Raw genomic sequence first — 230,686 nt, 5'->3', positions numbered from 1 at the left:
TCTTTTATCGTAATTCTGCGGAATCGAGTAATGAGATGAAGTTATAGCCTCGGATGATTAAGATCTAGGTCATATTTAAAGCAGCGGATATCGTCTTTTAAAAAGACGGTATCCGCTTTTGTTAAGAAAGGGGACTTATAATCATGATCAGTAGAACAAGACATATACAGCTGTCTCCGGAAAGTGAGACTGAGGAAGAGGATAATTATAATCTCTATGTCATAGTCACATTCCCTGACCGCTCCCGCTGGGCATCGGATTTCTACACCTTCAAGAACATCGAAGCGATCCGACAAGACTACATCCAAAGTGGTGCTTGTCTAAATGGGGCCTACTGGAGTGCACCTAATTATCTAACTGTCGTGGATCATATTGATCGCAAGCGAATTGAAGAAATCGTCGATTTATATATTTCGGAAGGTACATTCGAATACGCCTTTGAATACATAGGACAGGTCACGGAGCGGGATCTGAAGATTATCGATTATCCAGAAGGCTTTTTCAACCCTTTAGAAAAGCTTGAGCACAGATACGTTATGCGGCAGTTCGCTGCAATTGAGTTTATGCTGGAGAATGCTGCACCAGAAACTATAGCAGTAATAAAAAAGATCATCGCAGAGAAACAATAAGACTCCGCCTTAAGAATCAATCCTTATTAAAACTTAGGAAATACATATTTAACCAAAAAGAACAGAAAACCAAAAAATATAATAATGTAAGCAGCATATTTAATAAAGGTAGATGCGACAACGCTGGAATCCGATTTCCGTTGTACCTCCCTATGCTCCACTTCAACACTTCTATCCTTATAGCCCGGTTCCATCAGCAATCTCTCCTTTCGAATGTTCATCTTTGATAGCCTCCATTAACCCGAGGCTTTCAAGATTGAATCAAAATTCTAGATTGGATTAAAAAAAAGACCGGAATTCTCTTCAGCTTTTCGAGCTGAGAAATTCAGGTCTTCTTTCTACTTACCCTTTAACCGAACCCGCCGCAATTCCCTCAACGATACGGTTACTGAGGAACAGGAATGTAATCAGGATAGGCAAAATACTGATCATAAGCGTTGCCCCGATCGCACCCCAATCCGTCGTATATTGACCAATGAAGTTTTGCACCCCCACGGTCAGCGTCTTGTAAGAATCAGAACTAATAAATGTGTTTACAAAAATAAATTCGTTCCAGTTATAGATCATATTAATAATGGCTGTAGTCGCGATCACCGAGCTTGTCATAGGAAGTATAATTCTAAAAAACATTCTGTTCACGGAACAACCATCAATTACTGCAGCCTCTTCCACTTCGCGTGGCAGTGCGTAATAGAAACCCAGCAAAATCATAATCGTTATCGGCATGTTAAAAGCGACATAAGACAAAATAAGTGACAAAGGGTGATCCGTTAAGCCAATCTTATTGAATATACTAAATAACGGAATAAGCGTGGAGTGAACAGGAATCATCATCGCTACCATAAACAATCCCAGTACGAACGAGCTTCCCTTCCATTTCATCCTGGTAACTGCATACGTAACCAAGCTCCCGAAGATAACCGTTAACACCGTAGCCACGATGGTAATCCATACGCTATTGAAGAAATACACGTTGATGTTCCCTACATTCCAGACCTTCGCGTAATTCTCCCAATGAGGATTCATCGGCAACGATAGAGCAGGAAGGTTGAACACTTCCTGATTATTTTTTAATGAGAAAAACAGCAGCCATACAAGCGGAAACAATTGCAGAACAGCAACGGCAATCAACACGATATATAGCAATGAGTAGCCTAATTTACGTGTGATCTCCGCACCTGCGCCGCCTGGCTTTGGCCCGATTTCTAGCCTTCCTGCAGTTCCAGACATCATGAAGCGCCCCTCCTTATGAGTATTGGATCGAATCTTTCGTAGCAGTTAATTTGCGAATGACCCAAGTAATGACGAGACAGATGACGAGCAGGAAGAAACCAATTGCGCTCCCGTAGCCAAAATCATAAGCCCGAAAAGCCTGATGATACATATAAGACGCCATCACTTCACTAGAGCCATTAGGACCTCCATCCGTCATAACAAAGATTAAGTCAAAATACTTCAGAGAACCTACAACGGCCAGAACAATCGTAACTTTAATGACTTCCATTGCGAGTGGAAGCTTTATTTTCCAAGCGATTTGTAAGGCAGAGGCTCCGTCAATCTTTGCTGCCTCTTCCAGAGAGGTCGGGATATTCTTGAGTGCTGCGTAATAGATCAGAATATAGAAACCAGCATATTGCCACAGAATGGGAATAAATAAAGCAAACAAAACTAATGTAGGCTCTGCAAGCCATGCAGGAGGATTAGCAAAACCAATGGATACTAATAAGCTGTTCACAATTCCGTTCGTCGGATGATAAATTCTTAGCCAAAGCTGCGCAATCGCAACGGACGATAGCAGCATCGGAATCAGATATATTTTGCGAAACAAGTTAGCTCCCTTGATCCGGGCGGCTAATACCATAGCAATTGCCAAATAAATAATGAGACTTAGGGTAGAAAACAACGCTAACTGCAGAGAATGCCAAGCACTATTCCAGAAGGTTTGGTCTGTTAGCAAAGCTTTATAGTTATCAAATCCGATAAAAGTCAGAGCACCTATGCCATTCCATTTATTCAGTCCATAATAACCCGTTAGAACAATCGGAATATATACAATAGCCAGAATGAGAAGCAAGGCGGGAAATACATATAACGCGATTATTTTTTTGTTAGACATCACTTTATCCAAAGTGTCCGACTCCTTTCCTTCATAAACCGTTTGAGGAAAGGCTTATCCGGCATCACGCTGCCGGATAAGCTAATTGTCCCCTTCGCCTAGTTGTCGAAGCTTTAGTTGCCTTTGGAGATGGCCGCGTCATGCTCCTCGGAATACTTCTCTGGCGTCACCGCTTTGCCAAAAAGAGCCTGGATCATATTCAGATGCGTTTCTGCTGCATTGGCACGCATTTGAACATCTGCGAATAAAGTGATGCTGCTAGCTTTGTTCATTTCGTTAAACAAATCGATGTAGAGCTGTGGTAGATCCAGTGTGGCGGTGTCCACCTTCGTAGCTGGAATAACGCCTGCTCCAGTTACGGATTGCTCTCCCCATTTGGATACGAAATACTCGACGAATAATTTTGCTTCTTCTTTTACCTCAGAATTCTCAGCAACAAATAATCCTACACCTGGTCCACCTACCCAGCTGTTAATGTCTCCCTTCCCGCCTTCCACTGTCGGGAATTTGAAGAAACCAACACTATTACGGAATTCCAGTGGAATTTCTTCATTCGTTGTGAAGTTTGGCAGATCCCATGATCCCATCATGTACATTGCCGCCTTGCCATTTACGAACTCTGATTTTGCCTCTTCATTTGATAAACCGTTGAATCCCTTAACAAATGCATTGCTGTCTACAAGTGATTGGACCTCTGATGCCGCCTTTACTAATCCTTCATCCATAAATGAGCCTGATCCACTGATCGCACCTGCAAGTGCCTGTTGGCCTGCGATCCGATCAGCCAGATACATATACCAAAGCGATCCTGTCCAGCGATCCTTATTGCCGAGAGCAATCGGTGCAATGCCCCCATCAGATAGTGTTTTTACAACTTGCTTAAACTGATCGTAGGTTTGTGGAACCTCAAGATTATACTTTTCAAAAATAGCTTTATTGTAGTAGATAGGTGCGATGTTAAACTCAAGTGGAAGCGCATACGTTTTATCGTTAATAGCATAAGCCTCTGTAGTTCCTGCGACGAACTTGTCTTTTAATTCACCATTCAACAAGTCATCTACAGGTGCGAACAGATTTCCTTCAACGTAAGGCTGCAAAAAGCCAGCGGCCCAAGTTACCCCAACGTCTGGCAATTCGTTAGAAGCAGATAATACCTTCAACTTATTTTTGTATTGCTCGTTGTCCAGAACCTCTTGCTTGATTACAACATTGGGATGCTCTGTTTGATATTCTTTAATGATTTGATTAACAATTTTATTTTGTCCGGCAGAAACACCTTCTGGCCATAAATGCATGAAGTTAACGGTGACTTTGTCGCTTCCCCCATTTGCACTACCTTTAGATTCACCTGCATTGTTATCTTTTTGACCACAACCAGCTGTGACAAGAACGAGGCACATCGTTAAGAACAATATTGTCCATTTTTTATTGCGCACGCTTACAACCCCTTTTCTATTGTTGTCTAGCGGCCTTGTAACCGCTTAACTAGATTGTAGCTTGGATCCCATGATGTCGTAAGGTCATAAGGATTGGGACTAATACCACTATTATTGGATTCTTTCCTCCGTGGTCATGACGTTCTGCCGGTATTGCCCTGGACTAACATTTTCGAGTGCACGAAATACCTTCACAAAATATTTGGCTGTTTGATAGCCTACTTGTTCCGCGATTTCAGCAATAGACAACCGTGTGCTCACCAGTAGTTCTTTGGCTCGTTGTACTCTCCTTCTCGTTACATATTCACTGTAAGTCAGTCCCGTCTGCTCTTTGAAAAGGACGCTGAAATAGCTGGCATTCATGTGTAATTGATCCGCTATATCACGCATGGATATCGATTCGTGAAGATGTTCGTCTAAGTATTGGAGTGCCTCACGCACTTGAGTGCTATACACTTTCTCCTGCTGTACCGTTTCCATAAGCTTGGGATCGATCAGCTTCTCCATTCGTTCGATTCGATAAATATCATCCTTGCGTTTCAATGCTAATTCCACTGCTCGGACCAGCTTCGTTTTGTCGAGTGGCTTCAGTAAATATTCAACTACACCAAACTGCAAGGCTTTCTGTGCATAGTCAAATTCAGGATGGCCGGAGATCACAATAACCACTGGAGGATGAGGCATTTCGTTCAGCTTTTCAACTAATTCTAGCCCTCCAATCTCAGGCATGCGCACATCGGTAATAAGTAGATTAACTTCGTTATTTTGCAGCCATGCCAGTGCCTCAACACCGCTTGCTGCGGTTTCGATGCGATATTGACCGGATGACCAGGCTTCTAATGTTTTACGAACCCCTTCTCTTGTTCTCGGTTCATCATCTACGATGAGTATAGTTTTCACGTGTTTTTCCCCTCTCCAGGTTCATTCGGTATTTCAAAAGAGATGCTAGTTCCATAACCTTCTTCACTTCGTATTTCAAGCCCGTCCGTATTGTCTACGTAACTGAGTTTCAGTCTCCGCTCTATATTAGCAATACCAATCCCAGTCCCTTTGGAAGACCTCATGCTCCCCTTCTCCATGGTGTGATAGATAGACGATATCTTTGCTGCATCCATCCCTGGACCATCGTCAGTTACCGTAACCAATGTATATCCCGGACGACTTGAAGGTCTGACAATTAGCATGACTGTCCCCGGTCCAACCCTTTGCTCTACGCCATGAAGAATCGCATTTTCGACAAGAGGCTGGATTAACAGCTTCGGTAGCGGGACACTTCGGCAAGCTTCATCTGACTCAATCCGCCAGGATAACCTGTCGAGCATACGCATCTCCATAATCTTCAAATATCTTTCGGCATGGTCGAGCTCATCGCCGATAGTCACCCATTCATCATCATCAGTTCGATTGATGACATAACGAAAAAGCCCCGACATATCAACCACAATTTGGGCTAATTCCTCCTCACCTTTTTCATCGAGGGCCCAGTAGAATGCTTCTAATGTATTAAATAAGAAATGCGGATTGATTTGAGCCTGAAGTGCCTTTAATTCTGTGCGACTCTGGACGATCTCCTTCTGATAGACGACTTCAATTAGTTCATTCAGAGAGTGAACCATCTGGTTGTAAGTATTATTGAGCTCATTGATCTCCATAGTGGTAGAAGTGACTGAAATCGGTTTCAAGGTTCCAAATCGCGAACCACGCATCACTTTAATCAAATTCAGTATGGGCCGTGTAATCATCGTGGATAAAATAAAAGTAAAGATGAGAAACAATAAACTGCCAACAACACCAGATACGATGATCGCTGTACGAAGGACAGATATCCCCTCTGTCGTATAGTCAACTGGAGTAAGGATTACTAGCCTCCAACCTGTTGCCTTGGACTGCTTCTGAATTACAATGTAGTCTTCTCCGCCAACCTCAACCTTTTCTCCTCCATGATCCAGTATCTTATTTGCATTGACATTTACGGAAAAATCGGAAGAAATTTGCCGTCCCGCTTCATCAAATAATCTCATTAATTCACGCGTTTCCGCCTGTGAGCTGTCCACCTCATCCGTAAGCTGGAAGTAACTTTTCTCAATTTGAACCATAATATAGCCAGCTTTCGTGAATGAATGATCAATCAGCCTAATATTACGAATCGCAATGACGATATCCGAATTCCGCGGGTCAAGTCCAAACCATACGAGACGTCCTTTGCCCTCGTCCACCCGGCTGATCCATTCTTCGGATACTCGATTGTTCAGGCTGGCGTCATCAACCGAAAGTAATTTCTGATAATCACCTGCATACAGCTCAATGGAACGAATCCCTGTCGCATACGCCTCATATTTACGTACTTCCTGCTGGATGGTTTGACGTTCGGCGAAGCTGATCGGCTTTCCTTCGGCCTCTTGAGCGAGCAATCTCTGAATGGAGGCGTTGGTTGCCACTTGCGCCGTCAACGTATTAATCTGCCGGATCAGTACATCCAATTTGCCCGTTGCCTGAACTGCAGTCTGTTCAATGTGCTTCTCCGCACTATTGCGTAATAGAACCGAAACTTGCCCGTACATAAAAAAACCAACCGTGGCTAGTACGATCACCATGACAAACATAAAACCCAGGAAAATTTGATTACGCAATGTGTTTAACTGTCCAAACCTCGTCAATCTTTACACTCCCTTCCGCCTGATAAACTTGATTCCTCATCAAAAAAGATGACCCTTAAATCTTCAGGAATCATCTGCAGCTCTAGTTATTTGTTAATTCAGCCTTTGGATTATATGATATCAGTGATTAGTTTCTGAGCCCATATCCATATCGCGTTTTAATTTATCCAAATCAACCAAAAAAAACAATATAGAATATATACTCGTGCCTACCAGAGTTGCACAAAAAAAGCCGTACCTCCGCTGACCCGGGTATACCGGAATAGCAGTGTACGGCTTGTATTTTTAAATGTGGAGGTTCTAATTAAAACTACGGTTGGACACCCATGAACCCTGCAATTTACGCAGCATAATAATTTGTCCAGTATGGTAAGAATCGTGTAGGATAAGGCTCATTACCTCTTCTCCTGGCGCATGACCCGAACCGCCCCAATCATACGCGCCTTCTTCCAACGCTTCAATGATTTCTCTAAGAGCAGCATGCACGTCCTTCAGGTCTGCAACGGCTTTCGCCCATGCTTCTTCTCCTTCAGCTGTTACAGTAAGGGTATCATCGTTGCTTTCAGCATCGGGTTGTTTGGGCAACCCTTTTAGCTTTCGCAGCAAACGCACCTTATAATAAGTTAGATGGTTAACCGTTTCCCAGATAGAATTGGCCGCCCCACCCTCTGGCTTCCAGAGAGCCTGTTTGCTATCCACACCTTCCAGCGCATCGCTAAGCGGCGGAGCCCAATCCTCGATATCCATGCAATAATCCCAATTTTGGAGCAAGACCTCACTGATTTTATTTTGCATGTTCAACCTCCTAAAAATTTGTGTAAACATAAACTTCATGGTGTAGCTTCAAAAAGAACTACTTCAAAGCGAACTAATATGTAACTACTTAAACCATAATATAGTGGTTACAAAAGAAATGTAGCATATTTCCAGATTGTATTCAAGTAACTAGCTAAACTTATTTTTAACTGTTACAATGATTTGTAATGAGCGTTGAATCGGAAAGGATGAACAGACCGTGTTGTGGGAGGATTTCATTAACAGCTACTGGCGGGATTGGCGAACAGGAGATAAGAATAAAGATCGGGACAGGCTCGATGAAGAAGAATGGGTTTTTAAATGGCTGAAGGAGTATTCTCTTTTAGAAACACAGATGCCGAACACGATAGAAATGGCGCAGCTTAAAAAGCTTCGCTCACTACTATGGAACTGGGTACAGGCTATTGTGCAAGGAAACTCGGTGTATGGAGAAATGCTTGAACAGCTCAATATCTATTTGGACAAGGGTCCTGTTACACGGCGAATTGTATGGAAAAGCGACGAGCAAGCGGAAATAAAGCTGTTGCCAATCCATAGCGGTTGGGAACAGGTGATGGCGGAGATTGCGGCGTCTTTTGCCGTAGCATTGCTTGAAAAAGAACCCACAAGATTCCGCATCTGCGAGAATCCCGATTGCCTCTGGGTCTATTATGATGATACACGCAACCGCTCCAAGCGGTACTGCGATGACAAAGCTTGTGGCAACCTTATGAAGGTGCGGCGCTTCCGGGCGCGGAAGAAGGCTGAGTCTGAGGGGGAATAGAGTCTATAGGCTAATAGTTTATATTAAAACTCTTATACTTAATGTAAGCTTGTTCCGTGTAGGAAGAATAAACTTGAGGTTATTAGCGCAGTGTGAATTACGTACATTTTTCACTCTCTATGCATCCATTAGAGCCTATGGTTAAGCTGGTAGTGAGGGAGGCGTGATCCAACCCACTGTCAGATCCCCCTCGTGATAGCTTTCAATGATAATTCCTTTATCCATATTTATAATCCATGTATCAAATCCAACAGCAATAACATCATTGAAGTTATTTATAATATTATTTAAATTAGTTTCCACTACCGGAAGATTGATCTCATTCCACACAATAAAATAGTTATCACGCAATAAAATAGATTCTATGTCTTTCAATTCTTCCGGCGTGTTAAAGGATTTCTTTTGATCAATAGATTCCCAGTCAATCCGCGCCCACTGTGTGAAATTAACTATACTCTCCATCATAGATACAATCTCGGACGACTTTTCTAAACTATATATTCTTGTGTTGGGACCTAAAGCTTCGATACACTCACTGTAAAGAGAACCTAGTGGGTTTTCTATTTTCACTCTTTTTTTCAGTTGCTCCATACGTAATAGCCGTGCTTGTTTATCACTCACTTTCTCACAACCTTTAACTCATCCTATTTTTTAGCGAAAAAAACCTGGCCTTCTCTAGATAGTTTTGTGCACGGAGCTTTATGAACTCGTAAAATAACTGCATTTCATACACTTATTCCGCATCCAAAGGGGATCATCAGGACTTTAATTGTATTCTGTACACTTAAAAACTATAAAATGTGCCCATAGAGTAATAAATCACAAAAATAGATGTACGAAATACAGTTATATCCTTTGGCGGGTTATTTGCAGGATTATAGTTGTACAAAATACAGTTAAAAGCTTCTGCACATCGCTCTCCTTGGCTCTTAATCCCCAACAACCCCAATATCCCTCCACCCGATCATGATCTCTTCAGCAATCTCATTCCCAATCTTCACTTCTTTTGTCGCAACAGATTGCCCACCCACTTTGTGGTAGAAATGAATCGCGGGATTTCCTGTTACCACCCAAGTCATGAACGAGCTATAATTTTTCTCCAATAAATTCTGTGCTACGCTTCTTATGAGTTGCCTTCCAAGACCCCTTCCTTGCTGTTCCTTAAGCAAATAGAGTGCATATAGCTCCGCATCATAGAGATCAGAGAGATCTGACCCTCTTCGCGCTCCTCCATTTGCAAAACCAATAATCGTCCCAGCCCCATCTTCAGCCACATACATAACCTCGTCTTTATTGGGGTTTTCAAAATTCCGAATCCAGAGCTTTCTTCTTGCTTCCACGGTGATTTTATCGAGAAACTCGTCCGAAATTAGCCCTCTGTACGTGGTTTTCCAACTCGCAGCGTGGACAACAGCGATCCCGTCTATATCACTAGCTGTTGCTTCTCTAATCTTCAATTTATTTCCCCCTCAGATTTCCGATAAAAGCTTCAGCTAGTCCAAGATTGACAGTACTTGCTTATGAATAGTAACTATTTAAGGATTCTCTAAAGACATTAATGGGCTCTTTATAATCAATAGGTTTATATATAATAGTGTTCAACCACTTATTCCTCTCAAGCAAGCTGCTGAAATCACTTTGAGCTACCGAATTGTATAGTGTTATTTCATTCATTGTTCCAAGTACACTTTTATTATTTGTACGGGATATAGTGATTTCTCCGGCCTCTAATAAATACTGATTTATGAGCTGCTTCTTAAAACCCTCCTGCAATAAATACTCCTTAAGTTCTATTTTGAACTTTTCAACCAATTTATCAGCTTGACCGCTTCTTATTCCATCCAATAATATACATAACCGGCTTGCATCATGTACAAATAAAATATGTTTTTTTCTGAGCTGCATAATATTCACATGCCAACTAAAAAAGGAGGAGATGTCTTCTACTTCTACTGGAGCTACTTTCATATCTTTTAATAATTTCTGAGTATATCTTAGTACTAACATCGCTGACACGCTCCTTTGTCTTCACCCTGCCTATTAGTCTCAATAGTCCTTCTACCTCAATTTACCCTTGCAGTGCCTTTCGCACGCTTAATATATATTTCGCCTGATCAAGTGGGTTCACGCCCCGGCGGGTGCGCTCAGCAGATACGTCTGGTGGACATTCTTCATAGCCGGCAAAAAAAGAAGTAAACGTGCTGCGCCCCTTCGTGTAGGAGCTTAAGCTGACAGGATAATCGAGTGACGTTGCCAGCGGCAGACGTCCTTCGATAATCATCCGTTCGCCTTGCAGCACGGGAGGCTCGAACGTGCCGCGCATCTGCACGAGGTCGTTCATCACCCGGCCGCCATTCTCCTCAGGAACCACGATGCGAACCTGCAGAATCGGCTCCAGAAGCTTAGTGCCTACCCGAGCGAGTCCGTCCATAATTCCCATCGGAGTCGCCACAGCAAAATCCAGCGGATGGGTATGCCATACATGATGCTGTCCCTCGGTCAAGGTCACTTTAAGGTCGGTAACCTCCCAGCCGTGCAAGCCCTGTTGTAGGGCTTCCGGTACACGGCGTGCGGTTTCGCTCTGGTATTGCGGCAGCAGATCGGAACTCCGCACTATCGAATCATAGACTAAACCACTGCCCGGAGGTCCAGGCTCAATCTGAAAGCGTAGAATCGCCCAGCACGGTTTCGGCATCGTATAGGCGATAAAACCTTCCCCTGCACGGGCTGGCGTTTCTTTATAAATGACAGAAGGCTGACCGAAAGTAACCTTCAGCGCATATCGCTCCTCCAGAACACTGTTCAGAATCTCCAGCTGAATCGGTCCCATTACTTTGATATGTAGCTCCCGCTCATCCTGCAGCCACTGCGCATCCAAAAGCGGATCTTCATCCGCCAGCTCCTGCAGCGCCCCGATAACCTTATGGTCATCCATATCTGGTTCCCAGAATACACGCACCGTTAGCAGAGGTACAGCCAGCTTCGCCTCCTCCGGAATGGCCCCCGGATGGCCGAGCACATCTCCGATGCGCACCCCGGAAAGACCATAGATAACAGCAATATCTCCCGCTTCAAGCGCTCCGACATCCTCGGTCCGACCACCTTCGACCTTGCGGATCTGGGTCACTTTTCCCTGAATATCCTGCGTATAATTCATCAGCGTATCGCGGTTACGGATCGTCCCTTCATACAGGCGGACAAACGCCATCCGTCCCATACTTTTATCACGTTGAATATTGTATACGATGCCTGACACCGGACCCTCCACATTCCCACCAGCGCGCGGAAAATACTCAACCATCGCATCCAGCAAGGCAGTAATCCCAAGCCCCTTGGCGGCGACGCCATAAACCATCGGAAAAAAGCGACCTGATGAGGCGGCTGTTTTCATATATTTTTTCCATTCAGCCAAATCAATCGGACTACCTGACATATACTTCTCCAACAGCTCTTCGTCCCGTTCAGCTAAAGCCTCTAATAATTCTGTTCGCTTGTTAGCATCAGCTTCATTCTCCCATAAATCTCTTGCTCCTATGTACTCCTTCTCTTTGCCGATGGGTTGCTGAACTGGAATAATATCACTAGACAAATAATTTCGCGCCTCTGCCAGCACAGCTTCAGGGTCAGCACCTACACGATCCATTTTGTTCACAAAAATAAGTGTGGGGATTCCCAGCTTGCGCAGCGCGTTCCAGATCATCTCGCTTTGGGCCTGCACACCCTCCACGGCTGAAAGAACAAGCACCGCACAATCCATCACCCGCAAAGACCGCTCAACTTCGGACAGAAAATCGACGTGCCCCGGGGTATCGACCAGATTAATCTGCACACCTTTCCAAGCAAAAGAAGCCAATGCCGCCCGTACGGATATCCCCCGCTGCCGCTCCACATCCATAGAATCCGTCAATGCCGTCCCCGTATCTACGCTGCCAAGCGCTCGAATGCGACCGCTTTCATACAAAATATGCTCCGTTGTTGTTGTCTTCCCGGCGTCCACATGGGCAAATATCCCCACATTAATCCGTTCTGCTCCCTGCTGCTGAATCATCTATAGTTCCCCTATCATGAGCTAGATTTATCTAAATTTATCTGAATTTATATTATTTACATCCTTATGTTCCATAGTAATATATCCATCCACGTTGTTCCACCCTCCAGTTCAAATGGTTAGATTCAGCTATGCCGGGTATGTAATTACTAAATAAGAAATCTAACGCCGAGGAGGAAATTCATCATGACAGATAAACGTTTACAGGATAAAGTTGCAGTCGTTACAGGTGCTGGTTCCGGTATTGGAAAAGCTACAGCGATACGGTTTGCCCAACAGGGAGCTAAGGTATATATGCTTGACCGCACTCCCGAGGATTCCTATAAAACTAAACGTGAGATTGAATCTATTGGCGGTACAGCAACAGTAATTGAATGCGATGTCTCCAATCCAGGTCTGGTCGAAGAAAGTATTCGTAAGGTTAGGGAGGCGGCCGAGAAGATTGATATTGTTTTTGCCAATGCTGGCATTAATGGTACTTGGTCTCCCATCGAAACACTAGAAATCGAAGATTGGGACCAGACACTGAATACCAACCTACGCAGCACCTTTGCCACAGTAAAATATGCCATCCCCCATATGAAAGAAAATGGCGGCAGCATCATTATCACCAGCTCCATTAACGGCAACCGAGTATTCTCGAACATTGGCGCTTCCGCTTACTCATCTTCCAAGGCAGGACAAGTTGCTTTTATGAAAATGGCTGCACTAGAGCTGGCGCAATACGGCATCCGTGTAAATGCCATCTGTCCTGGATCAATCGATACACAAATTGGAGATAATACGTATAAAAGCGATGATCTTCAAGAAGTGAAGATTCCTGTGGAATTTCCGGAAGGTAATCATCCGCTGGAAAATGCACCGGGTAAGCCTGAGCAGGTTGCCAATCTGGTATTATTTCTCGCATCGGATGAATCTTTTCATGTGACGGGAACTGAAATTTATGTAGATGGTGCCGAATCGCTACTGCGTGGATAATATTTTACTTGAACCGTTATAATATTTTAAATTCTATGCAACATTTTGGTCTAATCTACCATCTAAGAGTATGGAGGTGACGCAAATGAAAAAACCATTATTCATAAATAACGCTAAAAAAATGACTATAGCCTGCGGCATTTTGGCAGCGAGTGTGTCTTTTGGGGCATCCGCTTTTGCTTTTTCAGATTTGAAAGGTGATCCTGCGGAAGCAAAAATCAACTCTTTGCATAAAGAGGGGATTATAAACGGAGTAGACAAAGATAAGTTTGCTCCTAAATCTAAAGTAAGCTTTGCGCAAGGGATACAATTCATCGTTGGGGGTCTGAATCTGACTCCGCAACCAGCGGCAGGTAGTAGTTCTTCCAAAGCCAGTGATTATTTTGATAAAGTGAACGACAAGGCCTGGTATGCTTCGGCTTTCCTGACTGCCAAGCAAAATGGCCTTTCACTCGACCGGACAGTGGATCCTAATGGAACTATCACCCGTGCTCAGTTCGCGCACTTATTGACGCAAGCGTTGCAAAGTAAAGGTAACTTCCCTGTTACGCTGATGTATGTAGACATTAAGGATGGCGATAAACTCTCTACAGAGGTTATAAATAGTCTCCAGATCCTGCTGAATACACATATTGCCACACTCGATAAGAACGGTAGTTTCCGGCCGAATGATGCTATTACCCGCTCTGAAGCAGCCGCTCTGATCTATGATGCAGCCGCTTTTGCTAAACGTGTAATTGTATCTAATGGCAGTCCCACTACTCCAACCTACGAAACAGAGGTTACGTTGACCAAAGCGGGTGAAGGCGTAAATAAAGCCACCCTTACCGTTAATAATCTACCTAACCCCGGGTATGGGCTGGTGATTGAGCGAATCGAATTTGGTAAAGACAATACAGCTGTGATTTACTTTAACGTGACTGCTCCTGAACCAGGGAAAATGTACGCGCAGGTGATCACAAAAGCATCTGTTGCCACTTATCTGCCAGATGGATACAAAGCTATCGCTCAACCTGTAACTGGCTCCGCCTCTTATTCGTCTAGCGCGGCACAATAATATAAATTGAACTTGAGGGTTTTAGAGTTAAGGGTCAGTCGCAGCCGCGGTGAATATTTGGACTTCCAGCTACCGTTTATGACGGCTGAGATACGGAGACGCTTATGCTTACGAAGATGGCTTTCCTATGGAAAGCTATAGGAGGGCATTATCGCTCTTACAGTTCTAAAGTTCCCCTTCGCCTATCTTCCCTTTCCTCAGGTATCTAAGTTCATTTTTATAAGCAAATAAGGGATGCCTCAAAAGCCATCATATGGCTGCTGAAGCATCCCTTATTTGTTGTTTGTTGTTCCTTCCCCTTTATCCCAACTCCAAACTCCGAATGATAAGGTAACGGATGCAGCCGCTATCGGACTACATATTTGCTATTGTCTTAAAAAGTATCCAATATGGGCCTATTTCTAACGAATAGCTGCACTGGACCCGAACTGTGCTCCAATCGCAATAAATTTACAAATAACGTCGCTGTGTCCGCAAACTAACTCAGGCTCAGGAATGCTGATTACTTGGCAGTAATGATTATCAAACTACGAGCGATTAGATCATTTTTGTGTGCATAAAGCTACTTGACGGGGATGAACATCAAACTTCGCGAGATTAGATCATATTTGCACGGACGCAGCTGCTATCGGACCCAGATGACCTTATTCGCAGAAAAATGCCAATTTCACGATACTATCGGACTCCACCGTCGCTATTGGCACAAAAAGCACCATAGATATGCCTTTTTCTAATGAATAGCTGCACTGGAGTCCGAAACTATGCCCTAATCGCTAAAAACACGCGAATAGCGTCATCTGGGTCCGTAATACTCAGCGTATATCAATGGATATGAAAATCCGCTGAAGCAGGTAGCCAAAAACAAAATACAAGTCAGCGATGCTCCAATGTTTGCGGTATGCGAACGTAGCAGATGGGTGTGTAGCAGTTAGGTATGCAGTAACTAGGTGTTCAGTAACTAGGTGTGCAGCAGTTAGGTGTGCAGCAACTAGGTGTGCAACAGATGGATTTGCAGCGGATGGGGTTGCAGTAGCTATCGGACCCAGATGACCTTATTCGCAGTATAATCGCACATTTGGACTACTAAAGGACTCCATCGTCGCTATTGGCACAATAAGCACCATAAATGTGCCTTTTTGTAATGAATAGCTGCACTGGAGTCCGAAACTGTGCTCCAATCGCTAAAAACACGCGAATAGCGTCATTTGGGTCCGTAAGGATCAGCGTATACCAACGGACGTGAATAATAAGTTGAAGCAGGCAAACAGCGTCCATAATAGCGCCATCTGAGTCCGTAAGCTAAGGCGTCCATAATAGCATCATCTGGGTCCGTAAGCTAAGGCGGCCATAATAGCGTCATCTGAGTCCGTAAGCTAAGGCGGCCATAATAGCGTCATCTGAGTCCGTAAGCTAAGGCGTCCATTGATCATGAATAATGCCGACTAATGCATGGTCTTCTCCGATCTTTTCGAAGACTAGGCGCAGGCTGCGCCAATCCATACCCTCGACAGAAGGATCGATACCAGCAATATGATATTCAACGAAATCATACTGCTCCTTAGGATACACTTCGTTTAAGTTATTGATCGTCGTCCCTTGCCCAAGCCCCTTGTTCACAGCAATTTCGGCCTTCTGAATGAAGTCCGCATCATAAACAAACCGCTTGTAGTAATCTGCGAATGTCAGCTCGATTAAATCACCGGAGCCAGCAAATGTTCGCCAGACTCTTTTGGTAGAGTCATTCATTAATCCTTCTACTTCCTCCCGGGTGAATACAAGATCATTTTTTGTATCCACGTATGCATATGGAGAGAAACGTAGCCCTTTATCCCGATGTACCCATGCCGCTAATTGCTTCATATCCTTGTTTTTAATTGACCTTATAACCGTCGTCGCTGCTTCCTCAACTAATGGCGGCAATCCCTCTAGATCCTGCGGCTGCCCCGTACTTGATGTCTCAGTCTCCTGTGGTGATTCCGTAGTAGCCGCTGACTGTGCAGTTGATGTCTGCTCTGGCGTCTGCTTTTCCGTCTGCTCTGGTGCCTGCTCGGGTATCGGCTTTTGCGTCTGCACTGGTGTCTGCTCTTGTGTCTGCTCTGGCGTCTGCTTCGGCTCCGTCCCTGCTTCTGGCGTTCCGCTACATGCTGTAAGCCATAACATTGCTGCTATCAGCGCCAGCCCACCGATTTTTTTTGCGAAGTACATAAGATCCCTCCTTAGCTTCGATCCTTCACTCTTTAGACTGATTTGAACAAATGAAGGTTGCAAGCTTATACTAAAACTATCAATCATACAACTCTTATGAGAGGGCGGGGTTATCATTCATTTAACAGAAAAACTTAAAAGCCTTCCCCTAACTCCCGGCGTTTATCTCATGAAGGATAATCTCGGTCATATTATATATGTTGGCAAGGCAAAACAGTTAAAACGGAGAGTCCAATCTTATTTTCAAAACTCAAAATCTCATTCCCCAAAGGTTAAGCAGCTTGTAAGAAATATTAAAGATCTGGAAATCATCCTTACGGATACCGAATTCGAAGCCTTTATGCTGGAATGCAAATTAATTAAAGAGATCAAACCCATGTACAATAAAAAAATGAAAAATCCGCAGGCTTATACCTATATCGTAATAGGAGCGAATGAAAAAATACGTTCGTTAGAGATTACGTATGATCCTGCGGTCAAAGAAGGCACTCAGGTTTTGGGTCCCTATACAAGCAGAAGCACGGTTGAACGGGCAGTACAAGGCATTAAAGAAAGCTCAAAAATCCTTTGCAGCAACCCTAGCTTTAAAAATTCCCTATGCCTAAACCATTCGCTTGGCCTATGCATAGGGATGTGTGCAGGCGGAGATGCCGCTGTTCAATATAATAAAATTATTGATCGGGTCATTGGCTTACTAAACGGCTCAGATTCCAGCATCCTCGAGGAAATGGAGCAGCGGATGGCAGTGGCCGCGGAGCACTATGACTTCGAAACCGCCGCCAAATACAGGGATTATATTGGAGCTGTCAGCTTCCTGATTCACAAAGAGAAGGTCATCGAATTCGCTCAAGAGAATCAGAATATTGCAGTTCTTGAGGTCATGAATGAACAGACGCTTAAACTCATTCTGCTCAAGGGCAACCGTATCCTGTCCCATACCAAGCTACAATATGATCAACCGGATATCACCCACCTGCAAGCGGCAATAAAGTCAGCGATTATGACCACTTTTCACAGTGAACCCAATCAGACCCCGGCAGCGATCGGCCGCCATGAAATTGACGAAGCACAAATAATATACAGCTATTTAAAAAGCAGCTCCTGCAGCTATATCATCATTCAAGAGGATTGGCTTGCAGCTGAGCAACGTTCCAATATGGAGGCTTCGGTAAATGAGCTGTTGCAGATTTTTTTAAATGCGCTTCCCTCTCATTCCTATAATTAAAAGGTACGGGTTGTAACTGCGGTAAATGTTTGGACTTCCGGCTGATTATAGTAAACGGCGGCCTGCCTTTGCAGGCTGCATTTTTCGGTTTTGCTTCTTCAACAATCTTTTATAGCGTTTTTGAGTGTAAAGCACCTCACCCGCCTCCATTACCGTTTCCTTCGCCTCATTAACAACCAGCTTAGTTTCCTCCACACATTCCTTCATACGATTGATCTCCGATTTGAATCCCTCAGATCTGTCCTTCGCCTGCTCCAACGTGATCTGAATGTTTCCCTTCATCTCATCTATAGGTTCTTTCAACCCCTCTACTGATTGCTTAACTCCGTCAAGGGATTGCTTCAGGCCATTCACACTATTTTTTAATTCTTTCAATGGATTTCCCACATCTATCTCCTCCTAGTAATAAGCCATTAGTTCAACTGTTACTCTAAACTTACCCAAAGAGTGCACGTCCTTCACTCCTATAATGACAAAAAGGGTTCCAGCTGAAAATAATCAACAAGAAGCCAGTCCCCAATAATGGAGACTGGCTTCTTGTTGTCGTTCTTTGAGGATCACTTCGATCTGTCTACTTTACGCTTCCCGCCTCAACACGCGGCGGACGCATCGTCAAGCTGACCCGGCCCTTCTTCAGGTCAACCCCCATCACCCAGACGGTGACATTGTCTCCTACGGAGACAACGTCCATCGGGTGCTTCACAAAGCTGCCGCTGAGCTGGGAAATATGCACCAGCCCATCGTTTTTGATGCCGATATCGACAAATGCGCCGAAATCGATAACGTTGCGGACGGTTCCCTGCATTTCCATGCCAGGAACCAGGTCCTCGATCTTCAGCACATCGGTGCGGAAGATCGGCAACGGCAGCTCCTCGCGCGGATCGCGGCCCGGACGCTGCAAGCTCTCCAGGATGTCGCGCAGCGTAGGCACGCCGACATCCAGCTTCACAGCCAGCTCCTCGGCATTTTGCACCTCAAGCTGTGAGGCCACTTCTTTGCTGCCAAGCTTATTCACATCGAGGCTTAGCTCACGGAACAAACGATCCACCACCGGATAGGACTCGGGGTGAATAGGCGTGCGGTCCAAGGTGTTGTCTCCACCCGGAATCCGGAGAAAGCCGATACATTGCTCATAGGACTTGGCACCTAGACGAGGTACCTTTTGCAGCTGCTTCCGAGTCGTGAACTTGCCGTTCTCTTCCCGGAATTTAACGATATTCTTAGCAATTGTTCCATTAACCCCTGCTACATAAGAGAGCAAGGCAGGAGATGCCGTGTTCACATCCACGCCAACATGGTTTACCGCTGATTCCACGACGGCTTTAAGACTCTCCTCCAGATGCTTTTGGGAGACGTCATGCTGGTACTGTCCCACACCAATAGCTTTCGGATCGATTTTCACCAGCTCCGCCAGCGGGTCTTGCACACGACGGGCGATAGAAGCCGCGCTGCGCTCCGCTACATCCAGATCCGGGAATTCCTCCTGCGCCAGCTTGGAAGCCGAATAGACACTCGCTCCCGCTTCATTAACGATCAGGTACGCCAGCTCTGGATTGCCAATCTCGGCAATCACTTCTGCTGTAAACTGCTCCGTTTCACGCGAGCCTGTACCATTGCCGATTACGATGAGCTGAATGCCGTACTTAGCAATCAACTCTTTGAACTTAGCAGCAGCTTCGAGCTTCTTGTTGTTCGGCGGCGTCGGATAGGTCACAGCTACCTCTAGCAGCTTACCTGTATCGTCTACAACAGCCAGCTTACAGCCAGTACGGTATGCAGGGTCAACACCCAGCACACAACGTCCCTTTACTGGCGGTTGCAGCAGCAGGCTACGTAGATTGCCAGAGAAGATCGAAATCGCCTGGTTCTCCCCACGTTCGGTCATCTCTCCACGAACTTCACGTTCTACAGAAGGAGCAATCAAACGTTTGTAGGCATCCTCAGTCACTGCTTCCAGCAGTTCCTTCACCGGGGATGGCCCTTTAATAATTTTCCGTGCAATATAGGCATGAATTTTATCAGTCACGACCTCAATGCCTACCTTCAATATATTTTCACGCTCACCACGGTTAATTGCTAAGATGCGGTGAGGTGGCATTTTGTGTACAGGTTCACGGTAACTATAGTAATTTTCGTATACAGATTCTTGTTCTGCATCCTTTGCTTCAGACACAAGAATACCTTGACTTGCTGTATACTGGCGAACCCAAGAGCGGATCGCAGGATCATCTGCTATGTTCTCGGCAATGATGTCCAGTGCGCCTTGCAGCGCTTGTTCTGCGCTCTCTACTCCCTTTTCCACATCAATATATTTCGATGCTTCAGTCTGTGGATCCCCTTGTCTTTGCTGCTCCAAGATCCAGTTAGCAAGCGGCTCAAGTCCTTTTTCCTTCGCAACACTAGCCCGCGTCTTACGCTTTTGCTTGAAGGGACGATACAAGTCCTCTACTTCCTGAAGCTTGACCGCATTGATAATTTGCTCATGAAGCTCTTTGGTCAGCTTACCCTGCTCTTCAATATTGCGTATAACGTCTTTTTTACGTTCGCCTAGATTGCGAAGATAACCCAGCCGTTCTTCAATATCACGAAGCGCATTCTCGTCCAGCTCACCCGTCATTTCCTTCCGATATCTGGCGATGAACGGAATGGTATTTCCCTCATCCAGCAGTCCTACCGTAGTGCGTACCTGTTTCAGACTAATGTTCAATTCCTTGGCAATCGCTACGGTTATCAATTCCTGCTCCCGCTGTACGTTTGCCTCATCCGTAATGACTTCCGTATTGCTGTTATCTACCGCCATTAGTATCCCTCTTCCCGTACACAATCTGCTTATACATATCTTGATCTCATAATTAAAATAGTATCACAGATTCGGCTCTGCACAAAAGACCAGCCCGAATAGCGCGCTTTGTACTGAACCGCTGTGCGATAAAGCGAGGCATGGTAGAGTGGTCAGAGCCCGGATTCGGCGATTACGCCCGCTGTCCCATTCCCCGTTTTCCGGAACTCAGTGACAATACAAAACACAAAGCCAGAACGAGCGCGGCTGCCCCATATGGGAAGTTAATACTAAGATCAAACAAATACCCTGCGACGATAGGCCCAGCAATATTTCCGAGACTTGTATAAGCTGAGTTCATTCCCGCTACGAAACCTTGCTGCGATTCTCCGGCCATCTTGGAAAGCTGTGTGCCTACTGCTGGACGCAGAATATCCATTGCAAAGAACACAATAAAGGTAACCGTAATAATCGCCCAAAAGCCGCTTACAAACAAGGTCAGCAGAATAAACAATGATGAGACTATAAGACAAGTGGAGATCACCTTGTTCTCCCCGAATTTATTCAAGATCCAGCCAAACGCGGACACCTGCACCACCGCACCTGCAATAGAACCAAAGGTAATTACAAAAGCGATATCCTTAGGCGTAAAGCCAAATTTATGGTCCACGAACAATCCGAACACCGTTTCATAATTAGCCAGCCCAAAAGCCATGACAAATACAATAATTAAGCCGAAAAAATACGGTTCGCGATAAGAACGCATCAGCTGCGTCAAGAAGCTTTCCTGATTATTTTTTGATAACGTCGCTTCCTTACGTTTCTCTTCAGACAGAGACTCAGGCAAGATTAAAACTGTAATTAGAGCTGCAACTCCAGCTGCACCAGCCGCACAGAAAAAGGGTACCCGCATTCCAAGCTCAGCAAGATAACCGCCAATCCCAGGACCAATAATAAAGCCGGTGGTAATGGCTGCATTAATTAGCCCCATTCCTTTAGCTCTCTCTTCAAAAGAAGTCGTGTCCGCTACATAAGCCATAACTGCCGGCATAATTAGAGCAGCTCCTGCACCACCAAGCAATCTCGAAACGAACAAGAGCCAGGGTACATTGGCCAGACCAAAAATCAGCTCCGATATCGCAAACACGATCAAACCTGCTACAATCACCTTTTTTCTACCGATTCTGTCGGATAATCTGCCGGCAAATGGCGATATTAATAATTGGGCAAGCGAGAAGGAGGCGACCAAGAGCCCGACAGTACTTCCGCTGATCCCAAGCTCATTCATGTAGGTTGGCATTATTGGGACTACTAGCCCAATTCCAGTAAAAGCCAGAAAAATATTAAGCATAACAAGCAGCATAGCGCCTCTGTTTCTAAGTAACAATGACATTGTATTAACCCTCCGTGTGTTTAAAGCCAAATCTTCGAATATTATGCATGTTAAGACCGACCATCCGGTCTAAATAATAGTAAAAAAATAACCCTTCCTATTCCGGTGCCTTTGAGAAGCTTCAGCCTTCATGTTCCTGAATGTAAAGCTTCTTTTCATGCCCCTCGTTATCTTACCCCGTACGGATCCCTTGTAATAATAAATTTACTGCTTCCCGGTAATATTTTTTTATATCCTCCTGGGTCTTCTCATGAATCGAGAATTCAGAAACTCTTCCAATCCCTTCAAGCATGCCACTCACGATGATTACATAGTTCTCTAAGTCGCCTTTTACCAAATATCCCGTTTCAATACCTTCCTTCAAAAGATCACGACAAGCATGTGAGGCTGCTTCATAAAGAAGTGAAAGCCGCTTGCTAATCTCTTCCGGGTGGCATCTGCTTCTGGAGAATTCCTCGAGCGCATGAATCAATGGATTCTGAAAATCATTTGCGTAGTGTTCGGCTAACGCATAAAATCGTTCTTCGATCCCTACAATTTCCTGTTTCTTATCATCCCACGCTTGCAGCCATTCTAACGTATCCACTTCCACTACAAATAGAAAAAGCTCATCCTTGCTCGGAAAATGGTGATACAGACTGCCTTTACTGACATTCGAGGCTACACAAACTTCATTCATAGTTACGGCAGCATAACCCTTCTGTACAAACAGCTGCGTGGCCTTGCGCACAATTCTTTTTTTAGTTTCTTCTCCGTCTGAGCGTCCTTTGATTCTAAGCACCTCCTAAACCGACCGTACGGTCTAATAATATCAGATCATTTTCAAAAAGTGAAGACCTAACGATTCTTTATTTACTATACGCAAAAACGCATATTAAAAGACGCCCGGATTCGTACCCGAGCGCCAATCTCATGAGTTATCTATAACCTAGGGTGATTAAAAATCAATCAGACCAAGGCTGATTTGCAGCGATTCATCCACCTTTTTCATCGTTTCATCATCAAGGTGGGTGATCTTGTCAGTTAAGCGTTGTTTGTCAATCGTCCTAACCTGTTCCAGCAAAATAACAGAATCTCTGTCAAAGCCATGAGCAGCTGCGTCAATTTCCACATGTGTAGGTAACTTAGCCTTCTGGATTTGGGCTGTGATTGCAGCCACAATTACCGTCGGGCTAAAGCGATTGCCAATATCGTTCTGGATGACCAGAACTGGCCTTACTCCGCCTTGTTCAGAACCTACAACCGGCGAAAGATCAGCAAAAAAAACATCGCCACGTTTAACGATCAATGTCTACACCCCGCTTACTAAGCGGCCAAGAGTGCTGTCTGCATCTTCCTCCGCGAGGAAAGCCTCGCATGCCATGGTCAAGTTGATCTTAGCCATTTCCATGTAGCCGCGCTGCATGGACTCCCGGATGGAACGTTTCCTCCGTTCGCTCAAGTACAGCTTCATGGCCTGCCTAATCAATTCACTCCGGTTGGAATTCTCCAATTGAACAATTCCGTCCACTTCCTGCAAGAGATGATCGGGCAAGCTGATCATGATTCTTTTGGTGTTCTGCAAATTAGCCACCTTCTCTTCCACCCCCACAAACCTTCTGCCCTTGTGTTCCAGTGTTACAATATACAAGGAATTTTATACAAGGAATATATGCCGCCAGTATATCAAGTATGCTGCATCCCATTATAAACTAGAAATGGTGGTTCGTATAGGCTTTTAGTCACATCTCCTAATACGATACAATTCCTTCTATTTTCTCCCTTGTATAACATCACTGTCAAGAACTTTCAGTTTGTGAGCAGAGCATTTACTAATTTAGGAAGTGTGCCTTCACTTATATAAACGCGGGGCACCCGATGAGCCAACATGCAGATAACCTCGTAGTGAATTGTTCCAAGCTGGAGAGCCAACTCGTCTGCCGTGATCATCACGTCAGCTTGACGGCCGATGAGAACAACTTCTTCGCCTGCTTTAATTTGTTCCGCTTCTGCAGCGAAAGATTTGAGTGATACCATACACTGATCCATGCAGATTGTTCCGACGACAGGAACGCGGCGTCCACGTATTAGCACCTCCGCTTTGCCAGTTAGCATGCGGGAATATCCATCTGCGTACCCCACAGGTAGCGTTGCAATAATCTCCTCGCTCTCTGTGATGTACCTAGTGCCGTAACTGACGCCCCAATCGGCAGGCAGGCTTTTGACATATACAACCTGCGTCTTCAGCGTCAATACCGGACGTAGTTCTACCAGTTGACGGTTCACCTCTGTGGAGGGATAAAATCCGTACAAGCTGATGCCTACACGCACCATGTTGCTGGATAAATAAGGTGAATCAATGGCCGTAGCGCTATTGCCCGTATGTATGATCGGGATCTGAATGTTCTGCTCCCGCAGCGTTTCCGCCACGCTCATGAACCGTCGATGCTGTTCCAGTGTATAGCTTTTGTCTTGTTCGTCTGCCTTGGCAAAATGGGTAAACATACCCTCCAGCTCCGCCTGCGCAACAGACTGCACTTCAGAGATAAATGCAGGTGCGTCAGCTGGTAAAAGACCCAGTCGTCCCATCCCGCTATCAATCTTGATATGCACCTTCAGCCGATGTTCCGGATCTATAGGAAGCTGTCTTATAGCCTCCAGTACCTCCGGTGTGAACAGTGTTACAGTTACATGGTTCTCCCAGGCAACGGCTATTCCTTCTGGGGAAGTGTAGCCAAGCACCAGTATAGGAATCAGTATTCCCGCCTGACGCAGCTCCAATGCTTCATCCAAAAAAGCCACACTAACATAATCTGCTCCGAGTCTTTCCAGCTCCCGTGTCACTTCCACTGCTCCATGGCCGTACGCATTTCCTTTGACGCATCCCATAAACTTTGTCTCTGCCGGCAAGTAGCGGCGAAAGGCTTCGTAATTGGCACGCAAATCATCCAGATTAATTTCGGCTACTGTCGGTCGATAGCTTGCTTGCACTTCAAGTCACCTTCTTACGTTGTAGTAAAACGTCATTGCTGCATTGCATTAATCATTGTCTTAGTACCAATGGTAATGCTACAGAAGGTGGCTGTCAATGTGTGCTGGAGCCCCGGCAAATAAAGAAAAGCGGATACTACGTTGTAGAGGAAAGAATCCCACAAAACGCAGTATCCGCCTACTTTTTATTATTTACCCGATTGTGCCTCCATAGAAGCGGCAATTTGCATCATTTCATTAGCAGGAAGATTGGCACTTGTAATTCGGTACTCTACTCCCTCAGACATCCAAGTCAATGTCTGCTGCTCATCCCCACTCAGAACTCCCCATGTAAAACCAAGGTCTTTCAGGGTTCCAGGCGCCAGTGCTACCGCACGGTCCAGTGGACGGGATTCCATAATAGTGTACTGATAAATCCCATCATATCGGATGAGAACAGCATGGTCTTTGTTCCCCTCCAATTTATGCGAGTCCTTAAACTCTACACCAGCTGGAATATAATCAGGTTCAATGATCCCAAAGTCTCCAAGCTCTGCAGCCACTGGTTGCTCAGCCGGTTCTTGGCCTTCAGGAGCTGTAATTGGATTACCATTCTCATCAACCTCAGCTACTGTGCTCTCTGCGGACTTACCCGAGGCCATGTTCTTTTCCATATCAAAAGAATCCTTGGTGAAATCCGTATCGAATTTGAAGGTGTCAAACTTCACGTTTACAACTACCTTCGCTTCAGAATCCGAGACTTGAACCTGTTTAGGTTCATAAGTCTTTTTATCAAGCCAAATCTTTTGCCGTACAAGGGCATTGCTTTGATAATTCGCGGCTACCTCGAACACATAGTTATCCCCATCTTCCACAAATTGGCGATTATTATCCGAAACTATGCCACGAACCAACGTCTGATACAGATAGACCTGCCCTTGATCATCCGGCCAATCGCTTTGGAAGCGGAAGCTCTTATTCATACTTGGTGTGAGTACGAATACTCCCTCATCATTACGAAGTACGATCTGCGTAATATCCTTCTGAACATTTGCCAAGCTGATCCGGTAGTAGGAAGGATTCTTGTACCATACCTCTACCTTATACTCCTGCGGCTGTTCCCCGGTATACAGGGTCATTGTGCCAGAACCTTGGTACGTTCCCTGCTTACTTTCCAACTTGTCAGCCACATTGTTCAAATCCTTGACTACGGAAGCGGCATCCTTCTTCCCGCACCCCGTCATCACCAGGGCCACGCTCATAATGATCGCGAGTACCCATGTTATCCGGCGCATGACATCATCCCCTTAACCTGTTTTGAATGCATTGATTAGTACATGTCTATGAGGGACTTGGCCGCAATATGCAGACGGGCATGACAAGCGTGCAGCATTGATTTATTTTATGGGCTCCAACAAGCCAAAAAGCCCGCGCACAGCGCTGGCTCTATACTTCATCAGAAGTTGCAATATCATTATGTAGGGTGTTTTAACCATTCTCTTCAATTCTCGTTATCACTATGTACTGCTTTATTGTACTGATTAATTAATTCATCTAATCTCATGGACTGTCTGATCACATTTGGATGCGAAAGCCCTCCATGTTGCCTCTCCATCAAATAAAGTTTGTTTCTAGCACCCTCTATTCTCTTTTGGATAATTTCCTGATCATTCATTAACACTACCTCCCTAATGAAATATTCTAGAGGTATATGTCAAATTCTTAATTTTACATTGAAGTGCATTACTAGAATTCAAAAAAAGCGATTCCAGATTTAATCAGGGAACTCTCTTGATTGATATCTTCTATGAAACTATCACTACTAAGCACTGTCAATAACAAAGCAATTTTTCTTTTCATTGATTCTAAGCAGATTCTGGTACTCTTTCTGCGTTTCTAAAGATGCAATATGCCGAAGCTGCTCAAACATTCCGACACACTTAATTATACATGATTCGTTATTAATCCTTACAGAATTCTCTAAACTATCCATTATATATTTTATACTAAGCTCATATTTTCCTCTTCTTATATAATACAATGCTATTTCAGCCATAAAAAAAGTGTATCTGTCTTCGATAATTTGTCGATTATAACATTTAAGATTTCTCTGCTGATCTCTAAAATCTGATATTTCTGGCTCAAACCGCTGAAGAATATCATCCACATTAAAATCATAGTGATTGGCTGCCTGAAGGATTTTGAACAGGCCTGGAAGAAATTCTTCTTTTCTATCTTCAATATAGGTTACATATTCCGGAAGCATTGCTGCATCACCTTTTAAAATTTTCAGCAAAAAAATATTAGCCTGCGCCCAACCCATACATTGATTCATAAGTTGCAAAGCTTCCTCCGTATCCTCACGAATCCAGCTCATGTCCATGTAAAGGTTGATATAATGCAATGCTCTATCATAATCTCCAAGCTCTCTGTAAACTACTGAACGTAACACATAAGAATATAAAATATATGAAAATAAGGGCATTGCAGGTTCCTTTTGTACCCCGTTTTTTCTGGCTCGCTCATTATTATAATTATATTGAATGGATGCTTTTTTGCCCAATTCCTTAGTCATTACCATTACCTTATCCCAATGCCTCAAAGCGCTATATGTATTCGCCAGAACCTTCAGTGCGTCAAGCTGATCAACTTCATCAAGCCGATTTACAAAGCCCTCAAACTGCACCGCTGCCCGCAAATTCACATCCTGATCGCCCCCTAGAGCAATCGTAAACAATCTGTATTGGCAAAAAGCCAGCCGCTCTGAATGCTGATACTTCTCACTCTCCGCCACACTCCGGTATAACAACGCTGCAGCTTCATATTTCCCTTGTGCAAAGAAATCTTCTGCTGTATCAAACAACGGGTGTGTATAAGATAGGCTGTCCATCATGATTCCAATCACCCGGCTTATACATTCCAGCTTATCTAGTTCAGCACAGCGATATAGAAAAGGTCGAAGACGTCTCCAATTGGGATTGGAATGTATAAAACACTCCTCCACATACATATCGTAAAAGCAGCCTTCCTCTAATCCCATACCTTTTGTAATCCGATCTAATTGCTGCATGGCTATAGGACGATTCCCATTCATAATGTTGCTAATCGTGCCTGAATTCACTTTAGATACCTCTGCGAATTGATTAATTGTTATTCCATTCTTCTTGAGGTAGTCCGCCAGTTCTGCACGAATGGTCATCTGCTTCATGATCAAAGCCACCTTTCGCCATCATGATTCATATATAGATCAATAGTATTTAAATAATAATATGTCTAATTATTCCAGTGGTCAAATACTTTTTTTGACTCAATTGATTATACATTTATTCAATTAGTGATGTATAAAATACAAATTAGCCGAATGTAAAAAACCACCAGAACACAAGGTGTATTAGACCTTTTCTGGTGGCTTTTCTAATGCTACTTCTATCCATCGTTATTCAATACATGCATTTAAATTCAACTAAGAACTAGGTTTAATCATCATGTCCAGCTTATTTATATAAGGGCCGAGCGCTTCAATTAACTTCTCTTGGTTTTGTATCTCCTCTTTCGAAAGCCGATCCATATGAACACTTCCATCTGCATCAAATACCTTGGCATCATAGCTTTGCAACTCATTTATTAATTGTTCGATCTCCGCAAACTCTTCTTTAGTAAGCCTCTGTTCTGCTTTTTCCAGCAAGCCATCCCAGAAAGTATCACGATCAACGACAGCCGACTTTGCCTTAGGGATTTCCGTTTCATTCATTTTCTCAAAATAAGGTTTAAGCTCAACCTGTAAATCGTTATATGCCTTTTGATCCTTCGCACTTAACTGTTCCAGGTGAAAGACTCCTTCAGCATCGGCCATTTGCAGATTGTAAGCTCCCAATTCCTCTAGTAATGACATCAATTTTGTGAATTCCTCTTCGTTAAAACTTTGCTTCGCGCTCTGCAGTTTGGCTTCAAGCCTGTCATATTGTTGCTGGGTTACTCCAATCGTAGCAGCAGTTGCTTGTGAGCCATACAGGGTATCCGCCAAATAATTATATCCGGCATATGCTCCAGTAGGAATTAATAATGCAGCCGCCAAAATGCTTGCTACAAGCCATTTTTTCATTCGTCTTCCCCCTAACCTAGTCTCGGTCTGATTTAGTATTTGCTCCTTCAGTTCCGGTGGGGCACTTAGATTTCTCGCCTCTTCCTGCAGAACTGTCCGTAACTCTTCATTGAAATTCATGCAGGTCCTCCACCTTTCCCTTAAAAAGAGTATGATTTTCTGGCTTCTGACGAAGCTTATGCAGTGCAGCATGAATACGGGATTTCACCGTACCCAGAGGGATACCCAGTATCGCGGCACTTTCTTCCTGTGAATATTCATTTAAATAGTGCAGAATAATCACCTGCTTCAGCTTAAATGGAAGACGATCAACACTTGCTAGTAGACGGTGGTTAGCTAACCTGTCCACAACATCACTAGTGAAATCAGGTTCCATCCTTAGATCAGTCTGCTCTACTTTTTTGACCATTCGGAGATGCGTCCATCTCTTTCTTCGATAGGCATGAATTTGCCGCATAACCAGCCCCATAAGCCAAGGCCTAAAAGGACGATTGACGTCAAATTGCTCAAGCGACCGGTGCACCTGAATATAAATCTCCTGAACAACATCATCCACATCGGAGGTTTCGCGAACGAGAAAATGAACGGTCTGATACACATCCCGAATCGTTGCTTCATATAGTTCACTGTACGCTTCACGGCTGCCGGCTAGCGTAAGCGCAATGAGCTGAGAATATTCATTTGGATGTTTCATCCCTCTCAATCCCTCCTTCGGTCTTACACTATGTATTGGTAAATAGAGAATAAATCGTTCGATTTATTTTAAAAAACAACCAGGCAGCGATTTTCCGGTTATTGGAGAATCGCTGCCTGGTGTTTTTACTCTGCAGCGGCTTATTGGAGTAGATGAAGTCGGCGGAAGCTGGTCTTCAGCTTTGCTTGAGCAGATTATGCGCAGGTGGAAGCTGGTCTTCAGCTTTGTACGCCGGCTTTGGCCGGACCCTGCCGAAATCTATGGGATAACTGCATTCTGTACACTTATTCCGTATGCAAAAGGGTTTACTCTGATTTTAAGTGTATTCTATACAACTAAAAAGCAGAGAAATCTCCTATAGTGGTGTAAATCGTGAAAATAAGTGTACGAAATACAATTATATCCATCGAAGCGTTGTTTCGCAGAAATATAGTTGTACGAAGTACAGCTATATTCTCCCAATCGTTGTTTGCATGTGCCCTCAATAAAGCGAAAAAGGGGAGATCCATATGGATCATCCCCTTACCCGTATATACTCGAATAGTAACCGCCTATCTTTCTAAAAAATCAGTCAGCGGATAGACTCAGCAACTTTGATCAAATCATTCTTGTCCAAGCTAGCTGATGTTACACCGTATAACACTCCATTGGCTTCCCAGTCCAACCCTTTTCCATTAACCAATACAGCATCAACTCCGTTAATCTTCACTTTTTCGATGGTGCCATCCGTCGACATCTCATAAGCCGTTTCGGAATCAGCGTGCCGCTGCTGCATCGAGATGATCTCATCGGTAGCTTCATTAACAAAATATAAATTAATATATTTGCTATTGATCACATCACCATTGCTATCCTTATAAAACTCTGCACGATCAAAGGTATAACCCTCTGGTAAATACGCCGGTAAGCCCACATCAAAAATCGTATATTCGTTTAGCTTGCTAGAATCCCTCTCGATCAGCAATTCCGCTTTCTCTTGATCCCTCTCAGATTGCGTAACCAGTCTGCCGTCTTCAACTCCGACGATTTTTTCCCCATCAGCATTGTAGATATCACCTGCCTTTTGAGCAGCGTCGAGGGTCACAAGCGCATTTCCTTTGCTATCAAAAATCTTCCCCTTTAAGTCATCCGGAATCACGTTGGAATCCGCAGAAAATTCTACTTCATGGGCTACAATATGGCCTAAGTTTATCGTTTGCAATACTTTCATTAACAGCTCCTGCGCAAATGACGGCTGCACAAAAGTTACACTTAATACGCTAACCACTAGCAAAGTTGCCAGCATAACAGCAGGACGTCTTAATCTATGTTTTGTATGCAATCCTTTCTCCTCCTTTTGGCCGGCATACTTTCTCCGTGCCTTATTCAGAATGGCTGTTTTGTCAGAGCCCTCGCTGAGATCTTTATGGGCCAGAACCCTGCCTAGCTCCAGCAGCTCCTTGTACTCCCCAGCACCCTTTAAATCATTTGCCGCTCCATATATACTTTCATCTAAATCTGCTGAGAACTTCTGCTGTATGTCTTTACTGTTCATAGCTGCTCCACGCTCCCTATTTCAGTCTTCAGCTTTTTCATAGTCCGGTAGAGTATCACACCGATATTGCTCTCCGAAATTCCCGTAACCTGGGCAATCTCTCTATTTCTCAGATTAGCACCAAATTTTAGAGCCACAATATTCCGCTCCTTTGAGCTCAATGTATTCAAGGCTTCGTTAAGCCTTCCACTACGTTCTCCCTGGAGGATCAAGTTTTCCGGATCTTTCCTGCTAGAAACCAGTTCCTTGACGGCATCCAGCGAAAAGAAAATTTTCCTTTTAAAACTCCGGTAATGATCATTGACCACGTTTCTGGCAATGGCGAATAACCATACCTCTAAAGGAGCTTTTTCCTGAGAATAGGTCGATAGTTTCGCCAACGTTTTCTCAAAAACGAGGCTTGTCAGATCCTCAGCCGTATGGAGAGAACTAACCCGGTAAGCGATGTAGTTAAATATTCTTTTATAGTAGGTTTCAAAAATCGTTGTGAACAAAACATCTATGTCAGCATTTTCCTGTATATTCTCTTTTACAAAAGGATGAAGCAATGCGCGCTCATGCATCAATCGAACTCTCCTTTCCCACCACATTTTCACTTAGCTAAGTAAATTCATCAGTTAATACGATATATTTCCAATTTCATTACAAGATATAAAAAAAGAAGAGTTCCAGCGCTAATTTCAGTCTTTCTAACCAAGCTACAGTAACCCGTCAACTTGACAAGCTTATTATAGCTTCTATATATTTTAGTAACTAAAGTAAATTGGAGCGAGGCAATGTTATGAGCACAAAGGAAGAGAAACAAAATGCTATCCATAAGGTCATGGAATCTATGGCAAATGTGCAGCAGAAATCCCAGTTTTTCATTGATATGATCACTAAAAAGGAAACCCTGACTCACAATCAGATCATGCTGCTGTTTCAACTCCGGCTTACCGGAAGCTTGAACATTACTGACATCTCTGAACGCTTCGTGGTTACACCCGGAGCTGCTTCTTCCATGTGCGATAAGCTTGAGGAAGCTGGACTTATTGAACGGGTGCGGACTAAAGAAGACCGCAGAGTTGTCAATATTGTCCTTACAGAACAAGGTGATCAGCGTATCCATACAATATTTGAAGCATTTCCTACCCCTGATCTGAATAAAATCTCCGGAACTTTAGAACAAATAAATAAATTGATGGAACAAATGATGCACTAACAGCCTTCATTTTGCTCCTTATCAGCTATACTCTTTTCTATAAACACTGTCTGTCAGGAAACTGACGGCAGTGTTTTTTTAGCTTTAACTCCCAAATTATTATATTGACTATATATTATAATGAATATATATTTTAATCATTAAAATATATTTCGAAGGACGGTACTGTAAATGTCCAATAATAACAATACTTATGAACGTACTGACATGATCGATCCACCATTGAAGGTAAGAGGTTCGCAGTTTGTTCGAGAGAATATTAATGCGGTCACGGTTGATGTGTTTGGCCACTTAAGTACCAAAGGGAGCGTCTCGACTTCTAAACTCAAAGTATCTGGTGACTGTACAATTGGGGGCAATTGTAAGGCCAATCAGGTAAACAATCTAGGGAGTCTGCGCGTTCAAAATATCCAAGCAGATAATCTCCGCTCTTCTGGATACATGTCCGTAGCAGAAAATGCTGCAGCGGGGACTTTTTATGCTGAAGGTGCTGTGAAGATAAACAGACTAACTGCAGATTCATCGATTGAGATCCGTTTAGGCAATAGAAGCACTGTCGAGGTTATGAGAGCTGACGGTAACATTATCGTTAAACCCTCTTCCAAGTTGATTAATGCGCTGATGCACCCTTTTCGAAAACTTACCTGCACAACAATTGAAGGAACTAACATAGCGTTATACCGGACGACAGCTGACCTTGTGTGCGGTGAAGAAATCATCGTCGGACCGGGTTGTACCATTGGGGAAATCCGCTATAGCAAAAGTCTGACGGTGGATCTTAAGTCGCAAGTTGACCGAACTGTATTTTTAAACCCATAAAGGAGAGTTTACATGGAAAAAAGCACTCATTTGTCAGGAGCCACTGTGCTCAAAAACATCGCCAAAGGAGCCATCATCTTATTCTGTGTACCAATCCTTAGTGTCTGGGCCGTGGGGAGTGTTGTCTGTGCAATCATTGCACCTATCGGTGGTGTACTAGGTATTGTTGGCATCCAAGGAATAGGACTAAATGCCTTTCCAGATTATGATTTACCGAACATTCTCAGCCTTCCAATCGGTCTCTGCCTCTCCTTACTTTTGTTCATTTCTTTCTATTACACTCGTCGTTTATTGCGTGGATGCCTGCATTTTATTAAAAACTAGCGAACTGTAACAAGCTTGTATTCTCTTTGTTAATAGAAAGTGACCTACAACGCGCTGTTTTATTCTATACTTAAGGGGACTGGACTTTATCCTGGAGGTAATTATGAATAAAATCATCGCTATCGGAGCTATCACGCTCTTTTTGGCCGGATGCGGAGCATCGGCAACCATAGATATGGATACAACAATGGCTATTAACCAAACACAAGCTACTTCAGCACCACTGAAACTAATCGTCGACGGTGAAGCCGTTCTTCCTACCCTCTCCCCTTTTTTCCTAGATGATAAGGTCTATGTACCTGCAAAAGTATTAATGGAATACTACACCTCAGAACAAAAATGGGATAATAACTTAAAGACCTTAACCATCTCTGACGGAAGCAGCAGTTATGTTCTGACGCCGGACAATGAGTATATGCAAGCTGACGGTTATCAAACCTCACTTGAAGGACCAGCTATTTTACGAAACGGTATTTTATATATTCCAGCCGATTCCTTAAACTCTCTGTCTGGTGCCACTGCGCAGCTGAATGCAGCTGGAACTGAAGTATTAATAACATCAGGGGATGTTAGTACTACCGTCAGAACACCCAGCGAACCTCTTGCTATTGCTACAGAAAATGACCAAGTGAAGCTGTATGCTGCCCTTAAAGATGGCGGTACCTATGAGGGATTTGTTGTAGAGGTGAACGGTAACAAGCATACATTTGATTGGGAAGCACCCAGACTCCTAAGTTACCCTCCTGAGATTCATTATGCCGACGTCGATCAGGATGGGCAGGAAGAAGTCATTGTCATTCTGTGGTTCGGAACAGGTACGGGCATGTCCATGCAAGAGCTTCACGTGATTAAGCCTAACCAGTGGGAAGAAGTCACTGTCCCTTCTGCAGATAAAGCTGCCTCCGCATTGGTTACGTCAAAAATTTCTAATGAAAAAGGGGACGCCCTGATTCAAATTCAAGTTAAAGGTTCAACTCCATCCATGGTGACTTTGCGATATCCAGATCGTGCTGAGGATGGCAATCTAGGCGAACAAGCCGGCATTGGTGCTGTTACTCACTACATAGTGGAAGAGGGCAAGCTGAAGGCGGAAACAAATGTTTATATTGGATTTCTGGAGAGTATTGGCACACTAACTTTTGCCTACAAACCGGGAAAAGATGGAATGGAACCCGACTCTATTCGCTTTGAGGTTCATGAGGAATTAGCTTCTTACGTGGAGGGTGAACAGTTATGATTGATGCCCATATACATTTAGAGCAATATGAACCTGAAGTTGCCGAACAAATACTGAGTGAACTGCCTGACATGGGAATTAAAGCCCTTATCGCTGTCTCTATGAACTTGGACTCTTGTATACGCACCCAAAGACTTGCAGCCATAAATCCCGGCGTGGTCCGTCCAGCTTATGGCTTTCATCCAGAGCAACCCTTGCCGCAGGATGCTGAGCTGGCTGCTCTACTGAAATGGATCGAGAGTCAATCTAGTGAGGATTATATTGCTGTGGGGGAAATCGGGCTACCTTACTATTCGCGTGCTGAAGCCTTAGAACGTGGCGAAATCTTTGATATGGAGCCCTATATTGAGCTGCTGGATCAGTTGCTTGGGTTAGCTTCCCGTCTCAATAAACCTGCGGTGCTGCATGCTGTCTATGAAGATGCGCTTATTGCTTGTGATCTCCTTGAGAAACATAACATACAGCATGCCCACTTCCACTGGTTCAAAGGTCCGGAAGAAGCCATTGCCCGCATGATGAAGAACGGCTACTATATCTCCTTCACCCCGGATATCCTGTATGAGCCGGAGATACAGGCGCTTGCCCGCCGTTATCCACCAGAACTAATCATGGCTGAAACCGATGGTCCTTGGCCGTTCGAAGGACCTTTTGCAGGGAAAATCACCCATCCGTCTATGATTCGGGAAGTCGCCGCTGCTTGGGGAGCGCTCCATGGTTACACCCCCGGCGAAGCGGAAGAGTTACTTACTGCGAATACTAAGCGATTTTATAGCTTGTAGATGCTCTATAGCTTGTAGATAGATCTATAGCTTTGTAGATAGGTCTATAGCTTGTAGATAGTTCTATAGCTTGTAGATAGTTCTATAGCTTATAGATAGGTCTATAGCTTGTAGATAGTTCTATAGCTTGTAGATAGTTCTATAGCTTCATAGAAGATAGAAAAGCTGCTCCTTAGCGAGCCTGCCCTAACGCCCGACCAACATTATGAATAAACACAACTTAGCTTGTGAATCCGTATTTTTCATAGTGGAAGTACTGGTCACAAGCCGACCTTACTTAATCCAGATCCCCTTACCCATTTTCGTTTGATTCGGTAATATTTTCGCGTACATATTTTTGCGTATGTATTTACGTGTACGTAGTTACGCGTATGTAGTTACGCGTATGTAGTTACGCGTATGTAGTTACGTGTACTTATACATGCACGTATTTCCACAAACGTATTTACACGTACTTATACCTGTACGCATTTACACAAACGTATTTACACGTACTTATACCTGCACGTATTTCCACAAACGTATTTACACGTACTTATACCTGCACGTATTTACACGTACTTATACCTATACATAGTTACGTGTACGTAGTTTACGCGTACTTATTTATCTGTACGTATTTACGTGTACGTAGTTTACGCGCTTATTTACCTATACGTAGTTACACGTACCCATTTACATGTATGTATTTCACGTACGTATTTACGCGTGTGAAGCTGCTATCGGACACAGCTGACCTTATATGCAGCAATTCCCCACTTTTGGGATGAGAACGGACCCCAGAGTCGCTATTGGTATAAAAAATACCCAATAAGGTGTTATTTTTAAGGTATAACGACGCTGGAGTCCGAAACCTTGCTCCAAAGGCTAATAATCTGCGAATAATGTCATCTGGGTCCGTAAGTCTCAGGTTGATGATGCTCGAGGTGCCTGTAGGCAGCCCCCAATAATCATAACCGCTCCACACCCACTAACGTTCCGCCTGTGAACTCCATTTTATAAATATCCGGCTTTGTGGTTTGAAGTAAAAAATTCAGATCATATTTGGCATCAAAATAGTTCATCATAAGCGTCATGACTGCACCGTGAGTTCCAATAGCAACCTTTTGACCGCTGTGATTACTAAGAATTTCTGCCAGTACACTAACTGAACGCATCTGACACGCATGAATGGATTCCCCACCAACTGGGACAAAATCCGGCTCTTCAAACATTTTTGCAAGTAATGGATACAGCTCCTGATCAGACATAATCTTATTTCCGTCCGAGAAATGGATTTCCCTCAGATCTTCAACACTTTGAATCTCTGCTCCTAACTCCTGCGCCAATCCGGAAATCGTATGTATAGCCCGAAGGTATGGACTTGAATAGAAGACTTGAATTCCTTCCAGACGTAATTTTTCCGTTATCTTGCGGGCATCTGCCTCCCCTTTCGCGGTTAGTCCGCGAGTCCTTTCAGTTCCTCCGGGCAGTTTGGGCGACTCACCGTGCCTCACCATATAAATAAAAGTAGCCATCCTTTCCCTCCTTTACCTCTACAAATTCTAATGTTCTAGCCCATCTCCTCTACACACTAAAAAAGCCCTTACGGACGAGAAACTGTCCTATCGGGCTAGGTAATATTGTAACTTATAACGTTTCGTGCAGAAGTTGCTTTAGATCACAAAGTAATAACTTATTGAGAGGTCACTTATTAAGGAGATACTTATTGAGAAGTCACTTATTGAGAAGTCACTTATTGAGAAATCGCTCACTGAGAAGTCACATATTAAGGCGACTATGACTAAGGAGACTCTTAATTGCACTATATACAACTATTAAGCGGTAAAAGAGGCCTCCTGAGCAAATAAGTGTACTCTGTGCAGCTAAAAATCATCTTTCCTAGACTAAAAGGGAGAAAATCAAATAATAACTGCACAAAGTACAACTAAATCCCAGTTCGATCGCTGAAAGGGAATTTAACTGCACATTCTGCAACTAAATGCTAGGGAGTCACGCTAGGTTGTATTTGCCACTCAAGCTTTCTAGTCCCGCCAGGGATCGGCTAGGGAGTCACGCTAGATTGACTCTGCCACTCAAACTTCCTAGTCTCGCTAAAGATCGGCTAGATTCTCTCTCCCACTCAAGCTTTCTAGTCCAGCTAGCTAGACTAGCGTGCTACCTCCTAGCCCCCCTCCATCACCTCAACCGTCCTAGATTGCTCCGCAGAGCTATCGCTCTTCTCTTTCTGCGCGGGCCACAGTACGCGCCTGAATGCGATGCCCAGCACACCAATCAGAGCGATTACGATGCCAAAATTCAAAAAGATACGGCTAGGCCCAGCAACCTGCACCATCACTCCGCCAAGGAGTGGCGCGCCGATCATAACACCGCTAAGAATGGTACTCTGAATACCGAACACACGCCCTGTCATGTGCGGGGGTGTTTCTTTTTGCAGACAATAATTGAAGGTGATCATAAACATTCCATTCCCGAGACCCAATAAAAATCCTAGCAGCAATACAGTAAGGATGGAGACTCCCGGCTGAAGCAGGCCCAGCCCTCCGACCGATATCCCAATAAGCGCGTAACCCGTACCCAGCTTCCAGCCGTAGCCTGTTCCACTGTTCAATTTGTTCAGGACCATGATCATGAATACAGCCCCCACGCCTGTTGCCGCAACAAGCCAGCCCAGCATAGATTCCTCAGAAGGTGCAATAATTCTGAATAGACTAGTGAACTGGAAATCGATCATCTGAATGGCCAACGCACCAACTAAACCAAACAGCATGCTGTTTAGAAGCAGTCTGCTGCGCAGCATAAAGCTCCAGCCTTCCTTCCACATCGTACGGAGGGGGACACGTTCCTCTTGATCGCCCTTACCTTCTGTGCGAACTTGTTCTACATCACTTTTCTTAACTGTAAGTAGAAGCAAATAGGAACAGCCTCTAAGGCAAGCATTGATTAATATACACCACTGTGGCGTAAGAACAGACAATGCGAAGCCGCCCAGTAAAGGTCCCGCGATTTTCGAGCCTTGATTCACAAGCCCATTAAGCGAGGTGGCTTGGAGCAGCTGATCTTCTCTAACCATACTACGGGTCATCGACTGCTGAGCAGGCACGTTTAACGTAGAAATGGCAGCACGCAACATCAGTAATGGGAGCAACCACACCATACTGGGTGCAAATAATACGAATACGGTTAACAGTGCCGTAAGCAGATCACACATCCGCATCAGCTTCAGCTTGTTCAGTCGGTCAGCCACTACCCCTGCGAACGAACCCAGCAAAATTCCCGGCAAAGCTATGGAGACCGGAATCAAAGCCAGCATTAGCGGGCTGGCCTGCCAGCGGTACCCTACGAGTACCTGAATCGCCAAGGCGTCAAACCAATCCCCAAAGGTCGCTGTCGCAAATGCGCTGTACACACGCATATACACCTTGTTCTTAAGCAGGCTCGTGCCTGCTTGTGTTGAAGCATTCATTAAACATTCCTCCAAATTACAATTAAGAACTTATTAGCATGACCTTAATGTAATGGAGAATTGTCAGAGAATTATCAGGGGGCAGTCAGGGGGCGGTCACAAGGTTCGTAAGCACGGTATCCAAGGATTGTTCTAACCGATGGAACCCCCGCTCTTCCTTCTCTCGTTCAAATAAATTCACATATTTGCGATACAAAGCTGGCTTGGGTGGAAACTCGTTACAAAAATGAACTATTCGATACAATGCATATATCCGCATCGGCACGAACCCTGACATCTCAAGCACCTGAAGTGCCTCATCCAACAGTTGCTCGGCTTCACGCCAAGACTTGCGCCGTAGAAACCACAAGCCCCTTGTAACTTTATAACTACCGATCTCACGCAAATAAGGTTTCTCCAGCAAAAGCGCTTCAATGTCTGTTGCCATCCGTTCTATTACGTGATCTTCTGTTCCCATCCACAAGTGTGCAAGCATTTCTGAGGTCGCCGTAATAGGAATGAAACTCTCATACCCCGGCTCTTTAATCACTTCATATGTTAGCTTTAGTCGTTCCAATGCTTTTTCCGGTTGCCCAGCCAGTATGTACAAATCCAGAATATTAAGGATCTCCACTTCTCGATGCTGAGGCGGCAAAAGAATCTTTTTCTCAAGGACTAACTCGCAGAACTCTAGTTTTTTCTTAGGATCACCCAATAGAACATAACAGATTAATAAGGAATAAAACCGTTCCTCTATCCCCACCTCGGTTGTGTTCAGCAGCCAATCCAAATCTCCCTGTACAAAATGAATATAGATCGAATAAAACGGATCCATCGCATACCCCAAAACATCCTGTTGGCGTGCGAGGATTAACATCGAGCGACCTTGGCCATATAGGTGATATTTCTTGAATACTTCCCGCATCGTCTTTTGCATCTCTAAGTCATATGTAGTCGGATTGGCCATAGCAGCTGAGGGCTCCTGCATAGTCAGACTATAACCAAATCCCCGAACAGTCTTAATATCTAAGTCTTGAAGCTTGCCTAGCTTTTTACGAAGCCGATAAATATGATCATCTACCGTTCGCTCTACCGGATATTCAAGCGGCCATACTTTATCCAATAGTTGTTCTCGACTGAATGTACGCCCTCTATTTTTGTACAAGAACTGAAAAAGCGTAAATTCTTTTGGGAATAATTCTATCGTTATCCCTTCTGCGGTCACTTTATATTCACTTTCATTTAATTCCAGCTGCATGATAGAACCTCACTTTCCCCGAACCCGCTCATTGGTTACATTATAACAGTCCGTCCAAGGCCTACTCCACCTCAAAAAAGAATATACAAAAAGAGCAACCCCCAGATTCCTCTGCATGATTGCTCTCTCCTCTTCTAACCCATGCCACTTACCCAGCCATATTGTTAAAAGAATCCTGTTCACTAAATACGGATATATGATCTACTGTACCGGTCGAGCTTGGAATAATAAATTTCAGCTGGTATTGGTCATTGGCTTGATAAGTGTAAATCTTATCCTCTCCGTTAACTTTGGTATAGTCTGGCTTGCCGAGTGTTGCCTCAATTTGCTTCAGCGTCAGCTTTTGCAGCGCGGAATCACTTGAACGAACATCGAAGATTAAACTTCCTTTATTAAATCCAAACACGACATGTCTGTCAGTGTAGGTAGCATAAATACCTTTTCCCGCTGACTCCTGTTGATCAGGTTTGCCCCAATCCGCTTCGACCTCATCAATGAGTCCGGTATGAGCGGCATATTTTACACCAGGCACCTTCCCTTTTTTGGCAAGCTCGAGTAACTCTTTAAGCTGTTTGTCGCTATTTTGTGAATTTGAGCTGGTTGAATCTTTATCAGTCTCCGTAGGGGAGGAAGTCGCTGCTGGTGCAGTTTCTGGTGCAGTTTCTGGTGCAGTTTCTGCTGGGGTGCTTGATGGACTAACTTCCGGCTCAGAGGATGCTGTTACAGCCGTTTCTGTTGGGGCCGTTGCCTGGGATTCTGAATTCCCCGCCTCATTGTTCGAACTGCATCCAGCAAGCCCAATCATTCCTGTGAGCAGGATAGAGCCTGCTATTAATTTTATCTGTACTGACATGATGTCATCTCCTTAGTGGATTACCTTAAAGTCGACTTGCAAAAAATGAAACTGAACATACAGACGAGGTGAAAATCAAATAGTTGCAGGATAGCGGCAATACTTCTGGCTAACCCTCTTTTACCCATATCTACAAATATAAATTCATAAACACTCTATTTTTCTACATAAAACCCTTTTTTCCGACACCTAACTCAAGTAAGTTTCTCTTTTAAAATCTCCACATAACTCCATTTAACTATAAACTCGTGAACTCATAAGCTCATAAACTCATGAACCATATGACCTTAGACGTCATTCCCAGCCTCGAAGGTTTCATTGCAGAACGTACAATAGAAAGGAGCTAATCCTGCTTAAAAAAGCAATCCATTGCATTCTGTGCAATAGATTCCAACAAAACCCACATCTGGCGTCCTTCTGAGTACACGAACTGTAATCGCGACATTTGTTGAAGAATTTTCCATTCAAACGCAACCTTAATCCTCCAAGCCGCATCTTATTAGTAAAGGGAGGGGAGCTGCATCTGAATATTATAGAGAGAATTGTGGCAAAAGATGAGTCAGCTCTCCGCCTGTTAATGGACGAATATGGAGATATGCTGCTGCGAACCGCTTCTTTACTGCTCAAAGATAGACAAAGTGCCGAAGAAGCGGTACAAGATACTTTTATTCAAGCTTATGCCAAAATGAGTCAGTTACAGGAGCCGGATCGGCTGAAGGCATGGCTAATACGGATAGTGGTCAATCGCTGCCGCATGAGGCAACGGACTTGGAGCTGGCGTAATATTTTCCCGGCGGGAGGGTCAGAGCTGCAAACCAACGGGGATGCTGACTTCACAGCCGGAGCAGAAGAGCTTTTTATGGTGGAATGGCATAATGTCAGGCTCACCGAGTCCCTGAAAAATCTCGATTATCTATACCGGGAATGTCTAACTTTATATTACTTTCATGAGATGAGCATCCGGGAAATTTCCGAGCAATTAAATACATCTGAAAATACGATCAAATCCAGACTCGCCAGAGGCCGGACGCTCTTAAAAAAGATTTTGGTGAAGGAGGGACATTTCTTATGAATACAGAACGCGATGTGGTCAAAAAGCAGCTTGATGAAGAATTAAAAAACCTCCAGTTCACTGGACACGACCGGGTCATTAAGCAGACTCACCCTCCAACCTTTGGAGCCCGTTTATTGGCGCTGTGGAATAAGGAAATTGAGATCCCTGTCAAACCTATAGGTGCGATCGGTGCCATTATTCTAATCGTTTCGCTGACCCTGCATCAGCCAGAGATTAAACAACAGCCACAACAAAACACCCCGCAGCGTGCGAACCGAGAACTAATCGAAGCTGGAGGAAATACGTATTGGAAGGATATCTACGAGCAGGCGGTGAAAAAACATGAGAATTAAGATAAAAATCAAACATCTGGTGTTATTCGTGTTGCTCCCTGCCTCCCTGCTTATTCTTCTGTTTAACTTCTTACCTTCACAGGCGCAGATAGATCAGAGCACAGCTATTCAATCTAACATAGCTAGGACTGATCTTCTGCAAAAGCTGGCTTCCACAACCGGGAGTAAACGTATCGAGCTAATCCGTACAAACATCCTTGATAAGGATCACAGCTATGATCCCTACAGATATGACGTTAATGTTAGCCCTTCGATGAGCCAGTGGAGTAATGATGAAACCCAGCGTTCGGGTCTGTTACCGGAGGACATAGTACCTTTGCTTGAGGAATATATCCTTGAGGGGCCTTCGGATAATACACGTATATTTGCGGCTAAGCAGTTAGCTTATGAATATGATGCTCTTGGCCGAAAGGAAGATGGAGATCAAGCGCTAATCACCGCAGCGAAACCGTTAAACAGCAACTCCACTGTAGCTAAACAGCTGGAGCTCCTTCGAGCGGAGCGAGCCCTAAATAGTGGCGATATAACAACCGCTGAAACAATTCTTGAACAAACCCCCTTTCCATCCGAGTCTCAGGAAGAGCTAAACGCACAAAAAGCATGGCTTACCGGGCGTTTACTCTTTACAAAAGGCAAAGCACAGGAAGCACTTGCCGTAGTAAACGATGGCTTGGAGAGCTACAAAAAATTCTGGCAGGATATTCATAAACAAATGAACGCTGCCACCAGCAGTTCGAACGAAGGCTCCAGAGACAATACAGGATCAGCAGCAGCACCAGAAGCTGGGACTTCAGATACTGAAAGACAGCTGGAATCGCTTCGAACCGCAATTCAGTCTGCTATAGATATGGGAAATACCTCAACTGCTGTCGTCTCCGGTACCCTTACACGAAGCGATGGCACCCCAGTTCCGCGGGCAGGTATTTTTCTCCGCGCTGAAAGCGAAGTTAACCATAGCATCACTTCTGCTGAACCCTACCGAATCGTCACAGATACTGAAGGACGTTTCGAATTTCACGGTGTGATTCCGGGCTTTTATCAGTTACAGCTTGGACTTGGCTATGATCAGATCGACGGCTGGACTTGGCCTGTACAATATGACGATTGGATTGAAGTTAAACCAGATGACAGGTTGAATGAGAGCATAGTTCTACAACCTCTGCTTGAGCTGCAGTCTCCCATTAATCAGGAAACCCTAACGGGCAAGACCATAGATTTCCGCTGGAAAGCTGTTGAAGGTGCAGCTTACTATCGTTTAAGCGGTGGCGGGGAGGGGGCCGTGTTGGGCGTACAAATTCGGGATCGTATTGTAGATAACCATATCTCCATTCCTGTAGAAGAACTTTACGATGGCGGCGGTTTTTCCTATGGCAGCAGTGGAGATGGCTGGGAATCTATTGATCCCCTCTCCCTTCTCGGATTTATGAATCCCGAAGTGCGCTTTTCTTGGAATATTGAAGCCTTAGATGCAGATGGACACTTGATTACCCGCAGTAATGGCTACAGATTGAACGAAGACACCGTCGGCAATCTGCCGTTCTTTTATCTCAAGGAAAGAGAGCTTACTACGGCTGACCAACTCTTACTGGATAAGAAAACGGATCAGGCACTAGAAATGTACCAAAAAAATATTGCCGATGACCCACAGGATGTTCATGCCCTGCACATGCTAGTAAAGTTGATGCTGGCAAAATCATCCCTCACAAAGGATACAACATTAGAAGATAAGGCGATTCCTTTACTCGAAAAGCTAATACAACTACAGCCTTCTACTAATTATGCCTTCACATTATCGCAGTACTATTTTGACCATGCGGACTGGAAGTCGTATAACGAATATTATTCCTACTACAACGAACTAAACCGACCCAATACTAACGGTTATGTACTTTCTATTAACGCTACAGCCCTCATGCAACAAGGGAAGCTTGAAGAAGCTCGTAAACAATTCGCGATCGCCCTAAAGTATGATGATAGCCATCGTTTTATTGGCAGCTTTTTGGCGGCAGAATTATACGCTGGTGAATCACTCTCTTCGGTAATGACACTTGCTGAGCGTTATCCTGAACACAGCTTTGGTCATAGTGGATACCGTTGGCCACAAATGATTAAACAACTGTTAGCGGAACGAAAAAATCAACCTAAAGTCTTTGACCAAGAGTTAAAAGAGAAGCTTGGATGGTATGTGAATGGTCAAACTGATGAGTTAAAGCAATGGATCGCAAATGCCAAACCCTCCGCTTTGAAGACCTTTATGCAGGCAGTTTTAGAGGTAAGCTAATTCATTAAAATAAACAAAAATCCGGTCCCGCTCGACAAATTCGAGCATGGACCGGATTTTTAATTACACATAATCTTTTATTTAGATTTAGCTTCCATCATGTAATTCTGGAAATCCGTGATACTTGGGTTAGACATATAGTGGCCACCCTCTACTTCAATCGTTTGGCCTGTGATGAATTTGGATTCATCCGATGCCAGGAACAAAACCGTATTGCCGATATCATCAGCTTCACCGTGATAAGGAAGCGCGTTGAATTTTTGGAAAATATCCAATACCGCTGGCGGCATATTTCTTGCAGCGGCAGGTGTTAGGATCAGCCCTGGTGCCACCCCGTTACAACGGATTTTGTCTTTACCATATTGTGTAGCGATGTAACGAGTAAGGTTCACAACAGCTGCCTTAGAGGAGCCATAAGCAGTACGCAATGAATCCCCTGCGAATGCTGACATCGAAGCTGTGTTAATGATCGAGCCTCCGCCCGCTTTAATCATATGAGGAATAGCAAACCGGCTGCCTAACAGAACACTTTTGGTATTTACGTTCATCAGGCGATCCCACTCTTCCAAATCTATATTGACCACATCAAGGTCTTTTTGCAGATTAGTTAGACCTACATTATTAAACAATATTGTGATGGTGCCATACTGAGCAACTGTGAAGTCAACAGCTTCCTTGATCGAATCCGCTTGGGAGGCATCTAAGAAAAGACCTTCAGCTTCTCCGCCTTCATTTTTAATCTTAGATGCTGCTTCTTTGGCTGCTTCCACATTAAAATCGGCAATAACAACCTTTGCTCCTTCTCTAGCTAATAGAGTGGCAGCTGATAAGCCAATACCTGAAGCGCCTCCAGTTACTAATGCAACTTTACCTTGAACTCTTCCCATGTTCATACCCCTTTATAATGTTATTGTGCTTCTAAGATGACTTGGTTTATGTTTCAGAGCTATCAAAGCTCGTTAACAACTTCTCATAGATTTTCAAGAATTGCTGCAGTTCCTCCTCATTGAGCTTTTGGAACATTTCAGCTCTTAGCTCCTGTCCCTTAAGCTGTGCTTCCTTCAAAACGTCTTTTCCTTTGTCCGTGATAGATAGAAGTACATTCCGTCGATCATCTTCGTTATATTTTCGCTCGGCCATCCCCTGCTTAATCAGGCGATTAGCAATGTTAGTCATTGCTCCCGGCGTATATCCTAGTCTCTTAGCCAAAATAGTCTGCTTCAAGGGGCCTTTTTTATTCAATTCGCCCAAGACTAGAACTGGAGATATCCCAATATTGTGATCAAATGCGTTCATCCATCGGACAATAACTTCATTCGTAAATAATTCAACTGCATGTATTAGCTTAAAAATATCTGGATTTTCCAAGAGGTTCTCCTTTGGCATTCATGATGATCGGCTGCTTATAGAAGTATTTTAACACTAAAATATTTAATAGTAAAATATTTAATATTAAAAAAAGAATGCTTGGTGAAAAGCATTCTTCAAATTGCGGATTTCTCAACAACATAAGTGCCAGCCAGCAAATCGTGAATCGCACGTTTACGGCGATGTAATCCAACCAACAAGTAATCCACCAGCATGATTGGACCCAGGATTTGAGTGAGGTCAAAAGCCAAATCCGACCATAAGGATAATTTGGCGGAAATAACGGTAAAGTCATAGCTGCTGACCGCAATTACCATTGAAAGAATCATACTAATCATTCGGAAAACATTTCGAATCAGAGCTTCCTTCACTGTAGGGTAATTCCCTTGCTCATTGACAATTTTTATTTTTAAAATCAGCTTCCCTGGAGTTCCGCCAAATCTAACAATCATAAAGATATCAAATGCGATAAACAAAATGTACTCCAGGATAATAGGTATCTCCGAGTGTAATGAAACAGCTAATGAATTGAGTATCCAGTATACGATAACCCCAGGTATTCCAATGACCAAGAAATCAAGAATGGAAGCCAGCACTCTTTTCCAAAAGCCTATAAAATTCTCCTGATCCAAATGCTCGGGTAGAATGTTATCCATGCAAGCACTCCTCTCTCTATCATTTACTTTGTCGCTCAATCCCTATTTAACAATCCCTTCCTCAGATGCTCTTGGATAATGGACTCCAGCTCTTTGTTATTTTTCACAATTACCCGTTTATCAGACAGAGTATCCGTTAACTCTATAATCCTATGTGCGGCCTCCTGATCATATCCACGGTTCCATTCAAAAATCATCACATACAGATTCTTAAATGACTGCTTGTAATTCGCTTGCTCTAAACCCAGTCTTGTTTTTATAAACCTTGTAAACACTCTCAAATCCCTGATCACTTTATTAGGATTCAAAATAACGATTAAGTCAGCAGCTTTAAAACTCTCTTGTCCCCATTTGTAATGTGCGCCTTCCAGAATCCACGAGGGTTTATCAAGGATTTCCTCCAATTGGGCATCTCTTGCTTCAACTGAAAAGCGCAAATTCTCGGCACTTCTGTCCCATACCAAGTTGTCAGTCTCGTAATACTCTACACCGTATTTTTTAGATAACTCCCGGGCGATATAGGATTTGCCGCTGCCGCAAGCTCCAATGATTCTAATCTTCATAAGCTCAGCCTAGCCCTATCGGCAGGATTATTAGTCCTATAGAAATTACGGTGATTATTCTTGTGGTGAGGAGCGTTAGCTTTTGATTCTTCTCTGATTTATACCAGCCTTTAAACTGAAAATGATTCCGGTACAGCATAAAAAATAACAATAAATTCCCGAGTCCCATACTCCAGTTATACACGGGCTGACCAAATATCAATTGATAGATCAATCTTTCTGCCCAACCCAAAACTAATAAAGTCAGCACAAGCAATATACATAATCGAAGTAATTCCAATATAAAAGAGCCCAATTTCAGCAATTCTGCAACCATCCTCTCAAGGTTTCTTTATCGCCAAAAAAAATCCACATTCCTCCAAATTATACACCTTACACCTTACGACTCCTACCTAAAAACACAACCTGCCCAAGATAAATTTATCCTGAGCAAGGTTGTGTTTTTTATCAGCTTAGGAGGATGCGGGTTTCCCCTCGCCCCTTAGTTCCTGTATTTGTCGCTGCAAATTAACGATTTCCGCCACTAGCGCTGCATTCTCCGCCTCAGAATCCACACCGCTACTCTGAATCAGCTGATTCAGACGCAGCTGCAGCAGGGCAAGGTTATCCTCCCGAGCCTGTTCTATACCAGTAAGCAGACGGGTTCTGTCTTTTGCGAAGTATTCAGCATACGTTCCTTGAAAAAACTTTGGTGCCTGAGACGGCTCTAATATCACCAAGCGATTAGCCACTTTAGAGTGAAGATAACGGTCATGCGAGACCATTACTAACCCGCCGGGATACACCATAAGTGCCTCTTCTACTCGTTCCCTAGTGTCAATGTCCAGATAATTAGTGGGTTCATCTAAGACCAATAGATTTGCTTTTCCAAAATACAACTTGAGGAAAGCTACACGGCATTTCTCCCCCAGACTCAAATCCCCAATCCGTTTAAATACATCGTCCCGCGTAAATAAAAAGCAACCCAGAATTGTCCGCGCCTCCGTCTGGGTCATTCCCGGCAGTTCAAGCAAGCTATCCAGAATCGTAGAGTTCATTTCTAAGTTATCTAGCTCTTGTGCAAAATAACCGATTGTCGTCCGTGGATGCAGCCGCACTTCACCTTTTGTAGGCTTATTGATCCCTGCAATCAATTTCAGCAGCGTAGACTTTCCAACACCATTAGGACCCAGAATAGACAATCGGTCTCCCCGGTTTAGCGACAAACTGAAATCCCTAAGAAAAGGCGCACTCCCCTCATAGGCAAACTCTATCTCACGGAGTGTCAGCAAAGAATCTGCCAGAAACTCTTCGCTTTCCAGCTTCATCTTCAGCTTGCCAGTCTCACGGGGCAATTCTACACGGTTCTTATTTAACCGTTCCAGTGCAGCTTCCTTGGCATGGAAACGAGACACATTTTTCTTGGATTTCGAACGCAGAAAATCATTTTGTCCGGCAGCACGATGCGCTTGCTGGAACCATTCTGCATACCGCCTAATGCTCTCCAGCAGCTTCTCCTTTTCTTGCTCCTGCTTTTTATATTGTCCCTCCAATGTTCTCAGCTCTATAGTCTTCTGCTCCCGGTATTGTGTATATCCACCCGAATAACGCCGGCATCCCTCCGGACTAAGCTCCAGCACAGACGTCGCAGTTCGATCAATAAATGTACGATCATGTGATACATAAAACACGGTTCCAGGGTATGTGCACACCCAATGCTCCAACCACTCCATCGTTTCTCCATCTATGTGATTGGTCGGTTCATCCAGAATCAATAGCTTGGGCTGCCGGGCTAATAATGCTGCTAATTGCACCCGTGTCTTTTGCCCTCCACTAAGTGAGGCGTATGGCAAATCCCAGACTGCATGTTCAAGCTTGAGCTGCTTTAGACTTTTTTCCGCTTTGACCTCCCAGCCATATCCATCGAGCTGCAAGTAACGATCGTACACCTCTGTATATTCAGCCAATTCAGTTTCGTTATCAGCATTCTGCTCCTGCAGTCTCTGACTGAGGGCTTCGAGCTGGCGTTTTAATTCAGGCAGCTGTGCTGACCCTGAAAGAACGTAGTCCAATGCGGTTACTTCCCCCGGTACCTCAAGCTGTTGATCGAGCACACCCCATTCTTCAGATGGTAAACCATGATAGATACTTCCCTCTTCAAAAGTAAGCCGACCGATCAGCCCCTTAAGCAGTGTGGTTTTGCCAATCCCGTTTCGTCCGAATAAAAGCACGCGCTCTCCCTCTGCTATCTCAAAGGATACCTCCTTAAATAAAGGGATCCCATTCCATTCCTTACGTAAATTCTTCACTTTAATTATAGTCATCTTTCATTCCTCCGATTTCATTGCAAATAAAAAACCGCAGCCAACGGTCTGCGGTCGAATAGCGTATGAAGGGGGAATGTGCCCAGACATGGATAGACTACGGCCGTGTTCACCTGCTGGATGCAGAGTAAACCAACACAATAGATAGAACTATCCATATAAAAGCATCGTAAGACCCCCGACCGACACACGTATCCCTGACCGTTATCACCCTGCGCGGGTGCTCCGTGACTTGTGCATATGCACTTCACAAACTTTATGGTCTGTTTCAGGAAACGTGTTAGTTATTCATCAGTCGGTGGCCCTCCGTAATTGTCCGTATTTTAGAATAAGTACAGTATATAACAATTTAAATCAGAAATAAAAGGCCAAGAACAATTATAACTTAATCTTTACCACCTGAGTCTGCGCATTCCACTGCACCTGAACAGCAAATAAATCAGGCAGGATACTCAGCGGAATTAGTAATCGGTTATTTTCATTGCGTGACGGTAAAATCGTAATGGATTTCCCATTCACAATAGCCTTATTAGATAATGGCTTATGTGTCACCGTACGATTGCCGATCGTAATTATCAGTGCTCCTGTCCCCGCTTCACTCTGCAAAGTACCACCCAGTAAGGCCACGGATTCTCTCAGCGGAACAAACACACGGGAATTTTCCAATATAAAAGGATCCTTCAGCTTTGTTGTCGTCCCATTGATCTCAAAAGTCCCCGCAAACTTATTACTTCCCACAGAGTACCCGTTTTTAGTTGCAATATTCTCCATAGCCAGTGTGCTCGTTGTAATGATAACTCGAGTATTCTTGGCTACTTTTGGATACAGCCAATGAATATCATCATTATGCATTCGAATACAACCGGCGCTAACATACTTCCCTATCGATGACTCATTATTATTGCCGTGAATCGCATACGTCGTGCCATAGGTCCCGTTCACTTCCAGCCCCAGCCAGCGGTCGCCAAGCGGATTGGCCGGATCCCCACCGGGAATTTTCTCTTTGTAGTAGGGTCTGTTTTTTACTTTAACCACCATTTTGAAGCTACCTTCTGGCGTCAGTTCCTTCGACTTCCCTGTGGCAACCGGAAAAGTCTTCACCAGCTTGCCGTCACTGAAATACGCGAGTTTGTTTGTTTTTTTGTTCACGATGATCAGATCTGAGCCAGCAGCTTCCACCCTTCCAACTCCTGTAAAGCAAGCAGCGAACAAAAGTCCAAATACAAGCATCAGTTTAATGTTCCGCTGTAAAAAAGTTTGAAACCGGCCTTTCGAAAAGCATAAATTCATCTTGCTCCACCTCCGTTATATAAAGACGAAATCATTTCAAATATGTTGCGTACCAGCCTGTACCTATTCTTTTCAACTCGTCCACTCCCGCTTGACGCAGAGATTGCAATACTGTAACCAATGAAAGCACGACAAAAAGCCGACCTTTAGATACGTAAAGATCAGCACGCGCATAAACACATAAGTTGCGGACTCCAGAGACCCTATTTGCAACAAATCCGCTGTTTTGAGATGCTATCGGACTCCAGCGCAGTTATTTGCTCAAATACCCTCGAATTCCTTGCTTTTCAGGACCAATAAGGTCTCTCGGGTCCGAAACTTGCTCAAAAAGGCCTAAAACACGCGAATAGCTGCATCTGAGTCCGTTAGCACAGTTCTACCTTGCTCTTTCCTATGTCTCTAACATTTCTGCCCTACGTCTCATACATTTCCGCCCTACGTCTCATACATTACTGCGTTCATTACTGCGTTCATTACTGCGTCCGCTCATTTGCCCGTTACCGTTAGCACAGTTACCTACCACATCTCCACTATATCTCCACTACAACTCCACCAAATCTCCACTACAACTCCCCACATCTCCACCACGCTCCTGACGCTCCAGCCTTAAACTAACTGCGCTACACATTTGCCCGTATCCCATTATCCCGAAGCTCAACTCACCAGCCTCCAAACTAACTACGATTTTACCATCGAAGATCAGCTAGCGTATTAGTTGCGGACTCCAGAGACCCTATTTGCAACAAATCCGCTGTTTTGAGATGCTATCGGACTCCAGCGCAGTTATTTGTTCAAATACCCTCGAATTCCTTGCTCTTCACGACCAATAACGTCTCTCGGGTCCGAAACTCGCTCCAAAAACCCTAAACTCGCGAATAGCTGCATCTGAGTCCGTTAGCACAGTTATCTACTCCCACACCCCACCACGCTCCTAACGCTCTAACACCAAACTAACTACGTTTTTACCATCGAAGATCAGCTAGCGTATTAGTTGCGGACTCCAGAGACCCTATTTGCAACAAATTTGCTGTTTTGAGATGCTATCGGACTCCAGCGCAGTTATTTGCTCAAAACACCTCGAATTCCTTGCTTTTAGGACCAATAAGGTCTCTCGGGTCCGAAACTCGCTCCAAAAACCCTAAAACTCGCGAATAGCTGCATCTGAGTCCTTTGGCAAACCAGTTAGTTTAGGGTTGGTTTTTAGTTGGTTTTTAGTTGGTTTTTAGTTGGTTTCTAGTTTGTTTCCAGTACATTTCTGATTAGTTTCTAGTTCGTTTCTTATTAGCTCCTACTCGTCCCTACCTCGTCCCTACCTCGTCCCTACCTCCCCTATCTCCCCTATCTCTTTGTCAGCTCGTTTTTACTCCCTTCCGCTCTTCCGCTCTTCCACTCTCCCCCCCCATCCCCACTACACACAAAAAAAGCCTTGATTCTCTAAATAGAGAATCAAGGCTTTCTAAATTGACCTTACACCCACCACATACCCTGAGGCTGGTCATGAATAAGAATGGATTGCAAATTGGTTACTGCACGTTGGAAGCCTTCGTCAACCGTCATAAGAGGGTCTTCATGCTCGATGCTCACCACGTAATCATAACCGTAAGTGCGCAGCGCGCTCATGATATCTGACCACTCAGATATGCTGTGGCCGCAACCAACGGAGCGGAAGGTCCATGCGCGGGTCTGCACATCACCATAAGGTTGCATATCGGTCAGACCATACATATTGATGTTGTCCTGATCCAAGTAAGTATCCTTGGCATGGAAATGGTGAATCGCACCAGCTTTACCGAGAATCTTAATGGCACCTACAGGATCAATACCTTGCCACCACAGATGGCTCGGATCCAGATTAGCTCCGATAGCATCGCAGGTTGCTTCTCTAAGCTTCAAAATCGTATAAGGAGTATGGCACAGGAAGCCGCCATGCAGCTCGATGCCGATCTTAACGTCATGCTCCTCGGCCAGCTTGCCGATTTCCTTCCAGTAAGGGATCAGCTTATGTTCCCACTGCCAGGTTTTGATGTCGCTGTACACGGTAGGCCAAGGTGTGACTGGCCAGTTCGGTGCTTTTGCCTCATCGCTGTCCCCAGCCGTTCCCGAAAAAGTGTTCACGACCTTAACACCCATGAGTGAAGCCAGCTTGATCGATTTACGGAGAATTTCATCCCCGGCGCGGGCTTCTTCTTTATCTGGTGAAATCGGGTTATTATGGCAACTGAAGGCACTGATCATAATGCCACGCTTCGTGAACTTTTCCAAATATTCTTGACGTGCTGACTCGCTCGCAAGCAGCTCATCTGTCGGACAGTGAGCATTACCGGGATTACCGCCCGAGCCGATCTCTACCGCATTCAAACCTGCGGCGGCGATTTTATCTAACATCTCGTCAAGACTCAAGCTTCCAAATACAGGATCAAATACGCCTAATTTCATTTATACGACCACCTTTTCTTTAATAGGCTCTAAGGCTTCAGAATGTCCGTAAACCGGATAGTCACGTTTCGTTGGTGCACACCAGTTCACGCCATTGACGATAACTTTTTGAATATCCTTGTTGTAATAGGTTGGATAAGATTCATGACCAGGCTGGAAATAAAAGATCTTCCCGCTGCCTCTACGGTAGGTCGATCCGCTTGGGAAGACGTTGCCGCCTTCGAACCAGCCGACAAATACAAGACTCTCTGGTGCTGGCACATCAAAATGCGCACCGTACATTTCCTCTTGCTCCAAGTCGATGTATTCACCAATGCCCTCAGCAATCGGGTGACTTGGGTCCATGACCCACAGACGCTCCTTCTCCTCAGCTTCACGCCATTTCAGATCGCAGCTGGTGCCCATTAATTTAATAAAGATTTTGGACATATGGCCCGAATGAAGCACTACAAGTCCCATACCTTGCAGCACTCGCGCATGTACACGATTTACAATCTCATCACTTACTTCATGATGGGCGATATGTCCCCACCAGATCAGTACATCCGTGTTATCTAATACCTCTTGCGTAAGTCCGTGCTCTGGTTCATCCAGCGTAGCTGTCTGAGTGTCCAGTCCTGCCTCTTGAAGAAAACTTGCCAGTTGTCCATGAATACCTTGCGGATAGACCTTAAGAATTCTTTCTTCCTGACGTTCATGACGGAATTCATTCCATACGGTTACTCTTGTCACTTGAGACACGCTCCTAGTTCATATTTATCTATGACCCTCGAATTTGCTTGATTATTCAAAAAACACAGGCATTCCAGTTTCAGAGGATTTATAAATAGCCTCCAAGATGCGAGTCACAACCAACGCCTGCTCCGGCTTCACTACAGGCTCGGTGTCATTTACAATGCTGTCAATCCACTGAGCTGCCTCTATCACCGCAGGATCATCTCCTGCACCATCATAAAAGTCGACGCCACCGGCATCCAGACCGATATGCTTCTCAAAGGTTTTACCGTAGGCTTCTCCGTTAATGCGCAGACCCTTCTCCATATCTGCTCCGCCTTCAGTCCCACAAAGTACCGTTTTGGCCTCACCGACATCGAGTGTATTCAGTGCCCAGCTTGCTTCTAAGACGATGGTAGCCCCATTCTCCATAGTGATGAATCCAATGGCGGAATCCTCCACTGTAAACTTCTCAGGATCCCACGGGCCCCAAGCATTTGCAGCATTTTTACGACCGGACAGCTTATGATAAGCGTTGCCCACGACATATTTAGGTTTGTAATTATCCATCATCCACAGGGTCAAATCGAGCGCATGGGTGCCGATATCAATCAACGGACCGCCGCCCTGCGCTTCTTCATCCAAAAACACACCCCAAGTTGGGACAGCGCGACGACGGATAGCCTTAGCTCTGGCGTAATAGATCTCACCAAGCTCATTATTCTCACATACCGCATGCAGATAAGCTGAATCTGGTCTGAAACGGTTCTGATAACCGATGGTCAGCTTTTTCCCAGTTCGCTCTGAGGCCTCGATCATCGCTTGTGCTTCTGCCGTGGTTTTAGCCATCGGCTTCTCACACATTACGTGTTTGCCTGCTTCCATAGCCGCAATGGAAATCTCCGCATGGGAAATGTTCGGCGTACATACATGAATCACATCTATACTTGCATCGTTAAGAAGCTCTTTATAATCTGTGTAAACTACGGACTGCTCATCTCCAAACTCCGCTTTTGCCTTCTCGGCACGTTCAGCGACGATATCACAAAAAGCAACCATTCGCGCACCTTCTACTTTTTTTAACGCTGGCATGTGCTTGCCGTTCGCAATACCTCCGCAGCCGATAATTCCTACTGTTAAAGTCATTCTGGTCTAACCTCCACTTATTCCTGTTTTGATATCTCTATCATACAAATCTGAGGAAGGGCTTTCTTCCTGTAATCTTGCTGTATTATTCCCGAATATTGTCTTGTGGTATTTCAGCGGGGATATCCCCGTTGCTTCCTTGAAAAAATGATGGAAGGTCTTCACGCTGCCAAACCCGGCTGCTTCCGCCACGGCAGACATCGGCAGATCTTCATTGATCAAGATCCATTTGGCTTTGTTAAGCCGGTATTCGTTTAAGAACGCGATAAAGGTCATGCCCGTGTTTTTCTTGAACAATTTGGTAAAATAATAAGGACTAAAACCCATATAATTAGCTACCTCATTCAGCGAAATAGCCTCCTGATAATGCTGCTCCACATAAATAAAAATCCGCTCTAGTCTCTCCAGTGTTTCTCTGGATTGATTCAGTGTATCTTCTGAGAACTTAGGCTGTTTATTGATCGGACTTTTCGGTACCTCACGTAAAATAACGGTCAGCAGTTCAAATAATCTAGCCTTGATTAGAAAAACATACCCTTCTCTTCGCTGTACATCTTCCTCGTAAATACTCTCAATCAGCCCTTTGACCTTCGCGGCAGTTGCCACGGGCCATCTAGAACTGGAATACTCCATAAGCGTAAAGACCTCACGAAGTGAGTAGTCATTACCGTTCAAAGCGGCTACTTCTTGAAACAAATTCAGGTCAAATTGAATCACTACCCGTTCACTCTCAGGGGAAGAGAGAAAATAATGCACATCCCCACCATTGATAAACTGAACCTCGCCCTGTTCCATGTGAATAGGGGTATCATTAATTCCCAGATTCAGGCTTCCTTTGGTAACATAGATAATTTCAATTTCTTTATGCCAATGCGGATAACACAACGTATCACCATTGCAAAGTAAACTGCGGTAAGGAAAGTGCTTATCCACATCCGGAATCTCGAGATAAATATTCATAAATACAACTCCTTATCCGAGTAAATCATTAAAACCAGGGCTTGCATGCCATATTTAAAAGTTTTACGTAAGCGTTTACTCTCTAAATGTTAGACCTCCAATATTCTTTTGTCAATTACATGTACAAATGATCTGTACAATCAAGTTATCACCTAAAACTAAACCGTGCTCTCTCCATTATTTTAAGTAATTTTTTGGTATATGTATCGCTTTCATTCTATTAAAAGAACTCTTGGTTTTACGTAGCTTTGATCATTTTTTTATATTTAAGTAGAGTTGACAAAAATACCTATCAGGATTTATATTCAGGGTAAGCGTTTACGTTGTTCGATGAATATAAATTCATTATTCACTACGTAAGCGTTTAATTCAAGGATAACCGTAGTTTAAGGAGCTCATAGGAATGAACCCAACGATTAAAGATGTTGCACAGAAAGCGAACGTTTCCATTGCCACGGTCTCTCGCGTGCTAAACAATTTAAGTGGGTATTCGGACAAAACGAAACAAAAGGTAAATGAGGCGATCAAAGAAATTGGTTATCAACCTAACGCGATTGCTCGTGGCCTAATCAATAAGCGTACGCAGACTATAGGTGTAATGTTTCCAAGTGTTTCCGGAGCTTTCTCCTCCAATCTGCTTAAAGGCATTGAGGAATTGGCCAATGACCGAAATTACAGTGTGATGGTTTGTAATACCGATCAGGATGGTAAGCGAACGCTGAAGTATTTGCAGTTGCTCAGAGAGAAGCAAGTCGATGGCATTATTTTTTCAAGTGAAGTCTTGAAGAAAGAATATTACGATGTGCTAGAAACCATGAAAATCCCAGTTGTGCTGGTCTCTTCCCAAACGGAATTTGCCAGTGTACCTTACGTAAAAGTAGATGATTACCAAGCTGCCTATGATGCTATCCTTTACTTAATTTCTAAAGGTCACAGAAAAATAGCCATGATCAGCGGAGATCAAAACGATATTATTGCGGGTGCACCCAGAGCTGAGGGATATCGTAAAGCACTTGAAGCAAATGGCATACCTTTTGACAGCCGTTATCTAACTTTTGGAGACTTTCATTATGAAAGTGGGAGTATTGCAATGGAAGCTCTCTTGGATCAAGCTCCTGATCTCACTGCCGTCTTTGCCGCTAGTGACGAAATGGCGATTGGCGCCCTTTCCACTGTCATCAAATATGGTTTAAGCGTTCCTGAAGATATCTCTATTATGGGGTACGATGATCTCGGAATGGCTAAAATGGTTATTCCACCGTTAACTACAGTTCGTCAGCCACTGTACGATATTGGTAAGATCGCTGTGGAAAAACTGATCCAAATGATTGAAACGGGCGAGACTGTGAATAGCAGAATCGTCGACCACCTAATTGTGGAAAGACAAACGGTAAGAACACTTACCTAAGTCTTTTGTCAATATAACGTAAACGTTTACTCTTTATCTTAATGTATATCCTCCGCCTATAAGTAGCAGAATATCTTTTAAGTATATGTTCAGAGTAAACGTTTACCCTTCTCTTCATCATCAGAATAACAAATTATTAGGAGGAATTATCATGAAAAAAACAATCAAACCTGTAGTGGTTAGCCTAGTGGCTATGTCCGTGCTTAGCGCCTGTGGCAATAACGCGGCTGACAACAGCACAAATAGCAGTGGGAATTCCTCCGGTGAAAAGGTAAAAGTCGAATTCTTCCAAGGTAAGTCTGAAGCCAAAGCCACCTTCGACAAGCTAGTCGCGAAATTTAATGAAGCCAATCCGAACATCGTAGTCACTCAAGTGAACCCGCCGGATGCTGAAACTGTGCTGAAGACTCGTGCGGCTAAAAAAGACATTCCTGATGTCGTGGGTATGGGTGCCACCGACACCTACAAAACTTTATCCGCAAGCGGTCTGTTTGAAGACTTCACTTCTGATCCGCTAGCTAAGAATATTCAACCTGCCTATGTCCAAATGATGAAAGACCTGACGGGTACAGACACGTTGAATGCTCTTCCATTCTCCTCCAATGCAAGTGGGGTCATATACAATAAAGCGATGTTCGCTGAAGCGGGCGTTACCGTACCAACAACCTGGGATGAGTTCATGGCTGTCGCTCAAAAGTTCAAAGATAGCGGTAAGAATGCTTTCTATCTGACTTTTAAGGATGCTTGGACAACACTTACACCTTTCAATTCCCTCTCAACGATCATTAAAGGTAATGATTTCTTCAAGGAGCGTACAGCAGGCACTGTAACCTTCGCAGACAGCTTTAACGAGGTTGCCGAAAAACTGCTTAAGCTGACGGAATACGGACAGAAAGATATCTTTGGAAAGAATTACAATGACGGCAACACAGCATTCGCTAAAGGCGAATCAGCAATGTACCTGCAAGGCGTATGGGCGATTCCAGAAATCGTGAAAGCCAATCCATCCATTGAACTTGGCGTATTCCCGTTCCCAGCGACAAATGATGCTGCCGATGCTAAGGTCATTTCTGGCGTAGACACATTACTGACTATTTCCAAGAACACTAAACATAAAGAAGAAGCCAAGAAATTCATTGACTTCCTACTTCAACCTGAGAATGTCACCCTATACATCAACGAACAAAAAGCATTCCCAGCAGTACAAGGTGTAACACAGGATGATCCAACGATGGACGGATTCAAAGCATCTTTTGAAGCAGGTAAACTCGCTGACTTTGCTGACCACTACATTCCAAGTGCAATGAAAGTTGAAACCATCAACCAAGCCTTCTTACAAAAGAAAGATATTAATGCTTACCTAAAACAGCTTGATACAGAATGGGATAAAGTAGCTGACCGGAAATAACCAGATCAGACAAACATGAACCGCGAAAGAGAACGGGGCTTCCCCTCTTCTCTTTCGCTTTTACAATGAGGAGGATTACATGATGGCCAAACGCCGAGTCGCCTTTTATCTGATGACTATACCGGCATTACTTCTTTTCTTTGCCTTTCATACCTTTCCTGCACTGCAGGGTATATATTATTCGTTCACAAACTGGGACGGCTTTAGTGACAGCTTTGATTACGTAGGATTTAAGAACTTCGTCAACATTTTTCAAGACGAAAATGTGTTGAATTCATATGTGTTCACTTTTAAATATGCCATCCTGACCACTATTCTTATCAACATCATCAGCTTGTTGATTGCGTTAGGACTAAATGCGAAAATTAAAGCCAAAAACTTTTTCCGCGGGGTATATTTCCTTCCTAATATCCTTAGCGTATTGATTGTCGGTTTTATTTTTAACTACTTGTTCGCTAATGTATTCCCTATTTGGGGTGCGAAACTCGGCAGTGAATTTTTATCACAGAACATTCTCGGTAACTCGGACTGGGCTTGGATCGGTATCGTCATTGTAGCCGTTTGGCAGGGGATTGCTTATAACACGATTCTCTATCTGGCGGGTCTGCAGACCATTCCTCATGATCTTTACGAAGCTTCCAATCTGGACGGCGCTAGCCGCTGGAGAGAATTCTGGAGCATTACTTTTCCAATGCTTGCTTCCTTCTTCACGATCAATATGGTACTCGCGATGAAGGGCGGCCTGATGGTATTCGACCAAATCGTTGCTTTGACAGGTGGGGGACCAGGACGTTCAACTCAATCCATTGCCCACTTAATCTACACAGGCGGCTTCCAAGGCGGAGAATTTGCCTACCAATCGGCGAACGCCGTGATTTATTTTATCGTGATCGTCGTTATCTCCGCCCTTCAGCTTAAATTTCTGCAGAAACGGGAGATGGACTTATGATCAAAAAATCAACCAACTGGCCTGTAACGACGCTTATCGCCCTAGGCTCACTGCTGATTCTTTTTCCGCTTTACATGACTATTGCCATCGCGCTCAAGAATCCCGAAGAAATGGCTCAATCTATCTTTTCGCTGCCGACTGGCCTGCATTTTGAGAACTTCGCCAATGCGATTAAGGCAACGAATTTCTTCAATGCTTTAGGAAATAGCACCATTATTACTATTACGACTGTTGTGTTCATATTGCTTACCAACTCCATGGTAGCCTATGCTATTGCACGTAATATGAAGCGGAAATTTTTCAAAGTGCTTTACTTCTATTTTATCAGTGCTATGTTTATCCCTTTCCAGATTATTATGCTGCCTGTGGTCAAAGTGACAACGGATCTGCACATGAACAATATTGTAGGGATTATTATTCTATACGTTGTTTATGGTCTGGCCTTTAACGTTTTTGTATACACCGGCTATATCCGCTCCATTCCGTATGAATTGGAAGAAGCGGCTACAGTAGATGGCGCATCGACCTTCGGAACGTTCTGGAAGATTATTTTCCCACTCCTCGCTCCTGTCAGTGCAACAATCGGTATCCTGTCTTGTTTATCGACTTGGAATGACTTTATGCTACCGCTGGTTCTGCTCGGAGATCAAGATTCCTACACGCTTCCGCTTGTACAATATGTCTTCCAGGGCCAGTTCAGCACGGATTTTAACTTAGCATTTGCTTCATATCTGCTCGCATTAACCCCGATGCTCATCGTCTATTTGTTCGCGCAAAAATGGATTATCAGCGGACTAACATCTGGATCCATTAAATAACTAAGATTTATATAGAGAGATAGGAGAGTTATACATGGATAAGAAATGGTGGAAAGAAAGCGTAGTGTATCAAATTTACCCCCGCAGCTTCAAAGACAGTAACGGGGATGGCATTGGTGATCTGCAAGGGATTATCTCGAAACTCGATTATCTAAATCATCTTGGTGTCGACGTAGTCTGGTTGTGCCCAGTGTACCAGTCGCCTAATGACGATAACGGTTATGATATCAGTAATTATCAAAGTATTATGGATGATTTCGGAACGCTCTCCGATTGGGAGGAACTGCTAGCTGGACTTCACAGCCGCGGCATGAAGCTGATTATGGACCTTGTGGTCAACCATTCCTCAGATGAACATGCCTGGTTCGTGGAGTCCCGCAAATCGCAGGATAATCCTTATCGTGATTATTATATCTGGCGTCCTGGTAAGGACGGACAGCCGCCTAACGACTGGGGCTCCTTCTTCAGCGGATCGGCTTGGGAATTGGATGAGAAATCGGAAGAATATTACCTCCATCTCTTCTCCAGAAAACAACCAGACCTGAATTGGGACAATCCAAAACTGCGCCAGGAAATCTATGATATGATGACCTGGTGGCTGGATAAAGGAATTGACGGATTCCGCATGGACGTGATCAACCTGATCTCCAAAGTACCGGAATTACCTAGCGTTTCTACGGAAAGTAACGTAGAACAGCCTACTTACCACTTCGGTGGAGACTATTTCGTTAACGGTCCCCGCGTACATGAATATATGCAGGAAATGAACCGTGAGGTGCTATCCAAGTACGATATCATGACAGTGGGCGAAGCTGTTAATGTTACTCCAGAAGAAGCTTCACTGTATGTTTCCGAGGATCGAAACGAGCTGAACATGGTATTCCATTTCGAGCTCATGGATGTCGATTCCGGTGCTGGAGGTAAATGGAATGTACAGCCTTGGAAACTGGCGGACATTAAGTCCATTATTTCCAAGTGGCAAGTTGCACTGGACGGTAAGGGTTGGAACAGCTTGTATATGAACAACCATGATCAGCCGCGTATGTTATCCCGCTTTGGGGATGATAAGCTGTTCCCGAAAGAGTCTGGAAAAATGCTGGCAACACTGCTTCACACACTCCAAGGTACACCTTACATCTATCAAGGTGAAGAAATCGGCATGACAAATGTACAATTTGCTTCCATCGATGACTACAAGGATATTGAAATTCTAAATATGTATAAGGAATACTTGGCTGCCGGTCACTCGGAAGAAAAAATCATGAATTCCATTTACATCAAAGGTCGGGACAATGGCCGTACGCCGATGCAATGGAACTCGGAACCGCAGGCAGGCTTCACCACCGGCACACCGTGGCTGGCTGTGAACCCTAACTACGAAGATATTAATGTGGAGCAGGCTCTGGCAGATCCCGATTCTATTTTCCACTACTATAAGAAGCTAATTGAGCTGCGTAAGCAGCATGAGATTATCGTATACGGAAGTTATACAATTCTGGCTGAGGAGAATGAACAGGTATATGCTTATCTGCGTACTCTTGGAGAAGAACAGCTACTGGTTGTATTGAATTTCTTCGGAGAGCCCGCGACCTTCGAACTTCCTTCTACTGTGAAATTCCAAGCGAAGGAATTGCTTATTGCCAACTACGAAGTAAATCCAGAAGAAGAACTAAACACAATTCAGCTTCGTCCTTATGAAGCTCGTGTGTATAAGCTTAATTAAGTACCCCCTTGCATGAAAAAACAAAAAGGAGCCTCCGGGCTCCTTTCTGCTTTTTCATAAACACTTTTGAGTTATAGACTTACATTTTAAACCGTTCCTTTTACCGGATTGACCTGTACCTGTCCCGCGTTCAATTTCTCAATAATCGCCAGTAAGAAGGTTTCGGCTAGGCTGTTCTTTTTAATCGCTCTGGCGGCTTCTTCCAAGGTAAACCATTCAGCATGATCAACCTCAGTACTCACCTGGCTCAAGTCCTCCGAATCTGCAACACCTATAAAATTCAGCATTAGCGTATTGGATGGTGCGAAGTACAAGCTGCGCATATATTCATAAGCGACAATATCAAGTCCTACCTCTTCTTTTACCTCACGTACGAGAGTCGTTTCCGCATCTTCACCTTTGTTCACGTATCCTGCGAGTAATATATAGTCTGGCCGATTATATTGCTGAATTAATAAAATCTTGTTTTTCTCCCTGTTTAATACTGCTGTACTAATCGCCGTGCTGAAAATAGGGAATCGGAACATTTCACACGCATTGCAATAAGGTACCTGCCCTTCCCCTTCACTTTCTTTCATTACTAACTCTGTCCCACATTCCAGGCAATACTTCAAACTGATCGCTTCCTTCTATTCTAAGTTAGCCTAATTCTACTCCAATTGAGGTGGAATCCGGTGATACGTAGCTTGTTCAAACCCGTATGCTAAGGCTATGAGCGTAGGCTCGCTATAAGCTTTTCCGGAAAAAACAACACCAAAAGGTCCCTTGGTCGAATCCCCATCCGCATCAATAATGCCTTGAGATACATATCCCGCCGGAACGGTAACTAATGGATAACCTAAGCGTGCCGCAATATACATGCCATCTACATCACCAGGCAGCAATAAGGCGTCTAAACTATACTGTTCCAACACATAATCTATTCCTTGTTCAAGCGCTAATTCCTTGTATTCTTGTTTCTTCTCTTGATAGGCTTCTTCAGTTAAAGTTACTTCTTCTGATCTCGTCAGGGTGTCTTGCCCATATCGCAGGGCAATCTCAGCATGTCTTTCATTATAGGCTATCAATTCTTGCAAAGAGTGAATCGGAACGGAATCATCTACTTGTGCTAAATACTGGTTGAGCCCTTTTTTAAATTCATAACAAATCACATCATTATTCCAATTCTGTTGTTCAACATGTACTGTGACAGGATCTATTATGGTAGCCCCTTCATTCTTCAAGGTCAAGATAGCTGCTTCCATAATTGCAGCCTCTCAGCGTCTAAATGCTTATAATAATGCCGTGGAATACCTATTCTTGCTTGTCGTATAAAGCTTTTATCTAAACTTGAAGTATAGTCTGTATAAGCGTATTTTTCGTTTGAAAATGTTGCTGAATCGTTGGCGTCCACTCCGGTTAACGCCCCTAAAATAATTGCCGCATCTGTAACCGTTCTAGCTATAGGCCCAGGGGTATCCTGGCTTACTGAAATGGGAATGACTCCAGTACGGCTCACTAATCCCACCGTAGGTTTGATTCCGACAAGAGCATGTTGGCTGGCTGGACCGACAATAGATCCTGCGGTTTCCGTTCCGATCGCTGCTGCTGCCAGATTCGCTGCTACGGCTGCCGCAGGCCCAGAGCTGGAACCACTGACAAATACCGTCCCAGGTCCATACGGATTCAGTACAAGCCCTCCCCGCGAGCTATATCCCGCAGGCATTGTACTAGACATAAAATTAGACCACTCCGACATATTCGCCTTCCCAAGTAAAATAGCCCCCGCCAATCGAAGCTTGGCCGCTACAAATGAATCTTTTGCCGCAATTGATCCAGCTAAAGCTACAGAACCGGCACTCGTATGCATCTTATCCGCGGTGTCTATATTATCCTTCAATAAAATAGGAATACCGTGCAGGCTCCCGCGGCTCCCTTTTTCTGCTCGTTCTTTATCGAGTGCTCGCGCGATTTGTATAACCTCTGGATTTATTTCTAAAATAGAGTTTATGTCTATATCGTATTTATGGATCCGCTCCAAATATACTTGAACTATATCCTCTGAGGTAATTAAACCTGCTTCCAGAGCCTCTTGCATTTTAATTATATCCGTCTCAATAATCCATTCCTGAAGTTTATTCTTCATACGAATAACTCCTTCCAAAAAAATAAAATTGCCTCTAGTATAAACCTACCACAAAATTTCACCTCAATAATATGGAGAGTTTAACTATAGTTATATTCAGCTATTTGACTCCCTCGGCTACAGATGATAGGGTATTTTCGAAGTTAAATTTTTCCGGGAGGGAACACCCATGACGGAAGTAAAGCTTAGTATTGGATACGACGAATTCGAAGAAGGTCAAAGAATTGGCGAAGCAATTGAGAAGTTAAGCAGCAGCCCTGAAGGTGCGTCGCTGACCAGCCTAATTATCGGTGATTGGGGGCAAGCCTACGAGAATAGCTCGGAAGAGGTTGTAGAGGCACTGGTTACGCATAGCGCCAGCTTCCCTGCTTTACGCAAGCTTTTTATTGGTGAGATGGGCTATGAGGAATGCGAGATTTCATGGATTACCCAAAGCGATCTATCACCGCTGCTCCCTGCTTTTCCAGAATTACAATCACTCACGATTCAAGGCGGGAATGAGCTGAGCCTCTCAGAGCTAAAGCATGACAAGCTGGAGGAACTGATAATTATTAGTGGCGGCTTAAGTAAAGCCGTACTTGAAAATATTGCAGCCAGCCAATTGCCGAATTTACGCAAGCTGGAACTATATCTTGGCGTAGATAACTACGGCTTTGACGGAAGCCTCGCAGATATTCTACCTCTTATAGAAGTAGGAAAGTTCCCTAAACTTACCTATCTGGGATTAAAAAATAGCGAAATACAAGATGAAATCGCCGGTGCAGTAGCAAATGCGCCTATCTTAGATCAGCTGGATACGCTAGATCTATCTCTGGGTACCCTCAGCGACGAAGGTGCTGAATTGCTTCTTGCCAGCGAGAGAATCAAGGGACTAAAAGCATTGAATCTAAGCCATCATTTTATGTCCGACGAGATGATCAGCCGGTGGCAGCAGAGTGGATTACCTGTCGATGTCAGCGACAAACAGGAAAGCGATGATGAGGAAGACTGGCGTTATCCTTCCATCACAGAGTGAGCCCCCTATGCGGCCGATGATCGTTATCGGTATTCCTGGGGATAAACGGACTAGCGGCATTCAGCAAGCACGTTCCGATCTCGGAATGCCACCTGCCATCATTTTATCGTACGCTGAATTTCTGCATGGCCAATTGTTAGGTGATCTGCTGGAAGTGCAGAAGCAGCAGTTATCCAGCCAGCCGGCTGTTTATAACGGAATAGATCTCAGTACGGCTCCCCCGCTGCTGAGATTGGAATCGCCTGGCAGCAGCTTTGAAGTAGAACGTGCCTTAATCGCTCTTGGCGCACCTGATGCCGTTGATGTTGACGATTCGCTGCATCCCTACGCTGAAAGACCTGATCCGCGCCCACTCCGTGTGAAGGTAGCCCATCAATTGAAGGAGATGCAGGGTGTCCTGCATCATCCTTCGCAATGGTTCCGCGGTTATTGCCGCATGCTGGCTAGACTACAGCGCGAAGCCAAAGAGGTTTGTCCAGGCTCGCTATGGTTAAATGACCCCGCTGACATTGCGGCCATGACCGATAAACGGCGGGCACAACAGATTCTGAGTGAGGCAGGCATCCCTATTCCTCGTCCATTAGGCGAGGAACAGCAGCCTACCGACTATGCCTCTCTCCGTGAGATGATGATCTCCCGGCGAATGCACCGGGTATTCATTAAGCTAGCCTTCGGCTCTGCCGCTTCCGGGGTGATCGCCTATCAGCTCCATCCCGTTACAGGTGCCGAAATTGCCTTAACTACAGTGGGGGTCGAGAATTACATCACCCGACCGCCCATTTACTATAATTCCGGTAAACTGCGGCGATACACAGATACCGCCACGATCTCCGGCATTATTAACTGGATTTATCGGCATGGTGGTTATGCCGAGCAATGGATCCCTAAGATCGGCCATAACGGCAAAGCCTTCGATATCCGCCAGCTCGTGGTTCTCCGTGAGGCCTGTCATACAATTGCTCGTGTAAGTTCCACCCCAATTACGAATCTGCATTTACGCAGCCAGCGGATGTCTCCTTCAGAAGCCGGTTTATCAGAATTCATACAGGAGCAGGTACGAAATACCGCGTTGCAAGCGCTGGCGGCATTTCCCCGTTCTGGAGTTGCCGGGATAGACGTGCTGATATCTGGAGGATCGCAGCAGTGTTTTGTCGCCGATGTTAATCCTTTTGGCGATTTGCTGTACGATGTGAAATACCGTGGCTGCAGCACCTACGAATGGGAAATGAAGGTATTGACCGCCAGAGACTATATTACTCATCCCTCAACACCGCTTATAAAGGAAGGATCCTCTTAATGGATATGAACACTATCGTTGGCACCCATGACATTCTAATGATCACACTTGATACCCTTCGATACGATGCAGCTACTATGGAGGAAGCGAACTGCCCGAACCTGTGCGGAACGGGATCCTGGGAGAAAAGACATACTCCCGGCAGCTTTACTTATGCGGCCCATCACGCTTTTTTCGGCGGCTTCTTGCCTACTCCAGCTACAACGGATAAGACTGAGCATATCCGTATGTTCCATTCCCGAAATACCGGAATGAAGACGCATCCTCATACATGGCTGTTCGATACGCCGGATATCGTGTCAGGACTTGCTGCCGAGGGCTATCGCACGGTTTGTATTGGAGGTGTTATTTTTTTCACCAAAAAAAATCCACTCGCTCGTGTGTTGCCAAGCTATTTCCAGCAAAGCTACTGGCGGATGACCTTCGGTGTGACCAATCCGCGTTCCACAGAGCATCAGGTGAACCATGCCTTGAAGCTGCTAAAGGATACTCCTAGCGAGCAAAGATTGTTTATGTTCCTCAACGTCTCTGCCATTCACGGACCAAATCATTATTTTGTACCTGGTGCTAAAAAAGACTCCGTAGACAGCCAGCGCGCCGCTCTTCGTTATGTGGACGGTGAACTGGGCCGGTTGTTCGATGCGTTCCGGGAACGCGGCAATCCGGTCTTCTGCCTGGCTTTTTCAGATCATGGAACCGCTTATGGGGAAGATGGCTATCAGGGGCATCGCCTTGCCCACGAGACGGTATGGAACGTCCCTTATCGAGAGTTTATTTTATAATATTTATAACAAGGAAAGGATGGAGAACTGATATGACGTTATCGTCCTTCTCTTTAGAAGAGCTTCACAAGTGGAAAGACAGCATTACTGCTCACCCTTACCGTTCTTATCTGTATTCCTATCCACACAAAACGGCTTACAGCGATTTGCAGCCTCCGATGCCGCTAGAAACACTCTGGCGTGATGAGCCTGCGGAATCTTTCTTTCTATATATGCATATTCCGTTTTGTGGCGCACGCTGCGGATTCTGCAACCTATTTACCCTGCCTGATAAACGCGCAAATGTTCATGCCACATACGTGGATGCCCTGGAACGCCAAGCAAAGCAATGGGCGGAATTCACCAGACATAAACCTTATGCGCGTTTTGCGATCGGCGGTGGAACTCCCACCCTGCTGGCAGCAGATCAGCTCCGCCGCTTGTTCCACATTGCCGTTGATACGATGGGACTGGACACAAATACAGCCTCCATCTCAGTAGAAACTTCACCGGAGACGATTACCGAAGAGAAGCTGAATATTCTAAAAGAGTATACGGTGGATCGGGTCAGCATGGGCATCCAAAGTTTTGTCGCTGCTGAATCGGCGGCCATCTATCGCCCACAAAATCCGGATGAGGTATATCGGGCACTAGAGCTGCTGGGGAAATATGATTTTCCCATACTGAATTTAGATCTGATCTACGGGCTTCCGGGGCAGACGGTCGACTCTTGGCTATATTCGCTCAATCAAGCGATCAGCTTTGAGCCAGAGGAAATTTTCATCTATCCGCTCTACACCCGTGAGCATACGATTGTGAAGCCTGGTGATATCCAGCGTCAGGACGATATTCGCCTAGATTGCTACAAAGCCGCTGGGCAGCTGCTTAGAGCGAGAGGATATCGCCAATACTCCATGCGTCGTTTCGCCAAGGAAGACGCAGGAACAGCTAAACCCATTCTCGATTATAGCTGCCAAGAAGAAGGAATGGTCGGATTGGGCTGCGGAGCAAGATCCTACACCCGCCATGTGCATTACGCTTCCCGTTATGGGGTAAGCCGTAAAGCAACCGAGAGCATTATTGCTGATTACGTTGCGACGGATCGTTACGATACTGCGGATTACGGGATTGTGCTGAGTCTTGAAGAACAGAAACGCCGCTTTATTCTGAAGGCGATTCTACATAGCGAAGGGCTGAAGCTTGAAGATTACAGCCAGCGTTTCGGTCAATCGCTCTGGAGCGATTATCCTGAGCTGTCCAACCTGCTTCATTCCGGTCTTGGGCAGGAGGAAGATGGCATCCTGCGCCTTACCACCGAAGGGATGGGTTACTCTGATTCGATTGGGGATTGGTTTATTTCTGGGGAGATCCGAGAGCAGATGGAAAGGTTCGTATTGCCATGAATGCGGTCCTCTACTACCGCGGTTCCCTCACGTCCTGCAACTATGATTGCCCCTATTGTCCTTTTGGCAAAACAAGAGACAGCGCAGCTACGCTCGCCAAGGACCGCCAGGGGCTGGAAGCCTTTGTAGCGTGGGCCTCTGAGCAAGGTGCGGCAGGTCATCGGCTTTCTATATTTTTTAATCCCTATGGCGAAGGGCTAATTCATCGCTGGTACAAAGAAGCAATGATTGCCCTCTCCAATATGGACCATGTAGAGAAGGTAGCGATTCAGACCAACCTATCTGCCAACCTGGGTTTCATCTCCCAGCTGAATCGTAAAAAAGTGGCCTTTTGGGCCACCTACCACCCCGGACAAGTGCGGGAGGATAAATTTCTGGCGCAATGTTTGACTTTATATGAGAACGACGTTCCATTTAGTGTGGGAAGCGTTGGAATACGCAGCGCTTTTTCAGCGATAGCTTCACTTCGTTCTGCGTTACCAGAGAACGTGTACTTATGGGTCAATGCTTACAAAGATAAACCTGATTATTATACAGCTGAGGATTTTGTCTTCCTTAGCGAGATTGATCCACATTTTTCTGTGAATGCTATGGATTATGAAAGCCTTGGCCAAGCCTGCAATGCAGGAAAAGATGTTTTTTACGTACAGGGCGCTGGGCTTGTGAAACGCTGCTATAAGGACAGAGGTGTCATAGGCAATCTTTACCGTGATGGGCTAGAGGGTCTCTCTGCGGTTAGAAGCTGCCGAATGAAGGTATGCGATTGTTATATCGGTTATATTCATATGCCCGAGCTGAAGCTGCGGAGCATCTATGAAGCTGGACTTTTGGAACGAATCCCTTATGGCGCTATGAACAACTGAATTAGAATTCCAGACAGGGTTTCTTTACTCTCTGTGGAATATGACAAGTAGCCCCCATCTATAGGGGCATAGCAAACACTAAAGTTGGAGGGACAATAACTTATGAACAACATCATTAATTTTGCGCATCGTGGAGCGTCGGCAGTGTGTCCAGAAAATACTATGGCAGCATTTCGCAAAGGTCTTGAGCTGGGTGCAACCGGAATAGAAACTGATGTACAAATGACCAAGGATGGCGGCCTAGTCCTCATTCATGATGAAACTCTAAACCGCACGACAAGCGGAACCGGCTATGTGAAGGATCATACACTCGCAGAACTGCTGGAAGTGGACGCAGGCTCATGGTTCGGACCTGAATTCAAAGATGAGCGCCTTCCATTGCTGGAAGATTTATTAGATCTGCTGCAAGGTAGAGATACCATACTAAATATCGAGCTTAAAAATGGCACTTTTTTATATCCGGGCATGGAGGAAAAAGTGATCGCGGCCGTACGGGATTTCAAGATGAGCGATCGCGTCATTTTTTCGAGCTTCAACCATTATTCACTAGCTTACTGTCAGTCGCTGGCACCGGAGATCAGAACAGGAATTCTGTACGGGGAAGGCCTGTATCGTCCTTGGGATTATGCAGCTACACTTGGAGCGACTGCGTTGCATGCGTATCATTTTGCGGTACTGCCTGAATTCGTCGAAGAAGCGGCGAAGCATGGCGTTGTCTACCATCCTTGGACCGTTAACGATCCCGAGCGGATGAAATATTTAATTGAAGCTGGTGTATCAGGCATTATTACCGATCATCCAGACGTACTCGCTGGACTTCTGGCTGACAAGGGAGTGTGATGGTGTGAAAAAAGTCTGGCTGCTCGGATTCGGCTTTTTCAGCATCAGCATTACATGGAGTCTGTATAACGCATTTGTACCTTTTTTCCTCGAAAAATATGTACATAGTGTAGCCCTAATCAGCTTCATGATGACGATTGATAATTACTTCGCCTTATTCTTGCAGCCTTGGATCGGTAATCGGAGTGACCGCACGACCTCGCGTTTTGGACGCAGAATGCCTTATCTTATGATCGGTATGCCCTTCGCTGCCGTGCTGACTATGCTGATTCCGTTTCATACCGGACTATTTACACTGCTTTTATTTATGATGCTGATGAATCTAGCCATGAGTTTATACCGTTCCCCTACCGTCGCTCTCATGCCCGACATAACACCTGAAGAGCAGCGTACAAAGGCTAACGGATTAATTAATTTCATGGGTGGATTCGGATCAATTCTGGCTTTTGGCGTGGGTTCGATCCTCTATAAATCAAATCCTGCGCTGCCATTTCTCGTTGCTGGACTGATTACCCTGTTATGTCTATTTATCGTATCGCGCTTCATCAAAGAAAAACGGGATGGTGTGAATATAAGCCCTACGCTTCTATCCGATACAGCGGGGAGCCCTTCTGCGACGATAGTTAAGCCTTCCAGAGTCTCCTTTCGCGGCCAGCTGGATCGTACTACAGTCTTTCTACTGGCAGCGATTTTCTTCTGGTTTGTAGCTTATCAAGGGGTCGAAACCTTGTTTACATTGTATGGCAAAAACCATCTGGGCCTCAGTGAACAAGCAGCCTCCTTCTCCCTTACCTTCTTCTCCCTTGCCTTTGTGCTGTTCGCTATTCCGAGCGGTTGGCTGGGTGGGCGATTCGGGAAAAAGAAGATCATTATCATCGGCGTATGTGGCCTGATGACGGTCTTTGCGCTTGTTGGGTTTGCACAGGACCTGCTGGTGCTTCGAGCGTTACTCCTGACAGGAGGAATCTTCTGGGCTTGTATCAACATCAACTCTTATCCTTATGTTGTTGCAACGGGAACTGAGGAGAGTATCGGTACTCGAACAGGGATGTATTATTTGGTCTCTTCACTGGCAGCGATCAGCTCGCCACCTTTGCTGGGGCTAATGATTGATATTTTTGATTACTCCATCCTGTTCTATGTAGCAGCGATTAGTATGGCGGTTGCCCTGCTCTGCCTCTTCTTGATGAAGGGACGCAAGCAAGTCCCCCACAAGTTTCACACACCGGGAGCCTAAAAAAAAGCGTCAGCCTTAGACATCTATTTATGTCCAGGGCTGACGCTTATATTTTACACTTAACAAACTAATTTTTATAAACTGAATAACGACCTGTACCCAGCTGTTTGGCGGTGTACATCGCTGTATCTGCTTCGTGCAGCAGCCTGAAATGATCCACCTTGCCATGACTAATGCTGATGCCTATGCTCGCAGATACAAAGAGGTTGTGCTCTCCCAGCTGATAATGTCTGGTCGTCTTCTCCAGAATCTGCACCGCTAACTGCTCCGCTTCCTTCTGATTGCAGCCTTTAGCTACAATCACAAATTCATCACCGCCTATACGGAAAATATGGCGTTTTCTTTTGCTGGAGAATTGACTTAACCTTCCTCCCACCTCTTGCAGCAGTAAATCGCCCACATGATGTCCTAAGCTGTCATTGATTGATTTGAACCGGTTCAAATCCATAAACAATACGGCTAGTTGCTCATTTACTTTGCAGCGATCCCAAAAGTGATCCATTCCATTCTTGTTTAACAGCCCTGTTAAGCCATCCTTATAGGCAAGTTCCTTAAGCTGCTCTCTTTCCGCCAAAACAAGGTTCAGCCGTGTAAGCAAAAACATTAAAACAGCTATCGTAAGCGCGTATATCAATAACGGAGTGAAAATCGCCCCATTGACCTCTATAGTTTCTTCTAAGGATTTTTTGCCTAGCTGATGCATTGCCCACAATCCAACGACAATAGTTATAATGGAAAGGCCCGTGTAAACTGCTCTTTGTTTTGGTTCCTTACTAGCAGCATCCCGGTAAAATCTCATTACTAAATAACCTACAACCCCTGCGATGATAATGGACATTAACGTTTGTAAATAAATCTGAACCTCTACCACCTTTAATTCGCACATCCTTCTGAACTACAAATAATTAGCTTACTGTACTGCGATACCAATATATAAAAAAGCTCTGAACATTATCTGAACACTTACTCTTTCTCCAAATGCCGCGCACAATTATATAACTCGCAGTTCCATGAGCCATCCGATTCGGATTTTGTTATTCGCGTAATTGACGTATTGTTCAATAATACTGTGCCGTCCAGTTCTGGAAGTAGTCTTCTAAGGCTACTGCGTAAAATTGCACCATGGCTAACGATCAGAATATGACTGCCTGGATGTCTCGCCGCAATTTCTTCAATGACTTCGCTGCCTCTGAGCTCGCTGGCTTCTGGAGTTTCCAAACCCAAATCTAACGTCTTCCAATCGGTTCCCCATCGTTCAATCCGCTCTTGCTGCGTAGTTCCTTCAATAAGTCCCGCATACATCTCTCGAATGCCCGGCGCTAAACCCGTGATCTCAAGGCCTAATCTTTCTGCAATAACCTCTGCCGTTTGCCGCGCTCTGAGTAAATCACTTGAATATATGTAATCCCATTGTTCTGTGCTAAGACGTTCAGCCAGTAGTTGTGCCTGTTGCAGGCCTTCAGCATCCAATGAATTATCCGTATGCCCTTGCACTCTGCCTTCTTTATTCCACGCGGTACTTCCATGGCGAATTAAACCTATTGTAGTCATAAAAATCTCCTTTTAGCTATTGAGTCTAGTGGCAGTTGTGATGCTGGTTATGGTGCTAGTTATAGTGCTAATCTCAGTGCAATTTCAGTGCTAATATAAATAATATAATCTATATTCTATCAGATTCACCCTATGAACATTTAAAAATAAAGGTTATCCAAGTTTTTGAACATGAGGTATAATAAACCTTGTCGTTTTTTACAACAGCTACAAGATAAGGAGTAATTGTTTATGATGAAAAAGCTAGGGTCCACTCTGTTTCTTACCTTCTTACTGCTCGTTCCGCTTGTCGCCACTTGCCCATCCACTGTTGGTGCAACACCAGTTCCTAAAAACACCGTCTATGTGGACAAGAATAACCATTCATACATACCACTGCGTCTCTTAAATAGCTTCACTGGTATACAGTCTGTATGGAATCCTAACGAAAAACGTATAAGCATTACGAATGCAGACACCACCATAACGCTTACATTAGGTCAAACCGCTGCGCTCGTCAATGAAAAGTCGGTTACACTAACTGATCTTGCTTTCAGTGATAATGGCACGGTATATATCCCGTTGTCTTTTATCAGCACAACGCTTGGCATTCAATTAACTTGGGATAAGGAAGCCTCTTCATTAACCCTTAAGAGTAATGATATTGCAACCACTGTTCCTGTACAGTCCGGCGCACTAATCAAAGCGGATTCTTCACCAGTTGTCAGCGCTAGTAAAACCTTCAAAGTTGGCGGCAGATCCTTCAAAGCCCAGACGGTTACAGTGTCCCTGCTGCATCCTAAGGTGAAACTTGATGTCGTACTGGCTGGAAATACGGTCGGAAAAGTGGAGGACCTAAGCAGTCTGGCTAAACGTAATAATGCCGTAGTTGCGATTAACGGAACATTTTTTGATGCCTATACAAAAGGAGCATACAAAGCTCCATACGGGTACATTGTCAGCGGCGGAAAAATGCTTAAAAATAGCTCCGGGGATCGCCGGACGATTTTTACCTATGACAGCAACCATCTGGCGTCACTGATTCCTGGGCTGGAATTCACAAGCCGCTTCGCTTCCGGTTCTATGGAAGGAGCTCTTCAAGCCGGCCCGCGTCTTCTTGTGAACGGCAAGGTATCCCTAAATGTCGCGGCAGAAGGCTTCAAAGATCCAAAAATCTTAACCGGCGGCGGAGCCCGCAGCGCGCTCGGATTAACACGCGACCATAAGCTCATTCTACTGACCACTGGTGGAGCCACCATCCCACAGCTGGCAGAAATGATGAAGCAAGCTGGAGCGTATCAAGCCATGAATCTGGATGGTGGTGCATCCAGCGGGCTCTACTACAACGGCAAATATCTTACGTCCCCTGGGCGTCAGATCAGCAATGCAATTGTAGTCAAATATCAATAAAATCTCTGGGCCAGACGGCTAGTTGCGAGTGCTGAGCTTTGTGATTTGGCTCGGCTCAGCTACTGCTCGGCTTCGGCTACTAAGAATATACGATTCTATTGTACAAAGTGCAATCAGAGGCAGTTTGCAGCGCATAATTGCTATGGCGGTATGATTGCTGTGCGACGTATGAGATTACTGTGCAGCATATGATTGCCGAGCTCAAACCCAAAAATCCCCTTGATGACTTACCCATCAAGGGGATTTTTCATAAAACGTTGCCAGTTTAGATACTGCTGACAGATCCAATGTTAGGGGCAGCCGGTGCAACTTAATCCGTGTGACCTGAATATTCCCACACCTGCAACCAAACTTCTGTAGTAAAGCCCAATTTCTCGTAGAAAGGCTGCATCGAACCTACGTAAACTTTACTAGCTCCGAGTTGTTTTAAACGGTTAAATCCTTCGTGTAGAACCGCCCGTCCCAGTCCCAGCTTTCGATAATTAATGGATGTGCCTACAGGCTCCAGAGCACCAATTCTATTGCTGCTGTCCCAAAAAATATTACAAAAGGAAACCACTTCGCCCGCGTCATTCACAACGCTAAGATCGAGCTGCGGATTATAGCTTGGAGCGTTACTCATATTCCCATAATGTAGCAGCGTGAGCTCTGCCTCCGCCGTTTCTGCATAGTCGAAGGCCATGATATGTCCGAGCGCTTTTGCAGTAACCTCGATCTCATCTCCGCTGCATATTCTAAAGCCAGAGGGGAGCTCCACAGGAAATTCCTTATCCAATCGCAAGGAGTTTACGCTTTCCTTACCACCCGTTTGATGATACCCCCTCTTACGAGCAACCTCCGCCGCAGAGGTCATATTCTCCGGTATTGGCACATACAGCTCTACGTAACCACCGTTCTCTTCCTCAGCTTTTTGTTCAGCAAAAGCAAACATTTCTTCAAGTAATTTTTCCGGAGGATTCATCTCAGCACACTGAAAATAGAACCCATCGTCCCTGCACACTACAGCTGCAAGCTCTCCATTGTCATACTCCCATAAGCCCACTTTTTGTTCCCACTGCTCCAGCGTTCCACTTCTCGTCTCCTGAAAAAAAATAACAAATTCCCAGCGGTCTATAAGCCAGGTATTTGGAGTCTTTAGCTTACTGTAACTTTGTATAAGAAAATGACGTACCTTTAGCAGATCTTCAGAACGGTAGCTTCTAAAATTAATGTTCATTTTCCACGCCCCTCTCTTTAATTTCATATTAAGGGAGATGTAAAAATGAAGCATATATCATAATTAGTTATTATTATTTTATACTACCGAATATGATCCGTACGTTCACAAAACAAACATTTCTTGAGTGAAAATTATGCGCTCCACGCATCCGTTAACTGCATTTAGTGCAACTATTTCCTCAGAATGCTCCTTCAAAAGATAGTTAGTTGTATTTCGTGCAGTTAAATTTCTGGTTTTCCTTTAATTGCACCGAATTCACCCTTTTTAGTTGCACAGAGTGCAATTAAATGGATTCTAGGGACTATTTACGGAGAAATAAGTGTACAAAGTGCAATTAGAGAAAGTTTTGGAGTGGGCGATCTTCTTCCGGAGGAAATAGTCACTGATCAAGCTTTTTCAAGCGATAATTATGAGCTCCACGCATCCGTTAACTGCATTTAGTGCAACTATTCCTCAGAAAGTTACTTAAAAAGATAGTTAGTTGTATTTCGTGCAGTTAAATTTCCGGTTTTCCTTTAATTCCACTAGATTCACCCTTTATAGTTGCACGAAGTGCAATTAAATGGCTTATAATGACCAACTACGCAGAAATAAGTGTACAAAGTGCAATTAGAGTAAGTTTTGGAGTGGGCGATCTTTTTCCGGAGGAAATAGTCACTGATCAAGCTTTTTCAAGCGATAATTATGAGCTCCACGCATCCGTTAACTGCATTTAGTGCAACTATTTCCTCAGAATGTTACTTAAAAAAATAGTTAGTTGTATTTCGTGCAGTTAAATTTCTGGTTTTCCTTTAATTCCACTAGATTCACCCTTTTTAGCTGCACGAAGTGCAACTAAATGGCGCGATAATTATGAGCTCCACGCATCCGTTAACTGCATTTAGTGCAACTATTCCTCAGAATGCTCCTTCAAAAGTTAGTTTAGTTGTATTTCGTGCAGTTAAATTTCCGGTTTTCCTTTAATTGCACCGAATTCACCCTTTTTAGCTGCACGAAGTGCAACTAAACGGCTTCTAGGGACTATCTACGCAGAAATAAGTGTACAAAGTGCAATTAAGTCTGGATAATCCGCTTGAGCGAAATCTGGATTGCTTAGAGCTAGATCAGCTAAAGCTAGATCAGCTAGAGCTAGGCCAGCTACAGCTAGGTCAGCTAGAGCTAGATCAGCTAGGCTTAGATCAGCCAAATTCCCCTTCGGTAAGTCTAGCTAGATTCTTACGTTGACCACGAATAAGAGTACTCTTTTTGCATAATTTTCCTTGTCCATGTTACTGTATAACTGAACAAAGGAGTGAAAATATGGAGACGATTCTAATCATAGAGGACGATGCCAAGCTGGCAAGCTTGCTGAGCACGTACCTATCGAAATATGGGTTCCATACAATTATTGTAGAAGATTTCAACAGGGTACTGGAGACTTTTAATGAAAGCTCGGCTGACCTTATCTTACTGGACGTCAATCTGCCTAAATACGATGGGTTCTACTGGTGCCGCCAGATTCGTACCCTCTCACTCTGCCCGATTCTGTTCATTTCTGCACGGGATAGTGGAATGGATCAGGTGATGGCGCTTGAGAATGGCGGGGACGATTATATCACTAAGCCTTTTCACTATGAGGTTGTACTTGCCAAAATCCGCAGCCACATACGTAGAGCATACGGTTCATACTCACAGACTCAAGAAGAGAATAAACTCCAATCTGGAGGTTTAATCCTCTATCCTGAACGATATATGATCCACTACGACGGGCACACGAGTGAGCTAACCCAGAAGGAAGCGGTTCTACTGGAAGCTTTACTGCTTAAGGAAGGACGAGTGGTTAACCGGGAGCGTCTGCTCGATCTCATGTGGAAGGATCAGCATTTCATAGATGACAATACATTAAATGTCTACATAACCCGTGTCCGCAAAAAGCTCAAGGATCTCGGTCTTGGCGACATTGTGGAAACCGTAAGAGGCGCTGGCTATCGGCTTAATGTTTCTAAGGATACGCCATGAGGCTTTTTTGGAGAGACCAGATCTCACTGATCCTATTCTATCTGCTTCAGATGCTGCTTATCCCTTTGCTGTATTGGCTGTCTGGTGAGAACAGACCGATCTCTATCATGCTTTATGGAATCGCCTTGAGTACCGTAGTTCTACTGCTATATCTAGGCTACCGATACGTTCAGCACCGGAGATTGTATGCAGCATTAAGCGAACCTATGGACAGGCTCCAAAAACATCTTGTTTCCTTAGGAGACACTCCTCTTTCAGAAGCTATCCATGAGTTATTGCAGCTGATTGACCGCCAGTATCAGGAGCAAGTGAATGCGCATGCGCGCCAGATGGATCAGCATATCGTATTCATGAATCGCTGGGTTCATCAAATGAAGACCCCGCTCTCTGTAATTCAGCTTACGCTAAAGGATCTTGAAGAGGAGGCTGCCGCAAGTATTCAGGAGGAACTGGAACGTCTGCGCAGAGGGCTGGAGATGGTTATCTACACTTCAAGACTTGACCGATTTGAAAATGATTTTCAAGTTGAACCGTTACTTCTGCGCAAAACCGTTAGTGAGGCGGTAGCCGAAAATCGCAGACTATTCATACGCCGGGGTATAAAAGTAGATGTACAGGTGGATGCCAATCTCGCGGTATATAGCGATGCTAAATGGTTAATGTTTATGCTGGCCCAAATCTTAACCAATGCCGTAAACTATACCTCCGGTACTGGCAAGACCGTTACCCTCTCAGCTCAGCGTGTAGGCACCGACACGATTCTGGATATTACCGATCAAGGGATCGGCATTTCTCCTGAGGATCTGAAGCGGGTCTTTAATCCCTACTTTACGGGTGACCGCGGACGACATTATCATGAATCGACGGGGATGGGACTGTATCTCGTCCGGGAGATTTGCAACAGGCTCGAACACAAGGTGGATATTCAGTCCCGGCTCGGGGAAGGAACCCGCGTGCGACTTATTTTTAGCAACAGTGATCATCTACAGAAATAATATTGAGGGGACTTCGTCGTCATTATTCATGGCTTTGAAGCCTCCTTCTTCTTTATAGGCTACTTATCTCTCAACCCATTCTCCACAAGGAGAAAGGCGAACATAACCTTAACGTCTCTGTAAGGAAACCTTAAGGTAAATCCATAGCAGCTAATCTCTCGATCTTATAAATTATATACATAACCCATTCCCCGAATAAGGCGGATGAAATCATTTTTGTATTGGAAGGAATGAATGATATGAACGTATTGGAAGTCAAAGGACTTCATAAGGTATACCCCGGCAAAATAGTGACCCAAGCCCTCACCGATATTCATCTTAATATTGAAAAAGGTGAATTTGTCGGAATTATGGGACCGTCTGGTAGCGGTAAAACAACACTGCTCAATATGGTATCCACAATCGACCAGCCGTCCTCTGGCGAAGTGAATATCAATGGCAGCAACCCTTATCTTTTGAATAAAAAAGAGCTCGCCCACTTTCGCCGAAAACAGCTAGGCTTTGTGTTTCAGGACTTCAACCTGCTTGAGACGTTAACCGTCGCCGAAAATATTGTGCTGCCCCTGACTTTGGATAACCGTAAGCTCTCACAGATGGAGATCTTGCTTCAAAGAGTCGCTGAACGCTTAAACATTACCGATATTCTGAGCAAACGCACCTATGAAATTTCAGGGGGACAACGTCAGCGGACCGCAATTGCCCGGGCGATCATCACCTCTCCTTCGATTATATTGGCCGATGAGCCTACGGGTGCGCTTGACTCCAATTCTTCGCGGATGGTGATGGAATCGCTGGAGGATATTAACCACAAAGAAGGCACCACGCTAATGCTCGTAACACATGATCCACTGGCAGCGAGCTACTGCAACCGAATTGTTTTTATAAAAGACGGCAAACTAGCAGCGGAAATTCACCGGGGAGATAACCGTCAGGCCTTCTTCCAAAAGATTATCGATACACTTTCGTTCTGGGGAGGGAATAGTCATGAACTTTCCTCAATTCGCGTTTAATAACGTACGCCGTAATTCGCGCGCTTATTTTGCTTTTTTCTTAAGCAGTGCTTTTATGGTCATGATCTTTTTCTCTTATTCAGTCTTTATTTATCACCCTAGTATTACCAACATCGCGCTGGGTGCGAATTCAGCCTCCGGCATGCAAATTGCTTCTTACATTGTGTTTATCTTTGCGTTCTTTTTCGTACTATATTCGATTAGTGCGTTTCTGAAAATGCGTAATCTGGAGTTCGGCATACTGATGATTTTAGGCGCACGCCCTGGCCAGATCAACAAGCTGATTCTTATAGAAAACATGCTGATCGGACTGCTCTCTATAGTAACAGGTGTGTCTTTCGGCATGCTTTTATCCAAGTTATTCTTGCTGCTAAGCACGACAATTATGGGCATGGAGCCACTGCCCTTTTATTGGCCAATGAAGGCGTTAATGATTACTTCTATCTCTTTCATTTCATTATTTCTAGTCATTTCGATCTTCACATTATTGTTCATTCGTAAACATCAAGTTCTTGAACTGCTTAAGGGAAATGTTAAACCTAAAAAAGAACCCCGTGTCTCCTTGTTGTTCTCGCTCTTTGGGCTTCTACTGTTGACCGTCGGCGCTCTCGCGATTCGGAAGCAATTGTCCCCGTCCTCACTGTTAGTCGCCGCTGTCACAGGTATCGCTGGAACCTACTTTTTCTACTCTCAGTTATCTGTATTGGGCATTCGCCTACTAAAACTAAGACGCAAACGGTTATGGCGCGGAACCAATCTGCTGTGGATTTCCGAGATGAGTTATAAGATTAAAGACAATGCAAGAATGCTGTTCCTTGTAACTGTGGTTACCTCGCTTGCCTGTATGGCTTCGGGAATTCTTTTATCGATTAATCAAGCGAACTCAGACCTCTATAAAAAATCCCCATTCGCTGTGAGTTATACGATTTATGATCCGAAGGATGAAACACCAGATTTAGAGCCCATTCACACTAAATTAAAGAATGCTAAAGTCGAGTATACAGAGAATAAAGTAGATCTAATCTCTGCTTCCATTCAAGGAATCGATAAGGAAATAATACTTGGAATTGATCTGATCTCCCGCTCACAGTTCAATCAACTGGGCTTACAGATGGATGTGTCCGAGGTTGGACCCTTGTCTGAAAAAGAATCTGTATTACTGCTGAACCCACATATGGATTCACAGAATTATGCTGCTAATCGAGCGATTCATTTGAAGGTTCAAAAAGATGAGGAACTGATGTTAAAAGAATTACGAACACCAAAGGTACATCCAGTAGATCCAATGGCCACCTCACTTCTAATCGTAGATGACAACTTATATCATAAGATTTCTAATTCAACAGAGAAGTACACGAGACCTTATGTGAAATATCTATACAAAATCCCTGCATGGGACGGTCCTACACCTAATGACAGCTCAGCTGAAGCTGTTGTCACCAGAGACCTTATCCAATGGAATAAAGCCGCTAACAAGGCTAACCATCAATACAGCTCTATACTGGGATCGCGAGCAGACAGCTATCTATCGACCAAACAAGGGGCCGCCATGCTTAGCTTTATAGGGATTTTTATCGCACTGATCTTCTCGCTTTCATCGGCCAGCTTTCTCTTTTTTAAACTTCATACTGAGCTCAACACAGATAAGCAAATGTATAATGCTTTGTCCAAAATCGGTTTAAGTACTAAAGAAATGTCAGCTTCTGCTACCAAACAGATTTCTGTGCTTTTCTATATTCCGATTATTATTGCCACCATTCAGACCCTTGTCGTGATACGCCCGATACTGAAACAGATTAATATCACAAATGTAACTGTGCCCGTCCTTACTACATCTGCTGTATTTCTGGTTGTGCAAACTATCTATTTCCTTATTGCGAGATCACGTTACATTCATAGTCTCAAGAAAATAATGGTGTAACGATATGTCGAAAAGAATCGTAACCCTGGATGTACTTCGCGGCTTGGAACTTATGGCAGCACCAAAAGGTTCTCTAGCTGATCAATAGGCAATTTGCTATAGTTAGTGAACTATTACTAATTAATGAAGCAAGGAGGTTCCTGATTTATGTCCAAGGCTGATCACATGATATCCATTCTCTGGATGCTCAAGCAACGGGGAAGAACCGCCGGGGAACTAGCAGAAGCGCTAGAGATCAGTGTCCGCTCTGTCTATCGTTACATCGACGCGTTATGCATCAGTGGCGTACCCATTATCGCGGATAGTGGACCTGGTGGTGGCTATAGCCTTCCGGAGCATTTTTCCGAGGTCCCGTTATTCTTTGACTCCGACGAACAACGTTCCCTCCTGCAAGCCGCCTCCTTTGCGCGGGGAACTGGATATCCTTATGTAGAAGCTCTAGATCAAGCAATCGCCAAACTGAAACGATACAGCAATGCGCAGCAATTAGAACAGATGGAGCGTCATGAGTGCGGGATAGAAACCATCCACTCCCCTGCTGCGCCGCTTCCCCAACTACTGCAAGAGCTTGAATTAGCGACGGCGAACGGACATACCCTCCAGATGGAATATCGGAAGGGAAACGGGGAGACGATTTCTTCCCGCGCTATTGATCCTTATGGACTTGTCCTGTGGAAAGGGCAATGGTACACCGTTGCTTATTGCCATCAGAGGCAAGAAATTCGGTCTTTCCGAGTCGATAGAATAACTGAACTGCACCGCACAGAAGCTCTGTTTGCCCGTCCTGCTGACTTCTCTGCACGGGATTTTTTATTAAAAAGCTTGCTGCCCACACCAAATACTCCAGAGAAACTCATAGCAGTAGTCATCGCCGCCGATGAAGGAATCCTGAACGATCTATGCAGTCATTGGCTGTTTGGACATACGCTGGTCCAGCGCATTGACGGACAAGCCCGTTTTCAAGTCGATGAGACCTCCTTACTGACTTATGCGCCTTACTTCTTGTTGCCTTATGGATCAACACTACGAATCCTAGAGCCTTTAGCTCTGAAACAAAAGCTGTCCGCTATAGCTACCGATCTGGCAGCTTATTATAAGACTTAAAATGATTATTTTAGGATCACTGACCGTAGTTGTCAGTGATCCTTTTGTATAGTGTAAATAAGTCTAAGGGAATAAATGATTGTACAAACCAAGGAGGAATAAGGAATGAAAGAACTTCACTATGAATTTTATATTGGCGGAACACCTGAGCAGGTATGGGAGACTTTGATCTCTCCCGAAGGTACTAAACAGATTTACTACGGGAGCGTAATCCAATCAACTTTTAAAGAAGGTGAATTGCTTGAATATGTTGGTCCCGGTGCAGATGGCGATGAAACGATACATGTATATGGGACTCTGCTGGAGTTCACTCCACAAAAAGCGTTTCGTTTCACGCATAAGGTCGGCCCCTCCTATCATAAGGGTACAGAAAGATATGAATCGCGTATATCTTGGCTGCTTGAACCGGTGGGTGGAACTACTAAGCTTACGCTTATCCACGATGAATGGCATCCTGATGATCCTTCATATGCTGGCAGTATCAACGCCTGGTGGCAGGTTCTGAGTAATATTAAAACCTTGGTCGAGACCGGACGTACACTTGATTTTGGCAGCTGGTCGTAATTTTTATGTTAATTAGGAATTAAGCTCAACCCTGCGGAAAAGAGCGTACAAGCCCTCTTTCGTCAGGGGCTTTTTTTGCTTAATTTTATTTTGCCTAAGGGAAACATTCTTGTTGCAGGGACAAAGTTGTTGCCATATACTAATGTTGTGCCAGACTACAAGAAATGTTCTAATACACAAAATAAAAACCGTAGGCGGTAAAAATATAAATGAAAGAAGGGATCTCATGACTGGAACAACTATTCCTTTATCAGAGGCTGCAAAGGGTAGCACGCTGCGCATCAGCGACATTGAAGTTCAAGGAGTGCTTAGAAGAAGATTACTGGACCTCGGGTTCGTAGTCGGGAATATCGTAGAGGTGTTGCGGCGTAGTCCATTAGGAGATCCTATAGCTTTTCGGGTAAGCAATACGACCATTGCACTGCGTAGAGAAGAAAGTTCTTTAATATTCGGAGAATTAATTGGAGGTGTAGAAGCATGAGTCAGTTCACCGTCGCTTTTGCAGGCAACCCTAACACCGGAAAAAGTACACTATTCAACCTGCTAACCGGCATGCGACAGCATACTGGAAACTGGGCAGGTAAAACCGTCATTACTGCCGAAGGCGAATTCAAACACAATAACCATTCATACCTCGCGGTAGATTTACCAGGAACGTACTCCCTATACTCAAATTCCGCGGATGAAGAAGCGGCTAGAGATTATATTATTTTTGAACAGCCAGACGTGACACTTGTAGTGCTTGACGCTACTTCGCTGGAACGTAATCTCAATCTTGCCTTGCAAGTGCTGGAGATTACCGGACGGGCGGTTGTCTGCATCAACCTCATTGATGAAGCACGTAAGCTGGGCATCGACATCAACCTGAAGAGTATCTCCAAACGTCTCGGCGTACCCGTCGTTGCGATATCGGCACGCAATAAAATAGGGATCGATGCCTTATTGGATCAAGTGGAGCGAGTGGCTACAGGCTCATTCACAGCGCAGCCGCTGCGGATTAGTTACAACGAAGAGATCGAACGGGGAATTGCCGAGCTTACACCATTGGTAGAGCAAACCATCGGTACCAAATATCCCGCTCGCTGGATTGCACTGCGCTTATTGGACGGTGATGACAGCCTGCTTACTTCACTTAAAGAGCATATGAAAAGCAAGGATTTACCCGAAGCAAAGGAGGTCATCGGCCATGGAGTCACTGCCTATCACTAAGGGATCTGACGCTCTAGATTCCCTATTGTCCACCGCAAAAAAGCTCGCTGACGGCGGAGCCATTCGGGATGAGATTGTCAGTGGTATATATGGCGTATCCGCAGGCATCTGCGGAGATGCAGTTACTTATCGGGATAAGAAGAAACTGAACAGCACTTACAAGCTGGATAATATCGTGACCTCCAAAATTTGGGGTTTTCCCATCATGCTCGCCATTCTCGGTGTCGTATTCTGGATTACGATTGCCGGGGCTAACTACCCTTCTAGCTGGCTCGCTTCCTTCTTTGGCTTCATCGAAGGATATCTGACAGCGGGATTTGAGGCTCTCCATGCCCCAGCTTGGCTGCACGGCGTGCTTGTGCTTGGCTTGTATCGAGGCACCTCATGGGTAATCAGTGTCATGCTGCCACCGATGATGATCTTTTTCCCCGTATTCGCTCTGCTTGAGAATTTCGGGTATCTGCCACGCGTTGCTTTTAACATGGACCGACTGTTCAAAAAATCAGGTGGTCATGGCAAGCAAGCTTTAACCATGTCCATGGGCTTCGGCTGTAACGCGGCCGCTATCCTCTCCACACGAATCATCGAATCGCCGCGTGAACGAATGCTGGCTATACTGACCAACAATTTTGTCCCTTGCAACGGCCGCTGGCCCACGCTGATTTTATTGTCTTCCTTATTTATGGCAGGAGCCGCTACGACAGGCGCGCTTCGTACATTCACCACTGCCTCCGTCCTAATGGGAATGGTTCTAATCGGCATCATTGTTACCTTAACCGTTTCCTGGGTCATGTCCAAAACTGCGCTGCGTGGGGTTCCCACACATTACACATTGGAGCTTCCTCCCTACCGCCGTCCACAAATCTGGAAGACCATACTTATTTCCTCCAAAGATAAGTCCCTTAACGTACTTACTCGGGCTATCGTCGTTGCTGCCCCTGCCGGGATTATCACTTGGATTCTAGGCAATCTGTTTATTGGCGGCGATTCTGTACTGAATCATATGGCTGCATTCTTTGATCCGTTCGCACATTTGCTTGGCATGGATGGCTTTATCATCATGGCCTTTATTCTTGGACTTCCTGCGAATGAAATCGTATTGCCTATCCTGCTTATGGGCTATATGTCCTCAGGCGCTATGGTTGATATCGACAGCTTAGGCAGTATCAAAGATGTCTTTCTCTCACATGGCTGGACCTGGCTGACCGCACTCAACATGATGCTGTTCTCCCTGCTCCACTATCCTTGTGGTACGACACTCGTGAACATTTACAAGGAAACAAAAAGCATGAAATGGGCCGTTCTCTCAGCAGTCATTCCGCTGGGTATCGCCATCGGAGTAACCTTTGCTGTCGCTCAGCTTGCCCGGTTATTTGGGTGGGTGTGACGAGGTAGGCTTGCGATCTAAACTCAAGTGACTTCACAACTCACTTCAACTGATTTCAACTTACATCGCAAAAATTCATCATTAACTCACTAAATTCACCTTAATCACATCACCCAAATTAACCTTGCTACACGGAATTCACCTTACTTTACCTTACAACATCTAAAGTTCAACTTGCTTCACAAAATTCTGCCCTCCTTGAACTGATATTTAAGGAGATTCTCCCTCAAATTCGAACTTTATTGGCGCGCGTTAAACTTATTGCGGAATTTCTCCCTCCCTAATAATCGAACTTTATAAGCACATATTAAACTTTTTGCGGAATTTCTCCCTAATAATTAGCCGATTATAGGCAAAAAAGGCAATTTCCGCAGAATTTTAGGGAGCAATTCCCCAATTATCGCTAATAATGAGTAAAACACGATAAAATCAGGGAGGATTTCCCTAATTATTGATTCTAGATGATTCCGAGCTACACTTGAGCACCAGCACCAGCACCAGCACCAGCACTAGACCTGCATCGCCCTTCCACACATACCAACTCTAGACCTACGCCGCCCTTCAGCACACACCAGCATTAGCATCAGTACCTTTTCGCCCACCAACATACTCCACCACTGGTCCACCAACACAGCCCAACACCAGTTACTCAAGGTCTTCTCAAACAAATAAGCGGTCGCTCGGATGTTTATCCCGAGCGACCGCTTATTTTATCACAACCCCTTATATACTCTTACGTCCTAACTTGATCCCACCATTACATTACATGACTTGACTCTACAGTTAGAGTCATTTTTTGCGCGTTCCATCATTTCTACGACGGTATAGAACAGCCCCAGCTATAGCTGCTAGAACGATAATTATTCCACTAATCCCCACATTAACAAGTGGAAAGGAATCACTGTCCCCAGCGGGGTTCCCCGTTTGATCAGGCTCATTACTCCCAGCTCCTGACTCCGGTGAATTATTCGGGGTTACCTCCGGAGAAGCGGTAGGCGTTGTAGGCGAAATACCCGGTCCCAGCTCTTTTAGATCCACTGAGTCAGCGGTTAGCCGCTTAGTTCGACTGCATAAACTAGCCTCCAGATTACCAGAGTCTCCGCCGTCTCTAGCATAAGCATAGACAATGTAACTTTCCCCTTCCACAAACTCAAAGCCGCAGCTTGCAGAAGATAAAGCCGTAGTCAATGTAACTTGGTTTCCCTCGACCCCTTTCCAGCTGGAATCCACCTCAAAGGTTACCTTTACTGGATCAGCAGAAGAAATTATGTTCCCCTGTGACGGCTCCTTCATGTCCACTACTTTCCCGACAAAGACAGCTGTACTTTTCTCAAGAGCTTCCAGTGGCTCCGCAGGCATAACACAGGAACATGCATAAGTGACTGAGGGCCTCACCGTCAGCAAAGCCGTAAATATTAATAGGACACCTAGAAATATCATCATTGGACTTCGGAAATTGAACTTTCGGAAATTGATCTTTCGCACTTTGATAACCCCCTTCTTTACCTTACAGACGGAGCAAACGTGGAAAGTGTTACAGGAATTCCCAAATAAGTGATACAAGTTTATCCGGTAGCAATTCCTCTAATCCTCTTCTTTAATTACCCTAATCTTCTTTAACTCCTCATATCCTCTTCATTAATCCCCCATACCTGCTGTACCACTCACAAACTGTGCGCGATCCCAATCAAACGCTGTATTCCTTCGCGCAGCACCCCTTCGCTTGCAAAGGAATAACTTAGGCGAAGCCTTGACTTCATTTCCCCCAGTGGATCAAATAACTTCCCAGGAACAAAAGCGATCGACTGCGCCATACTTGAAGCAAACAGGCGATCCATCGTAAGATGCTCCGGTAGTTTCACCCATAGATTTAATCCGCCTTGCGGAGTCGTCCATTCCCAGCCAGTCCCCGCCAGCTCCTCTTCTACAATTTCCTTATGCACTTGAAGTGCAATGCGCAGCTTACCCAGATGCTGTTGCAAGCGTGGGGAGGTGTAGTAATGTAGAAATATTTTTTGATTCAGCAGCGGAGTGCCATTGTCCGCGAGTGATTTGGCCGTGATTAGACGTTCCATAAATGGATATCGGCAGGCCACCGCACAGATTCGTAAGCCAGGGGCTACATATTTACTGAAGCTGCTGATATAGATCACCCACCCCTCCGTATCATAAGCAAAAAAGGGCGGCGGCGGCTCCTCATCAAAATACATATCGCGGAACGGGTCATCCTCCACCAGTAAACAGCGATAACGTTCGGCCAGTTCTACCAACAGCTTGCGCTGTTGCACAGGCACCGTGTATCCAGTTGGATTGTGATGCGTTGGATTAATGTAGAACATACGCGGCTTATGCTTTTTCATCAAAGCTTCTACTTCCTCCAGATCATATCCCTCCGGAGTGATCTCTACCGGGACCAACCGTGCCCCCTCCCGGCGAAAAATATCCATAGCAACACTATAAGTAGGCCGCTCCACAAGCACCGTATCCAGAGGACCAAGCACAATCCGGGCAATCAGATTGATCGCCTGCTGCGCACCCGAGGTAATAAGCAGCTCTTCCGAAGTTAACTGCAGCCGATGTTGCTTCCGAAAGTGGTGGCTTAACGTCTCACGCAGCTCGTTATCCCCCTGGACCGAGGCATACGTTCCCATTACCTTGGGATATAGATCGAACACTTTTTTGACATAGTCAGATAGAAAAAGATTCGGCAGCAGCCCCGGATCAATCAGCGCCTGCGAGAACTGATACTTAACTGGCACTCTCTGAATATCAGACAGCGGATTAGTGAGCGCATAAGCCGATACTTCGGCTCCTACTTCAATAGCAGGAAGCGAGATTATGGGTGCCACGTAATATCCTGATTTATCTTTTACATAAACCTTTCCATCCTCCGTCAACCGTCTGTACGCTTTGAATACGGTCAGTCGATGTACCTTAAGCTCCTCCGCCAGCAGCCGTATAGAAGGAAGCTTATCATGTGCGACCCACTCCCCTCGCTCCATGCGATTTAATAGAAATTCATAGACCTGCCGAAACAAAGGATGATTATGCTCCGCTCCCACAACCTTTTTCATCTGGCTACAACTCCTCTCCGAACAACCTTGTAATCATATTGTACACGATTTCTGAATTAATCTGTTCTACACAAGGCAATCTGTTCTGTCCTCTCCCCTATATGATTAACAAAATGCCAGCTTATAAATTCTTATATTTTATAAAGCACACAAAAGGGGACTTTTCAAAATGATCTTATTTGCTTATGCACTTGTATGTCTGATCTTCGGCACGACCTTTCTAGCTATCAAAATCGGTGTAGATGCCGGTGCGCCTCCTTTCTTTTCAGCGGGCTTAAGATTTTTTGTCGCGGGCGCTGTTCTATTCCTATGGATGGTCTGGAAACGTAAAGCCAGCTTCTCCTTGCTGTTGCGCAAAGAAATGTTGTTCACCGGGTCTGCTCTAACCTTCGGCACCTTCGCGGGTCTCTACTGGGCTGAACAATATGTTTCTTCAGGGCTTGCAGCTGTACTCTCTGCCACTGGACCGATCATGATCCTGCTGCTCCAAACCTCTATTCTTCGGCAAAAAGCACCCGCCATCTCCCTATATGGCTGCATCATCGGCTTCACTGGCGTACTGCTGCTGGTTCTCCCCAATCTCGCCGTTGATATTTCACCACTGTGGCTCATCGGTTGCGCCGTAGTCCTAATTGGAGAGTGTTGCTATGCTGTAGGTGCGATTTACTCCAAAAAAGTAATTAACAGTATGCCTGAGGTCTCACCGATTGCGCTGAATGCGGCTCAAATGATGTATGGCGGTGCGCTGTTATTCATTCTTTCTTTTGCCACGGAAAAAGTACATCCTGCATTTCTCTTCTCATTCGAAACAGCAGGTTCACTGCTCTATCTCACAGTTATCGGCTCCATGGTCGGCCATACCTTGTTCTACTGGCTCGTAGCTAAGACCAACCCAGTGTTTCCTTCTACCTGGCTTTATATTTCTCCACCGATTGCGGTGGGTGTAGGCTTTTTCTTTTACAAGGAGTCCGTATCTTGGATTACGATTCTCGGAGTGTTCACCATCATTGCCGGAACAATCCTAGTGAATGCTGATGCTCTAAAGCAATTACTGCAAAAAAAGAAGATCAACACTGTTGCGTTAAAAAAATCAAATATATGACGTACTATATATTGCATTTATGACCACTATTGCGTATTATATAAACAAGTTAAATTAAACACAGCTAAATATGACTCATATATGAAAGGAGGATTCGCTTAACGGCGCTTCTCTTCTAAAGAGGAATGCCTTTTTTATCGGAAGTGGAGGGAATTGTGATCGAACTGACATCACGTCAAATAGAGATTATCGATATCGTTAACAAAAGAGCTCCGATTACCGGCGAACAGATTGCCGAAAGTTTGAACCTTACCCGGCCTACAATTCGCTCGGATCTGTCTGTTTTGGTTATGCTCAAATATATCGACGCCAAGCCGAAGGTCGGGTACTTCCCAGGATTGAAATCATCCAGTCGTCAGGGAAGCGGTTATCTGCTGCAGGAAACGATGGTCAAAGAAATTCAAAGTGTACCTATAGTTATCCGCGAGACCACAACTATTCAAGATGCCGTAGTTACGCTTTTTCTACAGGATGTAGGCACTCTTATTATTTGTGACGAAGAGGGTAAACTCACGGGCGTTGCTTCACGTAAGGATTTCCTAAAGGTAACCTTGGGCAACCCCGGTGCAGTCTCCATGCCCGTAAGCATGGTAATGACGCGCCAGCCCAAAGTGGTCACAACTTCACCGGATGAACCGGTGCTTGAAGCTGCACATAAGATGATTTTTCACGAGGTAGACAGTTTGCCGGTGGTTGTTCCCAGCGCCGCTGAAGACGGCGCTACAAAACTGGATGTGGTAGGACGTTTAACAAAAACCTCCATCATCAAACTACTCCTCGAACTTGAAGCCAAAGGATAACAGGAGGAACCCATGAGCATCGAGCAATCTTCCAACTTAATAACGATATGCTCGGATTCTATAGGAGATACGGCAGAGGCTGTCGTGCAGGCCGTTATTCACCAATTTCAGAATCAGCAGGTCACCATTAAAAGATACGGCAATATTAGGCATGAAGACGAGCTACGCAAGCTTATGGAAGAAGCAGCTCAGCATCAAGGTTTTGTCGCCTATACATTAGTGCAGCCAGAATTAAGAGAAATGATCCGCGAGGAAGCGGTACGTCTTGATTTGCGGATCGTTGATATCATGGGCCCTATGATGCAGGCCTTCATTGATACCTTCGACGATGCTCCTCAGCAGCGGCCAGGTCTTCTCCACCAGCTAGACGAGAATTATTTCCGCCGCATAGAAGCTATAGAATTCACCGTCGCCTGTGATGACGGCCGTGATCTGGGCGCCATGCTCAAAGCCGATATCGTTCTGCTGGGCATGTCCCGTACTTCAAAGACACCGCTTAGCATCTTTTTGGCCCATAGAGGAAAAAAAGTCGTTAACTATCCAATTATCCCGGAGATTGGTCTTCCGCAAGAACTATTAAGCTTGCCGCCGAACCGGCTTATCGGATTAACCATGAAACCCGAGTACATGCTGAAGGTCCGCTCTGAGCGGCTTAAGGTTCTCGGATTACCGACAGGCTCCCAATATGCAAGTCTGGAGCGGATCACCGAAGAGATGGAATACGCCGCTTCATTGTTCAACAAGCTGGGCTGTCCTGTAATTGATATTACCGACAAGGCTATAGAAGAAACCGCTGGTATTATTATGGGTTATATCTAAATTTCAGTTTACAAAATATATAGAATGCACTGGAGGGAATTAGAATGGAGCGCGAACTGGCCCTTGAGATTGTACGGGTAACTGAACTAGGTGCTTTATCCTCGGCTCGTTGGATTGGGCGGGGCGATAAAAATGCGGCAGATGATGCAGCCACGACTGCGATCCGTTCCATGTTCGATTCTGTGTCCATCGACGGAACTGTTGTGATAGGTGAAGGAGAGATGGATGATGCTCCAATGCTCTATATTGGTGAGAAAGTCGGGAACCAAAAAGGTCCCGCTGTCGATGTAGCCGTCGATCCTCTCGAAGGAACTGAGGTTGTTGCCTGCGGCCTGCATAATGCGCAATCTGTTATTGCTATAGCAGATAAAGGCAGCCTGCTGCATGCCCCGGACATTTATATGGAGAAGTTAGCCTGCGGGCCCGAGCTTGCCGGTAAGCTTAGACTCGAGGACCCTGTAGAGATCACTCTGCAAAAAGCCTGCCATTACACTGGCAAATCCCTCTCCGAGTTAACCGTAATGGTGCTGGATCGTAAACGGCATGAGCAGCTGATTAATAGCCTGCGTGAAGCCGGGGTACGAATTAAGCTGCTTGGTCACGGAGATGTCGCTGGCGCTATTGCGGCTGCACTGCCAGACAGCGATGTCGATTTATATATGGGTTCCGGTGGAGCACCCGAAGGTGTTCTTGCTGCCGCTGCACTGAAATGCCTTGGTGGTGAAATGCAGGGCAGATTGCTCCCGGATGGACCAGTAGAGCTACAGCGCTGTGTACGCATGGGAATTGCCAATCCAACGCGAGTGCTATACATGGAAGACATGGTTGGCACGGGCGACGTCCTCTTTGCCGCCACGGGTGTAACGTCAGGTGAGTTCCTGAACGGCGTCCGTTTCATCGGTAAAGAACGCGCGGAGACACATTCGGTAATTATGCGGGCACAGAGCGGGACGATCCGCTATATCCGCAGCATTCATTTCCTGCCAGGAAAAGAAATACCGACTGCGCTAACCGTTAGGCAAAATGCTGTCTCTCTATAAAACCACAAAAAACAGGCTATCTCACTAGCAGTATCCTTTGCTAGTGAGATAACCTGTTTTGTTTTTTTACACTGAATGCTAATTGCTTCTTATTTATTTCCAATACGTTCACTCGCTAATGGATCTATATTAGCAACTTTCTCAAAGCGTTCTGCGTTCAGGCTGTTATACTTTGCAAAGATTTGTTTCACTTCTTGCTCCTTCTGCTCGCCTTCCACATCCACCATTACTAGAATATGACCTTCATCCACGTAATTATCGTAGCTCTCTGCTTCCTCTTCAGGGATGCCAAGGCCAATAAGCCCGCCGACTAACCCGCCACTGCCTGCGCCTATCGCCGCTCCGGCAAGCGTTGCCGCAAGAGGTCCGGCTGCAATAATAGGTCCAATACCAGGAATAGCCAAAGCGCCAATTCCCATCAGCAGCCCTGTTACTCCACCCAGCAGACCACCAGTAGCTGCACCTGTAGCCATACCTTCCGGGGCCACGGTTCCCGACTCGTCTCTAAGAGTTTCCTCATCCGCTTTATTTCTCGCGATAATCGAAATATCCTCTGTCCTACAGCCCTGACGCTTCAACTCCTCAATAGCTCGCGAAGCTTCGTATTCGGCAGCAAAGACACCCACTATTCTCTTATTCATCTCCATTACCTCCTATTGATGTAGTTAGCTCATACGTTCAGCTTCATAGCTTACTTAACCAAACTGGACAGGGATAAACTACGATCTTTGAATTGTCTGCAATTCCGAGTTAATATTCCTTCTAAAATATGCTGTATAATAAAAGTAAGCGGGTACAACTACCTTGATTAACTCTATAGAAGAAAGAGAAGGAATCATCCATGGCGATATTTAACTATAATTCTGAGCGTCCCTTCCGAGGCAATCCCGACCTGCATCTCCATTACTGGGGGCGGGAGCAGTGTCTTCCCGGGCATTTTTTTGGGCCTGGGGTTCGTGACGTATATAAAATACATTTTATCCATGCAGGAACAGGTGAAGTTACTGTGGGTGAACAGACCCATTATCTTAAGCCAGGACAAGCTTTTCTCACCTATCCGCATATCGTAACTGCCTACACAGCAGACATAGCAAATCCATGGGCCTATTCTTGGGTAGCTTTTACCGGGGAGCAGGTTGATTATATTTTGGCCAAAACCGCCTTGTCACCTGAGCACCCGATCTTTCCAATGGATGAGCAGCTTATGCCGAATTTATACGAGCTCCTGACACAAGCAGCTGAAGCTTCGGACAGTCTGGATCTACCTCTAAAAGCAATTATGTATGAGTTCTTTTCTCTGTTACTTCGAGCGGTGCCAGCAGTTCCAGATGTACTTCCTTTACCACGTCAAAAGAGTATTTACGTCGAGCAATGCCTGCACTTTTTGCATACACATTATTGTGAAAATATTTCGGTTGAGATGATGTCCTCTTCGCTCAAGCTGGATCGCAAATATTTATCCTCCTTGTTCAAACGGACAATAGGTATGCCACCCCAGCAGTATTTATTAAATTTCCGCATCGCTAAGGCGTGCGAGCTGCTGACAGAGACCTTATGCACGATTGGTGAAATCTCACGTTCTGTGGGCTATCAGGACCCCTTACTCTTTTCACGGATGTTCAAGAAGGTGAAAGGTTGTTCGCCAAAAGAATACCGTAGCCGTCATCTCGAAAATGACATTGTACTATAAACTTCTTCCTTGCTGACATACGTTTGTCCGCGATCTTTCGCTACAATAAGGACGTAACGTACTAAGTAATAAGTGTTTATAGGAGGAATAAATCATGTATAACGCAAGCGCTACCAGATATGACAATATGAAATATAATCGCACCGGAAAGAGCGGTCTACTCCTGCCAGCGATCTCGCTTGGTCTATGGCATAACTTTGGCGGCAACGACTTATTTGAGAATGGCCGCGCCATGGTAAGAAGAGCTTTTGATCTTGGAATCACTCATTTTGACCTTGCCAATAATTACGGTCCACCCGCAGGCTCCGCCGAAGAAAGTTTTGGCCAAATTCTTAAAAAGGATCTGACCCCTTATCGTGATGAGATGGTTATCTCTACTAAAGCTGGTTATTATATGTGGGCTGGTCCTTATGGTGAATGGGGCTCCAAAAAATATCTCGTCTCCAGCCTAGATCAAAGCTTAAAACGTATGGGACTGGATTATGTTGATATTTTCTATCACCACCGCCCAGATCCAAATACACCACTGGAAGAAACCATGGCTGCGCTGGACCTCGTGGTACGCCAAGGTAAAGCGTTGTATGTCGGGATTTCGAATTACGGACCTGAACAAACACGCGAAGCGGCACAAATTCTGCGTCGACTTGGCACGCCATGCCTGATTCATCAGCCAAACTATTCCATGATGTCCCGCTGGATTGAAGATGGCTTGCAGGATGTATTGTCTGAAGAAGGCATCGGCTCCATTGTGTTCTCCCCGCTACAAGGTGGCATACTAACCGATCGCTATCTAAACGGAATCGCTCCTGATTCCCGTGCCGCTGGCCCAAGTGTATTCCTGTCTGAGAATGCCATTACTGAAGAGGCGATCGGCAAGGTTCGCAAACTGAACGAGATTGCTGCTGCACGTGGACAAAAAATGTCTCAGCTAGCGTTATCTTGGGTACTCCGTGGAGACAAAGTAACTTCTGCATTGATCGGCGCAAGTAAGGTAAGCCAGATTGAAGATGCCGTCGCTTCCTTAAATGCCCCAGAGCTTAGCGCTGAAGAACTAGAGCAAATTGAGGCAATTCTGCGGGGATAAAGCTTAGTTATAACAAGACAAAGACCAATGAGGTCAGGCAGCTTAAAGCTGCTCTGGCATTTCATTGGTCTTCTTTTTTATAGATTAGAGTTCTATTTGCTCACCCAAATATCTGCGTGATGTACACCATGATCAATAATCCAAAAATAAAAGAATACGTCGAAGGCCGCTCATAACCATGGCCATGACTCTCCGGAATCAGCTCCTTGTAGACGATAAAGAGCATAGCCCCGGCTGCAAAAGCTAGACCATAACCCACAACATTATGCAGGTAACTGGCAGTAAAATACCCGATCACCGCAGATACCATCTCCATCAAGCCGGTAAGTGTAACGATTCCTAAGGCTTTTAGCTTGCTAGTTCGCGAATTCATCAGAAAGACCGCAAGAATCAAACCTTCCGGCATATTCTGTGCGCCAATGGCAATCGCCACGGTAGGACCTAAACTGGCCTGTTCGCTGGCATAACTGAAACCTGTACTGAGGCCTTCTGGTATGTTGTGGATGAACAGCGCAATCATAACAAGCAGCGCTTTTGAATCCATATTGGTATAACCGGGCTTATTCTCCACATCGATATGCGGGATGTTATTTTCAATTAAATCAAGCAGCAGCACTCCGGTAATCAAGCCCAAGGTTAAAGCGATGATCCCCGATTCTTTGATCGATTGCGGCATGAGTCCAAACGTGGAGGCGGACACCATAATCCCCGCAGTGAAGGCTACGAGGATATCTTTCCACTTCTCGGATAACCTCTTCACGAACAGGATCGGAAATGCTCCAAGAACGGTAGCCATTGCCGATACAAAGCTGCCAATAAGCGCAGATTCCAAACCTTCAACTCCTTTGGTACAAGTCGGATAGACCAACATATGTTTCAGAAAAAATAATTATTACTTTTTCATACATTTTCGAATGGTCCAATATAGTATGGATCATATCATAAAAGACCTCCCCTAGGTTCGGTTCATACCCTAAGGAGGTCTTTGTCTCACATATCATTATGCAACTCGGTTACACCAGCTTCTTCCGGATCTTGCCGGAAATCAAATCAATAATTGTGATCATCGCAATGATACCTAGCAGTATAATCCCCACGCGGTCCCAATTCCGTGAACTGAGCGCGAAGATTAACGGTGTGCCGATCCCCCCTGCTCCAATCACACCTAGAATCGTAGCCGAACGAACGTTAATTTCGAATCTATATAAGGTATAGGATAAGAATCCCGGCAGCACCTGCGGCAACACCGCAAACCACAATACCTGCATGCGGCTGGCACCAGAAGAAATTAAAGCTTCGAGTGGACCGTTGTCGATATTCTCAATCTCATCCGCGAACAATTTGCCGAGCATGCCCACCGAATGTAGTCCCAGAGCCAGCACACCTGCAAAAGAACCCGGTCCAACAGCCTTGATAAATAACAAAGCCATAATAATCTCAGGGAAGGTTCGTATAAAGCTCAACATCAGCTTGCCGGAACCTGAAATTACCTTTCCCTTGCTCATGTTAACTGCAGCCCAAAATGCAAAAGGAATACATAAAAAGGTCGAGATAAAAGTGCCTAGGATTGAAATAGCTAACGTCTCGAGCAATCCCCGCAGGAGATCCTCCCCATCTGGTAAATAAACGAAGGCCCAGTCAGGTGAGAATATCCCGGCAAAAATTGCTTTAGTAATGATCCCGGCGGTTTCTTTGAATCCATTAAACGGCACTCCCGAAAAAGCCCAAATATATAACGCGGCTAGGGCTACATAAATCAGCCAACGAAAACGATTTTTACGGGGTTTAGGGACAAGGGTATTCCATGATTTACTCATATTAATTTCTCCCGCAGCTTAGTGCTTACATAATCAATAATCAGTACTACTGCTAATGTGAACAAGATGATGGTGCAAGTCTTATCGTATTCCAAAAAGCCTAGGGTGACTTCATAATAGTGGCCGATCCCACCCGCTCCTACCAGACCTAAAACCGCCGCAGCACGAACATTAATCTCGAAGGCATATAGGACATAAGACATAAAATGAGCCTGTACCTGTGGAATGACTCCGAACATAATGCGTTGAATCTTATTAGCCCCCACTGAAGTCATTGCTTCCAAAGGTCCTTGATCAATCGTCTCCATCGTTTCATAGGTAAGCTTAGCGATCAGCCCCAACGAAAATATCGTCAATGCAAATATCCCAGGAAGCGCACCGAGGCCGAAAATAGCCACAAAGATAGAAGCCAACAGCAGATCGGGAATCGTACGGATCAGGTTCAGCAGCATACGGACCGGATAATGAAGCCAACGGCTTTGCGTAATATTGCTTGCACACAACAGCGCAACCGGAACCGCAAGAATGGCACCAAACGTTGTGCCAACCAGCGCCATCCGGATCGTCTCCAGCATCGCATCTATAATGTTGTCAAAATACCCCCAGTTCGGGGGAAACATTTCCTTAAGCAAATCAAGCATATTCGGCAGACCGGAGATCAGCTCCCCGAAGGATGAATCGGTTAAGACAGCACTTCTCCACAGTAATACTACTAATATAATGGCTGTGAAATAATGTTTTATCTTTCTTGGCGGTTTGGGATGTAGCTTCTCTGCATTTACACTCATCTCACACGCCTCCGACTACAGGCTCACCCAACAACTCATCCTGATGAATCGGTCTGCCGTAAATCTCAGCAAACCTCTCATCAGTTGCCTCTGATACAGGACCATCGAAGACAACCTCTCCTGCCCGGAGCCCGATAATCCGGGTAGCGTATTCTCTAGCCAGATCAATAAAATGCAAATTCACAATGGTCGTAATCCCGAGTTCCATATTAATCTTCTTTAGATCATCCATAACCTGCTTGGTTGTGAGCGGATCTAGTGAAGCTACAGGTTCATCTGCGAGGATAATCTGTGCCTCCTGTGCAAGAACACGGGCAATAGCAACACGTTGCTGCTGACCTCCAGATAGCTGATCTGCACGTGTATAGGCCTTCTCGGCGATATTTACCCGATCAAGGGATTCGAAGGCTAAATCGATATCCTTTTGTGGGAATCTGCCAAGTATCGTCCGCAGTGTGGAATGATAGCCCACCCGTCCTGCCAAAACATTACGAAGCACCGTCGTACGTTTCACTAAGTTGAAGCTTTGAAAGATCATTCCGATATTCCTACGGATCATTCGTAGCCGGCTTCCTTTTGCATTCGTGATGGACTGCCCGTTAATAAGAATATTACCTTCGGAAATATCATGAAGCCGGTTAATGGAACGCAGCAAGGTCGACTTCCCTGCTCCCGAAAGACCAACAATAGCTACAAATTCTCCGGCTGGAATGGTCAGGTTAATGTTGTTTAATCCTTTGGTTCCGTTTAGATACGTTTTGGATACATTACGAAGCTCTATCATGAAATCATCCCTTTATGTGTTTTCGTATATTCGTATAAAAGAGATAGCCAGATCCGGGGGGGAATCCGGAGCTGGCTATCCTTAATGCCTGTTATACACCAACATCGTTGTATCCTTGAACGGCCTGTTCTACTCTGTTTTTACTTTACTGTTGTATTCGCGAACAATGTCAAAGTTGCTGTCTTGTGATTTCACATAACCTTCATGAGAGTAAATGTCTTTGATAATCTCATGGCCTTCTGTGTCAGCTGCGATATCAATGAATGCCTGCTGGATTTTTTCTATCCATTCTTTATTCATATCTGAACGGACCGAAATCGTATCGTTAGGAATTTTATCAGTAAAGGCGAGAACTTGAGTATCTTCAAACACTTTTGGATAATCCTTAACGACCGTGTTCCGGGCATCTTGGAAAATAGCTGCTGCATCTACGTCACCATTCAGCACAGCAAGCACGCCCTGATCATGACCTTTAACCGTAATGGCTTGTACATCCTTCAGCGGATCAAGTCCTGCATCCATTAGTGTTGCAGCCGGCCATACAAAACCTGCTGAGGATGTAACGTTTTGATAGGCAATTTTTTTACCTTTCAAATCGGCAACCGATTTGATCGCAGAATCCTTCTTGACGATAATCATAGATTTATAGAAATCCGCTAATTCATCTGTTGGACCACCGGTTTCATCATTTACACCAAAACGTTGAGCCTGAAGAATAACCTCAGCTGCTCCTTTTTCTTTAGCTAACACGTAAGCAGTTGGAGGAAGGAAACCTACATCCACTTTTTTAGAGGCCATAGCTTCGATAACGGTGTTGTAATCAGTAGAGACACTTACTTCTACAGGAATACCGAGCTTGTCACCCAGTAATTTTTCAAGAGGTTTCGCTTTAGCTTCGAGCGTATCTGCATTTTGAGAAGGAACAAATTGTACAGTAAGCTTCTCTGGAACATAACCCTCTGCTACAGGAGCTGCCGTTTCCTTCGGTGCATTTGCCCCGTCCGTCGATCCTTGGTTTGCATTATTTGTAGTGTTGTTAGCGCCACAACCACTAAGCAATGTAATAGACATCATTAGCGGCAATACGAATTTACTGATTTTTCTCAAACGAAAGACCTCCACTGTTTTCTATTTTTATTTTTGAGTACTTCTAAACTATAGATGTGTTTTATTAAATCAATAGCAACCAAGCATCAAATATATGTAAAATTTATTCCAATCTCTTAAAGTTAGCCAATTATCTGCTAGAATGAGGTCTGAACTTATTATCAGGAGGGGCTACCTATGAATAAAGAGAATTCAATAACCTGTGAAATCCTCGTAACAAGTGATCTACATGGACATTTTGGGCCCGTCGATTACCGCACGGGGGAGAAACGACCAGCAGGCTTAGCAACAATTGCTACCCTCATTAAACAAGAAAGATCCCATACTCCTGAGCTGATCCTTATAGATAACGGTGATCTTATTCAAGGCACACCGTTAACTTATTATGCAGCTACACATTATAGTAATGAGCTGAATCCGGGCATAGCTGCACTAAATGAATTGAAATATGACGCTGCAATTATTGGCAACCATGAATTCAATTTTGGCAAAACTCTGCTGAATAAAGCCGTTCAGGATTCCCGCTTTCCTTGGTTATCAGCTGGAATTATAGATAACACGACAAATCAACCCGCCTTTGGTAAACCCTATATCATCAAATGGGTAGATAAAATCAAAGTAGCCGTTCTAGGGGTTACGACGCATTACATCCCCCACTGGGAGAACCCTAGCCATATTGAAGGGCTTCAATTTGAGGATTCGCTAGAGACTGTAAAGCATTGGTGTGCCATTATACGGGCAGAAGAGCAGCCTGATCTGCTCATTGTAGCTTACCACGGCGGATTCGAACGCGATCTAAGCAGTGGAGAACCTGTAGAAAGACTAACGGGGGAGAATCAAGCCTACGCCATGTGTACAGAGGTAGAGGGCATAGATGTGCTAATTACCGGACATCAGCACCGCTCCATAGCTGGGGAGTTGAACGGTGTTACAATCATACAACCTGGTTGTAATGGACTTTCCCTCGGTAAAATTTCGGTTATTTTCCAAAAAGAAAATACACACTGGAAGATTCAGCGTAAACATGCCGAGCTCCTTAACGCTAATGAGACAACAGCTGCAGATGATGTAATCCTAGAGCTGAACAGTACTCTTGAATCAGAAACACAAACTTGGCTGGATGAGAGAATAGGAACGGTTATCGGGGACCTGTCTATTTCCAGTGCTGATGAATGCCGCTTAGCTGACCACCCTTTTATAGAATTTATGAATAAGGTACAAATGGAGGCTACTGGCGTAGATATTTCTACAGCAGCCTTACTCAGTAACGATTGCAAGGGTTTCAGCGAAACCATCACACGCAGAGACATTTTATCGAACTTCATTTATCCCAACACCTTAACCGTCCTAAGACTGACAGGACAAGATATTAGAGAGGCCTTAGAACAAACCGCTAACTATTTCCAACAAGACGAAAACGGAATAATAATCGTTAACCCCGCCTACATCGAGCCTAAACCGCAGCATTACAATTATGATATGTGGGAAGGAATACAATACGAGCTTGATACCGCTAGACCTGCAGGCGAAAGAGTCCTCCATCTGCTGTACCAAGGACAGCCTATAGAGGACTCTAAAGAATATGAGGTTGTTATGAACAATTATAGAGCCAGCGGTGGCGGAGATTATGAGATGTATAAGGGTAAAACGATTGTTCAAGAAATTATGATCGACATATCTGAAATTGTCACGGACTACATTGAAAAGCATGGCCAAATTGAAGCTACCTGTGACCATAATTGGAGAGTTGTTTAGGCTTTAGCGATGAACACCCCAATATCGCTCTCTATCAGCTTCAACGCACTTCTCCAGAAGTCGACGGAATGAACATCTAGATCCATTGTTTTTGCTACATCAACAATATTATGTTTGCTGGTATCCCTAAGGAACTGGCGATACTTAGGGGCGAACTCTTCGCCCCTCTTTAAATATTCCGCGTACAGCCCTTTAGAGAATAACAAACCAAAGGAATACGGAAAATTCAAAAATTCATTACTAGCCATAAAATATCCAGCTTTGTTCATCCACATGTACGGATGGATTGTACCCGGGTCAATGCCCTCACCATAGGCTTCCACCATACAGGCAATCATCAATTCATTTAGCTCTTGAACAGACAGCGGGCCTAATGCTCTTCTCTCATATAATTTGATCTCAAATAAATAACGGGCATAAAAGTCTACAAGATAATAACCGGCATCAGAAATACTTCTCTCCAGAATAAGCAGAGCTTCCTTCTCCGTTGAATTTGTAATTATGGCATGGTTCACTATCGTCTCACAAAAAATCGAAGCCGTTTCAGCAATCGGAATCGGGTAATCCGTATTCAGCATCGTTTCATTAGCCAGACAGGAGCTATGATAGGCATGGCCGAGCTCATGGGCAAGGATACTAATATCTATGGCATTTCCGGTGAACTGGGTCATAATTCTGCTCTCGCCAATCGGAAAAATATCAATGCAAAGTCCATACCCCCCTTTGCCTGATCTAGGTTCTGCATCAATCCATTGCTGATCAAAAGCCTTCTGAGCAAAACAAGCCAGTTCCTCACTAAAGGTTGCGAAGCTCGAGATGATTGTATCTTTGGCGTTAGCGTATGTAATTTTCCCGTTTTCTACACCGACTGGTGCAAAAATATCGTAAAAAGGCAGCTTTGCCGGATGTCCCAGTAGCTCGGCTTTCTTTTGATAATAGGTATGAAAGGCTGGCAGGCTCTCCCGAAGAGCAGTGAGCATAGCGGCTAAAGTCTCACTGTCCATTCTCGAAGCGATTAACACTTTTTCCAGAGAAGATTGATAACCCCGCATGCCATAAATCGTCACCGCCTCACCACTAATGCCATTTAAGCTGGCTGCGCAGACCTCAGCAATAAGACTACAGGCTTCTGCCTCTGCTTCATAAGCAGCTTTTCTTAAGCTGGCATTATTCTCATAAGCCATACTTCTTAGCTCCGCAAGTGTCACTTGTCTAGTTTCCCCATCTACCACTAAATCTGCAAGTGCACTTGAAGTCCTCTCCATATACAGTCTGCTCCATGCTTTGGATCCTGTACTCTGCATTTTGGCTATGGCCATTTCAAGTTCTTCGCTTAACTCATAGCGGGATTGTAACAGGAGTTCTCGCAAATAAAATTGATGCTCCATTAGATAAGGTGAGCTAACGATAAGCTCATCCATATGATCACAAGTGCTAAACCAGCGCTTAAAAGCCACAACTACCCCGATGATTTCTGAATTGGCCTCCTCAATATCATCAGCAAGATTCATGGCTTCCTCGGAGCCACGATCTGCGCTGAGTGTTAACTCTGCATAAGCTAACAAGCATACATATATGCTTTTATAATCATTATAAATTCTTAAAAAGCCCTCCACAGACATGGCTGTAACGTCTTTTACTTTCAAATGGTGCTCAGCCCACCGCTTTAAATCTTGTATATGCTGGTCCAGTAGCTTGCGATCCCTTTTTAACTGCTCCGATTCAAAGGAAGGATATAAACTATCTAAGTTCCATGTCATATTCATCCGCAAATCTCTCCCCCTTCGATTCCTATTCTTCTAAGCATAATCCATCCTGCCAGAAAAGTGCATCGACATAATGTACTTCTTCTCTTCATACACAAAAAAAGGACCCTGCCAACGTCCGGCAGGGTCAAAGTCTATATTATAAGGGGGTTATGTGATTACTATAACCCTCTTAGCTTAAAATAATATGAATAGCAGATAAAGATTGGCTTAATCTCCGAACCCTATTGACTTAAGGTTGATGGATTCACTCTAGCCTTGTTAATCTGAATTCCCACATACACGATAAGGAACAACACCATAAACCCAGCCGAATAACGATACATTATCCCATAATCAGTTGCTGCCGAGATTGCCCCCAGAATAATGGCTCCGCTGGCTACACCCAAATCCGTTGAGTTATAGAACATACTGTTGGCCATACCATATTGTGCTGGAGTTGAGGTGCGAAGCATCCAAGCCTGGATCGTTGGCTGAATAGCGCCGAAGCCAAGTCCATATAGCAGTGCAGAAACGATGAGCATTGGCATAGAGGTAGTATAAGAAAGCACAGTTAAGCTTGCAACGACGCAAACCGCCGCCGGGATTAGGACAGAAGCTGGTCCTCTTTTATCAAATAATCTGCCGGAGATAGGTCTTATAATGATGATCGTAACCGCATTAAATAAAAAGAACAAACCCACTTGCTCCAGATGAACTGATTCGCCGAATAAAGCGATAAAGCTTAGCAATCCCCCGTAGGTAATTGCCAACATGACATTTAGAATGGCGGGCAATACTAACTTTGTATTAAACGGAACCTTGAGAGGTTTGGTGGATTCGCTTTGAGTTGGGGTAGGCTTTTTTTTCGGTTGCGCTGGAAGTGAACGAGAAAATAAAAGTACTGGAAAAGCAAGAAGTAAAGTTACCATACCGATCATAGCCAGTGTTCCAAAACCTGATTGTTTCATCACATTCAAGCCAATCATTGGACCGATCGACATCGCCAGGCTGGTGGATAAACCGAAATAACCTATCCCTTCACCCATTCTTTTGCTTGGAATAATCTGTGAAACAATCGTTGGGATAATCGTGCTGGCAATCCCGAATCCAATCCCATAGCCCACACGCATCAGCAGCAGTGATCCGATAGAATCTGCTACAACATAAAGGCCGGTAATAGCGGCGGCAATTGCTAAACCAATATATAATAATACATTGCGGCTAACCTTTCGCATCAGAAAAGCGGTCATAAAACGTGAAGCGATCGCAGTTAATGCAAAGACGCTGGTAACGAGGCTGACCATGATATCTCCGGCCTGAAATTCGCTTTTTACGTAAGACGGAAATGAAGATAACAACATCTGTAAATTCATAAATAAAAATAAAGCACTAATCGTTAAAGCAATAAAAGATTTGGTCCATAATTTCGTACGTAGTTCTTGTTGTTCTAACATAACTTGCCTTCCTACTCTCCATCTGTTATTTGATCTACATGATTGTTTATTCTTAGCAGCAATTCCATGAGCAACTCATATTCCTTACTAGAAATACAGTTCATAATCTCTTCTGTCACCTTATCTTCAATAGGAACGGTTTCCTTCACCAGAGACCTTCCTTTTTCTGTAATATAGACTTTAAAAGAACGCCGATCGTTCTCACCGGTTCTTTTGTAGATCAGTCCCTTTCCTTCCAAATGATCCAGAATTCGCGTTGTAGTTGGCTTATCCTTACCAGAGCGCTTAGCAATGTCCTTCTGAATCAAACCTTCCGTTCTGTCAATATGAAAAAGGACTGACCATTGCTCCGGTGTTATATCATGTTCTTTCAGCCCACTTTGAAATAACATGCTTAATTTACGATAAGTCGTGCCCATCATAAATCCTAACGTAAGCTCGGATTGGTTATGCTTTGTCGTCATGATCGTATCCCTTCTCAATTAACACTGTTTTAATAGTTGCTTAAACAATTATATTCCTAACAACTAATTTTGTAAAGGTGAAGCAAAGCTATAAACTAACTATTATAAAGTTGCTTGACAAAGCACACTATGTGCGGTATTATTATCTCATCTTAAAGATACTTAACTTAAAGACAACCAGAGTTTACTACTCTTGAGATAAATAATTTTTAAAGGTTGTGTACTTCATGGGATTTCTAGACAAACTATTTGGTAGAACAAAAATTGAGGAGGAACAAACAATGTCAAAATTAAACATCGGTATTATTCTCGGAAGTACTCGTCAAGGTCGTTTAAGCCCGCAAGTAGGAGAATGGGTTAAAAAGATTGCGGATGCACGCGGGGATGCTAATTATGAGATCATAGATATTGCAGATTTCAAGCTTCCACTATTGGGTGAGGCTGATGCAACTGAACAAGCAACAGCATGGAACACTAAACTTGCTACACTAGACGGTTTCGTATTTATCGTACAAGAATATAACCACAGTATTTCTGCATCACTGAAAAATGCGCTCGATTATGCCCGTGAAGCTTGGAATAATAAAGCAGCAGGTATCGTAAGTTATGGTTCCGTAGGGGGCGCTCGTGCAGCTGAACATCTACGCGGAATCTTGGGAGAACTATCTGTAGCAGACGTTCGTGTACACCCTGCATTGTCACTGTTCACTGATTTCGAGAACGGAACTGTGTTTAAACCAGCGGATCTGCATCTTACCAATCTTAATGGGATGCTGGATCAAGTCTTGGCTTGGAGTGGCGCATTGAAAACTCTACGTTAAGATAGCGCCTTACCCCTCTGTTATGTTATGAAGTACACCCTTTAGAATAGACATTTGATAAACCTTTGGTTTGTCCGGTCGATTCTAGAGGGTGTATTTTTTATGTGTGATGAAATGAGCACCCTGTGTAGAATCTAATCTGGTATAATCGGCGGGGATTTTAATCTACAGCAAGGAGCAATGATTATGTGGTTTATGTTTGCATTATTAACAGCCTTCGCTTGGGGAGGGGCTGACTTATTTTATAAAAAGGGGACCGATAGTCAGGATCGGTATAGCCATATTAAGATTGTCATTATCGTGGGGATAGTCATGGGTATTCACGCAACAGCTTATATGCTCATTCAAGGATTAACCTTTGATCCTATGGACTTAATCCGATATTTCCCTGTGTCTGCACTCTATATCCTGTCGATGGCAGTTGGTTATATTGGACTCAGATATATTGAGTTATCCATTGCCTCCCCCGTACAAAATTCATCTGGCGCTGTAACGACGATATTATTATTTATCTTTTTCACCCATGAGCTAGGGGCGCTTGAAATCGTTGGTGTTGCCGTTATCACCTTGGGCATTATCGGGATCGCCATCTTGGAAAAGAGAGCAGAACACCAAGCGCTTCAAAACAGCACCACACAGATTGATAAAAAATATCAGATTGGCGTGATCGCCATCATTTTTCCAATCCTATACTGCCTAATCGATGGACTTGGCACCTTTGCCGATGCTATTTATTTGGATGAACTCAGCCTGATTAGCGAAAAAGCAGCTCTGCTCGCGTATGAATACACCTTCTTTATATGTGCCATCTTGTCTTTTACATACCTGAAATTTTTTAAAAAGGTAAAGTTCAACCTATTTAAAGAACGGGATAAGGGCTTCGCAGCCATTCTGGAAACGACCGGACAATTCTTCTACGTATTTGCTATGTCCAGCAACGCGATTATCGCGGCACCACTTATTGCTTCATACAGCATTTTTTCCGTAATATTATCGCGAATCTTCCTCAAAGAAAAACTAAGCAAGGCACAATATGCCGTTATTATCGTTGTGATTCTAGGGATTGCTTTGTTGGGGGTTGCGGACGAGCTGTAGCTTCGGTACACAAAAAGACCTGCTAAGTAGGCTTCATTGCTTACTAGCAGGTCTATTCTATAGTTGCTTATTCCGGCCTATCTATTGTAAAAATCTCTCCAAGGGTTGCGTAATTATTTCCCGCCAAACGGCTCACAGCGTTTAGAACTCTCGGGTCAATATGCCCTTCCTGATAGATCGATTCATCGATATGGAATTGAACAATTTCGCCAATAAACAAGTCACTCCCAGGTTCTTCGCCCCCTAGAGGAATTGCTTGAACAAGCTTGCACTCCATCCGCACCTTCGCTTCCAAAACGCCAGGCACAGCTACACTTGTACTTTGAATCGGTGTAAGATTCGCCAATTCAATTTCACTTTCAGAAGCAGGTAATGTGGCTGCAGTCTGATTGATCTTCGCAACATTCTCCTCATCTACAATATGCACAACAAACTGTTGATTATCGTAAATATTACGGGCTGTATCTTTTAAACGACCTGCCGGTCTTTGAATAGCCAATGAAACCATTGGAGGATTGGACGAAACGATATTAAAATAGCTAAAAGGTGCACCATTTAAGAGACCCTCTTCTGATTGTGTTGTGACAAAGGCTATAGGTCTAGGAATAATAGTGCCAATTAATAATTTGTAATTTTCCCGCTCACTGTTGTGCTTTGGATCCATTGAAATCAATTTCCTCAGCCCCTTCTTCACTCTTTCACAAAGTCGATCGTACTTCTAACGGTATCAATAGGACGGACTAACTTCTCAATTTGCTCACGTTTAGGTTCCAAGAAAGGTGGCAAAGAAAGCTTCTCGCCAACGGTTTCATATTCCTCATCTCCCATAAATCCTGGCCCGTCAGTGGCAAGCTCAAACAATATTTGTGGTGCTACACGTGTATACAACGACTCGAAGAAGTGACGATCTACATATCCTGAAGTTTGGAATCCAAAGCCTTCAAAACGCTCTGTCCACTCGTCCAGCATCGCACGATCCTCTACACGGAAAGCAGCATGGTGAACAGTCCCAAAACCTTGGCGTGAATTCGGTAAGAACTCATTATGCTCTACAATAATTTGTGCACCGTTTCCGCCTTCGCCAACTTCAAATAAATGATACGTCTCTTCCTGAGCAATTTCTTTAAACAACATTACTTTCTCCAATACTTCTTTGAAATAGTTGAAGTCAGCAATTCGTACAAAGATCGGTCCCAAGCCAGTTATTGCATACTCCAAAGGGATAGGCCCTTTTTGCCACGGTGTACCTGATACGACACCTTTATTCAATTCATCTGAAATAAGTTGATACTGTTGATCATCGAAATCTACGAAGGATAATGTCTTTTTGCCGAATTGCTCTTTAATGCCGGTATGCTTCACTGCAAGCCGATCAAAACGCTTAACCCAGTAGTCTAATGAAGCATCTGTTGGTACCCGGAAGGATGTTTTCGCAATCTCGTTAGTTCCATGAACCCCTTTAGGGATGTTAGGAAAATCAAAGAAGGTCATATCTGTTCCGGCGCTGCCCTTATCATCTGCAAAAAACAAATGATACGTCTGAATATCATCTTGATTAACTGTTTTCTTCACTAGACGCATACCTAACACGTAAGTAAAAAACTCGTAATTTTTCTCTGCGCTGCTTGTGATGGCTGTAACGTGGTGAATCCCTTTTAAGTTTCTCATTGTTATACACTCCTAATGTTTAGTTGATTTTGACTCGTAATATAATTCCCAAGAACAAAAAGGTTTAGTTTAATTATCTTAATGTTAAGATATTACTTAAAAAAAAGATCTTTTTCTACTGTACAAGCTCTTTGGTGGATAGCATCGAGTTTTTATCTTCACTTTAAATATCTTTAACTTAAGATAAGTTTAGCACTGAATCTGTAGGAAGTCAACGCTTTGAAGCTTTCCATATAAAAAAGGCTCCACACAAGTTCAATGAACTCGTATGAAGCCGGGATATTTTATATCATCTCATTAGGTTAAGTTATGATGCTGAGTGATGACCGCTGCTTGGCTTTGATGATCCATCTTATAACATATCAACGTAATCACACAGGCCAATATCGCCAGGATGGCAGCAGCTACAGGGAGAGAGATTAATCCTCCATGCCCGGCAACCACTCCACCGATCGCGGACCCGCCTGCAATTCCCAGGTTTGAGGCTACTGGATTCAATGAGGCAGCAAGATCCTTCGTTTTTGGTGAGAACTGCTTAGCTAAGTCAATCAAATAGAGCTGCGCAGGGGCGCTCACAATACTCGACATCATGGCTAGAGCCATTAGCACAATCATTCCTAGAATGGAAACAGATGCGGTCATACTAAAGATAACATAGACCACAGCTTGGATAAGGAACACGAATCTCAGCTTACTAACCGCATTACCGGTCGCAACCTTGCCACCAATCCAGTTGCTGACAATCGTGGCAATTCCGTATACAAACAGCACACCGCTAACCGAGCTTTTAGGAACGTTCATGACTTGCTCCAGAATAGGCGTAATGTAAGTGTACATCACAAATACGGCTCCCACTGCCGTAACCGGAATGAGAAATGCAAGAATAATGCGGCCGTTTGTGAGCAGTCCGATCTGATCCTTGAGTGAGCTAGGCACAGGTTTCGGTAATTGGCGTGGAATATAGATATAATTTATGACTATGGCAACTCCAGCTAATATCCCATTCAGAACAAACGCTGCTGGCCAATTAAAAAACTGCCCGACGAAAGTACCGATCGGCACACCAAAAACATTCGCAATAGCAAAACCACTCAAAATTGTAGCAATCGCTTTGCCTCTCTTCTCCTGATCAACCGCTTCATTCGCTACCGTAATGGCTACAGAAAGAACAAAGCCACATAGTATGGCAGTAACTATTCTAGTCACCAGCAGCATACTGTAAGTTCCAGTTACAGCACTCCACAAATTTAGCAGTAAAATCAATACAAGTGATACAAGAATCGTAATCCGTTTCGGAACACGGCTGCACAAGGACATCATAATTGGTGTGCCAATGGCATAAGAAATCGCGAAGCCAGATACCAATCCCCCGGCTGTCGCAAGCGTAACTCCGAGGCTTGAGGATATTTCAGAGAGTAAACCAACAATAATATACTCTGTCGTACCCAGAATAAAAGCCATAAAAGTAAACGAGAAAATCAATGCGTTCTGACGTGTTGTTTTCATGGTGCTCTCCATCCTGTTTATCTCTATTTTTATATGAACATACCTTACTCATAATACTCATTTAGACTATATTGAGCAATCCTATTTTTCATAAAAAAGAAGCTTCCCACAAGTTCAAAGAACTCATGAGAAGCTTCTAGTTTAAGCCGGTGGCAAAATAATTAAGGTAATGACTTGTTCCTCGGAATAAGATCTGGCTGTTCCAGGTCCATCCGCATCTGCTTTGAACTTAATGAGATAGGTCCCGGGTGCCGGCATCACTTTATTATGAAGTTCAAAAGCGATATCCGAAACACCTATGTTACTTCCTGTGAAAGTTAACGTATGCCCATTATTGCTAATTTGATCACTCGTCGGATGTGTCCATCCACTAATGGTATAATAGTCGTTTGTGGTAAAGGTAATGCCTTCCATCGTTACCTGAATTTCAGCATTCGTAAAGCTTTCTCCGGAGAAAAAGTCGAAGCGAATGCGCGATTGTGTAGAACCCGTTATCAGTTGTTTTGTTTTTGAACCGCCGCCTCCGTCAAAGCCATATATAGAGCTAGTAACCGTAGGTGTGGTCAGAACACCATTAACAAGCTCAATCGTAACCGCATGTACAGCGTTCTTCGTTGATTCATTATTGGATGAATCCTTAGCGGTAATCACGAAACGATACGTTCCTGCGTTCAGATCCCCAATATTGGCCGCACTCACAGCTCCGTCTGCTGCACTAGTGCCTAATGCGAGGGCTGTTCCTAATTCGTCGGCATCTACTTCACCGTTCTCATTCGCATCCGTCCACAGGTAGGCTTGTACCGCTGCTCCTTGCTCCCCGATGGCTCCCGCTAACCCGCGAAGCTGATCTTGTGTCCCGTTGTAGTTGTCGATCGCCTCGAACTTGGCTGCGTCCACTACCGGTGCAGTCGTATCCGGAACTTCGTTTTTGCTTAAGGTCACCGTAACCGCATGTGCAGCGTTCTTCGCTGATTCATTATTGGATGAATCCTTAGCGGTAATCACGAAACGATACGTTCCTGCATTCAGATCCCCAATATCGGCCGCACTCACAGATCCGTCTGCTTCACTGATGCCTAATGCGATGGCTGTTCCTAACTCATCGGCATCTACTTCACCGTTCTCATTCACATCCGTCCACAGGTAGGCTTGTACTGCTGCTCCTTGCTCGCCAATGGCTCCCGCTAACCCGCGAAGCTGATCTTGTGTCCCGTTGTAGTTGTCGATCGCCTCGAACTTAGTTGCGTCCACTACCGGTGCACTCGTATCCGGAACTTCGTTCTTGCTTAAGGTCACCGTAACGGCATGGGCAGCATTCTTCGCTGATTCATTATTGGATGAATCCTTAGCGGTAATCACGAAACGATACGTTCCTGCGTTCAGATCCCCAATATTGGCCGCACTCACAGATCCGTCTGCTTCGCTGGTGCCTAATGCGATGGCTGTTCCTAACTCATCGGCATCTACTTCACCATTCTCATTCGCATCCGTCCACAGGTAGGCTTGTACCGCTGCTCCTTGCTCGCCAATGGCTCCCGCTAACCCGCGAAGCTGATCTTGTGTCCCGTTGTAGTTGTCGATCGCCTCGAACTTAGTTGCGTCCACTACTGGTGCACTCGTATCCGGAACTTCGTTTTTGCTTAAGGTCACCGTAACCGCATGTGCAGCGTTCTTCGCTGATTCATTATTGGATGAATCCTTAGCGGTAATCACGAAACGATACGTTCCTGCGTTCAGATCCCCAATATTGGCCGCACTCACAGATCCGTCTGCTTCGCTGGTGCCTAATGCGATGGCTGTTCCTAACTCATCGGCATCTACTTCACCGTTCTCATTCGCATCCGTCCACAGGTAGGCTTGTACCGCTGCTCCTTGCTCGCCAATGGCTCCCGCTAACCCGCGAAGCTGATCTTGTGTCCCGTTGTAGTTGTCGATCGCCTCGAACTTGGTACTTTCAACCATAGGTGCATTTGTATCTGAATTGCTGCTATGCTCACTTTGCGAAGAGGAAGACCCTCCAACAACAGGAGTAGGCACTGTTACCGGCTCTTTACTCGGTTGAGCAGTTGGGGTGGAGGCGGGCTGCTCAGTGTTTCCGTTCTCCTTAAACTTCAGAAACTTAGAGGCTACTAGAGCTACGGCCTGACGATCTACTTTGGCATCAGGATTAAAAAAATTATTATATCCGGTAATCAATCCATATTCCACAGCAGCAGCTATAAAATCTTTGGAATAATCAGCAATTTGGCTACTATCAGCAAATTGCAAAGTTCCAGCTTTACCCGTAGGATTGACTCCCAATGCTCTCACGAACATGACGACCATATCCTGACGTGATAAATTTTGCCCCGTACCGAAAAGATTACTGCCTGTACCCTTAATCAATCCGGCTTTGACAGCTGCCTCTACATAGCTGTATGCGTAGTTGCTTGTGGGAACGTCCAGAAAGGTTGGCAGTGCAGGAGGGTTTGAAACATCCAGCTTTAATGTCTTTGCTAAAATAATTGCAAAATCCTGCCTTGTAATATTCGACGTAGGATAGAACTTACTCTCTCCGACACCAGTCACTATCCCCTGATCGAATAGCTCAACAATCGCTTTCTTTGCATATGAGCCATCAATATCAATAAAGGAAGCCGCTGCCGATCCTTTGGTCGGCATAATGATAGGGCTTGATAATACAGCAGCAGCCAATATAGAGCTTATCCATTGCTTTTTGTTCACTTGCTTATCCCCCTGTTCTTTGGATGCGTTATGTCGTTTGTCTATAATCGATTCGTTAACACGATTCGACTTTATATTACAAACTTTTCATCTAAAGGATTATAACAAGTATCAATAAACAGATTATAAACAAATAGCCATGGATGAACATTCTCATATCATTGATTCTGTGCATCAAACGAAAAAAAATGATACTATGTATGATGGGTATAGGACTTTGCTATCCTTATATCGTTTTTATATATTACAACAAGAGGAGATAATATGAGTAACGAACAAAACTTTTGGCTTGATTTACCGAAGCCGTTTTTTATATTAGCGCCCATGGAAGATGTCACAGATGTTGTATTTCGGCACGTCGTTAGTGAAGCTGCAAAACCCGACGTATTTTTCACAGAATTCACAAATACAGAAAGCTATTGTCACCCTGTAGGAAAAGACAGCGTACGTGGTCGATTAACGTTCACAGAAGATGAGCAACCGATTGTCGCTCATATTTGGGGTGATAAACCCGTATTTTTTGAACAGATGAGCATTGATATGAAAAAACTTGGTTTTCGTGGTATCGATTTAAACATGGGGTGCCCAGCACAAAACGTTGCATCGAATGGAAAAGGTGCTGGATTAATAAAACATCCTGAAGTTGCAGCAGAAATTATTCAAGCAGCAAAAGCAGGTGGATTGCCGGTTAGTGTTAAAACAAGATTAGGATACTCTGATATTGACGAGTGGCGCGATTGGCTAGGACATATATTGAAACAAGATATTGCGAACCTTTCCATTCACCTTCGTACAAAAAAAGAGATGAGTAAAGTAGAGGCACACTGGGAACTAATCCCTGAAATAAAAAAATTACGCGATGAAATTGCTCCAAATACGTTGTTAACTATTAATGGAGATATTCCTGACCGCGCAACAGGATTAAAATTAGTAGAACAATACGGCGTTGATGGAGTCATGATTGGCCGCGGCATTTTCACCAATCCATTTGCTTTTGAAAAAGAACCTAAAGAACACAGCGCGAAGGATTTTCTCAATTTACTTCTTTTACAGTTGGATCTTCACGATAAATATTCAAATGAACTTGAGCCACGTTTATTTAAACCACTTCTTCGCTTTTTCAAAATCTATGTTCGTGGATTTAGAGGCGCAGGCGAACTAAGAAATCAATTAATGGATACAAGATCAACAGATGAAGTACGTCGTTTAGTAAAAACTGTTTTAGAGCAAGAATTAGATTAAATTATACCCACAAAAAAATGAGAGACCTCTCAAAAGTTCAATGAACTTATGAAAGGTCTCTCATTTTTGTACTATGTGGTCAAATGGTGTTTCCTCTCAAGGAAACTCATCATCGAATTGCTTCGATAATGATTTCCTTACATCATGCCGCCCATTCCACCCATGCCGCCCATATCTGGCATGCCGCCGCCTTTTTCAGGCTCAGGCTTGTCAGCGATAACTGCTTCAGTAGTCAAGAACATAGCCGCTACGGATGCAGCATTTTGAAGCGCGGAACGAGTTACTTTAGCAGGGTCAACGATACCCGCTTCGAACATGTTCACCCATTCACCAGTAGCAGCGTTGTAGCCGATACCTACTTCTTCTTTTTTCAAGCGGTCCACGATTACGGAACCTTCTTGACCAGCGTTAGCTGCGATGGTGCGAATTGGCTCTTCCAACGCGCGAAGCACGATGTTAACGCCTGTTTTCTCGTCGCCAGTTACGTCTACAGCAGCAACAGCGTTATATACGTTCACAAGAGCTGTACCCCCACCGGATACGATACCTTCTTCAACCGCTGCGCGAGTTGCGTTCAGGGCATCTTCGATGCGAAGTTTGCGCTCTTTAAGTTCAGTTTCAGTTGCAGCGCCAACTTTGACAACGGCTACGCCGCCAGCCAATTTAGCCAGACGCTCTTGCAATTTCTCTTTGTCGAACTCGGAAGTTGTTTCTTCCAGTTGAGCACGGATTTGGCTAACGCGTGCATTGATGTCCGCTTTGTCGCCGCTTCCGTCTACGATTGTTGTGTTTTCTTTAGTTACGCGTACTTGACGTGCGTTACCCAGTTGTTCAATGGAAGTGCTCTTCAGATCAAGACCGAGCTTCTCAGTGATCACTTGGCCACCAGTCAGGGCAGCGATATCTTGCAGCATAGCTTCACGACGGTCGCCAAAGCCAGGAGCTTTAACAGCAACAGCGTTGAATGTTCCACGCAGTTTGTTCACGATCAGCATAGCTTGTGCTTCGCCTTCGATATCTTCAGCGATAATAACAAGCGGTCTAGCTTGTTGAACGATTTTTTCAAGCAATGGAAGAATTTCTTGAGTGCTGCTGATTTTTTTATCAGTGATCAAGATGTATGGATTCTCCAAAACAGCTTCCATTTTGTCTGTATCAGTAATCATGTATGGGGAAATGTAACCACGGTCGAATTGCATACCTTCTACTACTTCAAGCTCAGTAGCGAATCCACGGGATTCTTCAACAGTGATAACACCGTCTTTACCTACTTTTTCCATAGCTTCAGCGATCAATTGACCTACTTCATCGTCAGCAGCAGAGATAGCAGCTACTTGAGCGATAGCTTGGGAATCTTCGATAGGCTTAGCGATTTTTTGCAATTCTTCAACAGCTGCACGAACCGCTTTGTCGATACCTTTACGGATAACCATTGGGTTAGCACCAGCAGTTACGTTCTTCAGACCTTCGCGGATCATAGCTTGAGCCAGAACCGTTGCAGTTGTAGTACCGTCACCGGCTACATCATTAGTCTTAGTAGCAACTTCTTTAACCAGTTGAGCACCCATGTTCTCGAATGCATCTTCAAGTTCGATTTCTTTAGCGATCGTTACACCATCGTTAGTGATGAGTGGGCTACCAAATTTCTTCTCAAGCACCACGTTGCGGCCTTTTGGTCCAAGTGTAACTTTTACCGCGTTTGCCAGAGCATCTACACCACGAAGCATAGAACGGCGAGCTTCTTCACTGAATTTAATTTCTTTAGCCATTGTGTAATTACCTCCTAGAATTTTTTGTATATCATATTACTTTAAGTAGTTTAGATTTAGCTTATGATCGACTCTTGCTTAGTCAAGAATCGCGTGAATGTCGCTTTCTTTCATAATCAAATATTCTTTACCTTCATATTTGATTTCTGTTCCTGCATATTTTGAGAAAAGAACACGGTCGCCTTCTTTAACTTCAAGTGCTACACGTACTCCATCTTTCAAAGCTCCGCTGCCTACTGCAATAATAGTTCCTTCTTGTGGCTTTTCTTTCGAGGAGTCCGGAAGCACAATCCCGAATGAAGTTGTTTCCTCCTGCTCGCTCGGTAGCACCAATACGCGTTCACCTAATGGTTTGATCATGAAAAAATAGCCTCCTTTAAAATTATGTTATTTTGCTTCAAAACATAGTTTAGAACTTACCGGTCAAACTTAGAATGCTGTGATGTTCTTGAAAAATATCAATGGAACCCTGCTAATCTCCAGCCCATCTCCTATTTTTCAAGAGCGTTAGCACTCAACAGCGTGCAGTGCTAACAACAATTTTTATGATACTCAACTTGAGCCCGGATTTCAAGTCTTTTTACACAAATTCGTATTAGTTTTCGCAAAAAAATACGTTTCAATGCTTGTCCAAGCACACACTCTATTACATTGTATCCACGGGTTTTGAAAATATGCGTAGGATTCCAGCGCTTTCCTCTCACCCCTTATAGATATGAACGTTGCTAGAATGGTTAGACCTTTGCATCTAATGATCCTGATCGATCGATAACAATTACTTACTAAGTGTATTCAATCCAACTAATGAAATCAACTTATAGCAAAAAAGCTGCCACATTCGTAGAAAATCTACTTAGCGGCAGCCTCTCTCCTCACTCCTGCTTCTGAACATACCGTTCATCCCGTGCCGCGTCCGCAGCAAGTTGCTTGCGATAGACAAATGCAGATAAAAATACACTGAACTCATACAAAATGAGCAGTGGAATCGTCACCAGAAAGTCTGAGATAAAATCCGGGGGCGTGATAACTACAGCAATAAAAACAAGCGTGAAATAGGCGTACCGACGCATTTTACGCAAGCGTAGCGGGTTGAGTACTCTTAGTTTGGTCAGAAACATCACCAGCAATGGAAGTTCAAACAGCAATGCCAGCGGCAATACCAGGCTGAACATGAAGTTAAAATACTGTGCAATCCCGTAGGTCTCTTCCAGTCCCATGCTTCTGGTAATTGAGATCGTGAACGAGAGTGCCATTGGAAAAACAATATAATAAGCAAAAGAAAGACCGATAAGGAAAAGAACAAACACATAGGGAACATAACGAAGTGTCGCACTTCGCTCCTCCGGCCGCAGGCCCGGACTGATAAATGCCCACAGCTGGTAGGCAATAAACGGGACAGAAATCACTAGCGAAACGGCCATCGCGATCTTCATGTACATCCCAATGCCATCCCAGAATGAGAATGCATGCAGAACAAAACCTTGCGCCAGGTCCGTGCTAATCAAATAATCGTAAATAGGCTTTGCACAAAATAAACCGCCAATTAATCCAAGGACAAATACGACTAACACATAAATAATCCGTTTGCGCAGCTCGGTGAGATGATCCACCACCGACATTTCTTCCGATTTCAGAGACATCCAGACACCATCCCATGACAAGAGTAAAAAAGATAACACTAACTTTCTTCAAAGCAGTGTCCGTTGCTGCGGAAAGCAAAGAAAAAGGGGCGTCTCCTCAAGTCTAGTAGACTCCTGAGAATGCCCCCATTGAAAGATCTTCTATTATTCCGGCAGGCGTTTGTCCTGAGGAATATCTGCAGCGACCGTTTGCGGGGCCGTCGGCACAGGAGCTTCGCTCTTCTTCACCGGTTCATTATCCCCGATGATTTCACGCGCGCCTTCCTTAAATTCACGGAAGGTTCGTCCAACTGCACGGCCTAGCTCTGGCAGTTTATTTGGGCCAAAGAGCAGAAGTGCCAGTATGACCAACAAAATAATACCAGGAGTACCAATTCCACTAAACATTATTATTCCTCCTTGTCCACCTGTCCGTTCATGGTATCGTTTACTTTAATTTAATAATACCATAACTTATGTCACAGTTACATCCACTTTCTTCTATAAATAGATTATCATTGTGACGTGACAAGAAGATGACAAAGGGTTATTGGCGGTATTGGCCAGTTACCATGAGCAGTGCTTCCGGTAATTGATCCATAATAGCTGCCAGATTCTCATGAACACCCTTCGGCGTTCCAGGTAAATTGACAATCAACGTGCGACCGCGAATGCCGCATATCCCACGAAAAAGCATAGCTGCACGGTTTTTTTGCATCACTGTGCTTCGCATAGCTTCTGAGAGCCCAGGCACTTCCCGTTCTACCACTCGCCGAGTAGCATCCGGGGTCACATCACGAATCGCCAGATCTGTGCCTCCGGTGGTCAGTACCAAATCTGCCTGAAAATAGTCCGTCAGTTCAATCAAGGCTGCGATAATCTCATCTTGTTCATCGGGAACGATTCGATATTCAATGATCTCGCCACCTAGTTCCTCTTCCACCAGCTCCCGAATAACCTGGGCGCTCGTGTCTTCCCGTTCGCCCCTGGCCCCTTTATCACTGGCCGTTAGGATTGCTGTCTTCCACGCCATAGGTTTGTCCTTCCTCTCTATATGTATAGTTGGCTGTACAGTTCAGCCTGCTCGCCTCAGCGCTTCGAACAAAAGCAGCTGATACTTATTCGAGCGCATAATCTCCGTTCTTGCCCCCGCTCTTAGATACCAGAAGCGTCGGTCCGATAATCATATCCTTCTGAATAGCCTTACACATGTCGTACACCGTTAGTGCTGAGGCAGAAACAGCGGTTAAGGCTTCCATCTCTACTCCGGTTTTTCCTGTAGTACGGACTGTTGCTTCTATATAAAGTTCATCTTCGCTGTTATCGGAGAAGCTGATATCAATACCGGTAAGTGGCAGCGGGTGGCACATCGGAATCCAGTCTGACGTCTTCTTAGCCGCCATAATCCCGGCGATCTGTGCAACAGCAAGGACATCACCTTTGCTGATCTTGCCACTCTTAATGGCGCTCAGCGTTCCAGCAGCCATCTTGATCATACTCCGCGCGACAGCTGTCCGCTTCGTAATCTCCTTCTCACTCACATCCACCATACGAGCTCTTCCCTGCTCGTTGAAATGGGTCAATTCCATGGCTCACTCTCCTTTTCGGCAGTGCACTATACCATTTTCAGTAATCAGCATGTCCATTAAAGCGTCATGCTCATCCATCGGCACCCTTGGAACCAACTGCATGCCGTAAGCTAACCCGATCCATATCGGGGGCTGTGCGCTAACGTACCCGGCTTTCTCCCAAGACGCACGTAACCGGTCATAGTATCCTCGACCGTAGCCAAGCCTGCCGCCTTGAAGATCAAATGCTAGCCCTGGTACGAACACAACAGCAGGTAGCTTAATCTCTTCAATCTCTAATAAATCTCTGCTGGAGACAATAGGTTCTTGGATACCATAAGCCCCCGGCTCTAAATCGCTCCATGCATTCACCGCGTGGACACTTATTTCACCGCTTGCTGGAATTACACGCGGCAACAGCACCTTACGCTGATCTTTCCACGCCTGTGTGATAAGTGGGCGGGTATCAAGCTCTGAACGAAAAGACACATAGGCCATTAGTGAAGTTATACCCTTCAACTCCAGCCACTCCAATGCATAGTGGCAGACTTCAGATGATAGTTTACTTCTCTGGTCCGAAGACAGCTCGTTTCGGGCGATGGTCTTCTCCGTTCGTAATTGTTGCTTTACTTTGGAGATCTCCGACTCCTTGCTGGACATTGTCGGCCTCCCCCTCTTATTCATCCCTAGCTTATCCTTGTTTGTAAATCCAGTTTACCACTCTTCTCCCCGGTTCGCCAAGGTGGATAGAACTGTGTTATCGGACTAGGTCGTTATTCCCTCCTTACATTAGATCGAACCCTCGCTTGGGAAACGCTTTTCATGTAAACTATAGAATAAGTTGTTCATACGGCTGAGGGATAAATACCAAGGCGAAATATGCAAGGGTGGAGGTTTCATCGTTATGCTTCTTCAAGCGACAGGAATTACTAAATCATATGGTATACAGAACGTACTGGATGGCATAAGCCTACAGGTAAATGAAAAGGAACGTGTCGGGCTAGTGGGTGTGAATGGTGCCGGCAAATCAACTTTTCTACAAATTCTGGCCGGTGAGATGTCTTATGACAGCGGTCAAATTCATAAATCAAAAGAAACAACAATCGGATATTTAGCTCAGAATAGCGGACTGCAATCTGACAAAACCATTCATGAAGAAATGATGGCGGTCTTCGCTCCGCTGATCGAAGCCGAAACTGAGCTGAGAGAGTTAGAAGTAAGTATTGCTGATCCTAAGCTCGCGGAAGACCCCAAGCGGTACGAAGAACTGCTTGAACGATATGCGCGGCGCTCGGATTGGTTCAAGGACCACGGCGGCTATGAAATGAATACACGGATTCGCAGTGTCCTACACGGCATGGGCTTCAGTGATTTCCCACCAGATACACCCATTTCTACCCTTAGTGGAGGCCAAAAGACCCGGCTCGCGCTGGCCCGTATTTTGCTTCAGGCTCCAGATCTTCTGATGCTGGATGAGCCTACTAACCATCTGGATATCGAAACGTTAACGTGGCTGGAGGATTACCTCCGCAGCTATGCTGGCGGGATTCTGGTTGTATCCCATGACCGTTATTTCCTAGACCGTCTCGTGACCACTATTGTAGAGATCGAGCGGCACCAGTCCCGGCGTTATACGGGTAACTACAGTCGTTATGTAGATTTGAAGGCTGCCGAATATGAAGCACGGATGAAGCAATATGAGAAGCAACAGGATGAAATTTCTCGAATGGAGGATTTCGTTCAGAAAAATATTGTCCGGGCTTCCACCACAAAACGTGCGCAGAGCAGACGCAAAGCGCTTGAGAAGATGGATCGTCTAGATCGTCCAATGGGCGATCTGAAGAAGGCTAGCTTCTCCTTTGAGCCAGACTTCATGTCTGGAAAAGAGGTGCTTCAAGTGCGCAATGTTGCGGTTGCCTTTAATGAAGGTTCACCTTTATTCAAGGACGCTTCTTTTGAGCTTCGTCGCGGGGAGACTGCTGCCCTGATCGGTCCCAATGGTATCGGTAAATCCACATTGCTGCAGTGTATGACCGGAACCCGTGAGCCTTCTGCTGGAACGGTGAATTGGGGCACTAAAGTAAAAATTGCTTATTATGATCAGGAACAGACCCGCCTTAATCCACAAAATACGGTTATGGAAGAACTGTGGAGTGAATATCCAATGATCGAGGAAGCCAGAATTCGTACGATCCTTGGTAATTTCCTTTTTAGCGGAGAGGATGTTCTTAAGAAGATTTCCGCACTCAGCGGCGGCGAAAAAGCTCGAGTTTCGTTATCTAAACTAATGCTCCGCGGTGCAAATATGCTAATTCTCGATGAACCTACCAACCATTTGGATCTGGTCAGCCGTGAGGTTCTGGAATCTGCTTTAATTGATTTCGAAGGCACCCTGCTGTTCATCTCCCATGACCGTTATTTTTTGAACAAAATGGCTGAAAGGGTACTGGAGCTGCATCCCGAAGGGATCGACCAATACCTCGGCAACTACGATGACTATGTCGAGAAGAAACGAGAATTAGAAGAGATTGCAAAAGATGCCGCTGAACTAGCTACTAAAAACGTTAATAAGGACGCTGCTGTACCTGAAAAAAGCGCTGTAACCTCTTTTGAAGCAGACAAGCAGGCTAAGCGTGAAGAGCGTAACCGCAAACGGCGTATCGCAGAGCTTGAGGAGAACATCGCCTCACTTGAAGAATCAATCGTATTTATAGAGCATGAAATGACTAAACCTGAAGTTTATCAGGATTATTTAGCACTTCAAGGTTATGAAGAGGACCTGAAGAACAAAAAATCTCAGCTGACAGATTTCTTTAGCGAATGGGAAATCCTTGCTGACGAATAATGTAAATCCTCCTTATAAATATTTTTTCATCGTTCTAGATTTGTTCATAAATAGTTATCCACAGCTCTATACACAGGTTTCGTGTATAACTCCCTACTTCAAAAGACCCTTCGGGGTCTTTTTTATGCGTTAAATCGGTATTTTCAAAGAAAAGGAATTATTATCCACGGATCTATCCACATTATCCACAATTCTCACAGTGTTTCATTGCCAACAAAATTGTTTATTAGAGCATTTTGAAAAAAGCCGTTATTGCTGATTTTACGCACTTTTTACACAACTCAGGCAGAATATGTGGATAACGTTGTCCACAACTTGACAAAAGACGTAACCCCATTTTACAAGACTGATTTTATGCTAAAAAAGAACCCGCTATCTCCTAAACTGACAGCGGGCACGTCGTATTTTAGACAATCTGTGTAGAGAGCAGGGCAGCATTACAGGCTGCGATATAAGCGATGCCTGCCGCCATAATTATATCTTGGTGAGTGGCCGTGCCTCTGAATTTAAGGCCCTCCCACTCCACCATCACCGCTGCTTCTGCTTGCGCATTCTCTCCGCTCCCAAGCGAATGAAGCTCGAGTCCTGCAAAGTCTATCTCCTCAGCAATCCCTTGCCCAATAGCAGCGATAATCGCTTCAAGCGGACCTTCACCAGTGCTGGTATGTGACGTTTCCCGGCCAGTCTGCAGATGGCGTACCGTAACTGCAGCTACACGGCGCTGGGCACTGCCCGCCAATACCTGAACCTCACCCAGCTCATAGACCTGAGCTTGTTGTCCAGTTGTACTGCTTACCATTTGCAGCAGCTGGTCATCACTGACGACCTTTTGACGGTCAGCGGTCTCTTTAAAGGACTCATAAAGTGCATCCAGCTCCGCAGGCTCCAGCGTTATTCCATACTTCGCAGCCCGATCCTTCAGCGCATGTCTGCCAGAATGTTTGCCCAGAATGATCATGCTGCGGGGGATGCCCAGCCGTTCGGGATCCATAATCTCATAGGTACTACGATCCTTGAGCAGGCCATCCTGATGAATCCCGGACTCATGCTGGAAGGCATTTCTTCCGACGACCGGCTTGTTATAGGCGATTGGGAAATGCATCGCTCCACTAATCAGCCGGGAAGTATCATACAGTTTATCCAGCACGATACCTGTTTCTGCACCGATTGCATCGCCGCGGGTTTCAAGCGCCATAACAAGCTCTTCCAGTGCGCAGTTCCCTGTGCGCTCGCCTACACCGTTCACGGTGACTTCTATCTGAGTCGCCCCTCCATCAATCGCTGCCAGACTGTTAGCTACAGCCAGCCCCAAGTCATTATGACAGTGGGCACTATAGCTGACCTTGCCACCACCTCTTGCTCCCTGCCGCACTCTCCGGAACATCTCGCCATATTCATGTGGCAATGCGTATCCTACTGTATCCGGCAGGTTAATAATGGAGGCCCCTTCCTCTATAACCGCCTCAACCATTTCAATCAGATCATCAATCCCTGTCCGCGCAGCGTCCATAGCCGTGAATTCAACTACATCACAGAATTGTCGCGCATAAGCCGTCATCTCACGCGCTTTAGCTACGACTTCAGCTCTGCTCATACGCAGTTGATGCTGCAAATGAATATCAGAAGAGGAGATAAACAAGTGAATCCGCCGACGTTCAGCATCTTGAGTGGCCCGGACTGCAGCATCGATGTCCCCTTTTACGGCCCGCGCGAAACCACAAATCTCCACGTTGCGCACCTTGCGCGAAATCGTCTGCACCGCTGCAAAATCTCCAGGACTCGATACCGGGAACCCCGGCTCCATTACATCAACACCCAGATCAGCTAGCTTATAAGCCAGCAATATTTTTTGCTCAGGAGTCAGACTAGCCCCAGGGGCCTGCTCACCGTCACGCAGGGTCGTATCGAAAATTTGAATACGTTTCTTAACTGGAATAATCATCTGAATTCCTCCTAGTTTTGTTTTCATGTAATTGGATGCCTTATCTCTATCCTATGCTTCAGCGCAGAACCACACGTCGACTTGCGGTTCTGCTCATTTCCCACCCACTGCTGCCGGCAGCTGAAACAAATGAATCTCTGCACAATGTGCAGAGTGTTCACTTTTGGCGTCTTATGTAGCGATGAGTCCATTCCCCGGACTTCTTCTACAAGAACGCAAAAACCCGCCGTCTCTAATAAAGAGACGGCGGGTTACCCCTCCGCGGTACCACTCTTTTTGACGCATCGGCTGTCTTAATAACAAGCCTTAAAGCTGCGTCCAGCTCTTCTTCCCGGTTCAAGCTGGCGTGCCAGCTTAAATCCGGAAAGGTCCGATAACGAGGACAGCCGTAGGCAGCGTACTCTTGTTCCGCCGCTCCGCTCCCGGGCGAGCTTCAAGAAATCCGGTGACTGCGTCGCACCAACCCGCAGCTCTCTGTTCACCGTCAAACTCTACTACTCCCGTTCTTAGCGTGTATTATATAAATTACTCACCACTCTAAATCCATACAAAAAAGCCTGCCATCTCATTCAAGAGACGACAGGCTGTTAACCTTCGCGGTACCACTCTTGTTGATGCTCTGTATCAGCTAAGTTCCTGCCGATTCCAATTGAACATCCACTCTACGGTCCAGTATGTTAGGTACTAGACCACCCTATTACGGAGGTTACCCGTAAACGGTGTACAAACGTTCCGGCGACAATTGCCAGTAATGCTTCCACCGCTCCGCTCCCAGACGAGTTCAGGACTCCTTCGACTGCGTTGCACCCACCCGCAGTTCTCTTATCCCAGAGTATCCTTACTACTTCCGCTCATCGCGTTTGTCTTGTTTAATTGAACTGATTATACTCGTTAGCTCCAAATGATGTCAATAGGCAGATACAGACCATTGTTCCAGTGAGAAGCCAGGGTCAGCAACCATATCCAGCGGTATTCCTCCGTCATGCTGCCACTTCACGTATGCAGCCGCTCCAATCATCGCCGCATTATCCGTGCAATATACCGGTGGAGGAATAATAAGTTCAATGCCCTCCGTTTCACAGCGCGAAATTAATGCCGAGCGAAGTCCGCCATTAGCAGCGACCCCCCCACAGAGCAATAACTGTCTGGAGTTAGTGGCTTTAACGGCGCGTACCGCCTTTTCCACCAGCACTTCTACTACGGATTCTTGGAACCCCCGGGCGATACCTGCCACATTGGGTTCAAGACCTTTCATTTTGCTCTGATTAACCACATTCAGCACCGCCGATTTTAGACCGCTGAAGCTGAAATCATAAGAGTTCGGCTCCAGCCATACCCGCGGCAATGCAACAACTTCCGTTGCTTCGCGTGCCAGGCGATCTACATGGGGTCCGCCGGGATAAGGGAACCCTAGCGCCCGAGCCACTTTATCATAGGCCTCACCTACAGCATCATCACGCGTACGGCCGATAATTCGAAATTCACCCTCACGCTCCATATGAACCAGTTCAGTATGTCCACCTGACACCACTAGTGTCATACATGGATACTGCAGCTCTGCAACCAGGCGGTTAGCATAGATGTGGCCTGCAATATGATGCGTGCCAATTAACGGCTTGCCCCATGCAAGAGCAAGGCTTTTAGCCGCTACTACCCCGACCAGTAAAGCTCCCACCAAACCCGGGCCTTGAGTCACCGCTACCGCAGTCAATTGTTCGGGTGTAACGCCTGCCTTGGCGAGCGCTTCCTCGATTACGAGCGTAATTACCTCCACATGTTTACGGGAAGCCACTTCTGGCACCACACCCCCAAAAGCACGATGTGTCTCTATTTGACTCGAGATGATGTTCGATAACACTTCTGATCCGTTTTTGACCACGGCCACCGAGGTTTCATCACAACTGGTCTCTATAGCAAGTATTAGTACAGGTTGAGCTGCGCCCGTTTCTGTCTTCATTTCAAGTCCACGCTTCCTTCCAAATAGCCATGCTCCTTATACTCCGGTAGATCCGCCCACATAATGAGTGCATCCTCGCGATTATCGGAATAATATCCTTTGCGCGTACCGGCAGAACGAAAGCCTTTTTTACGATATAAATTCTGAGCTACCTCATTGGATACCCGCACCTCAAGCGTAATGGATTTCATGCCTACGTAAGAGGCAGTATTCATTAACTCCTCCAACAGGCGCTCCCCCCATTTACGTCCACGATAAGCTTCGAGTAAGGCAATATTCGTCACATGTGCCTCATCCACGATAGCCCACATTCCAGCATAGCCAATTATATGACCTGCCAGCTCCATAACCATGTATTTAGCAAAATGATTATGCGTCAGCTCATTCCGGAAAGCTTCCTCCGTCCACGGCATGGTAAAGGCTTCGCGCTCAATAATAAGAATGTCCGGAATATCCTCCAGCTTCATCAGACGAAAAACAAGGTCAGCCTCTTGTGCTCTCAATGATTCCACTTCCGTCATCGTTTTAAGCCTCCTTTACTACTTAACCGCAGATTGGCCTCCGCTTCCGAAATCTGAGTATAGTTAGGGATCAAGCTATGAATATCATCATTCTCTACTTGCAGCCGGGCTTCACCAAGGAAGCCTGTCCAGCGGCCCTCCAGCTCATATGGAATAGCTACAGAAGTGCCGAGTTCCGCCAGCGGATGTAGTGATTCTTCGCTGCCATGTACAGCGGTTTCTCCAACAAACCATAGAATAGCTGGTTTAGTTCCTTCAGCTGAAGCCTGTTGTAAACGTTCTGCCAAGTACTCCACCCAGTCGGCCATCAACCGGATGGCATCTGGTTCAAGGCGGCTAAGAGAACTATTCCCATCCGCTGCGAATAATCCTGTGTAGACCTGTCCCCGACGCGCATCCATCAGTGGAATGATCCAGTCTGGACCGTAGCCACTGTTCGCAGTGGCTTGTCCTGACTCTGATGTCGTCTTATTCTTAAGGGCTGTTTCATACCCACCCCATGCCACAGCATGCAGGCTCGAAATACCAACTACCGGGACATTCCATGCCCAAGCCAGTGTTTTGGCAGCGGTAACCGCGATCCGTGTTCCCGTATAAGATCCCGGGCCCACACCAACCGCAATCCCGCCCAGATTAGCAACGGTTGTTCCCGAAGCTTGTAGCGCCTGCTCTATAATCGGCAGCAAATGCACCGAATGATTCCGTTCACCGGAAGCATTAATTTCATGCAATAATTCTCCATTCTCGGTCACTGCAACCCCCAATACGGCAGTTGATGTATCCAGCGCTAAAAGCCGCTTGCGCGGCTCTGTATTCTCGTTCGTCATTTTTATTAACCCCACTTCTTGATCAGCTCCCGGCAAAGCTCACCATAAGGCTCCCCGATTGCGGTCACCGTAATGATTCTTTCCTCCGGTCCAACTGATTCCATGTATATATGCATATGCCGCGGCGGCATTAACTCCGTAATAATACTGCTCCATTCTACCAAACAAACACCCTGACCATAGAAATACTCATCCAATCCAAGCTCATCTGCTTCCTGAAGTGAAATCCGATATACATCCATGTGATATAACGGCAGACGACCTTCGTACTCTTTAATAATAGTAAAAGTAGGACTGTTTACGATCCCTTTCACTCCAAGATGGCGAGCATAACCTTGCGAGAAGGCCGTTTTTCCTGCGCCTAGATCACCGTCCAAACCGATAACCATGCCTGCCGTTGAAGCAGCAGCTATTGCACTTGCCAGTTGCTCCGTATCCTGCAGATTGTAAGAACGGTAAGTGAACACCGTTTCGACTGTTTTGTCCAACTACAACTACCACCTTTTAAAATATACCTGTCGAAAACCATTACATTCAATTATATCGGTATGGTCCATCCACCGCAACAACTGTCCCTGCCCATTGTTTAAGCCGAAGGAGGTACAGCCCTCTTCTTCACTTGCGTGTTTAAGCTGAATTTCGATAATGAACGCTGCGAGATTGGATGGCTTCGACTGCTGCTAATCCGCTCATGCTGCTCCTTACCATATCTGTAGCCTGAAAGAATAATACTGTCGCAATTACTCCTGAACACAGCGCAACAATATGGACTGTCCTGCCTGATCCAATATATTGGTTTAAATCTTACACCGTCAACCTTGATGTCAGTTATGCTTCAAATCAAAAAGAGACCTTTACGCAAACTTAAGCATAAAAAGTCTCTTTTTTAAAAAACTATAATTCAGCTTTAACGTACGCTCTAAGTAGACCTTTGTTAGTGCTCTTGCTCTTCGAGTCGTTCAACACCCACAGTGTGCGTATTGGTTGGTCGAGAGCCAACTTGTACCGTAGCCATTCCGTTCTCTTCATCCACATGTTCAATCCATACAGGCTCCCCATCCAAATGTACACTTACAGTTTCTTTAGAAGCATAAATATCCTGTGCCCGTTTGACGTCCACAACTGTTCTCCTCCTTTATCTTTCCTAAAGTTTACGATTCTAAGGGTGACGTATCTTCGAGGGTTCGTTCCGCATCCAGCTTTTCCGAATCGGAAACCTGACTGGCCTCCGTGGACGCAATAATGCTCTCCCAATCCACAACTGTGGCCGGAATATCCTGCTCGCTCAGCGTATCGCTCCATTCGTTATCTCTTGGTTCCATACCTTAGATTCTCCTCCTCAACTTCACAGGTCCGAGTTTATTTTTTCCCAAGCTTCTCAAAAAATGCACCCGGCTAGAAAAGCCTTTCCTGCCTCATACTAACCCAAAGCAAATCAACTTAGATCAGGAGGTGTTTCTCATGCATACCGTTTGGAAAGGAGCCATCAGCTTCGGGCTTGTGCATGTTCCGGTTAAAATGTTCTCCGCTACGGAAGACAAGGACATTTCTCTGCGTTATATCCATAAGGAGTGTGGCAGCCCGCTGTCGTATGTACGCAAATGCCCGGTGTGTGACAAAGAGGTAGCTTGGGAAGAGATCGGTAAAGGATATGAGTATGAAAAAGGGAAGTTTGTGCTCTTCGACAAAGAGGAATTGGATCAACTATCCGACGAGACCAGTAAAAGCATCTCCATTCTCGACTTTGTAGACCTGACGGAGATCGATCCGATTTATTTTCAAAAAACCTACTATTTATCCCCGGATCAGGCAGGCTCAAATGCTTATCGACTTCTTATGGAGGCCATGAAGCAGACAGGTAAAATTGGCATCGCCAAAATTTCAATCCGCTCAAAAAGCAGTCTGGCAGCGATCCGTGTGCTTGAGGATTGCCTTGCGATTGAGACCATTTTTTATCCTGATGAGGTGCGGCCGATCTCACAAGTGCCTGGTCTGCCCGAAGCAGGGACAGTGAACGATAAAGAGCTGGAAATGGCTAAGCTGCTGATCTCACAGCTATCCACTCCTTTTGATCCGGCAAAATATACCGATGATTATCGCAAGCGTATGCTTGATCTGATCTCACATAAAATTGCAGGCGAGGAATTTCATATCGCTCCTGCTAAACAGGAAAGCAATGTGATTGATCTAATGGCTGCCTTGCAGGCTAGTATTCAAGCTGTGCAGCATATTCCTTCAGACCCTGGTCCTTCATTAACAGGCAACACAAAAACCAAAACTAAAGCGGCTCCTGCTGCCAAAAGAAAAACAGCCAAGACCAAAACAACCGCCGCGGAACCTGCGGAGCAGCAAAACGAGGTCTCCGGGCCGGCTCCAGTCATCACGCCAAAACCGAAACGCCGCAGCACGAAAAGCAAAACAACCGTATCTTAGGAGGCTCTGCGGATGAAGCTTCAGCCCATTATTCCTTTTGAACCTATACTGGCTGGGCAGCTTCCAGCAGGTGACCAGTGGATCGCACAAATTAAATGGGACGGCGTACGGATGTTGTCCTATTACGATGGAAGCACTACTCAGCTTATTAACAGACGTGGCAATTACCGTACCACGCAATATCCAGAACTTATTGATGTATCTGCTTACTGCAAGGCTGACTCCGTGATTCTTGATGGTGAGATTATCGCACTCAAGGACGGCAAACCCTCATTTCATGAGGTGATGCGGAGGGACAGTTTGAAAAACGGTTCCACAATTTACGTCGTTAGGCATCAGGTTCCTGTCATTTATATGATTTTTGATATTCTGTTTTATAATGGCCAATCTACGATGGATCAACCATTATTCTTGCGGCAGCAGCTGTTAAGTGACATTCTGCTGCCGCATCCCCATGTTCAAGCTGTGCCAAGTTATACCGATCCTACAGAACTGTTCGCCGCCACTCAGAACCAGGGCTTGGAAGGAATCGTCTGCAAGGACATTAACAGTACTTATGCTCCGGGCGGAAAAGATAAACGTTGGCAGAAACGCAAAATCAGTTCTGATATTACAGCTGTAGCCGGGGGTGTGACGTTCCGTGACGGTATCGTCAACGCACTGCTTCTTGGTCTTTATGATGATAAAGGAAATTTGCATTATATCGGACATACCGGTCCGGGAAAATTGACTGTACAGGATAAACGCGACTTAACTGCGGAGGCACACCGCCTTAAGCTGGATCGGATGCCCTTTGCAGATGTTCCACAACGAGGTAAGGGTGCTTTTTGGATAAAGCCGGAGCTCGTCTTCAAAGTTCATTTTCTGGAATGGAACACCTCGGGCACTCTGCGTCAGCCTGTTACTCAAGCTAAAGTGAATCTTCCCCCGGAGGCATGCACAATGGAGCAAAAAGGATAAAAGAACGTCCTCCCAATCTGAAATGGGAGGACGTTTCTTATTGTGCTGTAAAACTTGTTACAAGGGCCTCAAGCTCTGCCTTTGTCTGCGCAGTATTTTTCGTACTCGTAAGTGTATAATCGACACTTCCATCAGAACTGGACCATACCAGCTGGACTTTAAGATCACCGTGATGAGGCCCAAAAACTGTGTAAATCGCCTCAACCCCGTTGATGGTCAAGCTCTCATCCTGATCCCCAGGCAGCTGGGCCAAAGTCACCCCTTCCGGTAGCGTGTATGCAGGTGCAGATCTTAAATTCACCCTCTCTCCATTTCGTAGATAGGTGATAGAGGTTTCTGTATTGCTCCACTTCAAGCTTTGCGAAATCACCTTTTTACCACCAGCTTGGGCTTTAGCTTTTAATTGATCCCTGAGGGTCTTATACTCTGAGCTAAAAAACATTGGAATCACTGGATTTAAAACGACATCCTGTAACTTATAATCCTCTGGTAGAGAAGTAGGTATCAGGAGTGACTTCCCGCTTAATGAAAGTAACTTCTGCACCGCTTCGTTTATAGAACTGAATCTATATGGCATATAGCTTATACTCAAGGTTTCATGTGGATTAGATTTCTTATCATTTACATACAGGATCTTAAGTTCGCCTGCTTGTAAGGGAACTGTATTTTCTTTGGCAATCAAAGCTTCAATCGTTGAAGATATGGGCGTATTCTGCTCAACGGGTGCGGTAGCTTTACTTTTATTATTACTCCCCGCAGGCACTGCGCCTGCTGTTCCACTCACCGCACTTATCAATACTAATAAGCTTAAGGCTGTAATCGCCGCGCTTTTCTTAATCATCATTATAATATCCTCCTTTAGCCCCTTGGTTATTTGATCATGGTTTTAGCTACCGCCAGCATTTCATTTGTCGTCAGCGTACTGGCCCGATTGTCTGAAAGAGTATATTGTATCGTGCCTGAGTTATCCAGCCATACTAGCTTTGTGTTAAAGCTTGCGTCTTTAGCGGAATCAGTTGTAAGTACTACTTTTCTGCCGTTGACCGTTAATTCTTTCTTAGATTCCGAAGCTCTTACAAAAGGTACCGCTCCTTCCGGAAGTTTGGATGACGGCGACCCAGTTACAATGCTAAAATTGGCTTTTCCTTTCGCATACAGCTGCATAGACAAATTCGTCTGGTTCCAGCTGATGATTTTACTAAACAACTGTTTATTAGAATTACCAGCAACCGCTGCTGCCTTCAATTCCTGCTCTAGTTGCAAATACAGCTCTGAATCATTAGCTACAGCCGGTGGATAGATGATGGCTCTCTCCAGAGTGAAGCCTTTAGGAAGATTTCCGGGCTGCGGAATAGACGGACCCCTTAGCGCTTTAAACTTCGCAGCAAAGGATTTATAGTCTTTAAAAACAAACCCTTTGCCAGAGAAGCTGATCGCATCCTGTGGATTGGAGACTTTATCCCGTACGTAGTAGGCCAAAAGCGTACCTTCCTTCACTCCAGCTACGAGTGCCTGCAATTCCTTTTGGGTCTTCTGATCGGTTTGTGATGCAACCTGCGCTCCTGATGCCGCCGCAATTGTAAGAGACAAGCCGGGTACATCCACACCCCCGGCCACTCCTGTTCCCAGCAAGATTGCTGCAGAGAACGTGATAACTGTTTTTTTGAAATCAGAATGGAGCTTCAATTTCTAATATCCTCTCCTTCAATAAGGTAAATGTATTTTCACCCCTGTTTTTTAACTACACTTCTATAACAATCCAACATTAGAAAAAGGGACATTTTCTCACAAAAAAAGAGGCTGTCCCAAAAGCCATGAAATAGTTGCTTGGGACAGCCTCTTTTTTGTTCTTAACATTACAAGTGACGCATCAAGTGACGCTCCTAATGATGCAATAAGTGAAGTACTTATAGAACAATTGAGGAATTTCTCCCTAAACCTCAGATATTTCTGTTCATTGGACCTATAATTAGGGAAAACTTCCCTGAAATTCAGCCAATTCGGCAACGAATAAAGCAATTCTCCTGATTATTAGGGAGGAATTCCCTGATTTCGTTCATTTAGAGCAAATAGCGGCTATTTTCAGGGAGTTTTTCCCTAATTAGTTTAAAGCATTCTATACATTGCACAAACACAGAACGTATCGCCCATAGTCCACCGTCACATATACCACTAATTCCACAAATCATCTACTGCAAGCCGCACGAAAATCATACATAGCACATCGCACATCGCCCACCGTCCCAACCATTAGCATAGAACTCTACGCGTGGCATATCGTCACATGGCACAGTAAAATCCATTATTCCCCTATTCCATAAAAAAGCTGCCTCCCAAGTAGAATTCACTACTTTTGAGACAGCTTCTCCTAATGTACAGTTAGAACAGTAGCTAGTGAATAAAACTGGTGGCAATCTTTTGCCATTGCTCACGAGTCAGTTTACTCTCCTGCTTGTCGCTTAGAGAAAAAACCATCTGGGTGACTTCATCATACCAATACAATCGATTCTGAGAAGACCAGGCATTCTTCCCTTTTCCAGTACCCGCCGCGATAAATATTGCCTCTTTACCTGTACCTGTCACAGACCATTTTTCAGCAGTCTGGCCTTCCAAGATAGACACTTGCATGTTATAACCCTTAAAAACACTCTGCCTTAAGGATAGTGTAATTCTTTGATCTCCGTTGTGGTAGGTAACCTCAGCATTATCTATGGAATTTGCAGCTATCTTCTCCATAAACAAGTTTTGTCCAGTTTTATCGGTTGTAGCCTTTTTTTGAAATTGTTCAAGGATTTCTTCATATTCTGTGTCTAGCGACTTGTATAGGGGAGCTGCATTAAAAGTTCCTTGCTCGAATTCATAACCATCAGCTAACGAGGAAGGCAACCCTGGCCAGAAATCGCCAACCGTTTTTAATTCTTTTACGAAGTCTTGATATTTCGAATACACCGGCGAAATAAAAGCAAACTGCAATTGATTTCCATAGCCTAACCCTAACTCCAGCTTATTTAATTCAGCATCCTTCACATAATAAGCAGCCATTTCCCCAGTGTTTAAACGAGCAAGCACTTGCTCTTTATAAGTCATAGATAAGCTCTGATACTTTTCTATCGCAGGCGAGGTTGTCGGATCAGGCGTATTATTATGCACCGTCTTCACAACAGCCTTCCCTCCGCTGTTCACTAGTGTAATAATACCACCTTGGGGTTTTGAGATATCAATTGTAACCTGGCTACCTTGTTCCGATAAATCTCCATCAGCAGATAGCTGAAAAGCACCCAACCCGATAATCCCCAGCAATACAGCCGCGGAGACTCCAGTGAGCACTCTTTTTCTAAACCTAGACGGGTGTTGGGGCATCTCTTTTTGCTTCTGCATAATAGGATCTTCCGGTTCTGGAAACGGATTCAGCTCGATAACGATGTTCGTCCTTTCACCGTCAATCCTATTCTGTTGTTCATGAATTGCTCTTACCCGCTTCATAACAGCTGCTTTTACATCCAGCTCTTCGCAGCTCCCTACCGCATCCATTTTCTTGATCATTTTCTCTTCAACAAAGCCTCGTTGCCGCACCATTCCGTTCCCCCTTTCTGAGCATTCAGCATTTTGCCAAGCTTCGTAATCGTTCGCCTGTATTTTTTCTTCACAGCATCAGTATTCTTATCCAGAATCTCCGCAATCTCCGGGAAGCTCTGTTCCTCAAAGATTCTAAGTACTAACAGGTTTCGCTCCTCTGTCTTCAGCTTCTCGAGGGCAAAAGTCAGATGTTCGTTAAATATGTAACGGTCCATCAACTGTTCCGGGCTTTCTGCAGGCGGATCTGGTTGAAAAAGCGCCATAAACTTTATTTGGCTTTGACGTTTGCGGATCAGACTGAGGCAATGATGGTAGGCAATTTTATATAGCCATGAAGAGAAGCTCGCGATAGGGCGGTATGTGCCTATATGCTGATATGCCTTTACCAGAATTTCCTGTACTGCATCCTCCGCTTCAGTACGGCTCCCAAGCAGCCGACAGCAATAGCGGTAAATCGGCTTTTGAAAAGCCTCGACGATCAAGGCATAGGAATCTACCTCGCCTGCCTGTACCCGAACAACAGTGTGCTCGATCCCGTCCAAAATCAGCAAACTCCCCTTTCTCATTAACGTATATCCTTATAAGTCTTATGATCATCCAAAAGGGACACTATGGGAATATTTTTTTCATGAAAAGGAGCAGACTGACACATAATACCTTCATTCCTATCACAGAAAGGAGTTTCCCCGATGCCGGCAGCGATCAAAGGTACAATTACCATAGACGGAGAAGAAATCATCATCACTAACCCAGAGAAGCTGCTGTGGCCCGAATGTGGCATTACCAAACGGATTTATCTGCAAAAGCTCGCTGCACTCTCTCCCTATCTGCTGCGTTATTGCCGAGACCGGCTGCTTACCGTCATTCGTTATCCGCACGGCATCTCTGGAATGTCCTTTTATCAAAAAAATGCACCTGATCCGCTTCCGGCCTTTGTCCAAACCGCTGTGCACGAGAATATTAACTATATCAAGCTGCAAGGTTTACCTGAGCTGATTTGGCTGGGAAATCTCGCCGCTTTGGAATTCCACCCTTCCCTGCATTATGTAGGCAGCGAGCTGCCCTGTGAGTGGATGATTGATCTTGATCCGTCACTTGAAATCGAACCTCGCATCATGGAAGCAACTGCGATCGTTGGAGGGGTCTTAACCTCCCTTGGCCTCTCCTCTGTACCCAAAACCTCCGGTGCTACCGGGGTGCAAATCATCGTCCCTATCGAGACTGGCGTTACTTTTGATGGATTGCGGAAAATCGGGCATTTTGTGGGTCGTTATGTCACCGAAAAGCATCCCAACCTGTTCACCCTGGAACGTCTAAAAAAGAATCGCGGAGATAAAATTTATTTTGACTACCTTCAGCATTATAGCGGCAAAACATTAGCTGCACCTTACACACCACGCGCAAGACCATTTGCTACAGTTTCTACACCCTTGCTCTGGGAGGAGGTTCAGCAAAATGTATCTCCCTCTAATTTTCATCTGCTCAATATCGAGGAACGCCTTCTGCGTATGGGAGATCTTTTAGAGAAAGTGCCCCCACAGCCCGTTGAACAGCTCATTGCTAAGCTCCCATAAAGGAGCAATCCCATAGAAAAAAGACCCTAAAAACAGCAATAAGCCCGCAGCATCAACTACATGCTACGAGCTTATTTGGCGTCCCACTCAAGGACAGAAGGTATACTATATAAGAATACGGCAGGCCGAGCTTTGTTCACCGTATTTATTGCTTTTTTATCCGTAAAAATACCTTCTTTCAGTTAATGATACTTAAGAGCTACGCTAGTGGATGGATTTCTTCTTGAAGCGGCCACCTTTAACATCATGGATGTTACCTATTGCGATGAATGCATCAGAATCCCAATCTTCAACAATGGTTTTAAGCTTAGCTTCTTCCAGACGGGTGATAACTACAAAGATCACTTTCTTGTTCTCACCGGAAAATCCGCCTTCTCCATCTAAATAAGTAACACCACGTCCAAGACGCTCTGTCAGAGCTTCCCCGATATCGCGGAATTTATCACTGATAATCCATACTGATTTCGATTGATCCAGACCCTCAAGGGTGATGTCAATAACCTTAAATGCAATATAATAAGCAATCAGGGAGAACATCGCGTTATTCCAACCGAACACAAATCCAGCTCCGGACAAGATGAACAGGTTGAAGAACATAACTACTTCACCTACAGAGAAGGGAAGCTTCTTGGCTACCAAAATCGCAACAATTTCTGTACCGTCTAGAGATCCCCCGAAACGTACAACCAATCCAACACCTACACCTAGAATGATACCGCCAAACACGGCAGCAAGCATCGGTTCAACTGTAAAGGCCTCTACATGATGCAGCATTGAAGTGCCGATAGACATAAGTAAAATCGCATATAAGGTAGATAAGGCAAATGTCTTACCGATTTGCTTATAACCGATTAACAGGAACGGAAGGTTGAGCAGTGTCAATAATATACCAAGAGGAATGTCAAATAAATGTGATAAAATAATGGAGATACCGGTAATCCCGCCATCAATCATTTGATTAGGTACTAGGAATATCTCAAGTGCAACAGCCATCATGGCGGCCCCTACGGATAACATGATCATACGCTGCGCGAACTTAGCCATTTTATGGGCACCGGTCTTCTGCAGTTTGTTCTGCTCCTCTTTGGTAAACATTTGTGGACTCACATTCATAGAACTCCCCCTACAATTTAACAGTATAGTTTTGAAACATTCGGAAGTATAACTACAATCTATACTTTCTTACATTTCTTCTTATACAATTATTATATCACAAAATATGCTCTAATAATGAATGGAACAGGTACTATCCTTCGAAAAATTCAGATTTAGTCCTCTTTCCGGTCATAACAGCGGTGATAACAACTGACATAGCCCTTCACCGAGTTTGACAATTCTCCCTCTCTCCTTAAATTTTACAGGATCAATGAATTCACTGTTCTTTTGATCCTTTTCAAACCCCGCGACTAGCTCTGCTATCGTCTCAGGATGCAGCAAAACCGCTGTCATTTCGAAATTAGAATAGAAGCTGCGCATATCCAGATTCGCACTTCCCACCGTACCCAGCAGATCATCCACAATCATGACTTTGGCATGCATAAATCCTTTGGTGTAGCGATAGAACTTCACGCCTGCATCTTGTAAATTCTCCAGATAAGACAAAGAAGCATGATAAACAAGCTTATTATCAGGCTTCGCCGGAATGATGATTCTAACATCCACTCCACGAAGGACTGCACTCTTCAAAGCACGACAAATCGCAGGATCCGGAATAAAATACGGTGAAGTAATCCAGATCCGTTCCCTAGCAGAGCAAAAAGCGGCAAAATACATCTCCTGAGAAGCATCAATCGCAGCATCCGGTCCACTTCCTACAATCTGCACGGCCTCTTGCTCCTTGCAAGAGTGCTCAGGGAACAAACGAGGATGACTCATACCTTCACCAGAGGCCAGTCTCCAATCCTTCAGGAAGACATACTGAATATAATAAACAGAATCTCCTTCTAAACGCAGATGGGTATCGCGCCAGTAACCCATCTTGGCGTCCTTTCCTAAGTAATCATCACCGATATTCATTCCCCCCGTAAAACCAATCAATCCGTCCACCACTAGGATCTTCCGATGATTGCGGAAATTAAACCGACGATCCAGTAAAGAACTAATCGGAGGTAAAAAAAAGTGGAACTCCACCCCGGCATTTCTCAGGGTTCGAATAAACCTACGGCTTAATCGATGACTGCCCAGTCCATCACAAAGCAAACGCACCTTTACTCCCTGCCGCGCCTTTCGAATCATAACGTCCTGAAACTGTTCTCCGATCTCATCATCACGATAAATATAAAATTGCATGTGGATATGTTCTTTTGCCTCTTCCATGGCTTCCAGCATAGCGTCGTAAGCTTCTCTTGCAGTTGACAGCACTCTGCTTTTGTTATGGCCTGTAATAGGCCCTTCCGAGAGCTTTGCAAGCAAAACCAATAAACCCTCGTTATTCTCAAACTGAGCGTTTCCAGTATCCGACGCTTGTTTTACTACCTTAATCTTACCAGTGACATACGAACGGATTTCCCGGAAGAGTGAAGTACATCTTTTGTTCAATTTTCTATTCTGTCTGTAGTCACGACCTAGAAAATAATAGAATGCCAGACCGAGCGGTGGACAACAGAAGGAAATAAACAACCATGCTATAGCCCTTTGCGGGCGTCGGTACTCCAGAAATACAATCAATGCAATCTGTATGATAAAAAGAATTAGAATTATCGCGAAAATCTTCAATTCTCTACCCCCTCAATTAATAAAAACAGATGCAATAGACTCTCTGCGATGACTCTAGTACAGGTTTTGCCGTAACTCTCCTTCTTTATTCAAACAAACCGTTGTCATGTTCCTGAAAGATATGGAATACATAGAGTAGTAGGACAATTCGGATGAGCCTAATGGAAGAAAAGTCGTTAGCCTCAGGTATCGCAAGCGGCTGCCATAAGCCGCAGAAAGGAGAAGCCATGAAGAGTCAGCCAGATCATAAACGGATTACGCTGCTTGTCGTAAGGGATGCCGGACGTCCAGTCAAACAGCTCCACATCTCCAAACCGCTAGCGTTCGCCTTACCGGCAGCAGCAGCCCTGTCTATCTCCAGTCTGGTCACCTCTATGCATTTCCATGCCTCTCAGTCCATCTCACAGCTAGAAGCCGAGGCAGCCGCACTATCGCTAACCAATCTCCGCATGGAAATGAAGGTCGCCGACAAGGATAAAGATTTAACACAGCTTCGTAGCCAGGTCAGCGAACTTTCGGAAGAGGCAGATAACATTAAAGACAAGCTGAAGAGTGTAAATGCACTGGAACAGGAGCTGCAAGCATTGATTAACAAAAGCAAAGGTGCTGCTGCCGCTACAGACACGAATGAATCTCAACCGGAGAAATCCGCAACAGAAAAATCAAAAGCTGGATCGGCCACTTCAAATTCAACATTAGGTTTATCTAACCGTCTTTCTTCTCCTGTTCCTAAAGAGACTTCCTTTAAGCAGAGTACAGAAGAGAACTCATCTTCCACTTCTCTATCCGCCATAAGTTTCCGCTTTGGGGCCATCACCGCAGCCCTTCCAAAAACACTCACCCCGCAGGTTGGTGGAGAATACATCGCGGTGTATCAGAACGACGCTACGAGCTTGGTGGAAGAAACTAAGGATGACTTTGAGGAGATTCACGGGATGCTTGATGAAATGGTGGAAAGTATCACACAGACGATCACACAGGCAGAGCATGAGAATAACGTACAGGCAAATCTGCAAGCTCAAAAGGCCCGTGCAGAAAAGGCTAAACTTAACGCTGTACCGCTCTGGCCTACCGAGTCCAAAGTCATTTCTTCAAGCTTCGGCTACCGCTCAGATCCATTCAAAGGTTTGTCTGCGTTCCATTCCGGTGTCGATATTGCTGGGAACATCGGTGATCCTGTATATGCTGCCTTAGATGGCGAGGTTATTACTGCGGAACAAATGGGCGCACGCGGAAAATACATCGTGATTAAGCATTCAAATGGATTGGAAACCTGGTACATGCATTTGAACGGAATGATCGTATCTGCGGGAGACAAGGTTAGCAAAGGGCAGAAAATCGGCTTGCTTGGAAGCACTGGCCGAAGCACAGGTCCTCATCTTCATTTTCAGGTTGTGAAGCAGAATAAAACAGTCAACCCTTTGGCGTATGTCAAACCCTAAAGGGTTGCATTTAATTTCAAAATAGGAGGAATTTATAAATGTGGAACAAACGGCAGCAGCGTGTCCCCTTTAAATCTACCGATTCCCTAATTGGGCATGGAGGAACACTGGAGGGTAAGGTGCAATGTGATACAAACCTGCGGATTGAGGGTACCTTTAGCGGTGAGATTATTTGCAGTGGTGTCGTGACTGTAGGAGAAGAAGGAACAGTGCGCTCCAGTATTAAAGCGGAAGAAATCGTGATTGCCGGCAAAGTATACGGTGATGTTACGGCTGATCGCAGACTCATTATGACCGGAACCGGAGAATTGCATGGCAATATTTCAGCAGGAGCACTTAGCATTATGGAAGGCAGCCTCCTGAATGGCTCCATTGCCATGCAAGAACAGCCCACCTCTGAAAAAGCAGGTGAGCCCAAAAGTAATATGAAAAAGGACAAGGCAGCCAAGCGCTCCTCCAAAGCTCAAGGAACACTTGAAGCCGGCTAGACTTATTTCTATGAAGCAACGTCCCTTTTACGGAAGACAATCCAGGAAATGGCCAGGAATAGGATATAGTACACCGCTAATACAGCTATGGAGAAGCCAAGTGTTGAGCCCCCCGGACCCGTATCCGACAATAGGTAACCTCTTAGATCCATATGTGTGAAGATCAAGTATTGGGCCCATTCAAACCGTTCTGGACTAAAAATAACCGTAAAAATACTCTTGGCAAACATAATAAATAAGGATAATCCAATAGCCAGCCCACTTGCGCGGAATACGCTAGATACCATGAAAGCCAGAGCAGCAGTCAGGAAAAGCTCAATGTAACGACATAGGAGATCTAGGAAGGAATATTCCGCTGGACTCCAAGCCGTAATGGATGACATCGTATCTCCCGAAGATGAGGAGAAGATTAACGAAGCACCAAACCCAAAAGCAATCAATACTGCGGTGCTAAGCAAACTGAATAACACCATGGAAATATATTTCGAGAGCAGGATCTTGGAGCGACTCCACGGGCGAATCAGCAGCAGCTTAATGGTTCCCCAGGTAAATTCGCCCGCTACGGAGTCAGAAGCCACTACAACGGTAAAGATTGTATTCAAGAAGAACGCAATACTCACCGTCATCTGAAAGTTGTCCCAAAGCCCCATAAGCGATGAATCGCCTTCGCTTGTGAAATAAATAAGCGCAGGAAGCAGCACGCTCATCACTGCAAGAATAAGCAGCATAATCCATGTGCGGACACGGCTGTATATTTTGATATTCTCATTATGTATGAGAGCTGTAAACTCACCCAATTCCTTCACCTCCTGTAACCTCTAAGAATTGATCCTCCAGCGTACGGGCAAGGGTTCTGATGTTATACACCTTAATCCCACCTGCCACTAGCTTGGCATTTAATTCTGCAATCTCCTCACGCTCTGCCTCAAGCACAAGTCCCCCACTCTTAAATACTCCACGTCCAATGAGGGCTAACGCAGCCTCAGCATTATCAACCTCGAACAAGGTTTCTCCCAGAGGCATTACAGTATTGCCTACCCCTTTCAGCTGCTTCACATCCACCAGTCGTCCATTTTGGATAATCGCAACGCTGTCACACATGAGCTCCATCTCGGAAAGTAAATGACTGGAGACGAATACAGTTGTTCCTTCTTCCTGACATAAACGGCGTAAATAGTCTCGGAGCTCGCGTATCCCTTGTGGGTCCAGCCCGTTGGTTGGCTCATCTAGAATCAGCAGCTTGGGTCTGTGCAGCAGTGCTTGAGCCACTCCCAGCCTCTGACGCATACCTAGCGAATAGGTCTTAACTTTGTCATGAATTCTTTGACCTAGTCCGACTAGCTCGACAACCTCATCTATCCGTTGCTTTGTTACCCCTGGCACCATCCGTGCATATTGGCGCAGATTCTGATAACCGGTGAGGAACTTGTACATCTCTGGATTTTCTACAATGGCCCCTATATTTGCGATAGCCTCTTCAAAATGGTTTTTAATACTACGGCCACAGATCAAGATGTCTCCACGACTAATGGAAATTAATCCTACCATCATCCGTATTGTAGTAGTCTTACCTGCTCCGTTGGGTCCCAAAAAACCGAAGATTTGTCCAGGCGGGATGTCCAGCGTTAAATCGCTCACCAGCGTTTTCGAGCCGATTTTTTTGGTGACTCCCTGCAGGCGGGCAACAGGCTCCATCAATATTTCTGTATTCGACATAGTCTCACTTCCTTTCATCTATAACCTAGTTTACCACATATACCCTTTTTTCCGAAAATCACTAGAGGATAAGAGTCTGCCAGTAAAAAAAGGAACCTGACTTCTCCGGTATTAGGAAGAGTCAGGTCCCCTTATTCATTTAGTTCCTATTTCATTCAAGTACAACAATTTAACCGCCAACACGGGCAAGCTCGCGCATATTTGCTTCAAATGCAGCCATCAACGCAGCTTCTCCGGTCAACCCGGTTTGTTCTACCTTGCGAATTTGCTCCATCATCCGTTTGTAATCCTTCGGAATGACACGAACGAAGTTCGGCAAGCTATCTGCCCACTGATTCAGTACTCGTGCGCCAGCCGCACTACCTGTAAGCTCGGTATGGCGGATAATCAGCTCACGCAGCTCTTCGATCTCCTCAGACTCTTCCACTCTCTCGAGTAGTACCATTTCGAGATTGCAGCGGCCGATGAAGGTTCTATCTGGGTCGTAGACATAAGCGATGCCGCCTGACATCCCTGCCGCAAAGTTACGGCCAGTTTCACCAAGGACAACCACTCGGCCTCCAGTCATGTATTCACAGCCGTGGTCACCCACGCCTTCTACAACAACCTTCGCTCCGGAGTTACGGACGGCAAAACGTTCACCAGCGATACCGTTAATATAAGCTTCTCCACCTGTTGCACCGTAGAATGCAGTATTTCCGATAATGATATTGTCCTCAGCAGCAAAGGTAGCTTTCGGAGATGGCTTGATAATAATCTTACCACCCGACAATCCTTTACCTACATAGTCATTGGAATCTCCTTCCACCGTAAGCGTGATTCCCTTAGGCACGAATGCACCCAAGCTTTGACCAGCAGAACCGGTGAAATGAAGCCGAATCGTATCATCCGGCAAACCTGCGGCCCCATACTTGCGGGTCAGCTCGCTGCCAAGGATAGTTCCGACGGCACGATTAACGTTCGTGATTGGCAGTGATGCCTCAACAGCGGTACCTGATTCCAGTGCAGGTGCTGCCAGGTCGAGCAGCTGCGAAACATCCAGTGTCTCTTCCAGACCATGATTCTGGTATTTACTGCGGAAGCGTGTGCTTCCTTCCGGTAATTCCGGTGTATGCAGCAGGCTGCTCAAATCTATGCCTTTCTTCTTCCAATGCTTCGACGCCTGAGTTGCGTCTAGACAATCGGTACGGCCTACCATCTCTTCAATTGTACGGAAGCCGAGACTTGCCATAATTTCACGTAGATCCTGTGCCACGAAGGTCATAAAGTTAACTACATGCTGCGGATCACCGGTAAAATTCTTACGAAGATCCGGATTCTGTGTAGCTACACCAACCGGACAAGTATCCATTTGGCAGACACGCATCATTATACAGCCAACAGATACTAGCGGAGCAGTGGCAAAACCATACTCTTCGGCCCCAAGCAATACAGCTACAGCCAAATCGCGGCCGCTTAGCATTTTACCATCCGTTTCCAGAACTACACGGTCACGCAGATTGTTGAGCATCAATGTCTGATGGGTTTCAGCCAAGCCAAGCTCCCACGGAAGACCCGCATGACGAATGGAGTTCATCGGCGATGCCCCTGTACCTCCATCATAGCCACTAACCAAGATAATATCAGCGCGCCCTTTGGCTACACCCGCAGCAATCGTACCCACTCCAACTTCCGATACGAGCTTAACATTAATGTTTGCACGTGGATTTGCATTTTTCAGATCATAGATCAGCTCTGCCAAATCCTCGATAGAGTAAATATCATGATGCGGTGGAGGTGAGATCAGACCGACACCTGCTGTTGAGCCACGTACTTCAGCGACCCAAGGATAAACTTTACGTCCCGGAAGCTGTCCACCTTCCCCTGGTTTAGCGCCCTGAGCCATTTTAATCTGGATCTCATCAGCGTTAACTAGGTAGTTCGAGGTAACACCAAAACGTCCAGAAGCTACTTGTTTAATCGCACTGCGACGTGAATCACCATTGCTATCCGAAATATAGCGGGCTGGATCTTCGCCGCCTTCCCCCGTATTACTCTTACCACCGATACGGTTCATCGCAATGGCCAGTGTCTCATGTGCTTCCTTACTAATGGAACCAAAGGACATTGCACCCGTCTTAAACCGTTTCATAATGGACGATGCAGATTCTACTTCTTCCAGTGGAATCGGTTCATAGGCTGACTTGAATTGCAACAAGGAACGAAGCGTCAATTGCTTCTCGCTTTCTCCTTGAACAAGGGCAGCATATTTCTTGTACATATCATAATTCCCGCTACGCACAGAGTGCTGAAGCAGATGAATCGTCTGTGGATTGAATAGATGCTCTTCCCCATCATTACGCCATTGATAATCGCCCCCGGAGTCAAGCACCTTATCATTTCCGTCTTTTTCTGTAAAAGCACGGTTATGATGGATAAGCGCCTCAGTTGCCACTTCCTCCAAGCCAATACCGCCAATCCGGGAAGGTGTCCAAGTAAAGTAACGATCCACGAACTCAGAGTTCAGACCCACAGCTTCAAAAATCTGCGCACCGCGGTAAGATTGAATCGTCGAAATTCCCATTTTGGAAAGAATCTTAACTACGCTCTTAGTCGCAGCTTTAATATAGTTCTTCACTGCTTTTTCATGCGAGATTCCCCGCAATAAGCCTTGGCCGATCATGTCATCCAAGCTTTCAAAAGCCAGATAAGGGTTTACTGCACTCACACCATAACCGAGCAGCAGCGCATAATGATGGACTTCACGTGGTTCACCGGATTCCAGCAAAATACTAACTTTCGTCCGTGTTCCTTGGCGGATCAAATGGTGATGCAGACTCGATACCGCAAGCAGAGCTGGAATCGCAGCATTCTCACTGTCCACACCGCGGTCAGTCAGAATCAGAATGTTATGCCCTTTAGCCATAACACGGTCAGCAGCCTCGTTCATGCGCTCAAGCGCGATGCGTAATCCTTCTGCCCCAAGCTCAGCCGGGAAAAGAATTGGAATAGACATCGATTTGAAGCCTGCACGGCGAACATGGCGAATCTTAGCAAAATCTTCGTTCGAAAGAATTGGCGTTTGCAGCGAGATCTGGCGGCAGCTTTCCGGTTCCGGTTTAAGCAAATTACGCTCTGGTCCAATCGTAGTCGTTGTGGATGTAACCAGCTCTTCACGAATGGCATCGATGGGTGGATTCGTTACCTGAGCAAACATTTGTTTGAAATAGTTATAGAGACGTTGCGGGCGGTCCGAAAATACGGCGAGCGGAGCATCATAACCCATGGAACCGACAGCTTCAGCACCAGTAGATGCCATTGGCTCAAGCACCTTGCGCAAGTCTTCAAAAGTATAGCCGAAAGCCTGCTGTAGCTGTTGTACATTGTCATGCTTAGGATTTGGCAGTTCAGGTGCATCCGGAAGCTCATCAAGACTGATCAAATGCTCATCCAGCCACTGGCGATAAGGCTTCTCAGAGGCGATAGCCGATTTAACTTCCTCATCGGAGATAATGCGGCCTTCCTTCGTATCCACGAGCAGCATGCGTCCAGGTTTCAGGCGGTCTTTATATAAGATGTCCTCTGCTGGAATGTCCAGTACACCGGCTTCTGAGGATAAAATAATCATATCGTCTTTCGTTACATAATAACGAGCAGGACGCAGGCCATTACGGTCCAGAATAGCGCCGATTTGTATACCATCGGTAAAGCCCATTGCAGCAGGCCCGTCCCATGGCTCCATTAGAGTACTGTGGTATTCATAAAATGCTTTTTTATCAGCATCCATACTATCATGATTGCTCCATGGTTCAGGAACCATCATCATGGCTACCTGTGGCAGGGAGCGTCCGCTCAAATAGAGAAACTCAAAGGTGTTATCGAACATTGCAGTGTCCGATCCATCCGGGTTAATAACAGGCTTGATCTTGTTCAGATCTTCACCAAACACTTCGCTCTTAAACAATGACTGGCGCGCATGCATCCAGTTCACATTACCACGCAAGGTGTTGATCTCACCGTTGTGGATCATAAAGCGGTAGGGATGCGCACGTTCCCAGCTTGGGAAGGTGTTCGTGCTGAAACGGGAGTGAACTAACGCGATCGCTGATTCCAGCTCTTCGTTCTGCAAATCCAGGTAGAATTGTCCGACTTGTTCTGTAGTCAGCATGCCTTTGTATACAATCTTACGGCACGACAAGCTTGGAATATAGAAGGATTCATCCTCTTCTGCACCACCGTAACGAATGGCAAGCTCTGCACGTTTGCGGATTACATAAAGCTTACGTTCAAAAGACAACTCATTCGTGACTGAAGCCGAGCGGCCGATAAATACTTGACGCACAAAAGGCTTAGCAGCTTTCGCTGTCTTGCCAAGCATTTCATCATAGGTAGGCACATCACGATAGCCGAGTACTATTTGACCTTCTTCAGCAATAATATTGCTTAAGAGAGCTTCATGCTGCGCCCGAACTTCTTCGTTATGAGATAAAAAGATCATGCCCACGCCATAATGGCCTTGTTCCGGCAAAGCAAAGCCTAGCTTCTGAGCTTCGCTTGCAAAGAAACGGTGCGGAATTTGAAGCATGATACCTGCTCCGTCACCAGAGTTGGGTTCGCTACCTTGGCCTCCCCGATGCTCCATATTAAAGAGCATTGTCAAAGCATTACTTACGATATTGTGAGACGGTGTGCCTTTAATATGAGCTACAAATCCCATGCCGCAAGCATCTTTTTCGAACTGGGGATCATACAGGCCCTGTTTTACGGGCAGTTCAGTGTGTTTCATCGAACGCAACCTTTCTATTATAAAGTATGCAATGTGTTAGGAAAATTTTTCACATGAAAATCTTAATAATTATTCAATCCAGATTAGTGCTATTATTTTATCACCGAGGTATCATCAGCGCAATTTAAACTTTTTTATGATGCTGATTAACAATTGTTTTTGCATCACAGCTTTAGCGAGTAAAAGTTTAAAAAAACTTCATGTTGCATAATTATACATAAATAACGCATAAGTGCATATGCAATGAAAGCGTTACAAGATTTTTCACTCCTTCTAATATGTTTGCAAGAAAAAGGGTTTTTATGATTTTAAATCAAAAAAAGCGTCTCCCGGAGGAGACGCTTTTTTATACTTTTTTTTCAAAAAATTTATCAGTTTATACAGTCAAAACTTGTTCACTATTCACTCCAACTTCATTCTCACGGCTACGTGTCATGAAGTAAGCGAAGGTAAGAGCAAGGAATCCAAGACCAAAGATTGCCAGGATACCTACATCTCCCCACATTGCACTGAAGTCACCTGTAGAAATTACTGCTTTGAGACCACTAACTGTGTAAGTCATTGGAAGCAGTGGATTAAAGAATTTCATCCAGTCAGGGATCAATTCAAGTGGGAATGTTCCGGCACTAGTTGTTAATTGGAAAATAAGAATAACGATAACAACGAAACGTCCCGGTTGATCCATCCAAGTAACAATCGCTTGAACTACCCATGTGTAAACTAAGCTTGTTAAGAATGTAAATACGAAGAATAGCGGTTTACTTTGTACTTCCAGTCCAAGTCCGTACAATACAACCACAGCAGCCAGCATAGACTGGATGAAGCTCATGATTGTGAAGGTAAGCGTACGGCTGATGAAACGGTTCATACGGCTAGCACCAAGGACAGCCGAATCACGCATTGGAATAACAATTGTTGAAATCAAAGCACCTACAAATAATCCAAGGGATAGGAAGTAAGGAGCAAAACCTGTACCATAATTCGGAACATGATTCACAACTTTATCCTCAACCACAACTGGTTGTGCGAACATTTCCATCATTGCATCTGTTTTGTTCACACTGCCTGTTTTTTCAGCAGCATCGCCAAGCTTAGTTGCCAGTTCTGTTGATCCAGATTTTAGATCATCCATACCATCTTTCAGCTCGCCTGCGCCATCAGCCAGTTTTTTCGAACCATCTGCAACCGCACTGATACCGGAACCTAGTTCGCCTACACCGCTAAGCAGTTTTGAGGTACCATCACCAAGTGCTTTACCGCCTTCAGCCAGCTTGCTGCCTCCAGCTGCAGCTTCTTTAAGCTTCGCACCAAATTGTTGCATTCCTGCATTCAGCTTATCGCCACCAGTTACAAGTGCAGATGCGCCTTGTGCCAGTTTTTGTTGTCCTGTCAACAGCTGTGTGCTACCAGCATTTAATTGCTTTGCTCCATCATGCAACTGAGTTACACCAGCAGCTACCTGCTGTGAACCCGAGTGCAGTTGAGTTGCACCTTGTGCCAGTTGCTCTTGCCCACTGTGGAGTGCAGTAGCACCCTGTGCCAGCTGCTCTTGGCTTTGTTGCAGTTGCTCACTGCCTTGTGCCACGGCTGCACTAGCTGCCAGCAGCTTCTGTACCGCTGGATTTTGTGCCAGCTCAGGACTAGCCTGTGCCAATTGCTCCAATCCTTGAGCTACCGCTTTAGCACCCTCAGTTACCTTCGTGCTGCCTGCGGCGGAAGCTTGCAAACCCGCTTCCAGTTTCGCGCTGCCATCTACGGAAGAAGTTAAGCCCGCTTCCAGCTTCGCGCTGCCATCAACTAAAGATTGTGTTCCTGCTTGTAGTTTAGAAGTACCATCCACAGCAGACTGTGTTCCCGCCTGAAGCTGTGTAGCACCTGTTACAGCTTGTTTCAAGCCGTCACTAAGCTGTTTACTGCCGGCAGAACTTTGTGCAACACCGTCTTGAAGTTGCGTATGTGCAGTAGACAATTGTTGCAATCCGCTTGCCAACGTGGTTGATCCTGTTTTAAGCGCCGTAGCACCTGCATTCAAATCAGTCACACCTTGTGTAAGGGGTTCTACACCATTTTGAAGTTTACCTGTACCATCTGTCAGTACAAGTAGATTATCTTTCAGCTTCAAGGCTCCGTCATCTAGCTTACCAGCGCCATCAGCGATCTTGGAAGCACCATCTCCGGCTTCGCCCAATCCATCAGATACTTCTGTAATCTGATTGAATACAGACTCCACATAAGCTTCTGTTACTTTAGCAGATACTTTATTTTTAATTTCTGCTACAGCCGTACCACCGATCTGACCAGCCAAGAAGTTATAACCTTCATTTGGCTCATAAATAATTTTTGCCGGCTGTGGTTCATCATCCATAAGAGTAGTAGCTTTAGCAGAAAAGTCTTCCGGAACAATGATCGACATATAATAAGTATTGTCCTTCATTCCTGCTTCCGCTTCTTCAAGGGAAACGAAGTTCCACTGGAAGCCGTCGGTTACCTTCAACTCTTCTATAAGATCATTACCGGCTTGTAGTTGCTTGCCTTCATAATTAGCGCCGACATCCTGGTTGACCACAGCAACCGGAAGTTCATTCATCTTGCCATACGGATCCCAGAATGCCTTCAGGAAGAATCCGCTGTACATCACCGGAATAAATAGGATAGCAATCATCGGAATCAGCACCTTCGGATTTCTAAGGGCTGCTCCAAGATCCTTGGTAAATACGGATAATGATTTCATTCTGGTTCTCTCCTTATGAGCTTATGCTCTCTTTAAAATGCTTTGTTTGCGAAATATTACGTAACACTAAGTGACTGTTTTCCCCATTCGGTCAATTCAGGGTATAAAAAAATGCCTTGCGGCTCTTCTTCAATGCCTAATCATCTTGAGAATTGTTAAGGGAAAGCGAATCGAGTGATGCTGAGAACGCCATCCCTATCCTGAATCAACCCTTACTGTGCCAATCCTTCGGCGAGAAACAAATGAAAATACATCTTGATCTGTTCCTTGTCCAAGGGAGTATGTGTTTTATTCAGTTCAGCAGTCAATACAATATATAATCTGAACATGACTACCGAGACGATTTTGGGATCGCAAGGTTTGATTTCTCCCTGTTGGAGCGCTTGTTGCACCTCCCGTTCTAAATATTCTAAAACTACGTTCTCGATCTTCTCGAGTCCTTCTCCAGCCTGCGGCGTACCGAATTCGCGATTCTCCTGGGAAAGTTTTATGAATAGCTCCTGCTCACTTCGAAACTCAAGCAGAGCATCCAGCACACGATGCAAGTTATCAAAGAAAGGTCTGTCTCGCCTGATCTCCCGTTCAGCTATCGTCTTCATTTCCATCATCATATCGCGCAGGATCTCGTCAAACAATTGCTCTTTGTTTGTAAAAAAGGTGTAGATGGTTCCCTTACCGACATTTGCAATCTTAGCAACCTGATCCATTGTAGTTGCCTTATAGCCAAATAATGAAAAAGATTTCGCTGCGGCCTGAAGCACCTGCTGTCTTCGATCCACCACTGCCACCTGTGCACACTTCCTTTCTCCAGAAAATATCGTTCCCGCTGACTTCTGACCATTTTACTAATCCGGTCAATTGGTCATTCACTACTTTATCATGTTGTTTTCTAGTTTGCAATACTTTGGGCGAACCTTTTATTTTTTTATTTATTGCAGGGTTTTAACTTTCTATTTACGTCTTACTTGTATAATGTGAGTATAGTATAGATTTCCTAGTATAATTAGAAGAAGGAAAGCATCTCTATAGAAAAGGAAAGTAGCAGGTGAACTTATGCGAAAGAAAAGAGTACTGCTGTTTTCGGAAGGCTTCGGTACGGGCCACACAGGAGCAGCCTATGCTCTGGCCGAAGGAATAAAGCTGCTGAATCCGGATGTCCAGTGCCGAGTCATCGAGCTGGGGAAATTTCTTAACCCGACGGTCGCCCCTTGGATTCTTTCCGCTTACCGCAAAACAGTTAGCAGCCAGCCTAAGCTGGTCGGCATGATGTATAAGACACAATATCATAAATCATTGAACCCGTTGACTAAAATGGCGCTTCACCGGATTTTTTATACACATGCTTCACAGGTGATCGAACAGCTAAAGCCTGATTTGATTATCTGCACTCATCCCATTCCGGCTGCGGTCATTTCCAGACTAAAGCGTCGTGGATTAAATGTGCCTCTGTATACATTAATTACAGATTATGATGCACATGGGAGCTGGGTAAATTCCGAGGTCAATCGTTATCTCGTATCTACCCCACGTGTCAAATCCATTCTGACAGGCCGTGGGATCGCTCCAGAGCTAGTAACCGTGACTGGCATCCCAGTGCATCCAAAGTTCTGGGAACGCTCCAACAAGACGCTGCTGCGCAAGGAACTGGGATTGGCTGATATCCCAACCGTACTCATTATGGGTGGAGGTTGGGGGTTAATGTTCGGCAAAGAGATTATGCATTCCCTCACCGCCAGAATGGATGATATTCAGCTCGTCTTCTGTATGGGCAGTAATGAGAAGCTAATCGCCAAAATGAAGTCCAATCCACTGCTCAATCATCCCAATGTTAAAATTCTGGGATATAGCAGTGAAATCAATAAATTGATGGATGCCTCAGACCTGCTGATCACGAAGCCTGGAGGGATGACCTGCACAGAAGGTCAGGCCAAAGGAATTCCGATGCTTTTCTATAAAGCTATTCCAGGTCAGGAAGAGAAAAACTGCCAATATTTCGTAGAGCTTGGGCTGGCAGAGGTGCTCGACTCGGAAGTAGTGAACAAATGGTTCACTATGATGCTTCGTGAATATTCAGTTCTGGAAGAGCAACGCAGACGACGTCTCGCTCCAGATAAACATCAACCGCAAAGCTGTGCGACTACTGTTCTGAAGATGTTAGGTAACCCCGTAAGCGAAGCAACTGAAATCAGAGGCTCTAGAGCGCAAGCACGTAATGAAGAACCTGTATGTATTACACCTTAAAGAATAAGCAGGTAGTCAGGGAATTTCCCCCGGCTACCTGCTTTTTTTAATATAAATCGGATTGGTTAAAATTCTACACTCTCACCAGCTTTAAGTGGGAAACCTTCCACTCCCTCTTGGTGCAGGCGATCGCAGAAATCAGCACCATCCTGAGCAATATCCGGAAATGTATTGTAATGTAGCGGGATCACCTTATCCGCCCGCAGCCAGCGTGCGGCCAGCAAGGCGTCATCCGGTCCCATGGTAAGCATATCGCCTATAGGCAGAGCTGCCAGGGCAATCGCATTCCTTTCTCCAATGAGGCGCAGATCACTGAATAGCGCGGTATCCCCCGCATGGAAAATCGTCTTGCCCTCAATCGTCAATAAAATCCCCGCGGGTTGTCCAGCATAAATCCAAGAGTCGCCCTCCTGAATGGATGAGGAATGAAATGCCTGCGTAAATTTCACAGTCATCCCGGCATAGGTATGACTACCACCTATATTCATGTGCTTTACCTGTGCACCCTTCATCCGGCAATATTCGGCAAGCTCAAACACCGCAAAGATCGGACAATCATTCTGTTTGGCAATTTCGACAGCATCTCCAAAATGGTCAGAGTGGCCGTGAGTAAGCAGAACGGCATCAACGGAAATATCGGCAGGTGAAATACCGGAGTTCGGATTGCCTGACAAAAAAGGGTCAATAATAACCTTCACGTTCCCCGTCTCTACCAGCAGAGCTGAATGTCCATAATAAGTGATTTTCATGGTTATCTTCCACCTCCAGATTCATATAGTTTAGTTTACCCTATATAGCGCTGAGGTTCACAGATCCACCAAATTTATTTATAAAAAGTATGATTGCCAATGGTTTTAACATAAGTCTGTGTATGATGTACGGTCAGATCCTGTGCAAGTTTTAGCGACAAGAAAAAGTAAGTATTATCGGGAACTTCCTTTACTCCGGAGAGTGCAGCATTCACCGCTTTAATACTATCATCGTTAGGCTTCACACGGTTAAGACGCCCGTTAGCTACAGGGCTGAACTGGCTCTTCTGATAAATAACCTTATATATCGTGTCGGGGAAATTGGCTGACCGCAGCCTATTCAGAACAACGTTGGCAACTGCCACCTTGCCCTTGTACGGTTCACCTTCCGCCTCTGCCATTACAATTTTTTGTAGCAGAAGCAGTTCTTCTTCGGATACAGCGTAGCGCCGGGTTGCTTTACTTTGCTGCTCCTGGCTTAATAGCTCTGTCCGAGAGAAGTACAATGTTGTGAGGGGATGTTTCTGAGAAGCCGAGACTGTCTTCGCTGTCGCCTGACTACTCTTTGTTGCTGTTTCCGCCAATTGCGACGCTTTTTGCGCAGCTGGCTTGGATTGTACTACATCAGCCTTCACCCGAATAATGGAAACGTTCGATGTGTTTTTTGTGTTTTTTTGTTTTAATTTTTTTACACTAAGCCATTCCACACCCTTCGCCGGTTTCCAAGCGGAACTTAAAAGACTGAATGTGTTATTAAGCTTATTGGCTTGTGTAACTTCAGTAATGCCCCTCGTAATGCTACTCGTTATACTAGACTTCGATTCATCTTGCAAAAGAGAAAGTACGGATGCACGGCTAGTGGATTGCAACTTATCCATCTGCACCCTGTCCACCTTCCCTTCCGCAACTTGTTCGGGTTGCAATAAGCTTATGGCAGAGAAACACACTAGTATAACGCCAACGAGCAACGCAATATAGCGGTTTTGTTTAAAAATTAACATGATATTCCTCCTATTTCACGGCACATTCCTATTGTATGTAACCGAAAACGGAAGCTTTGAAAACTTTATTATCGATTTTAAACTGTAAACTTTTCAATAATTTCATACATAGGAATGGCATACATTCTGGTAGCATACAACACAAAACTATCAATCGTCCAGTCTCTCTGATAGTTTTTTAGGTTCCAATCATCATCCAATTTCAGTAAATTTTCCAGCAATTTATCATCATATGAATTTTTTCCCCGGTACTTTCGAGCCACAGTAAGATGCGGTTTATAGGCCCTGGATTCGCCTGAAAAACCTAGTGGAAACGTCGCTGAATGCACTCTTGCAGCTAATTGATTTAATGCCTCTATTTCGCCGGAAACCCCTATCCACAGGACTCTTGGGGAAGCTGGAAGACCAAATGTGTCCCATTTGTCCAAAGAGAGATTGAAGGGTCTGCCTTGCCCCGCAGTCTTCCTCAAGGATTTCACTAAATCTGGAATTTTGGCCTTTGGGGTATCTCCTAAAAATTGCAGGGTAATATGATAATCTTGCGGATTTGTCCATTTAGCAAAATCAAAATTTTCAGATAGCTTTGAACATGCCTGCGCCACTATTTCTTGCAGCTCAGAAGGTAATTTCACAGCTAAAAAAAGCCGTTCTGATTCGTTCTCTGATGCTTTAGCATCCATGGTCAATTTCACCTTCTCCAATAGATTTGGTATTCTTAACCTATAACATGATCCATATCCATTAAACCACAAAGTAGGAGGAACACATCATGACTAAGTCTATAGTATGTCTACAACCACTTACATCTCAGCAGCAGGAAAGGATCAAAGCGGCTGCCCCAGGCTATACATTTACACAAGGAGACGCAAAAAATCCGGATTTGCAGCTGCTTGCAGAAGCAGAAATTGTAATTGGCTGGGCAAAAGGTATTTCGGATACACTCCTTCGCCACGAGTCCTCCCTTCGCTGGGTTCAGTCCTGGTCTGCTGGTATTGAGAAGCTTCCTCTCGATCGTCTTAAGCAACAAGGAATCCTGCTCACCAGTGGGAGCGGGGTTCATGCCGAACCTATTTCTGCGGTAATCTTCGGGTTCATACTTCTCTTCACCCGTAATTTGCATACAGCTGTACGCAATCAGCAGAACCGTATTTGGAAATCTGATGGCAGTGAAAGCGAGCTGTTCGGTAAAACAGCCGTAATAGCTGGAACTGGAGCGATCGGCAGTGAAACCGCCAGAATTGCTAAAGCCTTCCGGATGAAGACTATCGGTGTCAGCCGTTCCGGTAAGCCAGTCGCAGACTTTGATCAAATCTATACAACAGATCGTTTATCCGAAGCTGTAAGTCAAGGAGATTTCATCATCAATACCCTTCCTATTACCGATGAGACCAAGCATTTATTTAATGCCACCAGCTTCTCCGCGTTTAAAGAAGGCTCCTATTACATTAACATTGGCCGGGGCGCAACTACCGATACAGAGGCGCTGATCGATGCATTGAATCGCGGACAACTCCGTGGCGCTGGGTTGGATGTTTTTGAGACTGAACCCCTTCCGCAGGATCATCCGCTTTGGTCTATGGAGCAGGTTATTATCACTCCACACTCCGCTGGAATTACAGATCAATACGCTGACCGGATCGTTAATATTTTTACCGAAAATGTGAAGTCTTACTTATCATCAGGCACGCCTTCTCTAAACCTTGTTGATTATGACCGGCAATATTAATAATAAGCTTTACAAAACAGGAACATCTGTTCTATAATAAGAAAATCCAAAGTTATCCATAAAGAGAGGGTTAGTGCAATGAAGGTCACGGTCACAGAATTTAACGAACAATGGGGTCTAATGTTCAACGAAGAAGCTCAGAAGATTAAAGATATCTTTGCTGATGCCCTCGTTGATATTCACCATATTGGCAGCACTTCTGTTTCCGGACTCAAAGCGAAACCAATCATAGATATAATGCCTGTAGTACGAAATATCGAAGCTGTAGATGAGTTCACCAGCAAATGACAGCACTTGGTTATGAATGTATGGGTGAGTTCGGTATCAGTGGCAGAAGATATTTCAGAAAAGGCGGAAATAGCAGAACCCATCATGTTCATGTCTTCCAAATGGATAATAAGATAGATATCGGTCGTCATCTGGCTGTAAGAGACTACCTTCGATCACATCCGGAGGCGGTTAAACAGTACGGAGATTTAAAAGATACTCTTGCCAAACAATTCCCAGAGGATATTGGAGCTTATATAGACGGGAAAGAAGAATTTGTGGTTAATCTTGAAAAAACTGCATATGAGTGGTATTTAAATCAATAATCCTTATAAAAATAGCCCCTGCTGTTCATTTAGATCATCCTAAATGAACAGCAGGGACTACTTGTCTAAGAGCCTCTAATCCAAATCATAAATCGAGCCGACCTTCAGTCCGTACAGCTCATTATATATTTTCTCTGCAAAAGCATCAGTCATCCCTGCGATATAATCAATCACCATATGCTCCCAAGTCCAAATCGGCTTTGCCTGCTTCTGATCTTTCTCAAAGCGCTGCAGCCAATCCGATGGAATAATGGCTTTAGAGGTCTGTGGATCCAGAAATGCTCCCCATAGTCGGCGCAAAATCCACTCACTACGTTTCTGCAGCCGCTGCACACGCAAATCACGGATCATAGTGACCCATGCGAAGCTTTTCAACACACTGACGGTCCGCAGCATATCTTCATCTTCTTTTCCTTCCTTTATAAAGGTGACCTTCTTCCAGTCTCCATCTTGGATCACTCCCAAGCTTGCGACAAAGGTACTTACCCAATAAGCCTTAACTTCACGTCGAGTGCGGGAATAGTCGTTTTCACAGGTTGGCATTTTTTCCTTCCAAACCCGAAGAAATGAACTAAGCACTTCCTCGACCTTCGCGCGAATGCATTCCTCTTCCCAGCCCTTCCAGAAGAAATCCTCGAGCGTGGTGATTTTCTCCACGATTAACCGCTGGATATAAGAATCATGCATAAAGTGTTCATGCACTTCAATCTTTCCGGCTTTAATCCCATCCTCCAGATCATGTGCAGAATAAGCGATATCGTCACAAAGGTCCATAAGCTGAGCCTCCAACGTTTTCTTACCTGCTGGTATTCCCCATTCTTTGCGGATCTCCGAAATATATCCCCATTCGTGCAGGTACATCCCCTTCTTCAGCGAGGTGCCGGGAAAAGGATACTTATTTATGCCTAGCAGCACAGCATCCGACAGATTTAGGCCATCAATATTTTCACGCTTCTCCAGAAACATAATCAGCCGATAGTTGTGGGCATTGCCTTCGAAATGCTCATAACGTTGCTTCATCTGCTCATGGATCAGCAGCCGATCCACACCCGTTGCGCCTGATTGCAGCGCAGCCTCGTTAGTTTTCTTTTCAATAAGCTGTTCCAAAATATTATCCAGCACTTCTTCCCCTTTATGTCCAAAAGGAGGATGGCCAAAATCATGAGCGATAGCTGCGCATTCCACTACCTCTGGATCGATAACAAGACCCGGATTCTCCGCCTTAGTGGTTTCCACTTCTGGATACGATCGCAGCAGACTTTTCGCCGCCTCACGAGCAATCTGCGCAACTTCAAGTGAGTGAGTCAGACGCGTACGGTAATAATCACCCGTCCCTGCTCCGAATACTTGTGATTTACCTTGTAGCCTACGAAAAGTAGGCGAATGAATCAGGCGTGAATAATCACGCTCATAAGCAGCTCTCGACGTTTCAAGGCGGGTAATCTCCGGATATTGCCGGTGTTCTCTTTTTTCAATAAGTGTCATCTTCCCACCCCTAACCAAATGTCTGTATATAGTACTTCATTATAAGGCATTTTCATAACTATTTTCACATCAAAATACAAAAGCTAATTTAATTATAAACGGGCATGTCGATAACTATGTAATCATCAGAAGCCAAAATGAATCTCATAACCTGTACATGAAGGTATAGTAGAAAGAAGAAAGAGCACGAAAAAAGACTGGTTGTCTTTACAAAACTTAAACTATGAATATACCGACCCCCAAAAGGAGCACTCTAAAATAAAAAAAACAGGTGAAATGATGAAAACTCGCAGCAAAATTATGATGATCACCCTTACACTCTTTTTATGCTTCACGAACTCTGCTCTAGGCAGTCCAAGCAAAAACCGCGACTACTACGAAAAAAGAGGAGACATGATTTGGGAAGTACATACTAACCAAAAAGTGATTGCATTGACGTTCGATGACGGTCCTGACCCTACTGAAACCGATCAAATCTTAAAGGTATTGAATCAATACCATGCGAAATGCACCTTTTTTGCGATAGGAAAAAGAATTGCAGCCTATCCAGAGGTAGCGAAACGAGTGATTGCTGAGGGGCATGAATTAGCTAACCATACCTACAATCACGTTTATTTTAAAAGACCTATTAATGAAGCCCAATTTGAGCAGGAGCTAAAATTGACCGAAGAAGAGATTATAAAAGTCTCCGGTAAACATAGTTCACTGTTCAGACCACCAGGCGGCATGTATGACGAGACCTTAGTAGATCTGTCTAACAATATGGGCTTGAAGCCAATATTATGGTCCTGGCATCAAGATACACGTGACTGGAATCGCCCAGGGGTATACAGTATTTCGAACAAGGTCATTCGAAATGCACGAAATGGAGACATCGTTCTGTTTCATGATCATGTGCACGGGCAGTCACAAACTAGAGAAGCGCTTAAAATTATTTTGCCCGAATTAGAAAAGAAAGGCTTTCGATTTGTCACTGTCTCTGAGTTGATCAAATTATCCAGTACACAGCAGGCTGGGAAACAACAATAGCCTAATTGCACAGGACTTCAAAATAGGGTAGTCTTGTCCTAATATGAAGTTCTGGAGGCTTTTGTGATGTCCGATAATACATCCTATACGACAGAGGAAATTGCCCGCTTATTAAAAATATCAAAATTAAAAGTATATGATCTAATTAAAAAAGGGGAGCTCCCCTCCTACCGTGTAGGAAAACAAATGCGCGTGGATCAATCCGATTTGGAGGCCTACAAACAAAATACACGGAGTGGGGTGTCTACCGCTAACCCTACTACTATAATGGGCCAGACTCCACCAGCAATACCCTTGGCCTTTTCCGGTACAAATCCAGCTCAAATGCCAGCACAATCTCCTCACCTTAAAGCTGTAGGACACAGCTTGGTGATTACAGGTCAGGATATGTCACTGGATATTCTAGCTACCTATTTAGAACGGGCTCTGCCTACTGAACGTCCTCTTCGTTCTTATGCCGGGAGTCTAGACAGCCTGATTGCCATGTATAAAGGGGAATCGGACATTGTCAGCACACATTTACTCGACGGGGATACTGGAGAATACAACCTACCCTATATCCGTAAAATACTCGTCGGATGTTCTTATGTTGTAGTTCGCCTGCTAACCCGAAGTGCTGGTTTATACGTACAAAAAGGGAATCCCAGAGGTATTCAGGAATGGTCTCACTTAGAGCAGGATGGACTCACGCTGATCAATAGAGAACGAGGCTCAGGTGCACGCGTATTATTGGATGAACAGCTTCGATTGCATGGCATTCCAGCAGCCAGCCTATCAGGCTATAAGAACGAGGAGAACAGCCATTTGGCAGTTGCCGGTAAAGTGGCCCGGGGAGAAGCTGATGTAGCTATCGGCACTGAGAAAGCCGCCAAGATTGTCGACGGCGTTGATTTTATTCCTATGATTCAGGAGTGCTACGACCTGGTGATGATTAAAAAACCGGAGCATGAGCAATGGATCGCTGCCGTGATTGAGATTTTGCGTTCACCAGCCTTCCAGAATGAGCTTGGATCCATTCACGGATATGATCTCACGGAAACTGGGACGATTATTTATGAGACTTAATGGTCGCAGACAGAAGAAGGAAGCAATCTGCAGAAGCGTTTAACTGCATTTCGTACAACTATATTTCTTTGAACAACTCGCAAATTAGATATAACTGTATTTGGTACACCTATTTCTTTTGATTTACTACCCCATAGGCGTCTTTTCTAGTTTTAGTTGTATAGAATACAATTAAAACTAGAACGTTCCCTTATGCAGACCGAATAACTGTATAGAATGCAGTTAATTCACAGACTCCATCAAAATTTGGCGGCGCTAAAAGCTGCATCAAAGTCGCCGGGTTTCCACTTGCCCAGCATCTGCTCAAGCCGCCCGCTTCAAACCAAAAACACCAGACAGCAACTCTCCCATAACCGGAGAATCGCTGTCTGGTGTTTTTTAAGAACGCCGATTCACAAACATCAGCATAGCGGCTGAAATAACAATAATTGAGCATACCCACATCCACGCGAGCGTCATATTGCCGCCATCTACCGCAACATAGATCGCTGTGGGTAAGGTTTGCGTACGGCCCGGAATATTGCCAGCTACCATGATGGTAGCGCCAAACTCCCCAAGACCGCGGGCAAAGCCAAGAACATAACCGGCTGCCAGCGACCGGCCCGCAAGCGGCAGCGTGACATAGCGCAGTACCTGCAGTTCACTTGCCCCTTGTGCCCGCGCTGCATCTTCAAGATCTGCTTCTATCCCTTCGAAACCCGCCTTCACTGTGCGGTATACGAGTGGAAAAGCTACGACTACAGCGGCGATAACAGCCGCCCCCCATGTGAACAGGATCGTCTGCTCCGTCATCTGTTCATACCATCTGCCGATCCAGCTTCGTCGGCCTAAAATAACTAAAAGCACAAATCCTACGACCGTCGGCGGCAAAACGAGCGGAAGCAGCATTATAGTCTCTACCAAGCTGTGGCCGGGAAACTTCCGGCCTGCCATGGCCTTCGCAGCAGCTGTTGCCAAAATGAATACAATAATGCTGGTAATCACAGATATTTTTACGGAAAGCCATACCGGGGCGAAGAAATCAGTCCAGTTTATTTCCAACCTTATTCCACCCGCTTCTACTCTTAATTTCTATTTAAGGAAGCAGGAAGCCATAACTTACAAAGATATCATTAGCTTCCTTGCTCTGAAGGTAACTATACAACTCCTTAGCTGCCTTTTGATTCTTCGAGGTCTTCACGATGCCTGCCGGATAATTAATGGCTTTGTGTACATGTGGACCGACCGTCAAAGCGATTTTAGTTTTCTTTGAAGTAAGCGCATCTGTCTTATAGACAAAACCGGCATCGGCATTTCCTGTTTCTACATAAGAGAGAACCTGACGCACATCCTTGGCAAATACAAGTTTGCTTTGCAGCGGATCCCATACCTTTTTCGCTGCCAGCGATTGCTGAGCATATTGACCCGCCGGCACAGATTCAGGCTGTCCTACTGCCACCTTCTTAAAAGCTTTATCCGTAAGCTGAGTAATTGTAGTTAATTTAACCTTTGAATCTGAGGGTACAACTACAACCAATTGATTCTTAAGCAGAACCTTATGATCGGAGATAAGTCCACCTTCCACCAGTGCATTCATCTGTTTATCACCTGCCGAGAAGAACAGATCCGCCGGCGCCCCTTGCTCAATCTGCTTTTGCAGAGTGCCACTTGCTGCATAATTAAAAACCAAATCAATATCGGGATGTTTCTTTTCATAAAGGAGAGCAATCTTATCCAGGCTGTCTTGCAAACTAGCCGCTGCGGAAACAATAATTTCGGTCTTCTTGGTGGCTGCTTGCACCTCTACACCTGAACCTGCAGATAAATTTACAACCAGAAGGATTGCCAATATCCCCATCACGGAGAGTGCCCATTTCTTAAACATTTCCATTCCTCCCAATTTCGTATGTATATATTTAGATGCTATTCTAGCATACAGTTTTTCGTTTTTCTACAACTACAGTTGTGTTTGGATATGTTTAGTTATATATTGTTATAATTAGACAATATATAACGATGATTTTGGCTTTTTGCACACAAAAAAGATGCCTCTGACACCCCTAAATAGGGCTGCAAAGACACCTAACACGAATGATATTAATTCTTCACGTTAAAGCCCAGTACATTCAACATAATGGATAATCCACTCCCCCAGAAACCTCACCCGGATTAATATATTCATTTTTAAGAATTAAATGAATCTAGAGAATAGCTTTCTTCTGTATAAAATTGAACAAAGGTCAAATTCGAGGATAAAAACAACTCTATAAATCGCAATTATGTTATTTAATGTATGATGATATTATAAAAAGACTCACCAAACAAGAGAAATATTCTATAATTTTTGATTTGTAACAATATATGTAAACGAATATTTCATTTGAAGGTGAGAATCCATCTTATTTATATTGTGATATCCATTTCTCCAACTGCTGCCTGAGCACTTCCCGATAATATAACGGCTCTATGATTTCTGCATCCTCTTCGAATCTCTTAATCCAGCGGACAAATGCAATATCTTGTTCCAACGCGACTTTAAAATAACAACACCGAGCTTGACGGTCTACTTTATTCGGCTTATAGGGCAGATCCTCTCTCTTAAGCCCTTCCATGATTCGCTCCGAAAATTTCACTTTAAACTCTACCTGCAAACTATCGCGGTCAAGTGACCATTTTTGCTTCATAAAAGCTTGCAAATCAAATGATTCCTTTGAGAAGCAGCGGTTTAGTGGCTTCACGTTTGAAAAATCGTTGATATGATATGTACGAATAACACCCTGATGATGGCAAAATCCAATGAGATGATAACGATTTTCCAGTGGGACTAAACAATAAGGATCGATGGTTATTTCTTTCTCCTCCACCGCATTCTCACAATAATTCGCTTGAATACTCCTCTGCTTTAATAAAGCCTCCAATATAGGTGTTAAAAAAGATTGATGCTCCATCTGTGCACCGCTTCTTTCCAACCAGCTTGTACCTGCTTCTCTTCTTGCACGTTCTATCGTTTCTTCCCGCTCCGCCTTTCGCTTGTATTCAGCTGCAACTACTTTTTCATAAGCGCCTTCAAAACCGATAGGCAGAACGGGTTTAATATCTTCCATAATATAGCGTAGTTGCGAAAACGCAGACGCCTCTTCTTCCGACCAATCCAAAGGATAAAGTGCAAAATTGCCAATAAAAGCATAGCCTTTTCCATGTCCAAGGTGGGTTATAGGAATATGCATGGCGCTAAGCGCGTCCATATCCCGGTATATCGTTCTCTCGCTGTTGCCGCAGCGTTCCGCCAATTCACGGGCTAATATCCCTGGCTTGGCTTGAACAAGTGTAATAATGCGCATCAGTCGGATTAATCGGTCTGTCATATTCAGTTCCCCTTGATTTATGGTTAAATAGACCCATTATTTTATGAAAAAAAGTAATAGTGTGATAGAACTTTTTTACTATGTTACCACATTTTATATTACAATTCTTCTGATTATTTTCCGCCGAACCCGCTGACAAAACAAATTTATGTATAGGTCTTTTTTCGTCAATATGCATCTTCTAGTTGTATGTCCTATATCAATTTCCAGTAGCAGTTTTCCCCCGCTTCTGATACTCGAATCCAATCTGTTTATACAACATTTCGGCCTCTTTAAGTAGTAAAGGATCTCCAGAACGTACGGCTAGTAATAGTAATTTATCTGCGTGACGGCAAAGCATTTCATGAGCTTGACTATGTTGTCCTTCATTTTGCAACGTGGTTGCCTCCTCAATCGTTTCAGCTGTTTTTAACAATTCCAGATGTTTCTCTACGTGAAAGCAGCAGGTTTCACTCAGAACCTGAGTATGATGGGTGTATTCTAGCTCAAGAACCTTTACTGGAAGCTCTTGAACACGCTCTACGGTTGGCTTTTTATATTTCCACTGTAAGGAAAGAGCTTCATATCTACCTGCAATAGTAGTAGAGATATTGAATTCCAAAGCAATAAACTTTCGTTGCCCCGTTTTTATTTTGCCAAGCTTAAGAAGTAGCGATCTGCCCTCACCGACTTCAAACTCACACCCATACGAACGCTTAAAAGTTACATGGGGTTCAAGCCAAACCCGCAGCTCAATTTCACGCGCAACCACTTTATAACTGCTGGGTCGGCTGTGCTCTGCAGGTATATTCCCTTTCCATTCGACAAGCAAAATAACATTACGATTGCCGCCTGCAAAAATACGATTTTGACTCCATGTGAATACGGGATGAATACTTTCTATCATTATTTCCACCTCTTTCTTTTTTTGGGTCTTCTATTAATGTACCAATAATGGCGGACAACTCCATGTCATGGAATGTATGTTCGGTTCTATATTATCGACAAAAAAAGAGTCATTCTACATGCTTAGTAGACTGACTCTTGTAAAAACAACTCCTTTTGTCTATTTATGACGAAAATTTTATGTTTTTTTCTCATCGACTCCCTAATTTAGTCTGCATTCGCTCTCGCTTGAAAAATAGTCCCAGTGCCCATTTGGCACACCACAGAGAAAATATAAAAAACAGTGTGGCCCAAAATATAGCGGGTATGGGAGTCATTCTTGCCAGATTACTGGCATCTCCTGCACGGGACGGTGATACAGCAGCCGCGTATACCAAAAATAAACTTCCCATTACAGACTCCTCCAAGGTTAAAAAGGCCAATAACAAATAATAATATTTGCTGGCCGTCTTCCAAACCAGCAGCATTAGAATATTTAGCGCAATAAATCCGCCCAACCACATCATGCCAAAGCTTCCTCGCACGTATAGCAGGAGCATAATCAACGCCACACCCGTAGCTAAGATAAGTCCCCAATCATGGCGTCCCTTACTGTATAAATAGAAGAGCAGAAGTGCAAATAAGGAGGCTAGCAAATAACCCGAGAGGGAAACTAATATTGCCTTGCCCCCTTCTTGAATAGCTGAATAGGTTACACCGCTATGATCTGCGTATAATTCAATCCTCAGCACACTACCCGACAGTAGTAAGGTCATCAGAGCATGACCAAATTCATGAATCATCGTGTCTAAATTCCGAAACAAAGATGAAAATGGGATCAATCTAGTCAAAAAAGCAGATCCGATCAGAAGCAATATTGTTTTAATCCATTTGTTCAATCGACAGCAGCCCCTTTCGTCCAAAGTATACGATAAATAGTACCTCTTCTCAATCGAGATAATCACGGACTGATCGTGTTTAATAAAGAGTAAACGAAAACCTTAAGGAGGTAAAAATTACTTTCATTATAAGCATTACCAGTCCCATGGCGTACGCTGTCAGAAGCTGTCAAGCTGTGTTAAAATAAAAGAACTACAAGCCTAATTTGGGTGGTGATTATATAGATGAAGCAACATAAATCCCGAGCATATCTACAGCTGTTATATTCGCTCCTGTTCTTGCTGACGCTTACTGTATGCCTGCCAGCTCCTGTAGCAAAAGCTAATATATTCAGTGATATCTATAATGGAGTTAAAAATTTCTCCGAGCTGCCAAACGAAGTGAATGAATTAAAGGAAGGTTTTCAGCAAACCGCTGAAGAGCTTCAGCAGGCAAAGGATAAGCTCGCAAATACCACGCAGGAGATAGAAGCTTACCGGATACAGAACGAAAGCCTACAAGAGCAGAATCGCCAACTAACGCAGATGGTTGATGAATTAAAAAATGACCGGACGGCACGCGAAGAATATTATCATAAAATCAAAGTGACTATTTTTACAGGGATTGGACTAATCCTAGGTTATTTTATACTGATCCGTTTTATTCGTTTCAGCATGCTTTACCGTTCGCGAAAAGGCGACCGTCTGCGTTAGTCTTATGTATTCATTGAAGATCACAGTCACAGCATGAGGGAGATGAACTATGAACATCGATATCCAAGATGAAAGCGACAGTGGAAGCGGACAAGCCGTAGCCTTCTCCCTTGAGGAGAAGGAAGAGGTTCATGTACTCCATCCACAACAAATTATCGCTTATCAAGGTCCTTCCTCAGGACGAGCGGACAGATTTATGGATGTGAAGGGCATATACCGCAAGCGAAAGTTGATTCGTTCCGATATGGCAGGTCCTTGCCATTTCGTCGCCGCCCTTCCACCAGGCTATCGCATAAAAATCCTGCAGCTCGATGGCAAAAGCGATCTGCTGTACGACTTTAAGCATCTCTTCTTCTACAGTATAGGTATTACACTGGAGACCCGAGTGCTAAGCATGAAGAATGTGCTCGTTACACGGGACATTGTAAAAGTGAAATTCTCGGGCAATGGCATGATTGGCATACTGACGGAGGGTACGGTCTGTGAAGCTGTACTGCACCCGACCAACCCCCTTTATGTCGATGCAGGCAGCATTATTGCCTACCCTGAGAATGCCAAGCTGGAGCTCACCGTTTACGGCAACCATTTGGCTAGCCAGCATATGAGCTATCACTGGAAGATGACAGGTCACGGGCCTGTGCTGTTTCAGGCAGGACGTCAGAACCGCCGATTCGAAAGAGATAACAACGATGATGGAATTGTTAAACGATTTCTACGCGAGGTAGTTCCCTTCGGGGGTGTGTTTATTAAATAGTTGTGTTCAGTAGTAAAACAACAAAACAAAGAGCGCCATGCGTATCCTATACGCAGGCGCTCTTTGTGGTTCTATCCTTTATAAGAATGTTGTCTTAGGCGATAAAAGCATTCAACATCCAAGCATGTTTCTCAATGCTGCTTCTAATACCAATCAGCAGATCCGCAGTGGGTTGATCAGCCAGTTCTTCTGCAGTAGCAATCGCAGCCTGCAGTTCTTTAGAAACAGTTGTAAAGTCTCTAACCAGCTCCATTACCATACCCTTGGCATCTTCGCCGCCACGAGCTTCCTGTAAATCGGAAAGCTCCAGATATTGTTTCATAGAGGAGGCAGGTTGTCCACCAATAGCAAGCAGGCGCTCAGCCAAATCATCTGCATAACCAGCAGCTTCATTGTAGAGTTCTTCAAACTTCTCATGCAGCGTGAAGAATTGGGATCCGCTAACATACCAGTGATAATGATGAAGCTTTACCCCAAGCAGGAACCAGTTCGCGGTCTGGCGGTTCAAAGCAGCGTGCAGTTCAGTTTGGCTCTTTAGTTGTGTAGTCATTAATAAAACCTCCTATGGTTAATTTATTATATTGTATTTAGACTCGTTCTAAATCTATATACAATTTAACACATCCTTTTGCTTTTTGCAACCACTCTGAAGATTTGCATGTTGCCGATTCTAGCATAACTTTTGTTATAACGCCTATTATCTCTGTCACACTCTGGATAACGTCCTCTTTCTAGACTTAAATCAAAGATATATTTTCCTCCGCCGTCTTCCCTTTCTGACTCCGGAAAAAAGCCCTCATCTCATCGCGTTTGCTCTTTGGACTTAAGACATATACAGTATCCCCTGGCTCAATGACGGTACTGCCATGGGGGGTGACAATGCTTTTATTCCGGATAATAGCAGTAAATAAGATATCATCTGGCAGTCCGATATCGGAGATTTTCTGCCCGGCAATGGGCATGTAAGGTTCAATTCCTATGTGGTTGAACTCGGAATCCGTCTTGCCAAGGGCGACCAGCTCCATCAGTGATGGCTGTGCTGAATCCTCTTGCCCCACCAGCTTCAACCGGGAAGCCAGCGGTGAAATGCTTGTTCCTTGAATCACTGCTGAGGTCAGCACGACGAAGAATACTACATTAAAGAACAGTCGGCCGTGGGGAAGATTAGCTAGCAGCGGATAGGTTGCCAGCACAATTGGAACGGCTCCGCGCAGGCCGGCCCAAGAAATTAGTGTTTTTTCACGAATAGAGAATCTGGAAAAGAGCAAGCTTATAAACACTCCTATTGGCCTTGCCACAACCATCAGAATGACGGACAGCAATATACCTTGCCAAGCCACCTCTGCCAGCTCCTGTGGAAATACCAGTAGACCCAGCAATATAAACATAAATATTTGCATCATCCAAGCAAAGCCATGACTAAAATTCATAATGGTTCGATGATACATCAGCTCGGAATTGCCAAGGGTAAGACCCATTACATAGACAGCCAGCAAGCCGCTGCTATGAACGAGTGCAGATAAGCCGTAGGTTAGGACAGCAAATCCAATTGCCAATACCGGGTAAAGTCCGGTGGAATCCAGGTTAATTCGATTAATAAGATATACTGCGACTTTGCCAAGTACAACCCCTATCACCAAACCAACTGCCATCTCCCATATAAAGGACAGCACAAGTCCCCATATCGCCATATCCGGATGCTGAATCCATTCGATCAGCGATACTGTCAAAAACACCGCCATAGGATCGTTGCTGCCTGATTCCGCTTCGAGTGTCGAGGTCAGTCGTTTGTCAATATTCTTACCGCCTAATACCGAAAAGACCGCAGCCGCATCAGTCGAACCCACGATAGCTCCGAACAGAAAGCTTTCCGCCCATGACACCTCAAGAATCAGCTTAGCGAACACCCCAACGATAGCTGTCGTTAACAATACGCCTACCGTGGATAAGGATAATGCCGGCCGAATAATAGGCTTGATATCCTTAATACTGGTCTGCATCCCACCTTCGAACAAGATAACAACCAGCGCAAAAATCCCAGCCATTTGTGTTAAGGAAGCATTGTTAAAAAAGATAAATTGACTCAGTACCATCCCCGCAGCAAGGAAAAGCACTAGAGCTGGCATTCCAAATTTAGTGGAGAATTTGGTGGAAAACACACCTACAAGTAAGAGAGCTGCCAGCAATAATATGATATTATCTGCAAGTTGGGTCACCGTTTATTCACTTCCCTTTCGCTTCTAGCTTAAAATATAAGCTTCCTTATTTATGTACGTTATTACCCTTATCCACCTCCTTTTGAGACATTGAATAATATAAGCAGGATTGAAGATTTCATCCGCTGGGGCTTATACTTAAAATAATTCCTTTCTACCCTACTCGTATTTACATATAAGGAGGCTGACTGTATATGCAATTGAGATTAATTAAACCTGCGGAGCTGGAGCAAGCCGCTCTTCTAGCCCATTCCATCTTTCGTAAAGCTGGCGACACTTCTATGAAAGAGCTGTTTCCGCTGATTTTTAGCCCTGGTTACACTCACTCTTATGCAGCCGTTGCCGAGGACGGTAACATCGCTGCTTTTATGGGATTAGTGCCCTCCACGATCCGCACTGGAGAAGCTCTCCTGAACGTGTTCTCCATCGGCGCGGTTTGCACAGATCCTGCTTATCGCGGACAGGGACTAGCCGGTCAGCTTCTACAGCTATGCCAGACCCATGCTGCGAATGCCGGCGCATCGCTTATCTTTGTCTCGGGTGACCGCTCGCTGTATACCCGAGCGGGATGCGTACCGTTCGGCGGTACGCAATTTGCCGAGCTGAACGCAAGCTCGGCTCACGCACTTGCTGCCGCAGCAGGGGAAGAATGGACGCTGCGGCCAATGCAGCCGGGCGACTTCTTCGCCGTCAACCGGCTGCTGAATGAACGCGAAGCCGGACAGGTGTACAGTCCGGGTGAGCTGGCGCTGCTGCTGGGTGCCGAGGCTTACGCGGGTGTGCTGGGCTTGTCCCAGCGCACACTCGTAGCCGTGCGGAACGGCAGCATCGAGGGGTTCGCCGCGATGGCTGTGCCCGCGGCGGATGTGCCGGCGCCGAGCCCAGCGACGGCGGTGGAATGGGCCGGCCAGCCGCAAGCGGTAGCGGCGTTGCTGGCCAAGGCGGCTCTGTGCGGCGGCGTTGGCACGCTGCAAGTGCCTGTGCCGTGGCAGGAGCGCAGCCTGCTCGCGCTTCTGCGGGACGCCGGCGCCTCCTTAAGCGCCGGCGCGAACAGCGGGACGGTCTGCATCGCAGACCGGGAAGCGCTTTTGCGGCAGACGGAAGTATGCCGCAATCGTAGCCTCGACTTGTCGTCCGTGGACGACAAGGAGCTGATCTCGCTGCTGTTTGATCCAGCGAGCCCGCTTCGCACCTCTGATTCCTCAGGGGAATCTGAGGCAATTCCTTTACCTTATATGTCAGGCCTCCATTTTATTTAAAGCACAAAAATAACCTCAGCGGGAGAAGGATCCCGCTGAGGTTATTTAGTATGCTCTATTAACAGTTATATAAATTCAAATAATTGCTTATTCTCTGGAGTACACCTGTAGCTCTTGAATAGACCAATAATTCCCGCCCGCTCCGTTCTGTACAATTTTGACATACCTCGTCTTCACTTTAGAAAAGGATATCTTAGTAAGCTCTTTCGTACCTTTTCCAGACGTGAGTTTTTTCCAGTTTTGAGCATCGTCAGAAATATAGACTACATAGTCTCTTGGATAATCAAACGGTGATAACGTGCTATCCAAATCTATTCTTTCAATTTCATGTGCTTCACCCAGATCAATCTGAAAATACTCACCGGAAACCTGATGTTTCCCCGTATCCCAGCGCGTGCGCCGATCCCCATCGATAGCCAGACTAGGAACTGATGCTGCCGTATTCACATTTGAGGATACCTTCCATTTAGTACGATCCAGAGGAACCAGTCCGGTGGCTGTAATCTGAACTTTATCGGACAGTAAATTAGAGCCGGAAACCCTTACCGCGTAGGTATATAACGTCCCTTCACGTAAATTATGATCCGTATATTCTGTAAGCTTCACATCGGTGGCCACCACCTTCATTTCCCCGCCGCTACCTTCAGCGCGAAGCAGCTCATAGCTTGCTCCTGGTGCCTCCAACCAATTTAATTTTACAGCTAAACCTTTTGTTGCTGCGGCTTTGAATCCTTTAGGTGCCGACGGCTTTACTTCAGAGGAAGGCTGCAAAATATACTGCACAGCCTCTCCTGGAGCAAGGGTCTCCGTAAAGGTTAACGTAGGAGTAGCCTTTTTACCTGTTACATAACTTCTTGCTTTTTCATACGTATCCCCGTTTCCAAAACGTTCCCCTTCATACACCCCGTTTTTCGGCATAGTCACATTTACACTCACAGTTTGTGGAGTAGATTCAAAGTTAACGAAATTAACCAGCACCTTATTTGAGGTCGCTCCGCTTCCCGCAAGAGGCTTCAATGTAGAAGTATCCACGGCCCGAACATATACCAGCTTGTCGGCTAACACATCTTTGTTGGCAATTTGATAAGTTAGCGGAGCTCCATGTGTAGCATAGGCAAGACTGAGCCTTCTCATGATGCTGACACGTGAATCCTCATTTTCTTTTGTATAATAAATCTCTGTGGTCGCCGGATCATGCTCTTCTAAATTAAACCCGTATTTGAATAAACTGAAATCCTTAAAAAAAGCAGCATGCTGCACAAACATATCCGCATAACCAATATGTGCACGCATGATCCGGTCGAATACAGCCGCTGTCCGCTCCGTTGCCCCGTATTGATAGGCATCCACATGACTGTCCGAGGTACCAAATTCAGTGGTCAGCATTTTTTTGCCGAGTCCATTGTCTGCGCCAGTGAAGGTCTTCAAATTCTCAGTAAAGCTTCCTCCATTACTAAAAATATAAGAGTCACCGTAGGAATGTCCATTGGTCAAATCCGTAACCTTCTCCAACTCCATACGTTGCTCTGGATCACGTTCCCAGCCATCCGGATCTCCACATTCCTTCCCAGTTCCCTTCTGATTACCACAGGAATCCTCACTGTAGCTCGGCCAATATGCCCAGCCCGGAGCAACAGTTTGTAAATGGGGCGCGATTTGCTTGCCCTTTTTATTCAGCCAGTCCGCAATTGCCAGGTTCACTGCCTTAGAACGATTGAATAATCCTGGCTCATTATCTACCTCATAATATTGAAAATAGGGGCTATATTGCTCAAAATAATCTGTCAGCTTTTTCTCCGCGTCAGCAGGCAACGATCCATCTGCCTTAAGCTTAATATCACCAGTATGCAAATACAAAGCAACCGCCTGCATGTTGTAATCCTGCAATACCTTGTAATATTCCATCATATCCGAGCAGGATCTCCCGACATCACTGGCACAGCTAGTACGCATCACATTCCCGCTATAAGCCATCCCTAGCCATTTGATAACATAAGGCAAGTGCGTAACTGCACCTTCATCGAAATAAAATTGTTTATTATTCACTACTGTTCCCGTCAGTGTATAGCTGCCATGGATAGGCTCAGAAATTGGAGCGTTAAGAGATTCTAAACGGAGATTATCCCAAGTCCACCAGGAATATTCGTCTTCTTTGTCACTGCAATATAAACAGCGAACCGTTTGCAGCTTCAATTCATTCGTTCCTATCTTTAATTGCTCCTTGGGAATATATAATTCATAGGTCTTTTGAAAGTTATATTCGCTTTCTGTGCCAGCAACGCCCGCAATTTGAATGATCCCCGACAATTGATGATTGGAGAACACACTCATTTGCGGCACGGATTTATAAGCATCCAGAATACCTACGCTAAATAAGACCCCATTCTCCGGGATCTTATTTAGCTGATAGGTGATTGTTAATTCCGGCTGGGTCTTTCCATTCAAGCCTGCAGGCAAGCTCTGCAGAGCCGATGATTTGAGCACCGAAGAAGTAACATTAAATTCCTTCTTGCTGCCAGAAGTGCCACTCGCAGCGAATTCAGCTGCTGAGCCATCATGTTGTCCCAGATTCCAGATCACAGTACCATCCGGTATTTCTGCTGCAGCATCAGTTCCTGCAGATAGTCTCGGTATATTGGCACCTACCTTATAATCGTTTGTCCTATTTGTTCCGAAGACAGAGACAGACAACAGAAACAAGACGGTTAATGCGGCGAATTTTAATAATAACAGTAATGGTTTGTTTGCAGATATCTTATTTTTTCTATTAGATATTCTCCTCGTTATTCCCATCCATAGGTCCTCTCTTTCTTCCGGAATGTCTTACCCTATCATTTCATTAGATTAAGGAAGGAACAATGCCCCTTGTGGAATTACCTGCTGCTTCTGGCTGGAACTCTCCCATAGCAAACGAAGATTGGCATCTCCTTCATTCTCATAATATTCAATTTGGATATCATAAAGCGTTCCGGCTGTGAGCGGGATACTTCCTTTATGAAGGGTTGCACTTTGATTTTTCCAATTGTCGATGATCAGCTTTCCGTCAATCCAGACACGGACTCCATCATCAGAGGATGCCGAAATCGTATATTTTTCACTGAATTTAGGTTTGAGTTTCCCTTTCCAGCGTACAGAAAAGTGATCTTCATTTATCTCTGAGGCAGGGGACCCACCATGCCAATTAAAATCAATCTTACGGTCATTGCGGATAAGTACCGCTTCTCCATCTAAATCAGTATTGTTATAGTATTCTCCAGTTAAACCCGTTAGGGTTACCGGAGTTACGGGTGCTATCGAAGGACCTCCTGTTGTGAGAACATAGTCCTCTCTCGATACTATAAATGAGTCTTTCATAAAGCTTTTAATTGACTGTAGCGTATTATTTTCTGTCAGTAATTTTCCCCAGGTCATCATATAGACCCATTTATTTTGTTTCTCAGTTAATACATCCGGGTTCGGCAATTGCCCACTCTCCCCGATTCCGATAGGTTTACCCTCGGCCAATGAGAGCAGATCCTCATAGTAGGACTGTTTATAATCGTTATTGTAGATATCCGCAGCCAGAACATCGAGTTTATCCCCACCGGGATAATATGCAGCATATGGATCTGACCATTCATTCGGTGCATTCGGATTCCACACCCACAGTAGATTATTTAGCTTGTGTGTGTTTACAAAACGATCATAGACAATACTCCACAGCTCTGAAAAATTGTCCTTTTTCCCCCACCAAAACCAACCACCATTCATTTCATGGTAAGGTCGCCATAAGACCGGCACTCCGGCATCACGCAGCTGACCCAAATATCCAGCAACCTCGTCTAGATCTGAAATTAGCCTCTTATACTGAGCTGTCCCAGGTGTAACATAAGCATTAAATTTCTCTTGACTGAGACTTCTGTTTACATTGGACCATTCTGGTGAGGTTCCCGGTAAGCTCTGATGGAAGGTCATGGCTACAATGCCACCCTCTTGATGCCATTCAATTGCACTGTCTATAACAGCTTGCCGCTGTTCTGCGATCGTCCCTTCGGATTGATTATTAATCGCCCCTAATTCATAACCATGTAGAACGGCATTTTGTCCCGAAGTATTCTTCAGCTTATGAACCAGTTCATCTGGACTTTCTAGATAATCATGCTGGCCGGACAAGATCCCTTTGCCACGTAGATTCACCAAATTACTCAGCAGTTGCTTGGCTTCTTCAGAAGCCGAAGGATTGCTTGGTATAGCCGGAGGTAGAGAGGAAGAAACACTCATAGCCTTCGGAAGACTTTTAACCTCTCCCCAAGGCAGCAAGGAAAAAATAATAAACACCGGTAACATAGTAAACAACAATCTGTTTTTCTTATAATATTTACGCAAATAAATCCTCCTTTCGGTAGCTGTACTGCCTCCACAGGTGTTAAAAACATACCTGTTATCGGACAATCGTCTTCTGACCTAATGAGGACTATAGCTTAGTAGCTCTGCAATAACGCAGAGCCACTAAGGATCGACCTTTAATTTTCATCAATCAGGAGACATCCGGAAGAAAAAGTGCACTTGCTGGAACTGTCTCTTTAGCTTGACTAGCACTTTCCCACATCAAGCGGACTCTCGCATCGCCTTCATTCTCGTAATACTCCACCTTGATATCATATAGCTGGCCAGCCTTCAGCGTTATAATGCCCTTACGCTCAGTACCACTTTGCTTAGTCCAACTATCAATCACGGATTCCCCATTCACCCAGACACGGATACCATCATCTGAGGTAGTGTAAAATGTATATTGCTCATTATATAATGACTTAATTTTACCGCTCCAACGTATGGAGAACCGATCAATCCCGAGGGCGGCATCCGGCGAGCCTTGCCGCCAATTGAAATCGATTATTGCATCAGTTCTGTTAAGAGCTGCTGCTCCCGACAATTGCATGTTGTTGTAATACTCTCCTGCAAGCCCCTTCGCGAGAGGAATTGCTGCCTCCCCCTCTTCTTCAGAAGGTGCCGGCGCTGGTGCGGCGCTAGGTGTCGGTGACAGACCAGTATTTAATTTATCTCTGGTCAGGGTATAGTTGCTATTCATAAATGTTTTGATTGTGTCTGCACTGTTATTCTCGTAAAGCATTTTTCCCCAGCTCATCATATACGTCCATTTACTTTGCGATTGCTGAAGCTTCTCCAGATTAGGCATTTCACCATTTTCCCCGATCGCAATCGGTTTGCCTGCGGCTAGACTCAATAAGCTGTCATAGTATTTTTGCTGGTAATCATTTTCGTATATATCTGCTGCCAGAATATCTACTTTATCAGCACCTGGATAAGTTAGCGCATAAGGATCTGACCAAACATTGGGAGCATTCGGACTCCACACCCATAACAAATTATTTAATTTATGAACGTTAACAAAACGGTCATACATAATATTCCATAGTTTAGAAAAGTTATTTTTCTTCCCCCACCAGAACCAGTTCCCGTTCATTTCATGATAGGGTCTCCAAAGCACCGGAACATTGGCATCGCGCAAGCTTTTTAAAGAGACGGCCACCTTATCAAGCTCAGCGATCAGATTGTTATATTGCTTGGTACCCGGTGTAACGTAACTATCGAACTCACTCTGGCTAAGTGTTTTTTTCACATTATCCCAGTCATAAGAGGTGCCCGGCAGGTTAGCATGAAAAGTCATAGCTACGATCCCGCCCGCTTTATTCCAGTTGATGGCGCTGTTCACCACATTTTGACGTTGCCAAGCCATCGTTGCTTCGGACTGACCACTGATCGCACCCATTTCATAACCGTGAAGAGCCGCATATTGTCCGCTGGTTCCCTTCAGCATATTGTTAATTTCATCTGGACTTTCTAAATAGTCATGTTGACCGGCAATAATACCTTTTCCTGAGATCGAGTAAAAATAGTTAAGCAGCTTTACGGCTTCAGGTGAGGCACCTGGGGTAACTGGCGTTCCAGAATTTGAAGCAGCTATGACAACAGACGGCGAAATTCCAACAGCAAGCGGAAATGCAGTCAGAAACAGGACGAGTGACAGAAATGCACCAAACAATCGATACGTACGGTAAGCTTTCAAAATAATCTCCCTTTCGGTAGCCAGGCTGCCACTCTTTCGAAGGCCCTATAGCTTTGCGTCCCTACCTTTCGATAGGTTTGCCTTTTCAATTTAAGAGAAATAATCTCTCTTACCGTAAGTATCGACGACAATTAATGATATATTTAGTGTTTTTATGACTTTTTTTGATAATTGAGTCAATTTACCTGTTTCAAGAAATTTTGAATTGGTTAAATAGATAGGTTAGACCTATGAAATGAATTGTTGTAGTTCTATATCATTCCAGTCTAAAGTAATACGTATGTTATCTTCTTCTACTAATTCAGACCCCGTCTGTACCTCTATAAACTCAACATCCGTCAAAGCAAGGATCGCGTGCTTCGTTCCTTCCGGTATACGTACCACGTCCCCAGCCTTCACATTATGTTTTTTCTCATTCAGCACAATACTTGCTTCGCCGCTGACGATTGTCCAAATTTCACTACGCTTGCGATGTAATTGATAGCTGATATTATTCCCCTCGGATATAAAAATCCGTTTGGTCAGCACTTCATTGCCTTCATCATATTTCACATAATCAATAACTTTGTAATGACCCCAACGGCGTTCCTCGTACATCGGTCTTTGTTCAAAGGTCTTCAGCACTTCTTTAATCCGTGGGCTCTCAGCTTTATGGGTAACTAGAATCCCATCCGGGCTAGCCGCAATGATCAGATCCTTCGCACCAATTACCGTAATCGGAATGTCCAGCTCATTAATCAAGCAAGTCCCCTCAGAATCCGCCGTCACAAAACCTTTTCCTACATGCTTGCTGCTCATTTCCTCTGTCAGCGTATTCCACGTTCCAAGATCCTTCCAGAATCCATCATACGGCTGCACCACAATATGTTCTTCTTTCTCCACCACTTCATAATCAAAGCTGATGGAAGACAATAGCTTATACTGCTTCTGCAATTCTTCATATCCTAAAGGCAACCCTTTACGCTGCAAAATATCTAACAAGTACCCTAAGCGGAAGGCAAACACGCCGCAATTCCACAAGGCATTTTGCTCGATGAGCTGTTCTGCTTGTATGCGGTCTGGTTTCTCTTGAAAGTGACTCACCTTCATAAAACCATTTTCCCCCGCCTCTTCGGTAGTAGGAATAATATATCCGTATTTCTCTGAGGCATGTTCAGGAACAACACCCATTAGAGCCAGATTTGCTCCACTTTCCAGCATGGTCTCCTCAAGCATAGCTATGGTATCGAAAAAGGATGCTTCTACATAAGGGTCAACAGGCAATATTGCTACCGTCTCCGCTGGAGAAACACCTGCCACTGAATAAAGATAGGTAGCTGTTAAGGCGATAGCCGGAAAAGTATCCCGACGCTCCGGTTCAACGATAATCGGCACATGACTTCCCAGCTGGCTTTGTATCATTTCTACTTGGCCACGGCCGGTGGCCAGATAAGATGATTCTGCCATCCCTGCTTCCTCCAGCTGTCTCCAGACACGTTGTACCATGGATTCTGGTTCACCTTGAGGGCTTTCAAGTACCTTTAGAAATTGCTTTGAACGTGAGTCGTTGGACAACGGCCATAACCGTTTACCTGAACCGCCTGATAGAAGTACCATTTTCATAGAATGAACCCTCCTTGAATTATGGAAATCGAGCATATTTGAATTGTTATCAAAACGTCAGCTTCCACTTAGCCTTATTTCGAGCGGATGCACTAAAAAAATTTGTTAGGTAGAAACCACTCCAAGGGATTTTGGACTTCCGATCGCTGTTATCCTCAGATTTCCTGATTGAACCGCTTCTCGCGGTAGAAATCCGAGGATAGCATATGCTTTCGAAGCTAGCTTTCCTACGGAAATCTTTCGGGCGAACACTCCGTTTCTACAGTTCCAAATTCCCTTTCCGTTCTTCACCTAACCAACTTTTTCTTAATACTTGATCCGTGCGTACCGGGCTGTACCAGCCGGAAGCAAGCACGTTTTTCTAAAGATTTGCTTCTGCTCTGGGGGAGGCAGCTGCAACTGCAACAACTGTAAGAACAACTGCAACTACAAGAGCAAGACTAGTTGCCACCACAGAGACAATGACAACTACAACTACAAATGCTACTGCTACTGCGGTATATAATCAGAGTACCTAACTTTATAAATTGCTTAGAAACTTAAGATAAGGGAACGGAGTGACGGAGGGGAATTTTGGAACTGTAAGAGCGTTAGCGTCCGCCTTTGTCTGCGGATTTCTACCGCTATCAGCGGTTAAAATCAGGAAATCTGCAGACAACAGCGGCTGGAAGTCCAAACATTCTCTGGAGTCACGGCTCATCCCTAAATAGAAAAAACACAAGTTCAATCAATATAACTTAGATTAAACCGCTCCAGCCACACTAGCAGAATAACCGCTCAATCCACCCATCTGCGGGCGACCGACAGAATGATAAACGAGGCCGGTACCCTCGATTTGCTCCTTGGAATACACGTTGCGTCCATCAATCAGCACCCCATTGCGCATGCTTTTCGCCAGCTGATGCAGATCAATGTCCTTCAGTAGGCTCCAATCGGTCAAGAGGCATACGGCATCGCTGCCCTCAGCCGCTTCCTCAGGCAGATTGCACCAGCGAAGCTGCGGATGATCATATTGCTGCCTGAAATTTGTAGCTGCGATTGGATCATATAGTTTGACTGTTGCCCCTTCAGCCACCAGTGCCTCAACAATCTCTCTGGCAGGAGCTTCGCGGACATCATCAGTATTAGGCTTAAAGGCAAGCCCCCATATCCCAATCGTCGAACCGCGCAGGCTGCCAAGTGATTCATGCAGCTTGGAGATGATCATAAACCGTTGTCCCTTGTTCACTTCGACTACAGATTTCAATAATTTGAATTCGTAATCGACGTTGCCCGCAATTTGAATGAGCGCATTAGTGTCTTTCGGGAAACAGGAGCCTCCATAACCGATACCAGCCTGCAGGAAGGATGACCCGATTCTTTGGTCCATACCCATTCCTTGTGCTACCTCGGTTACATCAGCTCCCACTTTTTCACAAATATTGGCGATCTCATTAATAAAGGAAATCTTCGTGGCCAAAAATGCATTCGAAGCATATTTGATCATTTCAGCACTGCGTATATCTGTTACAAATACATTTTCTGTGAAACCCTTATGAAGCTCGCGCATTGTTGGTTCCAGCTCTGGATTATCAAGGCCAATGATAATTCTATCAGGATGGAGGGTATCGCGAATCGCTGACCCTTCACGTAAAAACTCAGGTGCAGACACGATATCAAAAGAATGTTGGGTATACTTAGAGATCATTTGAGAGATTTTTTCATTTGTTCCTACTGGAACTGTAGATTTAGTCATTATAATTTTGTGCCCTTCCATCGCTTTGGCGATTTCAGCGGCTGCACCCTCAATGTAGGTTAAGTCTGCTTCACCGTTAGGCAATGATGGCGTACCTACAGCAAGAATGATAATATCTGAACGGCGCACCGACGCTTGAAGATCTGCAGAAAAAGATAACCGTTCCTCACGAAGATTCAGTTCAATCAGTTCCTCGATTCCCGGCTCATAGATGGGCGATTCCATCTGTTTCAGCTTCTTAATCTTTTCCTCGTCCTTATCCACACAGATGACATGATGTCCGCCCAGTGCAAAGCACACGCCAGATACAAGACCCACATACCCAGTACCGATTACTGTCAGCTTCATATAATCATCCTCCTTTTAGAAAATTGACGTACGCCTGCTCAACATACTGCTTGAACTTAACCATAAACGCCTGCTCATCGAATTTACGTGCATGCTCCATAATTTGATCGATATCCCAAGCGTAGGACTCTACTTCATAAATAGCCTTAAGTAGATCCTCCACTTCTTGATGCTGAAAGAACACACCATTTACATAAGGAATAATAGTATCTAGTGCCCCACCTGCTTGATAAGCAATTACCGGTCTTCCTGCAGCGTTCGCTTCCAGCGGTGTAATTCCAAAGTCCTCTTCTCCTGGAAAAATAAATGCTCTACACTGTGCCATCATTCCAGTTACTTGTTCATCTTCTAGCCGGCCCAGAAACGATACATTATCCTTAGCCATGCCTTCGAGACGCTTGCGATCCGGTCCATCCCCTACGATATAAAGCTTAAGACCGTTACGATTGAAAGCCTCTACTGCCAGATCAATCCGCTTGTAGGAAACAAGCCGGGAGACAATTAAATAGTAGTCACCAATGGTAGAAGAGCTTGTAAACCGGGCTGTATTAATCGGTGGAAATATGACATCTGCATCCCGGTGATAATAATTCTGAATTCTCGTCTTCACTACTGAAGAATTGGCTACGAACTGATTCACATTTTTGGAAGTCCGTTGGTCCCACGTTTTGAGCTGCTGCATGTATACCTTAAGCATTTTTTTGAACAGCCCGGAATTCGACTGACGTTCCATGTAGGTGTCATAATCCCATGCGAAGCGCATAGGCGTATGGCAGTAACAAAGATGAAACGTATGTTTAGGAACTTGAATACTTTTCATAAAAGCACTGCTGGAACTCAGGACGATATCGAAACCGCGAAAGTCCAAATCACGGATGGCCATTGGATAAAGTGGCAGCACCCCTTTAAAATTGGTCTTTACCCCCGGAATCTTTTGCAGCCAGGAGGCACGGATATCCGCATCTTTGAGATTGTCAGTAAGGCGGCTTCCGTTAAAAACCGTTGTGTAGATTGGAGCCTCGGGATACATGTGATGAAAGACTTCCACCACTCTTTCCGCGCCGCCCATTTGGATTAAGTAATCGTGCGCTATCGCAATTTTCATGTGAATCATCCTCAAAGTTTTATGGAGCATCATCTTCAGAATTACCGCGTCATCTCATCTGTCAGGTGCCCGCCAACAAACCTTTATAGTAGTCAACGATGTCCTTGACCGTATTCTCGATAACAAAATGCTCTTTCACTCGTTTCATCCCATTGTCCGCCATCCGCCGTCTTTCCTCTGGGTGATCCAGCATCCATTTAATGGAGTCTGCCAGTATCGCCGCGTCACCAGGCTCTATCAGTAGCCCTGTCTCACCTTGAACTACAATTTCTACCGGCCCGCCTTCATTGGAGGCGATCACCGGCAATCCCGCTGCCATTCCTTCAACGATAACTTGGCCAAAAGGCTCAGGAGTTACCGAAGTGTGAATCAGTAAATCAGCAGTATTCATAAGGCCTTGAATATCATCCACATGCCCTAGCATGCTTACATTAGTAAGCTCGTCGTTTTTTATCTTTTGCAGCAATTCCTGCTTATAAGCCTCTTCTCCAAACAGAGCGTCTCCGGCCAGCCAGAATTTCACACGAGGTTCATTCTTAAAGCTTTTTGCGGCTTCCAGCACAATATGCTGACCTTTCCAATGCGCCAATCGACCAACTAGCAGTACGTTAAAATCCTTCTGGTCCCGCATACCGATCCCATTACCAATCGCTTTAGCGAAAGCGGAGTATACGACCAGCGTTTTTTTGGAACGCGGCAGCTCCAAAGCATTCAGCGTAGAATGTGAATTTGCGATGACTCCATTGGGGAGCAGACGCGACAGCAAACGAATTCCTTTGGCAACGATTGGCTTTAAATAAGGAGCTCCAATATGATCCCGGATGTGCCAGATCAATGGAACGCCCGCTATTTTTGCAGCGATGGCTCCGTATAATGCAGATTTCAGGGAATTGGTGTGCACGCAATCTACCTTCTCCGCTTTTAAAAGCGGCGCAAGCTTGCGGCCATAAGCCAACAGCTTGAAGGCTGCAGCAGGTGCTCCCAAGTTGACTGCATTTCTACCACGACTTCTGATGCTCTCATCCAGCGGAATAATACGGACATCCATTCCTTTTTCACGTAGCCGTTCTGCCAGGGCACCATCCTCAGCCAGGATTACCAGGGGATCGATCTGTTCTCCAATATGGGTAAGGATGTTAAACAGGGCAACTTCTCCACCACTCCATTTAGCAGTGTGATCTATATAAGCCACTCTAAGCATTACGTGGTCACCTCCTCTCCTAAAGCTTGTAGGAACACGGATTCTACTTGATCCGTAACATGCTCCCAGGTATATCTCTCCAGTACATGCTCCCTACATTCATCCCGGCTCGGAAGCAGTTTTCGATTGCTAAGCATATGGATCATGCCTTCAGCCATGTGGTCGCTACTTGAACTCTTAAATAGCAACTCCGGCCGGAAGCCTTGCAAAATTTCCTTATTGCCGCCAATCGGTGTAGCCATCACTGGCAATCCTGAAGATAAGGCTTCAACGGTAATCAAACCAAAGCCCTCCAATGCCTGTGAGGGAACCACGAACATGTCCGCTGCCTGATAATAAGAGGCCAGTTCATGATCAGGAATGTAGCCTAGCAGTCTTACCTTGTTGCTTAAGCCATAGTCGGCGATTTTTTCTTCCAGTTCCCCCCGCAACGGCCCTTTACCACCAATCAGCAGAATTGCATTTGGGAATCGCTCCGCAACTTGCTTCCAGGCTTCAAGCAGCTGGAGTAGTCCCATCCGATTGACCAAACGCCGGACAGTCAGCACGGTTGTTGCTCCCTCAGGTAAATTCAAGGTCCGGCGAATCGCCAATCGATTCGTAGCGGGAATAAAACGTTCCACATTAGCTGCGCCTGGAATCACAATAATTTTGTGTAGTGGCACTCCGTGCAGCTTATGGAGAATATCGCGGAACGTCTCACTAAGCACGATGAACTTATCCGCAAGCTTATAGGCTCTATGTTCAATGGATTTGGCGATGGTTGTTTTGACCCGGTGCTTAATGCCTTGGCCTTCGATTTTCATTTCTTCATTCCATGGGCCATGAAAAGTCATCACTACAGGAATCCCACGTTTCTTTGCTTCCAAGGCTGGACCAATACCATAAGGAGCAAAGTGAGTGTATAAAATATCTATACGGCCACTGCCCTCTCCCATCAGATCGGCCGCCTTACGCTGGAAAGCATCCTTACGTTTCCAGATCCCATCTTTTGGATCTCCGGCATTGTGAATAATCAATTCCTCAAGGGTAGCAGGCGTCTCTTGACTGCAAATCAGCGCATGCACCCGATTACGTGAGGAGAGTTGCTCGCAAACGGATTTGAAATACGTGTTAAGCCCACCCGGCTGTAGCGACGGCCAGCTAAGGCCTGTCGTCATAATGTTCAATCCGTCACTGTACGGCATAGCTTCTCTCTCCTTTATTCTCCTTCTCGGTCTGACTCGTCTTCGCATTGTGCTGAGTCAGCTTTCCCGATCTAATTAATTCGTAATGCTTGAAGCCGACCATGAATTCATACATGACCCAGAATACGGATACTCCGAAACCTGACATTCCCTTCTTGAACAACCCGTGTAAGAAATACTTTTGCAGGAAACGGGCTGGTGGTCTTAACAGCAGATGACTGACCCGAAATCGTTTGCCCTTGGCATACGCACTTTCAGCTTCCAAGTCAGTGTACTTATTGAAACGTGCCACATGATCGTTAATACTGCGGTAACCATAATGCCAGAGGGTTCCTGTCAAACGTATGGTTCGCTCTTCAGAGACCTCGGGCATCTCGTGCACCAAGCTATTTCGAATGCCATACGCTTTGCGGTTGTAAAGGCGCACTAGATATTCGCCACGATCCAGCCATCTGCCCATAAAATCGCCAATCCGGTAGATAGAATAGGCAACCGATTGATCCATAAGCCCCGGTTTCAGTTCAAGAATACTCGCGGCCAACTCGTCGCTGACCACTTCGTCAGTATCAATAAGGAAGACCCAATCATGAACCGCGCGTTCTACTCCGAACTCCCTCTGTTTCGCATATCCGGGCCAAGGGTTGACGTATACACGACAATTCAAGCTTTCAGAAAGCTGTACTGTCCCGTCTTTGCTGCCTCCGTCAATCACAACCACCTCGTCGGCGAATAACCTGCAGGATTGTATGGCCTTAGATATTCGAACTTCGTCATCCTGAGCGATGATGACAGCCGATATTGGATAATTGCCTTGGCCGCCTACCACGCTTTTTACTGAATCCATGAAGGTTTCCTCCTTTATCTTTCGCATTATCCATTCATATCCATAGGTTTCTTGCGAATGTAAGAATTCATCGTCGTCTTCATCCACTGAATGTCCTCCCGGGTAATGAGCAACCGCGGAAGTTTAACTTTTAAGGTGTACTTTATATTGAGAACAATGAAGAAAAATCGCAGGATTGCTGATGACAACATCGCTATCCCTGCTCCGAGTAAGCCAAATTTAGGGATGAGCAGGAACAACATTGGGATAACCAAAAGTAAGCCGAAACCTTGAAGCATCGAAACCACTTTTGGCTTGCCTAACGCCATAAATACCTGCGCCAGAATGATCGTCCCTCCGCTAATGGTCACTTCAAGGAGCAATAAGCGAAACACGGTTAATGCCGCATTGAAGTCTTTGCCGTACATCAACGGAATTACTAAAGGGGCTAAGAGCATCAGGAATACCCCGCCAAGCATGGTGAAGGTCGTACTTATTCGGAAGGCTTTGAATGTTAACTCAACTGCCTGTTCTTTGGACAGCTCAGAAGCCTTAGGAAACAACACGATCGTAATTGAGCTTGAGAAAAAATTAACCATTCGTGATAGACTCACAGCCACTACATACAGCCCCAAATCAGCAGGTCTTAACAAACCGGCAATAACGATCTGATCGATATAGGTAGAGAAATTGCCAAGCAAGTCATTGCCGTAGGAACCAAGTCCGTAAGTAAACAATCTTTTTAAATTCTGATAGGCCCCTCTCATCTTCACCTTATAGGTACGAAGCAAGGAAATCGTCATTCCGATAAACAGCGGCGCTCCCGGAAGAAGATAGGCAACTGCAGTTGTAAATGGATTCATCTGATCCAGCGCGATCAATATCCCGATCATCGTCAGTGTAAGCAACGGCACTAGATAGCGAATCCAATTAAACCTCTTGTATTCACCTCTGAATTGAAAAGCTGCATTGTTAATTTGAGAGATCACTATAATCGGACACAGAATCATAGACCACTGAGCAAAGGTCACGACCTCCGGACTGAAGGATTTCAGCCAATAAGGCAAGACCACGATACCTATAATCATCGCTATGACTCCAAAAATGGTACCGAGCAGCAATGCCATACGATAAAGCACTCCGGCATCCTCCGGATTTTTCTTAGCGTTATAGATGAGAGCTGAAGGAATGCCAAAGCTCATGCTAAACGCCAGAAACTGTGACCAGTTAATCATTGCCGTCTGTTCCCCACGACCTGTCGGTCCAAGATAACGTGCGGTCAGTACACCAGTTAACATGTTAATCAATAGGATCATGACACTGACAAACATAGTTTTTACGGCTGCCGAGCTGTTGTCCTTGCTCTTGGCGAACAATCTAAAAGATGACCAGATCGTTCTAGCGGGGAGAGATTTTGCATTCAACTGCTGCATACGGTGTTCCCTTCCTTCTACTTTGAGTAATCTCCCTTGCGCTGAGGCCAAGACCGATCAGCATCCAGATTAAGTATCCCTTGAGTCCGGGAAACCCATTATCTGAAACTAGACTGACAATCGCACCGGTCCAAGTAGCTAACGCAAGTCGGGCGTAGGGCTGCAATTGGTCCCTGCTGATTACTCTAGCGAATATCTGTTTGACAACTGCGCCTAAAGCTCCGAAGAAGAAAACAGCACCCAGAACACCAAAGGTAAGCAGTAAAGCGATAACTCCGTTATCCATAATTCCGTACTCTCCAAGCTCGCCGTCATTACCAAGCTTAGTCCCTTGGCCTACACTACCAATTCCCTGACCTACTGGATTGGCGGCAACCATCGGCAGCATGTTTTGCCATAAGCTTAGCCGTTCATTATAAGAGTGATCTTCTTGAACAGAAGAAAGTGTCTCTACCCGAGCAACCAGTCCTTCGGCACCAGGCAATTTCGGCACAACCCAGAACAACGCAGCAGCTACAAAAACTAATTGGATCAAGGTTTTCCACTTTCCCTTAGAAGGAGAGGTTCCAATATACATGAGCAGCATCACCAGGAGTATCAGCCATGCCGCACGTACCAAAGTAGTCAGCAGGCAGATTACAACTAGCAGAACGCCGATCCAGCGCAATGTTCCCCGCCATTTTTTCTCCAGTATCATCGGAACTAAAGCAAACGCTAAGAAGGTTGCAGCCGGTCCGGGCGAATTCAGCGTAGAGAATACTCGGATTTCCAATGGATATGGATTTCCGATGGACATCATATCCGCATGTTTCATCCAGAACACATCCCAAGGTGGCACCGTCAAATACTGAACAATCCCGTAAATGGCAACTAGGACTGCAATATTGGCAAAAGCGGCAAGCAGTCGATCGATATCCTTCGGCTTGAACTTCGTGACGGCAAAGTACGGCAATAACAGCAGTGGCACTATATAATTCGCTAAGTCATAAACTGAGCCCATGCCATTCTTAGCCAAACCGATTAAAGCACCATAACCCAGCGCAACTGCGAACATTAACATGATCCGCGTGGAGGCTTTTTGAATATTATGAATCTCCTTCAGCAGCGGAATGATCAAGGTTACACCGGTTAACAAGGGAGCTAAGCTCAGCAAGGATACAGAGTGATACACTCCTTCTGACCAGTCAGCAATGCGGCGCAGCTCTGGAGCTACGGCCCAGATTAGCAAGGTATAAGCAACCAGCATTTTCGGTCTAAGTATGGCTAACAAGAAAGCTGGGAATAGGATGGCTGAGAGAATGGCTCCCTGCAGACTGTTCGATGAACTCAGCATCGCACTGGAGAAGCCGATGATCAGCGGAAGAGAGACACCTACAGCAGCAGTCCCCCCTATTAATCCAACTGTCTTGATGAACCTAAGTGATGGGGGCGTAAATACACTCATTCCAAGCCTCCTTCCTTCACCTTATCCCGCTTACGCAGTTCCTTAAGTAATAAAAGTAGAAATTGTGCATCGTCCACAAGATATCTTTTCCAGAGCCGGCCCGGCTCCTGGCTAAGCCGCCAGAACCATTCGAACCCTGTTTTTTGCATGAAGCTAGGCGCTCGTTTCACTGAGCCTGACAGAAAATCAAAGGTCGCTCCCACTCCGATCGATATCGGAGCTTGATAAGAGGTATAGTGGCGGTAAATCCACTTTTCCTGCTTAGGTGCTCCTACACCAACAAACACGATATCTGGCTGGCACTCTGTCAGCATTTCTATAATGCGTTCATTCTCCTCCTCATTGTGCTCGAATCCATAGGATGGAGAATAACAGCCAACCACATTTATTCCGGGATGTGCTGTTTTCAAATTCATCGCTGCCCGTTCCGCCACGCCTTCAGCTGAGCCTAAGAAGAACAGCCGGTACTTCCTTTGCTCAAAGGCGTTGCCCAATCGATTAAATAGATCCGCGCCGGATACCTTCTGCTTAAGCGGCTTGCCTAGCATTTTGGATGCCCAGATCAGTGGCATTCCGTCAGCAACAACTGCGCCTGCCTTCGAATATACCGTTTGAAATTCTTTATCCTTACGAAGCTTGATCACATGATCTACATTGCAAGTGAGGATATAAGACTGATTCCTCTCCTGAATGGTTTTATCAATGTAATCAAGCAAATCCATGAAATCATAGTTATCAAAATTGACATCGAACATATTCACTTGACTCATCGTATCACTTCTTTTTGTGGGGAATCGGTTGGCTGTGAAGATCGATACAGGCAGTTCAGGTACCAACAGAACGGAATAATAAATTGGACCGTCGACAGCGTGTTATCGGAGAATGAGTAGATTAAAAACGCTGCAATAAATAACAGATAATAAGGTTTGATCGGCGGAGCCAATGCTCTGTACACCAGAATAAATACAGCCAATAAAGAGAACATCAACAGAATAGCGCCAATATATCCCCCATCGAAGTAAAAGCGGATATACTCGTTGTGCGGAACTACAAAACCCTTATACAATGTTCCATCATTTGCTACCGTCACTGCTCCAAGCCCTCTACCAGACCAAGGAGAGTCCGCAGCCTTGTTTAAGAAATACTCCCATGCCTCTGACCTTCCTGATAAATCAACAGCCGTATCTGTCTGTCTCTCAAAGGAACGTTTCTCAAAATTATCGAGCTGCCAGAAAACGGCGACCATAATCAGGAAAAATGCACCCATCAACGGAATTAGCAGATAGGTTCTGCCCTTCAAATATTGGCGGAGAATATCATAGAAGTAATAGAGAACGGTAAGTCCAAGTGCCAATATAGGCCCTCTTGTTCCTGTTCCAATCAAGATAAAGAAATTTAGAACTAACATGATATAGAAAAAGCGTGCTTGCTGCGGATTCCGCTTCACCTCTATAAATGGAATCGCTACTCCCATAAAGGCCAGCATCGCTAGATGCGCAGGAATATTAGCCCCCTGAATCCGTACAGCGCCTGTATACTCGATGTTGAGAAAATTATGAACATGCGCAAGCTGCAGCAACAAACCAACCACTACACTAACAAGGGGAAGCATACAGATAATTTTGATTTGCAGCTCGGCTACATTCTTTTTCCAGTTGATTAATAAAAATACAAATGGAATGGATAGACCGATAAAAGCTTTAACTGCAATGGATGAGGTCATTTCCGGCAGCCAGATCGAAGACCCAAAGGTAATCACCAGCAGCGCTACCATTGCCCACAAGGGGTGACTCAGACGAAACCGCAAGCCATTGACCAGAATACAAGGAACAAGCAGCATCACGATAACCATTTTATAAAGGGACAGTATCTCCATTCCGAACATGCTGCCATCATATAAAAAGTTAATCGATATTGCAGTCGTGATTAGAACGAAATAACTGATCAGTTCAGGCCGTGAAATCGAGATTCCCAGCAAAATTATCAGAAGCACGGCAGCTATCGCAATCATCGGCTGGTAGATGACCGCCGTTCCAAAGAACAGGGCCGACATGAGATAGAGCATCCCGTATGGCAAAACATTTAATTTGGAGCCCCACTCAAAATTTGTCATGTTAATCCCTCACCCCGCTGCGGAATGCCTCTCCCGATTGAGAATCATATGAAGCGTTCCACGAATACTCTCCAGCCTGCATTTGTTCAAAAGCCTTCTTCCTTTACTTCTTGAGAGGATAGAATCAGCCAGGATATACACGAGCTTAGCGGCTGTCTTTCCCACTAGAAGCAGCTTGCCTTTTAGTCCTTCGCTTTTCATAGCGTTAGAGATACCTTGGCTATAATAGCGCCTCATAATCCAGTCTTCCGTCAAACGGGCCGCCGGAACGAAATGGTCAACCGCCATTTCCGGATGGTAGAGGATGGAATGCCCTTCTTTTTGAATCTGTCCGAATAACCAGGTCTCTTCACCAGAGAGCAGAGAATCACCCTTTCTTCCGAGATCTAGGGGAAAAAGACTGATGTCGAATACGAGCTTCCGCATCGCCATATTGGCCCCACAAGGATGAAGTTGCTTGGGATATTCCTTAATCCGGCTACCTAAATCAACAATCGTGTACGGAAGCTCAAAGGGTTTAATCAACCAGTCCGGACGTTTACTTTCAAATATCGGAGCGATTTTGCCTCCCATAGCCATGACCTCCGGTTTACTCTCGAAAGTACTGACAATCGTTGTTATCCAACGCTGGCAAGGTATGGCATCATCATCGAGAAAGGCAATCAGCGGCGATTTGGAAGCCAGAATTCCTGTATTTCTAGCCGCTGAAAGCCCCTGCATCGGCTCCATCATGTAGCGGATATCCACATCAGCTCCATGCTTTCCTATAAACTTTTTGACGCAAGCTTCAGTATCATCCTTGGAACAATTATCCACAACAATGATCTCCGCCTGCTCTAAGTGATCCAGCTTTAAAAGTGACTGAAGCGTCTTGATCAATAAAGGTGCTCTGTTGTAGGTACAGATGATAATGGAAAGCTTAGGAACGTCTCCGTATTCACGCATCGGCATTCACCTAATTTCCACATTATTAATAAGCATCTTTTGAACCGAGTAACATCAGTCCGGTTTTAGCAATGATTTTTAGATCCAGCATGGTGCTCCGAATATGGATGTAGGTTAAGTCCAGCTGTACCATTTCGTCGAAGCCGACACTGTTTCGGGCATTTACTTGCCAATATCCGGTACAACCTGGAGTAACCGTCAAACGCTGTTTGTCATAATCCGTATACTGAGCCACCTCTTCTGGCAGCGGAGGACGAGGACCGACCAGACTCATTTGACCTATCAGCACATTCCACAGCTGAGGTAGCTCATCGATGCTCGTCTTGCGCAGGAATCTCCCTATTTGTGTGATCCGCGGATCGTTCTTAATCTTGAACATGGCACCGCTCACTTCGTTATAGGCCATCAAGTTTTCTTTTAACTCCTCAGCGTTACTGACCATGGATCTGAACTTATACATCGGGAATTGCTTTTCATTCTTCCCAACCCGGTTTTGCCGAAAGAACACCTTTCCTTTCGGATCCTCCAGCTTGATCAGAATCGCCACGACAACAAATAATGGCATTAACACGAGAAGACCAAGAGCGGAAAAAAAGATATCGATCATCCGTTTCATTATCAAATAGGACTCTGCTTCTTTCCTTCTCTCATCGGTATGCAGCATGTAAAGTTTCGGCAGGACCGCCTCGTAGTCTTCCGGCAGTTTTTGCATGCTCATCCTCCTCATCTAAAATTTTGCGAACTCAACTTAACTACTCAAGCTGGTTTGTCCCATTTTATTCAGCCATTCCGCCATTGCATCCATCACCGGATAGCGCAAATCTTCGCTTTGCAGTGCAAATTCAAGTGTTGTCAAAATATATCCAAGCCGCTCGCCGACATCATATCTTGTTCCGTCAAAATTATAGGCATATACCCGTTCGCTCTGATTCAACTTCTGAATGGCATCTGTCAATTGGATCTCTCCGCCAGCGCCTTCTTCCATCAAATCAAGATACTTAAAGATCTTCGGCGTAAACACATACCGGCCCATGATCGCAAGATTGGAAGGTGCCGTACCTAGTGGCGGCTTCTCTACAAAATTGTTAACCCGATACAATTTACCGTCCTGTAAATCCGGTTCAATAATACCGTAACGATTCGTGAATTCATCAGGAATCTCTTGAACTCCGATAACCGAGTTTTGTGTTTCTTCATATTGATCGATCAGCTGCTTAAGGCAAGGTACGGCTCCTGTGACGATATCATCGCCTAACATGACACCGAATGGCTCATCTCCGATAAACCGTCTTGCACACCATACGGCATGCCCCAGACCCTTCGGTTCTTTCTGGCGGATATAGTGAATTTCTACCTTAGCTGAACGTTGAACCTCTTTAAGCAGATCCAGCTTTCCATCTTCCAGAAGCCTAGACTCGAGCTCAAACGCATTGTCAAAATGATCCTCAATGGCTCTTTTACCTTTACCAGTAACAATGATGATATCTTCAATACCGGAAGCAATAGCCTCCTCAACAATGTATTGAATGGTTGGTTTATTGATAATCGGAAGCATTTCTTTAGGCATGGCTTTCGTTGCAGGAAGAAAGCGCGTACCTAGTCCTGCCGCGGGTATGATTACTTTTTTTACCTTTTTCATCGCACTTTACCTCCTAAAAGTTTTGTGAGCATTAGCTTCAATGATTTGACTTCGTACAAAACTCACTTCGAAAGCATAAACTTAAGTTTTGTGAGCATTAGCTTCAATGATTTGACTTCGAGCAAAACTTACTTCGAAAGCATAAACATTTACTTCGCCTGGTTCATGGCAATTCCGATTAGATTAGAGCCGGTCTGTTCAAGCAGCGTCTTCGCTTTGCGAATCGATTCCCGTTTGGACTTTCCGTATCTGGCCACCAGAATCACGCCGTCCGCTTGAGGTGCCAATATACGAGCATCACTGAAATCGACTGCCGAAGGAGAATCCAGCAGGATCAGATCGTAGTTTTCTTTTAGTTCCTCAAGCAAAGCGGTCATTTTGGGGTTCCCCAGCAAATCCGGCGGACTAACATGAGTTTTTCCTGCCGGGATGACTGAAAGATTGGCTAAGTTTCCGAGGACTGCGATGTTATCTGCTTCCTCTTGCCCACTTAAATAAGCCGCAAGCCCGTCACTCCCCTCTACTTCAAACACGGTATGAAGACCGGGATGTCTCAGATTGCAGTCAACCACCGCTACCTTCTTGCCGTCCTGGACGAAAGAAACCGCGAGATTCGACAAGATTGTCGTCTTGCCTGCCCCAGCTTCTGCTGATGTAAAGAGCAGCACTTTTCCTCCGCCGCCCTGCGCTAGTTCAAGCTGACGTATATATGTGCGCAGTGATCGGAACGATTCGGAGATATGCGAGGATGGATTAACGTCTGTAACCAGACTCTTATTTAGCCGCAACATAAGCACCCTCCTTCACTCTGGTGTCGCCTGCCGCCTTACCCAAATCACGTTTACGAATGGTTGCGATCGAAGCAATTACCGGTAGACCAAGGTCATATTCCGCTTCCTTTTCAGACCTTAATGTGCCGTTAAGTGTTTCCATCAGCAAAATAATTCCTAAGGCAGCCATAAGGGATACAACAAAGCTAATGATGAGATTCATCGCAAACCCGCCGTTCGAGGGCCCTGGAACATCAGTCGGATCGGCCGGTGTCAGCAAGGTAACATTGTCTACCCTCATCAGCGACGGCAATTCACGAATGAATGTCTGCGATACCGCATTTACGATCCCGGCAGCTTTGGTGTAGCTTTCATCCTGAACATTGAGGTTGATCACCTGACTCTTCTCTGAAGTTTTAATCTCAAGCTTCTGACTTAATTCATCGGCCGTGAGACCAAACTCCGGGTGATTTTCTATTACGCTTTTCATGATGGTTGGTGATTTCATAATTTCCTTGTAACTCTCAATTAAATTCAGGCTAAAGCTCAAATCGTTAAGATTGTTGCTCTCGGGAGCTTTGGCAATGTTGTTGACAAGCAGCTGTCCGGAAGCGGAATAGACGGGTTCAACGAAGTTTTTGCTAACATAGTAAGTCGTAGCACAGGAGATCAAAACGAACACCATGATGAGCCAAAACCTTTTTTTAATCAGGTTAATGTAATCCAGAATCGTCTTTTCCACAGTAACCCTCCTTCCGCTAAAATTACATTCTGAAAGCATTCATGAAAGTTTCAGTTGTTGCTTTAATTCTATCAATCCACACCATTCGCCACATGGCTCATACCATCACTTTCCTCTTCACTTTGGAGTAAGACGTTATACCTCTTAAGAGGGGGATTAGGTATACTTTAGTGCCATATATAGGGCTGATTTAAGTTTTAACGCACAAAAAAACACGGACAACCTGTCCGTGTTCATGTACAATGCTTACGAATTATTTCAATTTTCACTCGTATGACATTTCATATTTGGTTAATCCGACAGCATTTGCATAAAGCGCTGCCTGTGTACGATCAGCCACCTGTAATTTTGCTAAAATCTGACTGACATGCTTTTTCACCGTAAATTCGCTAATGAAAAGACGTGAAGCAATTTCTCTGTTGCATGCGCCCTGCCCTAGCTCGATCAGGACTTCCTTTTCTTTGGGTGTCAATTCATCCGTTGGGCTGCTTCCACTCATGCGCATTTTATCTTCCATCAGACCAGGATCGTAATACTTTCTTCCCTTGTGCACCAATTGGATAGCAAACAGTAACTCCTCAGGCAACGCCTCTTTCAGTACATATCCATCTACCAGTACTTCTTCAGCCTTCAGGAAATCCTCTCTGCTCGCAGATGACGTCAACAAAATGAACTTACTAACGATACCACGAGCACGTGCTGTCTTGATGACATCCAATCCCGATTCATCTGCTAGCTTGAGATCAATCAATACAAGATCAGGCTGCGTCTCCTCAATCACAAGAAGCGCTTCTTGGCCATTCGTTGCCTCACCTGCAAACTGCACATTCGGCTGCATTGAAATGACAGATGCCAGTCCTCTTCTAACTAAAGGATGATCATCTACAATGACGATTTTCACAGAAACGACCTCCCGCCTAAAGTTTATGCATTCTTTAATTCAGCTACACCGACAGGAATCGAAATCATAATTCTTGTTCCTGTGTTCTCATTACTGGACAACTGAAAGTCGCCGCCGAGCGACTGGGTCAAATATTGCATATTCTTCATGCCAAGTCCGCTTACACTATCTTCAGATTCAATCCATAACAAATCAGTATCAAAACCAACACCATTATCACAAATCAATAATCGAATCCAAGTCGGCTTCAGAGACAGTTCTACATCCACTCGACTAGCAGCACCATGCCTGATGGCATTACCAGTGGCTTCGGAGATAATCCGAAAAAGCGCTTTGTGGTAAGGATAAGGGAGACTGAAATCATCGCCCGTTATTTTTAAATCAATATCAACATCATTTAACCTGGATAAGCTCTTCAAATGTGATCTTACCATGCCCAACCAAGTAGGACCGCCACTCTTCTTGGAGCTAAGACTGTAGATCGTGATCCGCAGTTCTTTAGCAACCTTTGTAGCAGAATCATGAATAAGCTCAATTTGTTCTTCTAGCTCATGATCTGACATTCTCTTCCACGATTCCTTCAGCGAATGCGTCGCATACACAATACCAAAAAGGCTCTGCGATACACTGTCGTGCATTTCATCCGCAATCCGGTTCTGTTCGTTCGTGATGATCAACCGGTTCTCGATCACACCAAGCTCATGTCTTTCAAGAATATTCGCACTTAGCTCAGATAAGAATATCAATTGTTGAATATACCATCTGCGGCCTTCCAGCCCCTCTGTAGACTCCAGCTTGAGTCCAATCATCCCTACAAAACGGGTGCTCATCCGTACAGGCATCAGCAGGAAATCTCCTAATCCCGGCAGATTTCTAAAAATAGGCTCTCGCTGCAATCTCCATTCATGCTCATGTTTTCCCAGTTCTGAGAATAGGAACTGTTCCTCTTCCTGCTGCCAGCCGGTCTGCCTGCTCTGCGGAGCTGGTTCTCCACTTTTCTTGGCGAACCAAAACAAAGCCTTATCCAGCTTCGTTAGCTTAACAACATAATCGGTGATCACTTGACCGATATTCATGAAATCATGTTGGCTTGAGGTTTCCACGATATGGTACAGGGATTTGATATGCTCCATCGTCTCTTTCGTGCGAGCATTCGATTCTTCACGTTGCCGCTTCATCCGATTAACGATCTGCATTATTATAACCGTAAGTACCAGTGTTAGAAACAGATTCCCATTTATAAATACAATTTCCAGAAAATTTCTGTTCGCAGAATTGATAAAAAAATAACAAAGCACCGCAAAAATACTGATGTAGCTTAAGAGCAACGACCATCCAAAATAAATGGACAATGAGCCTGCAGCAATCAATACAGGATTTAGCACATAAAGCCTAAAAGAGCTTTCGTACCCCCCCGTAAACAAGGTCAATGCGATAATTCCCACCATCTCTATACTAACAGCCAGGACGAGAGTCTTCGGCCTGCTGCGTAGCCTTCGATAACAAAATGAGAACGTTTGTGCAAACATAACAAGTATAGCAATAATAAGTGATTTATAAATTATGGAAGGTCCCGTCTGATCTAAAAGATACATGAGTGATGTGAGGGACAATGAAAAATACCTGTAATACGCAATCAGTTTGTCTTCTGCAGTTGGTTTGATTTTCATCCCACCACCCTATTCTCCAGTTTTTTGGAAAATGTAAGATTGTACTGTGCTCGATAAAAGCATCATACATGAGAAAAATCACAATAACAAGTTGACATTTCCCATGTTTGCGCTTCCATTTGAAAAATAGTTACAAAAAATTTATTATTTTTTAGTAGGTTTTATCACTAAAATTTGGAATTTTATCCACTATAGTTAATAAGAACTAACGTATTTATGTAATATTAATCCATAATTTTCAACATATCTTATAAAACGACAACAATTATACAAATTATAACAATTGCTGTTGGGACTCTAGTAGGATGATGTCGATTTAAATGTTATTCCGGCAAAGCTGGGGTGCGATCCCCATATATTTTTTAAATAAACGAGAAAAATAGAACGGATCATTATAATGAAGCATACTAGAAATTTCCTTAATTTGTAATGAGGTGTTGAAAAGCAACTTTTTGGCTTCTGCCATTTTTAGACGGTGAATATATTCATGAAGCGGGTATCCACTGCTGCGCCGAACAAGACGACGAAGCGTAGACATCGAAACATGATGTTTTGCCGCTATTTGTTCTAGGTCCATTTCACCATAAATGCATAAGTTCAGGTCTTCCCGAATCTGACGCATATAATCAGCCTGAGAATTCCAACTTTTTTCTTCTATTATAAAAGAACACTCCAGCAGCATTCTTTCGAGCAATAATGCTGCCCGATCCGCATCTACAGGTTCTCCGCTCTCCATCCGTTCCAGCACTTCTTCAAATAAGGTAGTAAGACCTACTATAGATTGGGCTTGAAAAACATTTCCCCCGGCAATGAGGCCCGATTCCAGCCATTCCGATACACGCGTGCCATTAAAGTTAATATAATACTCATCCCAGCTGCCTCCCGGTGGTGGACCAAAGTTATAACTGTAACCTGGGCGAAAAAAGTATAAGCTGCCTTCACGCACCTGCTGCTCTTTTCCCCCAATCTCCATGTAGGAGCCACTACCTGACACTATGTAAACAATGGCCCAGTGCTCAAAAACTACACCTGAACGGAATAACGTTCTTCCTGGCAGATGACCTGCCTGTCCCACCCTTATATTCTTGAGCTTCAGCTTGGAGGATTCAACCTTCGGATCAATAATTCTTATTGGATATGGACTGATCATATAATCCATGTGCTTGGACATTATAGGCATTCCTCCCCTTGTTTAGTAGTGATAAGGTTATTGTGAAGATGATCATATTCTACATGAATAAGAGGTGTCCACGCTATGCTTAATCATTCTACACTACTGCTTTTCCCTAATCCGCGTAAAATCACATTGTCACAAGGCTCCTTCCATTTCCCAACAAGCGGAAGCATCGTGCTTCCTAATATGGAAGAACAATCTGCCATGCCAGCTGCACGAAAACTACAGGAAGTGATTGCACAAGCATTGAATCTGCAGCTGACTTTATCCATTGGCTTACGTCCAACCGTTGTATCTGTCTGTAACTTTAACTATGTGCCATTATTGTCTGCACAGGCCTATGAGATTGTTATCGATCAGAAGGGTATCGTTGTCTCCTATAGCTCTCCTGTAGGTGCCTTCTACGCAGCAGCAACCCTGAAACAAATCATAGAACAAAGTGGAAAATCTATACCTCAGCTGCATATTCGCGATGAACCTGATTTTGGAGCCAGAGGCCTGCTCATAGATATCAGCCGCAATAAAATCCCGAAGCAAGAAACCTTGTACCGGATCATTGATCTTATGGCTGATTTGAAGATGAATGAACTTCAGCTATATATAGAAGGTGCTCCATTCGCTTATGAATCCTTCCCTCAAGTCTGGGAGCTTGAAACCCCAATTACCGGAGAGGAAATCTTGCTTCTGGATGCCTATTGCAAAGCACGTTATATAGAGCTTGTTCCCAATCAGAATAGCTTTGGGCATATGGAGGGCTGGCTTTCTCGTCCAGAATTCAACGCTTTAGCTGAAATTCCCGAAGGCTTTATGCTTCCGAAGAATTTGTATGCGCAGGACGTTTATCCAGAAGGCTTATTTATGCACCCTGGTACTTTTGATACCGAAGATCCTGCTGTACTACCTCTGCTAGACAAAATGTTTGACGATCTGCTGCCTTACTTTAGCTCCAATCAGTTTAATGTAGGCTGCGATGAGACCTATGAACTCGGTCTTGGTAAAAATAAAGCTCTGGCAGAAACTCAAGGCAAAGGTCAACTCTATTTATCATTCCTGCAAAAGATTTATGAGTTGGTTACAAAACGTGGCAAAACGATGCAATTCTGGGGCGATATCATTATCCAGCATCCCGAACTGATTCCTCAGCTTCCTAAGGATATTATTGCTATGGAATGGGGTTATAGCGCGGAGCATCCCTTCGAGTCCGATACGCTCAAATTCCGTGAAGCAGGTATTCCTTTTTATGTCTGCCCAGGCACCAGCTCATGGAACTCCATTACAGGACGCACAGACAATATGTTAGCCAATCTGCGCAGTGCAGCTATTCATGGCAAAAACAACGGCGCTATCGGTTATCTCATTACGGATTGGGGAGATTTTGGACACTGGCAGCATCTGCCGGTCAGCTATGCCGGCTTCGCCTACGGCGCAGCCCTATCCTGGAGTGTAGATCATAATCTGGAAGCAGATACTGCACAGTATTTAAATAGATTTATTTTTGCAGATCGTTCTGAGGGAATTGGCCAACTGCTCCTGGATCTCGGCAATTACTATCAGCTTGAATCCAGTATCAACCGTTCAAATGATGCAGAAATGTCCCTGCTGCTGCGTACCCATCTGGACAATTTCCTAATCATAGAGAAGCTTACTGAGGAACACTTCAATCATCTCGAAGAATATCTACTCTCCATTGAGGCGCGGCTATCGGGGCTAGATCTTCAATGCGAGGATGCTGCTCTTGTGTTGAAAGAACTGAGTAATGGCATCCATTTCGTGAAGCATGCTGTGCAGCTTGGCAGAATCAAGCTACAGTTGACATCAGCACCAGATTCGCTTGATCCTGCGCTGATTACAAAGCAAATCAATGATCTTGATGTACTCCTTCACCAATATCGTCTCTTGTGGACGGAACGCAACCGGCTCGGCGGCTTGGAGCAAAGTATCTCGAAACTTCAACGCCTGCGGAGTCAATATGAAGCATTAAAATCAGAGCTCTCCGCATCCGTAAGTTCCTAATCCCTCTTATTAAGATTCACTATATAGCTGCTGTTGGGTAATCGAACGTTGAACTAACGTTTTCGGTTCGCCCAACGCAGCTCTTCATATTGATTCTCAAGCATCTCCCGCTCACGTTGCTCGTGTTGTTCCCTGCCAATTCCCTCCTGCTGGCTTTCCTGATCCTCATAGATTCGCCATAGGTCAGAGAACAGATAGTCTTTAATTTCTACCACTTTTCCCTGCAGGATTCCGTTTATCCAAAAAAGTCCTGTGGAGGTACGCATAACCATGCGGCCATCCGGTGTTTCCGCCTTTTGGCCCATTCGAATCGCCATAAGCATTTGGCCGAAAGTATACCATTCCATATTTGCTAATACCTCCTAAATTTTAGTTGTAATGGAATAAAGAGAAAGCTATAATCAGGGCAAAAGAACCATTTTCGTAAAAATTTTATAGGAGGATTGTTATGGATTGGCTAAATGACTACGAAGATGAGCTGCGCTTGGTATTCCAAGAAAGCAGACGGATTATTTCCGAATTTCCAGAACCTCTAAATCAACAAGGCATGTCCTATCTTGAGCATTTTAACGTATTTAACGCTGAAAGCCACAAAAACTACATATGTTATCTTTTACCCTTTTGGCTGCAGAAGGGATGCGGAATCTCTGCAGAGGTTACTCGCCAGATGTCGATGGGCAACGTCTTTTTTATGTTGTATTTCTTCATACAGGATGACCTGATGGACAGCCAAGAATCCTCCGCATACGAAAAATTGCCCTTGGCGAATTTGCTTTATGTCGAATTTTTAAATATCTACCGGATACTATTTCCGGAGCCATCTGCTTTCTGGATCTTATTTAATCGTTATATCATGGAGTGGGCAGATAGTGTTAGCAACGAAAATACCAGTGACTATTTTCTTAATGATCGGGTCAAAATCTCCTATAAAGCCAGTCCGCTCAAGCTATCCAGCACCGCTGCCCTTCTGATGTCTGGAAAGAGTGATTTAGTGCCGCAAGCTGAAGAACTTATCCATTCGGTTTTGCTTACACTGCAAATGCTGGATGACTATGAGGACTGGAAAGAAGATTTATCCGCGGGCAACTATAATTGTCTTCTCTCCCTAACTCGCAAACATCTGCCAAACAGCAGTGCAGCTAAACTCACTTCGCAAGAGGTCGAATTTTATCTATTCACTGCAAATGGTCTACATACCTATACGCAATTAGCACACGACACACATAACAAAGTTACAGCTTCCGGCCTTGATGCCCCTCATCTTATCGCGTTCCATTCCATGCTAGTAAGTAACTTACAACAGATCTCTGATTCCATCGAAGCGGACAAGCAGCTCTTGCTAAACGGAGGATTATATCATTGGTTGTCAAAAAATGTCCATTAATTCTATTATTTTGTAATAAAAAGAATAGTATTAGTAGTTTTGCTATGTTATATTATTAAAGGTAAATATATACAATTTGGGAAGGGTGATTATTATGTCAGAAGCAATTCTTAGAAATCAAGTCATTCAAAAGGCATGGGAAGATCCAAGTTTCAAGAAAAGACTACTCTCAGACCCAAAAGCGGCTCTCCAAGAAGCACTAGGCGTAATTATTCCCGACAGCGTTACCTTGAAAGCCGTAGAAGAAGGCTCCAACGAATTCTATCTTGTAATTCCACCAAGTCCTACTTCCGATGTATTGAAGGCAACCGCAGCACCACGCGGTTCGTGGTAAGACAACAAGATTAACCCCCTAAGGAGTGAGAATCATCCGGAGCTTCTGCCAATGGCAGTATGGTGATGGATTCGGTTCCCACTCCTTTTTTGCTTGTAAATTTCACTTTACCTTGCATAGCTTCGATGATACGGAAAGTGACCATTAACCCAAGACCTGTCCCTTTATTCTTTTTAGTGAAATAAGGCTCTCCCAATCGGTGCAGGACATCCGCGTCCATCCCTTCCCCGTTGTCTTTGATATGAATGATTACGTTCTCCTCTTCCGCATACACCGACATATAGATAAACCCTTCGTCACGGAAAGATTCAATGCTATTTTTGATAATGTTGATGAAGGCTTGCTTAAACTTTGAGGAATTCCCCTTCACCCATAATTCGCCCGATACATCGAGAATCATTTTTCCTCCATTTAAATGACAAAGCGGCTGCATAATACTCTCAATATGCTTAAATTCATTATACAAATTCAGACTGGAAATCGTCTCAAATTCCGGTTTTGCGAAGGTTAAGAAATCCGTAATGATCCCGGAAGCACGATCCAGCTCACTAAGGGCCATCGACATAAATATTTCCTCTTCACCAACGGATTTCTCGCTAAGCAGCTGAAGGAAACCCCTAGTTACCTGGAGTGGATTCCGTACTTCATGAGCAACAGATGCAGCAAGCTCGCTAATAATTTCCATTTTTTCTGAACGCTGCAATTCGTTGTTAAAACGCTCTAATTCTTTAGAATAGTTAACAACCTGTTGATGGCTATAGGCTAGTCTTCGCTCCAGAATTACGATCAAGGAGATTATGAAGGCAACAATGCCCCACTTCCACAAGAATAAATCATAGTTCCCCTTATGAATGTAATACCACAGTAACTCTGACACTACAGTAAATGCAGCCGTTCCAAAGCCAATGGCAAAAATGATAGCGTCCCTATTCCCTTTAAGCGAAAATATAATCACACATACGATCAGCAAGATGAACTGAAGGATGAGGATGAACCCGATAATAGTGGTGGATACAAAATAATAAAACTCAATATAGCTATTATTCGATAGAAAATTGATCAAAAGACATAGCAAACAAAATGAGGAGTAAATGACTTGAAATTGACGAAAACGACGGACGATCGCATATTTTCCACTGCCAAATATTTTTTCAAATAAAAGAGTAAGCGCCGGTAAAAGTGAGAATAAAGCCAAATCAAGAAATACATTACTAATCGCGCCTAAATCGCTGTAAAAGGTATAAATAAAAGGAGAATAGGTTATCGAGAGAATTCCGGTGGAACCTATTACAACGGCTAGTGAAGCCACACTGGAAAAATAGTCCCTATTAATGTAGAGAGAGCTTATAAATAGAACGATAGCCACAAGAAAAAAAGCACAGCCCAAAATCACATCGCTGAGTCCATTTTTAATATAATCATTGATTAACAGGTTGTGTTCACCGATCACTACTTCATTTTTAATTCCGATTCTATCCTGCAGCGTTTCAGTCCAAATGTATAATGTTTTCCCACTATCGCTTTGACTCAAAGGCAACAACAAAGAATAGTTATCCTTAATATAATTACGATCTTCCTCGAAGATCAAACGGTCGTTCACATACACCTTCACATGAAGAGCATATAAAGTATCAATGTAGATTGAAGGGGAGATATAACTAAAGTTAGGTATGGAAATACGAGTCCAAGAAGTGGATACGCCTGATGGCAGATGTGGGATTTCCTTCGTAGCATTCACATTTATCCAATACTGCTGGTCATTATTCTGTGGAACCTCTATGCCGCTGTTTTCGGTTCCATCGCCCCATCTCATCTGCCAACTGGTAATTTCTTGGGATGGATATGGGGTCGCTGCTGATACAACAATTGAACTATATCCTATCAGAAGGAGAGTAAGAGCTATTGCTATATGTAGGACTTTAATCATCAAGCGCATATATGCACCTCAGAAGTAAGTATCAGAAACAATATTCTGTCTGTACTACTTCGCTCAGCCCCTCACTCTTTCCTTCTAAAAAACGGAATTATCATAAATTACTTCTAAATTCTTCTAAGTTCTGGTATTTTTACTATAATTTCAGTCCCTTCCCCTTTCTCACTGCGAAACTCAGTGCATCCCTCCATCGCCTCAATAATCCGAAAGGTTACCATCAGTCCAAGCCCCGTTCCTTTGGTCTTATTGGAGTAATATGGTTCCCCTAACCGAGCCAGCTCATTCCGGTTCATCCCTTCCCCATTATCATGAACACTGATTATTATATGTTTTCCAGACTTCCAGGCTGTGACTTTAATCAGCCCATTGTCCTTTAAAGCTTCAATACTATTTTTGAGTATGTTGATAAACGCTTGCTTGAACTTGGCAGATGATCCAGTAACGTAAAGTCCTGGCTGCAGATTAAGTTCAATGACGCCCCCTTGCAGATTCGCTAACGGAGAAAGAATACCCGTCACATGCCTCAACTCTTCGGACACATCAAGCTGCTCTACGGTTTCAAGTCCTGGTTTAGCGAAGGTTAGGAAGTCTGTAATAATGAGCGTAGCTCGATCCAGTTCTGTCACTGCCATTTGCAGATATTCCCGCTCCTTTTGATCTGAACGCTCCCCAAGAATCTGCAGAAACCCCCGGGTAACCTGCAATGGATTCCGTACTTCATGGGCAACCGAAGCTGCCAGCTCACTAATAATCTCCATCTTCTCCGAGCGCTGCAAATCATTATTGAACTTCTCAAGCTGATGGGAATATTCAATAAGCTGTTCATGGTTTCGAGTAAACCTTCTTCCCAGAATGACGATTAAGGCAATTACGAAAATCACCATTCCCCATTTCCACCAATATAATTGATAGGATTGCCCCGATGCATAGAACATGACCAGTTCACTAAGAGACATGAAAGCAAATATTGAGAACCCTGAAGTAAAAATAACAGCATCTACATTGCCACGGTTCGCGTGTATAAACGCTAAGCTGATCAAAAGTATAATTTGTACAATCATAAGAATACCTAGCACACTCGTAGTCATCAATCGATAAAAGTCATCCAACTGATAGGACAGAAGAATATTAATAACCATTAGGGAAAAACAAAATACAGAATAGACAATTTGAAACTTACGGAATCGTGTAACGATTCTCTTTTTCCCTGGACCAAATATTTTCTCAAAATAAAATGTAAAGGATGGCAAAAGCGTATATAAAGCTACATCAAAGAAAACAAGTACGATCTCTCCATAATCGCCGAGGATTGTCGGCAGGAATGATGAATACGTTACCACTAAGACGCCAATGGATAAAATAATCAGCACCAATAGAAATCCGCCTGAAAAATAGCCTTTTCTCATGAATAGCGAGCAGATCAGCAGTACAATCGCAATAAAAATAAGCGTCGTTCCAATGATCAGATCCATTAAGCCCTGCTTTACATAAACAGATAACAGCTCATCGTATTGGCCTACTCTTATTTCGCCGTGGATCCCTAAGTCTTTGCTGCCACCATGGGTCCATAAATATAGCTGTTGTCCTCCAACACTTTTGGACAGAGGAATGAAAACCTTACTGCCATTGAAATTAAAATCTTTTCCGGAATCATATATTAATTCGTTATTTAAATAAGCCTTAACATTATTTCCATATACTTTATCTATGAATAACGCAGATTTATCACTAATTTGTGGTAAAGTAAACCGCAGCCAGGCTGAGGTTGCTCCACTTGGAGTCTCTGGGCTTTTCCCATGAGGCATAACACGAGTCCATTCTTCATCAAGAGCTGCCACAGCTTCTTCAATATGATCTATTTCTATACGTTCAAATTTAATCTCCCAATTGGGCAGCGTAGAGTCTGATGATTCAGCACTCACTATCGCCGTACCAAAAGGAACCATAGCGGTCAGCAGTAGAATTAATAAAAAAGCAGCCGCTATATTGGGCTTTGGCAACTTCATCGTAGCACCTCAGTAATTCATTAGTTGTTTAAACGTTCATATATGCTTCTTAATTTCGACAAGCTTCGCACTATCCCTGCCTATTCTTGTAAATTTTCTCGAAAAAGAACGTTTTTCATCGGCTTTTGCTTTCACCCATTTTTTACTAATCTAATATAGACATACCCATTTATTGGATCAGCGATTCGATCATGGTCAAACGGGTAAAGATAAACATAGGAAGTTCAAATTTTATCATAAAAAAGGAGTGAACGGCTATGGATAGTTCACCAAATAAAACTGAGGCTGACTTTGAATATGAACGTTATATACAAGCTGATATGGATGAAGAGGATATTGTTGATGATGACGCAGATCCTGTCTTGGTTGGCGATAAATACTTGGCAGCAGATATTGGTTTAAACTCACCTAAGGATGTAATCGAAAGAGATGAGTTAGTGGAATCCGATGCATATCTAGCCGCTGAAACCGCAGGATTAACCCTAGATGATACGGATTATACTAAGGATGAGGAACTCTTGGAGATGGAAGAAGAAGATCAGCCGCTAGAGGATGTTCCAGATGCAGACGATGTATATCCAAATTCCATTATTGACCCTGCCTCCCCGCCAGTGGATGTTATGCCGGGAACAGACGTTTTGAACGGTTCGCAGGGAGAATAGCAGCTTAATATGAATAAAGCCGCCGGGCTATGAGCCCGGCGGCTTTATGTTGTTTCTAAATAACGACATGCTCATTGAGTTAGCAGTTAACCCTGCATCGTTGTTGGCTGTTCTGCGGGACGAGCAGCGGCGATTTGTGCTTCCAGCTTGCGGGTCTTAACCAATATCGCTGCTACCAGCAGCATCACTCCATTGATTACAAACACCCAGCGAATTGGAATCACCGCGCCTAATAAGCCGCCGATAATCGGTCCAGCCATCGTCGCAAGCTGAGATGCCGCCTGATTCAGGCCAAAGGCCCGTCCACGGAATCCCGGCTCAATTACTTGTACAATCATGGCATTCACTGACGGCAGCACACCTGCATAGAACAGGCCGTAAGCAAAGCGAAGGATAGCGAACTCTACATAGCCCGAAACAAAAAACTGCAGAATATTACCGATGCCGCCCCCGATCAGTCCAATAAATAAGATCATCCCAAAGCCTTTTCGGCTGCCGAGTCTGCCCCACTGCGGAGCCATCAGCACCGTAGCAATCCCCACAGCGGAGAATACGATTCCCGAGCTTAGCGAGGCACTATTTTTGGAGATCCCCATGTCCAGTAGATAAATTGGGATTAACGGTTCCAGAATCATAACGGAGAAGGTACTGATTCCCGCCAGCGAGAGCAAAGTAATAAAAGCTCGGTTACTTCTCGCTTCCCTGATATCATCACTTACATGTGACCTTGGAGCCGAACGGTCGAAGTTCTCCTCTTTTGCAAAAAAAGTAGCAATGAGCGCTGAGATAAGTACAATACCCGCTGAGAATAAAAAAGCAATCCGGTTGCTGGTATAATAGCTCACTACACCGCCAATTAATGGTCCAATAATACTACCTGTCGCTCCGGCTGTAGACATAATACTTAAAGCGTACCCCGTCTTATGCTCAGGTGTATTGGTGGCTACCATTGCAATAGCTGCTGGAACAAAACCGGCAAGCAGTCCTTGCAGCACACGCACAATCAAAAAAACATAAGGATCATGTACAAAATAATTAATAAGGTATAAAGCTGCCAGACTAAAACCCGAGCGAATAAGCATCGGTTTCCGACCATACTTGTCGGCTAGCGAACCCCAATAGGGAGAGATTAAAGCGCTGGCAAGAAAGGTTATTCCAAAACTAACCCCTGACCAAATCTCCAAATGATTTGAAACCCCAAGTTCGTCGCTCAAAAAAATGGAAAGGAAGGGAATCGAGATCGAATAAGCTGTACTACAAAAGAAAACCCCTATCCAAAGCACGATCAAATTCCGCTTCCACGAAAAGAGCATCCTATGCACATCCTTTCTCGATGTTCTCTTTGGAAACATCCTACCATTGTAAACTTCTTTTTAAGATGTGCCAATCCCAGAAGTCATAACTGACCTTTGCATGTAATAGGACAAAGGAGGTATTATGGGAAGTACCTACGAGATTATTCAATAAAAAGGAGAGATTATTTAGTGAAGTCTACACGAACAAAATCCGCTATTCTTCTGATCATGTTATGCCTGGTCATGGTTATTGCGGCAGGTTGCGGTAACAAACCAAACAATAACAATGCAAGCAGTAATAATGGAAGCAGCGGATCAGCACCTGGGGAAGGTGCAGCCCCAACTGAAGGCGTTCCTTCAGCTACGGCAAGTCATCCCTTAGTAACCATTGAAATGGAAGACGGGGATATCATCCAAGCTGAGCTATACCCTGAGGTTGCCCCTAACACCGTAAACAATTTCATCTCACTTATTCAAAAAGGATTTTATGATAACACTATATTCCATAGAGTAATTCCTGACTTCATGATTCAAGGCGGCGACCCTGATGGTACAGGTATGGGAGGCCCGGGTTACAGTATCGCCGGAGAGTTCTCTGGCAACGGGTTCACCAATAACCTTCTGCATACAGAAGGTGTTCTATCCATGGCAAGATCACAGGCTCCTGACTCTGCCGGTTCCCAGTTCTTTATTATGGATGCAGCTTACCCTAGTCTAGATGGAAGCTACGCCGCTTTTGGTAAAGTAACTGAAGGTATTGAAGCTGTAAAAAGAATTGTGAGCCTGCCTCGTGACGGTTCTGATCGTCCAGATGAGCCACCAGTCATGAAAAAGGTGACGGTCGACACCTTCGGCGTCACTTACCCAGAACCGCAAAAGGTTCAGTAATTAGGAATAAGCAGAAACCACGTTACCGTCCTCGAAAGAGAATAAACGTTTCTTGTAGAAATAAAAGAACATAAAAAACTCGGCAGTCCCTCCGAAGTTGTAATCGGATGGAGCTTGCCGAGTTTTTTTACAGCTTATCCCCGCAGCGATCTTCTGCTAAGTGCATGTTGACCATTACGCAGGAAGGTGCTGCGGCTATTTCTTAATAGCGCTATCCGGTCCTCTGCAAGCTGGTTCGCAGCGGCATAAGTAGGTATTCCGTTCAAACGGGAAATTTCCATTACGCGGGTAATATTGTCGTAAATCTTCGCCACCTGCTTAAAGGCACGTTCCTTATTATAGCCGTTCAGCTCGTCCGCAATATTAATGACGCCACCTGCATTAATCACGTAATCTGGAGCATATACAATCCCCATCTCATGAAGTGCATCACCATGCGAGGAATCCTTCAGCTGATTATTAGCAGCTCCTGCAATCACTTTCGCCTTGATTACCCGTAAGGATTCATTGTTAATTGTCGCTCCAAGAGCGCAAGGAGCATAAATATCACAATCTACACTGATGATATCGCCTGGATCTACAGCCTTGGCGCCATAGGCCTCTACTGCACGTTGAACGGCTGGTTTATGGATGTCCGTTACGATAAGCTGTGCTCCTTCTTCATGAAGATGTTTGCACAGTGTAAAGGCCACGTTCCCCACGCCTTGAACAGCTACTGTCTTCCCTTCAAGCGAATCACTGCCAAAGGCGGCTTTAGCGGCTGCCTTCATTCCTTGGTAAACACCGTAAGCCGTTGCTGGTGACGGATTGCCCGAAGAACCGTACGTAGGTGAGGTGCCAGTAACATAATCTGTCTCTTGATAAATAATGTTCATGTCCTCTTCCGTAGTCCCTACATCTTCAGCAGTTATGTACCGTCCATTTAAACCTTGTATGTATCTTCCGAAAGCACGGAACATGGCTTCATTTTTATCCTTCTTGGGATCTCCAATGATTACTGTTTTCCCACCACCCAAATTCAGGCCGGATACTGCATTTTTATAGGTCATCCCTTTTGCTAATCGAAGCGCATCAACAATAGCTTCCTCTTCCGTAGCATAGGTCCACATCCGTGTTCCACCCAGTGCTGGTCCTAGTGTCGTGTCATGAATCGCGATGATCGCCTTTAATCCCGATGCCTTATCCTGACAAAATAATAATTCCTCGTAGTCGTCCCGTTCCAATGCTGCAAACAATTCCATTTCCAATATCCCCTATCCCTTTGTCATATTCCTCATGCTGGTTCAAAGTTCATGCAATTAGAAGAGGATCTGTTGGATCCCCTCCCAAAATATTGTAGCAGAATACGCCGTAAAACAAAAAGAACTCATGTCACCATCTTAACTACTGATGGGGCATGAGCTCTTTTTATCCAATCTACTCTCAAGACATAATTTCTATTGTACAAAATACAACGCAACTGTCAAAATGCTTTACAGTTTAGCAATCGTCTCTGTAAGTACCGGTACGATTTGTGATTTACGGGATACTACACCTTTAAGAAGCGCTTTATTGTCATCAAGCTTCACGTTGTACGCCTGTTCTACTGCACCTGCAACACGGCCCAGAGCCAGACCCACCGAATCGTTGTTGAGGATATCTGTAACTACGAACAGGAACAGATCCAATTCTTTTTCAGCAATAATGGAAGTCAGTGCAGTTTCCAGTTCAGCCTGCTTGGAGAGTACATCATTAACGTCAACCGCGTTCACTTGGGCGATTTCTACTTTGTATTCACCCATTTTGAATTCCTTAGCATCCAAGGAGATCAGTTGAGCGATACTCTTGTCGCTAAGATCAGCACCAGCCTTCAGCATATCAAGGCCGTAGCTTTCTGCATTTACACCAGCGATTTCAGCCAATTCGCGTGCTGCAGCTACATCTTCAGCGGTGCAGGTTGGAGATTTAAACAGCAAGGAATCAGAAATGATTGCAGACAACATCAATCCGGCGATGTCTTTAGGGATAGCTACACCGTTTTCTTTATACATTTTATTAAGAATAGTAGCAGTACAGCCTACTGGCTCAGCACGGTAGTATAACGGATGTGCAGTCTCAAAATTAGCGATCCGGTGATGGTCGATAACTTCAATTACACGCACTCGATCAATGTCATTCGCACTTTGTTGGCGTTCATTATGGTCAACAAGAATAACCTGATTAGCTTCTCCAGCTACGTTCTCTACCAGACGAGGAGCCTCTACTCCGAAATGATCAAGCGCAAATTGCGTTTCACCACTAACGTCTCCCAGACGAACTGGCTCAGCATCCCAGCCTAATTCTTTTTTGAGTGCTGCATAAGCAATTGCCGAACAAATAGTATCCGTGTCCGGATTTTTGTGTCCAAAGACCAATGTTTTTTCCATTTCCAATCTCCTTACTATGTTTTAGTGAGATTAATATACCATACATTGATAGCGGCTTCCAGATTGTGCGTGCTGAAAAAATGGTTTAGCCTCTCCCACCTACGGTTGTTCACGTCTGGTCTTTGGAAGCGGATCTGGTTTGGACTCACCATGCAGCGGTTCATTATCGGAGAAAAGATCAGGATTCTCTTTTAGCATCTGGCTTAAAATATCCGTCGTTTCTACTGTTCCACACACTCTAACTAGCGCATCCCCGAAATTCCCCTTACGCATGGCACCGCCTTCCTCAAGCTCGCGTTCCACTTTCCAAAAATGCTCCGACCAAGAGAGACCACAATGTCTGCGAGAAGGCACCATGATTTCATCGCCAGCCGGCGTCACCGTATATAATTCCTCATGACTATCCGTCATTCTGCCCGGAATATCCACCCACTCTTCAATACCGTGAATGAACGTATTCCGCCGCAGATCGACACCCAGCAGTACAATTTCCGCCTTCCGATCAAGCAGCTTGCCCCACACTGAACCACGGGCGCATGGCGTATCCCAACGTTCATCCCCTGCAGTAAATGCCTCAGCATCAACACCCAAAGCCGCTACAGAGTGAGTCGGATGCCAAGAGCGAACAACACCTGGACGTTTTCTGAACAGCTCCGGTAATATCCCTACACAAGATGGGGAATCTTGAACAGAGAAGCGCGGATTATCCGCATTAATATAAGCCCATGTATGCGTTGGCAAAACAAGCAGCCCATCCTTCATATATTCACTGAGTGCATCCAGCACCGTGTTCGCGCCTCCTTCTACTTCGCCAACACTTTTTAACGAGGAATGAACTAGAATGGTCCCCCGTGGATCAACCCCTAACTCCTGTAATTGTTTCATCAAGCTTGTTGTTGTGTGCACTATACTCTCTCCTTATGTATGAATTAAATTTCATGAAACATTAATATCCACTTGCAAAAGTTTCTTATTACTTTTAAAATTATAGTAACTTAATAATATTCACCAAAGATTCTATCGATATATTAAAAATAAATTAAAATAATCCACAAACCCAAAGCATTCACAAGGAGGTAACTACCATGAGTTTAACGTTAAAAGGACTTCACCATGTCTCAGCTATTACAGGCAAAGCACAGGAGAACTTTAAGTTCTATACAGAGGTACTCGGACTGCGTCTCATTAAAAAAACAGTAAATCAGGATGATATTTCAGTGTACCATTTATTCTATGGAGATGAGAAGGGTAATCCCGGAACCGAATTAACCTTTTTCGAGCTTCCGATGGCAGGCCGCAACCGTGAGGGCAATAACAGCATCTCCGTGCTCTCCCTTCGAGTGCCAAGCGATGCCGCACTTGCCTACTGGGAGCAACGCTTCACAGAGCTTAACGTGGAGCATGGGACGATACAGGAACTTGGTGGACGCCAGACTTTATCCTTCCGCGATCACGAGAGCCAACGTTTCATTCTCGTATCCGACGAAAATGATAACGGTGTTGCCGGCGGTACTCCTTGGGCTAAAAGCCCAGTACCTGCCCAATATGGCATTGTAGGCTTAGGACCCGCACATCTCACAGTAGAAAGTGCAGAACATACAGCGGTAGTGCTGGAGCAGTTGCTCGGCTTCCGCCGTATAGGAACCTACCCTTCAACAGTTGCCGGTCAGCCAGATGTGCTCGTATTCGAGACTGGTGAAGGCGGATCAGGTGCTGAGGTTCATCTGGAGGAACGCAATGATCTGGAGCAAGAGCATTTGGGTCGTGGCGGGGTACATCACGTCGCATTCCGCGTAGATAATGAAGACGAATTGAAGCAATGGATCGAACACATCCGCCAGGCACAGCTTCCTAATTCCGGTTTCGTCGACCGGTTCTACTTCCGTTCCCTCTATTTCCGCGAGCCTAACGGCATCCTTTTTGAGTTGGCTACAGACGGACCAGGCTTTGCTACAGATGAGCCTATGGAAAGTTTAGGTGAATCCCTTGCGCTGCCGCCATTTCTGGAATCGAAACGCCAGCAAATCGAGGCTTATCTGAAGCCGCTGGATACTCGGCAATAAACCTCTTCAGGTTACTAAATAAAAGGTGTGAGCCGCTTATGCGCTCACACCTTATTTTTTTATTGAAGGTTAGTAGCTTTCCCTACAATATCTAGTAGCTCCGACAGGTTTCGGATTTCGTATTTTGGCTGAACGCCGGACTCATTAATCTTCCCTAGCGGGTTAAACCAGCAGGTATCAATCCCATAATTAATTCCGCCTTGAATATCAGAGGTTAAGGAGTCACCCACAATCAATACTTTTTCCTTATCCTCAATCCCCAATTTGGCAAAAGCATAATCAAAAATCCCCGTCTCTGGCTTCTGACATCCTGCCTCCTCTGAGATAATGATCTGCTCAAATGTATCACTCAGCAGCGAGCCTTGGATTCTGGAAGTTTGCACATCCTTGATTCCATTCGTGATAATCGCCAGGCGGCAATCTGCAAGCTCTCCGCATAGCTCGATTGCTCCCTGCATCAGAAAGGTTCCTTCGCCTAAGAAACGTAGATAGGCCTCACTGAATGTTTCAGGATCAAGCTCAAGCGCATGTGCAGCAAACAACCGATTAAACCGCTCTACCCGCAACGCCGCAGATGAAATCCTTCCTTGTTCTAGATCCCTCCACAATGCGTGGTTAATCTCTTGATAACTGGCAGCATAATCTGCTGCACCTGTGGGCATCCCAAAGTGTAGAAAGGCATTAGACAACGCGTGACTTTCTGCCATTCCATAATCAAACAACGTATCGTCGGCATCAAATAAAATAACATCGTATTTCATAAATATCCCCCAAAGGCTTTTCTCAACAAGGTACTACAGCGTTGCTGGCAAGTCAACTTCACACCCCTCACGACAAAATTTTACTTTTTTAAGGTAGATTTAATCGATCTGTGGTATTTTAAAAAGAAAACGGTGGTGAGCGTCATTTTATACGTTTTATCATTTCTAATGTCATTTCTTATCGTCTACTTTCTAATTCCGCCGCTCGGCAAGCTTGCTTTTCGGCTTGATTTTGTGGACAAGCCTCGGCAGGACGTTGAGCGTAAAATTCATAGAGAGCCCATTCCGCTAACGGCCAGCTACGCCATATTCATCGGATTTTTTATCACTTATCTGGTGTTCGCGCGTGATTTCTCCATGGAGACTGTCGCATTATTTGTAGGTGGCGTACTATTGCTGACCATAGGCACGGTGGATGATTGGTACAAAACGAAAGGCAAAGATTTCCCAGCTCTGCCCAAGTTAATTGTACAAGTTAGCGCAGCGATCCTGGTTTATGTTTCTGGCAACGCCTTTACCGGATTCTACAATCCATTCTCAGGCGATTATATCGTTTTGCCTGTCATTCTATCGTTTCTGCTGACGATTATCTGGATCTTCGGTGTAACCACAGTTATTAATTTCTCGGATGGCATGGACGGTCTGGCTGGTGCCTTGACGGCCATTTCGGCGATTACGTTATTTGTTGTCGCACTGGCAAAGGGGCAATCCTCATCTGCCATTATGGCAATTTCACTGATTGGCGTTACGCTTGCTTATCTGCGCTACAATAAGCCGCCCGCCAAAATCTTTATGGGCGACGCCGGGGCAACCTTTCTCGGCTTCATCCTTGCGGTCATTGCACTCGACGGCGCGTTCAAGCAAGCCACCGTCCTGTCGCTGTTCATCCCGATTCTGGCGCTGGGCGTACCGATCTTCGACAACATTTTTGTCGTAGTCAAACGTTTCATCCAAGGCAAGTCCATTTATCAAGCCGATGCCACCCAGGCTCATTACCGCCTGCTTCGGGCAGGCCTGAACCAGAAGCAGGTCGTTGCCGTGCTTTGCCTGATTAGTGTTTGCCTATCCTTATCCTCTATCATTCTGCTGCTGATTGAGACCTAATGTATTAGGGACTAAGGGCATGTCTCATATACTGAGACTGCCCTTTGAAGTTACAAAAGGAGCAAGATTCCAATATGGAATCTTGCTCCTTTTGTGTTTGAGGGTATTCTAGAGTAGCGAGAGATAGCTAAGATGCGAGAGTTTGCCAGACCTTGCGAGAGCTACGGGATCTGCGGGTTCTGCGGGATCTGCGGGATCTGCGGGATCTGCGGGATCTGCGGGATCTGCGGGATCTGCGGGATCTGCGGGATCTGCGGGATCTGCAGGATCTGCGGGATCTACAGAGATCCACAGCGATCCACAGTGATTCACAGCGAACTCTCCAGCCTTTATCCTTACGGACTCAGGCGCCGTTATTCGTGGATTTGCGTCTATTTAGTGGTGTTTTCGGACTCCAAAGACGCTATCTACCCAAAATGGACTCATAATCAGTCAATTTCCACCCAATAGCTGCATTGGAGTCCGATAGCACACAAATTAGAGTGACTTGTTACTTTTAGCGACTCCTGTGTCCTTTAACACCCTACCTCCGAATACATCAATCACCCATCGTTCTCTTGCGTAAACTCGGCTAATCTGCGATAAATCCCAACTATCTCTTCCATCGGCATTCTAACTAATCCGCTAGAAGAGGGTGCAACAAATTCACGGACACCATCTACCTTTGGAGGCACGTCCCCTTGAAATCCCCAGTTAGCTTTTGTTCTGCGGCTAAACTCTGTATACACACCCTTACCTACAAAACAGGCGACTTGAGGCCGATATTTCTCCAGCTTGGAGCGAAGCATTTCCCGACCCTCCTGGTATTCTTCACGAGTAATATCGTCGATTCCCCGTGTGGGACGGGCAACAATATTTGTAAACCCATAGCCCAGCTTAAGCAAGTCCCCATCCTCAGACGCATCATACAACCGGGGAGTAAGTCCAGACTGATGTAATATTCTCCAGAAATTATTCCGCGGATTCGCGTAATGATGTCCTACCTCGCCAGAACGGATACTAGGATTGAATCCAATAAATACAATCTGTAATCCGTGATCTAAGTGATCTGGAATTTCATCCATGTTATTATGCCTCCTGACCAAACGTCGATCTAGTTCAACTTACGGGGTACACCTTAAGACAGGAAGGCGGTATATGACCTGCCAACCATACCTTATTACCCGCCTTATAAAAGGTTACACCCATTTGACCCGCTCTAATCGTATCAACGGTTAACAATATCAATTTCCCTCTGCGGACTTCCGGCTAAACTGGCAAAATGAGTCCCTTCAGACAAATGAACATACTGCCGTCCCATCGATTGGAGCCCCTCCTCCAAAATCACAGAAAGCACACCAGAATGAGTTCCGTGAAAAAGTATAGCAGGCGGAGTCCCGGCTCATAAGTGATTTTTGTGTGGCTATGCCCGTACCGGGCTTTGATCCGGTCATCAACGATTTCCAATCGTTGCTTGTCGCAACCTGCAACCACTTGCCGAATATCTCCCACAGTCACCTCTGACCATCTAGGAGTGCTTACAATAACAAACAGTAAATCATCCAACCTACAGGAACCATCCTCTGGATCCAAAATAAGACCATATTGCTCCGGGGTATGCCGAAGCAGCTTAGTCATAAATTTACTTAACGACACTTCCGCTGTATTGCTTAACATTATATTTTCACCTCAATTTTTCCTATTTATATTATTCTACTAAAGGATCTCTTCGAAGCAGATTCCAGAGGCATTACAGCAATCACACATCCATGTATTACCTCTTACTATGCAAAAAAGACCATGGACTCTATCGTCCATGGTCGGGCTTCACCTAAATACAAAACTCCTTACCAGTTAATACAGCGATGTTATTTTACCGGAACGAATATACTGGTTCAGAGGCTGATCTAAAAGTTCCATTTCATCCTTCTCCTATCTCCAAAAGCATAATCCAACTATCCAGTTTATGTCAACCAGTAGTCTTTTATCTGTAATCTTTTATCTGTAATCTTTTACTAACTTCTTAACTTATTTCAGCAATGCTTTCAATTCAGGCGTCATATCCGATTCTTTTAACATTACGAAATCGCTATAACCCTCTTTGTACATCAACTTCACAATGTAGTTGCCATTCTCAACACCATAATGGAAATGATGGTCCAAAATATCTGTTAATAATGTCTTATCCTTCGTAACAGCCGTACGATTCTTTTCGCGTGCAAGCGCTACTCTTTGTTCAGGACTAGTAGGGTTCTTAGGTGTTTGCTCGTCCATATAATCATCTTTTATAATCTCTGCCGATTGGATATCTTCAGCTGTTATTTGTATTTTATCGGCATAACCTTTTTCGTTCATCCACTTTTCAAGCTCATGGAAAGAAGATTTCCATGGATAATTATAACCATAACTTGAAGAAACTTGATTGCTGTCCTCTTTTGCCTTTACCTCTATTTGGATATTAGCCACATCAGGTATTCCATCCTTATCTATCTGTACTTCGTAGGACATATTCAAAATTTCGCGTTTGATAATCTCCTTTAGCTCTAAAATTTCCCCGGGATCAGAGATCGCTACTTTTTTATTCCTGTTAGTAACCCACATATAATCCAGGTCTTTGTCTAAGAGAGCTAAATTATACTTTTCATACTTGTAAGCTTCGGTATCCTTAACCGCCTTGAGCTCTGATTCAAACCCCTTATTAGGGATCCAGTATTCCCTCACTAGCTTGTGACCATTCTCCAATTGATAAGCCAGAGTAAAATATTCATAAACGTATTGTTGTGAGGTAAGTTCTGGACGTACCGCAACTACCGCTTGATGGAGTTTACGGACAGCTTCTATATAATCTTTATCATCGGAAAAAGGGTTCTGCCCCATGTAGGGTGTAGTGTACAAATCATCCGTTGGGGCATACAACCGGTAGTTAGCTCCCATATATACACCGCTAATCTTATCACCGGAAGGCACTCTAGCTTCATACCCCGTAACACTTGATACCGGGATATACAGAAGTAACCCTATCATTACCGCATAAATTGCAAACTCAGCTACCATTTTACGCGTCATAATCTGCCATGTTTTCCGAACAATCATTTCTGCGGCGACATAACCAATAATGGCTCCGATGGCATATCCACTAATCACCCAGCCCATTTGCTGTTGCTTCATTTGCGCAAAATAATTACCGGCAATAAGCATGGCACATAACATAACCCCTGCTTTAAACAGTGGGTTGAAATATCCAAAGGCAATAGCCTGACCCGCTTTTTCCGTATTACGTTTACGGTATAACAGGTACGACAACCCGATAAATAGAAGTGCCAATACCCCATAAATCCATAATTCTGTATTGGTGAAGGGTTTGCCGGTAAAATAATACACGATATGAACAAAAGGAGACCATATCTGCGAAATAGAATCACGCAAGTTAGAGTTTGCATTTGCATATCCATAAAGATACATAGCTAAATGGCTGTGGATTAATGAGATCAGTACAGCAGGAAGAATAAGCAAAATATAAATGATAATTCCCTGAAGAATAGATTGGCCCGTACATATTCCCACAAAAACACTAAAGCAAAAGAGGAACAAAGTCAGAATACTAACTGTAATACACCATTGCCAAATATCTGCGCCTTGAAAAATATAAAAATTACCACTCCACGGCTTAACAACGGCAACCACCCCAGCAGTTAACCAAACAGGCAGCAATAGTAAGGTAAGTCCACTCGTCAGATGAGCTGTAAATAAATGCTCTCTACGTAAAGGCAGGCTATGCCAAAGATCTGCAGGTGATTTTGCCTGAAGGTATCGGAATAAGAATAGTCCTGCTGCAACTGGGATCGTTATGATAAATAAGGCTTGCACACTACCAGCTATGCGAAATAAATGATCTATTTCTTGCGGTTTTGCATCCGGATTGCTGCTCATGAAGAGCTGTAATGGAAGTGCAAATAATAAGCCGAGTGCATATATAATCCCTATCCAGCCATGCTGGCGGAAGTTCTGGCGAAAAATACTGCTATTAAAGTAGTAATGGCTGCGCGTCATATCCGACATCCCCCATTTCATAAATAAAGATCTCTTCTAACGTTAATGGAAGCAAATCGAATACGTATGGCTCGTACACCTGAAAAGCCGCTTTGATCCGTTCACGATCCCCTTTTACAATATATAGGTTCACACTTCCCCGGCGCTCTTGATGCAGAACTTGTAACTTGGCAGCTAACGGAATCTCATGCCGTTCATCTCGGAACGCCACTTGAATCTTATGTGTATCCGCCTTAAGATCATCCAGATCCTTCTCAATCAACATCTTCCCACCATGCATAATCCCGACATGATCGCACAGATCTTCAATCTCACGAAGGTTATGGGAAGAAATGATTACCGTCAACTCGCGTTCAGCAACCTCCTGAAATAGCAGGTTTTTGATCTGACGCCGCATCACCGGATCTAATCCGTCAATCGGTTCATCCATAATCAGCACATCCGGCATACAGCTTAAACACAACCAGAATGACGCTTGCCGTTGCATCCCTTTGGAGAAACGACTGAGCTTGCGCTTTTTATCGAGCTGAAATACGGTTCCCAAATCTTCAAAACGCTTCTGATTCCAGCTCGGATAAATCGAGCGATAGAAAGCCGCCATTTGCAGCATGGTGGATTGTGGGAAAAAGTAAGGAGCATCCGGCATAAAAATAACCCGTTGCTTAGTCGTCGGGTGTTCGAATACCGCTTCACCATCCACCCGCACGGTCCCCTTATCTGGAGAGTAGATGCCCGCCAATGTTTTGAGCAGCGTTGTTTTGCCCGCGCCATTAGAGCCGAGCAGCCCATAAATTGTTCCCTTATGTACCGTTAAAGAGATATCGTCGACTGCCTTCTCGCCTTGAAATAACTTGCTGACTCCCCGAATCTCAATCATCACTCTTCCCTCCTTCTCTTTGCTTCTCCACTTGTTGGTACAAAGAACTAATCTCAGCTGCGGTGAACCCAAGGTATACCGCCTCCGCCATCAGCCTCAGCAACTCGTCCCGGACTTCCGCTTTTTTGATCGCATTTTGTTCTTTTTTCATCGGGGCTACAAAACTTCCTTTCCCCTGTAATGAATAGATATATCCCTCACGTTCCAATTCACGGTAAGCCTTCTGAATCGTATTGGGATTCACGGTTAGCTGCTGGGATAACGTCCTTACAGAAGGTAGCTGTTCATCCGTCTGCAAAATACCATGCAGAATCATCTCCTTGACCTTATCGGTCAGCTGCTCATAAATCGGCTTCCGACTACGAACGTCCAGTTCGAACATAACCTTCCTCCTTCCACTATCTTGCATTAAATCCATTATGATGTGTACTAACTGTACTACTATTATTAATACAGTTTTATTTATATGTCAACAAAAAAATCCCCAAGATTTTCCTTCGGGATTTATCTATTCCTTGCTATTAATCAAAATTACGTCCGATCGCGCCGAGCCAATCTCGTCCACAGTAGTTTTAGGACCCTGATGACGCTGATTTCTGCTTATAAGGTCATCTGAGTCCGATTGCGCCAAGCTAGCCTTGTCTCCCGGGGCTTTCGGACCCAGATGACGCTATTCGCACATTTTCCGCCTTTTGAGCGAAGTTTCGGACTCCACTGCAGCTATTGTCTAGAAAGACGCTCATTTCGGGCGTTTTTCACACCAATAGCGACTTTGGGGTCCGTTACCACTCCAAATGCCGCTGTTTCCAGCTTTTAAGGTCACCTGAGTCCGACAGCGCCGTGCCATCCTCATCCCCCGTAGCTTTCGGACTCAGATGCCGCTATTCGTACATTATCCGCCTTTTGAGCGAAGTTTCGGACTCCAGTGCAACTATTGCCTAGAAAGGTGCTCATTTTGGGCGTTTTTCACACCAATAGCGACTTTGGGGTCCGTTACCACTCCAAATGACGCTAATTCATGCTTTTAAGCTCATCTGAGTCCGATCGCGCCGAGCCAATCTCGTCCACAGTAGTTTTAGGACCCTGATGACGCTGTTTCCCGCTTTTAAGCTCCCCTGAGTCCGATCGCGCCGCCCCCCCTTATCTCCCCCGTAGCTTTCGGACCAGATGACGCTATCCGCATATTTTCCGCCTTTTGAGCGAAGTTTCGGACTCCACTGCAGCTATTGCCTAGAAAGGCGCTCATTTTGGGCGTTTTTCACACCAATAGCGGCTTTGGGGTCCGCTACAACTCCAAAAGCCGCTGATTTCCGCTTATAAGGTCATCTGAGTCCGATCGCGCCGAGCCTCCTTATCCCCGCTAGCTTTCGGACCCAGATGACGCTATTCGCACATTTTTCGCCTATTGAGCGAAGTTCCGGACTCCAGTGCAGCTATTGCCTAGAAAGGCGCTCATTTTGGGCGTTTTTCACACCAATAGCGACTTTGGGGTCCGTTACAACTCCAAACGCCGCTGTTTCCCGCTTTTAAGCTCCTCTGAGTCCGATCGCACCGAGCCAACCTCATCCCCCGTAGCTTTCGGACTCAAATGACGCTATTCGCACATTTTCCGCCTATTGAGCGAAGTTTCGGAGTCCCGTGCAGCTATTGCCTAAAAAGATGCTCATTTCCGGGCATCCGCTACAACTAACCTCCGAAATAAACGCAAAAAAAGAGACGTCCCTAAGCCATTTTGGCTTTAGAGACGTCCCTTTGAGTATTAGTGTCTGTAATTAAGCATACCAGCCCCATACGAAGATGAAGAGCGTACCGAATATCGTAACTAGACCAACGAATAAGGCATAGGCGATATTGATGTAAAGTTCTTTCTTGGTATCTGCTGATTCACCAATATGCATGAACAGGAAGAGCTGCAAGGAAGCCTGAATGAGGGCTGTAACAAGCAGGATAGCCATGTTCGCAGTGTTGGATAGATCAAGGTAGATTACAGCAAGTGCAGCCACAGAAAGGACAAGAGAGGCTAAGAAACCCATCACATGGCGAATTGGAAACAATTGCTTCATCATGCTACATCAGTCCTTTCAGATAGACGAAGCTGAAAATAAAGATCCAGACAACGTCCAAGAAATGCCAGTACAGCGAGAAGATAAAGGATTTATTGGCCGTAGCCGGATTAATACCTTGACGCTTCAACTGGATTAGAATAGCCGCACCCCACAGGAACCCGAACGATACGTGAGCTCCGTGTGTTCCCAGCAGTACAAAAAGACTGGATAGGAAACCACTGGTTTGAAGTGTAGCCCCTTCGTGAACATAAGTGACAAACTCCGTGATTTCAATACCAAGGAAGCCGAGACCCATTAGAAGGGTTAGTCCGAAAAAGACCATCATGGCTTTTTGGTAACCATGCCGCATGGCATGAACTGCAAGACCAATCGTGAACGAACTTGTCAGCAGCAGCAATGTTTCGATCATTACTGGACCAATTTCGAAAAGATCCGGCCCGCTAGGGCCGCTGGCAAAACGGTCTACCATTACAAAATAAACAGTGAACAACGTAGCGAACAGTGCAATCTCCGCTCCTAGAAAAACCCAGAAGCCAAAGATTTTATTACTATTCTCTTCTGTTGAGTATTCAAGCGGCTTAGACGCATCTATTTTCATACTGTCTCACCCCGCAATTTCTTTTCAGTAGCAATAACTTCTTCTGCTGGGATGTAGAATCCGTGATCCCGATCAAAGGACATAGCAGCTAGAACAATGAGGATACCTACTCCAGAGAGGATCGCTGGAATCCAAAGACTGAAGACCAGAGAGAACCCTGCAATGAAGAAGATAACACCCAGAACAAATGGTTTTCCTGTGTTGCTAGGCATATGAATCTTAGTAATCTTATCTTCAAAAAGCGGTACTTTATCTTGTTTAGCAGACCAGTAAGCATCGCGTGTTTTTACATTTGGAACCACTGCGAAGTTGTAAGCTGGAATCGGGCTTTTCGTTGCCCATTCCAAAGTACGTGCATCCCACGGATCTCCATCAGTATCTCTTGGTTCGTAACGAGTACTCCAGTAAATGTTATAAACCAGGATTACAAATCCAATAGCGAGACCGATCGCACCTACGAATGAGACCATACTCAGCGGGCCAAATCCGGTATCCGCAGAATAGGTGTATTGTCGGCGGGTCATACCCTTAAGTCCGAGAATAAACAGCGGGAAGAACGATACGTTAAAGGAAATGATAATCCACCAGAAGGCATGCTTGCCAAGACGTTCATTCAGACGGAAACCGAATACTTTAGGGAACCAGTAATGGAACCCTGCGATAACGGCGAAGACCGCACCTGGAATAAGAACGTAGTGGAAATGGGCAACCAGGAACATCGTATTATGGTACTGGTAATCGGCACTGGCCATAGCCAGCATGACACCTGTTACCCCACCAATCGTAAAGATCGGAATAAAGGCCAGGGTGTATAGCATAGGTGTCGTAAAGGTTATTCGCCCTTTTCGTAAGGTAAATAGCCAGTTAAATATTTTCACACCTGTTGGTACGGCAATGGCCATGGTTGTAATCGAGAAGAAGCTGTTAACCATAGCACCTTGACCCATTGTATAGAAATGGTGAGCCCATACTAGGAAGGACAAGAGGGAAATGATCAACATACTGAATACCATGGATGTATATCCATACAGGTTCTTTTTAGAGAAGGTGGCGATAATTTCACTATAAATACCGAATGCCGGTAAGACAACGATATATACTTCAGGGTGACCCCATACCCAGAACAGGTTGGCCCATAACATATCCATACCGCCATTGGCCATCGTAAAGAATTGAGAGCCGAACAACCGGTCGAACATCATCAACGCGAGTGCAACCGTAAGCACAGGGAATGCGAATACGATAATTACGTTGGTGATCAATACGGACCAAGTAAACATCGGCATTTTCATCAACTTCATGCCTGGTGCACGCATTTTCAGAATCGTTACAATAAAGTTAACGCCTGTGAGGAGCGTACCAATACCTGAAATTTGTAGTGCGAGCGAGTAATAGTTATTACCCACCGTTGGACTGAACTCTAGACTTGCTAGCGGGAAATATGCGGACCAACCAGCATCTGGCGATCCCCCGATAACAAACGAAATGTTAAGCAGCATAGCTCCAAAGAAGAAGAGCCAGAAGCTGACAGCATTCAGACGCGGGAAGGCAACGTCTCTAGCACCGATTTGCAGCGGAACGATAACATTCATCAGACCGATAATAAACGGCATGGCCATAAAAAGGATCATAATCAAGCCGTGTGTTGTAAATACCTCGTTGTAATGCTGTGCGTCAAGAAATTTCATGTCCGGGGCTGCTGTTTGCAGCTTCATCATAATAGCGTCAACGCCGCCGCGGAAAAGCATAAGCAATGCAGCGAGGATATACATAATCCCAATACGTTTGTGGTCAACAGTAGTCAACCATTCGCGCCATAAATATCCCCATTTTTTAAAATAGGTCAGGCCGACGATAATCCCGATTGTAGCCAGAACAATACTTGCCATAGCTCCGTATATCAGGGGTTCGCCGTGGACCTTAAATTTATCCCAATCCATTAGGAATCGCTCCTTTCAAGTTGTTCAATTAACATTGACTAGTGTCCGTCATGTGTTGTGCTCTCTTCTAATGGAGAACTAGGTGTCGGCTCATCCAGTTCTGGATTAGGCTCGGTGTTGAATTCCGTCTCGCTGGATGGTGCTGGAGTCGGGTGAATTTCTTTATTATCCTGATGCTCCATACTTCCGTTATCCGTATCCATTTCAGTGCCACCATTACTCATATGGTCACCATGGCTTCCCGGAGGCGGGCTAAAGGATAAGTGAGTATTCGTATACGTTTTACGTCCGACATGTTCCATTTCCAAAAGACCTTTAAATTCATCTTCCGTCAGTGGACCCGCCGTTTCTTTAACGTCTTTCACCCATTCCTGATAGTCCTTATCTGTCATCGCAAGTGTTTCAAACTCCATGTGGGCAAAACCCTTACCATTAAAGTTCGCATTTCTTCCGACATAAGAACCTACAGTATCAGCTGAAAGATGCAAGGTTGTGATCATGTCGCTCATCGCGTATTTTTGTCCTCCCAATTGTGGGATCCAAAGACTTGAGATCGTACCGAAAGAATACAGTCTGAACTCTACAGCGCGGTGAACTGGAATGTTAACGTAGTTTACTGTTTCGATACCTTCTTCTGGGTAGCTGAAATGCCATTTCCAGTTAGAGGAGGAAGCATAAATTACAAGCGGTTTCTGATCTTTATAATCCGCTGCAACATTTTCTACATCTACTGTTGTTTTGACGGTGACTACGGAGAGGAATGCCACGATAATAATCGGAATGGTAATCCAGATAGCCTCCAGCCATTTGTTTCCTTCCTCGTGAGGAGGAATATAATCTTCGTTGCTTTTTTTAGCACGGTATTTCAAAAGCACGAAGACATATAAGATGTAGACAACTGCCAGAACGCCGAGCATCATAACAATGGAGAGAATGATCGTGTCAGATAAAGTTCTTGCAGCCGGCCCCTTCGGATTCAGAACAGCAATTGAACTGCATCCTGGCAAGAGTAAAATTAGGCTGAGAAATAAAGCGTATAACGGTCCCTTTTTGTTCATGCTTAAGCTCCTTCCTTCAATACTTCTTTTATTAACCCTCAACATTAACCTTTATATATAGTAAGAATTTATGGAGAAGAAAGCAAAAGACTTATTTTTCCATTTAGCCTAAAAAAGACCTTAATAATGGCGAACAAGTTAAATATGTGTGATCAATTTGTTACAAGTTTCTAATAGTATGATAAAGATCACTGTAACGGCGCTGTTTATGGGTTGAAAAATTCCGTTCAAACTTTGTTCAATAGTTTACTAAAGTTGCTAATTTAGACACATCTATTCTGCGCAAAACGGGGTGATTTTAACCATTTTTTGTTGATGCGCCAGTATTTAGCCGGAGTCGCGTGCTTTTTATGATTGTGGTTGAAATCACAGTTAACTTCTAAAAGGTAACAAATTATTCTGCTGGGGGTTACAATCTCTCAAATTTCATTCTATCAATGTATGTTAAGGTAATAGACAAATATACATAGATAGGAGATTTTTGACGATGTCTTTAAAGAAAGTATGGCTATTATTAATCGTATTATTCATTGGTTCCGGATCAATACGAGCGATAGATTCAGTGAATGCAGCAGGTGCAGGCTCCCTTAGGTTAGGTGTGAACGATAAGTTAACAACTATTGAAGCAGTTTCGGTAAAAGATACCTATTACGTTCCTCTACGTGATCTATCACAGGAACTTAAGTTAACGCTAACTGGAGTGAGCGATGGGATAAAAGTTACAGGTCAGAACAGATCAATCAAACTGCTGAATGATCATGCAACAGCTACTCTAGGCGATGGAAAGACCATATCCATGAGTACATTTTTGAAAAACGGAAAAACAATGGTTCCACTGAAATTGACCTCTTATCTTGGTTTTGGAATTTCTTTTAAAGCAGATCAATATTTATTGCGTGTAAAAGATGGCTCGGCTACATTAGATGATGCAACATTTGTAAGTAAGTTTAAAAAGGAATTGAAGCCAACCGCAACTCCTGGAACTTCTACGCCAACTGTTGGGAAGCAAGGTAAGACCGTATACCTCACCTTTGATGATGGGCCAACGGCTACAACTTCTACATTGCTTGATATTTTGGCAAAATATGATGCGAAGGCAACTTTTTTCATGATCGGACCGAATATGAACCAGCATACTGCGCAAGTGAAACGGATTGCGAATGAAGGGCATGGTCTCGCATTGCATGGAATGACGCACCGGAAAGAGAAGTTTTATGCTTCACCTGCGGCTGCGCTGGGAGAGATGGATAACGATAATGCCATTTTGAAAAAGATTACAGGTCAAAGCACTACACTGATTCGTCCTCCTTATGGAAGCAAGCCTTATTTCACAAAGGCCTTTAGAGATAAAGTCTTGGCTCAAGGTTATCATCTATGGGATTGGAACGTGGACTCAGAGGATTGGAAATACAAGGATGCTAGTACGACGATCTATAATTCGGTAATGAATCAGGTTCATAAGCTGCAGAAATCGCAGACCAATCCAGTGATTCTGATGCATGATCAAAAAGCTACACTTAAAGTACTTCCGCGTATCTTAGAGTCATTGAAAAAAGAAGGCTATACATTCCACGTCATTAGCTCAGATCTGAAACCTCTGAATTTCTGGAAGGATACACGCTGAGTTTTTTTGAAAAAATCAAGAGGGAATCCCAACAGCTGTGAACTAGCTATTGGAATTCCCTCTTTTTTTGGTCTTGAACTAAACACTAATTTTTGTTTAATCCGATCACATTCATGCTCCCGAGTTTTTCTATCGGACCCAGATGACCTTAATTGCTGGATTTGCCTCTGTTTCGGGTGCTATCGGACCACATAGCCGCTATTGGTGCAAAAAACACCCGTTATCAGTGTTTTCCACACCAACAGCTGCACTGGTGTCCGAAACTTTGCTCCAAAGGCGATAAATGGGCAAATAGCGGCTACTGAGTCCTAAACTCCACTCCCAAGCCACAAAATGAGCCAATGGCGTCTGCTGTGTCCGCCAAACCAGTTGGGATGAGTATGAACTCACGCTATCGGACCCAGATGACCTTAATTGCTGGATCTAGCTATATTTCGGATGCTATCGGTCCACATAGCCGCTATTGGTGCGAAAAACACCCGTTATCAGCGTTTTCCACACCAATAGCTGCACTGGTGTCCGAAACTTCGCTCCAATGGCGACAAATGTGCGAATAGCGGCGGCTGTGTCCTATAGCCTATGGGGATGAGTATGAGTCCACGCTATCGGACTCAGATGACCTTAATTGCTGGATTTAGCTATATTTCGGATGCTATCGGACCTCATAGCCGCTATTGGTGCAAAAAACACCAGTTATCAGCGTTTTCCACACCAATAGCTGCACTGGTGTCCGAAACTTTGCTCCAATGGCGATAAATGGGCAAATAGCGGCTACTGAGTCCTAAACTCCACTCCCAAGCCACAAAATGAGCGAATGGCGTCTGCTGTGTCCGCCAAACCAGTTGGGATGAGTATGAACTCACGCTATCGGACCCAGATGACCTTAATTGCTGGATTTGCCTCTGTTTCGGGTGTTATCGGACCACATAGCCGCTATTGGTACAAAAAACACCAGTTATCAGTGTTTTCCACGCCAATAGCTGCACTGGAGTCCGAAACTTTGCTACAAAGGCGATAAATGGGCAAATAGCGGCTACTGAGTCCGATAGCCTTTGGGGGTGAGCATAAGCTCACGCATCGGACCCAGATGACCTTAATTGCTGGATTTGCCTCTGTTTCGGGTGTTATCGGTCCACATAGCCGCTATTGGTGCAAAAAACACCAGTTATCAGCGTTTTCCACACCAATAGCTGCACTGGAGTCCGAAACTTACCCCAATGGCGATTAATATGCAAATAGCGGCTACTGAGTCCGATAGCATATGGGGATGGGTATGAGCCCACGCATCGGACCCAGATGACCTTAAACTGGGGATCAAGTAGACAGTGTGTTTGAAAAACTAGAGATCTGCCGGGAACACTAGGGTTACGGGTTACGGGTTACGGGTTACGGGTTACGGGTTACGGGTTACGGGGTACGAGTTACGAGTTACGAGTTACGAGTTACGGGGTACGGGGTTACGATGTATGAGCATACCGATCATCTCCTAGGTTTTTATTGTTTCCACGCCTCCGTCTTACCACTAGTGTGGGCTGGAGATCACATAGCATATGTTTGCCCGCAACCTGCTGGGACCAACTTACGTCTATACGCTCCTGACCTACTGAGATCAACTTACATCTCTCCCCCCTTGACCTACTGAGACCAACTTACATCTTTCCCCCTGACCTGCTGAAACTAGCCTACGTCTATCCGCTCCTGACCTACTGAGACCAGCTTACATCCCTCCCCCTTGACCAACTGAGATCAGTTGGCTCGCACTTGCTCCCAATCTGCTATAACCACAAACAGCAGAGCAGCGATCTCCGTTACTGGAGAACCGCTGCTCTGCTGGTTTTAACAATATTATGAAGCCTATAGTTTGAAGCTGGACAATGTCTTTTGCAGATCTTCTGCGAGCACCGCTAAATACTGAGCTGAAGCCGACATTTCCTCCATTGCGGATAGTTGCTCCTGACTCGCTGCACTTGTGTCCTGAACACCTTCTGCACCTTTGCTAGATATAACGTTGACCTGTTCCATAGCTGCTGCCACACCTTGTGATTCCATGGCCACATGAGCAACCGCTTCTCTAATCTCCGCTGTCTGTAAGGTAGCTTCTTTAATGGAAGTCTGAATCTCATGAAAAGCTTGAGATACCAGATGACTTTGAACTACGCCATTGGTGACTAGCTCAGTACCCAAAGCCATGGATTCTACTGCGCTTTCGGTTTGCTTTTGGATATGTGTAATAATATCTGTAACCCGCAAAGAACTATTTCTAGTTGCTTCCGCCAGATTACGAATTTCTCCAGCAACTACAGCAAATCCCCGTCCATGCTCACCAGCCCGTGCTGCTTCTATAGAAGCATTGAGCGCAAGCAGATTCGTCTGTGTAGCAATACCGTTAATCGTTGTAATAATTGTATTAATCTCTTGTGACAATGTCCCTAGATTAGAAACAATCTCCTGACTCTGAGTTACACTGAGGTCAATTTCCTTCATCTGCACAATGATTTGGTCTACAGCCTCTACTCCACGATCCGATGAACCGGAAACTACTCCCATTAGATCCGACATTTCATAGCTGCTGCCCTCTACGGCTGCAATATCATTGGTCATTGCTTTTATTGAACGTGTTGTACTGTTAATGCTCTCTGTCTGCTCATCAAATCCCGCAGCAATCTCTCCAGAAGATACAGCGATCATTTGTGAAGCCAATGAGGTCTGCTCAGCACTAGCGCTCATCTCTTCCGATGAAGCTGACAGCAGTTCTGCACTCTCTGCAATCCCTTGCATCATCTTCCGCAAGCCCTGCAGCATATTGTTAAATGAACTGTTAATTTGGCCGATCTCATCCTTAGCGGTGTAAGTTGCTACCACAGTCAAATCTCCATCTTCTGCCCGCTTCATTAGTCCTTGCAGTTCTTTAAGGGGTTTTGTTATCAGTCGAATAATTGCAATACTAATTACGAAACAAATCACCCAGGCGAACGTAATCATTATGGTATTGTTTACCCGCATGCTTTTAGCGGTTGCCATGGAATCTGAATTGTGTTCATCAGCATCTTTAAGCAAAGAATCACTAATTCCTTTAAGTAGGTTGATCATTTTTTCACGGGATTCGTTAAATTCGCCTGAAAATACTTTATAGGCCTCTTGATTATGATTACTATCAGCAATCTTTATAATGTTATCCCGCTGTGCACGATAATCTGGCAAAAAGGATTCATACTCTTTGATTTTACTTACAATAGCAGGATCATTATACTGAATCGCTTTCACCTTGTTCATAAGTTCATTATTATCCTGAACCTTCACTTGGATACTCTCAGAAAGTTCTTTGTTTTTGCTGGCATTTACGCTAATCAAACGCTCCAAAAGATAGGATTCAATAGCCCGATTATTCGTACGCATCTGCCCTACGTAAGAAACAGGCAATAAATTTTCATTATATGTCTCATTTGTTTTTTCGGCCATTTGGGTCATCGTAATGATGCCTATGCCACCTACAACATTAACCATGATTACAGCGAATACCAAAAGCAACCCTATTTTGTATTTCACTTTCAAATTTTTCATCTACACTCCGCCTTCACATTATCTTATGATCTATCTATTTTTATCGGTCGGAAGGGCTAAGAGTTTGATGATTTTTTAAATATTGTGTCGAATAAAAGTATATATTGTCATAAAACGACTTTCCTCAAATATAAAAAGGACGGGCACCCGATCCGCTATTACTCCGAATCCAAGTGTGCCCGCCTACTCAAACTTCCTCTTCCTTATTCTCCAGAGGTATAGTACCAGTACAAAGTATCACCGTTCTGCAAAATATAACTGTCTGCACTGATGCTTGGATCCGCATCCCGGTTCGTTTTATACTTCCATCCGCTGCTTGGGCCTCCATCAAATTCAGCCAACCCTTCAATAGATTTCACGTAGATGCTTCCAGCGTTGCCGGATGATACTACCTTAGTCCCTAATTGACTGACTAGTAAGCTATAAGCCGTTTCGCCCTCTTTTAGAGCTACTGTTGTACTGGCTAGGATGGTTCCTTTCCGGCTATCTCCAATCACTGAGAGGGTAGCGGTAGCTTTTGCTGGAGCAATAACAGACGATCCGACAGTCAGAGACTGAGTATAACGCGCTACGCTCGGTACGCTGTCTTTAGTATAACCGGTAACAGTCAGTGTATAGCTATT

207 protein-coding genes, 2 pseudogenes, 1 riboswitch and 2 other annotated features (2 of these 212 cut by a window edge) are annotated in these 230,686 nt (G+C 44.7%); of the genes and pseudogenes, 70 read left to right on the top strand and 139 right to left on the bottom strand.

All coding sequences use genetic code 11. The annotated features are described in order from the left end of the window. Together cmpA and NSQ55_RS05755 are read left to right on the top strand one after the other, a co-directional pair. Positions 1-47, top strand: the final stretch of a protein-coding gene (gene cmpA / locus NSQ55_RS05760; protein ID WP_094903512.1) for a cortex morphogenetic protein CmpA. Its footprint begins 85 nt before the window's first position; the window shows 47 of its 132 coding nt (coding positions 86-132); the start codon falls outside the window, past its left edge; the stop codon is at positions 45-47. A gap of 96 nt (positions 48-143) precedes the next feature. Next, a complete protein-coding gene (locus tag NSQ55_RS05755) occupies positions 144-629 on the top strand; it encodes a hypothetical protein (RefSeq protein ID WP_248547872.1) in 486 nt (161 codons plus the stop codon). Positions 630-655: 26 nt separating this feature from the next. Here the strand turns inward: NSQ55_RS05755 and NSQ55_RS05750 are convergent, their stop codons facing one another. The 7 genes from NSQ55_RS05750 to NSQ55_RS05720 form a co-directional block, all read right to left on the bottom strand. Beyond that, entirely contained in the window at positions 656-850 is a 195-nt protein-coding gene (locus NSQ55_RS05750; protein WP_036686806.1) for a hypothetical protein, read from the bottom strand. A 121-nt stretch (positions 851-971) separates the two neighbouring features. Beyond that, positions 972-1,862 carry a carbohydrate ABC transporter permease gene (locus NSQ55_RS05745; protein WP_076129520.1) on the bottom strand — a complete coding sequence of 297 codons (891 nt, stop codon included), beginning with the start codon at positions 1,860-1,862 and terminating at the stop codon, positions 972-974. 13 nt (positions 1,863-1,875) lie between these two features. Then, positions 1,876-2,757, bottom strand: coding sequence for a sugar ABC transporter permease (locus NSQ55_RS05740; RefSeq protein WP_036686803.1), 882 nt, complete (start codon positions 2,755-2,757; stop codon positions 1,876-1,878). A 101-nt stretch (positions 2,758-2,858) separates the two neighbouring features. Next, entirely contained in the window at positions 2,859-4,181 is a 1,323-nt protein-coding gene (locus tag NSQ55_RS05735; protein WP_038569072.1) for an extracellular solute-binding protein, read from the bottom strand. Positions 4,182-4,292: 111 nt separating this feature from the next. After that, entirely contained in the window at positions 4,293-5,081 is a 789-nt protein-coding gene (locus NSQ55_RS05730; protein WP_038569070.1) for a response regulator, read from the bottom strand. Then, positions 5,078-6,838: a sensor histidine kinase gene (locus NSQ55_RS05725; RefSeq protein ID WP_038569068.1), complete on the bottom strand. Its 1,761-nt coding sequence runs from the start codon at positions 6,836-6,838 to the stop codon at positions 5,078-5,080. The genes NSQ55_RS05730 and NSQ55_RS05725 overlap by 4 nt, the downstream gene beginning before the upstream one ends. Positions 6,839-7,138: 300 nt before the next feature. Beyond that, the gene (locus NSQ55_RS05720) at positions 7,139-7,633 is read right to left on the bottom strand and encodes a DinB family protein (RefSeq protein WP_339171878.1); all 495 of its coding nucleotides are present in this window, start codon (positions 7,631-7,633) and stop codon (positions 7,139-7,141) included. A 220-nt stretch (positions 7,634-7,853) separates the two neighbouring features. Between NSQ55_RS05720 and NSQ55_RS05715 the strand changes: the two genes are divergently transcribed. Then, on the top strand, positions 7,854-8,417 hold the full coding sequence (locus tag NSQ55_RS05715) for a CGNR zinc finger domain-containing protein (protein WP_339171876.1): 564 nt from the start codon (positions 7,854-7,856) through the stop codon (positions 8,415-8,417). Between the two features lie 141 nt (positions 8,418-8,558). Here NSQ55_RS05715 and NSQ55_RS05710 read toward each other — a convergent pair whose 3' ends face one another. The 4 genes from NSQ55_RS05710 to NSQ55_RS05695 form a co-directional block, all read right to left on the bottom strand. After that, positions 8,559-9,038 carry a hypothetical protein gene (locus NSQ55_RS05710; RefSeq protein WP_339171874.1) on the bottom strand — a complete coding sequence of 160 codons (480 nt, stop codon included), beginning with the start codon at positions 9,036-9,038 and terminating at the stop codon, positions 8,559-8,561. A 308-nt stretch (positions 9,039-9,346) separates the two neighbouring features. Beyond that, positions 9,347-9,874 (bottom strand): GNAT family N-acetyltransferase, encoded by a 528-nt coding sequence (locus NSQ55_RS05705; protein ID WP_339171871.1) that lies wholly within the window; start codon positions 9,872-9,874, stop codon positions 9,347-9,349. 61 nt (positions 9,875-9,935) lie between these two features. Further along, on the bottom strand, positions 9,936-10,424 hold the full coding sequence (locus NSQ55_RS05700; protein ID WP_076282041.1) for a hypothetical protein: 489 nt from the start codon (positions 10,422-10,424) through the stop codon (positions 9,936-9,938). 61 nt (positions 10,425-10,485) lie between these two features. Then, positions 10,486-12,465: a TetM/TetW/TetO/TetS family tetracycline resistance ribosomal protection protein gene (locus tag NSQ55_RS05695; RefSeq protein ID WP_076282042.1), complete on the bottom strand. Its 1,980-nt coding sequence runs from the start codon at positions 12,463-12,465 to the stop codon at positions 10,486-10,488. A 186-nt stretch (positions 12,466-12,651) separates the two neighbouring features. Here NSQ55_RS05695 and NSQ55_RS05690 point away from each other — a divergent pair, with 186 nt between their 5' ends. Then, positions 12,652-13,443: an SDR family NAD(P)-dependent oxidoreductase gene (locus NSQ55_RS05690; RefSeq protein WP_248547877.1), complete on the top strand. Its 792-nt coding sequence runs from the start codon at positions 12,652-12,654 to the stop codon at positions 13,441-13,443. An 85-nt stretch (positions 13,444-13,528) separates the two neighbouring features. Beyond that, positions 13,529-14,500 carry an S-layer homology domain-containing protein gene (locus tag NSQ55_RS05685; protein ID WP_076187528.1) on the top strand — a complete coding sequence of 324 codons (972 nt, stop codon included), beginning with the start codon at positions 13,529-13,531 and terminating at the stop codon, positions 14,498-14,500. 1,410 nt (positions 14,501-15,910) lie between these two features. Here NSQ55_RS05685 and NSQ55_RS05680 read toward each other — a convergent pair. Continuing rightward, positions 15,911-16,705 (bottom strand): hypothetical protein, encoded by a 795-nt coding sequence (locus tag NSQ55_RS05680; protein ID WP_339171862.1) that lies wholly within the window; start codon positions 16,703-16,705, stop codon positions 15,911-15,913. A gap of 169 nt (positions 16,706-16,874) precedes the next feature. On the opposite strand from NSQ55_RS05680, the gene NSQ55_RS05675 reads away from it, so the two are divergent. Beyond that, positions 16,875-17,930: a GIY-YIG nuclease family protein gene (locus NSQ55_RS05675; RefSeq protein WP_339171859.1), complete on the top strand. Its 1,056-nt coding sequence runs from the start codon at positions 16,875-16,877 to the stop codon at positions 17,928-17,930. Positions 17,931-17,975: 45 nt separating this feature from the next. On the opposite strand, the gene NSQ55_RS05670 is transcribed toward NSQ55_RS05675, so the two are convergent. From NSQ55_RS05670 to NSQ55_RS05605, 14 genes are all read right to left on the bottom strand, one after another. Beyond that, positions 17,976-18,317, bottom strand: a complete 342-nt coding sequence (locus NSQ55_RS05670) for a hypothetical protein (RefSeq protein WP_076186722.1) — start codon at positions 18,315-18,317, stop codon at positions 17,976-17,978. Between the two features lie 184 nt (positions 18,318-18,501). Further along, positions 18,502-20,730 carry a Tex family protein gene (locus NSQ55_RS05665; RefSeq protein WP_339171856.1) on the bottom strand — a complete coding sequence of 743 codons (2,229 nt, stop codon included), beginning with the start codon at positions 20,728-20,730 and terminating at the stop codon, positions 18,502-18,504. Between the two features lie 172 nt (positions 20,731-20,902). After that, entirely contained in the window at positions 20,903-22,102 is a 1,200-nt protein-coding gene (locus NSQ55_RS05660) for an MFS transporter (RefSeq protein ID WP_076100052.1), read from the bottom strand. A 172-nt stretch (positions 22,103-22,274) separates the two neighbouring features. Continuing rightward, positions 22,275-22,883 carry a TetR/AcrR family transcriptional regulator gene (locus NSQ55_RS05655; protein ID WP_081383506.1) on the bottom strand — a complete coding sequence of 203 codons (609 nt, stop codon included), beginning with the start codon at positions 22,881-22,883 and terminating at the stop codon, positions 22,275-22,277. Between the two features lie 156 nt (positions 22,884-23,039). Continuing rightward, complete coding sequence (locus NSQ55_RS05650; RefSeq protein ID WP_036686777.1) at positions 23,040-23,390, bottom strand: type II toxin-antitoxin system PemK/MazF family toxin; 351 nt, start codon at positions 23,388-23,390, stop codon at positions 23,040-23,042. A gap of 3 nt (positions 23,391-23,393) precedes the next feature. Next, positions 23,394-23,675, bottom strand: coding sequence for a CopG family ribbon-helix-helix protein (locus NSQ55_RS05645; RefSeq protein WP_025698676.1), 282 nt, complete (start codon positions 23,673-23,675; stop codon positions 23,394-23,396). A gap of 215 nt (positions 23,676-23,890) precedes the next feature. Continuing rightward, positions 23,891-25,072: an alanine racemase gene (gene alr / locus NSQ55_RS05640; protein WP_036686775.1), complete on the bottom strand. Its 1,182-nt coding sequence runs from the start codon at positions 25,070-25,072 to the stop codon at positions 23,891-23,893. Between the two features lie 188 nt (positions 25,073-25,260). After that, positions 25,261-26,346: an outer membrane lipoprotein carrier protein LolA gene (locus NSQ55_RS05635; protein WP_076129533.1), complete on the bottom strand. Its 1,086-nt coding sequence runs from the start codon at positions 26,344-26,346 to the stop codon at positions 25,261-25,263. Positions 26,347-26,552: 206 nt separating this feature from the next. Then, complete coding sequence (locus NSQ55_RS05630; protein WP_076129534.1) at positions 26,553-26,726, bottom strand: aspartyl-phosphate phosphatase Spo0E family protein; 174 nt, start codon at positions 26,724-26,726, stop codon at positions 26,553-26,555. Between the two features lie 147 nt (positions 26,727-26,873). Continuing rightward, complete coding sequence (locus NSQ55_RS05625; RefSeq protein ID WP_076194858.1) at positions 26,874-28,259, bottom strand: helix-turn-helix transcriptional regulator; 1,386 nt, start codon at positions 28,257-28,259, stop codon at positions 26,874-26,876. Positions 28,260-28,514: 255 nt separating this feature from the next. Further along, on the bottom strand, positions 28,515-29,273 hold the full coding sequence (locus NSQ55_RS05620; protein ID WP_076129536.1) for a DUF3600 domain-containing protein: 759 nt from the start codon (positions 29,271-29,273) through the stop codon (positions 28,515-28,517). Then, positions 29,260-29,847 (bottom strand): sigma-70 family RNA polymerase sigma factor, encoded by a 588-nt coding sequence (locus NSQ55_RS05615; RefSeq protein ID WP_076305352.1) that lies wholly within the window; start codon positions 29,845-29,847, stop codon positions 29,260-29,262. Before NSQ55_RS05615 ends, NSQ55_RS05620 begins: the two co-directional genes overlap by 14 nt. Before the next feature lie 571 nt (positions 29,848-30,418). Then, complete coding sequence (locus tag NSQ55_RS05610; RefSeq protein ID WP_076186727.1) at positions 30,419-31,381, bottom strand: DUF4367 domain-containing protein; 963 nt, start codon at positions 31,379-31,381, stop codon at positions 30,419-30,421. Next, positions 31,378-31,944: a sigma-70 family RNA polymerase sigma factor gene (locus NSQ55_RS05605; RefSeq protein ID WP_076129539.1), complete on the bottom strand. Its 567-nt coding sequence runs from the start codon at positions 31,942-31,944 to the stop codon at positions 31,378-31,380. The genes NSQ55_RS05610 and NSQ55_RS05605 overlap by 4 nt, the downstream gene beginning before the upstream one ends. A gap of 218 nt (positions 31,945-32,162) precedes the next feature. On the opposite strand from NSQ55_RS05605, the gene NSQ55_RS05600 reads away from it, so the two are divergent. The 5 genes from NSQ55_RS05600 to NSQ55_RS05580 all read left to right on the top strand — a co-directional run bounded on the left by NSQ55_RS05600 (position 32,163) and on the right by NSQ55_RS05580 (position 35,741). Further along, on the top strand, positions 32,163-32,582 hold the full coding sequence (locus tag NSQ55_RS05600) for a MarR family transcriptional regulator (RefSeq protein ID WP_076129540.1): 420 nt from the start codon (positions 32,163-32,165) through the stop codon (positions 32,580-32,582). 171 nt (positions 32,583-32,753) lie between these two features. Continuing rightward, on the top strand, positions 32,754-33,401 hold the full coding sequence (locus NSQ55_RS05595) for a hypothetical protein (protein WP_076186733.1): 648 nt from the start codon (positions 32,754-32,756) through the stop codon (positions 33,399-33,401). 12 nt (positions 33,402-33,413) lie between these two features. After that, the gene (locus tag NSQ55_RS05590) at positions 33,414-33,725 is read left to right on the top strand and encodes a hypothetical protein (protein WP_076129542.1); all 312 of its coding nucleotides are present in this window, start codon (positions 33,414-33,416) and stop codon (positions 33,723-33,725) included. A 103-nt stretch (positions 33,726-33,828) separates the two neighbouring features. Then, positions 33,829-34,962, top strand: a complete 1,134-nt coding sequence (locus tag NSQ55_RS05585; RefSeq protein ID WP_339171840.1) for a copper amine oxidase N-terminal domain-containing protein — start codon at positions 33,829-33,831, stop codon at positions 34,960-34,962. Then, complete coding sequence (locus NSQ55_RS05580; RefSeq protein ID WP_339171838.1) at positions 34,959-35,741, top strand: TatD family hydrolase; 783 nt, start codon at positions 34,959-34,961, stop codon at positions 35,739-35,741. The genes NSQ55_RS05585 and NSQ55_RS05580 overlap by 4 nt, the downstream gene beginning before the upstream one ends. 950 nt (positions 35,742-36,691) lie before the next feature. Here NSQ55_RS05580 and NSQ55_RS05575 read toward each other — a convergent pair. The 4 genes from NSQ55_RS05575 to NSQ55_RS05560 form a co-directional block, all read right to left on the bottom strand. Beyond that, a complete protein-coding gene (locus tag NSQ55_RS05575) occupies positions 36,692-37,258 on the bottom strand; it encodes a histidine phosphatase family protein (protein ID WP_339171836.1) in 567 nt (188 codons plus the stop codon). Between the two features lie 647 nt (positions 37,259-37,905). Continuing rightward, positions 37,906-39,207: an MFS transporter gene (locus tag NSQ55_RS05570; protein ID WP_076186741.1), complete on the bottom strand. Its 1,302-nt coding sequence runs from the start codon at positions 39,205-39,207 to the stop codon at positions 37,906-37,908. A gap of 85 nt (positions 39,208-39,292) precedes the next feature. Beyond that, the gene (locus NSQ55_RS05565; RefSeq protein ID WP_081393669.1) at positions 39,293-40,444 is read right to left on the bottom strand and encodes a winged helix-turn-helix domain-containing protein; all 1,152 of its coding nucleotides are present in this window, start codon (positions 40,442-40,444) and stop codon (positions 39,293-39,295) included. A gap of 148 nt (positions 40,445-40,592) precedes the next feature. After that, the gene (locus NSQ55_RS05560) at positions 40,593-41,297 is read right to left on the bottom strand and encodes a YjgB family protein (protein ID WP_339171832.1); all 705 of its coding nucleotides are present in this window, start codon (positions 41,295-41,297) and stop codon (positions 40,593-40,595) included. A gap of 544 nt (positions 41,298-41,841) precedes the next feature. On the opposite strand from NSQ55_RS05560, the gene NSQ55_RS05555 reads away from it, so the two are divergent. The 3 genes from NSQ55_RS05555 to NSQ55_RS05545 are packed head-to-tail and all read left to right on the top strand — an operon-like array spanning position 41,842 to position 44,985. Beyond that, on the top strand, positions 41,842-42,369 hold the full coding sequence (locus NSQ55_RS05555; RefSeq protein WP_339171830.1) for a sigma-70 family RNA polymerase sigma factor: 528 nt from the start codon (positions 41,842-41,844) through the stop codon (positions 42,367-42,369). Next, positions 42,366-42,704 (top strand): hypothetical protein, encoded by a 339-nt coding sequence (locus NSQ55_RS05550; protein WP_076129549.1) that lies wholly within the window; start codon positions 42,366-42,368, stop codon positions 42,702-42,704. Before NSQ55_RS05555 ends, NSQ55_RS05550 begins: the two co-directional genes overlap by 4 nt. Further along, complete coding sequence (locus NSQ55_RS05545) at positions 42,694-44,985, top strand: carboxypeptidase-like regulatory domain-containing protein (protein ID WP_076129550.1); 2,292 nt, start codon at positions 42,694-42,696, stop codon at positions 44,983-44,985. The genes NSQ55_RS05550 and NSQ55_RS05545 overlap by 11 nt, the downstream gene beginning before the upstream one ends. Positions 44,986-45,062: 77 nt before the next feature. Here NSQ55_RS05545 and NSQ55_RS05540 read toward each other — a convergent pair whose 3' ends face one another. The 11 genes from NSQ55_RS05540 to NSQ55_RS05490 all read right to left on the bottom strand — a co-directional run bounded on the left by NSQ55_RS05540 (position 45,063) and on the right by NSQ55_RS05490 (position 56,421). Continuing rightward, positions 45,063-45,872, bottom strand: coding sequence for an SDR family oxidoreductase (locus NSQ55_RS05540; RefSeq protein WP_076129551.1), 810 nt, complete (start codon positions 45,870-45,872; stop codon positions 45,063-45,065). Positions 45,873-45,918: 46 nt separating this feature from the next. Beyond that, positions 45,919-46,353 carry a MarR family transcriptional regulator gene (locus NSQ55_RS05535; RefSeq protein WP_036680418.1) on the bottom strand — a complete coding sequence of 145 codons (435 nt, stop codon included), beginning with the start codon at positions 46,351-46,353 and terminating at the stop codon, positions 45,919-45,921. A gap of 116 nt (positions 46,354-46,469) precedes the next feature. After that, positions 46,470-47,009 carry an RDD family protein gene (locus NSQ55_RS05530; RefSeq protein WP_076277891.1) on the bottom strand — a complete coding sequence of 180 codons (540 nt, stop codon included), beginning with the start codon at positions 47,007-47,009 and terminating at the stop codon, positions 46,470-46,472. A 35-nt stretch (positions 47,010-47,044) separates the two neighbouring features. Continuing rightward, entirely contained in the window at positions 47,045-47,572 is a 528-nt protein-coding gene (locus NSQ55_RS05525) for a hypothetical protein (RefSeq protein ID WP_076186750.1), read from the bottom strand. Between the two features lie 4 nt (positions 47,573-47,576). Then, entirely contained in the window at positions 47,577-47,876 is a 300-nt protein-coding gene (locus tag NSQ55_RS05520) for a hypothetical protein (protein ID WP_143763941.1), read from the bottom strand. 148 nt (positions 47,877-48,024) lie between these two features. Beyond that, positions 48,025-49,875: an ABC-F family ATP-binding cassette domain-containing protein gene (locus NSQ55_RS05515; RefSeq protein WP_339171824.1), complete on the bottom strand. Its 1,851-nt coding sequence runs from the start codon at positions 49,873-49,875 to the stop codon at positions 48,025-48,027. Positions 49,876-50,253: 378 nt separating this feature from the next. After that, positions 50,254-51,165, bottom strand: coding sequence for a L,D-transpeptidase family protein (locus tag NSQ55_RS05510; RefSeq protein ID WP_076186755.1), 912 nt, complete (start codon positions 51,163-51,165; stop codon positions 50,254-50,256). A 1,467-nt stretch (positions 51,166-52,632) separates the two neighbouring features. Next, complete coding sequence (locus tag NSQ55_RS05505) at positions 52,633-53,601, bottom strand: sugar phosphate isomerase/epimerase (protein WP_076186757.1); 969 nt, start codon at positions 53,599-53,601, stop codon at positions 52,633-52,635. Next, positions 53,602-54,333 carry a ThuA domain-containing protein gene (locus tag NSQ55_RS05500; protein ID WP_339171819.1) on the bottom strand — a complete coding sequence of 244 codons (732 nt, stop codon included), beginning with the start codon at positions 54,331-54,333 and terminating at the stop codon, positions 53,602-53,604. Between the two features lie 51 nt (positions 54,334-54,384). Beyond that, complete coding sequence (locus NSQ55_RS05495) at positions 54,385-55,461, bottom strand: Gfo/Idh/MocA family oxidoreductase (protein ID WP_076129559.1); 1,077 nt, start codon at positions 55,459-55,461, stop codon at positions 54,385-54,387. A 6-nt stretch (positions 55,462-55,467) separates the two neighbouring features. Further along, positions 55,468-56,421 carry an AraC family transcriptional regulator gene (locus tag NSQ55_RS05490; protein ID WP_076129560.1) on the bottom strand — a complete coding sequence of 318 codons (954 nt, stop codon included), beginning with the start codon at positions 56,419-56,421 and terminating at the stop codon, positions 55,468-55,470. Positions 56,422-56,824: 403 nt separating this feature from the next. Between NSQ55_RS05490 and NSQ55_RS05485 the strand changes: the two genes are divergently transcribed. The 5 genes from NSQ55_RS05485 (at position 56,825) to NSQ55_RS05465 (ending at position 62,727) form a co-directional block, all read left to right on the top strand. Next, positions 56,825-57,829, top strand: coding sequence for a substrate-binding domain-containing protein (locus NSQ55_RS05485; RefSeq protein ID WP_076186767.1), 1,005 nt, complete (start codon positions 56,825-56,827; stop codon positions 57,827-57,829). Positions 57,830-57,980: 151 nt separating this feature from the next. After that, on the top strand, positions 57,981-59,237 hold the full coding sequence (locus NSQ55_RS05480; RefSeq protein WP_076186769.1) for an extracellular solute-binding protein: 1,257 nt from the start codon (positions 57,981-57,983) through the stop codon (positions 59,235-59,237). Positions 59,238-59,319: 82 nt separating this feature from the next. After that, positions 59,320-60,186 carry a sugar ABC transporter permease gene (locus NSQ55_RS05475; RefSeq protein WP_076186771.1) on the top strand — a complete coding sequence of 289 codons (867 nt, stop codon included), beginning with the start codon at positions 59,320-59,322 and terminating at the stop codon, positions 60,184-60,186. Continuing rightward, positions 60,186-61,004 (top strand): carbohydrate ABC transporter permease, encoded by an 819-nt coding sequence (locus NSQ55_RS05470; RefSeq protein WP_076186790.1) that lies wholly within the window; start codon positions 60,186-60,188, stop codon positions 61,002-61,004. Before NSQ55_RS05475 ends, NSQ55_RS05470 begins: the two co-directional genes overlap by 1 nt. A 34-nt stretch (positions 61,005-61,038) precedes the next feature. Continuing rightward, positions 61,039-62,727: an alpha-glucosidase gene (locus tag NSQ55_RS05465; RefSeq protein ID WP_076186774.1), complete on the top strand. Its 1,689-nt coding sequence runs from the start codon at positions 61,039-61,041 to the stop codon at positions 62,725-62,727. An 86-nt stretch (positions 62,728-62,813) separates the two neighbouring features. Here NSQ55_RS05465 and NSQ55_RS05460 read toward each other — a convergent pair whose 3' ends face one another. The 3 genes from NSQ55_RS05460 to NSQ55_RS05450 are packed head-to-tail and all read right to left on the bottom strand — an operon-like array spanning position 62,814 to position 64,852. Beyond that, entirely contained in the window at positions 62,814-63,341 is a 528-nt protein-coding gene (locus NSQ55_RS05460) for an NUDIX domain-containing protein (RefSeq protein WP_076186776.1), read from the bottom strand. A 36-nt stretch (positions 63,342-63,377) separates the two neighbouring features. Continuing rightward, complete coding sequence (locus NSQ55_RS05455; RefSeq protein ID WP_339171811.1) at positions 63,378-63,971, bottom strand: hypothetical protein; 594 nt, start codon at positions 63,969-63,971, stop codon at positions 63,378-63,380. Continuing rightward, positions 63,953-64,852 (bottom strand): amidase family protein, encoded by a 900-nt coding sequence (locus tag NSQ55_RS05450; RefSeq protein ID WP_339171809.1) that lies wholly within the window; start codon positions 64,850-64,852, stop codon positions 63,953-63,955. The genes NSQ55_RS05455 and NSQ55_RS05450 overlap by 19 nt, the downstream gene beginning before the upstream one ends. A 169-nt stretch (positions 64,853-65,021) precedes the next feature. On the opposite strand from NSQ55_RS05450, the gene NSQ55_RS05445 reads away from it, so the two are divergent. The 7 genes from NSQ55_RS05445 to NSQ55_RS05415 all read left to right on the top strand — a co-directional run bounded on the left by NSQ55_RS05445 (position 65,022) and on the right by NSQ55_RS05415 (position 72,268). Further along, positions 65,022-65,867, top strand: coding sequence for an STM4015 family protein (locus NSQ55_RS05445; protein ID WP_076129565.1), 846 nt, complete (start codon positions 65,022-65,024; stop codon positions 65,865-65,867). Positions 65,868-65,874: 7 nt separating this feature from the next. After that, the gene (locus NSQ55_RS05440; protein ID WP_339171807.1) at positions 65,875-67,164 is read left to right on the top strand and encodes an STM4014 family protein; all 1,290 of its coding nucleotides are present in this window, start codon (positions 65,875-65,877) and stop codon (positions 67,162-67,164) included. After that, positions 67,164-67,946 (top strand): STM4013/SEN3800 family hydrolase, encoded by a 783-nt coding sequence (locus NSQ55_RS05435; RefSeq protein ID WP_076129567.1) that lies wholly within the window; start codon positions 67,164-67,166, stop codon positions 67,944-67,946. Before NSQ55_RS05440 ends, NSQ55_RS05435 begins: the two co-directional genes overlap by 1 nt. Positions 67,947-67,978: 32 nt before the next feature. Beyond that, entirely contained in the window at positions 67,979-69,328 is a 1,350-nt protein-coding gene (locus tag NSQ55_RS05430) for an STM4012 family radical SAM protein (RefSeq protein ID WP_339171802.1), read from the top strand. Further along, positions 69,325-70,191, top strand: coding sequence for an STM4011 family radical SAM protein (locus tag NSQ55_RS05425; RefSeq protein ID WP_076186782.1), 867 nt, complete (start codon positions 69,325-69,327; stop codon positions 70,189-70,191). The genes NSQ55_RS05430 and NSQ55_RS05425 overlap by 4 nt, the downstream gene beginning before the upstream one ends. 102 nt (positions 70,192-70,293) lie before the next feature. Then, positions 70,294-71,031: a glycerophosphodiester phosphodiesterase gene (locus tag NSQ55_RS05420; protein ID WP_339171797.1), complete on the top strand. Its 738-nt coding sequence runs from the start codon at positions 70,294-70,296 to the stop codon at positions 71,029-71,031. A 4-nt stretch (positions 71,032-71,035) separates the two neighbouring features. Next, a complete protein-coding gene (locus NSQ55_RS05415) occupies positions 71,036-72,268 on the top strand; it encodes an SLC45 family MFS transporter (protein WP_248547896.1) in 1,233 nt (410 codons plus the stop codon). 67 nt (positions 72,269-72,335) lie between these two features. Here NSQ55_RS05415 and NSQ55_RS05410 read toward each other — a convergent pair whose 3' ends face one another. Both NSQ55_RS05410 and NSQ55_RS05405 read right to left on the bottom strand, forming a co-directional pair. Next, on the bottom strand, positions 72,336-73,154 hold the full coding sequence (locus NSQ55_RS05410; protein ID WP_081392000.1) for a GGDEF domain-containing protein: 819 nt from the start codon (positions 73,152-73,154) through the stop codon (positions 72,336-72,338). 77 nt (positions 73,155-73,231) lie between these two features. Further along, complete coding sequence (locus tag NSQ55_RS05405; protein ID WP_038568983.1) at positions 73,232-73,819, bottom strand: histidine phosphatase family protein; 588 nt, start codon at positions 73,817-73,819, stop codon at positions 73,232-73,234. A gap of 234 nt (positions 73,820-74,053) precedes the next feature. Between NSQ55_RS05405 and NSQ55_RS05400 the strand changes: the two genes are divergently transcribed. Continuing rightward, positions 74,054-75,208: a phosphodiester glycosidase family protein gene (locus tag NSQ55_RS05400; protein WP_076219736.1), complete on the top strand. Its 1,155-nt coding sequence runs from the start codon at positions 74,054-74,056 to the stop codon at positions 75,206-75,208. A 310-nt stretch (positions 75,209-75,518) separates the two neighbouring features. Here NSQ55_RS05400 and NSQ55_RS05395 read toward each other — a convergent pair whose 3' ends face one another. After that, positions 75,519-76,424 carry a GNAT family N-acetyltransferase gene (locus NSQ55_RS05395; protein WP_339171790.1) on the bottom strand — a complete coding sequence of 302 codons (906 nt, stop codon included), beginning with the start codon at positions 76,422-76,424 and terminating at the stop codon, positions 75,519-75,521. Between the two features lie 1,041 nt (positions 76,425-77,465). Between NSQ55_RS05395 and NSQ55_RS05390 the strand changes: the two genes are divergently transcribed. The 10 genes from NSQ55_RS05390 to NSQ55_RS05345 all read left to right on the top strand — a co-directional run bounded on the left by NSQ55_RS05390 (position 77,466) and on the right by NSQ55_RS05345 (position 86,615). Continuing rightward, positions 77,466-77,651, top strand: a complete 186-nt coding sequence (locus NSQ55_RS05390) for a hypothetical protein (RefSeq protein WP_339171787.1) — start codon at positions 77,466-77,468, stop codon at positions 77,649-77,651. A gap of 75 nt (positions 77,652-77,726) precedes the next feature. After that, positions 77,727-78,425 carry a response regulator transcription factor gene (locus NSQ55_RS05385; RefSeq protein ID WP_339171784.1) on the top strand — a complete coding sequence of 233 codons (699 nt, stop codon included), beginning with the start codon at positions 77,727-77,729 and terminating at the stop codon, positions 78,423-78,425. Next, entirely contained in the window at positions 78,422-79,420 is a 999-nt protein-coding gene (locus NSQ55_RS05380) for a sensor histidine kinase (RefSeq protein ID WP_339171781.1), read from the top strand. Before NSQ55_RS05385 ends, NSQ55_RS05380 begins: the two co-directional genes overlap by 4 nt. A gap of 239 nt (positions 79,421-79,659) precedes the next feature. Beyond that, on the top strand, positions 79,660-80,430 hold the full coding sequence (locus NSQ55_RS05375) for an ABC transporter ATP-binding protein (protein ID WP_036679832.1): 771 nt from the start codon (positions 79,660-79,662) through the stop codon (positions 80,428-80,430). After that, a complete protein-coding gene (locus NSQ55_RS05370; RefSeq protein ID WP_076280459.1) occupies positions 80,405-82,351 on the top strand; it encodes an ABC transporter permease in 1,947 nt (648 codons plus the stop codon). Before NSQ55_RS05375 ends, NSQ55_RS05370 begins: the two co-directional genes overlap by 26 nt. Before the next feature lie 147 nt (positions 82,352-82,498). Next, on the top strand, positions 82,499-83,455 hold the full coding sequence (locus tag NSQ55_RS05365; protein WP_076187324.1) for a YafY family protein: 957 nt from the start codon (positions 82,499-82,501) through the stop codon (positions 83,453-83,455). 105 nt (positions 83,456-83,560) lie between these two features. Further along, entirely contained in the window at positions 83,561-84,019 is a 459-nt protein-coding gene (locus NSQ55_RS05360; protein ID WP_076104700.1) for an SRPBCC domain-containing protein, read from the top strand. A gap of 226 nt (positions 84,020-84,245) precedes the next feature. Next, positions 84,246-84,500, top strand: coding sequence for a FeoA family protein (locus tag NSQ55_RS05355; protein ID WP_036679839.1), 255 nt, complete (start codon positions 84,246-84,248; stop codon positions 84,498-84,500). Beyond that, the gene (locus NSQ55_RS05350) at positions 84,497-85,228 is read left to right on the top strand and encodes a FeoB small GTPase domain-containing protein (protein ID WP_076130631.1); all 732 of its coding nucleotides are present in this window, start codon (positions 84,497-84,499) and stop codon (positions 85,226-85,228) included. The genes NSQ55_RS05355 and NSQ55_RS05350 overlap by 4 nt, the downstream gene beginning before the upstream one ends. Continuing rightward, positions 85,206-86,615 (top strand): nucleoside recognition domain-containing protein, encoded by a 1,410-nt coding sequence (locus NSQ55_RS05345; RefSeq protein WP_076220490.1) that lies wholly within the window; start codon positions 85,206-85,208, stop codon positions 86,613-86,615. The genes NSQ55_RS05350 and NSQ55_RS05345 overlap by 23 nt, the downstream gene beginning before the upstream one ends. A gap of 789 nt (positions 86,616-87,404) precedes the next feature. Here the strand turns inward: NSQ55_RS05345 and NSQ55_RS05340 are convergent. Then, positions 87,405-88,100, bottom strand: a complete 696-nt coding sequence (locus tag NSQ55_RS05340; protein ID WP_076187320.1) for a hypothetical protein — start codon at positions 88,098-88,100, stop codon at positions 87,405-87,407. Positions 88,101-88,279: 179 nt separating this feature from the next. After that, positions 88,280-89,689: a PLP-dependent aminotransferase family protein gene (locus tag NSQ55_RS05335; RefSeq protein WP_339171771.1), complete on the bottom strand. Its 1,410-nt coding sequence runs from the start codon at positions 89,687-89,689 to the stop codon at positions 88,280-88,282. A 169-nt stretch (positions 89,690-89,858) separates the two neighbouring features. Here NSQ55_RS05335 and NSQ55_RS05330 point away from each other — a divergent pair, with 169 nt between their 5' ends. The 4 genes from NSQ55_RS05330 (at position 89,859) to glpX (ending at position 93,450) form a co-directional block, all read left to right on the top strand. Next, positions 89,859-90,791 (top strand): EamA family transporter, encoded by a 933-nt coding sequence (locus tag NSQ55_RS05330; protein ID WP_076130627.1) that lies wholly within the window; start codon positions 89,859-89,861, stop codon positions 90,789-90,791. 155 nt (positions 90,792-90,946) lie between these two features. Continuing rightward, positions 90,947-91,591: a helix-turn-helix transcriptional regulator gene (locus NSQ55_RS05325; protein WP_254857125.1), complete on the top strand. Its 645-nt coding sequence runs from the start codon at positions 90,947-90,949 to the stop codon at positions 91,589-91,591. A gap of 18 nt (positions 91,592-91,609) precedes the next feature. Beyond that, positions 91,610-92,410 carry a pyruvate, water dikinase regulatory protein gene (locus NSQ55_RS05320; RefSeq protein ID WP_339174415.1) on the top strand — a complete coding sequence of 267 codons (801 nt, stop codon included), beginning with the start codon at positions 91,610-91,612 and terminating at the stop codon, positions 92,408-92,410. A 44-nt stretch (positions 92,411-92,454) separates the two neighbouring features. After that, entirely contained in the window at positions 92,455-93,450 is a 996-nt protein-coding gene (glpX, locus tag NSQ55_RS05315; protein WP_076187316.1) for a class II fructose-bisphosphatase, read from the top strand. Between the two features lie 89 nt (positions 93,451-93,539). Here the strand turns inward: glpX and NSQ55_RS05310 are convergent, their stop codons facing one another. Further along, positions 93,540-94,091 carry a general stress protein gene (locus NSQ55_RS05310; protein ID WP_038568969.1) on the bottom strand — a complete coding sequence of 184 codons (552 nt, stop codon included), beginning with the start codon at positions 94,089-94,091 and terminating at the stop codon, positions 93,540-93,542. A gap of 200 nt (positions 94,092-94,291) precedes the next feature. Between NSQ55_RS05310 and NSQ55_RS05305 the strand changes: the two genes are divergently transcribed. Then, positions 94,292-95,140: an AraC family transcriptional regulator gene (locus NSQ55_RS05305; RefSeq protein WP_076130624.1), complete on the top strand. Its 849-nt coding sequence runs from the start codon at positions 94,292-94,294 to the stop codon at positions 95,138-95,140. Positions 95,141-95,231: 91 nt separating this feature from the next. Continuing rightward, positions 95,232-96,224, top strand: a complete 993-nt coding sequence (locus NSQ55_RS05300) for an aldo/keto reductase (protein WP_076187312.1) — start codon at positions 95,232-95,234, stop codon at positions 96,222-96,224. Positions 96,225-96,324: 100 nt separating this feature from the next. Here NSQ55_RS05300 and NSQ55_RS05295 read toward each other — a convergent pair whose 3' ends face one another. The 5 genes from NSQ55_RS05295 to NSQ55_RS05275 all read right to left on the bottom strand — a co-directional run bounded on the left by NSQ55_RS05295 (position 96,325) and on the right by NSQ55_RS05275 (position 100,720). Beyond that, positions 96,325-97,056, bottom strand: coding sequence for a ZIP family metal transporter (locus NSQ55_RS05295; RefSeq protein ID WP_036676473.1), 732 nt, complete (start codon positions 97,054-97,056; stop codon positions 96,325-96,327). A 181-nt stretch (positions 97,057-97,237) separates the two neighbouring features. Further along, on the bottom strand, positions 97,238-98,041 hold the full coding sequence (phnE, locus tag NSQ55_RS05290; RefSeq protein ID WP_036676480.1) for a phosphonate ABC transporter, permease protein PhnE: 804 nt from the start codon (positions 98,039-98,041) through the stop codon (positions 97,238-97,240). Next, a complete protein-coding gene (gene phnE, locus NSQ55_RS05285) occupies positions 98,038-98,829 on the bottom strand; it encodes a phosphonate ABC transporter, permease protein PhnE (protein WP_036676482.1) in 792 nt (263 codons plus the stop codon). The genes phnE (NSQ55_RS05290) and phnE (NSQ55_RS05285) overlap by 4 nt, the downstream gene beginning before the upstream one ends. Position 98,830: 1 nt before the next feature. Further along, positions 98,831-99,613 (bottom strand): phosphonate ABC transporter ATP-binding protein, encoded by a 783-nt coding sequence (gene phnC / locus NSQ55_RS05280; RefSeq protein ID WP_076187310.1) that lies wholly within the window; start codon positions 99,611-99,613, stop codon positions 98,831-98,833. A gap of 129 nt (positions 99,614-99,742) precedes the next feature. Beyond that, complete coding sequence (locus tag NSQ55_RS05275; RefSeq protein WP_038568963.1) at positions 99,743-100,720, bottom strand: phosphate/phosphite/phosphonate ABC transporter substrate-binding protein; 978 nt, start codon at positions 100,718-100,720, stop codon at positions 99,743-99,745. 177 nt (positions 100,721-100,897) lie between these two features. Between NSQ55_RS05275 and NSQ55_RS05270 the strand changes: the two genes are divergently transcribed. Further along, a complete protein-coding gene (locus tag NSQ55_RS05270; RefSeq protein WP_339171760.1) occupies positions 100,898-102,475 on the top strand; it encodes a bifunctional UDP-sugar hydrolase/5'-nucleotidase in 1,578 nt (525 codons plus the stop codon). On the opposite strand, the gene NSQ55_RS05265 is transcribed toward NSQ55_RS05270, so the two are convergent. The 3 genes from NSQ55_RS05265 to NSQ55_RS05255 form a co-directional block, all read right to left on the bottom strand. Beyond that, the gene (locus tag NSQ55_RS05265) at positions 102,472-104,241 is read right to left on the bottom strand and encodes a M3 family oligoendopeptidase (protein ID WP_076187306.1); all 1,770 of its coding nucleotides are present in this window, start codon (positions 104,239-104,241) and stop codon (positions 102,472-102,474) included. The genes NSQ55_RS05270 and NSQ55_RS05265 overlap by 4 nt on opposite strands. Positions 104,242-104,465: 224 nt before the next feature. Then, on the bottom strand, positions 104,466-105,677 hold the full coding sequence (locus NSQ55_RS05260; RefSeq protein WP_076130619.1) for an MFS transporter: 1,212 nt from the start codon (positions 105,675-105,677) through the stop codon (positions 104,466-104,468). An 11-nt stretch (positions 105,678-105,688) separates the two neighbouring features. Then, positions 105,689-106,141, bottom strand: coding sequence for a MarR family transcriptional regulator (locus tag NSQ55_RS05255; protein ID WP_036676493.1), 453 nt, complete (start codon positions 106,139-106,141; stop codon positions 105,689-105,691). Between the two features lie 281 nt (positions 106,142-106,422). Between NSQ55_RS05255 and NSQ55_RS05250 the strand changes: the two genes are divergently transcribed. Continuing rightward, positions 106,423-106,962, top strand: coding sequence for an NADPH-dependent FMN reductase (locus NSQ55_RS05250; protein WP_036676495.1), 540 nt, complete (start codon positions 106,423-106,425; stop codon positions 106,960-106,962). 186 nt (positions 106,963-107,148) lie between these two features. Next, on the top strand, positions 107,149-108,057 hold the full coding sequence (locus tag NSQ55_RS05245; protein ID WP_339171756.1) for a DMT family transporter: 909 nt from the start codon (positions 107,149-107,151) through the stop codon (positions 108,055-108,057). Between the two features lie 67 nt (positions 108,058-108,124). On the opposite strand, the gene NSQ55_RS05240 is transcribed toward NSQ55_RS05245, so the two are convergent. The 4 genes from NSQ55_RS05240 to NSQ55_RS05225 all read right to left on the bottom strand — a co-directional run bounded on the left by NSQ55_RS05240 (position 108,125) and on the right by NSQ55_RS05225 (position 113,955). Further along, positions 108,125-108,730 carry a flavin reductase family protein gene (locus NSQ55_RS05240; RefSeq protein ID WP_076187301.1) on the bottom strand — a complete coding sequence of 202 codons (606 nt, stop codon included), beginning with the start codon at positions 108,728-108,730 and terminating at the stop codon, positions 108,125-108,127. A gap of 17 nt (positions 108,731-108,747) precedes the next feature. Beyond that, positions 108,748-109,725, bottom strand: coding sequence for a ring-cleaving dioxygenase (locus NSQ55_RS05235; RefSeq protein ID WP_076187299.1), 978 nt, complete (start codon positions 109,723-109,725; stop codon positions 108,748-108,750). A gap of 297 nt (positions 109,726-110,022) precedes the next feature. Continuing rightward, positions 110,023-111,231 carry an MFS transporter gene (locus tag NSQ55_RS05230; protein ID WP_339171749.1) on the bottom strand — a complete coding sequence of 403 codons (1,209 nt, stop codon included), beginning with the start codon at positions 111,229-111,231 and terminating at the stop codon, positions 110,023-110,025. Positions 111,232-111,372: 141 nt separating this feature from the next. Beyond that, the gene (locus NSQ55_RS05225; RefSeq protein ID WP_339171746.1) at positions 111,373-113,955 is read right to left on the bottom strand and encodes an S-layer homology domain-containing protein; all 2,583 of its coding nucleotides are present in this window, start codon (positions 113,953-113,955) and stop codon (positions 111,373-111,375) included. A 264-nt stretch (positions 113,956-114,219) separates the two neighbouring features. Here NSQ55_RS05225 and NSQ55_RS05220 point away from each other — a divergent pair, with 264 nt between their 5' ends. Then, positions 114,220-115,197: a tRNA-dihydrouridine synthase gene (locus NSQ55_RS05220; RefSeq protein WP_076129221.1), complete on the top strand. Its 978-nt coding sequence runs from the start codon at positions 114,220-114,222 to the stop codon at positions 115,195-115,197. 137 nt (positions 115,198-115,334) lie between these two features. On the opposite strand, the gene groL is transcribed toward NSQ55_RS05220, so the two are convergent. From groL to NSQ55_RS05185, 7 genes are all read right to left on the bottom strand, one after another. Continuing rightward, a complete protein-coding gene (gene groL / locus NSQ55_RS05215) occupies positions 115,335-116,966 on the bottom strand; it encodes a chaperonin GroEL (RefSeq protein ID WP_076129222.1) in 1,632 nt (543 codons plus the stop codon). Between the two features lie 78 nt (positions 116,967-117,044). Then, positions 117,045-117,326 carry a co-chaperone GroES gene (gene groES / locus NSQ55_RS05210; protein WP_036676506.1) on the bottom strand — a complete coding sequence of 94 codons (282 nt, stop codon included), beginning with the start codon at positions 117,324-117,326 and terminating at the stop codon, positions 117,045-117,047. A 512-nt stretch (positions 117,327-117,838) separates the two neighbouring features. Next, positions 117,839-118,606, bottom strand: coding sequence for a twin-arginine translocase subunit TatC (tatC, locus tag NSQ55_RS05205; RefSeq protein ID WP_076129223.1), 768 nt, complete (start codon positions 118,604-118,606; stop codon positions 117,839-117,841). Positions 118,607-118,750: 144 nt separating this feature from the next. Continuing rightward, the gene (locus tag NSQ55_RS05200; RefSeq protein WP_036676510.1) at positions 118,751-118,993 is read right to left on the bottom strand and encodes a twin-arginine translocase TatA/TatE family subunit; all 243 of its coding nucleotides are present in this window, start codon (positions 118,991-118,993) and stop codon (positions 118,751-118,753) included. Positions 118,994-119,132: 139 nt separating this feature from the next. Further along, the gene (locus NSQ55_RS05195) at positions 119,133-119,618 is read right to left on the bottom strand and encodes a MogA/MoaB family molybdenum cofactor biosynthesis protein (RefSeq protein ID WP_036676512.1); all 486 of its coding nucleotides are present in this window, start codon (positions 119,616-119,618) and stop codon (positions 119,133-119,135) included. A gap of 85 nt (positions 119,619-119,703) precedes the next feature. Continuing rightward, positions 119,704-120,174 carry a cyclic pyranopterin monophosphate synthase MoaC gene (gene moaC / locus NSQ55_RS05190; protein ID WP_076129224.1) on the bottom strand — a complete coding sequence of 157 codons (471 nt, stop codon included), beginning with the start codon at positions 120,172-120,174 and terminating at the stop codon, positions 119,704-119,706. Positions 120,175-120,177: 3 nt separating this feature from the next. Next, positions 120,178-120,813, bottom strand: a complete 636-nt coding sequence (locus NSQ55_RS05185) for a 5-formyltetrahydrofolate cyclo-ligase (RefSeq protein ID WP_339171737.1) — start codon at positions 120,811-120,813, stop codon at positions 120,178-120,180. 244 nt (positions 120,814-121,057) lie between these two features. Between NSQ55_RS05185 and abc-f the strand changes: the two genes are divergently transcribed. Further along, positions 121,058-122,998 carry an ABC-F type ribosomal protection protein gene (abc-f, locus tag NSQ55_RS05180; protein WP_076129226.1) on the top strand — a complete coding sequence of 647 codons (1,941 nt, stop codon included), beginning with the start codon at positions 121,058-121,060 and terminating at the stop codon, positions 122,996-122,998. A 406-nt stretch (positions 122,999-123,404) separates the two neighbouring features. On the opposite strand, the gene NSQ55_RS05175 is transcribed toward abc-f, so the two are convergent. The 8 genes and pseudogenes from NSQ55_RS05175 to NSQ55_RS05140 form a co-directional block, all read right to left on the bottom strand. After that, positions 123,405-124,940: a 2-isopropylmalate synthase gene (locus NSQ55_RS05175; protein ID WP_036676518.1), complete on the bottom strand. Its 1,536-nt coding sequence runs from the start codon at positions 124,938-124,940 to the stop codon at positions 123,405-123,407. 236 nt (positions 124,941-125,176) lie between these two features. After that, positions 125,177-125,457: a binding site (T-box leader), on the bottom strand. Positions 125,458-125,509: 52 nt separating this feature from the next. Then, positions 125,510-125,804: a binding site (T-box leader), on the bottom strand. Positions 125,805-125,847: 43 nt separating this feature from the next. Continuing rightward, positions 125,848-126,897 carry a tRNA (adenosine(37)-N6)-threonylcarbamoyltransferase complex transferase subunit TsaD gene (gene tsaD, locus NSQ55_RS05170; RefSeq protein ID WP_076099403.1) on the bottom strand — a complete coding sequence of 350 codons (1,050 nt, stop codon included), beginning with the start codon at positions 126,895-126,897 and terminating at the stop codon, positions 125,848-125,850. Further along, positions 126,894-127,418 (bottom strand): ribosomal protein S18-alanine N-acetyltransferase, encoded by a 525-nt coding sequence (gene rimI / locus NSQ55_RS05165; protein ID WP_036676521.1) that lies wholly within the window; start codon positions 127,416-127,418, stop codon positions 126,894-126,896. Before rimI ends, tsaD begins: the two co-directional genes overlap by 4 nt. Continuing rightward, positions 127,415-128,245 carry a tRNA (adenosine(37)-N6)-threonylcarbamoyltransferase complex dimerization subunit type 1 TsaB gene (gene tsaB / locus NSQ55_RS05160; RefSeq protein ID WP_339171734.1) on the bottom strand — a complete coding sequence of 277 codons (831 nt, stop codon included), beginning with the start codon at positions 128,243-128,245 and terminating at the stop codon, positions 127,415-127,417. Before tsaB ends, rimI begins: the two co-directional genes overlap by 4 nt. A gap of 5 nt (positions 128,246-128,250) precedes the next feature. Continuing rightward, entirely contained in the window at positions 128,251-128,712 is a 462-nt protein-coding gene (gene tsaE, locus NSQ55_RS05155; protein ID WP_339174412.1) for a tRNA (adenosine(37)-N6)-threonylcarbamoyltransferase complex ATPase subunit type 1 TsaE, read from the bottom strand. Between the two features lie 190 nt (positions 128,713-128,902). Beyond that, a pseudogene (locus NSQ55_RS05150) lies at positions 128,903-129,010 on the bottom strand (multidrug resistance efflux transporter family protein); the annotation flags it as partial. 169 nt (positions 129,011-129,179) lie between these two features. Continuing rightward, positions 129,180-129,365 (bottom strand): H-type small acid-soluble spore protein, encoded by a 186-nt coding sequence (locus NSQ55_RS05145; RefSeq protein ID WP_036676525.1) that lies wholly within the window; start codon positions 129,363-129,365, stop codon positions 129,180-129,182. Between the two features lie 31 nt (positions 129,366-129,396). Then, positions 129,397-129,567, bottom strand: coding sequence for a hypothetical protein (locus tag NSQ55_RS05140; protein WP_175620005.1), 171 nt, complete (start codon positions 129,565-129,567; stop codon positions 129,397-129,399). Positions 129,568-129,706: 139 nt separating this feature from the next. Between NSQ55_RS05140 and NSQ55_RS05135 the strand changes: the two genes are divergently transcribed. Together NSQ55_RS05135 and NSQ55_RS05130 are read left to right on the top strand one after the other, a co-directional pair. Further along, positions 129,707-130,678 (top strand): Ku protein, encoded by a 972-nt coding sequence (locus tag NSQ55_RS05135; RefSeq protein WP_339171728.1) that lies wholly within the window; start codon positions 129,707-129,709, stop codon positions 130,676-130,678. Positions 130,679-130,690: 12 nt separating this feature from the next. After that, the gene (locus NSQ55_RS05130; RefSeq protein WP_339171726.1) at positions 130,691-131,638 is read left to right on the top strand and encodes a DNA ligase; all 948 of its coding nucleotides are present in this window, start codon (positions 130,691-130,693) and stop codon (positions 131,636-131,638) included. Between the two features lie 37 nt (positions 131,639-131,675). On the opposite strand, the gene NSQ55_RS05125 is transcribed toward NSQ55_RS05130, so the two are convergent. The 4 genes from NSQ55_RS05125 to NSQ55_RS05110 all read right to left on the bottom strand — a co-directional run bounded on the left by NSQ55_RS05125 (position 131,676) and on the right by NSQ55_RS05110 (position 135,780). Further along, positions 131,676-132,482 (bottom strand): hypothetical protein, encoded by an 807-nt coding sequence (locus tag NSQ55_RS05125; RefSeq protein WP_339171723.1) that lies wholly within the window; start codon positions 132,480-132,482, stop codon positions 131,676-131,678. A 26-nt stretch (positions 132,483-132,508) separates the two neighbouring features. Further along, positions 132,509-133,324, bottom strand: coding sequence for a hypothetical protein (locus tag NSQ55_RS05120; protein ID WP_076224387.1), 816 nt, complete (start codon positions 133,322-133,324; stop codon positions 132,509-132,511). A 705-nt stretch (positions 133,325-134,029) separates the two neighbouring features. Next, on the bottom strand, positions 134,030-135,214 hold the full coding sequence (locus NSQ55_RS05115) for a hypothetical protein (protein ID WP_076194211.1): 1,185 nt from the start codon (positions 135,212-135,214) through the stop codon (positions 134,030-134,032). After that, entirely contained in the window at positions 135,178-135,780 is a 603-nt protein-coding gene (locus NSQ55_RS05110) for a sigma-70 family RNA polymerase sigma factor (RefSeq protein WP_256717243.1), read from the bottom strand. Before NSQ55_RS05110 ends, NSQ55_RS05115 begins: the two co-directional genes overlap by 37 nt. A gap of 123 nt (positions 135,781-135,903) precedes the next feature. Between NSQ55_RS05110 and ligD the strand changes: the two genes are divergently transcribed. After that, on the top strand, positions 135,904-136,788 hold the full coding sequence (gene ligD / locus NSQ55_RS05105) for a non-homologous end-joining DNA ligase (protein ID WP_076185052.1): 885 nt from the start codon (positions 135,904-135,906) through the stop codon (positions 136,786-136,788). Between the two features lie 204 nt (positions 136,789-136,992). Here the strand turns inward: ligD and NSQ55_RS05100 are convergent, their stop codons facing one another. Together NSQ55_RS05100 and cls are read right to left on the bottom strand one after the other, a co-directional pair. Further along, positions 136,993-137,832, bottom strand: coding sequence for a YitT family protein (locus tag NSQ55_RS05100; RefSeq protein ID WP_248547977.1), 840 nt, complete (start codon positions 137,830-137,832; stop codon positions 136,993-136,995). Between the two features lie 240 nt (positions 137,833-138,072). After that, positions 138,073-139,503, bottom strand: a complete 1,431-nt coding sequence (gene cls, locus NSQ55_RS05095) for a cardiolipin synthase (protein ID WP_076129238.1) — start codon at positions 139,501-139,503, stop codon at positions 138,073-138,075. Positions 139,504-139,664: 161 nt separating this feature from the next. On the opposite strand from cls, the gene NSQ55_RS05090 reads away from it, so the two are divergent. Both NSQ55_RS05090 and NSQ55_RS05085 read left to right on the top strand, forming a co-directional pair. Continuing rightward, entirely contained in the window at positions 139,665-140,945 is a 1,281-nt protein-coding gene (locus NSQ55_RS05090) for a M23 family metallopeptidase (protein ID WP_076185051.1), read from the top strand. A gap of 38 nt (positions 140,946-140,983) precedes the next feature. Then, positions 140,984-141,433 carry a polymer-forming cytoskeletal protein gene (locus tag NSQ55_RS05085; protein ID WP_038568928.1) on the top strand — a complete coding sequence of 150 codons (450 nt, stop codon included), beginning with the start codon at positions 140,984-140,986 and terminating at the stop codon, positions 141,431-141,433. An 8-nt stretch (positions 141,434-141,441) separates the two neighbouring features. Here NSQ55_RS05085 and NSQ55_RS05080 read toward each other — a convergent pair whose 3' ends face one another. The 5 genes from NSQ55_RS05080 to NSQ55_RS05060 form a co-directional block, all read right to left on the bottom strand. After that, the gene (locus NSQ55_RS05080) at positions 141,442-142,230 is read right to left on the bottom strand and encodes an ABC transporter permease (RefSeq protein WP_076185050.1); all 789 of its coding nucleotides are present in this window, start codon (positions 142,228-142,230) and stop codon (positions 141,442-141,444) included. After that, positions 142,223-143,149: an ABC transporter ATP-binding protein gene (locus NSQ55_RS05075; protein WP_232061156.1), complete on the bottom strand. Its 927-nt coding sequence runs from the start codon at positions 143,147-143,149 to the stop codon at positions 142,223-142,225. The genes NSQ55_RS05080 and NSQ55_RS05075 overlap by 8 nt, the downstream gene beginning before the upstream one ends. A 169-nt stretch (positions 143,150-143,318) precedes the next feature. Continuing rightward, the gene (gene gltB / locus NSQ55_RS05070; protein ID WP_339171712.1) at positions 143,319-147,914 is read right to left on the bottom strand and encodes a glutamate synthase large subunit; all 4,596 of its coding nucleotides are present in this window, start codon (positions 147,912-147,914) and stop codon (positions 143,319-143,321) included. A 376-nt stretch (positions 147,915-148,290) separates the two neighbouring features. Next, a complete protein-coding gene (locus NSQ55_RS05065) occupies positions 148,291-150,645 on the bottom strand; it encodes a YhgE/Pip domain-containing protein (protein ID WP_339171710.1) in 2,355 nt (784 codons plus the stop codon). A 212-nt stretch (positions 150,646-150,857) separates the two neighbouring features. Beyond that, complete coding sequence (locus NSQ55_RS05060) at positions 150,858-151,433, bottom strand: TetR/AcrR family transcriptional regulator (RefSeq protein WP_076129243.1); 576 nt, start codon at positions 151,431-151,433, stop codon at positions 150,858-150,860. 265 nt (positions 151,434-151,698) lie between these two features. Between NSQ55_RS05060 and NSQ55_RS05055 the strand changes: the two genes are divergently transcribed. After that, the gene (locus NSQ55_RS05055) at positions 151,699-152,886 is read left to right on the top strand and encodes a glycosyltransferase (protein WP_076129244.1); all 1,188 of its coding nucleotides are present in this window, start codon (positions 151,699-151,701) and stop codon (positions 152,884-152,886) included. 65 nt (positions 152,887-152,951) lie between these two features. On the opposite strand, the gene NSQ55_RS05050 is transcribed toward NSQ55_RS05055, so the two are convergent. The 3 genes from NSQ55_RS05050 to thpR form a co-directional block, all read right to left on the bottom strand. After that, a complete protein-coding gene (locus NSQ55_RS05050; RefSeq protein ID WP_076185047.1) occupies positions 152,952-153,635 on the bottom strand; it encodes a metal-dependent hydrolase in 684 nt (227 codons plus the stop codon). A gap of 74 nt (positions 153,636-153,709) precedes the next feature. Then, entirely contained in the window at positions 153,710-154,636 is a 927-nt protein-coding gene (locus NSQ55_RS05045; RefSeq protein ID WP_076185046.1) for a cell wall hydrolase, read from the bottom strand. Positions 154,637-154,713: 77 nt separating this feature from the next. Then, complete coding sequence (gene thpR / locus NSQ55_RS05040) at positions 154,714-155,316, bottom strand: RNA 2',3'-cyclic phosphodiesterase (protein ID WP_076194205.1); 603 nt, start codon at positions 155,314-155,316, stop codon at positions 154,714-154,716. 89 nt (positions 155,317-155,405) lie between these two features. Here thpR and NSQ55_RS05035 point away from each other — a divergent pair, with 89 nt between their 5' ends. Then, the gene (locus NSQ55_RS05035) at positions 155,406-156,362 is read left to right on the top strand and encodes a D-2-hydroxyacid dehydrogenase (protein ID WP_339171704.1); all 957 of its coding nucleotides are present in this window, start codon (positions 155,406-155,408) and stop codon (positions 156,360-156,362) included. 78 nt (positions 156,363-156,440) lie between these two features. Continuing rightward, a pseudogene (locus NSQ55_RS05030) lies at positions 156,441-156,955 on the top strand (GrpB family protein). Between the two features lie 75 nt (positions 156,956-157,030). Here the strand turns inward: NSQ55_RS05030 and dgt are convergent. Beyond that, positions 157,031-158,440: a dGTP triphosphohydrolase gene (gene dgt, locus NSQ55_RS05025; RefSeq protein WP_076185043.1), complete on the bottom strand. Its 1,410-nt coding sequence runs from the start codon at positions 158,438-158,440 to the stop codon at positions 157,031-157,033. Positions 158,441-158,719: 279 nt separating this feature from the next. On the opposite strand from dgt, the gene NSQ55_RS05020 reads away from it, so the two are divergent. Both NSQ55_RS05020 and NSQ55_RS05015 read left to right on the top strand, forming a co-directional pair. After that, on the top strand, positions 158,720-159,469 hold the full coding sequence (locus tag NSQ55_RS05020) for a polysaccharide deacetylase family protein (protein ID WP_076129284.1): 750 nt from the start codon (positions 158,720-158,722) through the stop codon (positions 159,467-159,469). Between the two features lie 66 nt (positions 159,470-159,535). Continuing rightward, positions 159,536-160,534 (top strand): helix-turn-helix transcriptional regulator, encoded by a 999-nt coding sequence (locus tag NSQ55_RS05015; protein ID WP_339171699.1) that lies wholly within the window; start codon positions 159,536-159,538, stop codon positions 160,532-160,534. A gap of 378 nt (positions 160,535-160,912) precedes the next feature. Here the strand turns inward: NSQ55_RS05015 and modB are convergent, their stop codons facing one another. The 5 genes from modB to NSQ55_RS04990 form a co-directional block, all read right to left on the bottom strand. After that, entirely contained in the window at positions 160,913-161,569 is a 657-nt protein-coding gene (gene modB, locus NSQ55_RS05010) for a molybdate ABC transporter permease subunit (protein ID WP_172628881.1), read from the bottom strand. 40 nt (positions 161,570-161,609) lie between these two features. After that, entirely contained in the window at positions 161,610-162,398 is a 789-nt protein-coding gene (gene modA, locus NSQ55_RS05005) for a molybdate ABC transporter substrate-binding protein (RefSeq protein ID WP_076304992.1), read from the bottom strand. 514 nt (positions 162,399-162,912) lie between these two features. Continuing rightward, complete coding sequence (locus NSQ55_RS05000) at positions 162,913-163,878, bottom strand: WYL domain-containing protein (RefSeq protein WP_076185040.1); 966 nt, start codon at positions 163,876-163,878, stop codon at positions 162,913-162,915. A 199-nt stretch (positions 163,879-164,077) separates the two neighbouring features. Further along, complete coding sequence (locus NSQ55_RS04995) at positions 164,078-164,764, bottom strand: hypothetical protein (RefSeq protein WP_248547913.1); 687 nt, start codon at positions 164,762-164,764, stop codon at positions 164,078-164,080. A gap of 190 nt (positions 164,765-164,954) precedes the next feature. After that, positions 164,955-165,641: a M50 family metallopeptidase gene (locus tag NSQ55_RS04990; RefSeq protein WP_339171695.1), complete on the bottom strand. Its 687-nt coding sequence runs from the start codon at positions 165,639-165,641 to the stop codon at positions 164,955-164,957. A 225-nt stretch (positions 165,642-165,866) separates the two neighbouring features. On the opposite strand from NSQ55_RS04990, the gene NSQ55_RS04985 reads away from it, so the two are divergent. Together NSQ55_RS04985 and NSQ55_RS04980 are read left to right on the top strand one after the other, a co-directional pair. Then, a complete protein-coding gene (locus NSQ55_RS04985; RefSeq protein WP_076129257.1) occupies positions 165,867-166,334 on the top strand; it encodes a hypothetical protein in 468 nt (155 codons plus the stop codon). A gap of 49 nt (positions 166,335-166,383) precedes the next feature. Beyond that, on the top strand, positions 166,384-167,088 hold the full coding sequence (locus NSQ55_RS04980) for an AIM24 family protein (RefSeq protein WP_339171692.1): 705 nt from the start codon (positions 166,384-166,386) through the stop codon (positions 167,086-167,088). 94 nt (positions 167,089-167,182) lie between these two features. On the opposite strand, the gene NSQ55_RS04975 is transcribed toward NSQ55_RS04980, so the two are convergent. Further along, complete coding sequence (locus NSQ55_RS04975) at positions 167,183-167,638, bottom strand: Dps family protein (protein WP_076129259.1); 456 nt, start codon at positions 167,636-167,638, stop codon at positions 167,183-167,185. Positions 167,639-167,825: 187 nt separating this feature from the next. Then, complete coding sequence (locus NSQ55_RS04970) at positions 167,826-169,304, bottom strand: potassium/proton antiporter (protein ID WP_076129260.1); 1,479 nt, start codon at positions 169,302-169,304, stop codon at positions 167,826-167,828. A 194-nt stretch (positions 169,305-169,498) separates the two neighbouring features. Between NSQ55_RS04970 and NSQ55_RS04965 the strand changes: the two genes are divergently transcribed. Then, positions 169,499-170,563, top strand: a complete 1,065-nt coding sequence (locus NSQ55_RS04965; protein WP_339171687.1) for a GNAT family N-acetyltransferase — start codon at positions 169,499-169,501, stop codon at positions 170,561-170,563. Between the two features lie 87 nt (positions 170,564-170,650). Here NSQ55_RS04965 and NSQ55_RS04960 read toward each other — a convergent pair whose 3' ends face one another. The 21 genes from NSQ55_RS04960 to NSQ55_RS04860 form a co-directional block, all read right to left on the bottom strand. Further along, entirely contained in the window at positions 170,651-173,356 is a 2,706-nt protein-coding gene (locus NSQ55_RS04960; protein ID WP_339171684.1) for a discoidin domain-containing protein, read from the bottom strand. 51 nt (positions 173,357-173,407) lie between these two features. Further along, complete coding sequence (locus NSQ55_RS04955) at positions 173,408-174,928, bottom strand: glycosyl hydrolase (RefSeq protein ID WP_339171681.1); 1,521 nt, start codon at positions 174,926-174,928, stop codon at positions 173,408-173,410. Positions 174,929-175,079: 151 nt separating this feature from the next. Then, the gene (locus NSQ55_RS04950) at positions 175,080-176,630 is read right to left on the bottom strand and encodes a glycosyl hydrolase (RefSeq protein ID WP_339171679.1); all 1,551 of its coding nucleotides are present in this window, start codon (positions 176,628-176,630) and stop codon (positions 175,080-175,082) included. 12 nt (positions 176,631-176,642) lie between these two features. Beyond that, a riboswitch (cyclic di-GMP riboswitch) is annotated at positions 176,643-176,722 on the bottom strand. A 136-nt stretch (positions 176,723-176,858) separates the two neighbouring features. Then, positions 176,859-178,232: a sugar phosphate nucleotidyltransferase gene (locus NSQ55_RS04945; protein WP_076194192.1), complete on the bottom strand. Its 1,374-nt coding sequence runs from the start codon at positions 178,230-178,232 to the stop codon at positions 176,859-176,861. Between the two features lie 742 nt (positions 178,233-178,974). Then, positions 178,975-180,315, bottom strand: coding sequence for a UDP-glucose/GDP-mannose dehydrogenase family protein (locus tag NSQ55_RS04940; protein ID WP_076129263.1), 1,341 nt, complete (start codon positions 180,313-180,315; stop codon positions 178,975-178,977). Between the two features lie 4 nt (positions 180,316-180,319). Continuing rightward, positions 180,320-181,420: a glycosyltransferase gene (locus tag NSQ55_RS04935; protein ID WP_036676592.1), complete on the bottom strand. Its 1,101-nt coding sequence runs from the start codon at positions 181,418-181,420 to the stop codon at positions 180,320-180,322. 61 nt (positions 181,421-181,481) lie between these two features. Then, the gene (locus tag NSQ55_RS04930; RefSeq protein ID WP_036676593.1) at positions 181,482-182,621 is read right to left on the bottom strand and encodes a glycosyltransferase family 4 protein; all 1,140 of its coding nucleotides are present in this window, start codon (positions 182,619-182,621) and stop codon (positions 181,482-181,484) included. Beyond that, complete coding sequence (locus tag NSQ55_RS04925) at positions 182,621-183,808, bottom strand: glycosyltransferase family 4 protein (RefSeq protein ID WP_339171675.1); 1,188 nt, start codon at positions 183,806-183,808, stop codon at positions 182,621-182,623. Before NSQ55_RS04925 ends, NSQ55_RS04930 begins: the two co-directional genes overlap by 1 nt. Beyond that, complete coding sequence (locus NSQ55_RS04920) at positions 183,795-184,652, bottom strand: glycosyltransferase family 2 protein (protein ID WP_038568901.1); 858 nt, start codon at positions 184,650-184,652, stop codon at positions 183,795-183,797. The genes NSQ55_RS04925 and NSQ55_RS04920 overlap by 14 nt, the downstream gene beginning before the upstream one ends. Positions 184,653-184,678: 26 nt before the next feature. Continuing rightward, positions 184,679-186,064: an oligosaccharide flippase family protein gene (locus NSQ55_RS04915; RefSeq protein WP_339171672.1), complete on the bottom strand. Its 1,386-nt coding sequence runs from the start codon at positions 186,062-186,064 to the stop codon at positions 184,679-184,681. Continuing rightward, positions 186,030-187,508, bottom strand: coding sequence for an O-antigen ligase family protein (locus NSQ55_RS04910; protein WP_339171669.1), 1,479 nt, complete (start codon positions 187,506-187,508; stop codon positions 186,030-186,032). Before NSQ55_RS04910 ends, NSQ55_RS04915 begins: the two co-directional genes overlap by 35 nt. After that, positions 187,505-188,278 carry a WecB/TagA/CpsF family glycosyltransferase gene (locus NSQ55_RS04905; RefSeq protein WP_036676606.1) on the bottom strand — a complete coding sequence of 258 codons (774 nt, stop codon included), beginning with the start codon at positions 188,276-188,278 and terminating at the stop codon, positions 187,505-187,507. Before NSQ55_RS04905 ends, NSQ55_RS04910 begins: the two co-directional genes overlap by 4 nt. Further along, on the bottom strand, positions 188,275-189,621 hold the full coding sequence (locus NSQ55_RS04900) for an O-antigen ligase family protein (RefSeq protein ID WP_339171665.1): 1,347 nt from the start codon (positions 189,619-189,621) through the stop codon (positions 188,275-188,277). The genes NSQ55_RS04905 and NSQ55_RS04900 overlap by 4 nt, the downstream gene beginning before the upstream one ends. 9 nt (positions 189,622-189,630) lie before the next feature. Next, positions 189,631-190,566, bottom strand: a complete 936-nt coding sequence (locus tag NSQ55_RS04895) for a glycosyltransferase (protein WP_036676610.1) — start codon at positions 190,564-190,566, stop codon at positions 189,631-189,633. Between the two features lie 25 nt (positions 190,567-190,591). Further along, complete coding sequence (locus NSQ55_RS04890) at positions 190,592-191,284, bottom strand: sugar transferase (RefSeq protein ID WP_076129267.1); 693 nt, start codon at positions 191,282-191,284, stop codon at positions 190,592-190,594. 30 nt (positions 191,285-191,314) lie between these two features. Continuing rightward, positions 191,315-192,205 (bottom strand): UTP--glucose-1-phosphate uridylyltransferase GalU, encoded by an 891-nt coding sequence (gene galU, locus NSQ55_RS04885; RefSeq protein ID WP_042185171.1) that lies wholly within the window; start codon positions 192,203-192,205, stop codon positions 191,315-191,317. A gap of 149 nt (positions 192,206-192,354) precedes the next feature. Beyond that, positions 192,355-192,996, bottom strand: a complete 642-nt coding sequence (locus NSQ55_RS04880; protein ID WP_076129268.1) for a CpsD/CapB family tyrosine-protein kinase — start codon at positions 192,994-192,996, stop codon at positions 192,355-192,357. Continuing rightward, positions 192,980-193,717 carry a Wzz/FepE/Etk N-terminal domain-containing protein gene (locus tag NSQ55_RS04875; protein WP_076129269.1) on the bottom strand — a complete coding sequence of 246 codons (738 nt, stop codon included), beginning with the start codon at positions 193,715-193,717 and terminating at the stop codon, positions 192,980-192,982. The genes NSQ55_RS04880 and NSQ55_RS04875 overlap by 17 nt, the downstream gene beginning before the upstream one ends. A 265-nt stretch (positions 193,718-193,982) precedes the next feature. Next, complete coding sequence (locus NSQ55_RS04870; protein WP_036676623.1) at positions 193,983-194,618, bottom strand: response regulator transcription factor; 636 nt, start codon at positions 194,616-194,618, stop codon at positions 193,983-193,985. 23 nt (positions 194,619-194,641) lie between these two features. Then, entirely contained in the window at positions 194,642-196,288 is a 1,647-nt protein-coding gene (locus tag NSQ55_RS04865) for an ATP-binding protein (RefSeq protein ID WP_339171651.1), read from the bottom strand. A 316-nt stretch (positions 196,289-196,604) separates the two neighbouring features. Continuing rightward, positions 196,605-197,459, bottom strand: coding sequence for a helix-turn-helix domain-containing protein (locus tag NSQ55_RS04860; protein ID WP_038568894.1), 855 nt, complete (start codon positions 197,457-197,459; stop codon positions 196,605-196,607). Between the two features lie 84 nt (positions 197,460-197,543). Between NSQ55_RS04860 and NSQ55_RS04855 the strand changes: the two genes are divergently transcribed. Then, positions 197,544-199,475 carry a glycoside hydrolase family 20 zincin-like fold domain-containing protein gene (locus tag NSQ55_RS04855; protein WP_339171647.1) on the top strand — a complete coding sequence of 644 codons (1,932 nt, stop codon included), beginning with the start codon at positions 197,544-197,546 and terminating at the stop codon, positions 199,473-199,475. A gap of 53 nt (positions 199,476-199,528) precedes the next feature. Here the strand turns inward: NSQ55_RS04855 and NSQ55_RS04850 are convergent, their stop codons facing one another. Beyond that, positions 199,529-199,822, bottom strand: coding sequence for a hypothetical protein (locus NSQ55_RS04850; protein ID WP_076129272.1), 294 nt, complete (start codon positions 199,820-199,822; stop codon positions 199,529-199,531). A 101-nt stretch (positions 199,823-199,923) separates the two neighbouring features. On the opposite strand from NSQ55_RS04850, the gene NSQ55_RS04845 reads away from it, so the two are divergent. Together NSQ55_RS04845 and NSQ55_RS04840 are read left to right on the top strand one after the other, a co-directional pair. After that, complete coding sequence (locus NSQ55_RS04845) at positions 199,924-200,859, top strand: hypothetical protein (RefSeq protein WP_339171644.1); 936 nt, start codon at positions 199,924-199,926, stop codon at positions 200,857-200,859. Positions 200,860-200,953: 94 nt separating this feature from the next. Further along, entirely contained in the window at positions 200,954-201,193 is a 240-nt protein-coding gene (locus tag NSQ55_RS04840) for an NHLP leader peptide family RiPP precursor (protein WP_170914256.1), read from the top strand. Between the two features lie 10 nt (positions 201,194-201,203). Here NSQ55_RS04840 and NSQ55_RS04835 read toward each other — a convergent pair whose 3' ends face one another. After that, positions 201,204-203,120: a sensor histidine kinase gene (locus NSQ55_RS04835; protein WP_256717070.1), complete on the bottom strand. Its 1,917-nt coding sequence runs from the start codon at positions 203,118-203,120 to the stop codon at positions 201,204-201,206. Positions 203,121-203,233: 113 nt separating this feature from the next. Then, entirely contained in the window at positions 203,234-205,132 is a 1,899-nt protein-coding gene (locus NSQ55_RS04830; protein ID WP_076147144.1) for a sensor histidine kinase, read from the bottom strand. A gap of 257 nt (positions 205,133-205,389) precedes the next feature. On the opposite strand from NSQ55_RS04830, the gene NSQ55_RS04825 reads away from it, so the two are divergent. Continuing rightward, positions 205,390-205,794: a hypothetical protein gene (locus tag NSQ55_RS04825; RefSeq protein WP_051490926.1), complete on the top strand. Its 405-nt coding sequence runs from the start codon at positions 205,390-205,392 to the stop codon at positions 205,792-205,794. Positions 205,795-205,880: 86 nt separating this feature from the next. Here NSQ55_RS04825 and NSQ55_RS04820 read toward each other — a convergent pair whose 3' ends face one another. Continuing rightward, entirely contained in the window at positions 205,881-207,107 is a 1,227-nt protein-coding gene (locus NSQ55_RS04820) for an MFS transporter (RefSeq protein WP_076137142.1), read from the bottom strand. Positions 207,108-207,317: 210 nt separating this feature from the next. Between NSQ55_RS04820 and NSQ55_RS04815 the strand changes: the two genes are divergently transcribed. Beyond that, positions 207,318-207,977: a peptidylprolyl isomerase gene (locus NSQ55_RS04815; protein ID WP_051491160.1), complete on the top strand. Its 660-nt coding sequence runs from the start codon at positions 207,318-207,320 to the stop codon at positions 207,975-207,977. Positions 207,978-208,111: 134 nt separating this feature from the next. Here the strand turns inward: NSQ55_RS04815 and NSQ55_RS04810 are convergent, their stop codons facing one another. From NSQ55_RS04810 to NSQ55_RS04800, 3 genes are all read right to left on the bottom strand, one after another. Continuing rightward, complete coding sequence (locus NSQ55_RS04810) at positions 208,112-209,218, bottom strand: Glu/Leu/Phe/Val dehydrogenase (protein WP_248547923.1); 1,107 nt, start codon at positions 209,216-209,218, stop codon at positions 208,112-208,114. A 231-nt stretch (positions 209,219-209,449) separates the two neighbouring features. Beyond that, a complete protein-coding gene (locus NSQ55_RS04805) occupies positions 209,450-210,382 on the bottom strand; it encodes a manganese-dependent inorganic pyrophosphatase (protein ID WP_076129278.1) in 933 nt (310 codons plus the stop codon). A gap of 99 nt (positions 210,383-210,481) precedes the next feature. Further along, on the bottom strand, positions 210,482-211,288 hold the full coding sequence (locus NSQ55_RS04800) for an AAC(3) family N-acetyltransferase (RefSeq protein ID WP_339171634.1): 807 nt from the start codon (positions 211,286-211,288) through the stop codon (positions 210,482-210,484). Between the two features lie 179 nt (positions 211,289-211,467). Here NSQ55_RS04800 and NSQ55_RS04795 point away from each other — a divergent pair, with 179 nt between their 5' ends. After that, a complete protein-coding gene (locus NSQ55_RS04795; RefSeq protein WP_339171632.1) occupies positions 211,468-212,445 on the top strand; it encodes a ring-cleaving dioxygenase in 978 nt (325 codons plus the stop codon). Positions 212,446-212,504: 59 nt separating this feature from the next. On the opposite strand, the gene NSQ55_RS04790 is transcribed toward NSQ55_RS04795, so the two are convergent. After that, complete coding sequence (locus NSQ55_RS04790; RefSeq protein ID WP_076194170.1) at positions 212,505-213,206, bottom strand: YjjG family noncanonical pyrimidine nucleotidase; 702 nt, start codon at positions 213,204-213,206, stop codon at positions 212,505-212,507. Between the two features lie 168 nt (positions 213,207-213,374). On the opposite strand from NSQ55_RS04790, the gene NSQ55_RS04785 reads away from it, so the two are divergent. Both NSQ55_RS04785 and NSQ55_RS04780 read left to right on the top strand, forming a co-directional pair. Further along, on the top strand, positions 213,375-214,310 hold the full coding sequence (locus NSQ55_RS04785; protein ID WP_076129282.1) for an MraY family glycosyltransferase: 936 nt from the start codon (positions 213,375-213,377) through the stop codon (positions 214,308-214,310). 152 nt (positions 214,311-214,462) lie between these two features. Continuing rightward, the gene (locus tag NSQ55_RS04780; protein ID WP_339171628.1) at positions 214,463-214,738 is read left to right on the top strand and encodes a hypothetical protein; all 276 of its coding nucleotides are present in this window, start codon (positions 214,463-214,465) and stop codon (positions 214,736-214,738) included. Positions 214,739-214,852: 114 nt separating this feature from the next. On the opposite strand, the gene NSQ55_RS04775 is transcribed toward NSQ55_RS04780, so the two are convergent. From NSQ55_RS04775 to qoxA, 9 genes are all read right to left on the bottom strand, one after another. After that, positions 214,853-215,374 (bottom strand): mismatch-specific DNA-glycosylase, encoded by a 522-nt coding sequence (locus NSQ55_RS04775; protein ID WP_076129577.1) that lies wholly within the window; start codon positions 215,372-215,374, stop codon positions 214,853-214,855. 259 nt (positions 215,375-215,633) lie between these two features. Continuing rightward, positions 215,634-215,966: an RNA 2'-phosphotransferase gene (locus tag NSQ55_RS04770; RefSeq protein ID WP_339171625.1), complete on the bottom strand. Its 333-nt coding sequence runs from the start codon at positions 215,964-215,966 to the stop codon at positions 215,634-215,636. 351 nt (positions 215,967-216,317) lie between these two features. Further along, complete coding sequence (locus NSQ55_RS04765) at positions 216,318-218,360, bottom strand: hypothetical protein (RefSeq protein ID WP_339171622.1); 2,043 nt, start codon at positions 218,358-218,360, stop codon at positions 216,318-216,320. Beyond that, positions 218,314-219,216 (bottom strand): ABC transporter ATP-binding protein, encoded by a 903-nt coding sequence (locus NSQ55_RS04760; protein ID WP_036680830.1) that lies wholly within the window; start codon positions 219,214-219,216, stop codon positions 218,314-218,316. The genes NSQ55_RS04765 and NSQ55_RS04760 overlap by 47 nt, the downstream gene beginning before the upstream one ends. Then, complete coding sequence (locus tag NSQ55_RS04755; RefSeq protein WP_339171618.1) at positions 219,209-219,598, bottom strand: GntR family transcriptional regulator; 390 nt, start codon at positions 219,596-219,598, stop codon at positions 219,209-219,211. Before NSQ55_RS04755 ends, NSQ55_RS04760 begins: the two co-directional genes overlap by 8 nt. Positions 219,599-220,988: 1,390 nt before the next feature. Further along, positions 220,989-221,279 carry a cytochrome aa3 quinol oxidase subunit IV gene (gene qoxD, locus NSQ55_RS04750; RefSeq protein WP_036680878.1) on the bottom strand — a complete coding sequence of 97 codons (291 nt, stop codon included), beginning with the start codon at positions 221,277-221,279 and terminating at the stop codon, positions 220,989-220,991. Positions 221,280-221,283: 4 nt separating this feature from the next. After that, entirely contained in the window at positions 221,284-221,880 is a 597-nt protein-coding gene (gene qoxC / locus NSQ55_RS04745; protein WP_042124373.1) for a cytochrome aa3 quinol oxidase subunit III, read from the bottom strand. Then, a complete protein-coding gene (gene qoxB / locus NSQ55_RS04740; RefSeq protein WP_076129582.1) occupies positions 221,877-223,820 on the bottom strand; it encodes a cytochrome aa3 quinol oxidase subunit I in 1,944 nt (647 codons plus the stop codon). The genes qoxC and qoxB overlap by 4 nt, the downstream gene beginning before the upstream one ends. 38 nt (positions 223,821-223,858) lie before the next feature. Then, a complete protein-coding gene (qoxA, locus tag NSQ55_RS04735) occupies positions 223,859-224,878 on the bottom strand; it encodes a cytochrome aa3 quinol oxidase subunit II (protein WP_036680822.1) in 1,020 nt (339 codons plus the stop codon). A gap of 487 nt (positions 224,879-225,365) precedes the next feature. Between qoxA and NSQ55_RS04730 the strand changes: the two genes are divergently transcribed. After that, positions 225,366-226,502, top strand: coding sequence for a polysaccharide deacetylase (locus NSQ55_RS04730; protein WP_076129583.1), 1,137 nt, complete (start codon positions 225,366-225,368; stop codon positions 226,500-226,502). Between the two features lie 1,854 nt (positions 226,503-228,356). Here NSQ55_RS04730 and NSQ55_RS04725 read toward each other — a convergent pair. Next, positions 228,357-230,063 (bottom strand): methyl-accepting chemotaxis protein, encoded by a 1,707-nt coding sequence (locus NSQ55_RS04725; RefSeq protein ID WP_076185021.1) that lies wholly within the window; start codon positions 230,061-230,063, stop codon positions 228,357-228,359. A gap of 203 nt (positions 230,064-230,266) precedes the next feature. Continuing rightward, positions 230,267-230,686, bottom strand: partial view of a DUF4430 domain-containing protein gene (locus tag NSQ55_RS04720; protein ID WP_339171610.1) — the 3' end only. It continues 2,145 nt past the right edge of the window; the window shows 420 of its 2,565 coding nt (coding positions 2,146-2,565); the start codon falls outside the window, past its right edge — the gene reads right to left on this strand; the stop codon is at positions 230,267-230,269.

The organism is Paenibacillus sp. FSL H7-0943 (genome assembly GCF_037963265.1).
Lineage (GTDB): Bacteria > Bacillota > Bacilli > Paenibacillales > Paenibacillaceae > Paenibacillus_AQ > Paenibacillus_AQ odorifer.
Note: the sequence above shows the minus strand (reverse complement) of the source record. Positions and strands in the feature narration are given on the sequence as shown.

Bases quoted from the DNA above. Each gene is read 5' to 3' on its own strand.
- NSQ55_RS04980 (WP_339171692.1), top strand. From the start codon at position 166,384: ATGAACATCGATATCCAAGATGAAAGCGACAGTGGAAGCGGACAAGCC.
- NSQ55_RS04890 (WP_076129267.1), bottom strand. From the start codon at position 191,284: ATGAGCATGCAAAAACTGCCGGAAGACTACGAGGCGGTCCTGCCGAAA.
- NSQ55_RS05465 (WP_076186774.1), top strand. From the start codon at position 61,039: ATGGATAAGAAATGGTGGAAAGAAAGCGTAGTGTATCAAATTTACCCC.
- NSQ55_RS05355 (WP_036679839.1), top strand. From the start codon at position 84,246: ATGACTGGAACAACTATTCCTTTATCAGAGGCTGCAAAGGGTAGCACG.
- NSQ55_RS05570 (WP_076186741.1), bottom strand. From the start codon at position 39,207: ATGAATGCTTCAACACAAGCAGGCACGAGCCTGCTTAAGAACAAGGTG.
- NSQ55_RS05350 (WP_076130631.1), top strand. From the start codon at position 84,497: ATGAGTCAGTTCACCGTCGCTTTTGCAGGCAACCCTAACACCGGAAAA.
- NSQ55_RS05405 (WP_038568983.1), bottom strand. From the start codon at position 73,819: ATGACTACAATAGGTTTAATTCGCCATGGAAGTACCGCGTGGAATAAA.
- NSQ55_RS05660 (WP_076100052.1), bottom strand. From the start codon at position 22,102: ATGTCATTGTTACTTAGAAACAGAGGCGCTATGCTGCTTGTTATGCTT.
- NSQ55_RS04725 (WP_076185021.1), bottom strand. From the start codon at position 230,063: ATGAAAAATTTGAAAGTGAAATACAAAATAGGGTTGCTTTTGGTATTC.
- modA (WP_076304992.1), bottom strand. From the start codon at position 162,398: ATGTTTAAGAAATGGGCACTCTCCGTGATGGGGATATTGGCAATCCTT.
- NSQ55_RS04975 (WP_076129259.1), bottom strand. From the start codon at position 167,638: ATGACTACACAACTAAAGAGCCAAACTGAACTGCACGCTGCTTTGAAC.
- NSQ55_RS05530 (WP_076277891.1), bottom strand. From the start codon at position 47,009: ATGGATAACATTCTACCCGAGCATTTGGATCAGGAGAATTTTATAGGC.
- NSQ55_RS05000 (WP_076185040.1), bottom strand. From the start codon at position 163,878: ATGACAGACCGATTAATCCGACTGATGCGCATTATTACACTTGTTCAA.
- NSQ55_RS05375 (WP_036679832.1), top strand. From the start codon at position 79,660: ATGAACGTATTGGAAGTCAAAGGACTTCATAAGGTATACCCCGGCAAA.
- NSQ55_RS05445 (WP_076129565.1), top strand. From the start codon at position 65,022: ATGACGGAAGTAAAGCTTAGTATTGGATACGACGAATTCGAAGAAGGT.
- NSQ55_RS05200 (WP_036676510.1), bottom strand. From the start codon at position 118,993: ATGTTTAGTGGAATTGGTACTCCTGGTATTATTTTGTTGGTCATACTG.
- qoxA (WP_036680822.1), bottom strand. From the start codon at position 224,878: ATGAACAAAAAGGGACCGTTATACGCTTTATTTCTCAGCCTAATTTTA.
- ligD (WP_076185052.1), top strand. From the start codon at position 135,904: ATGCCGGCAGCGATCAAAGGTACAATTACCATAGACGGAGAAGAAATC.
- NSQ55_RS05100 (WP_248547977.1), bottom strand. From the start codon at position 137,832: ATGGCTAAGTTCGCGCAGCGTATGATCATGTTATCCGTAGGGGCCGCC.
- NSQ55_RS05085 (WP_038568928.1), top strand. From the start codon at position 140,984: ATGTGGAACAAACGGCAGCAGCGTGTCCCCTTTAAATCTACCGATTCC.
- NSQ55_RS05035 (WP_339171704.1), top strand. From the start codon at position 155,406: ATGACTAAGTCTATAGTATGTCTACAACCACTTACATCTCAGCAGCAG.
- NSQ55_RS05595 (WP_076186733.1), top strand. From the start codon at position 32,754: ATGTCCAATAATAACAATACTTATGAACGTACTGACATGATCGATCCA.
- NSQ55_RS05455 (WP_339171811.1), bottom strand. From the start codon at position 63,971: ATGGAAGCAGCTATCTTGACCTTGAAGAATGAAGGGGCTACCATAATA.
- NSQ55_RS05365 (WP_076187324.1), top strand. From the start codon at position 82,499: ATGTCCAAGGCTGATCACATGATATCCATTCTCTGGATGCTCAAGCAA.
- qoxB (WP_076129582.1), bottom strand. From the start codon at position 223,820: ATGGATTGGGATAAATTTAAGGTCCACGGCGAACCCCTGATATACGGA.
- NSQ55_RS05450 (WP_339171809.1), bottom strand. From the start codon at position 64,852: ATGAAGAATAAACTTCAGGAATGGATTATTGAGACGGATATAATTAAA.
- NSQ55_RS05075 (WP_232061156.1), bottom strand. From the start codon at position 143,149: ATGTCGAATACAGAAATATTGATGGAGCCTGTTGCCCGCCTGCAGGGA.
- NSQ55_RS05265 (WP_076187306.1), bottom strand. From the start codon at position 104,241: ATGAATATGACATGGAACTTAGATAGTTTATATCCTTCCTTTGAATCG.
- NSQ55_RS04815 (WP_051491160.1), top strand. From the start codon at position 207,318: ATGTTATGCCTGGTCATGGTTATTGCGGCAGGTTGCGGTAACAAACCA.
- NSQ55_RS05370 (WP_076280459.1), top strand. From the start codon at position 80,405: ATGAACTTTCCTCAATTCGCGTTTAATAACGTACGCCGTAATTCGCGC.
- NSQ55_RS05600 (WP_076129540.1), top strand. From the start codon at position 32,163: ATGAGCACAAAGGAAGAGAAACAAAATGCTATCCATAAGGTCATGGAA.
- NSQ55_RS05310 (WP_038568969.1), bottom strand. From the start codon at position 94,091: ATGAATAAGAGAATAGTGGGTGTCTTTGCTGCCGAATACGAAGCTTCG.
- NSQ55_RS05620 (WP_076129536.1), bottom strand. From the start codon at position 29,273: ATGAATTTCAATGAAGAGTTACGGACAGTTCTGCAGGAAGAGGCGAGA.
- NSQ55_RS04895 (WP_036676610.1), bottom strand. From the start codon at position 190,566: ATGCGTGAATACGGAGACGTTCCTAAGCTTTCCATTATCATCTGTACC.
- NSQ55_RS05720 (WP_339171878.1), bottom strand. From the start codon at position 7,633: ATGCAAAATAAAATCAGTGAGGTCTTGCTCCAAAATTGGGATTATTGC.
- NSQ55_RS04775 (WP_076129577.1), bottom strand. From the start codon at position 215,374: ATGGATGAAATTCCAGATCACTTAGATCACGGATTACAGATTGTATTT.
- NSQ55_RS04835 (WP_256717070.1), bottom strand. From the start codon at position 203,120: ATGATTAAAGTCCTACATATAGCAATAGCTCTTACTCTCCTTCTGATA.
- NSQ55_RS05550 (WP_076129549.1), top strand. From the start codon at position 42,366: ATGAATACAGAACGCGATGTGGTCAAAAAGCAGCTTGATGAAGAATTA.
- abc-f (WP_076129226.1), top strand. From the start codon at position 121,058: ATGCTTCTTCAAGCGACAGGAATTACTAAATCATATGGTATACAGAAC.
- NSQ55_RS05495 (WP_076129559.1), bottom strand. From the start codon at position 55,461: ATGACTTTAACAGTAGGAATTATCGGCTGCGGAGGTATTGCGAACGGC.
- NSQ55_RS05015 (WP_339171699.1), top strand. From the start codon at position 159,536: ATGTCCGATAATACATCCTATACGACAGAGGAAATTGCCCGCTTATTA.
- NSQ55_RS05335 (WP_339171771.1), bottom strand. From the start codon at position 89,689: ATGAAAAAGGTTGTGGGAGCGGAGCATAATCATCCTTTGTTTCGGCAG.
- NSQ55_RS05480 (WP_076186769.1), top strand. From the start codon at position 57,981: ATGAAAAAAACAATCAAACCTGTAGTGGTTAGCCTAGTGGCTATGTCC.
- NSQ55_RS05090 (WP_076185051.1), top strand. From the start codon at position 139,665: ATGGAAGAAAAGTCGTTAGCCTCAGGTATCGCAAGCGGCTGCCATAAG.
- NSQ55_RS05605 (WP_076129539.1), bottom strand. From the start codon at position 31,944: ATGCATGAGCGCGCATTGCTTCATCCTTTTGTAAAAGAGAATATACAG.
- NSQ55_RS05510 (WP_076186755.1), bottom strand. From the start codon at position 51,165: ATGAATTTATGCTTTTCGAAAGGCCGGTTTCAAACTTTTTTACAGCGG.
- NSQ55_RS05680 (WP_339171862.1), bottom strand. From the start codon at position 16,705: ATGTACTTCGCAAAAAAAATCGGTGGGCTGGCGCTGATAGCAGCAATG.
- NSQ55_RS05395 (WP_339171790.1), bottom strand. From the start codon at position 76,424: ATGAACATTAATTTTAGAAGCTACCGTTCTGAAGATCTGCTAAAGGTA.
- NSQ55_RS05125 (WP_339171723.1), bottom strand. From the start codon at position 132,482: ATGATGATTAAGAAAAGCGCGGCGATTACAGCCTTAAGCTTATTAGTA.
- NSQ55_RS05175 (WP_036676518.1), bottom strand. From the start codon at position 124,940: ATGATTATTCCAGTTAAGAAACGTATTCAAATTTTCGATACGACCCTG.
- NSQ55_RS05065 (WP_339171710.1), bottom strand. From the start codon at position 150,645: ATGAAATCATTATCCGTATTTACCAAGGATCTTGGAGCAGCCCTTAGA.
- NSQ55_RS04985 (WP_076129257.1), top strand. From the start codon at position 165,867: ATGAAGCAACATAAATCCCGAGCATATCTACAGCTGTTATATTCGCTC.
- NSQ55_RS05505 (WP_076186757.1), bottom strand. From the start codon at position 53,601: ATGAAATTAGGCGTATTTGATCCTGTATTTGGAAGCTTGAGTCTTGAC.
- NSQ55_RS04930 (WP_036676593.1), bottom strand. From the start codon at position 182,621: ATGCTTAGAGTGGCTTATATAGATCACACTGCTAAATGGAGTGGTGGA.
- NSQ55_RS04850 (WP_076129272.1), bottom strand. From the start codon at position 199,822: ATGGAATGGTATACTTTCGGCCAAATGCTTATGGCGATTCGAATGGGC.
- NSQ55_RS04790 (WP_076194170.1), bottom strand. From the start codon at position 213,206: ATGAAATACGATGTTATTTTATTTGATGCCGACGATACGTTGTTTGAT.
- NSQ55_RS05625 (WP_076194858.1), bottom strand. From the start codon at position 28,259: ATGAAGCAGATGACCATTCGTGCAGAACTGGCGGACTACCTCAAGAAG.
- NSQ55_RS05235 (WP_076187299.1), bottom strand. From the start codon at position 109,725: ATGAGAAACTTAAAAGGGATTCACCACGTTACAGCCATCACAAGCAGC.
- NSQ55_RS05575 (WP_339171836.1), bottom strand. From the start codon at position 37,258: ATGGCTACTTTTATTTATATGGTGAGGCACGGTGAGTCGCCCAAACTG.
- NSQ55_RS05260 (WP_076130619.1), bottom strand. From the start codon at position 105,677: ATGTTAGAACAACAAGAACTACGTACGAAATTATGGACCAAATCTTTT.
- NSQ55_RS04905 (WP_036676606.1), bottom strand. From the start codon at position 188,278: ATGAGTCAAGTGAATATGTTCGATGTCAATTTTGATAACTATGATTTC.
- NSQ55_RS05115 (WP_076194211.1), bottom strand. From the start codon at position 135,214: ATGGTGCGGCAACGAGGCTTTGTTGAAGAGAAAATGATCAAGAAAATG.
- NSQ55_RS04755 (WP_339171618.1), bottom strand. From the start codon at position 219,598: ATGTTCGAACTGGACGTTCGTAGTCGGAAGCCGATTTATGAGCAGCTG.
- NSQ55_RS05750 (WP_036686806.1), bottom strand. From the start codon at position 850: ATGAACATTCGAAAGGAGAGATTGCTGATGGAACCGGGCTATAAGGAT.
- NSQ55_RS05135 (WP_339171728.1), top strand. From the start codon at position 129,707: ATGCATACCGTTTGGAAAGGAGCCATCAGCTTCGGGCTTGTGCATGTT.
- NSQ55_RS04945 (WP_076194192.1), bottom strand. From the start codon at position 178,232: ATGAAAATGGTACTTCTATCAGGCGGTTCAGGTAAACGGTTATGGCCG.
- NSQ55_RS05425 (WP_076186782.1), top strand. From the start codon at position 69,325: ATGAATGCGGTCCTCTACTACCGCGGTTCCCTCACGTCCTGCAACTAT.
- NSQ55_RS05305 (WP_076130624.1), top strand. From the start codon at position 94,292: ATGGCGATATTTAACTATAATTCTGAGCGTCCCTTCCGAGGCAATCCC.
- NSQ55_RS05695 (WP_076282042.1), bottom strand. From the start codon at position 12,465: ATGATTCAGCAGCAGGGAGCAGAACGGATTAATGTGGGGATATTTGCC.
- NSQ55_RS05020 (WP_076129284.1), top strand. From the start codon at position 158,720: ATGAAAACTCGCAGCAAAATTATGATGATCACCCTTACACTCTTTTTA.
- NSQ55_RS04860 (WP_038568894.1), bottom strand. From the start codon at position 197,459: ATGTCCAAGCACATGGATTATATGATCAGTCCATATCCAATAAGAATT.
- tsaB (WP_339171734.1), bottom strand. From the start codon at position 128,245: ATGACGAACGAGAATACAGAGCCGCGCAAGCGGCTTTTAGCGCTGGAT.
- NSQ55_RS05435 (WP_076129567.1), top strand. From the start codon at position 67,164: ATGGATATGAACACTATCGTTGGCACCCATGACATTCTAATGATCACA.
- phnE (WP_036676480.1), bottom strand. From the start codon at position 98,041: ATGAGTAAATCATGGAATACCCTTGTCCCTAAACCCCGTAAAAATCGT.
- NSQ55_RS05140 (WP_175620005.1), bottom strand. From the start codon at position 129,567: ATGGAACCAAGAGATAACGAATGGAGCGATACGCTGAGCGAGCAGGAT.
- NSQ55_RS05685 (WP_076187528.1), top strand. From the start codon at position 13,529: ATGAAAAAACCATTATTCATAAATAACGCTAAAAAAATGACTATAGCC.
- NSQ55_RS05590 (WP_076129542.1), top strand. From the start codon at position 33,414: ATGGAAAAAAGCACTCATTTGTCAGGAGCCACTGTGCTCAAAAACATC.
- NSQ55_RS04810 (WP_248547923.1), bottom strand. From the start codon at position 209,218: ATGGAATTGTTTGCAGCATTGGAACGGGACGACTACGAGGAATTATTA.
- NSQ55_RS05385 (WP_339171784.1), top strand. From the start codon at position 77,727: ATGGAGACGATTCTAATCATAGAGGACGATGCCAAGCTGGCAAGCTTG.
- NSQ55_RS05220 (WP_076129221.1), top strand. From the start codon at position 114,220: ATGAGTAACGAACAAAACTTTTGGCTTGATTTACCGAAGCCGTTTTTT.
- NSQ55_RS04730 (WP_076129583.1), top strand. From the start codon at position 225,366: ATGTCTTTAAAGAAAGTATGGCTATTATTAATCGTATTATTCATTGGT.
- NSQ55_RS04960 (WP_339171684.1), bottom strand. From the start codon at position 173,356: ATGGGAATAACGAGGAGAATATCTAATAGAAAAAATAAGATATCTGCA.
- NSQ55_RS05690 (WP_248547877.1), top strand. From the start codon at position 12,652: ATGACAGATAAACGTTTACAGGATAAAGTTGCAGTCGTTACAGGTGCT.
- NSQ55_RS05050 (WP_076185047.1), bottom strand. From the start codon at position 153,635: ATGAAAATCACTTATTATGGACATTCAGCTCTGCTGGTAGAGACGGGG.
- galU (WP_042185171.1), bottom strand. From the start codon at position 192,205: ATGAAAAAGGTAAAAAAAGTAATCATACCCGCGGCAGGACTAGGTACG.
- NSQ55_RS05565 (WP_081393669.1), bottom strand. From the start codon at position 40,444: ATGCAGCTGGAATTAAATGAAAGTGAATATAAAGTGACCGCAGAAGGG.
- NSQ55_RS05185 (WP_339171737.1), bottom strand. From the start codon at position 120,813: ATGTCCAGCAAGGAGTCGGAGATCTCCAAAGTAAAGCAACAATTACGA.
- NSQ55_RS05345 (WP_076220490.1), top strand. From the start codon at position 85,206: ATGGAGTCACTGCCTATCACTAAGGGATCTGACGCTCTAGATTCCCTA.
- phnE (WP_036676482.1), bottom strand. From the start codon at position 98,829: ATGAGTGTAAATGCAGAGAAGCTACATCCCAAACCGCCAAGAAAGATA.
- NSQ55_RS05585 (WP_339171840.1), top strand. From the start codon at position 33,829: ATGAATAAAATCATCGCTATCGGAGCTATCACGCTCTTTTTGGCCGGA.
- NSQ55_RS04920 (WP_038568901.1), bottom strand. From the start codon at position 184,652: ATGGATTCAGTAAAAAGCGTGGTAGGCGGCCAAGGCAATTATCCAATA.
- NSQ55_RS05360 (WP_076104700.1), top strand. From the start codon at position 83,561: ATGAAAGAACTTCACTATGAATTTTATATTGGCGGAACACCTGAGCAG.
- NSQ55_RS05195 (WP_036676512.1), bottom strand. From the start codon at position 119,618: ATGGCGTGGAAGACAGCAATCCTAACGGCCAGTGATAAAGGGGCCAGG.
- NSQ55_RS05615 (WP_076305352.1), bottom strand. From the start codon at position 29,847: ATGAAACATCCAAATGAATATTCTCAGCTCATTGCGCTTACGCTAGCC.
- NSQ55_RS05420 (WP_339171797.1), top strand. From the start codon at position 70,294: ATGAACAACATCATTAATTTTGCGCATCGTGGAGCGTCGGCAGTGTGT.
- NSQ55_RS05330 (WP_076130627.1), top strand. From the start codon at position 89,859: ATGATCTTATTTGCTTATGCACTTGTATGTCTGATCTTCGGCACGACC.
- NSQ55_RS05130 (WP_339171726.1), top strand. From the start codon at position 130,691: ATGAAGCTTCAGCCCATTATTCCTTTTGAACCTATACTGGCTGGGCAG.
- thpR (WP_076194205.1), bottom strand. From the start codon at position 155,316: ATGGATGCTAAAGCATCAGAGAACGAATCAGAACGGCTTTTTTTAGCT.
- NSQ55_RS05700 (WP_076282041.1), bottom strand. From the start codon at position 10,424: ATGTTAGTACTAAGATATACTCAGAAATTATTAAAAGATATGAAAGTA.
- NSQ55_RS05665 (WP_339171856.1), bottom strand. From the start codon at position 20,730: ATGGCGGTAGATAACAGCAATACGGAAGTCATTACGGATGAGGCAAAC.
- qoxD (WP_036680878.1), bottom strand. From the start codon at position 221,279: ATGAAGCAATTGTTTCCAATTCGCCATGTGATGGGTTTCTTAGCCTCT.
- NSQ55_RS04995 (WP_248547913.1), bottom strand. From the start codon at position 164,764: ATGATAGAAAGTATTCATCCCGTATTCACATGGAGTCAAAATCGTATT.
- NSQ55_RS05430 (WP_339171802.1), top strand. From the start codon at position 67,979: ATGACGTTATCGTCCTTCTCTTTAGAAGAGCTTCACAAGTGGAAAGAC.
- dgt (WP_076185043.1), bottom strand. From the start codon at position 158,440: ATGACACTTATTGAAAAAAGAGAACACCGGCAATATCCGGAGATTACC.
- NSQ55_RS04965 (WP_339171687.1), top strand. From the start codon at position 169,499: ATGCAATTGAGATTAATTAAACCTGCGGAGCTGGAGCAAGCCGCTCTT.
- NSQ55_RS05515 (WP_339171824.1), bottom strand. From the start codon at position 49,875: ATGACTATAATTAAAGTGAAGAATTTACGTAAGGAATGGAATGGGATC.
- NSQ55_RS05440 (WP_339171807.1), top strand. From the start codon at position 65,875: ATGCGGCCGATGATCGTTATCGGTATTCCTGGGGATAAACGGACTAGC.
- groL (WP_076129222.1), bottom strand. From the start codon at position 116,966: ATGGCTAAAGAAATTAAATTCAGTGAAGAAGCTCGCCGTTCTATGCTT.
- NSQ55_RS04940 (WP_076129263.1), bottom strand. From the start codon at position 180,315: ATGAAGCTGACAGTAATCGGTACTGGGTATGTGGGTCTTGTATCTGGC.
- NSQ55_RS04770 (WP_339171625.1), bottom strand. From the start codon at position 215,966: ATGTTAAGCAATACAGCGGAAGTGTCGTTAAGTAAATTTATGACTAAG.
- NSQ55_RS04760 (WP_036680830.1), bottom strand. From the start codon at position 219,216: ATGATTGAGATTCGGGGAGTCAGCAAGTTATTTCAAGGCGAGAAGGCA.
- NSQ55_RS04845 (WP_339171644.1), top strand. From the start codon at position 199,924: ATGGATTGGCTAAATGACTACGAAGATGAGCTGCGCTTGGTATTCCAA.
- qoxC (WP_042124373.1), bottom strand. From the start codon at position 221,880: ATGAAAATAGATGCGTCTAAGCCGCTTGAATACTCAACAGAAGAGAAT.
- NSQ55_RS05540 (WP_076129551.1), bottom strand. From the start codon at position 45,872: ATGGGAAGAGTTCAAGGTAAAGTTGCATTAGTAACTGGAGGCGCTTCA.
- NSQ55_RS05580 (WP_339171838.1), top strand. From the start codon at position 34,959: ATGATTGATGCCCATATACATTTAGAGCAATATGAACCTGAAGTTGCC.
- NSQ55_RS05270 (WP_339171760.1), top strand. From the start codon at position 100,898: ATGAATAAAGAGAATTCAATAACCTGTGAAATCCTCGTAACAAGTGAT.
- NSQ55_RS05380 (WP_339171781.1), top strand. From the start codon at position 78,422: ATGAGGCTTTTTTGGAGAGACCAGATCTCACTGATCCTATTCTATCTG.
- phnC (WP_076187310.1), bottom strand. From the start codon at position 99,613: ATGATAGAGCTTCGTAATGTATCCAAAACGTATCTAAACGGAACCAAA.
- NSQ55_RS04915 (WP_339171672.1), bottom strand. From the start codon at position 186,064: ATGCAGCAGTTGAATGCAAAATCTCTCCCCGCTAGAACGATCTGGTCA.
- NSQ55_RS04830 (WP_076147144.1), bottom strand. From the start codon at position 205,132: ATGAAGTTGCCAAAGCCCAATATAGCGGCTGCTTTTTTATTAATTCTA.
- NSQ55_RS04855 (WP_339171647.1), top strand. From the start codon at position 197,544: ATGCTTAATCATTCTACACTACTGCTTTTCCCTAATCCGCGTAAAATC.
- NSQ55_RS05545 (WP_076129550.1), top strand. From the start codon at position 42,694: ATGAGAATTAAGATAAAAATCAAACATCTGGTGTTATTCGTGTTGCTC.
- NSQ55_RS05255 (WP_036676493.1), bottom strand. From the start codon at position 106,141: ATGACGACAAAGCATAACCAATCCGAGCTTACGTTAGGATTTATGATG.
- NSQ55_RS05230 (WP_339171749.1), bottom strand. From the start codon at position 111,231: ATGAAAACAACACGTCAGAACGCATTGATTTTCTCGTTTACTTTTATG.
- rimI (WP_036676521.1), bottom strand. From the start codon at position 127,418: ATGACGGAAGTGGAATCATTGAGAGCACAAGAGGCTGACCTTGTTTTT.
- NSQ55_RS05045 (WP_076185046.1), bottom strand. From the start codon at position 154,636: ATGTTAATTTTTAAACAAAACCGCTATATTGCGTTGCTCGTTGGCGTT.
- NSQ55_RS04820 (WP_076137142.1), bottom strand. From the start codon at position 207,107: ATGCTCTTTTCGTGGAAGCGGAATTTGATCGTGCTTTGGATAGGGGTT.
- tsaD (WP_076099403.1), bottom strand. From the start codon at position 126,897: ATGAAGACAGAAACGGGCGCAGCTCAACCTGTACTAATACTTGCTATA.
- gltB (WP_339171712.1), bottom strand. From the start codon at position 147,914: ATGAAACACACTGAACTGCCCGTAAAACAGGGCCTGTATGATCCCCAG.
- NSQ55_RS05490 (WP_076129560.1), bottom strand. From the start codon at position 56,421: ATGAATATTTATCTCGAGATTCCGGATGTGGATAAGCACTTTCCTTAC.
- NSQ55_RS05745 (WP_076129520.1), bottom strand. From the start codon at position 1,862: ATGATGTCTGGAACTGCAGGAAGGCTAGAAATCGGGCCAAAGCCAGGC.
- NSQ55_RS04900 (WP_339171665.1), bottom strand. From the start codon at position 189,621: ATGACAAATTTTGAGTGGGGCTCCAAATTAAATGTTTTGCCATACGGG.
- NSQ55_RS05755 (WP_248547872.1), top strand. From the start codon at position 144: ATGATCAGTAGAACAAGACATATACAGCTGTCTCCGGAAAGTGAGACT.
- NSQ55_RS04805 (WP_076129278.1), bottom strand. From the start codon at position 210,382: ATGGAAAAAACATTGGTCTTTGGACACAAAAATCCGGACACGGATACT.
- NSQ55_RS04795 (WP_339171632.1), top strand. From the start codon at position 211,468: ATGAGTTTAACGTTAAAAGGACTTCACCATGTCTCAGCTATTACAGGC.
- NSQ55_RS04825 (WP_051490926.1), top strand. From the start codon at position 205,390: ATGGATAGTTCACCAAATAAAACTGAGGCTGACTTTGAATATGAACGT.
- NSQ55_RS04925 (WP_339171675.1), bottom strand. From the start codon at position 183,808: ATGCCGTACAGTGACGGATTGAACATTATGACGACAGGCCTTAGCTGG.
- NSQ55_RS05485 (WP_076186767.1), top strand. From the start codon at position 56,825: ATGAACCCAACGATTAAAGATGTTGCACAGAAAGCGAACGTTTCCATT.
- NSQ55_RS04910 (WP_339171669.1), bottom strand. From the start codon at position 187,508: ATGAGTGTATTTACGCCCCCATCACTTAGGTTCATCAAGACAGTTGGA.
- NSQ55_RS05635 (WP_076129533.1), bottom strand. From the start codon at position 26,346: ATGCGCCGGATAACATGGGTACTCGCGATCATTATGAGCGTGGCCCTG.
- moaC (WP_076129224.1), bottom strand. From the start codon at position 120,174: ATGGAATTGACCCATTTCAACGAGCAGGGAAGAGCTCGTATGGTGGAT.
- NSQ55_RS05675 (WP_339171859.1), top strand. From the start codon at position 16,875: ATGAAGGATAATCTCGGTCATATTATATATGTTGGCAAGGCAAAACAG.
- NSQ55_RS05410 (WP_081392000.1), bottom strand. From the start codon at position 73,154: ATGTGCGAATTAAAGGTGGTAGAGGTTCAGATTTATTTACAAACGTTA.
- NSQ55_RS05055 (WP_076129244.1), top strand. From the start codon at position 151,699: ATGCGAAAGAAAAGAGTACTGCTGTTTTCGGAAGGCTTCGGTACGGGC.
- NSQ55_RS04785 (WP_076129282.1), top strand. From the start codon at position 213,375: ATGTCATTTCTTATCGTCTACTTTCTAATTCCGCCGCTCGGCAAGCTT.
- NSQ55_RS05560 (WP_339171832.1), bottom strand. From the start codon at position 41,297: ATGTCAGTACAGATAAAATTAATAGCAGGCTCTATCCTGCTCACAGGA.
- NSQ55_RS04865 (WP_339171651.1), bottom strand. From the start codon at position 196,288: ATGAAAATCAAACCAACTGCAGAAGACAAACTGATTGCGTATTACAGG.
- NSQ55_RS05610 (WP_076186727.1), bottom strand. From the start codon at position 31,381: ATGAACAGTAAAGACATACAGCAGAAGTTCTCAGCAGATTTAGATGAA.
- groES (WP_036676506.1), bottom strand. From the start codon at position 117,326: ATGATCAAACCATTAGGTGAACGCGTATTGGTGCTACCGAGCGAGCAG.
- NSQ55_RS05245 (WP_339171756.1), top strand. From the start codon at position 107,149: ATGTGGTTTATGTTTGCATTATTAACAGCCTTCGCTTGGGGAGGGGCT.
- NSQ55_RS04880 (WP_076129268.1), bottom strand. From the start codon at position 192,996: ATGTTGCGGCTAAATAAGAGTCTGGTTACAGACGTTAATCCATCCTCG.
- NSQ55_RS05110 (WP_256717243.1), bottom strand. From the start codon at position 135,780: ATGAGAAAGGGGAGTTTGCTGATTTTGGACGGGATCGAGCACACTGTT.
- glpX (WP_076187316.1), top strand. From the start codon at position 92,455: ATGGAGCGCGAACTGGCCCTTGAGATTGTACGGGTAACTGAACTAGGT.
- NSQ55_RS04935 (WP_036676592.1), bottom strand. From the start codon at position 181,420: ATGAAAATTGCGATAGCGCACGATTACTTAATCCAAATGGGCGGCGCG.
- tatC (WP_076129223.1), bottom strand. From the start codon at position 118,606: ATGTCTCTGAAATCGGAAGAAATGTCGGTGGTGGATCATCTCACCGAG.
- NSQ55_RS05250 (WP_036676495.1), top strand. From the start codon at position 106,423: ATGTCAAAATTAAACATCGGTATTATTCTCGGAAGTACTCGTCAAGGT.
- NSQ55_RS05400 (WP_076219736.1), top strand. From the start codon at position 74,054: ATGAAAAAGCTAGGGTCCACTCTGTTTCTTACCTTCTTACTGCTCGTT.
- NSQ55_RS04840 (WP_170914256.1), top strand. From the start codon at position 200,954: ATGTCAGAAGCAATTCTTAGAAATCAAGTCATTCAAAAGGCATGGGAA.
- NSQ55_RS04765 (WP_339171622.1), bottom strand. From the start codon at position 218,360: ATGAAATGGGGGATGTCGGATATGACGCGCAGCCATTACTACTTTAAT.
- NSQ55_RS05525 (WP_076186750.1), bottom strand. From the start codon at position 47,572: ATGAAGATTAGAATCATTGGAGCTTGCGGCAGCGGCAAATCCTATATC.
- NSQ55_RS05475 (WP_076186771.1), top strand. From the start codon at position 59,320: ATGGCCAAACGCCGAGTCGCCTTTTATCTGATGACTATACCGGCATTA.
- NSQ55_RS05630 (WP_076129534.1), bottom strand. From the start codon at position 26,726: ATGAATGATCAGGAAATTATCCAAAAGAGAATAGAGGGTGCTAGAAAC.